The sequence below is a fragment of the Pseudoduganella sp. OTU4001 genome, from assembly GCF_038440195.1.
GTDB lineage: Bacteria > Pseudomonadota > Gammaproteobacteria > Burkholderiales > Burkholderiaceae_D > Rugamonas.
The window spans coordinates 1-213181 of record NZ_JASATG010000007.1 but is presented as its reverse complement, the minus strand read 5'-3'; the positions used below and the strand labels follow the sequence as shown (position 1 = coordinate 213181).

Here is a 213181-nt window from a genome sequence, read left to right as displayed (position 1 = left end):
GCAACGCCGCCGCGCCAACCACCCAGCAGGCATTGCGCCAGCAAGCCGCCGACCCGGCGATTGCGGCCGCTGTCGCCGCCTACCGCACTGGCGACATCGCCGCCGCAGCTGGACGGCCACCGGCAGCCGCGCCCGCCACCGAGCGCGTCCCGGCGCCACAAGCCATCCCCGCGACGCCGCCGGTGGTGCCGGTCCAGGCCCGCCCCGTCCCAAGGCCAGCCGAAACCGCCGCCGGCCGCAACAGCCCACGCCCGCAGCCCGAGCAAAACCGGCAATCCGCCACCCCAGGCGGAAGCGGCGGCCCGGCTGGCGGCGAGCCCGGCGCCGCGCCAGGAAGCCATATCGACAACAATGCCTGAAAGCAAAGACTATGTTGCTGCGAAACACTACTGAACAGCCATAGTGCTGGTCCCAAGTACCAGACATCTGCATAATCGGAAAAATGACGTCCCCCGCCCGCCGCCGCCTGTTGCGCACCTCCACCATGCTGTTTGCCAGCGCCCTTGGCCTACCCGCCAAGGCCGATCCGCAAGCCGTCACCCTGATCGTCGGTGAAGCGCTGGATGAAAACGGCAAGCTCAAGCCCTTGCGCGCCTGGCAGCAAAAGCTGTTCGAATACCTGGAGCAGGAGCTGGAGGTCAAGTTCGAAGTCCGCATGTACCCCTGGGCGCGCGCCGAGCGCAATGCCCGCGGCGGCGCCGGCCTGATCTTCGGCCTGCCGAAAAGCGCCGAGCGCCTGCGCGACCTGCGCTACAGCGATCCCGCCATGCGCAACACGCTATGGCTGGTCACCCGCAGCGACGCCACCTTCCCCTTCGAATCGCTGGCCGACCTGAAAGGCAAGACCATCGGCGCCGTACGCGGCTACGGCTACGGCGATGAATTCGAGCAAGCGCGCAACAAGCTGTTCCGCGTGGAAGACGACATCCCGTCGCGCGCCACCCGCTTGCAGCGCCTGCTGCTGAAACGGGTGGACGCCGTCCTGCTCTACCAGCCAAGCTGGCAGAACGCGGCCGAAGTGGAAGCCGACCTGCGCAGCTTCGCCGCCCCGCTGGCGCGCGAACTGTCGCTCCCGTACGGCATCACCCTGAGCGTGTTGCCGCACCCGGTGCAAGTTGAAAACCAGCAATTTTTCGCCGTCGCCAAAGGCAAGGACGACGGCCTGATCGACCGCATCAACGCCGCCCTCGCCAAGCAGCAAAAGCCGGCCTCCCTGCCCAAGACACGCCGCGCAACGTAATGCGCTGCGGCCATCTGGCCGCGTCCGTTCCTTGCAAGACAATTCCAACATCCGCCTGCGGAGCGGCTAAGCTGAAGATCATGGCCTCTTCCGCCCGGCGCCTCCTGCTGCGTTACTGCCCAGTACTGGTTGCGGGGCTGGCCGGCCTGCCGCTGCGCGCCGCGCCCCCGGCGGTGCTGCCCCTGATCATTGGCCAGGCGCTGGATGAAAACGGCAAGCCGCGGCCGTTGCCATCGCGGCAAACCAAGCTCTTCGCACTGCTTGAGCGCGAGCTGGGCATCCGATTCGAACTGCGGCGCTATCCGTGGCCGCGGGTGGAACGCAGTGCCCGCAGCGGCGAAGGCCTGGTGTTCGGGCTGCCCAAGAACGAGCCGCGGCTGGCGGCACTGAACTACAGCGCAGCTGCACTCAGCAATACGCTATGGCTGGCAACCCGCAACGACAACACGTTTACGTTCTCCAGCCTGGCCGACCTGCAAGGAAAAACCGTGGGCGCCGTGCGCGGCTATGGCTATGGCGAGGCGTTTGAGCAGGCGCGCGGCAAACTGTTCCACGTGGCGGACGACCCCTCTTCGCGCGCCTTGCGGGTGCGCCGCCTGCTGATGCAACGGGTCGACGCCGTACTGTTTTTCCAGCCCAGCGGCCGCAGCCCCGCCCAGCTGGAGGCGGAACTGGGCGCCATCGCCCGTCCGCTGGCGCGCGAGCTGGGCCTGCCGGACTCGGTGCGCCCGGTCGTCCTGCCCAACCCGGTGCAGCTGGAAAACCAGCAGTTCTTCGCCATCGCACGCGAGCGCGACGATGGCTTGATCGAGCGCATCAACGCTATCCTCGCCAAGCGCCGTCCCTCGGACTGAAGCCGGGCGGCTATGCCGCTTTCGACACGCCCGCAGCTTGCCCCAATTGCAAAGTTGTGGATAATCACGGCATTACCAAACAAAGGGGACAACCCAGATGAAGCTGAAGCAAACGGTTGGCGCGCTCGCGCTGCTGGCACTGGCGGCAAGTGCACAAGGCCAGGATATGGTGGTAAAGATCGGCCACAGCGGCCCGCTGTCCGGCGCGCAGGCTTTCTCCGGCAAGGACAATGAAAACGGCGCCCGCCTGGCCGTCGAGGAGCTGAACGCCAAGCCGATCACCATCGGCGGCAAGAAAGTCAAATTCGAGCTGATGTCGGAAGACGACCAGGGCGACCCGAAAGCCGGCGTCTCCGCCGCGCAGAAGCTGGCCGATGCCGGCGTTAAATACGTGGTCGGCCCTTACAACTCGGGCGTGGCGATTCCCGCTTCGCGCATCTACAACGAAGCCGGCGCCCTGATCGCGCCGGTCGCCACCAACCCAAAGTTAACGCAACAAGGTTACAAAGGTATCTTCCGTATCAACGCCAGCGACACCCAGCTCGGCTCCAAGATGGCGCTGTACGCCGCCAATGAGCTGAAGGTGAAAAACGTGGCCGTGATCGACGACCGCACCGCCTTCGGCCAGGGCCTGGCGGAAGAATTCAAGAAGCAGGCGCGCACGTCCGGCCTGCAGGTGGCCGGCCACGAATACACCACCGACAAGGCAGTCGACTTCACTTCCATCCTGACCAAGCTGAAATCGAAGAACGTGCAAGCCGTGTTCTTTGGCGGCTATGCCCCGCAGGGCGCGCCGATGGCGCGCCAGATGAAGCAGCTCGGCATCCAGGCCAAGCTGCTGGGCGGCGACACCATCTGCACCGCTGAAATGGGCAAGCTGGGCGGCGACGCCGTGGGCGACAACGTGCTGTGCGCCCAGGGCGGCGCGCTGCTGGACAAGGCCGCTTCCGGCCCGGCCTTCAAGGCCAAGTTCAAAAAGCGCTTCAATGCCGAGCCGGACGTCTACGCCTCGGCCTACTACGACGCGGTGCTGATGTACGCGGCTTCCATGCAGAAAGTGAACTCGGTCGACCCGGCCAAGGTGGGCGCCGATATCGCCGCCGGCAGCTATAAGGGTGTGTCGGGCACTTACGCCTTCGACGCCAAGGGCGATATGAAATCGTCGCCAGTCACCATCTTCAACTTCAAGAACGGCCAGCCGGCAGCCATCGCCAGCTACTGAGCGCCTGTCACATTGACTGTGGTCAATATTCCACAGTGACAATTGGAGATTATGTTCCGCAATTTGCGGACTAGAATCCAATCTGTACCTGCTGCCCCGCCTCCCCGGCGGGGCCACATCAGCATCCCACCCTTCGGCCCCGCCTCCGCCGAAATAAGCATTCCGAATTAAAACCACTGCGAGCTGCATCCGCCATCGGACTGCCTTTGCTCGCCCATACGACGAGGAAAATATGGCACACGACAATGAACACTCCGAAGTGCTGGCCTTCCGTCTCGGTACGGAAGAGTTTGGCATCGACATCCACGCAGTGCGCGAGCTGCGCGGCTACAGCGCCGTGACGCGCCTGGCCAACGCGCCGGAGTTCCTGAAAGGCGTGGTCAACCTGCGCGGCCTGATCGTGCCGATCGTCGACCTGCGCCTGAAGCTGGGCATGGGCCAGGCGCTCTACAACGAATTCACGGTGGTGATCGTGCTGGCGGTCGGCGAGCAGCAAATCGGCATCGTGGTCGACAGTGTGTCCGATGTGGTCAGCCTGCAAGCTTCGCAAATCAAGCCGCCGCCACCGAGCGGCCGCAATTTCCGCCATGACTACCTGACCGGCATCGCGACCGTGGACGAGCGCCTGCTGCAGTTGACCGACCTGTCCACCCTGCTGGCCGACGTCACCGCGTCCGCCCCGCTCCCACTGGCCGCCTGAGGAGAATTCCCATGAACCTGAAAAACATGAAAGTCGGCACCCGCCTGCTGGGCGGCTTTGCAGCCATTGCCCTGGTGGGCGCCATCGTGGCCGGCATCGGCATCGTGAACATGAGCAAGATGAACGATATGGGCGAACGCGTCTACGAGCGCGAGCTGCTGGGCCTGTCCTATATCAAGGAAGCCAATATCAACCTGATCTTCATCGGCCGCTCGCTGCGCGGCTTGCTGCTTTCCGCCACCGAACAGGAACGCGACAAATACCTGTCGCGCATTGAAAAAGGCCGCGCCGAGATGCGCAGCAACCTGGCCGAAGCCGACAAGCGCTTCTACTCGCCGAAGGGCCGCGAATCGCTGGCCAAGCTGCACAGCGAGCTCGATGCTTATGAACAGGGGGTGCAGGAAGCCGTGCGCCGCGCCAAGGCAGAACCGCTGCAGGAAAGCCGCGAACTGGTGACTTTTGTGCTGGGCTCGATGGCCAATATTTCCAACGCGGCCGACGAGCGCATGTCGGAACTGGCGCGCATGAAGGAGAAGAACGCCGCCGACGCGGCCCAGGCATCGGTCGAGCTGTACCAGTCCAGCCGCAACTTCATGATCATGCTGGTGGTCGGCAGCGCGCTGATGGGCCTCGGGCTGGGCGCCTGGATCACGCGCGGCCTGCTGCGCCAGCTGGGCGGGGAGCCGGCCGAAGCGGCGCACATCGCCGCCCGCATCGCCGGCGGCGACCTGGCGGTGGACATCCACACCAAACCAAATGATGAATCGAGCATGCTGTTCGCCCTGCGCCGCATGCGCGACAGCCTGGCGCAGATCGTCGGCCAGGTACGCGCCGGGACCGACACCATCAACACCGCCACCCAGGAAATCGCGGCCGGCAACCAGGACCTGTCCTCGCGCACCGAGCAGCAGGCCGGTTCGCTGGAGGAAACCGCCTCGTCGATGGAGGAACTGACGTCCGCCGTGCGCCAGAACGCCGACAATGCGCGCCAGGCCAACCAGCTGGCCGCCAACGCGTCCGAAGTGGCGACGCGCGGCGGCGCCGTGGTGGCGCAGGTGGTCGATACCATGGGCGCCATCAACGAAGCGTCGAAACGCGTGGTCGATATTATTTCCGTGATCGACAGCATCGCCTTCCAGACCAATATCCTGGCCCTGAACGCCGCGGTGGAAGCGGCGCGTGCCGGTGAACAGGGCCGTGGCTTCGCCGTGGTGGCCACCGAAGTGCGCACCCTGGCGCACCGCTCGGCGGAAGCCGCCAAGGAGATCAAGGCCCTGATCGAGAACTCGGTGGCCTGCGCCGAGAATGGCAGCAAGCTGGTCGACCAGGCCGGCCGCACCATGGATGAAGTGGTGGCCAGCATCGCCAGCGTCAGCGACATCATGGCGGAAATCTCGGCCGCCAGCGCCGAGCAGTCGACCGGCATCGACCAGGTCAACCAGGCGATCTCCGAAATGGACCATGTGACCCAGCAAAACGCCGCCCTGGTGGAGGAAGCCGCTGCCGCCGCCGAATCGCTGCAGACGCAGGCCAGCCAGCTGACCGAACTGGTGGCCGTGTTCACCCTGCACAAGGCCGCCACCAGCGCCGCCATCACGGTGGCAGCGGCGCCGCGCGCGCCGGCCAAGGCCCCCGCTGCCCCGGCCAAGGCCAGGAGCAAGCCGGCGGCCCGCGCCGCCCTGCCGCAACCGGCGCCGGCCCAGCACACCATCCCGCCGCGCGCCCGCAGCAAAGCCAGTGTGGTGCGCGACACCAGCGGCGAGTGGGTGGAGTTCTGAACGCCACATTCGTTTGACGCGCGGCGCGGGCAGGTGCAATAATTTTGTTGCAATTGATAAATAATCACCTCCCCTGCCGCGCCGATGACAAAGAACCAACCCAACCCTGCCGCGGCAACGCGCCACTTGCCGAATCCCCCCACGGGACGTGGTCTCGATGTGCTTGAAATGCTGGCGGCGGGCTATCTGCTGCTGCCGGTCTTTGTCTTCGTGCTGGGCTGGCTGAAGCTGCCGTACGCCCTGCCGCTGGCCGGCGCCATGCTGCCGGCTTGCCTGCTGGTGTGGCGCGCCCGCCAGCGCAACAGCGCCGGCCAGCCCGGCTTCAGCAAGGCCGAACTGGCTGGCGTCGCCGCCCTGACGGTGCTGTGGGTCAGCCTGAGCGGCCTGACCGACGGCTTTTTCCTCAACCGCGACTGGACCACCCGCATGTCGCTGCTGCGCGACCTGGTGGTCGGCAGCTGGCCTGCCAGCTATGGGCAGCAGGAGGGCGCGGACCTGATCCTGCGCGTCCCGCTCGGCTATTACATGGTGCCGGCCCTGGCTGGCAAGCTCAGCTCCCTGCACGGCGCGCGCGTCATGCTGTGGATCTGGACCGCACTCGGCACGGCGCTGTTCCTCTACCTGGTGGTGGGCGCCCGTCCCGAACGCCAGCGCGGCGCCTGGCGCACCGCCCTGCTGATTGCCGTCTTCTTCAGCGGCATGGATATCGTGGGCTGGCTGATGCTGGACCGTCCCGCGCTTGGCATTGGCCGCCATATCGAATGGTGGCTGGGCTGGGGCCAGTTGAGTTCCAATAGTACCCAGCTGTTCTGGGTGCCGAACCATTGCCTGCCGGGATGGCTGGCGGCGGTCATCGCCTGGCGCCACCGCCAGCACGGCCTGGCTGCCATCCCGGCCGCCCTGATACTGCTTGGGGTTATTTTCTGGGCGCCGCTGGTGGCCATGGGCCTGCTGCCGATGCTGCTGTGGTGCGTGTGGCAGCGCCAGGGCTGGCAAGGCCTTGCCAAGGAAAGCCTGAGCCTGCCGCTCTGGGCGCTGCTGCCGGTCACCCTTGTGATCTGGCGCTTCTTCACCATGGGTGTGCGGCCGATTGAAGGCGGCACCCAGGAGCTGCTGATGCAGGTGGTAGGCTTCGTCCTGCTCAGCCTGGTGGAATGGGTTCTGCTGGCCTGGGCCGTGATGCGCGGCGGCGAACGGCCGGCGCTGCTGGTCATCGGCCTGCTGGAGCTGGTGGTCCTGCCCTGGATGTCCTACGGCCCCGGTAATGATTTGCTGATGCGCGGCAGTATCCCGGCGCTGACCATCCTCATGCTGTGCACCATCGACGCCTGGCACACCGCCCTGCCGCTGCGCCGCACCATCATTACCCTGCTGCTGTTGGTGGGCAGCGTGACGCCGCTGCTGGAAATCCAGCGCGCCCTGCAGCCGGGCGACCGCTACCTGCATGAGCATGAAGACTTCGTGCAGGTCAACGGCAAACCCTGGCACTACCTGGCGCCGCTGTCCAGGCCCGACGTGCGTGCACTGGTCAAGCAGCCGCAGGCCATGCCACGGCAATGAACGAAATTGTGCGCTACCTGGCGGTCGGGGTACTGAACACGCTGTTCGGCTACGGCTGTTTTTCCGTGCTGCTGTACCTGGGGCTGCATTATTCGGTGGCTTCGCTGCTGGCGACCGTGCTGGGCGTGCTGTTCAACTTCAAGAGTTTCGGCCAGCTGGTGTTCAACTCGCGCGATAATTCGCGCTTTGTACGCTTCGTTGGCGTGTACCTGCTGGCTTACCTGGTGAACGTGGCCGCCCTGGCGCTGCTGACCAGGATGGGCCTCAATGCCTATGCCGCCGGGGCCGTCCTGCTGCTGCCGATGGCGGCGCTTACTTATATCCTCCACAAACGCTTTGTCTTCCACCATGCGTAAATTGATCAGCATCGTTACTCCCTGCTTCAACGAAGAGGGCAATGTCGACGAATTGGTAACGCGCATTGCAGCCGTCATGGCGAACGAGCCCTACGACTACGAGCATATCTTCATCGACAACTGTTCAACCGACGGCACGATCGACAAGATCAAGCACTGGGCTGCCAGCGACAAGCGCGTCAAACTGATCGTCAACGTGCGCAACTTCGGCCCGATCCGCTCGCCGCACCACGGGCTGCTGCAGGCGGAAGGCGATGCCGTCGTCATGATCGTCGCCGACCTGCAGGATCCGCCGGAAATGATTTCGCAATTCCTGCGCAAATGGGAGCAGGGGTTCAAGGCGGTGATGGCGGTCAAGCCTGAGAGCAAGGAAGGGCGCGCCATGTTTTCCTTGCGCAAAGCCTTCTATCGCTTCATGTCGCGCATTTCCGAAGTGCCGCTGATCCAGAATGCGACCGGCGCTGGCCTGTACGACAAGGAAGTGATCCAGATCCTGCGCCAAGTGAAGGACCCCTACCCCTACTTCCGCGGCCTGATCTGCGAAATCGGCTTCCCCATTGCGCAAGTGCCGTTCGTGCAGCCGCGGCGCGAACGCGGTGTGAGCAAGATCAATTTCTATGCCTTGTACGATGTCGCGATGCTGGGCGTTACCAAGCATTCCAAAGTACCGCTGCGGCTGATGACGATGGCGGGCTTTGTGCTGTCCTTGCTAAGCCTGCTGGTGGCGTTTGCCTTCCTGATCGCCAAGCTGCTGTTGTGGAATTCGTTTGAGCTGGGCATGGCGCCCATGCTGATCGGCATCTTCTTCTTTGGCGCGGTGCAGGCATTCTTTATCGGCGTGCTGGGCGAATACATCGGCTCCATCCACACCCACATGCGCAACCTGCCGCTCGTCATTGAGCGCGAACGGGTAAATTTCCCGCCACCCGAGCAGCCAGGCAGCGACGCCCCCGCGCCCCATTGAGGTGGAGCAAATACGCCCCCCCGGTGGCCCTGACTAACAACGCCTGAAACGAAAAAGCCCTGCCAGATCGTTGATCTGACAGGGCTTTTGTACGTCCTGGTGCCGGAGAAGAGAATCGAACTCCCGACCTTCTCATTACGAATGAGCTGCTCTACCAACTGAGCTACACCGGCAAAGAGTCCGGATTATAACGACGCGCTGGCGCGTGCGCAAGCGCGTGTTGCAATAAATGCATTTACTCCTGGTGGTAGCTGGTCACCAGCGCCACTTCGTCGCGCGAGCCGAGGAACACCGGCACGCGCTGGTGCAGCTTCTCCGGCTGGATGTCGAGGATGCGGCGCTTGCCGTCGGTGGCCATGCCGCCGGCCTGTTCGACGATGAAGGCCATCGGGTTGGCTTCGTACATCAGGCGCAGGCGGCCTGGCTTGGACGGGTCGCGGTTGTCGGCCGGGTACATGAAGATGCCGCCGCGGTTCAGGATGCGGTGCACGTCGGCCACCATGGAGGCGATCCAGCGCATATTGAAGTCGGTGCCGCGCGGGCCGGTGGAGCCGGCCAGCAGTTCGCCGATATAGCGCTGCACCGGTGCGTGCCAGTGGCGCTGGTTGGAGGCGTTGATGGCGAATTCCTTGGTCTTCACCGGAATCTGCATATTGCGCTGGGTCAGCACCCACGAGCCCATCTCGCGGTCCAGGGTGAAGCAGTTCACGCCGTTACCGGTGGTCAGCACCAGCAGGGTTTGCGGGCCGTACACGGCGTAGCCGGCTGCCACTTGCTTGGCGCCTGGCTGCAGGAAGTCTTTTTCGGTCGGGCTGGCCATGCCTTCCGGCGCCTTCAGCACGGAGAAGATGGTGCCGATGGAGACGTTGACGTCGATGTTGGAGGAGCCGTCCAGCGGGTCGAACACCAGCAGGTATTCGCCTTTCGGGTAGCGGTTAGGGATCGGGTGGATGTCTTCCATCTCTTCCGACGCCATCGCCGCCAGGTGGCCGCCCCATTCATTCGCTTCCAGCAGGATTTCGTTGGAGATCACGTCCAGCTTCTTCTGCACTTCGCCCTGCACGTTTTCGCTTTCGAGTGCGCCCAACACTTCGCCCAACGCGCCCTTGCCGACACTGTGGGAAATGGTTTTGCAGGCGCGGCCCACCACTTCGATCAGCAAGCGCAGTTCGGCCGGGATCGAATGGTGCTGGCGTTGTTCTTCAACGAGGTATTGGGTCAGGCTGATACGTTTCATTTTTACCCTTGGTTTTGAAAATAATTAGTTGGCCAGCGCTTTGCTGACGACTTCCATCACGTCGTTCGACAGCGGCGTTGCGGCGGCGACTTTTTCCAGCGCGTGGCGCATATGTACTTGCAGCGCCGGCGCGTAGCGGCGCCAGCGGTCCATGCTGCGCGCCAGGCGGGCGGCCACCTGCGGGTTCAGGGCGTCGAGCTTGATCACGTGCTCGGCCCAGAATTCGTAGGCGCTGCCGTCGGCGGCATGGAATTGCGACGGGTTCTGGTTGCAGAAGCTGAACAGCAGGCTGCGTGCGCGGTTCGGGTTCTTCAGCGTGAAGGCCGGATGCTTCATCAGCTCTCGCACCTTGGCCACATTGGTGTGCGGTGCGGAGCCCTGCATGGCGAACCATTTGTCCACCACCAGCGCCTCGCCCTTGAAGTCCTTGTAGAAGGCATCGAGCTGCTTGCCGGCGTCGGCGCCGCTGTAGATCAGCGAGGACAGTGCGGCGGCGCGGTCGGTCATATTGGTGGCGGCGGCGAACTGTTCGCCGGCCAGCTTGACCGCTTCCGCACTCGGCTGCACCAGCAGGTAGGCCAGCGCCACGTTTTTCAGGCCACGCTTGCCGGCAGAGACGGCGTCCGGGCTGTACGGGCCAGGCGTGGCGTTGGCGCCATACACTTGCAGCAGCTCGGCGCGCAGGGCGTTGCCGATGGCGTGGCGCATGAACTGGCGTGCGCTGTGGATGGCTTGCGGGTGCACCACTTCCATCTGCTCGGCGATGATGGTTTCCGACGGCAGGATCAGGCATTGCTCGCGGAAGGCGGCATCCAGGCCGGTGTCGGTCAGCACCGCGCGCAGGGCGGCGACATAGGTGTCGTCCAGCTTCAGCGGCTGGCCTTCCAGCACCGCCTTGGTCAGCGACAGCAGGCGTTCCATCGCCAGGCGCTGGCCGGCTTCCCAGCGGTTGACCGGGTCGCTGTCGTAGCGGAACAGGTGCAGCAGCTCCTCGTCGGTGTACGGGTACTCCAGCACCACCGGCGCCGAGAAGTCGCGCAGGATCGACGGCACCGGCGCCTGGGCCACGCCTTCGAAGCGGAAGGTCTGTTCGGCCTTGGTCAGTTCCAGCACTTTGGTCGGGATCAGGTCCTTCCCGTCGCGGTCCAGCAGGCCGACCGCCACCGGAATGTGGAACGGCTGCTTCTCGCTCTGGCCCGGCGTGGCGGGGCAGGACTGGCGCAGCGTCAGCTCGTACACCTGCCTGGCGCCGTCGTGGCGGCCAGTGGCGCTGACAATCGGCGTGCCGGCCTGGCTGTACCAGCGCTCGAACTGCGTCAGGTCGCGGCCATTGGCATCGGCCATCGCGGCGCGGAAGTCGTCGCACTGCACGGCCTGGCCGTCATGGCGCTCGAAATACAGGTCCATGCCCTTGCGGAAGCCTTCGCGGCCCAGCAAGGTCTGGTACATGCGCACCACTTCGGCGCCCTTTTCGTACACGGTCACGGTGTAGAAGTTGTTGATCTCGACGAAGGAGTCGGGACGCACCGGGTGCGCCATCGGGCCGGCGTCCTCCGGGAACTGGGCCTGGCGCAAGGTACGCACCTGGTCGATGCGGGTCACGGCGCGGCCGCTCTCGGTGCCGATCATGTCGGCGCTGAATTCCTGGTCGCGGAAAACGGTCAGGCCTTCCTTCAGCGACAGCTGGAACCAGTCGCGGCAGGTCACGCGGTTGCCGGTCCAGTTGTGGAAGTATTCGTGGCCCACCACCGCTTCGATGCCGGAGTAGTCGATATCGGTGGCGGTGCGCGGGTTGGCCAGCACGAACTTGGTGTTGAAGATGTTCAGGCCCTTGTTTTCCATCGCGCCCATATTGAAGTCGCTGACGGCGACGATCATGAAGCGGTCCAGGTCCAGCTCCAGGCCCCAGCGTTCCTCGTCCCAGCGGATCGAGTTCTTGAGCGACTCCATGGCGTAGTCGGTCTTGTCCAGGTTGCCGTCTTCCACCCACACCTGCAGCAGCACTTCGCGGCCCGACTTCAGCGTGAAGGTCTCTTCCTGGCACACCAGGCGCGCGGCGACCAGGGCGAACAGGTAGGACGGCTTCTTGAACGGGTCTTCCCACTTGGCATAGTGGCGGCCGTCGCCCAACTCGCCCTGTTCCAGCAGGTTGCCGTTGGAGAGCAGCACCGGGTACTGCTCCTTGTCGGCGCGCAGCATCACGGTGTAGCGCGCCATCACGTCCGGACGGTCCGGGAAATAGGTGATGCGGCGGAAACCTTCGGCCTCGCACTGGGTATAGAAACCGCTGCCGGAGGTGTACAGGCCGGACAGCGTGGTGTTTTCGGCCGGGCAGCAGGTGGTTTCGATCTCCAGCAGCACGTTGACCGGCGCGTTGCGGATCGTCAGCGTATTGTTGGCAACAAGGTACTGGCTCGGCTGCAGCATTACGCCGTTCATGCGCAGGGCGACCAGCTCGATCGCCTCGCCGTGCAGCACCAGGTCGCGGCTCTTGCTGTCCGGGTTGTGGCGCAGCTGGACGCGGTTGGCGACGATGGTGCAGGCGGGATCGAGGTCAAAGCCCAGTTCCACCGTTTCCACCAGGTAGCTGGGCGGGGTGTAGTCTTTGCGGTAAATCGTTTGCGGGCTGTCGGTACGCATGGTCTGGGCAAACAAGGACAAAGAAGGCTATTTTACCAATACCAGACGGGGCGGACGCCCGTTTCTTTTCCCATCTCCCTATGGCGGTAACATTCTGTAATAATTAGGTGAAATGCATGTTGCCAGACTAAACTGGCCTATAAGTAGATAGAGGAGCACGATTATGAAAGCGCTAGCCATCCTGGTGGCAGCCACCACCCTGCTGCTGAGCGGCTGCGCCACCACCCTGCGCAGCAATGTCACGGTCTTCCATGAGTGGCCGGCCGACCTGCAGGAAAAAACCTATATCTTTGAAACCCCGCCGCCGGGCGAGGATACGCTGGAATACCGCAGCTACCAGAACCTGGTCAGCGGCGAGCTGGCCAAACTGGGCTTCAGCCAGGCCGCCAGCGGGCGCGACGCCAAGCTGCGCGTTGGCATGCAGTTCAGCACCGTGGACCGTCCGGTCAAGGTGTACACCGCGACCGATCCGTTCATGTTCGGGCCAAGCCCGTGGGGTTATTCGCGCTTCGGCTATTACCCCTACCGTTACCGCCACTTTGGCTACTATGGCCGCTTCTACCGTCCGTATTACGACCCGTGGTACTGGGGCCCGATGGAAGTGCGCGAAACCATCCAGCACAATTACGACCGCCAGCTGCGCGTGACGATCAATAACCTGAGCGGCAAAAAGCTGTTCGATGTGACCGTGCAGAACACCAGCCGCAAGCAGTCGACGCCGCTGGTGATGCCGGCCCTGGTGCAGAGCGCCTTTACCGGCTTCCCAGGGGAAAGTGGCAAGGCCAGGCGCGTAGACCTTGAGCTCCAATAATTTCTTCCGTTCGCTGGGGCGGTGGCTGCGTGAAGGCGCATCCACCGCCCTTTTCCGTTCGCCGCGCTGGGATGGCTTGCGCACCGGACCGGGCGTCGTCACGGCGCTGATCGCACTGGAACTGGCGCTGGGGGTGTTGTTCCAGCGCCTGTATATCGACGGGCCGGCGCAGTTTTACTGGCAGGCGATTGCCACCGGCTGGCTGCCGTTTGCGCTGCTGCCGTTTTACGCCTTGCTGGTGCGCGGCAGCGGTCCCAGCGGGCGCCCGGGCGCGGCGCCGGACCTGGCGCGGCTGGCGACCTTGCTGCTGGCGCAGCTGGTGCTGATCGACCTGTTCATGGGACTGTGCTTCACCGCGATGCTGAAGAGCGGTTCGGAGCAGTGGTCGGTGCGCTATCTGGGCACCTGGGGCGCCTGGGTCCTGTGGGCGGTGCCCACTACGCTGTCGGTCCTGGCGCCGCTGGTGCTGCTGGCGCGCAGCGGGCGTGGCCGGCGCTGGCCGCTGGCGATTGCGGCCAGCCTGATGGTGGGCGTGGTGGCGCTGGGCATTACCGCGCGCCAGCCCGATTTCTGGTACGCGGCCAAGGACGAACGGGCCGACAGCGACGGCGCGCCTTCGCGCTATCTCAAGCTGACGGCGGAATTGATGGAGGCGCAGCCGCAGCTGCTGGCGCGCCAACTGGCGGCGCTGGCGCCGCAGCGTCCGGGCCAGGTCGATATGTATGCGCTGACGTTTGCGCCGTACGGCGACGAGGTATTCCGGCGCGAGAGCCAGATGGTGGCGGAGGTGATGGCGGGCCGTTTCGGTACCGGCGGCCGCACGCTGCAGCTGGTCAACCATCTGGAAACGGCGGAGGCGCTGCCCTGGGCTACCACGCTGAACCTGCAGCGCGCGATCCGCTCGTTGGCGCGCACCATGGACCGGAAGGAGGACGTGCTGTTCATTTACCTCACCTCGCACGGCGCGCGCGAGGGGCAGCTGGCGGCCAATTTCTGGCCGCTGGAGCTGACCGAACTGACACCGGCCATGCTGCGCCAGTGGCTGGATGAAGCGGGCATCAAGCATCGCGTGGTGGCGGTGTCGGCCTGCTATTCGGGCAGCTGGATTCCGCCGCTGGAAGACGACGCCACCATGGTGATGACGGCGGCCGATGCCGAGCACACCTCCTACGGCTGCGGCTACAAATCCGAACTGACGTTCTTCGGCCGCGCCATGTTCGACGAACAGCTGCGCAGCAAGACGCGCTCCTTCGAGCAGGCCCACGCCGCCGCCCGCGAAATCATCCGCCAGCGCGAGATCGTGGCCGGCAAGGATGACGGCTACTCCAACCCGCAACTGTCCGCCGGCAGCGCCATCCGCAGCAAACTCGCTGCGTTTCAGTGATCGCAAAGGGCTACCAGAAAAACCACGACGATAAGTACGGCCGCGAATCGGTAGAAATCTAAGTCGAACGTCGAAAAATCGAGTTTCTCCTTCGAGGCCAAATAATCGACTTTCGTTTGCAATCTGACGATATCAACTTTAAGCCGGCCCAGTTCCTCTTCCAGCTTGCGCTGGGAAATCACAGCCGCTTCCAACGCAGCTGCCAACGGATCAGTAGAGTTGCTCATGAGTCTCTCCCCAGCCTGGACATTGAGAGAACTTGGAGCATGCCTGCGCGGAAAAGTTCAATCGGATTTCACGGCCCGCAGGGATATGTCATTGTGGCCCACGGCGGGGATCAGGTGGAAGGTAGCAAGGCCGGGGCGAAAGCTGCGGTACAGCGCTTCGCTGCTGGCGCGCGGGATCACTTCGTCGCGTTCGGCGGCGAGGATGGTGGTGGGGGCGTTGACTTTGGCGGCATAGCGCGCGGAGTCGTAGCGGTCGCGCAGCAGCAGGCCGACCGGCAGCCAGCGGTAATGGTGGGCGGCGACGGCGGCCATGCTGTCGTACGGCGTCACCAGCACCAGCCGGTCCACCGCGCGTTCGCTGGCCAGCCGCGTGGCCAGGCCGCTGCCCAGGCTGCGTCCCACCAGCGTCACCTGCGGATGGCGCGCGCGCACGTACTCGAACAGGGCCTGCGCATCGGCATACAAGCCCTCCTCGGTCGGCTCGCCCGGCGTGGCGCCGTATCCGCGGTAGTGCATCAGGTATAGCGACTGGCCGGGAAACACCGCCCGCAGCTCCGGCAGGCTGGCCGGCACCGCCTCCGCATTGCCGCCGAAGTAGATCACGGCGCCAGGCCCCGGCTGCTCGTGCAGCGTGACGCCGACACGCACGCCGCCGCCCAGCGCCAGCACGGCGCCGCCTTCAAACGCTTGCGGAAAATAGAGCATGCTGCGCTGCCGGAAAAACAGCAGCGCACACACGGCGAGGTAGGCAGCGAGGATGACGGCCAGCAGGATCATCATCCGTCGCCGCATCGTCAGCGGTAGTACGCTTCGGTGGCGAAGGTGAGGACGCCGATCAGCGCCACCGCCGCCAGCAGCACCAGCAGCAGCCGGCCAAATTTCGGGGAGCCGTCGTCGTCGGCTGGTTGGTTCTGGTCAGTCATGTCGTTCAGGGCAAAATAATCGTGGATCCGGTGGTGCGGCGCGCTTCGAGGTCGCGGTGCGCCTGCCCCACATCGGCCAGATTATACCGCTGGTTGATATCGACCTTCACCGCGCCGCGCGCCACCACATCGAACAGCGACTGCGCGCAGGCTTCCAGTTCAGGACGCGTGGCGATATAGCTGTACAGCGTCGGGCGCGTCACGTAGAGCGAACCGCGCGAGGCCAATTCGCCCAGCGAGAAGTTGTCCACCGGCCCGGAGGCATTGCCGAAGCTGACCATGATGCCGCGCGGGCGCAGGCAATCGAGCGAGCCGGTGAAGGTATCCTTGCCGATCGAATCGAACACCGCGGAAACGCCCTTGCCGCCGGTGATCTCGCGCACCCGCTCGGTGAAATTCTCCGTGTTGTAGTTGATGGCATGCGCCGCGCCGTGCTTGAGCGCCAGCGCCACCTTCTCGTCCGAACCGGCGGTGCCGATCAGGTTCACGCCCAGCGCACGCGCCCACTGGCAGGCGATCAGGCCGACGCCGCCGGCGGCGGCATGGAACAGGATGGTGTCGCCCGCCTTGACCGGCGCGGTGCTGTGGAACAGGTACTGCACCGTCATCCCCTGCAGCATCATGGCGGCCGCCGTGTCGCTGCCGATCGCGTCGGGCAGGCGCACCAGGAAGCTGGCCGGCATATTGCGCGCCTGCGCATAGGCCCCGTTCACGCGGCAGGCATAGGCCACGCGGTCGCCCACGCGCAGGTGCGTGACGCCCTCGCCCACCGCCTCCACCACGCCGGCGCCTTCCTGCCCCAGGCCGGCCGGCAGCGGCTGCGGATACAGGCCGGTGCGGAAATAGACGTCGATGAAATTCAGGCCGATCGCCTCATGCCGCACGGTCGCCTCGCCCGGACCGGGCGCGCCGACTTCGACATCGACATACTCCATCACTTCCGGCCCGCCGGTGCGGGACATGCGGATTGCCTTAACCATGCGAGGCCTCCTTCAGCTGCGACAGCACCAGGTGGGCCGTGGCGAGGTTGGTGGCGCAGGCCACGTTGTGCACGTCGCAGGAACGCACCAGGGCGTTGATGTCCGGTTCGTGCGGCTGCGGCGTCATCGGGTCGCGCAGGAAAATGATGGCGTCGATATGGCCTTCCACTAGCATGGAGCCGATCTGCAGGTCTCCGCCCAGCGGGCCGGAATGCTTGCGGTCCACCTCCAGGCCAACCTCCTTGACCAGGCGGCCGCCGGTGGTGCCGGTCGCGCACAGCTTGCAGGTGCGCAGGAAATCGGCATACTCGCGCGCCAGCGCAATCATGTCGTCTTTTTTCTTATCGTGGGCAATCAGGGCAATGCGGGGCTTCATGTCACTTACCTTTCACGTTCGACAGCAGATAGATACCGGCCAGCACCAGCGCCGTCCCGGCCAGCTGCCAGCCGGTGACGGGTTCGGCCAGGATAAGGGCGCCCAGGAACAGCGTTGAAACAGGACCGACCATGCCGGCCTGCGAGGCCGCGCCGGCGCCGATGCGCTGCACCGCCACCATGGTCATAAACACCGGCATCACCGTGCACAGGATGCCGTTCACCAGCGACAGGCCATACACCTCGAGCGGCTGCATCAGCAGCGATGCAGGCCGCAGCAGGAAGAACTGGCCAATGCAAGCCGCGCTCGATACGCACATGGCATACGACACCAGGCGCAGCGAGCCAAGCCGCTTCACCATTTCGCCGGAGGCCAGCAGGTACAGGGCGTATGCCAGGGCGGAGCCCAGCACCAGCAGCGAGCCGAGGGCCACGTTGCTGCCGCCGCCGCGCACATCGTGCCAGAACACCAGCACGATGCCGCCGTACGCTATCAGCAGGGACAGCCACTGGCGGCGGCCGATATGCTGCTTGAGCCAGAGCGACGACGCCAGCAGCACAAAGGTCGGCGTGAGGAACAGGATCAGGCGCTCCAGTCCGACCGTGATGTACTGCAGGCCGAGGAAATCGAGGAAGGAAGACAGGTAGTAGCCGACCAGGCCGAGGCCGATCAGGCGCCACGCATCGGCGCGGCTTAACGGAGGTGCAGTGCGCATCTGCCACAGCGCGATGGCGGCGAACACTGGCAACGAGAATAGCATCCGGAAAGCGATGACGGTGATCGCATCGAGCTGGAATCGGTACAACAGCTTTACTACAATGGCTTTGGTGGAAAACAGCACCGCCCCACCAATGGCAATGGCCAGCCCGCCAAGATAGGCGCGTCCTGGGCCATGTAAATCCGAAGTGACATTCTTCATGCCAGCCATTGTAGCTGCAAGCCCAAAGTCCCGCTGGCGACGCCCACATTTCAAGAGGCGATGATATGCCGACCAAACAATACCTTGGAACCGCCGGTGCCCCGTTCATGGGCACCAGCGGCGACGACCTACTCGAAGGCAGTAATGCCGCCGACTGGCTATTTGGCGCCGGCGGCAACGACCTGATCTACGGCTACGATGGCGATGACGTCCTGAACGCAGGCGGTATTTTCATCAACGGCAGCTGGCAACCCGATACCGACGGCGACAAGCTGTTTGGCGGCGCCGGTAACGACAAGCTTTACGGCAACGCCGGCAACGACACCCTGAGCGGCGGCCTCGGTGTCGACCTTCTGTACGGCTTAGAAGGCGACGACACCCTCTACGGCAGCGGCGGCGACACCATGTATGGCGGCGATGGCGACGATTCATTGTTCATCCCACAGCTCTTGATTAACGGCGCGACGGTCAATGACACCGTCGGCGCGCTGCTCGACGGCGGAGCCGGCAACGATGAGCTGGAGGGTGCGGATGGCTACGATGAGCTGTATGGCGGCAGCGGCAATGACCTGCTGGTCGCCAATGGTGGCGACGACCATCTGGAGGGTGGGGCCGGGGACGATGACTTGCAGGGCGGCCTGGGCGACGATTATCTGGATGGCGGCACCGGCAGTGACATCCTGCAAGGCGGGGCCGGCAACGACTACTATGTTGTGCGCGACCGCAACACCAGGATCATCGACACCGAGGGCAAGAGCAGCGGCATCATCATGGCCAACTGGATCAAGCCGGCCAATGGTGTCAGCTGGACCTGGGGGCAAAGCGTACAAAAACTGCCCTACTGGATCGATGCCCTGAGTCATGACACGGCCGGCGCTATCGCCGACGAACTCGGTGCCAAGCACACCGTCTACTACGCTTTTGCGCAGCAGCCGGCCAGCTGGTTTACCGCCACCGACCGCAAGCAGTTCTCGCCTTTCAACTCAGCGCAGAAGGAACTGACGATCCAGGTGTTGAAGTACATCGGCTCAGTCGTCAATATCAACTTCGTCCAGACCACCAACACGGAACAGAGCCACACCATCGTGTTCGGCAACAACGAGCAGGAAAATTCGGGCGGCTATGCCGGCCGGCTCGATGAAGAGCATGGCAGCCCGGTGCTGCTGGACTACGCCCGCGTGCTGCAGGATCCCACGTCCGACAACGGCGACGCCCTGGCCGAAATGCTGCTGCACGAAATCGGACATGCACTGCATCTGAAGCATCCGTTCGGCCATGCCGATGCCAATGGCAATGTCGGGGCAGGCCCCTTTCTTCCCAATAGCGAAGAAACGGAGCTGTACACCGTCATGAGCTACACCGATTGTGACGCACGCGATTTCAAGGTCTATTCACCGTTCGACCTGGCGGCGCTGCAATACGTCTATGGCATCGCCCCCACCGCGCGCTCCGGCAACAACACCTATGTGCTCGACCCCAAGGCCATGAATATGCTGTGGGACGGCAACGGCATCGACACCGTCGATGGCACGGCGCTGGAGCAGAAGCTGGTGCTGGATTTGCGCCCCGGCTACTGGAGCTATATCGGCAGCAAGGCCGCCACCATCAGCGCCGACGGCCAGATCACCATCAATTTCGGCACCGTGCTGGAACGGGCCTTCGGCGGCAAGGGCCACGACACGCTGATCGGCAACGAGGCCGCCAACACCCTGAGCGGCGGCGCCGGCGACGACACCCTGCAAGGACTACTGGGCAACGATTTCCTGAGCGGCGGCAGCGGCCTGGATACCGCCGTCTTCAGCGGCAAGCGCAGCGACTACACCGTGACCCGAGGCGCGAGCGAAACCACGCTGCTGAGCGTCGAGGAAGGGTTTGACCGGCTCAGCGGCGTGGAGCGCCTGGCGTTTGCCGACACCAGCGTGGCGCTCGACGTTGACGGCATCAATGGCCAGTTGTTCCGCCTCTACCAGGCCGCCTACGACCGCAAGCCCGACAAGGTCGGCCTCGGTTTCTGGGTCGCCATGGCGGACCGGGGCGTCCAGTTGAACGATGTGGCGAGCGCGTTTACCGGCAGCGCTGAGTTCGCCAAACTATATGGCGCCAAACCGGACGACGCCGCCTTCCTGGGCAAGCTCTACAACAATGTGCTGCACCGCCAGTACGACCAGGGCGGTTTCGATTTCTGGCTGGGCGTACTGAAAGGAGGCTACTCGCGCGAGTTCGTCCTGATTGAATTCGCTGAAAGCAAAGAGAATGTGGCCAACGTCGCTGCCCTGATCGCCAACGGTTTCGAATACACCCCCTATATTTGAGGGAGCGCTCGCATTGTCATTTGGCAACAGTTAAGGTATTGTACATTGTTGATATTTTTGACAACACAATACCATGCCAATCAAGCAATCCCTGGGCACGCCCTCCTCGCCTTGGCCCGGCACCGGCGGCGATGACACGATCGAAGGCAGCAGCGGCGAAGACCATCTGTACGGGGCCGGCGGCCATGACAAGATCTACGGCCGCGACGGCGACGATACCCTGCATTCGGGCATGCTGCTGGTCAACAACCAGTGGACGCCCGACCTGAAGGGCGACCTGCTTGATGGCGGCGCCGGCAACGACAAGCTGAACGGCGGCGACGGCGATGACGAGCTGCACGGTGGCGTGGGCAACGACACCCTGGCCGGCTTCGGCGGCGCCGACCTGCTGTTTGGCGAGGACGGCGACGATAGCCTGATCGGCGGCGGCGGCGACAAGCTGTACGGCGGCGCCGGCAAAGATACGCTCGGCATCGGTGCGGTCCTGGTCAACGGCGCCTGGCAGCCGGAGACCGTGGGCGCCCTGCTGGACGGCGGCGCCGGCGACGACTCGCTGACGGGCGGCGGTGGCGCCGACCAGCTGTACGGGGGCGATGGCAACGACCAACTGGCCGGCGGCGGCAAGGACCAGCTGTTTGGAGGCGCCGGCAACGACAAGATCGTTGTCTCGCAAATCAAGGTCAACGGCGTGTGGGTCGACGATACCGGCGCGGCCCTGCTGGATGGCGGCGCCGGCGACGACGAGCTGTTTGGCGGCGGCGGCGCCGACCAGCTGTATGGCGGCGACGGCAACGACAAGATCTACGGCGGCCGCGGCAACGACGAACTGTTCGGCGGCGATGGCGACGACGACCTGGCGATCAGCCTGATCCAGGTGAATGGCGCCTGGGTGTGGGACACCGATGGCGACAGCATGGACGGCGGCGCCGGCAACGACAAGCTGACCGGGGCCAACGGCGCCGATGCCCTGTCCGGCGGCAGCGGCGACGACCGCCTGATCGGCTTTGGCGGGGACGACAAGCTCGATGGCGGCGCCGGCAACGACGACCTGCAAGGCGGCGACGGCAACGACCGGCTCGATGGCGGCACCGGCATCGACAAGCTGTGGGGCGGTGCAGGCGACGACTACTACGTGGTGCGCAGCCGCGACACCGGCGTCTACGATTCGGAAGGCAAGAACAGCGGCATCATCATGGCCGACTGGGTCAAGCCGGTCTCCGGCATCAGCTGGACCTGGGCCGAGGGCGCGCAGAAACTGCCGTACTGGATCGACGCCCTGGGTTTCGACCTGCTGGGCCAGATCGGCAACCGCCTCGACCAGCACCACACCGTCCACTTCGCCTTTGCGCAGCAGCCGGCCAGCTGGTTCAGCGCCAGCGACAGGAACCAGTTCTCGGCCTTCAACGCGGCGCAGCAGGAGCTCACCATCCAGCTGCTGAAGTACATCAGCTCCGTGGTCAACGTCAGCTTTGTCCAGACCAGCGATACCGAAAAGCCCTACACCATTGTGTTCGGCAATAACGAGCAAGCCTCGTCCGGCGGCTATGCCACGCCGCTCTACGAAGGCCGGGCCACCGAGGTGATGGTCGACTACCATCCGCGCCACCAGGACCCCGCCAGCGATAATGGCGCCGCCCTGGCCGGCACGCTGCTGCATGAGATCGGCCACGCGCTGCAGCTGAAACACCCGTTCGGCCACCAGGATGCCAATGGCAGCATCGGTCCCGGCCCCTACCTGCCGGACAGCGAAGACACGCGGGCGCTGACGCTGATGAGCTATAGCGGCGGCGATGAGTTGCGCGCCTATTCGCCGTTCGACCTGGCCGCCCTGCACTATGCCTACGGCGTGGCGCCCAGCGCGCGCTCCGGCAACGACACCTATGTGCTGGACGAAAAAGCCATGAACATGCTGTGGGACGGCAATGGCCGCGACACGGTCGACGGTTCCGCGCTCAGCAAGAACCTGGTGCTGGACCTGCGCCCCGGCTACTGGAGCTATATCGGCAAGAAGGCGGACGTGATCAGCGCCGCCGGCCAGGTCACCATCAACTTCGGCAGCGTGCTCGAAGTGGCGCTGGGCGGCAGCGGCAACGACCAGCTGACCGGCAACGAAGCGAACAACCAGCTGAGTGGCGGCGACGGCAACGATGTCCTCAGCGGCCGCGAAGGCGTCGACGTGCTGCTGGGCGGCGCCGGTCTCGACACCGCCACCTATAGCGGCCAGCGCGCCGGATTCACGGTCGTGCGCAGCGGCGCCAGCGCCACCGTCACCGACACGCAGGGCAATGAAGGCAGCGACGGCCTGACCGGCATCGAGCGCATCAAGTTCGCCGACACCATGCTGGCGCTCGACGTGGACGGCATCAACGGCAAGGTGTTCCGCCTGTACCAGGCCGCCTACGGCCGCCAGCCCGACGCCGGCGGCCTCGGCTTCTGGATCGCGATGGCCGACAAGGGCGTCAGCCTGGACGAGGTGGCGAAGGCCTTCACCGCCAGCGACGAATTCACCAAGCTGTACGGCGCCGCACCGGACGACGCCAGCTTCCTGGCCAAGCTCTATAACAATGTTCTGCACCGTCCCTACGACCAGGGCGGCTTCGATTTCTGGTCGAGCGTCCTGAAGTCGGGCTACTCGCGCGAATTCGTGCTGGCCCAATTTGCCGAAAGCGCGGAAAACGTGGCCGGCACCGCCGCCCTGATTGCCAACGGTTTCGAATACACTCTCTTTGTCTGACAACACAACGAATCAACGATTATGGCAACACGGCAGCACGGCAGCACCCCGGCGGTACCCCGTTTCGGCACCAGCGGCGACGACATCATGCAGGGCACGCCCGGCGACGACTACCTGGATGGCGCGGGCGGCAAGGATGAACTGTATGGCGGCGACGGCGACGATACCCTGAACTCCGGCATGCTCATGATCGCCGGCCAGCTGCGCGACGACCGCGTCGGCGACAAGCTTGACGGCGGCGCCGGCAACGACACCCTGGTGGGCGATGCCGGCAACGACCTGCTGCTGGGCGGCAGCGGCAACGACACGCTGAACGGCGGCGACGGCAACGACACGCTGGAGGGCGGCGCCGGCGACGACGTCCTGATGGGCGGCAACGGCAACGACAAACTGGATGGCGGCACCGGCTACGACCAGCTGCAGGGCGGCATGGGCGACGACGTCTACATCGTGCGCGACCGCCATACGGTGGTCCTCGATTCGGTGGGCCGCAACACCGGCACCATCCTCGGCGACTTTATCAAGCCGGCGGCCAACGTGGCCTGGGTCTGGGCCGAAGGCGTGCAGAAACTGCCGTACTGGATCGACGCCCTGTCCTGGTCCAGCATCGGCGGCATCGGCAATGCGCTGGGTCCGCGCCACACGGTGCATTACGCCTTCGCGCAGGCGCCGACCAGCTGGTTCAGCGCAGACGACCTCAAACAGTTCACGCCCTTCAGCCAGGTGCAGCAGGACTTCACGCGCAAGCTGATGGACTATGTCAGCTCGGTGGTCAATATCGAATTCGTGCAGACCACCGACGTGGAAAAGGGCTACACCATCGTGTTCGGCAACAACGAGCAGACCGGTTCGGCCGGCTATGCCGCCGCCGTGTACGCCGAGAGCGGCACGCCGCTGATGCTCGACCACGACCCGCGCTTCCGGGATCCCGGTATCGATGGCGGCATGGCGATGAGCACCACTGTGCTGCATGAAATCGGCCACGCGCTGCAGCTCAAGCATCCGTTCGGCCACGCCGACGCCGGCGGCGATGTCGGCGACCCGCCCTTCCTGCCGGAAGCGGAGGACATCAAGTCGCTGTCGATCATGAGCTATACCTACGAGGCCGGGGTCAAAGGCTACACCAGCTATTCGCCGTTCGACCTGGCGGCCCTGCACTACGCCTTCGGCGTGGCGCCCACCGCGCGCGCCGGCGACGACACCTATGCGGTCAGTGAAGGCGGCATGAACATGCTGTGGGACGGCGCCGGCCGCGACACCATCGACGGTTCGCAGCTGACGCGCGACCTGGTGCTCGACCTGCGCCCCGGCTACTGGAGCTACGTCGGCGCCAAGGCGCAGCTGATCTCGGCGCCCGGCCAGATCACCATCAATTTCGGCACCGTGATCGAGGCGGCCATCGGCGGCAGCGGCAACGACACCCTGACCGGCAACGAGGCCAATAACAGCCTGACCGGCGGCGCCGGGAACGACAAGCTGGATGGCGGCGCCGGCATCGATACCGCGGTGTTCCTGGGCGCGCGCGCCGGCTACAGCATCGTGCGCAGCGGCGCCAATGCCAGCGTGACCGGCGAAGGCCAGGACAGCCTGGCCGGCATCGAACGCCTCAAGTTCGCCGATGTCAGCGTGGCGCTGGATGTGGATGGCAAGGTGGGCCAGGTGTTCCGCCTGTACCAGGCGGCCTACGACCGCAAGCCGGACCTGGGCGGCCTGGGCTTCTGGATCAGTGCTGCCGACAAGGGTGTCGGCCTGAAGGAGATAGCCGCCGCGTTCATGCAGGGCCAGGAGTTCACTGCGCTGTACGGCGCCAATGCCGACAATGCCGGCTTCCTCACCAAGCTGTACGCCAACGTGCTGCACCGGCCGTACGACCAGGGCGGCTACGACTTCTGGATGAAGGCTTTGGAGAGCGGTTATGGCCGGGCCGACGTGCTGCTCGACTTTGCCGACAGCCCGGAGAACGTGGCCAATGTGGCCACGCTGATCGCGAACGGCGTGGAGTACACGCCGTTCGCCTGAGCCCCGCTTAGGACATCGTCACGGCCACCTGGCCAGCCGTGACGGTGGCGGTGTTGACCTTGGCGATCACATTGGCCGGTGCGCTGGTGCCAACCAGCTTGTTCACCTGCTTGAACTGCGCCACCATCGAAGCCGGGGTCAGGGTGACCACGGTGTAGCCCTGCGCGTCGGTGTTCACGTGGCGCAGGTGCGGGTTGCTGTTCAGGCTGGCCAGCTGCTGCGCCAGGCCCACCAGTTGCGCGAAGTCGGCGCTCGACTTGATGGCAGCCAGCATGCTCTCCACCGGCTGGTCGATCGCATTTTCCGGCACACCCATGCCGGCCAGCTGGTTGCGCATCTGCACCGCCAGGGTGGCCACCAGCGAGTCGGCATTCGGCGCCGCCTTGCCCATGGTGTAGTCCAACATATTGACGTTCAGCTTGGCCGTCGACAGGCCCGGCACCGGTACCGGCAGCGGGTAGGACACCAGGGTCGCCAGGTCGCCCAGCTTGGCCGCCTCTTCGCGCAGGTAGGTGAAGAAGGAGTCGGAGCTGATGCCGGCCGATACCAGGTCCACCATCACCGGCGTGCCGCCGCCTGCGGCGTCGTAGTTGTCGTTGACGGTGCCGGCGAAGAAGGAGTGCAGGTCGCCGGTCAGCGCCACCACGTTGCCGACCTTGTTGGCCTTCAGGTGCTCCATCAGGTTCTTGCGCTCGGCGTTATAGCCATCCCACTGGTCGCAGTTGATCAGGAACTTGCGGAAGTATGGGCCGAGGGCAGCCGCCTTGCCGGCGCCGACCACGAATGGCGATTCCACTTTCTTGGCCAGCACGTCCGGACGGATGTAGCCGAAGGCGATCGCCTGCGCCGCCGCAGTGGCTTGCGCGGTGGCGCTGGCGCCGGCCTTGGCCGCGGTTTCGGCCTGGCCGAAGGCTGCTGCGGCAATACCGGCCTGGGTCATGCTCAGGCCAGCGGTGACGCCGGCGGTCACGCGCGCGGTCATGTCGCCGCCCTTGGCAGCGGCGGTGGCGATGGCCATGGCGCCGGCCTGCGCCAGCTGCGGCGCGGCGCCGGCGGTGACGCCGGCCACGATGGCGCTGGCGACAGCGACGTTGCCGCCCGCCTGGGCCGCCGTGGTGCCGATATTGGTGGCGACGGTGGTTACCGCCGACAGCGCCACCAGGGTGGCGATGGCGTCGGTGCCGTTCAGGCCCATGCGCAGCAGCGACACTTCATTGCCCCACATCTTCCAGGTGGCTTTGGAATCCTTCATGGCGGTTTTCCACCAGTCGCGCTGGGTGGCGCCCAGCATCGACACGCCGGTCAGCGGATCGGCGCCGGCCGCGGTGGCGCCGGCGATCTTCTGCGATTCGACATAGGTGTGCAGTTCCTGCGCCACCAGGTAGCGCGAACCGATGCTGCCGAACGGCTGGCCGGTGGCCGGGTTCGGGGTCGCTTCCGGCACGGTGTGGTCGGCGCGGTACAGGCGCTGGTCGGTCATCACCAGCTGCATCAGGCTGCCGAACTTGAAGTCGCGGTAGATCTTGATGTTCTGGAAGCCGGTAGCGCTGGCGTCGAAGGTGACGTCGGCCGGCATGAATTCGAACCAGGCCTGGTTGGCGCTGCGGCGGCGCGCGGTGTCCTTCTTCTCGCCTTCGGCGTAGGTCTGGGCATCGCCCCAGGAGTCGTCGGAGAACTCGTGGTCGTCCCAGATCGAGATGAAGGCGAAGCGCTCATGCACGGCCTGCAGGCGGGTATCGGTGCGGTACTTCTTGTACAGGTAGCGGTAGTCGGCCAGGGTGGTCGCGTATTTCGCGCCCGAGGTGCCGTTCTTGAAGGTGCCGTTCGGCAGCGTCAGCGCCGGGTGGCGTGCTTCCACGCTGCCGACCTGGAAGGCTTCGCCGACGGTCTCGTAGATGTAGTCGCCGAGGTGGACAATGAAGTCCAGCTTCTCGTTCTTGGCGATATGGTCCAGCGCGCCCCAGTGGTTGATGCTCCAGTCCTGGCAGGTCAGGTAAGCGAACTGCAGCTGCGACACGCTGGCGTCGGCGGCCGGCGCGGTCTTGAAGCGCGCCACGTTGGAGCGCACGTCGCCGGCGATGAACTGGTAGAAGTAAGTCGTGTTGGCCGACAGGCCGGTCAGCTTGTGGCGGATGGTGTTGTCGAAGTCCGGGTTCAGCGCCAGCATCACCTCGGCCACATTGGCGCCGGTCAGCGCGGCATTGCTGCCCAGGGCGGCGCTATTGTCGGCGGCGGTCACCACCAGGCGCACCGCCACTTCGGCCTTGCCGGTCACGGTGGCCACGTCGTCCAGCGCGGACGGCACCACGCGGGTCCACAGCATGATGCTGTCGGCGCGCGGATCGCCCGACGCTACGCTCTGCGGGAATTTCCAGTTGGCGCCGCTGGCCGCTGGCAGGGTGCTGCCCGGCAGCGGGGCTGGCGGGGTGTAATCGCTGCCACCGCAACCAGCCAGGCCGCCGCTGGCGACCGACACGGTGATAAAGCCACCGAGCTTAATAAATTGACGACGGTCCATAGGTCTCAGGTCTCCTTGGTATAAAAGTAATTGTTTTAGGATAATAACTTTACAAGCGCATGAAATACCCTAAATTCCCCGAGGAAATCTACTAATCCCTTGTTTTTTGGCTCGCAATCGTGCGCAGGCGCACGATTGGTCGCGCCGACGCGACAATTTCCACGCTTGGGCGTACCTTTCCCTTACCGAAAAAGACACATTTTGGAAAGGAGAAAGATCATGGCAGGCATCATTCTCGGCGGCACTGCGGGCGGCGAAACCCTGACTGGCACCGCCAATGACGACAGCATCTACGGCAATGGCGGCAATGACCGTATCTACGGCGGCGACGGCAACGATAGCCTGTATTCTGGTGAAATTTACAATCCCGCCACCGGCCAATACCTGGTCGATACCGGCGGCGACCTGTTCTTCGGCGAGGGCGGCAACGACCGCATCACCGGCTCGGCCGGCAACGACACCCTGGACGGCGGCGCCGGCGACGATATCCTGGACGGCGGCGCCGGCTGGGATACCGCCGTCTACGCCGGCGCCCGCGCGGCACTCACGGTCGGCGTCAATATGGGCACCGGGGTACGCACCGTGAGCAGCGCCAGCAGCGGCACCGACACGCTCAGCAATATCGAGCGCATCCGCTTTGCCGACGTGGCAGTCGCTTTTGATGTGGAAGGCCATGCCGGCGACGTGTACCGCCTGTACCAGGCCGCATTCGACCGCCATCCGGACCACGGCGGGCTCGGCTTCTGGATCAAGATGGCCGATAACGGCATCAGCATGGAAACCATTGCCGCCAATTTCGAGACCAGCGCGGAATTCCGCTCGCTGTACGGCGCCAATATCAGCAACGCCGAATACCTGACCAACCTGTATGACAACGTGCTGCACCGCGCCTATGACCAGGGCGGTTTCGATTTCTGGATGAATGCCATGAACAATGGCTATAACCGGGCCCAGATCCTGAACTATTTCGCCAGCAGCGCCGAGAACCGGGCCCAGGTCATCGGCAGCATCCAGGCCGGGATCGACTACATGCCGTACGACGGCTGACCTTCCCCCCGGCGGAGCAAATTTGAGAGGGCGATATGCTAGAATACCGCCCTCGATTGCATACCGTCTAAGGAAGATTGAACATGGCTGGACACAGCAAATGGGCCAATATTAAGCATAAAAAAGCTGCAACGGACGCGAAACGCGGCAAAATCTGGACCCGCCTGATCAAGGAGATCACGGTGGCGGCGCGCATGGGCGGGGGCGACATCAACTCCAACCCGCGCCTGCGCCTGGCAATCGACAAGGCGGCCGACGCCAACATGCCGAAGGACAACGTCAACCGCGCCATTACGCGCGGCACCGGCGGCGGCGACGGCGCCAACTACGAAGAAGTACGCTACGAAGGCTACGGCATCGGCGGCGCGGCGATCATCGTCGACTGCATGACCGACAACCGCGTGCGTACCGTGGCCGAAGTGCGCCACGCCTTCAACAAATACGGCGGCAATATGGGTACCGAAGGCTCGGTGGCCTTCATGTTCCAGCACACCGGCCAGTTCCTGTTCGCCCCCGGCACCGACGAAGCCAAGCTGATGGACGCAGCGCTGGAAGCGGGCGCCGAAGACGTGGTGACCGACGAAGAAGGCGGTATCGAAGTGCTGTGCGGCCCGCACGACTTCCCGGGCGTGAAAGATGCGCTGGAAGCGGCCGGTTTTAAGGCCGAAGTGGCGGAAGTGATCATGAAGCCAGCCACCGAAACCGTATTCACCGGTGAAGATGCAGCAAAGATGCAAAAGCTGCTGGACGCACTGGAAAACCTGGACGACGTCCAGGAAATCTATACCAACGCTGTCATCGAAGAATAATCCCTTATGAAGATCCTGGTAGTCGGCTCGGGCGGCCGTGAACACGCTTTGGCTTGGAAACTGGCGCAGTCGGAACGCGTACAGATGGTCTATGTTGCACCTGGCAACGGCGGCACCGCGCGCGATGTGCGCCTGCAGAACGTGCCGATCACCGATCTGGAACAACTGGCCAATTTCGTCGAGCAGGAAAGCATTGCCCTGACCGTAGTCGGCCCGGAAGTGCCGCTGGCGGCCGGCATCGTCAACCTGTTCCGCGCGCGCGGCCTGAAGGTGTTCGGCCCGACCCGCGAGGCGGCGCAGCTGGAGTCGTCCAAGGACTTCGCCAAGGCCTTCATGAAGCGCCACGGCATCCCGACCGCCGAATACGAAACCTTCGCCGACGCCAAGGCGGCGCACGCCTTCGTGGACAAGATGGGCGCGCCGATCGTGATCAAGGCCGACGGCCTGGCGGCCGGCAAAGGCGTGGTGGTGGCGATGTCGCTGGAAGAAGCGCATGCCGCCGTCGACCACATGCTGTCCGATAACGCCTTCGGCGATGCCGGCGCGCGTATCGTGATCGAAGAATTCCTGGCCGGCGAAGAAGCCTCCTTCATCGTCATGTGCGACGGCAAGAACGTGCTGCCGCTGGCCACCTCGCAGGACCACAAGCGCCTGCTGGACAACGACCAGGGCCCGAACACCGGCGGCATGGGCGCCTACTCCCCGGCCCCGATCGTGACCCCGGCCATGCATGCGCGCGTGATGCGCGAGATCATCATGCCTACCATCCAGGGCATGGCCAAGGACGGCATCCAGTTCACCGGCTTCCTGTACGCCGGCCTGATGATCGACGCCGCCGGCAACCCGCGCACGCTGGAATTCAACTGCCGCATGGGCGACCCTGAGACGCAGCCGATCATGGCGCGCCTGAAGACCGACCTGGTGGGCGTGATGGAACACGCCGTCAACGGCACCCTGGACCAGGTGGAACTGGAATGGGACCGCCGCACCGCCGTGGGCGTGGTGCTGGCAGCCGCCGGCTACCCGGATGCGCCGCTGAAAGGTGCGCACATCCACGGCATCCCGGCTGAAACCAGCGATTCCGTGACCTTCCACGCCGGCACCGCCGACGATGCGGAAGGCAAGCTGGTGACCTCCGGCGGCCGCGTGCTGTGCGTGGTCGGCCTGGGCGACAACATCAAGATGGCGCAAAAGCAGGCTTACGAGGCGGTCGACAAGATCGGCTTCGAAGGCGTGCAGTTCCGCCGCGATATCGGCTGGCGTGGTTTGAAGCACTAAAACCGGTAAAGCAGGGTCAGACCTGCGACGGCCGCGTATCGGGTCAGACCCTTGGGTCTGACCCAGGTTTACCGGTTTAAAGAATGAAAGAACAAATGACCGCCCCCAACCCACAAGACGTCAAAGCCTGGCTGCTTGGCCTACAGGACCGCATCATCTCCGCGCTGGAGACTGTGGACGGCAAGCCATTCCTGCGCGACGCCTGGGAACGCCCGGAAGGCGGCGGCGGCATTTCGCGCCTGATCGAAGAAGGCAATGTGATCGAACGCGGCGGCTGCAATTTCAGCCACGTGATGGGCGCCAAGCTGCCGCCATCGGCCTCGGCGCACCGTCCCGAGCTGGGCGGCCAGCCATGGGAAGCCATGGGCGTCAGCCTGGTGCTGCACCCGCGCAACCCGTACGCCCCAACGGTGCACATGAACGTGCGCTTCTTCAGCACCACCAGCCAGGACGGCGCCCCGGTCTGGTGGTTCGGCGGCGGCATGGACCTGACGCCCTACTACGGCAACGCCGAAGACGCGCGCCACTTCCACGCCACCTGCCGCGACGCCCTGCAGCCCTACGGCAGCGAGCTGCACCCGAAGTTCAAGAAGTGGTGCGACGAATACTTCTACCTGAAGCACCGCAAGGAAGCGCGCGGCGTCGGCGGCATCTTCTTCGACGACTTCAACGCGCTCGGCTTCGAGCAGAGTTTCGCGATGACCCGCAGCGTGGGCGACGCCTTCCTGGCCGCCTACCTGCCGATCCTGGAAGCCCGCAAGGACGCGCCATACGGCGAGCACGAACGCGATTTCCAGGCGTACCGCCGCGGACGCTACGTCGAATTCAACCTGGTATTCGACCGCGGCACCCTGTTCGGCCTGCAGTCCGGCGGCCGTACGGAAGCCATCCTGATGTCCATGCCGCCGATCGTCAAATGGCGCTATGACTGGCATCCGGAACCAGGCAGCCCGGAAGCGGCGCTGTACACCGACTTCCTCCCGCACCGCGACTGGCTGGCCGAGTGAAACGCTGCATCGCACTGCTGGGAGGCAGTTTCGATCCGGTACACAACGGCCACGTCACGCTCGGCAAACTGTTTGCTGAAAAGCTGAAGGCCGACGCGTTGCTGGTCATCCCTGCCCTGCCCTGGCAAAAGGGCGCGCTGGTGGCGACGCCCCAGCAGCGGGTGGACATGCTGACTTTGGCCTTTACCGGCCTGGCCTGCCCGGTCACGATCGACTGGCAGGAACTGGCGCGCGGCAGCGCCACGTATACGATCGACACGCTGCGGGCGATACGCGCCGATGTGGGGCCAGACGTTTCGCTGGCCTTCCTGATGGGCGCCGACCAGCTGCAGCGGCTGAACACCTGGCACGAATGGCGTTCTCTGTTCGACCTGGCCCACATTTGCGTGGCGGCCAGGCCCGGCTTCGAGCTGGACGACGCCCACGTGCCGGCCGAGGTGGCTGCTGAATTCCAGCGCCGCCTGGCCACGCCGGATCAGGTCAGGAACACCCCGGCGGGCAGGACCATGCTGGCGGCCGATATGGCCGTCGACATCTCGGCCACTGCCATTCGTGCTGCATTACAACGGGGGGATGGGGCGCACTCGCTTATCCCACCGGTAGTGCTAGACTATATTGAACAACATAATTTGTATAAGAACTAAATAATGGATATCAAAAAACTGCAAACCCTCGTCGTCGACGCCCTGGAAGATGTGAAGGGCCAGGAAATCGTCGTATTCGACACCACCGGCCTGACCAGCCTCTTTGACCGCATCGCCATCGCTTCCGGTACTTCCAACCGCCAGACCAAGGCTCTGGCAGCGTCCGTGCGCGACAAGGTCAAGGAAGCCGGCGGCGACGTGATCGGCATCGAGGGTGAAGACACCGGCGAATGGGTGCTGGTGGACCTGGGCGACATGATCGTGCACATCATGCAGGCCCCGATCCGCGCCTACTACCGCCTGGAAGAAATCTGGGGCGAAAAGCCGGTGAAACTGGGCGCCGCCAAGCGCAAATCGACCGCCGAAGGCAAGGCCGCCGCTGAAAAGGAAGCCGCGCCGAAGAAGTCCGGCCACCTGGCAGCCACCAAGGCCGCCAAAGCCGCCGAAGCCGTGGTCGAAAAGAAGACCGCCGCCAAGAAGCCGGGCACCGCCAAGGCCACCGCCGCTGCCGGCGCCGTCGCCAAGAAAGCCGCCGCCAAGAAGGCCGCGCCGAAAGTCGTGGCGCCGGAAGGCAAGAAAGTGAAGGTCGCTTCCACCAAGACCGCCGAGGCATCCGCCAAGGCCGCCAAGGAGAAGAAAGCCGCGGCTGCCGCCGCCACCCCGGTCAAGACCGTCATCAAGCGCCTGAAGAAGGCTGCTGCGGCTGAGTAAGTGCAGCTGATCATCGCTGCGGTCGGCCACAAAATGCCGGCCTGGATCGAGAGCGGCTTCACCGAATACGTGAAGCGCATGCCGCCGGAACTGCGCATCGTGCTGAAGGAAATCAAGCCCGTTGAGCGCTCCGGCAGCAAGACCGCCGCCACCGCCATGGCCCTGGAAAGGGAACGGATCGAGGCGGCGCTGCCGAAATCGGTGCGTATCATCGCACTCGATGAACGCGGCAAGGACCTGACCAGCGTGGGCTTGTCCCAGCAGCTGGAAGCTTGGCAGCAGGATGGGCGCGATACCGCCTTCCTGATTGGCGGCGCCGACGGCCTCGATCCCGGGCTGAAGGCCAAGGCTGAAGGCATGATCCGCCTGTCCAGCCTGACCCTGCCGCACGGCATGGTACGTGTCATGCTGGCCGAACAGTTATACCGGGCGTGGACAATTACGCAAAACCACCCTTATCATCGGGTCTAAACCACAAGGCTAACGATGAAACTGGTCGAAAAGAAGATCTACCTGGCTTCCAAGAGTCCACGCCGGCGCGAATTGCTGCGCCAGATCGGCGTGGACTTCGAATTGCTCATGCTGCGCAGCGACGGCCCGCGCGGCCCTGACGTCAGCGAAGAAGTCCTTCCCGGCGAGGAGCCGATGGCCTATGTCGGCCGCGTGGCCCAGGAAAAAGCCGATTTTGCCTGGGATGTCATCCAGAAGCGCCGCGTCTTCCTGCGCCCCGTGCTGTGCGCCGACACCACCGTCACCATCGACGGCGAGATCCTCGGTAAGCCGGCCAATGTAACCGAGGCGGTGGCCATGCTGCACAAGCTGTCCGGCCGCACGCACCAGGTGCTGACTTCGGTCGCCGTCCATTCGCAGGACTTTTCCGGCCATATCACCCAGGTTTCCAATGTCCGCTTCGGCAAGCTGTCCGAGGCGGAGATCAAGGCCTATTGCGCCACCACCGAGCCTTACGACAAGGCCGGCGGCTATGGCATCCAGGGCCTGGCGGCCCTGTTCGTAGAACATATCGAGGGCAGTCATTCCGGCATCATGGGCCTGCCGCTGTTTGAAACGGCGCAGCTGCTGCGCCAGGCAGGATTGAAGCTCCCCTGATGAACGAAGACATCCTCATTAACATCACCCCGCAGGAAACCCGTGTCGCCCTGGTAGTACAAGGCGCAGTGCAGGAACTCCATATCGAGCGCACCCTGACGCGCGGCCTGGCGGGCAACGTCTATTCCGGCAAAGTGGTGCGCGTGCTGCCCGGCATGCAGTCGGCCTTCATCGACATCGGCCTGGAGCGCGCAGCCTTCCTGCACGTGGCCGACATCTGGGAAGCCCGCCCGCACGACGGCAACCAGAACGCCACCCCGACCCCGATCGAAAAGCTGCTGTTCGACGGCCAGGTGCTGACCGTGCAGGTGATCAAGGACCCGATCGGCACCAAGGGCGCACGCCTGTCGACCCAGATCTCGATTGCCGGCCGCATGCTGGTGTACCTGCCGCAGGACGGCCATATCGGCATCTCGCAGAAGATCGAAAAGGAAGCCGACCGCGAAGCCCTGCGCGCGCGCATGCAAAGCCTGCTGCCAGCGGAGGAAAAAGGCGGCTACATCGTGCGCACCCAGGCCGAAGACGCCTCCGACGCCGACCTGCAGGCCGACATCGAATACTTGCGCAAGACCTGGGGCGCGATCTGCCACGGCGCACGCACCCTGCCCCCGACCTCCCTGCTGCACCAGGACTTGAACCTGGCGCAGCGCGTGCTGCGCGACTTCGTGCACGACGAGACGGCCACCATCCAGGTCGACTCGCGCGAGAATTTTGTGGCGCTGACCGAGTTTGGCGGCATCTACACCCCGTCCGTGCTATCGCGCCTGGCCCACTACACCGGCGAGCGCCCGCTGTTCGACCTGTACGGCGTGGAAGAGGAAATCCACCGCGCCCTGGGGCGCCGCGTCGACCTCAAGTCCGGCGGCTACCTGATCGTCGACCAGACCGAGGCCATGACCACGATCGACGTCAACACCGGCGGATTCGTCGGCGGCCGCAATTTTGCCGACACGATCTTCAAGACCAACCTGGAAGCCGCACACGCGATTGCACGCCAGCTGCGCCTGCGCAACCTGGGCGGCATCATCATCCTCGACTTCATCGACATGGAGAACAACGAGCACCGCAACGCCGTGCTCGCGGAACTGAAGAAAGCCTTGGCGCGCGACCGCACCAAGGTATCGGTCTCCGGCTTCTCCGCGCTCGGCCTGGTCGAGATGACCCGCAAGCGCACGCGCGAATCGCTGGCCCACATCCTGTGCGAACCCTGCCCCGCGTGCGAAGGCAAAGGCCAGGTCAAGACCTCGCGCACGATCTGCTACGAGATCCTGCGCGAGCTGCTGCGCGAAGCCAAGCAGTTCAACCCGCGCGAATTCCGCATCCTCGCCTCGCAAGAAGTGGTCGACCTGTTCCTCGAAGAAGAATCGCAGCACCTCGCGATGCTGGGCGATTTCATCGGCAAGAAAATCTCGCTCCAGGTGGAAACCAGCTACCACCAGGAACAATACGACGTCATCCTGATGTAGAAATAAAATTCGGGGTCAGATTTGTCCGAATGACAGATCTGACCCCGATTTTTCCCCGGCGTAGCCGTGTTCGCGTAACCGGCTTTCGGCCATGGCTACCAGGGCCGGGTCGAAGCAGGCGCGCCACTTGGTATTGACCACTTGCGCCTCCAGTGACAAGTCGAGGCGCCCAGCACTGGCCAATTCCGCGAACTCATCCGACCTGATCCGACCCAGCTTGCTGGCCGCGGTGCGATACGCGCCATGACGATGCAACTGGTCGAGGAACTCGCTGAACGGATAATTCAGCACGCGGCGCGCTTCGTCCGCCTTAGCCAGCAGCAGCGCATAGAATTCGTCCTCTTCGCGTCCGCTCATGCTGTAGTTCATGGCGTGCCTGCTGCCCGCTTATCAACCTCCCCCACCGCAAACCGGCGCACGTTCGGCCAGTCCATGGAAAGGTCGTCGTCCTTCGGCGCCGGTTTCGGGCCGCGCGCAACCAGGGCTGCCACGTAGGCTGCATATGCCTGTTCGATCGCCTCTTCCGAAGCGAGCTTGCGTTCTTTGGCTTGCATTTTCACAGATAGGTAAATTGATCTAATTTTTATAACAATTTACCCCACATTTAATGCTTATGCAACAGCATCCTGCATGCATTTGGAGAGCTTATCGAAGTGCATCAGCGCAGCCTGGGTCAGTTCGATCTGCTTGCGGCGCGCATCTTCGGTATCTGACAACATGATCCATCCCTTTTCGCGCATGGAGGTCAACCGGCTATGCACAGTGGCAGGAGAGCCAAGCTCCTTCTTGCCCATCATATCGCGCACGGACAGGCGCTGCTCGCTGCCGCCGGTGCGCGCGATGATACCCAGGATGCGTTCTTCCAGCGGATCAAGCGCCGGCAACGCCGGCAAGCCGCGCAAGGCTTCCGCCAATTGCAAGAAGCGCAGATAGATATCAGCGGGACGTTTGGCACTCTTCATGGTATAAATTCTATCACGATCTCAAAAGCACCTTGGCGGTGTACATGACCACCAGGCTCCCCACCAGGTCGCCGATAAACATCACCGCAAAGCCATCCAGCAGATTGTCGCCGCCGTTTAACGCAAACCAGATATGGTGTAGAAGCGGGCTGGCAAGCGAACAACCCAGCGCGCAAAGCAGTAATAAACGGGGCGTCAGGTTGCCAAGCGATGCGCGCAAGCCCAGGCGCCGCTGCGCAAGCCAATAAACCAGGTAAGGGCCGATAGCGCCAGCGATAGCGCCGAACGTGGCGCGCAGCGCATCACCCGGCACATAGTAGAAATAGGTGACCAGCCAGCCAAGTACCAGCAGGCCAAGCGCGCCAGCGCCGCCGAACAGCAGTGTGCACAGCAAGCGCGTGCCGGCAGGCAGGTAGATCCAACCGATGCCCTGCAAATATTCAGCGCGCTGGAAGAACAATTCATTCGCGAACATCATCGCACCGTGCAGTGCGATCGTCGCTACAAACAGGTAGCAGTTCAGGCGAAACGGGGAAATCGAAGCATTCATGCGGCGCTACGTTAACACAACGCCCCCGTTCCAGCCACCAACAGTCAAATAAAACCATCACCCTGAAGTCGTGAATACCGGGTCCGGCAGGCCTTGCAGGCTTGGGGCGTCGGGGGCGCCGTCGAGGTCGAGGATGATGATCTCGTTGTCGCCGCCCGCGCGCAGCCATGGCGCCGGGACGAACAGGCTCTGTTGCGGGCCGACGCGCCAGTAACGGCCCAGGTGGTGGCCATTCACCCACACATGTCCTTTGCCCATGCCGCGCATATCGAGGAAGGTGCTGCCCTTGGCTTCAACGCGGAATTTGCCGCGCCAGAAGGTGGGACCGGAGCGCTCGGGCGCGCCGCGCTTGAAACGCAGGCCGCTAAGGTCGGCCAGCGGCAGCGGGTACACTTCCCAGTCGTTTAGTTCCTTGCCGCCCAGGCTGGGCTGGTCCATCAAGCCCTTGCGTTCGTCCGGCAGCGACGCGCCGAAGTTGACGCGCCCCATATTCTCCACCAGCAGGTCCAGCGTGCTGCCCGCCTTGAGCGACACGTCGGCGCTGCTTTCACTGCGGCGGCGGTCCACGGTGGCGACGGTGGCGCCATCGGCCATCACGTGGATGTAGTCGCGCGCCTCGCCCAGCTCCAGCTTGCCCTTGGCCGCTTCTTCAAAGCGCTTGCGGTACAGGATGAAGCCGTAGCCCTGGCCGTAGGCCTCCATATTGCGCGCCATCTTCGAGCGGATCGGCGACTGCAGCGTGTCCACCAGCGGCACCGACTCTATCAGCGAGAAGCGCGGCACGGAGATGGTAGGCGTCGGCGCCGGCAGGTCCGGCAGCTTTTCGCCTGCCGGCAAATGGCGTGCAATCGCGGCGCGGATGGCGTGGAACTTCCGCGTCGGACGGCCGGCTTCGTCGATCGCGGCGTCGTAGTCGTAGCTGGTGGTGTCGGGCGTGTAGTTGGTGCCGTTGCTGTTCGCGCCCGGCATCCAGCCGAAACTGGTGCCGCCGTGCGCCATGTACAGGTTGAAGGAGATGCCCTGCCCCAGCATGTAGTCGACCGCTTCGCCCGCCATCGCCGGGCTGACCTTGGCGTGGCGCGAGCCCCAGCTGTCGAACCAGCCGGCCCAGTATTCGCCCGACATGCGCGGCGCATTCTGGCGGAAGGAGGCAAATTGCGCGAAGGCGCGCTTCACGGCGTCTACATTGCCGTTGAAATTGACCACCGACGTCACGCCGGGCAGCGTGCCACGCTCGAGCAGCGATGGCGATGGGCCGTCGGAGGTGAACAGCGGCAGGTCGAATCCGGCCTCGCGGAACTGCGCCAGCATGGCCGCCATGTAGTCGCGGTCGTCGCCATAGGAACCGTATTCGTTTTCCACCTGCACCATCAGGATCGGGCCGCCGCGCGAGGACAGCAGCGGCGCCACTTCCTGCGCCACACGCTTCAGGTAGCGCGCGCTAGCGCTCATGAAGCGTGGATCCAGGCTACGCACGCGCAGCCCGGGGGTGCGCAGCAGCCAGGCCGGGAAGCCGCCGAAATCCAGTTCGGCGCACACATACGGTCCGGGGCGCAGCACCACTTTCAGGCCCACATCGCGCGCGGTCCGGATAAAGGCCGCCAGGTCCAGGTCACCGCTGAAATCGAAACGGCCGGGTTCCGGCTCGTGACGGTTCCAGAACACATAGGTGGTGACGGTGTTCAGGCCCATGGCGCGCATTTGCTGCAAGCGCTCGCGCCAGAATTCGCGCGGCACGCGGGCGTAATGCACTTCGCCGGAGCGGATGACGAAAGGCTTGCCATCCAACTCAAAATGGTCGCCCACAGGCGCGAAATGTGGCACTGTTGATGGCGCGGCCTGCGCACCCAGCGCAGCTGCCACCAGCGCCAGCGCGGTCAGGCGTTTTGCTACTGCAAATTGCATGCTTGTCTCCTGTTTGTTTCGTTTTACCGCGACAAGTGTAAGCAATGATAAGAAAAACGTAAATATATAGATTTTGAACGAAAGTATATTAATTTCGTTTAGAGAGGAGACAAACGATGAAGAACCTGAAAATCGGGACGCGTCTTGGACTGGCGTTTGCCGTGGTGCTGTTGCTGCTGGCGGCGATGACGGTGGTCGGCATCATGCGCTTGCAAAGCGCCAGCGCCAAAACCGAAGCGCTGGTGGCGGAGAACGTGCGCAACGAACGCCTGGTCGCCGAGTGGCAGAAGGTGGTGGAAGTGAATGCTGCCCGCACCACCGCAGCCTATATGGTGTCCGACCCGGCGCAGCAGAAATCCATCGAAGCGCAGATGGCCGCCGCCTCCGGCCGCGCCACGGAAATCCAGGACTTGCTGGGCAAGATCCTGGAGCACCCCGCCTCACGCGCTGCCTACGAGAAAGTGCTGGCTAGCCGCAAGGCCTATGTCGAACAGCGCAAGGCCGTCTACAAGGCCAAGGCCGACGGCGATATGGAAACCGCAGCGCGCCTGTTCATCGACATGGAAGCGCGCCGCGTTACCTACCTCGGCGCGCTGGACGAAGTGACGGCCGCCGAGCACAAAAACCTCGACGCCATCGCCGATGAGATCCAGGCCGGCAACCAGAGCGGCCGCGCCATGCTGATCACGCTGGGCGTGGCGGCGGTGGCGCTGGGCATCGGTTTCGCGTGGATGACCACGCGCTCCATCGTCAAGCCGCTTAGCGACGCCGTGCAGATCGCGCAGACCGTGGCCAACGGCGACTTGAGCCGCCGCATCGAAGCGCAAGGCGAGGACGAAGCGGGCCAGCTGCTGAAAGCCCTGAAGGCCATGAACGACAGCCTGGCCGGCATCGTGGCCGAGGTGCGCCACGGCACCGAAAGCATCGCCACCGCTTCGCAGCAAATCGCCTCCGGCAACCATGACCTGTCGACCCGCACCGAACACCAGGCCAGCACGCTGGAAGAAACCGTCTCCTCGATGGAGCAGCTGACTTCCGCCGTGCGCACCAATGCCGACAATGCCCGCACGGCGCGCGAACTGGCGGCCACCGCTTCCGACGTGGCGACGCGCGGCGGCAGCGTGGTGAGCGAGGTGGTGCAAACCATGGGATCGATCAATGCGGCATCGACCAAGATTGTCGACATCATCGCCGTCATCGACGGCATCGCATTCCAGACCAATATCCTGGCGCTGAATGCCGCCGTGGAAGCGGCGCGCGCGGGCGAACAGGGGCGCGGCTTTGCGGTGGTGGCAAGCGAGGTGCGCAGCCTGGCCCAGCGCAGCGCGCAGGCGGCCGGCGAGATCAAGGACCTGATCAACAATACCGTGCAGCAGGTGCAGGCCGGCAGCGAGCTGGTGAACCAGGCCGGCAGCACCATGGGTGAAGTGGTGAGCAGCATCCAGCGCGTCACCTCCATCATGTCGGAGATCGCCAGCGCCAGCAGCGAGCAGACGGTGGGCATCGAGCAGGTGAACCAGGCGATTGTGCAGCTGGATAATGTGACGCAGCAAAATGCGGCGCTGGTGGAAGAAGCCGCGGCAGCTGCCAGCGCCATGCAGGACGAGGCCGGGCGCCTGACCGGCCAGGTGGGCCGCTTCAAGCTGGCCACCGGCCCGGCCCGACTGGCGCACTAGGAGCGGCGCGCCTGGCGCAATGCTTCTTTCGATGTTGCCTGCGATTTGCCCGGCGGGTGCAGGCCGTAACGCTGCATCAATGCCTGCCACGCGGGATCGGCGGGCAGCTCGCTGACGATGCGCGAGAGGCGTTCGGCCATTGGAGCGGACAGGCTTTGCGAGATCAGGATGCAGCGCCGGTTGCTGTCGCTCGGCTCAGGCACGGCGGTCAAATAGGCCAGCTCCGGGGCCTGTGCCTGCATCGCTTCGAACGTCAGCGCATTCATTTGCGTGAAATCGATGCGCCCTGCCTCCAGCTTACGCACGTTGCCCCATTCGTCGGCGCCGTCGTCACGCTGCAGCTGGCCGCGCAGCACCAGCGGATCCCAAAGCTGATAATGATTGCCGCGCACCCCGCCAAACCGGCGGCCCTTTTTGCCTGCAGCCAGCTCGCCGGCACTCACCGGCGCACCGCGGAACACCAGCACATTCCGATCGCTGAACAAAGGCTCGCTCCAGTTGAACAGCGCGGCACGCTGGCGTCCAACAAAAGCCGGATTCAGGAAGATGGCAATGCCGTTGAATCGCTGCACGGGATGATCCAGATGCATCAGGAGGCGCGCACGCGGAACGTGGACCAGCTTGAACTGCTCGCCCCCCATACGCTGGTTAAGCAGCATAACCAGGTCGTGAGCCAGCCCGCTGCCATCGGCGTTGCGGAACGGCGGGTACAGATAGGTGTTGTAAGCAATGACGGGCGCAGCAACGGCCTGTGCCGAAAATAGCGCAAGCGACAGCAGGAAGACGATGGGGATCAGTACAGGCATGGCCTCATGCTGCCACGGCCGCTGGCCCACGCCCTCCCCCATTGCGAGGGGGTGTCAGGCCGCTGCGTGTGCGGCCAGCCAGTTGGCCAACAGTTGCGCCAGCGCTTGCGGCTGTTCCAGCGGAATCAGGTGGCCGCAATGTGGCAGCATTTGCAACTGTGCGCCTGGGATGCCTTGCGCAAGTTCCTGCGCTTCGTCCAGGCTGCGCAGCTGGTCGTCGGCGCCGTGCACCACTAACACCGGACAGGTGATCCGGCCCAGCTGCGCGGTGTCGGCCTGGCGCACGATCAGCGATTGGCGGATGAAGACGTCGCGGCCGAGGCGTTCGCCCATCAGGCGCACTTGGGCGACCAGGGCTTCGTTGGCGGCGTTGTCGGGGCTCAGGGATTGCTGGATGGCGGCGCGGCCCAGCCCGCGGTAGGCGCCAATCGGGTTGGCGCGGGCAGCTTTGGCGCGCTGTTCGGCGATCACCGGGTTGTCGGCGCGGCTGGAGGTGGCGACCAGGGCCAGCGCCTGCACGCGCTGCGGGGCGAGGCGGACGATTTCGCGGGCCACGTAGCCGCCCATCGAGAAGCCTAGCAGGGTGAATTTTTCGGGACAGCGGGCCAGCACGGCCTGCGCCATGGCGGCAATGGAGTCGCCTTCGGACAGGCTGGCGAAATGCAGCGGCAGCTCGGACGGCAGGTGCGGCAGCATGGCGTCCCACAGCCCGTCGTCCAGCATGTAGCCGGGGATCAGGACCAGGGGTGTCATTTTGCGCTGGCCAGCATCGGTTGCAGGGTTTGCCAGACCTGGCCGGCGCTGATGCCGTGCATGCAGTTCTGGTGGCCGAGCGGGCATTCGCGCTGGCGGCACGGCGAGCACTCCAGGCGCAGCGAGATCGATGCGGCCATGTCGGAGAATGGCGGCGCGTGGTCAGGGTCGGTCGGGCCGTAGATGGCGATCACGGGGCGGTTCAGCGCGGATGCGATGTGCAGCAGGCCGGAGTCGTTGCTGACCACGGCGGCAGCGCGCGAAATCAGGGCCACCGCGTCGGCCAGCGAGGTCTTGCCGGCCAGGCTGACCAGTCCACCGCCTGAGGCCGTGTCCACCAAAGAGCCTGACCCCAGGGTTGACACGGGCTCGGCTGTGGCGGCGAGGATTTCGTTGCAGGTGTCGGCGTCCTTGGGGGAGCCGAGCAGCGCGATTTGGGCTTGCGGGTCGCGCGCGAGGATCTGCTGGGCGAGCTGGGCGAAGTGGGCGGGCGGCCAGCGTTTGGCGCCGCCGAATTCGGCGCCCGGTGCGAACACGACCAGCGGGCGCGCGGGGTCGAGGCCAACCTTGGCAATGGCGGCGGCGACCTGCCGGCCACTGGCCTCCATGCGCGGCTTGGGCAAGCCGGGGCGCAGTGGCGCACCCGGCGCTTCGGCCAGCGCGGCGTAGAACGGCACCATCGGGCGCGGCGGCGTGTCGTCGAAATGCATCACGTTGATCAGGCCATAGCGGCTCTCGCCCTTGTAGCCGACGCGGCGTGCGATGCCGGCCAGCCAGGGAATCAGCGCGTATTTGATGGTATTCGGCAGGATGTATGCCTCGGCATAGCCGCGCGCGCGCAGCAGCCGCGCGTAGCGCCAGCGCTCTTTGAGCTGAAAGGCGCCGTGGCGGAACGGCGTTTCCAGCACCTCGGCCACCTCCGCCATCTGGCGCCAGACCGGCGACACGGCCGGCGGCGCCAGCACGTCGATCGGGCGCTCCGGGTGCGCGGCCTTCAGGCGCTGCAGCAGCGGCTGGGCCATGACGGCGTCGCCAATCCAGTTGGGGGAGATCACCAGCGTGCGTGGCGGTTGCGGGCTCATGTTTTCCATTGGTTTAAGTCCTGTAGCCGGACATTATTACCGATTGCAGCTAAGGCAACAACAACCCGCAGCCAGCGTCGGCTGGGGTAGGCCGACTGTTATAATCGGTCATTTTTCGCCGCCCCGATAGCGCAGTTCCATGCTGGAAACACACGATTCGACGCCCGCCAAGAACCAACTGTTCGCTGCCTTCCTGGTATTTGCCTTGCCGGCGTTTGCGCTGACCACCTCCTTTGGCGTGGGCCTGATCCAGGCCGTGGCGCTGTGCCTGTTCGCCTGGTACTTCCGCGACGGCGTATTTGATTGCTATCGCAACAACTGGCGCGCCCTGCGACCGATGGTGCTGGCCTTCGGCGCCTTCTTCCTGTTCTCGCTGCTGCGCATGGTGGCCTACCAGCAGCCGCTGCGCACCCTGGACGGTCCTTCGCGCATGCTGTTCGGCCTGGCCTGCATCGGGGTGTTCTATTACCTGAAACCGCAGGTCGACCGCTTCTGGCTCGGCCTGTGCTACGGCACCATCGGCGCCGCCCTGCTCGCGCTGTGGCAGGTGCAGTTCGGCGGCATGTGGCGCGCGGAGGGCTTTACCCACCATCCGATCACCTTCGGCGACCTGGCGCTGGCCATGGGCCTGATGGCGATCTGCAGCCTGAATACTTCGCCCAAGCTGCGCTACCTGCCGGCGCTGGCGCTATTGGCCGGTATTGCCGCCTCCGCGCTGTCGGCCTCGCGCGGCGGCTGGCTGGCCTTCCCGCTGGTGGCGGTGCCGCTGGCGCGCTACGGCTACCAGATGCACGGCAAGCGCATGCTGGTGGCGCTCGGCCTGGCCGCGGCACTGTGCGTGGTGGCCTACTTCGTGCCGCAAACCGGCGTGGCTTGGCGCGTCGCCACCGCGATCTCCGACGTGCAGGGCTATATGGCGCGCAGCGACGCCACCACCTCGGTCGGCATCCGCCTCGAGCTGTGGAAGGCGTCCTGGCTGATGTTCACCGAGCACCCGCTGCTGGGCGTGGGCCGCGACAACTTCGACGTGGCGCTGCGCGCGCTGGTGGCGAAGGGTGCGCTGCAGCCGACCATGGCGCTCGATTACAGCAGCAGCCATAACGACGTGCTGCACTTCCTGGCGACCGGCGGCCTGCTCGACTTCAGCCTGCTGCTGGCGATGTACGCGGCGCCGTTCCAGTTCTTCCGCAATATGCTGCACGCCAGCGACCACGGCCAGCGCCCGCTGGCACTGGCCGGCATGGTGATGGTGCTGAGCTTTGCCGGCTTCGGCCTGACGGACGTGATGTTCTGGCTGATGGCGCCCAAACTGTTCTACGTCACCATGGCTTGCAGCCTGGCCGGCATCTGCCTGTACCTGACGCGCGGCGCGGCCAGCGAGGGCCCGCGCCGCATCCTGATTACCCGCACCGACAATATCGGCGACGTGGTGCTGACGCTGCCGATCGCCGGCTGGCTGAAGCAGCGCTATCCCGGCGTGCACATCACCTTCCTGGTGCGACGCTATGCCGCGCACACGGTCGGCCAATGCCGGAACGTGGATGAAGTGGTGGCCGTGGAAGACCAGCCGGGCCTGGCCGAGCATATGCGCGCCGCCGGCTACGACACCGTGCTGCTGGCCTTCCCCAAGCGCCGTATCGCGCTGGCGGCCTGGCGCGCCGGCATCGCGCACCGCATCGGCACCAGCCACCGCTTCTACCACTGGCTGGCCTGCAATGAGATGGTGCGGTTCAGCCGCGTGAAATCGCAGCTGCATGAGGCCCAGCTCAATTTCGAACTGCTGCGCCCCCTGGGCCTGAAAGAGATCCCGCCGCTGCCGGAAGTGTGGCCGCTGTATGGCCTGCAGGCGCCGGCCAGCGCCAAGGTCGATGCGCTGCTGGGCGAACAGGGCTACCACTTGGTGCTGCACACCAAATCCAACGGCAATGGCCGCGAATGGCCGCTGGGCCACTTCACCGCGCTGGCGCGCCTGCTGCAGGCGTATGGCGATGTGAAGGTCTGGCTGACCGGCAGCGCGGCGGAAGGCGAATTGCTGGCGCAGCAGGCGCCGGAGCTGCTGGCCCTGCCCCATGTGAACAATGTGTGCGGCAAGCTGGATCTGCGCGAGCTGCTGTCGCTGATCGGCCGCGCCGACGGCCTGGTGGCCAGCGGCACCGGTCCGCTGCACCTGTCAGCCGCGCTGGGACGCAATACCCTGGGCCTGTTCCCGCCGATTAAACCGATTGATATCGCGCGCTGGGGCGCGCTGGGCGCCAATGCGGTGAACCTGGCTGCCGCCCAGGCTTGCGGGCAGTGCCAGGACAAGGCGGCTTGCCGCTGCATGGAAGCGATCACGCCGCAGCAGGTGTGCGACGTGATCGTGGGCTGGCGCGCGCTGCGCCAGAGCGCTTAGTCGCGCAGGGCGACGCGCACCAGGTCCGCCACGTTATCCACGCCCAGTTTGGCCATCAGGCGGGCTTTGTGGACCTCCACCGTGCGCACGCTGATATTCAGCTCCGGCGCGATTTCGCGGTTGTGACGGCCCATGACCACCAGTTCGAATACTTCCCGCTCGCGCGGGGTCAGCTCGGCAAGCAGCTGGTCGCGCTGGTTGCGGCGGTCCTGGTCCTGGCGCTGGCGCTGCTGCATCGAGAACGCTTCCTCGATGGCGGCGATCAGCTTGTCGTCGTCAAACGGTTTTTCCAGGAAATCCACCGCGCGCGCCTTGAAGGCCTCGCGCGCCGAACTGACATCGCCATGGCCGGTCACGATAATCACCGGCAGCAGGCAGCCCATCTCGCCCAGCCTGCGCTGCAAGGTCAGTCCGTCCATGCCCGACATGCGGATATCGGCCACCAGGCAGCCCGCCCATTCCGGCTGGTAGGCCTGCAGGAACGCCTCGGCACTGGCGAAAACGGCGGTACGGTAGCCGCGCACGCCGAGCAGCAGGCCCAGTGCATCGCGCAGCGAAGGATCATCGTCAACGATGAATACGGTAAGGTTGGGTGACAAGGCTATTCTCCAGAATCCAGCGCCGGCAGTATAAAACGAAAGACGCCGTGCGCGGCAACTTCTGCCCACAAACTGCCGCCGTGCGCCTCCACGATGGAGCGGCTCAGCACCAGGCCCAGGCCCATGCCGCTGGCCTTGGTCGACACGAAAGGTTCGAACAGGCGCGCCGCGCGCTCCTCCGACAGGCCTTCGCCGCTGTCCTCCACGGTGAAGCGCAGTTTGCCGCCCACGTTCTCCGCCGCGATGGCGATGCGGCGCTGGCCCGCCGGGCGCACCCGCACCGCATCCAGCGCATTGGCCAGCAGGTTGCGCAGCACCAGCTCGATCTGCAGGCGGTCCACCTGCACCACCAGCGGCGGCGATTCCGCCACGGCCAGCTGCACCCCGTGCTCCATGAACTGCGGCCGGAATTGCTGCACGATGTCCGTCAGCAGCTCCGCCGCGCCCACCGTCTCCAGCTGCATGGCGCCGGTGCGGAAGAAGTCGCGCAGGCGGCGCACTACTTCCGCCGCGCGCGCCGACTCGTTGATCATCTGGCCGATGGCGTTTTTCAGCAGGTCGCCGGTCTCGCCGCGCGCCAGCAGGTGCTCGCAGGCCTTGCCGTACACCGCCAGCGCCGTCATCGGCTGGTTCAGTTCATGCGCCAGCGCGGCCGCCATCTCGCCCGCCGCAGCCAGGCGCAGGGTCTGTTTCAGCTCCTCCGCCGCCTGGCGCCGCTCGTCCACCGCAATGCCGATGAAGAAGCCCACCAGCGCCAGCACCGCATCCAGCATCTGCAGCTCGGACACCGTGATGTTATTGGCCTGGCTGGCCTTGACCAGGGTCACGATCGCCAGCTGCAGCACGAACACCACCAGCGCCGCGCCATGCACGCCCTGGCGCGAAGCGGCCCAGATCAGCGGCAGGAACAGGAAATAGAAGTGCTTGAATTCGGACGTCATGATGTAGCCGAACACCGCCCACAGCACGAACACCGCCAGCGCCAGGTAGCCCAGGGTTTCCGGCTTCCAGGTGGCGGCGCGCAGGCGCGCCCTGCCCTCCGCCGTGGAGAGTTTCCACAGCAGCGGCATGCTGACCACCACGCCCACCAGGTCGCCGAAGCCGAAGCGCCAGACCGCCAGCATCCAGTCGCTCCAGGGCACCAGGCCCAGCCAGGCCAGCAGAGAAATATGCACCACCGCGTTCAGCATGGCGCCTGCGCCGACAATCGCCAGCCATTGGTAGAAGTTCTTGCGCGCGGCAAAAATCGAACCGCCGGCCAGCACCTTGCGCAGGGTTTCCGCCAGCAGGCCGTAGGCGCAGGTCAGCCAGCCCGCCGTCAACACGGTGCCCAGCGGGCCGCCCGGCATGCCGCGCACCAGCACATCGCCCGCCACCAGGGCGGCGAACCACGGCAGCGCCGCGCGCCGGCCGACCACCAGCCAGAACACCAGGCCGAGGGCCGTGTCCGGGTTCCACGGCGTGATGTTAAGCCCGAGCAACGGTTCGACATAGCTCAGCCAGTCGAAGAGCAGATAGACCAGTACAAAACCAGTCGCCGGGAACAGAGCGGTCAGACGCATGATGAAAAATTACAACTAAGGGTTATACATAGCTGAAGCTGTTACTTAGCGTTGCAACCCATGTGAAATATAAGTTGATTTTGAACAATAAGTAAGTGAATCACGTACGGGTAACTACAGTATTGCCGCACCATGACGGTGCAATTAGCATTGTCGGATTGTAACGCACTGTTTCGTTTTTATAACGCAATGTATCTGCACGCCGTCACGCTCAATTCGGGCCTGGAATCCAAATCGCCCCTGTCCAAACTGACGGCAGCAGTAAAGCTGCACGTGCGTGCCATGGGCGCCCCGCGCCTCACGCGCGGCTGGCTCGACTTGCTCAATTCGGACCCCTGCCTGCGCCAGCTGGCCACGCTGCAACCACGCCTGATCCACAAGATTTACCGCCACTGGCTCAGCAAACGCTACTGCAGCCAGCGCCGCCTGAGCGCCCTGGCCGACCACTACCGCTTTATCGTCCAGCAGGGCCTGGGAGAGGCCGTGGTCGAGGCCGCGAGTGGTGGCTTGCAACTGGCAAGCTTCACTGGCAAATCGGGGGCCAACTATACCATCGAACTGCGCGCCGTCGTACCGATGGAACGCGAAGGCGAGCTGGTCTTGCAACTGCTGTGCGAAAGCGCCCTGGTGTACTCGCTGGCGTTCTCCTTCGTACAGGAAGGCCTTACGCGCCAGATCGGCATCGGCTGCGTGCAGGGCCCGCAATGCGGCGGCGGCCTGGAGCTGGGGCGCGAAGCCACGCGCGACCTGCACGGCCTGCGTCCCAAGAACCTGCTGCTCAAGCTGGTCAGCCAGCTGGGCCACGCCTGGGGCTGCGACCACCTGGTGCTGGTCGGTAACGCCAACCGCACCGTGTGCGTGAAATCGATCCGCAAGGGCAAGGTCAAAGCCTGCTACGACAGCCTGTGGCAAGAGCTGGGCGCGACCAGCCGCGCGGACGGCGACTGGCAGCTCAACTGCGCCGCGCTGCAAGCGCCGGACATGGAGCAAATTCCTTCCAAGAAACGCGCAGAAATGCGCCGCCGCCACGATTTGCTGAGTGAGATTAATAATTCGGTACTGGCCCGGATGACGGGTGTAGAATCAAAGCGTTACGCAGCAAGTGCGTAGGACAAGTTGAAGGGAGATGAAGATGCGCCTGGATATCTATCGTCGCGCCGAACACAACGGCATTTTTTCCTACCTCGCAGTCCCAGAGGGCAAACCCATCCCACAGGAAGCCATCAACACCGACTGGCTACCAGCCGAGCAATCGCTGGAAGTCGATGACGATGTGCAAACCCTGCCCAGCTACCACATCGACAGGCTGACCCAGCAGATGGGCAGCAAAGGCTACGCCATCACCGCGCTAAAAGACATGCAATAGCTGACCTCGTGTCCACCTTGGGGTCAGGCTCTTTGGTGGACACGGGCTCTGCCGTCAGTCGCCGAATAGATCGTCGAGCCCTGGCGGGCGGGTGCCCGCTTGTGGTTTGGCGCGGCCTTTGCGGCCGGTATATTCTTCCTCGATATTGTCGCGGTAAAAGCTCCACGCGCTGCCCGTGCTGGAAAAGCGCTGCCAGACGTCGCGGCTGACACTGTCGTAGTCGATCGCACTGCCGTCGTCGAATTCGACACGCAGCACCCGGGCGCGCTCGTCGTAGCCGATGGCGCGCAGCTTGCCCGCGTTAATCCGTTTCATCTCCATGGCCCGCTCCTATGCAAGAGCCCGTGTCCCGCTTAGGGTGTGACCCCAAGGTGGGACACGGGCTGAACCGTTAGTATTCGATGGCGACTTCCTGCGCGCCCAGGGCTTGTTCGAGCGCGACCTTCAGTTCGTCCGACGGGGCCACGCGCCAGTCGTCGCCCAGCTGCAGCACGCAGTCGATGCCTTGCGGTTTGACGCGCATGGCGAGCGGCAGGCCGTATTCGTCGCGGTGCGGGCCGAGCACTTCGGCCAGCTTGGCGGACGGCACGGCCTTTGGCAGCGCCATGCCGATCTGGCGGCCGAACTGGATGCGGGCGGCGGTGATGTTGTACACCTTCTCGGCCGAGATGCGCAGGCCGCCGGAGAAGCGGTCTTCCGATACCTTACCGGTCACGCACAGGAACTCGTCTTCCTTGAACATATGCTTGTTCGGTTCGAAGACTTCGTTGTACACGGTGACTTCGACCACGGCGGTCTTGTCGTCGAGCGTGACGATCAGCAGCTTGCCGCGCTGGGTCATCTGGGTGCGGATGCCGGAAATCACGCCGCACATCATGCGCGGTTCGCGCGATGGCTCCAGCTCGGACAGCTTGGTGCGGGCGAAGCGGCGTGCCTCGACGGCGTAGGAGTCGAACATGTGACCGGACAGGTAGTAGCCCAGCGCGATCTTCTCTTCCGCCAGCTTTTCGCGGTCGGTCCATGGCAAGGCCTGCACATAATCCGGCGGCGCCACCAGGTCGGAATCGTCGCCGCCGAACAGGCTGACCTGGTTGGCCGACTTGGCTTCCTGGTCGGCGTATTCCATGGCGAAGCTGACCGAGGCGAACAGCACCGCGCGGTCGACGCCGAAGCCGTCGAAGGCGCCGGCGCGGATCAGGGCTTCGATGGTGCGGCGGTTCATCTGCTTCTTGTCGACGCGCTTGCAGAAGTCGAACAGGCTGGTGAACGGGCCGCCCGCGGTGCGCGCGGCGATGATCGCTTCGATCGCGTTCTGGCCGGCGCCCTTTACGCCGCCCAGGCCGTAGCGGATCCTGGTGGCCTTCTTGCCCGGCTCTCCATCCGGACGGAAGTGGTAGGCCGACTTGTTGACGTCCGGCGGCAGGATGGTCAGGCCGCAGACGTCGATCGAGTCTTCCACCAGGATCTTCACCTTCTCCGTATCGTCCATGGCCAAAGACATGTTGGCTGCCATGAACGCTGCGGTGTGGTGGTGCTTCAGGTAGGCAGTGTGGTACGACAGCAGCGCATACGCCGCCGCGTGCGATTTATTGAAGCCGTAGCCCGCGAACTTCTCCATCAAGTCGAAGATCTCGTCGGCCTTCTCGATGGTGAGGCCGCCCTCTTGCGCGCCCTTGCGGAAGATCTCGCGGTGCTCCGCCATCTCTTCGGCTTTTTTCTTACCCATCGCACGGCGCAGCATGTCCGCGCCGCCCAGCGAGTAGCCGCCGATGATCTGCGCCATCTGCATAACCTGTTCCTGGTAAACCATGATGCCGTAGGTTTCGGACAGGATGCCCTCGGTGCGGGGATCGGGGTAGTCGAATTTCTCGCCGTGCTTACGCTTACAGAAGTCCGGGATCAGGTCCATCGGGCCCGGACGGTACAGCGCCACCAGCGCGATAATGTCTTCGAAGCGGTCGGGACGCGCGTCTTTCAGCATGCCCTGCATGCCGCGCGATTCAAGCTGGAACACGGCGACGGTCTTCGCCTTGGTCAGCAGCTCGTAGGTCGGGCGGTCGTTCAGCGGCAGCTTGGCCAGGTCGAAGTCGGCCTGCGCAGGATCGAGGTCCTTGATGTAGTTGACCGCGCGGTCCAGGATGGTCAGCGTGGTCAGGCCCAGGAAGTCGAACTTCACCAGGCCAATGGCCTCCACGTCGTCCTTATCGAACTGCGACACCACGCCGGTATCGCCGGACTGGGTGTACAGCGGGCAGAAGTCGGTCAGCTTGCCCGGCGCGATCAGAACGCCGCCGGCGTGCATGCCGATGTTACGGGTGATGCCTTCCACCTGCTGCGCGAGGTCGAGCAGCTGGCGCACTTCTTCTTCGTTTTCCTGGCGCTCTTTCAGCAGCGGTTCTTCTTCGATCGCCTCCGCAATCGAGACCGGCTTGCCCGGCTTGAACGGGATCAGCTTCGATACGCCGTCGCAGAACATATAGCCGAAGTCCATCACGCGGCCCACGTCGCGGATCGCGCCTTTCGCCGCCATGGTGCCGAAGGTGGCGATCTGCGACACCGCCTCACGGCCGTACAGGTCCTTCACGTGCTGGATCACCAGTTCGCGCTTTTCCTGGCAGAAGTCAATATCGAAGTCGGGCATCGATACACGTTCCGGGTTCAGGAATCGCTCGAACAGCAGGTTGTACTTCAGCGGATCCAGGTCGGTAATCTTCAGCGCGTACGCCACCAGCGAGCCCGCGCCGGAGCCTCGGCCCGGGCCGATCGGCACGCCGTTGTTCTTGCCCCACTGGATAAACTCCGCAACGATCAGGAAGTAGCCCGGGAACTTCATCTTGATGATGGTGTCGTTCTCGAACTTCAGGCGCGCCTCGTAGCGCGGGCGCTCCTTCTCTCGCTTCTCCGGATCGGGGAACAGCTGGATCAGGCGTTCTTCCAGGCCCTTGGTGGTTTCCGCCACCAGGAACTCGTCGATGGTCATGCCCGGCGTCGGGAAGTTCGGCAGCTGCGGCTTGCCCAGCACCAGCGACAGGTTACAGCGCTTGGCGATTTCCACCGAGTTTTGCAGCGCAGCCGGCAGGTCATGGAACAGTTCCGCCATCTCCGCCTGCGTAAGGAAACGCATTTGCTCGTTGAAGCGCTTGACGCGCTTGGCGTTGGCCAGCATCTCGCCTTCCGCGATACAGACGCGCGCCTCGTGGGCGATGAATTCTTCCTTCGACAGGAACTGCACCGGGTGCGTGGCGACCACCGGCAGGCCAAGCTTGGCCGCCAGCGCCACCGACTGGCGCACCTGCACTTCCTGGTTGGCCTGGCCGGCGCGCTGGATCTCGACGTAGAAATGGCCGTTCGGGAAGATCTCGGCCCACTTCTGCGCGTTGGCTTCCGCCAGGTCCAGGTTGCCGTTTTCGATGGCCTGGCCGATGTCGCCGAAATGGGCGCCGGACAGGGCGATCAGGCAGTTGCGCGGATCTTCATTCGGCAGCAGCGGGTACTGCTTGTTCGGCAGGTCGCGCAGCCACTCGGTGCGGATTTCGGCGCGGCCCTTCCACTGGTTGTTCAGCCACGCTTCCGACAGCAGCTCGCACAGCTGCAGGTAGCCCATGCGGTTCTTCGCATACAGCATGATGCGGTGCGGCTTGTCGCGGTTTTCGTCGTTGGTGATCCAGGTATCGACGCCGACGATAGGCTTGATGCCCTTGCCGCGCGCCGCCTTATAGAAGCGCACCATGGCGAACATATTGGCCAGGTCGGTGATGGCGATGGCGCCCTGCCCGTCCTTGACCGCCTTCTTGATCATGTCGTCATAGCGCACCAGGCCATCGACAATCGAATATTCCGTGTGCACGCGCAGGTGCACAAACTGCGGTCCGGCGGGTGCCGCGGCCGGCGCGGCGTCTACTGGCTGGTCGATTGTTTCAATGCTCATTGGGCAGGCGGTCTTTTAGTCGGTTATCCCGCTATTTTACCGCCTGAGCCAGCAATACTCCTATTCCAGAAGCCGGGCTCCCGCCTTGCGCGCAGCGGCCTGCAACTGCCGGTCAAAAGTCGCCAGCATGGCGCCCTCGCGCAGGGCCAGGTCCAGATAACAGGCGTCATATGCGGTAAGTCCGCTACTTTGGCCAAGGGCGAAGGCTTGCCTCCCTTGCAACCCATGGTCGGTCTTGTCCGTCGTAATCGGCAAGCAGTACAAGCGATGCAGGAAATTGACCGCCAGCGCCTCCTGCAAAAGTCCACGGCGGCGCCCAACCAATAATCCGTTCGCAACCTCAATATGCCAAAGTGGAGGCACCAGGAATTGCCATGACAGTGCGGGATCCAGAAGGCTATCCGCAAGCGAACGCTCCTCGGCTACGGAACGCTCAAAGACCCAAGCCAAGGCCACGGATGCATCGAGCACGAGTTTCACTTTCGACCCTCACGAATCATATCGCGCACCTCGTCGTCACTGACGCCGGTTACCTTCGGAATATTGCGCAATGCCTCAAGCGCCTCCCTCAGCCCCTCCTGCCCGCTCGCTTGCGATGGGATGAGATCCGCAACCGGTTTGCCACGGATGGAAATGGTGAAGCGCTGTCCCTCACTAACAGCCCTGAGCAATTCCGAGAGTCGGGCTTTGGCATCGAATGCACCAATCTCCTTGTACATATTGCACCTCCAAAACTAGTTTGGTGACTAGTTCAGTATAGGCCGCAAAAGCAGCTCCAGACCGTATTCAAACGTGCGCTCGAAATGCTCAGGTACAAAATACTCCCCTGCCGCGGCCAAATCCGGGAACTGGCGCGCCAGCTCTTCGCCGCTGACAGGGTGCAGCGACGATGGGCCCTTGGCGTAGCCGGAAATCTCATCCAGCGCTGCCCCAACCAGGAAATAGGCCAAAGCGCGAAAGGTGCGCGCAGCAATCTCGCGCTCCAGGCCGGCATCGCGCAACGCCAGCATGATCTCGTTCAGGAAATGCACACACACCGCCGAATTCAAGCGGTGCACCGACAGCACCGGAAAAAAGCGCGGATGGCGCAAGCTCATGGCACGCCAGCCGCGCGCCAGCCCTCGCAGCCGGTCGGCGCTGGCCAGCGCGCGCGGCGGCACTTCCACGCTGGCGACCAGGCGATCCACCAGCGCATCCAGCAAATGCTCCTTATTGGGAAAGTGGTGATAGATGCTCATCGCCTCGCAGCCCAGCTTTTCGCCCAGCTTGCGCATGCTGAACGCTTCCAGCCCTACCTGGTCGATCAACTCCAGCGCCGCCAGTTCAATGCGCTCGGGCGTCAACGCCTCACGGCGGCGGGATATTGCTTTTTTTTCATTCATGGGAGATATTATGCCTTACACCGTAAGGCAAAGGAGAATTTTGATGCAGATCCCTGGAATCTACGCACCAACGCTTTGGGCCATGGGCAGCGCAGGCGCCCTGCTGCTGCTCCAGCTGATCGTGGCCGACCTGGTCGCCATCCGCAGCGGCCACCGGGCCGGGACACCGATCCCGCCCGACTTCAACAAATTCCTGTTCCGCGCCGCACGGGCGCATGCCAATACCAATGAGAGTATTGCCGCCTTCACCCTGTTCGCCATCGCCGGCATCTTGTCCGGCGCGTCGCCGGCTTGGCTGAATGCGCTAGCCTGGGCCTACCTGGCCTGCCGCCTGGCGCATATGGCCAGCTATTACGCCAACAAAAAAGCGGCACGCTCCACAGCGTTTGGCATCAGCCTGCTGGTATTGCTGGGCATGTTCGCTGCCAACCTGATTGCATGGATGTAGACACACCTGGTTGCAAATTGCGCGGGATTTCCCCAGACCCCGGTTTAGAATGGCTGAAACATTTCTTCGGAGTGAGTCATGAAAATTGTTGCTGCTGCCCTGCTGATGTCCGCCTCGCTGGCTGCCCACGCGAATGATGCCGAGCAACTGGCCAAGTCGAAGAGTTGCTTCGCCTGCCATACCATGGCCAAGAAGCTGGTCGGCCCGTCGTTCAAGGACGTGGCTGCAAAGTATAAAAACGACAAGGCAGCCGAGGACAAGCTGGTGCTGAAGATCCTGCAAGGTGGTTCAGGCGTGTGGGGTGCGGTACCGATGCCGCCCAACCAGGTCACCGATGCCGAGGCGCACCAGCTGGTGCGGTGGGTGCTCGCGCAGAAGTAAGCGCTAACGGAAGTACAGTACGACCTGGCCCCCGATCAAACTGACAAAGCCCGCAATCATCCACAGGAACTTGCGGTCCATGTCCTTGCGGAGGCCGATTAGCTCGTTGCGCCCGGCCTCGAACTTCTCATTAAACTCTTTGCGCCCGGCCTCGAATTTTTCGTTAAATTCTTTGCGCCCGGCCTCGAACTTTTCGTCAAACCGTTCCAGCAAAGCGGCCTTTAGCTCCGCCGTGAGACGGAGCGAGCGCTCGCGCTCGTGCTCGATGGCGGAGTCTGTGTACTCGCGCTGCCGGACAAACTTTAAATCAATGTATTCACGCTGCCGGTCGAACTGATTGTCAACGTGCTGCTCAAGCAGGTGCAACTCCTCTGATAGCTGATTCACGTTTTCCTCCTGTTTCGGGATCGAGGAGATTTGACCAGTATCTGGCTTAGGAAGTTCCATGTCCGCTCCAATATTTTTGAATATTGGCCAATTCTTGCCTGATCCACACTCGACTGCGTTGATGCATATCAGCGAGATAAAAGTGCGAGTAGGCAAATATACAACACGAATAGGATAACTATTGCCATGCCCTGCCAGAACTTTACCCACATGAAGTCGCGCTCCATATCCGAGCGGAGCCCGAAAAGGACGTGATCCGTCTCGCGCTGGCGTTCGAGCAGTTTGTCGACACTCTGCCGAAGCAGGCGCAATTCTTCTGATTGCTGTTCCATGATCCCTCCTGTCGTCCTCTGGAGGAGCTTTGACCGTTATCCCGCGCAGAAGTTCCACGCAGCGCGCCAAGTTGGACGTAACGATGCGGTTCAGCAGAAAGGTCGTATTTGAAAACCAGCGCGGCAGGAGCCAGGCCGGCAGCCTTGAACAAGGCTTAAAGGCAGGTCACCGGGCCAATGGGCGGAAGGGGCGGAAAACTTGTCATTCCGCCATCCGGCCCGATAGTGACCCAGGCAAATTACTCAGCAGCCTTGGCCTTGCGCGGAGCGCGTGCCTTCTTAGGCGCCTCTTCCTTGGCAGCAGGCTTGGCTTCCTTGGCAGCAGCCTTGGCTGGCTTGGCAGCCTTCTCTTCCTTGGCAGCGGCCTTGGCGCCTTTCACCGCTTCGATCAGCGCGTTGGAGTAGGCATTGCGCGCGGTCTGGGCGATCGCGATCTGCTGCTGCAGGCGCGCCAGTTCAGCATCCACCACCTGGATGTTCGCGGCTTGCTGTTTTGCTTCCGCCGACAGCTTGTCTGCGGAGTAAGAAGTACCATTGATGTTGATGTACTGCGGGAGAGTCATTGTGATTCCTTTATCATGAATTGGGCATTGAACCGCCCGGCGGGCATGATTGTAGTGCCAAACTCATCCTTGCGGAATGCACTGCCTAATATTTGGGCATACCGCCGAGAACGGCTATAATATCGGCTGTTCGAATTTCTACTGTGTAGCCATCCCATGGAAGCAACCATCCTGAACGCGCCCGCAGCGCCCGGCGCGTCCCCTGCCGTTTTCGTCAATATCGCGGCCTACAAGTTCATCACTATGGAGCAGCTGGACGTCCTGCGTCCGCAGTACCAGGAGATCTGCGCCCGCCTGGGCCTGAAAGGCACCATTCTGCTGACCCCGGAAGGCATCAACATGTTCCTGTCCGGCACCCGCGCCAATATCGACGAATACCTGGCCTGGGTACGCAGCGACGCCCGCCTGGCCGACCTGGAAGTGAAAGAAAGCCTGTCGGCCGAGCAGTCGCACCGCCGCATGCTGGTGCGCATCAAGAAAGAAATCATCACCATGCGCCACCCGCTGATCCGTCCGGAAGACGGCCGCGCACCGCACGTGGAAGCCAAGACCCTGAAGCGCTGGCTGGACCAGGGCCACGACGACAACGGCAAGCCGGTCGTCATGGTGGAAACCCGCAACGACTACGAAGTCGACGTCGGCACCTTCGAAAACGTGGTCGACTACCGCCTGACCAAGTTCACCGAATTCCCGGAGATCATCGAGAAGCACAAGGCCGACTTTGAAGGCAAGACCGTGGTCACCTTCTGCACCGGCGGCATCCGCTGCGAAAAGGCCGCGATCCACATGCAGAACATTGGCTACGACAATGTGTACCAGCTGGAAGGCGGCATCCTGAAGTACTTCGAAGAAGTAGGCGGCGCGCACTACAACGGCGACTGCTTCGTGTTCGACTACCGCACCGCGCTGAACCCGCAGCTGGAGCCGACCGAAACCAAACAATGCTTCGCCTGCCGCGCCGTGGTCACCCCGCGCCAGCAGCTGGCTCCCGAGTACGTCCCCGGCGAATCCTGCCCAGCCTGCTTCGGCAAGCACTAAGAAAATGGCCAGCTAAAAATGCTGGCCTTTTTTCATGCAGCACATACCTCTGTGAAACGCGCGCTCCTCCAGGCGAGTGCGCTACAATGAACCAAACCTTCGCCAAAGGTATTGCAATGCTGACAAACGAAATGAAACTTCAGGCTTTCCTGAAGATCCGCACCAGAAATTACCGCGCCAGCCTGCGACTGGAAGGGATGACCCCGCCGCCGGCGCCTACCAGCAAACCTGCTCCGGCCACACCTGCCCCCAAGACAAAGCATGACCGATAAGTATGGAGCCGGCGGCGACACGCGATACTGCTACCCCGGCTCGGACATACTGATTAACAAGCTTGGCCTTACCGACGCCGCCGCCCTGGAAACGGCAGAGGTCGAGCTGACCTTGGCGCGCATCGAGCAGTTCAAGCCAGACTTCAATAACATCTCCCTGTCGGCCTTGCGCGACATCCACCGCTTTCTGTTCCAGGATCTTTATGGCTGGGCGGGCGAATTCCGCACAGTCGATATCAGCAAAGGTAGTACTCGCTTTGCCAACGTGAACCGTGTCGAACCTGAAGCTAACAACCTCTTTCGGCAAATGGCGCAGGAAAATCACCTCCTTGAGTTACCTCGCGAGCGGTTCATTGCGCGGCTGGCACATTACTATTGCGAGCTGAATGTCATCCATCCGTTCCGGGATGGCAATGGACGCACCCAGCGCCTGTTGTTTGAAGTTATCGGCATCAATGCCGGATACGTGCTGGATTGGGAGTTGGTTAGCCAAAGCGAATGGCTAGAAGCAAATCTCAACGCCCTACCACAGCAAGCTGGCTCCGCTTATCGCACTCTTTAGTCGAATATCGACGGTAATTTGACGGAGTGCTGGGCTACTACTCGAAAAATTCTGACGGATGAAAACGACGCGCCAGCCTTTCTCACCGGTGTGATTTATGGAGTTCTCGGTGCCTCGATTTTCTACGTAGCGTGGACCGTATTGGTGTTCAAACTAACGTAGGGCGAAATTAGCAACATGAGAACTCTGAACTTTTTCCGACAGCCCCAAAGTGGACATTCTCGATGCCTCAGGCTTATGGCTTCTTCCCATAAGTGCGTTCGAGCCTCTTGATGAGGGGCATAAGCAGGGCGCGCGTCGCCCGCTTGAGCACGGGGCGATCGGCAATGTACCGTGCGACCGGAGGGCTCAGGCGATAATACGCCGCAATAAAACACTGGCCCGACGAGGTGTGGGCCAGCCGCTGGTCGCGCCATGCACGCAGCACGTCGATCTCCGCCGCAAACGGCGTACCAAATGCCGCCGTCGCAATAAAGCATGACGACGAGTTTTTGCCAGCCCACGAACCACCATCGCGCCGCGACTGGCGCATGGCCTCCAGATTGTCTTTGATGATCTGCTCACAGTCCTCCTGCGCCACCGCGCGCTCGAGACATGCAATCGCTTCCTCGAGCCTGCCTTCACCTTCCCACAGCAAGAGAGCTTTGGTGTTGAGATAAATCCGCGCGGCCGGGAAAAGCTCCAGCGCACGGTCGATGTGCTGCAAGGCATATCCGACCCGCGCTGGAAGTGTTCCCAACAACTCACCTACGTGGCCGCCTTTACGAAACCCCAGCACATCGTCCAGCACGATCTGCGCATTGGAGTAGCACTGCGATGCTTCCTCCTCCGCATCGAGCTCGTCCAGGGCCTCACGCGCCTGGTTTTCCAGCTCAAGCAACCGCTCATGATGCGGGTCAATCAACAGACCCCGCTCGATGAATTCCATGGCCTTATCGAAGTCTTCCCGATCCAGCGCCCGCTCCGCCATGATGCAAAGGGTATCGGGCGTCGGCCCCATTCCCGCTGCGTAGCTGCGCTCATGTACCGTTTTACAGTACTCGCAGGTGTAGGTCTTGGCGTCTTCATCAATTTCGATCTGCGCTGCGCAGCTTGTGCATTCTAGTGCTACCAGTTTGGTCATTTTTTCAGCGTTTCCATGAGGGACGTAGTGCAAACAGCCCCGCAGTTTGCCTCATTTGCTGCATTTCTGGCAATGTCCACTTTAGTGTTTAAGCGCATTGTGCACAGTCTATTTGGCAAGCGCCGAGGGCAAGGCCAGCTAAGCTTTTACGCTATAAATTGCGCATCGCATCCATTCGATCATGCAACACCCGAACAATGGCAATACCGTAGGACGTAATACGGAAATAGACGATGTGCCGTTCAACACTTCGGCGCCGGTACCCTGGCCGAATAAAATCGCAAGCTGGCGCCAGCATTGGCTTCACCGCCAAATCGGCAAATGCTGCTGTTAGCAAGTCAATATACCGACTCGCCTGCTCCTCACCCCACTTTTGAACGGTATAAGTCCAGATTGCCTCTAGATCTCGTTCAGCAGCTGGCGAAAGCCGATATTCAGCCATTCCTCGCCATCATCTTTTGCTTGAATGCGCCTACGTCAAACGGACGAGGCTCGCCACTAGACTCACCTTCCAACAACGCGGCGCGAATTGCTTCCATTTCCACGCCACGCTCCTGTTCGCGCCGAATCAAGTCGCGTATACACTCACTGTCGTTTGTATAGCGGCCCGCATCGATTTGGGACTTGATCCAATCGTCCTGTGTAGCGGTCAAAGTCACGGTCTTGCGCACGGTCCCCATAATGCAAACTCCTCATACTATTGGTGCAATATAGCATATGAGCGTGTCCATGAATTGGCGTAAATGAATGAAACTGTCCACTTTAGTGCCGGACCCCAAAGTGAACATTTTCGGTTTCGGGGGTGCCGGTCAGCCAGGCGGGCCATTGAGGAAGCTGCCAGTTGGCGGCGGTGTGGGCCTTGTATAGGATGTGCAGCCATTGCCGCAAGCTGTCGCCGCTAAGCGGCAAGCGGAAGCCGGTGCCCGGGTCGGTGCGGAAGGTCAACAGCAAGCCATTTTCCATGGTCGCCAGATCTACATTCAGCGGCAGCAGGGTCATCGCATCTTGCTGCGCCTTGACCGGCTCCACGCCAACGTCGAGCGCATCCTGCGCGGCTTGCTGGGCGAACTCCTGCAGCACATCGCGGTGCTCGGGCGTGGCCGAAAGAAACTGCTCGTCCAGCTGCTTCACCAGCAGCGGCAGCAGCATGCCCAGCATGCGGCGCGTCAGCCACACCACGGCTTGCTGGCCATCTTCCGTTACGCCGGCAATGCGCAGGCGGTCTTCTTCCGGGCTGAACTCGGTTGTTACTTTTTGCAGTACTGGTTCCATCTATCTTCTCTAAACTACGGCACAAGTGAGATTGTAGCGTGGCGTGGCACGAAGGCCGTGGCAAGGCACCCGCCCCTAAACAACAACGCTGGTCGGGCCGTAGCGGCGACGCATGCGCAGGAAGGGTTCTTCGATTGCGCTATAGCTCAATGACGACAGGCCCCAGGTGGCGGCATACGCCACAACCAGCGACAGGCCAACGTCCAGCGGCACAATTCCGGTATAGGCCGGCAAGTGGAAGTGCGTCACCAGCAGCTGCAGCATCGCCATGTGCAGCAGATAGAACGAAAAGCTGATCTTGCCGCCATACGTCAGCCCCTTCTCCAACAGATGCGGCAGCTTGCCGTCATGCTCCACCGTCGTGATGATGAAGCTGCTCCACGCCACCGCCTCCATCAGCGACCACCCGATCCAGAATGGATCATGCGTCTCCGCGATGAATTTGCCAAAGTGCGATTGCAACGCGGCATTGCACACCACCAGTAGCAGCGATAGCGGCCACAGCCAGCGCACATGGCGCCGCACCTTGCCGTTCAACTGCACGCACAGCAGCGCTGCCAGCATGCCAACCAGGAACTGGTCGAAGCGCCCCACCAGGGTGCTGAAGTACATCAGCGTGCTCTTGTCGTTAACGGTGAAGGCGGCCAGCTTGAAGAACACCATCAAGGCCAGCAGCTTCCACAAGTAGCGCGCGCCCTGCTCCAGCGTAAAGCGCGCCAGGAAGGGAAACACCAGATAGAAGGTGAATTCGACCGAAATGGTCCAGGCCGCACCGGTAATGGTGGTGTAGGAAGTTGGCGCCAGGCCGACATTGGTCGACAGGACGTAAAGCAGATCTTGCGGTGCGAACCTGTCGCGGCCAATCGAAATCGCCACCACAAACACCGTCAGGAACAGCGGCAAGATCCGCAAGCAGCGGTTACGCAGGAAGGCGCCGTACTGGATCTCTTTTTGCACCAGCGCTATCTGCATGAAAAGGAAGCCGGACAGCGTGAAGAAGAGCCCTACTCCGGTGTGCCCTTCCGTGACCAGTCCCCACCAGGGACTCTCCAGCACTGGCAAGCCCTGCCCGCGCGCCTGGAGATAAAAATGAAAACCAAACACCAACGTAGCCGCAAGCCAGCGCAGCTGGTCAATCCGCGGGTTATACACGATGTTTAGAGATTTCATCGGCGCGACGGTTGTTCGCCAAGGATGAGTCAATCTTACGCGCACTCAAGTTAAGCAGGCGAAATGATTGATCTTTTGTGGGCAGTTCTGTAGTCAATTAGCAATGCGTAACTACCACGGGGGCGAGCTTCTGCATCTGATTGACTTGACCGGCTTGCACGTCCTACGCATCACAATAGTGTCGACACTTTGTAAATCGGTGACAAAATGGCCCAAGGTGGCAATTTGGCACCACCCGTACTATACTGCATATTGCCTATTGAAGGCAGGAGCGTTGCTTACAAATGGAGTTTTGAAATGAATGCTACTCAAGAAAAAGAGCGAATCACTGCTCGAGTTTCGAGTGCAATAGCCGAAACATTAAATGAAGCAGCTGATTTAGTGGGGACGACGCTGAACAGTTTTATCGTTCAGGCTGCGCTAAAAGAAGCGCAACGAGTCATCGACCGCGAGAAAGCGATTTATGTTTCCAGAAATGATGCAGCCATGTTGCTAGACCTGCTCGACAATCCGCCAGCGCCCAATGCAGCTCTGACGCGTGCATTCGAACGCTTCATGAAAGAAAAATATGGCACCGAAAGTAGTGGCACTGGACAATACACACGACACGAAAGCGTTTGACTGTGGCAATGCGGAGTTGAATCGCTGGTTCCAACAGATTGCAATGCAGCACCAAAAGAACGGCGTATCGAAGACTTTCGTTCACTTGGACGAAGCGAACGCCAATAAAATTGCGGGGTTCTTCAGCATGGCTTTACGTAGCCTGATGCAGAAAGAAGACCTGCCGGAAGAAATGCAGAAGAAACTGCCGCGCCAGATTCCAGGCTTCACCCTGGGGCGATTAGCGGTGGACAAAGGTTTTCAAGGCCGTGGCCTGGGTGAGTATTTATTGCTTGAAGCAATGGAGCGCGCGCAGCGTGCAGCAGAGAACGTTGGTGGGTTCGCTCTCTTCGTTGATGCGAAGGAGGGAGCTGCCTCGTTCCATGAGAAATATGGGCTCGTTCCACTGCCGTCCGACCCGGACACTCTGGTTCTGCCCACCGCATCGATGCCGAAATTTCCCGGGAAAGACCCGAACAATGTTTGAGCGTATCACCGTGCGTCAGCATCGCGCTGGCGTCGAGTGAGGCAATCCAACCGGCGCCTACGATGTAGTAGCCCTATGAAACTCAGCCAAGGTCTGGCCATGGAGCCGGACCTTGGCTAACTGCGATCAACGGAAGTAAGCTGACATCTCACGAATATCGCTGGTCGACAGCGTTCCCGCCGCCGCCCGCAATTTCAGATGAGAGAGGATGTAGGTGTAGCGCGCCTGAGCCAAGTCGCGCTGAGTCTGGCTCAGCTGACGCTGTGCGTCGAGCAAGTCCAGATTGATACGTACGCCACCTTTAATGCTTTGCTCGGTAGCCTGAACCAGCAACTTGCCAGAATCAACTGCCTTGATCAGTGCCTCGATCTTCTTGACGCTGCTGGTGAGCGATTCATAATCGCGGCTTAACTCCAGCATCGCCTTATCGATCTCGGTCTGCAAATCAGCCCTGGCCTTTTCGCGGCTTGCCACGGCCTGGCGCACCGACGCACTCACTGCGCCGCCCGAGTACAAAGGCACCGTCAGCTGGAAACCGATACTGCGCGTGGTCGAGCTTTGGTTAATCGTGTTGATGGTGTCGGAGTCCGACTTGCTGTAGGAGGCAATGGCGTCCAGGCGCGGCATATGGCCAGCACGCTGGCGATTGACTTCCTGCTGGCTGATATCAACACCCAGTTGGCGCGAGCGCACTTCGTGATTGTTCTCAGTGAGCATGCGCTGCCAATCCTTCAGCGTGCGAGCGTCTTCGGGTGGACGCTGGAACGTTTGTGTCAGCGGCTCCAGTTCGCCCATCACAACATCGGCACCGACCACAGCTTGCAAACTGAGGCGCGTAGCGGTCAGGTTGTCTTCCGCCTCGAGCACCGCGGCTTCTGCCACGTCCAGGCGTGCGCGCGTTTCGAGCATATCGGTACGGGTACCCTCGCCCTTCGAAAACATGCGGTCATTGACCTTTACACGTTCGAGGTATGCATCGCGCTCACTTTTCGCCAACGCCAGCTGGTCTTGCTTGAACAGCACTTCGACATATGCGCCGACTACGCGCAACGCAACTTGCTGCGTCTCGCTCAGGAAAACCGATTCACTGTACTCAGACTGCAAAACGCCCTGCTTGTAACGGGCCAGCGCATCAAAGTTGATGAGCGACTGGCGCAAGCTCACATTGGACGAGCGGCTGATGTATTCCTGGTCGCGCTGGTTGCCGGCGGTAATGATCTCGCTCTTAGCCTTGCTGCCGCTGTAGCTGGCGGAAAGGCTCGGCAGCAAACCGGCTCGGCCGAGTATGCGGTTTTCCTTGCCGGCTTCTCGCGTGTAAAACGCTGCGCGATAAACGCTGTCGTTCTTCAACGCGGCTTCATACGCTTGCATCAGGCCCAGCGCCGAAGCGCTGCCGCCATGTACCAGCAAACCCATACCAATCGCCTGCGCCAGCAGGCCACGCTTCAATCGTGGAAAACGCATTACTCCTCCGACAGCGAGGTCTTGGCGCGGTCAATTACCGGCTTCAACAGATAATTCATCATCGTACGCTCGCCAGTCTTCACGAACAGTTCGACAGGCATACCAGCGCGCACTTCCATTTTGAGCTGCTCGATCTTCTTGAGACCTTCCGGCGTTACCTTAACCTGCACAACGTAATAAGGCTGCCCATTATGTTCGTCAACCAGACGGTCAGGCGCAATCTTGGTCAGTACGCCAGGAATATGCGGCGTGGTGTTTGTATTGAAGGCAGAGAAGATCAGCTCGGTTGGCATGCCAGCATGCACTTTATCGATCAGATTAACCGCCAGGCGCCCTTCAACTACCAGCGCTTCATCCACCGGTACCACATCCATCATGCGGAAGCCAGGTTGCACAACGCCGCCTTTGGTGAATACCGCCATGCCCATAACGATGCCATCGGCAGGCGACTTGACTGCGGTGTTTTCGACGGCAAAGGTCTCGGCTTTCATGCGATTTTCAAGTGCCTGAGCCTCTCGCTGGATATCAGAAAGTTGGGTGCCAACTTCGCGTTTGTATTCCTGAATTCGCTGAGCATGTTTCAGACCAAGTTCAGCAATCTGACGCTGAGTACGTCCGATCGCGCCGGCGTTCTCGGCAATTTCGCCCTTCAATTGGACATAGCCGCGCTCCAGGTCAAGCAGTTTGCTACGTGGGACGAAGCCGTCGCGGGACAGCTCACGTACGTTATCCAGCTGCTCCTTCATGAAGGTGCTTTGTTCTTTCTTGCTGTCGCGCGTGGCTTCGAGAGAGGCCAATTGGAACTTCAGACCGGCAACTGACTCGTCAAGTGCCGCGAGTTCAGTTTGGAGGCCAGACTGGCGCGCCATCAGGAGCTGAGAATTTAGCGCCATATTCGCTGCTACGCGTGGATCGTCCTTGAACGGTTGCAGTGCCGCAGGCAAGGTAATCGACGACTTGCCATCACGTTCTGCGATGAGGCGCGCCTGTGCAGTCGCCGCCGCAATCAGCTGCACCTTGGACACTTCCATCTGCGCATTAGCCTGTACGCTATTCATACGCACCAGGACCTGACCGCGCTTAACGAGATCACCATCTTTGACCAGAATGTCGTCGACAGTGCCGCCGTTCAAATGCTGGACGGCCTTGCGGTTGCCTTCCTTGGCAACATTGCCAGACAGCGGAACACCTTTATCCAAAGGCGCAAAGCCAGCCCACAGCAGGAAGCCCAGCACGCCGATCAACACGATAATCCAACCCACTTTGCTGTAAGCACCTGCATCGGTGTTAACAGTCAACGGCTCTACGTCATGTGCAATGACTTCCGCCGCTTTTTCCTTAGTTGCGATCAATTTCATTTTCATTCCTGTTCGGTAGTGGCTTTGCCCTCGCCCGCAGCCTGCGTCGCTTCGCGTGCAGACTGCTCAACTGCGGCTTGTTGCATCGCTGCTTGCTCGCCTTGGGCCTGAGCCTGAGCCTGGGCCTGGGCCTGAGCTTGGGCCTGAGCCTGAGCCTGGGCCTGGGCCTGAGCTTGGGCCTGAGCCTGTGCTTGAGCCTGCGCTTGCTGAGCAGCCACCGCCTTCTGCTGCTGTTGCTGCAGAGCCGCCAGAACCTGATTAGTTGGGCCGAATGCCTCGACAGTGCCGTCGCGCAGCAACAGCAGTTTGGTCGTCACATTGATGGCCGAAGTACGGTGGGTAATCAGGACAATGGTCTTGCCATGCTGGCGCAGGTCGGCAACCGCGCGAATCAGCGCCTGCTCACCTACATCATCCAGATTGGAGTTAGGTTCATCCAGCACCACGAATGCTGGATCGCCATACATGGCACGTGCCAAGCCCAGGCGCTGACGCTGGCCACCTGACAAGCCTGCACCGCCATCACCCAGCTTGGTGTCGTAACCTTCAGGCATGTGCAGGATCATGTCGTGCACGCCGGCTCGCTTAGCGGCCAACACGACTTTCTCAGCATCGACTTCGCCAAAGCGCGCAATATTTTCTGCAATCGTGCCCGCAAACAGCTCGACGTCTTGCGGCAGATAACCGATATGCGGTCCCAGTTCCGCCTTATTCCAGTGATAGATATCAGCACCGTCAAGACGAACCTTGCCACTTGCTGCTGGCCAAACACCTACCAGTAATCGTGCCAGAGTCGACTTGCCCGAGCCACTTGGGCCAATAACGCCAAGTACATCACCAGGTTGAATACCAAAGCTGACGTTCTTCAACAATGCAGCCTTGGCGCCTGGTGGCGCGGCCACAATCGACTCAACAGTCAACACACCCTTCGGCTTAGGCAATTCCATACCGGCCGAACGCACAGGATTTTGTTCAAGAAGTGCGGTGAGACGTTCGTATGCACTGCGGGTGCTGCTCAAGCTTTTCCAAACGGCGATCAACTGTTGCACTGGCTGCATCGAACGGCCCAACAAGATCGAACCAGCAATCATCATCCCGGGCGAAATCTTGTTTTCGAGGACCAACAATGCGCCCAGACCGAGTACCAACGACTGCAACGACAGCTGTACGAACTTAGTCAGAGCAGAAACCATGCCGGCCTTCTCGCTAGCTTCCGCCTGCAAATGCAGGAACTTGCCATGCAGTTTGAACCAACGCCCCATCAGATTAGGCAGCATGCCCATCGACTCGATCACTTCGGCATTGCGCAGATTGTTCGTTGCCAGGTTGTTGGAGACGATTGCCATGGTATTGGCTTCCGCCAGCGGCTGGTGGGTAACGCGCTCATTGACGTACGCGAGGACTATCAGAACCAACGTGCCGCCCAGTGCGAACCAGCCCAGCGTCGGCTCGAACAGGAAAATAACTACCAAGTAGATTGGGAACCAAGGCGCATCAAAGAACGCGAACAAGGCATTACCCGTCAAGAACTGGCGCAGACTGGTCAAATCCTGGAGCGACTGGCCGGCATTGCCGCCCGCCATTCTCAGATTGCGCTCGAAGGCTGCCGTATAGACCCGGCGGTTCATTTCCATGTCGAACTTTGCACCGACACGAATCAGAACGAAACTACGAATCAGTTCCAATGCGCTCATCAGAGCGAAGGCGCCAAGGATCATAAGCGTTAACATCAGCAGCGTGATCTCATTGCGGCTTTGCAGCACACGGTCATAAACCTGCAGCATGTAAAGCGAAGGCGCCAGCATCAGCAAGTTCGTAATGGCGCTGAAAGTACCAACTGTGTAGAAGGTCTTCTTAAAGCGCAGCAAAACCTGCTCAATTTCACTCTTGGGATTCAGTAATTTTTTCATGGAGTAGCTCTTCCGCATCTGCGACGCGAAGGTTGGACTGCCGCAAAAAGACGGCACCCTTGGATTAGAGACGAGACATTATCCCCTAAAACAAGAGAAAAATGTGATGTACGTCACATTTTTTTTAATCGACGAGCAATTACCACCTGGAAGCCACTTAAGGCATGATTTTTTGCTATAAGCAGAGCTTTGAAATTTGCTAGCCTACTGCCGGAACTACTTCAAGCTAGGCAGCCCCGGGCTTTGTAACGCCTGTGGTGGCAGCCAACAAGGCAACAAGGCAACAATGTGGACAAGCAACACGACCTTCAGTATTTCAATATCGTTGGGGGAGATCAACGACCTGAGCGAGGCACCCAGGTTATCAAAGTTTACAGGGGGGGTGGCCGGCAACACTCCGCGCTGTGGCAATCGACTCGCTTAACAGCACAAATAAATACTCTCACGTGAGTGCCACCTACCATTGCTAGTCCGCTGCCATAACGAGATCCACTCTCCGGTCATTTGGCCAGATCCAACGGCAAACGCTAACCAATTACATCAGCCAACACTGTGACAGTCACCTTCGCCCTTAAAGGGGCGAAGGTTCCGACAGTTTTCCTAATGAATTCAACCTTCTTGAAACGACTTTCACGCGGCTTCGCAAGGAAATGCCACGCATGGATCCCAGTCTACAAGAATATTAGCAATCCGCTCTGGCACAGCTATTCAATGCTCAGATTATCCCAAGCTTTTGCCAAAGCGGGAGCTTCTGTTCAAGCACCTCGTCGGTCAAGCGCTTTGCTTCGACCAGATTTTCCTCTTCTGACGTAAGCGCAACGCCATCCTTGATCATTTTTCGACCCTGTCCACTTACCAACTTCCATAATTCAACCGCAATGGCCGCGGACTCCGTTGGTTTGGCACCAGCAGCCAGGATCAGGTACACAAGGCAATCGATGTAGCTAGCCGGGAGACCACTACCCAATACTGGCGAACACATATGACGATACTCTTCACTATAACGTGCATTAGCGGCAATAGCCTTGTTCAAGCTACGCCCCTGCTCCCCGTTGCCGCGGGCAGCATTGGCAAAGAAGATCTCGGTCTGGCCACTTGCAGCTAGGAGTGCGGCAATCTGACCAATAACGGAATAATTCGAACCGCGTAAGGCCGGCAGTTCCACAAGCTCAGCCAAAGTGTGCGGTCGAATGGCAAGTGCATCGAGCACAGGGTTATACAGATCGTCACGACCGTTAACAGGCCCGAATGTCAGCTTGAGGGATGAAGAGGCCTGTGAGCGTGGGACAATCAACGCTACGCCAACCTGAGACAACCACTCGACTTGTCGAGTCGCGCTCATCCTGCGCGCCCCTCGAACGAACACATCTTTGCGGAAAGAAATATTAAGGAAGTAATCCTTCAGGGTCTGCCGCATAACCGAGCTATTCGCTTGATTGAGCAATTCGATCTTTTCCGGCGTCAGGTACAACGACTCGTACGCCAGTGGAAGGTCACATGAGCCTGCGAAATCAAGCTTAGCGGCCGCGAGTTCGCGAGCCACATCGGCGTGGTAGAGCGGCTCCCAGTGTTTGTGCATGTACTCATGTACGAGATAGTTCGGCTTGGAATTGGCCAGCATTTCCAGTCGCCCCTTAAGGCCAGGATTGGCCACGATATATCCAGCTCCCAGTGCGACCATGCGCTCCACCAACTTGGCGGCATTACGGACCTGCACATCACTGCTCCCGGGATGCTCGTCACCATATTCCACCAACATCCGTTGCAATGGTAGCGCGGATGCCCAACCCGGCATAGCGTTATAGCTAAGATAAACGATGCCACCTGGTTTCAGGTATCGCTTGATAAACTTGACGATATACTGTTGATTCTCAGGTGTTACCCAAGTATAGATACCGTGCAAAGTAATGAAGTCAAACTGAGGCAGACTCTCTTGTCCACCATTGGCTAGCTCTTCAAAACTATCCTCCAGCAAAGTAACGTTTTTCAACCCTGCACGGTCCGCCAACTCGCGTGCACCTGAAACATGGGCGGGATTGAAGTCTGCAGCATAGAAATCGCCTTGCGGATTTGCAGCCGCCAACACATTAACGGTAAGGCCTCGGCCAAAGCCCAGCTCGAAATAAGTGAAAGGCTGATCGAGACGGACTGGCTCAACACCATTTAGTACACAGACAAAGTTCAGAAAGTCCGGACTCTGCTCCCTGTAAAAGCCTGCCGTGTATTCGATGTCTGAGGCGTAGCCTGCGGTCCAATCCATCTTAACGCTCCTAATTTATTGTGGGACAAAAGAATGCGGCATATTGTCGGGCATAGCTGCCTTGTGCGCCACTATCTGTTGATGTTTTCGAAAAAAAAGGCCAGATCCGAAGATCTGGCCTTCTGCGAGGCGATCTGAATCAGCCTGACAGGATGGTCTTCTATCCTGCCAAGCTTATCCCGATTAGCCCAGGGTGATGGCGTGGTCGCCCAGGGTTGCGGTAGACAGATCAACCAGACCAACCAGCTTAACGACGATGTCTTCACCCGCCTTGAAGCCAACATCAACCGCTTTATCTTCAACAACGTAGGTGTTGCCGCCGAACTGGAACCAAGCAAAGGTACCGACGCCGGTGGTCGTTGCAGTTGCTGCAGCGATATAGTCGGCGAACAGTGCAGTCGATGCATCCAGAACAATCTTAGCAGCGGATGCAGAACCACCCATCCAGACTTCAACACCGTCATCAGCGAAGTTCAGAATATCGCCAGTGGTCAGGCCAGTCACCGTCGAGTAGTTGTTCGCGGTTGCTGGGATGCCAAAGGTGATGGTGTCGCTGTCGTTCAGATCGCTAGTGATCGTGATCGAGTTGATGCCAGTGCCCACGGTGATGGTGTGATCGCCGGTGGTTGCGACGATGGTGTTGTCACCATTGCCAACCACAACGGTATTGTCACCCGCACCAACGTTGATGTTGTTGTCGCCGTCACCCAGCTTGATCACATCGTTGCCAGTGCCAGCAGTCACGGTGTTGTTACCGTTACCCGCTGCGCCACCGTTGTTGATGGTGTTCGCGCCGTTACCCAGGGTGAAGGTGTTGTTGTTGTCGTTGGTGCTAACGATCTGATCTGCACCAGTGCCACCGGTGTAGGTAACCGAGGTCTTAGCAGTGGTAGCCGAGTTCAGATCAATAACGTTAGTACCGGAAGCCGAGCCCTTAACAACGGACGAAGCAGCCAGTGCGCCCGCGGCCCAGGTCACGCCGCCTTTGGTGATACCCGATGCATCAAAGGTGGTCAGCGCGGTGCCGGTATCCGAACCAGTCAGATCCAGACCAGCGTCGCCAGTGATGGTCAGGGTCTTGACCGAGGTAGCAGCCAGATCCAGAGCATGGGTGATGCCCGATGCGGTGGTCGCGCTGTCATCGCTGTTGATTGCAATGGTCTCAACGTCAGCAACGGTAACGTCCACGGTCGTCAGACCAGCGGTAGCGGACAGCAACAGGTTCAGCGAGTCAGCAGTGCCGGTAGTAGCATTGTTGACAGTAACGGTGATGTCCTTGTTGTCGGTCTGGCTCTTAGTGATTGCCAGAGTGCCGCCCGATGCCATGCCCGAGATGGTCATGGTTTCGGTGTTGGTGGCCGACAGGGTCACGTAGCTGACATCATCGAAGTTGTTCAGCTTGATTGCTGCGCCTGCTGCCGCATTCGCGCCGCTCAGTTCCAGACGCTCGAAGCCCGAAATGGTGCCTTCGAAGGCAGCGGTATTCGATGCGGTCACTGCGGTTGCGAAGGTGCTGAACTTCAGGGTGTCGGCAGTGCCGTCACCTGCGTCGATCGAACCGTTCGAGCCGGTGGTACCCAGAACCGAGACAGTCACTTCCACGGTGTCGTTGCCCGCGCCGGTAGTGATGGTCTTGTTGGTAGCACCAACGATGATCGAATCATTACCAGCAGCGCCAGTGAAGGTAACGTCGTTGCCCAGAGCCGTAGTAATGGTGGCGCCGGCAGTGTTGGTCGAAGTCACGGTAGTCAGGGAACCATCGTTGGACAGAGCAGTCGACAGCGCTTTATCACCTGCGATGGTCAGCGAGGTAACTTTGCTGTTCAGATCGAAGGTGGTGCCCTTGGAAGCGGTACCCGATGCAGTAGCGATCAGGGTGGTTGCCGCGGTGTCCTTGAACGTACCAGCGGTAGCACCGTCCAGCGTCAGGTTCATGGTGTGCGACGCGGTCGAATTGGTCACGGTCACGGCTGCTGCCATGTTGGTCACAGAGACGTTGACCACGCCCTTGCCTTCAATGGTGGTCGCACCGGTTGCATCGGTCACGGAAACGGTGGTCAGGGTCGAGCCGATAGTACCATCGGACTTGGTGGTGTCCTTGATATCGACAGTGGTCGCATCAGAAACGGTGATGCTGGTGAACGCGCTTGCTGCGTCGGTAGCTGCATCACTGTTAACCTTTACCGAACCGGCACCAGCGTTCAGCACCAGGGTGCCGCCGCCGCCGTTGACCTTGATACCATTGCCGCCGGTATCAGTCATGTCCAGACTGGTGGTCGAAGCCAAGGTGATAACCTGTTCTGCATCGCCTTTGACTTTAATGTTGGCCGAGGTCGCGCCAGTCCAGCCGGAGATATCGGCTGCATCATTCGCCAGCGAGGAAGCGGTCGAATTGATCACGACTTGCTCAATGTTGGTGACCGAGCTTGGCAGAGTAACGTCGACTTCAGCCGCCTTGCCGTCTTTGTCCACACCCAGGATGGTCAAGGTGTCAACGCCGTCACCGCCGTCCAGTGCATCCAGGGCCGACAGGGTCGAGACGTTTGCATTGAACTTGTCTTCACCTTTTGCGCCAGTGAAAGCAGCACCGGTATCAGCACCGATGGTCAGGGTGAAGGTCGAAGCAACGTAGTTAGCTGGCAGACCAGCAGCAGCAGTTGCGTGAGCAGCAGCAGCAGCCACAGCAGCGGTAGCGGCGGTCACAGCAGCTTGTGCAGCGGTCAGAGCAGCAGCAGCAGCGGTGTCGTCGGTGGTGGTGGTGGTTACTTTAGCAGCGGTGTCGTACTTGGTTGCTTCAACCAGAGCGGCATCAGCCGAAGCTTTAGCTTTAGCAGCAGCAGCAACTTCAGCAGCAGCAGCAGCGATTGCAGCGTTGGCGGTAGCCAGCGAGTTGGTGCCGGTGATGGCAGCAGCAGCAGCGGTCGAAGCAGCAGCAGCAGCAGCAGCGTCAGTAGCAGCGGTTGCGTTAGCGGTGGTTGCGGTCGATGCGGTCTGAGCTACGGTTACGGTAGCAGCAGCGGCAGAAGCGGACTTAACAGCAGCAGCAGCTTCGGTAGCCACGGTAACAGCTTTAGCGTCGTCGGAAGCGATAGCGGTCTTAGCAGCAGCAGCGGTGAACGCGGTCGAAGCGGTGTTAGCGGTTGCAGCAGCAGCGGTAGCGGCGGTAGCAGCGGTAGCAGCAGCGGTCAGCGCGGTGGTCACAGCAGCAGCAGCGGTCACGGCAGCAGCGTCGTCGGCCACAGCAGCTTTAGCAGCGGTGTCAGCGGTGGTGTAAGCGGTAGCAGCTTTGGTTGCGTCGGCAGCAGCGGTAGCAGCCTTGCTTTCAGCGATGATTACTTTGCCGTTTGCGGTCGAAACAGCAGCAGCGTCGCCAGCGGCGATAGCAGCAGCCAGTTCAGCTTTAGCAGCAACAACAGCGGCGTCAGCAGCGGTCTTAGCAGCAGCGGCTGCGTCGGAGGTTGCTTTAGCGGCGGTAGCAGTTGCGGTCAGGGCAGTTGCGTCGGTAGCAGCAGCTTTGTCAGCAGCGGCTTTAGAAGCAGCGGTTGCAGTGTCAACTTTAGCAGCAGCGGCAACAGCAGCAGCAGCCTTGGCGGTTGCGTCGGTGTTAGCAGCAACAGCAGCAGCTTCAGCGACCATCGAAGCGGCCAGCAGAGGATCAGCAGCAGCAGCAACTTTGGACACGATGGTGTTCAGAGCTGCGTCGGAGGTGGAGGCTTCCAGGGAAGCTTCGTCGATGATGCCAGCCATCCAGATCTTGGCTTGCAGGTTTGCAGCATCACCGTTGTAGGCAGCTACGCCGCCTTCTACGGTCACCAGCTTAGCGGTGAAGGCTTCAGCAGCAGCAACTTTGGAATCGAAAGCGACTTTGTCGGTGCCCTGTGCGCCCTTGGCGATTTCGGTCACGGCAGCGTCGATGGTCATTGCGCCGGTGGACACAGCGTTCGCCCAGAACAGCAGGCCTTCGTTGTCAGCAGCGTGGCCGAAGATGTTGACGTAGATGGTGTCAATGATCTGCGCGGTGGTCTTGCCAGCGTAGGCTGCTTTGTACTCAGCCGATTTAGCGAATTCAGCAGCAACAGTAGCCAGGGTGGCTTGCTTGTTGGTGATCACGGTTTCCCAGAACTGCAGACCAGCTGGGTCAGCAGGACGGTTGAAGTACTCGACGTACAGCTTTTGCAAATCAGTTGCGTAGATACCCATTTAAAACTCCTAGGAGGGGTTGATTAAAGTCAATTGTTGCAGCACGCAATGCTGAAACAATTCAACGTACCGAATAATCTCAGAAGGTATTGCCTAAGCATGTGACGGCCGTCACAAAAATAAGCAATATCCTCGGGTTGTTATAAAAAATATCAACAAAAAATTAAACGGCGGGTCATTATCGGAGAAGATTGCGCCAGACGCAAGGATTCGGGTGTCTGGGGCTAGAGCCGCACCACTACTGGGGAGCGGGGCCTCTGGGACGGTATCAACTAGCTCCAAAGGCAAGACTAACTGATAGGAAAGATTGCCCCTCGGCACTAGGGAAAGTTAGCTGCTGAGAAATTGGTAAAAAAATGTAATATTTTTCGGTTGAGCAGAGGTTTTGTTGCGTTTGCACGTCACAAACGTGGCCCGCAAAAAAGAAAACAGCCCGCTTGGGCGGGCTGTTTGGAAGCTGGGGCTGCTTATTTAGGGACTGGCTGGGCTGTCCAGCTGGTGCCGCCGTAAATCGTACGGCCTGTCATGCGGCGCTCAAAGATATACGCCGCACTACCTTCTGCACTCAACAGGCCGCGCACGTTCATATTGTTGGGCTTTATATATGTGGGGTCGCCAACAAAGCGGCCGTCGCTGGCCACCTGGCCGGACGACTGCATCAGCAAACGCTCATCGCCATTGACCAGGTCGAACTTGGTTGCGAAGGTGCGCTGGTCAAAGTTGAAGTTCAACGAACCATTCTCCAGGCTTGCCGCCAAGATCGGTAGCGCCGCATTGTCCGGGTGGATAAATGCCTGCCCTTCCTTCAAAGAGAAGGCAACCGAGCCGCGCTCGGGGATCACGTACTCCTTGCCTTGAGTGCGCATGAGCACGAAATCGGAGTTCTGGGCGATGATGGTCTTGCCGCTCTTCAACTCGGCGGTCAGGTCCACTTGTTTTGCCTGGTCAAGTACAGGCTGCCAACGGCCCCAGACGATCTGGCGCTCTGGCAAGACTGGCGGCACCACGACAGGCGGTTTCTCTTCATCTGGCGGGGTGGTTGGCTGTTCGACAACAGGCGGCAGCACCGGTGGCAGGACCACAGGTGGCTGATCTGGTTTTTGGTTGGCAAGCTGCACTTGCAGATTGGCAGTTTTTTGCACGTCCAGGTTTGGCTGCGCCGGCATGCTGTTGCCGGCCTGCTTGCCTGGCTCGTCCGGGCGCGGTGGCGCTACGCCGTCTGGCGAAATGGTGCTGCTTGCAGGCAACAACTGTGGGGCAACCTGGCCGCGCTTGAACTGCAGCAGGTTGCCCTTCTGGGCGGCGAACAGGTCGCGGGTTGCCGCGCCTTCGCATGGGCCCAGGCCGTCCGGCGTGCACGTGCCGCCAAAGCCGCTCAGTGCGATGCCGCCGGAATTGACGGTCACACGGGTGGTGTCGTGGTCGGTGAAAACAGTAAAGTCCGTGCCGCGCACGCCGATTGCCGCTACCGGGGTATTGAAGCGGAAGTTCTGGCGGGCTTGCTTGACGGCATCACCGGAGCGGCTGCGGGCCACGCCGTTCAGCAGCTCAAGCTTGATGCGGTTGTTGGCCGGCGATTTCGCATCTATATAATAGGCAGCGATTTTCGCCTGGCTCGACGGGCGGAGGATGAACAGGCCGTTATCGACTGTCTTTATATAGAGGTAGCCGTCGGCGCCGGTGCTCAGCATATCGCCTTCCTGCACGTCGCCGTCCAGAACGGCTGGGCGCTCGGCGACTTGCGCTTTGCCAGCGACATAGACGATCTTGCCCGCGACAGCCGCGTAGGCGCCGTGGGACAATAAGGCAAGGCCGGCAGCGGCCACGAGTAGACGTAACATGATATTTCCCCTTCTTATCTTATTATCCGGGCCAACCCGCAAGTCGCCGTGATAGCTGTCACATTTTCAGGGAGAAAAACGCTACGGGCGTGAAGTTTTACACTTTGTAGCGTTTACTAGGCGAAGAAGGGTTTGCGCCCACTACGGCCACGCGGACGCCTCCGGAACCATGCGTACCAAATTGGGATCCAAATTTAGTCATCAGTGCTATCATGCACTGACCGACGGGGGTAAAACCATGAACTTTTCTAATATTCAACCAATTAGCTACTTGAAGAGTAACACTAGCGAAGTAGTCAAACAGGTTCAGGAAACGCATGACCCGGTTGCAATCACGGTTAACGGTCGAGTGCAAGCCGTTATCCAAGACCCGGTTAGCTACCAAAAAACTCAAGACCAAATGACCATGCTTCGAATCCTTGCTCTAGGCAAGAAGCAAATCGAAGAAGGTAAGGTCATTGATCATGATGACGTTGTTGCCCTGTTTGAGGCTGAAGACAAGGAAAGCTAATCGAAAGTGAAAATCTTTTGGACCCGAAATGCACTGGACGACCTGCACGATATTCGTCGGTACTTAAAGGAAAGCCAATCGATTGCCTACGCGAAGAAAATCACACTAGATATCCTTGCAGAAGTAAATTCCTTGGAGCAGCAGCCCGGCAAAGGCTCGTTCGTTCGAGAATTGGAAGACCTGCACTTGACGACGCATCGTCAGTTACTTGCCGGTCAGCACCGCATCATAATTGAATGTGCCCCTGGCGGAGTCATTTACGTACATTTGATTGCGCACACGAGTCGAGACCTTGAGGCCCTTATCAGGCGTCGTTTGCTCAACTCTTGAGCATCCGCAGTTGCCTTAGCCTCAACGCGGCAGATAGGCCTTATACTAATAGATTATTCGATAACTGCAGTCCAGTTTTGACCCAAACGACAACATCCTGGTCGCGGCGCTTGCCGCCCATGCCCGCTTGGCTTAGCCGCGCCCTGATCGCGGTGGCCGGGTTGATGCTGGCGTTCGGTACGCAGTGGCTGGCGCCCCCTGGTGCTTCTGTTTTTGCGGACGAGTGGCTGCGCGACCGTTTCCTGCGCATTCAGGAGACGACCGCGCCGGAGCCGCGCGTGCTGGTGGTGGATATCGATGAGGCCAGCATGGCCGAGCTGGGTCCGTGGCCGTGGCCGCGCGCGCGCCTGGCGGATCTGGTGGAAATCCTGCTGACCACTTACAAGTCGCGCGGTGTGGCGCTGGATATTGTGCTGCCGGAGCCGATGGACGAGGCGGGCGATACGCGCCTCGCCATGCTGTCGCAGCATGCGCCGCTGGTGCTGGCGCAGGCTTTTGACTATTCCCACAGCCGCCCGGTTGCGCTGCGCGACGGGCACCCGGCCGGAGCGACCTTGCGCACCGGTCCGGCCACGCCGGCCACCGGCTATATTGCGAACCAGGAAGCCTGGGCCGGCGCGCCTAATGTCGGCAATATCGGCTTCATCCCGGACCCGGATGGCGCTTTGCGCCGCCTGCCCCTGCTCACCAGCTATAACGGTGAGATGTATTCAACGCTGACCCTTGCCCTGCTCGACTGCTGCGGTGGCGGGCTGAAAACATTGCCAGCCAGTCCGATGCGGATTGCTTACAAGCGCGACTGGAGCGCCTACACCGTGGTCCAGGCCAGCGATATCCTGGCCCAGCGCATCGATCCGCCCAGTGCCTCCGGCCGGCTGGTGCTGGTGGGCTCGTCTTCGCTGGGCTTGAGCGACCACGTGACGACGCCGCTGGGCGCTAACCGTCCAGGATTGGGCGTGCACGCGACCATGCTTTCCACCTTGCTCGATGTGCAGAAAGGCAAAGCTCCAGCGCCAGTGCCGGGGCGCTGGCTCGGCAGCCTGTACGGCGCGGTCTGCGTGCTGCTGGCGATGTGGGCACTGCCGCGCTTGCCCGCTGCGCTGGGCGTGGGGCTGCTGGCGGCGTTGAGCGCGGCCTGGCTGGCACTGGCGTTTGCGCTCAGCACGCACGACCAGGATTTCTCGACCACCGGGCCGCTGGCCTGCACCCTGTTCCTGCTAGCGGTGGCGGTGCCCTACCACTGGCAGCAAACCCAGCGCAAATCGCGCCACCTGCTGGACACCCTGCGCCAGTACGTGGCGCCGGCCGTGGTGGAAGAGCTGTTGCGCAGCGATATTGAAGACCCGCTGGCGCCGCGCCAGTGCGAAGTCACCACCCTGATCGCCGACCTGGAGGGCTACACCACCCACGTCGAAGCGCTGCCGGTGGCGGCCGCGGCGCAACTGACGCGTGAATTCCTGGAATGCCTGACCGGCCCCGTCATGGCCCTTGGCGGCACGCTGGACAAGTACACTGGCGACGGCCTGGTCGCCTTCTGGGGCGCGCCGCTGCCGAACCCGGCCCATGCAGACCTGGCGCTGGACGCAGCGGTCGCCATTGTCGAGCGCGTTCGCCAGTACAATCGCAGCCGTACGGCCCAAGGGCTGAAGCCGCTGCGGGTGCGAATCGGCATCGACAGCGGCATTGCCTTCGCCGGCGACTTTGGCACCGGCGCCCGCAGCATTTACACTGCGGTTGGCGACAGCGTGAATACGGCGTCGCGCCTGGAGCAGGCCGCACGCGATCTGCCGCACGATATTATTATTGGAGCCGGTACCGTGGCGACCGCACGCCGCCACCGTTTCCTGCTGCTGGAAGAGCGCATGCTGCGCGGAAAAGAGAAAACAACGACTTTGTATACGCTGGAACCCGTCAAGAACAATGTAACCCCGCCAGTCAACGTGGAGTTGCCGGCATGAGGCACCGTATGTCCGCTCGCCCTGCCCTGACTGCGCTGGCCCTGGCTGCGCTGGCCCTGGTGCGCCCGGCATGGGCGCAGCAGGAAGCTCCGCAGCAGGAGCCGACCGAGGTGCAGCTGGCGCAGTCGGCCAATGTGCCCCAGGTGCCGCCCAATGTGCAGGAGCTTTATCAGGAAGCGCTGCAATCCATCGCCGAGGGCCGCAAGCAGGATGCCAACCGCACCCTGCAGCGCGTGATCGAACAGGAGCCGCTGCACGCCGGCGCCTGGCTGGACCTGGCCTTGATCCAGTGCAGCCTGGGCCGTCCGACCGAGGCCGAGCGCATGTTCCGCACCATTGAGGAACGCTTCGACCCGCCGCCGGGCATCACGGACCTGATCCGCGAGGCGCGCCAGCAAGGCTGCGATAACTGGACTCCGCTCAGCCATAGCAGTATTTCGCTGTCGCGCGGCATCGACCAGAACGTGAACCAGGGCTCGACCCGCGCCCTCTCGCCGGATTACACCCTGTCGCCCGAATTCCTGCCGCAGCACGACCAGTACACCCTGCTGTCGGCCGACTACCTGCGCGACCTCACGCCCAACGGCACGCTGGGCCTGGTGCAGGTGCAGTGGCGCCGCAATGACAACCTGCGCGACTACGACAGCGGCGCGGCCTATGCCGGGCTGGAGAGCGCCTGGCGCTGGGGCGGCTGGACCTTGCGCACCACCGCGCTGGCCGGCGCCATCACCCTGGGCGGCCACTATTACCAGCGCCAGTACCAGGTGCTGGGCCGCCTGGGCTTGCCGTACAAGCTGCCGGGCGACTTCACCATGAACCTGCATGCCAGCGTGGGCCACAACAGCTACATCACGCTGGACACCTTCGATGCCAATACGGCGGAGCTGCGCGCGCAGTTCACCCGCCGCAAGAGCGACCATGTGCTGCATGCCAGTGTCGGTGTCGCCAATGACCACGCCACCAGCAACCGTCCGGGCGGCAATCGCCATGGTGTGAATGCCATGCTGAGCTGGCAGCGCCGCTATGCCAGCGGCTTTACCGGCGAACTGGCTTATACGCTGCAGCACTGGCGCGGCAGCTCGGCTTACGCGCCGGGCGTGATCGACCAGGTGCGGGAGCAGGATATGCACACCTTGCGCGGTTCGATCACCTATCCGGTGTCGCGCGGGCAGAACCTGATCCTGGAGGTGCGCCAGGTCTACAACAAGGAAAACATCCCGATCTTTCAGTACAATAACCGCCAATTGCAATTAAGCTGGCAGTGGCAGGGCCTTTGAGCGCCTTTAGTCAAGTTGATTAACATTGATTAAGTGCGATTGATTTGTCGTCGTCGAACTGACACAATACGCGCGAAAGGAAGCCATCATGCCGCCAGCCGACACAAAGGTGCTTACTGCCCACGTCCCTCGAACACTAGCCGAGAAAGTTGACCAAATAGCCACCCGGCTCGAACGCTCACGCGGCTGGATAGTTAAACAGGCGCTGACTGCCTGGATCGATCAGGAGGAGGAGCGCAGTCGGCTCACCCGCGAAGCGATGGCAGACGTGGACGCCGGCAGCGTCATCGATCATCAGGCGGTGCAAGCCTGGGCCGATAGCCTGGATACCGATAAACCGTTGCCCGCTCCGGTATTGCGCTGATGCGCTTGCAATGGACGAGCAAGGCGTTATCCGATGTGGTACGGCTGCACGATTTCCTGGCCAGCGTCAATAAAACGGCAGCAGCGCGTGTCGTCAAGTCGCTTGTAACGGCAGCATCCGGGTTGATGGCCAGTCCGCGTATTGGGGAGCGGCTAGAGGAATTCGACCCGCGCGAGATTCGCAGGCTGATTGTGGGCAGCTATGAAGTGCGCTACGAGCTTGCCGAATCCACAATCTATGTATTGCGCATCTGGCATACCCGTGAATTACGATAGAAATGAATATGATGTGGGAAGTGGCGGTTTTCGTCGGCTTTAGCCTGGCCCTGTTGGGCGGCTGCCTGGTGCCGAATCAGTGGTTGCCTTCGCGATTACCAAATGACAAGTTGATGCACTTTGGTGCGTATGCACTGCTGGCTTTGCTGGCGGTGCGTATCGCTTCGACCATGCCGGACCGCGCAATGTGGCTGGCGGGTTTGCTGCTGGCGGGCTGGGTAGTGGAATGCCTGCAACAGCTGGTGCCGGGGCGCGGTTTTTCCTGGCGCGATATGGCGGCCAATGCCCTGGGCGTGGCGGCCGGGGCCTTGTGCGCGGCGGTACTGAGCCTCATCTAGGCTATCATTACGCCGTAAACGACCAATTTTTTCGTAACGCATGACCACTGCAAGCCCTCCTTCCAGCACAACGACGCCTGAGCAGAGCGCTGCGGCCGCGCCGGCCGAGCGTACTGTCCAGGTTCACCTGCGTAAGATTCCTTTGCTTGCTGAACTGTCGGATGAAGAGATCATCAAGGTCAAGGGTGAGTTGCGCTTCCGCCAGCACCAGAAGCGGGAGGTGGTGCTGCATAAGGGCGGGCATGGCGATGGCTTGCTGTTCCTGCTGTCGGGCCAGTTGCAGGTGGTCGACATTACCGAAGATGGCCGGGCGATCGGCTTGCGTTTGCTGCAGCCGGGCGATTTCTTTGGCGAGATTGCGCTGATCAATAATACGACGCGCTCGGCTTCGGTGGTGGCGATGACGGAGGCCCTGACCGCGTTCCTGCCGGCACAGACTGCCATGCATCTGTTCTCGCACTCTCCATCCGTGGCGCGGCATATGCTGCAGCACTTGGCCAAGAAAATCCAGAAGGATTCCGAATTCCGCGCTTTGCTGAGTATTAATAATACGGCCAAGCGGATTTACACCTATCTGGTGTTGATGCAGAAGAAAGAGGCGGATGGGACGGTGGTGGAGAACCTGCCAACCCATCAGGATATTGCCAATATGATCAATACCAGCCGCGAGACTGTTACACGTGCGCTGCTGGTGCTGACACAGAAGGGCATTATCAAGAAGGACCAGCATAAGCTGATTATCCAGAAGCCGGATGACCTGCAGAAGCTTACGCAGGACTAAAATCGCGTGGTCAAAGCGTGGTATACTGGCTCGAAGATCGTCCGAGAGCGAGTGAAATACGGACATGCTGCCTGAAGCAATTCAGGTCCTGCGGTTAGCAGGGGCAACAGAGGCTCGCAAGGCAAACGATGTTTGCCTAGAGGGGACCCTACGGGGTCCCTTTCTTTTTCGGGCGCGTTTTTTTCTCTTGCGGCGGAAAAGCCCCGGACACCTGCCCGGCTAGCGATGGGAAGCGCCAGCTTTGCGCATTCGGTTTTGCCACCAACGGCTTTAAATAGGCGCTCTTGACGAACATCCTCAACGCGGGCACTTGAACCGTTCGGTCTTTCTCCAAACTGAAAAATACCGAATAACTCTGCGTCCCCGCAGCGAACTCCAATTCAATTTGCGCGGAGTAAGTGTAGCTGTCCCCTGCCCTGTAAATCGTACCTCGCAACATACGCTCCAACACACTCGGCAACTGCATAGAGCACTCATGGCGCAACAAGTCGAATGCCCGCAGTTCGCCCTTATGGATGTATCGGTGCTGATCCTGGTGCTTGGCGCTGCTGAACGCTTCGGTAAAGCAATGGCAGCCGAAAGTAATGTGCAAGTCGACTTCACTGGTTGCTGACGCGTTCAGCGGCACTTTGACCCTTATCGGCGCCAAGTGTTCGAAGGTATAGAGCTTGCCGTTGAATTGTTTGTGTCGAAAATTACTCATGGCGAATCACAACTCATCGTCAGCGCTATCCTTGGCCTTTACTTCGTAAATCGCCGTATTCTGAATATTCCTTTCCTTGAATCGCACAACAGGTTCTCCGTCGACCGCTTGCCGGTAATGCTCATCGACGATCTTTTTGAACTGGCGACCAACCGCCTTCCGGCTGTTAGGCGAAATGTCGTTCCAGCTACGCTGCATGGCTACCCTGTACAACTCCATCGTCTTGAAGGTGGTGCCCTCAACGCGAGACATTGCACAACTGTGCATTTTGTACGCAATGTCGAGCACACCTTGATCGCTCAGCTCCTTGAAACCACTCTCATCCGGCTGACCGGTCACGACACCGCGTGCATTCCTGAGGGAGCCAAGGAGGGTAATTAATGCGTCAAGCTCTTCGAGCGTGATCGATTCGCTGTCAAACTCAATCTTCATGGGTGTTTCCAAAGCTTACTCAACGTGGACAGCTTACCACACTAACAAGGACAAAACAATCAAATTACAATCGTTGTAATATGCTCGTTACGACCCTTACCCTGTGACAACCTGTTACAGGTGTGACAAGTTCAGTAGGGTATAATCTTCCGTCCCGACTTTTCCCATTAACAGAATGATCAACCTCGCCATGTTGCGCGGCATTTGGGCTTATCGCGGCTTCGTCACTGGTAGTGTCAAGCGCGAGTTCCAGTCCAAGTACCGTAATACCATGCTCGGCGCGGCCTGGACCGTGTTGAGCCCGCTTGCCATGATCCTCGTGTACACGCTGGTCTTCTCGCAAGTGATGCGCTCCAAGCTGCCGGAGACGGCGGGCGAGTATGCTTATAGTATTTACCTGTGCGCCGGCATCCTGACCTGGGGATTGTTTGCGGAGATCACCGCGCGCGGCCAGAACGTCTTCCTCGAACAAGGCAACCTGATCAAGAAGATCAGCTTCCCGCGCATTTGCCTGCCGATCATCGTGGTCGCCAATGCGCTGGTCAATTTCGGCATTATCTTCAGCCTGTTCATCGTGTTCCTGCTCGCCAGCGGCCAGTTCCCTGGCATGGTGTTCTTTACCCTGCTGCCGGTGCTGGCTTTGCTGGTGCTGTTCGCTATCGGCCTGTCGATGGTGCTGGGCGTGCTGAATGTCTTCTTCCGCGACGTTGGCCAGTTCTTCAGCATCTTTACCCAGTTCTGGTTCTGGCTCACGCCTGTGGTCTACCCGTCTTCGATCGTTCCTGAATCCGTGCGGACTTACCTGGAGTGGAACCCGATGATCCCGATCATCCAATCCTTCCAGCGCGTGCTGGTGTCGGGCCAGGCGCCGGAATGGCAGCACCTGCTGGCGCCAACCGCGCTGGCGCTGGTACTGTGCGTGCTGGGCTTGAAATTGTTCCGCAAGCGCGCGGGTGAAATGGTGGACGAACTGTAATGGGCGCGATTGTTGTCTCCAACGTAGGCAAGGCCTACAAGCAGTACCCGACCCGCTGGTCGCGCCTGCGCGAATGGATGCTGCCGTTCCAGGGGCCGCAGCATTCGCTGAAGTGGATCCTGCAGGACATCAGCTTTACCGTGCAGCCGGGCCAGGCCGTGGGCCTGATCGGCATTAACGGCGCGGGCAAATCGACCCTGCTCAAACTGATCACCGGCACCACCCAACCAACCACCGGCGCGGTGCACCTGCATGGCCGCGTGGCGGCGCTGCTGGAGCTGGGCATGGGCTTCCATCCGGACTTCACCGGGCGCCAGAACGTGTACATGTCGGGCCAGCTGCTCGGCATGAGCGTGGAGGAAATCACGCGCCTGATGCCGCAGATCGAGGCCTTCGCCGAAATCGGCGACTACATGGACCAGCCGGTGCGCGTATATTCCTCCGGCATGCAGATGCGCGTGGCGTTCTCGGTGGCGACCGCGGTGCGGCCTGACATCCTGATCGTGGACGAGGCGCTGTCGGTGGGCGACACCTATTTCCAGCACAAGAGCTTCGACCGCATCCGCCAGTTCCGCCGCGAGGGCACGACCCTGCTGCTGGTATCGCACGACAAGCAGGCCATCCAGTCGGTGTGCGACAGCGCGATCCTACTGGACGGCGGCCGCCTGGCGCGCCAGGGTGCGCCGGAAGAGATCATGGACTATTACAACGCCATGATCGCGGATAAGGAAAACTCCATGCTGCAGCTGAACGCGCGCGACGACGGCAAGCTGCAGGTGGTGTCCGGCACCGGCGAGGCCACCGTGGCCGACATCGCGCTGCTCGATGCGGACGGCAACCGGGTCGAGGTGATCGACGTCGGCCAGGACGTGACCTTGCAGGTCACCGTGGCGGCGAAGGCCGAAATCCCGCGCATGGTGTTGGGCTATATGATCAAGGACCGCCTGGGCCAGGCCATGTTCGGCACCAACACGCACCTGAAGGAACTGCCGCTGCACGATGTGCAGCCGGGTGAGAACATTACCTTCCGCTTCCGTTTCGATGCCAACCTGGGCGCCGGCACCTATTCGGTGGCCACAGCCATCGTCAGCACCGAGACCCACCTCGTCAACAATTATGAGTGGCGCGACCTGGCGCTGGTGTTCACCGTGGTGAACATGCGCCGTCCCTACTTCGAAGGATCGGCATTCATCGATCCTGCCATCGAGATCGACCGCTAATGACTTTCATCTCTTATTCGCAGAACTTCGAGGACGTGCTGCTATGGCGCGCACTTGGCCATCTGCCGCGCGGCTTCTACATCGACGTCGGCGCCAACGATCCGGAACTGCATTCGGTCACCAAGGCGTTTTACGACGCGGGCTGGAACGGCATCAACATCGAGCCGATGCCGTCTTACGCACAGCCCTTTGTTGAGCAGCGTCCGCGCGACATCAACCTGAATTGCGCCGCCGGTTCGGCCAGCGGCGAGATCGTGCTGTTTGAAGTGCCGTCGATGAACGGCTGGGCCTCCACCGATCCGGCAGTGGCCGCCGCGCACCGCGCCGACGGCTACGAGGTGGTGGAGAACCGCGTACCGCTGCGCACCTTGTCCGATATCTGCGCCGAGCATGTGCAGGGTGATATCCACTTCCTGAAGATCGACGTCGAGGGTTTCGAGGGCGAAGTACTGAAAGGCTTTGACCTGCAGCGCTGGCGCCCATGGCTGCTGGTGATCGAGGCGACCCTGCCGGGCAGCCGCGAGACCAACCATGAAGAGTGGGAAGGCCTGGTCACGCCGCACGGCTACCAGTTCGTCTGGTTCGATGGCCTGAACCGCTACTACGTGGCGCAGGAACATCCGGAGCTGGCGGCGCATTTCGGCATCCAGCCGAACGTGTTCGACGCCTTCATCTCCTACCACCTGGACCGCGCCTGGGCCGACAACAAGCACCTGGCTGCGCGCGTGCAGGAACACAAGGCCCGCGCCGACGAGAACTGGGCCCGGGTCGAGGCGCTGGACGCCCGCCTGGCGGAAGAACACCAGGCCCGCAACCGCGCCGAGCAGCAGCACCAGGCCGCACGCCAGGCGGCACAGCAGGCGCGCGAACTGGCGCAGCAGAACCATGAAAAATTCCGCGCCGCCGATGCGCGCGCCAATGCGCTGGAAACCCAGCTGCAGCAGGTGGATGCCTGGGGCCGCGATATGGAGCAGCAGTTGCTGGCGGTGTACGCGTCCAGCTCCTGGCGCATCACCGGCCCGCTGCGCACCCTGATGGCGCGCGGCGAGCACAGTATTCCGGCGCGCGTGCGCCGCAAGTCGCTCAAGCTGTTCGGCCAGGGCGTGCGCTGGGTCACCCAGCAGGAATGGGTGCGCCGCATCGTGCTGCCGGTCATCGGCATGTCGCCGTGGCTGCAGCGCCGCGTATCGCGCTTCCTGGTCACGACCCGCATCGCCACCTCGGACGCAGCGCCGTATGGCGGCGACGTGCCGGCGCAGCAGCGCGACCTGCCGCAATCGGCCCGCACCGTGCTGGCCGACCTGCGCCGCGCTTATGAACATGAAGAGAAACAGTGAACATGCGAATTGTCGTTGACCTCCAGTCCTGCCAGAACGGCGCCGCGCATCACCGCAGCGGCGTGCTGGCACTGGCGCAAGCGCTGGCCGGCCAGGCTGGCCACCAGGTATTCATCGCGCTGAACGGGCGCCTGGCCGACAGCATCGACGAGCTGCGCCACGCCTTTGCCGGCCTGGTGCCGGCTGAACGCATCATCAGCTACCAGACCCCGGCCGGCGACGCGCCGTGGCAGCACCACGCGGCGGAACAGCTGCGCATCGGCTGCCTGGCGGCGCTGGATGCGGATGCGGTGGTCGTACCAGGCCTGCTGGACCATCCACAGGCCAGCGCCATCTGCGGCCACATCCCGCAGGCGCTGAACGTGGTGGTGCTGGACGCCGGCGCCAGCGTGCAGGAAGCCGGCAGCGGCAACTCGCAGCGCGACGCCATCCAGAAACGCAACCGCCACCTGCTGGACAGCGCCGACATGGTGGTGCATGCCAGCGAAGACGAAAGCGCCGCCGCACTGGCCGAGCGCCTGCTGCTGGACATGGCCGACAACCGCGCCACCCAGAAGCTGCGCCGCGCCAGCGAGCTGTCCACCCGCCGCAAGCGTCCGCGCCTGGCCTTCGTTACGCCGCTGCCGCCGGAAAAATCCGGCATCGCCGACTACAGCGCGGAAGTGCTGGCCGAGATCAGGCAGTTCTACGACATCGAAGTGGTCGCCACCCCGGGCGCAACGCCGGATGCGGCGCTGGCGCCCTTCCCGGTGCGCAGCGTGGAGTGGTTCGAAGAGCATGCCTCCCAATACGAGCGCATCGTCTACCACTTCGGCAATTCGAACTACCACAAGCACATGTTCGGCCTGCTGCAGCGCCACCCGGGCGTGGTGGTGCTGCACGACTTCTACCTGAGCGGCGTGCTGGATAATATGGAGCGCGACGGCGACGACAAGCGCGCCTATATGGAAGCGCTGTATGCCTCGCACGGCCATACCGGCGTGCAGCACCACAGCCAGTTCGGCCGCAACCCGACCATCTGGGGCTTCCCTTGCAACCTGCCGGTGCTGGAACACGCGGCCGGCGTGATCGTGCATAGCGACTTCTCCAAGCGCCTGGCCGAGCAATGGTATGGCGCCGGTGCGGCGGATGGCTGGATCACCCTGCCCCTGCTGCGCGGCCAGAACATCGGCCAGGATCCGGCGCAGGCGCGCCAGGCGGCACGCGCCGCCCTCGGCCTGGCGGACGATGCCTACGTGGTCTCCACCTTCGGCATGCTGGGCCGCACCAAACTGAACGACCGCCTGCTGGACGCCTTCCTGGCCTCGCCGCTGGCGCAGGACCCGCGCTGCCTGCTGGTCTTTGTGGGCGAGAACGACCCGGGCGACTACGGCGCGGCGCTGCTGGAAAAGATCGCCGCCAGCCCGGCGGTCGACCGCATCCGCATCACCGGCTTCGCCAGCGCGCAGGATTACGCGCACTGGCTGGCCGCCAGCGACACCGCAGTGCAGCTGCGCGACCGCACGCGCGGCGAAACCTCGGCCTCGGTGCTGGACTGCCTGCTGTACGGCGTGCCGACCATCATCAATGCGCACGGCGCCTCGGCCGACCTGCCGGGCGAAGTGCTGGTCAAGCTGGAAGACAAGTTCGACAACGCAGCGCTGTCGGCGGCGCTGGCCTCCCTGCATGCCGATGGCGCGCGCCGCGACGCGCTGGCGCAGGCCGCGCGCGACTACATCCGCCGCGAGCACAGCCCGGCCCAGGTGGGCAAGCTGTATCACGAGGCGCTCGAACACTTTGCCGAGCATGGCCCGCGCGCGCAATACGAACGCATGCTGGCGGGCCTGGCCGCCAAGAACGCCCCGCGTCCGCCGAATGATGCGGCGCTGGTGCAGCTGGCCGCCATGATCGCCGCCAACCGCACGGTGCGCGGGCAGCGCCAGCTGCTGGTCGATATCTCGGCCCTGGTGCTGGCCGACCACAAGACCGGCATCCAGCGCGTGGTGCGCAGCATCCTGCTGGCCCTGATCAAGAATCCGCCGGCCGGCTTCCGCATCGAACCGGTGTTCAGCGAAGGCGGCGGCTTCGGCTACCGCTACGCGCGCCGCTTCGCCTTCGGCATGCTGGGCGGCCAGGCGCCGGAACTGGAAGACGCGCCGGTCGAACTGCGCGCCGGCGATATTTTCCTCGGCCTGGACCTGGCCACCAACACCACTTCGCAGAACGAAAACGCGCTGCTGGAAATGCGCCGCCGCGGCGTGGGCATCTGGTTCGTGGTGTACGACCTGCTGCCGCTGCTGCGCCCGGACGCTTTCCCTTACGGGACCAAGAAATACTACGGCGACTACGTCAATTCGATCTCGCTGGTGGCGGACGGCATCGTGGCGATTTCGCGCGCCGTGTCGGACGAACTGGCCGAATACCTGGCCGCGCGTCCGAACCGCCGCACTACCCCGCTGCAGCTGGGCTACTTCCACCTCGGCGCCGACATCAACGCCAGCGCGCCGTCGACCGGCATGCCGGACAACGCCCAGCAAGTGCTGGACGCGGTGGCCGCCGCCCCGACCTTCCTGATGGTCGGCACCATCGAGCCGCGCAAGGGCCAGCTGCAGGCGCTGTCCGCCTTCGAGCAGCTGTGGGCCGACGGCGTGGAGGCCAACCTGGTCATCGTCGGCAAGGGCGGCTGGCTGGTGGACAACCTGGTCAAGCGCCTGGAAAACAACCCGCACCTGAACCAGCGCCTGTTCTGGCTGGCCGGCGTGTCGGATGAAATGCTGCTCAAGCTGTACGAGAACTGCGCGGCCCTGCTGGCCGCCTCGGAAGGCGAAGGCTTCGGCCTGCCGCTGATCGAAGCGGCGCAGCACGAACTGCCGATCATCGCGCGCGGCATCCCGGTGTTCCGCGAAGTGGCGGGCGAGCACGCCTACTACTTCGACGGCAAGGAGCCGCAAGACCTGGCGCAGGCCGTACGCGCCTGGATCGCGCTGGACAAGGAAGGCAAGGCGCCGCAATCGGCGCGCATGCCGTGGCTGACCTGGCAGCAAAGCGCCGACCAGCTGGTGGACGTGGTGGTGCATGGACACGCCCATGCCGCCACCGCCGCCGGCCGCGTGGCGCCGCAGCTGCTGGTGGACGTTTCCGCTACCGCGCGCGACGACCTGAAAACCGGCATCCAGCGCGTGGTGCGCGCCCAGCTGATGCAGCTGATGCACGTGGAAACCACCGACTACCAGGTGCTGCCGGTCTACCTGACCGATGAAGGCGGCCGCTGGCACTACCGCTACGCGCGCCGCTACGAGCATACCCTGCTCGGCACCGACAGCTTCGGCGTGGTCGACGAGGAAGTGCGCGTGAACGCCGGCGACGTGTTCTACAGTCCGGACTTCTTCCCGGGCGCCGTGACGGAAGCGGCGCGTGTCGGCGTCTACAAGCGCTGGCGCGCGGCCGGCGTCAGCGTCAACTTCCTGGTGCACGACCTGCTGCCGGTGCTGCGTCCCGACTTCTTCCCGCCGGGTACCGACAAGGTGTTCGCGGCCTGGCTGTCGGCCGTGGCCGACAATGCCGACCGCCTGGTCTGCATCAGCGCCGCCGTGGCCGACGAAACCCGCGCCTGGCTGACGGCGCAGGCTCCGCGCCGCGCGCTGCCTGAGATGGCGGTGGTGCACCACGGCGCCGACATCGACGCCTCGCAGCCTTCGACCGGCATGCCGGACGATGCGCCGGCCACGCTGGCCGATATCGCCTCCGCGCCGAGCTTCCTGATGGTCGGCACCATCGAGCCGCGCAAGGGCCATATGCAGGCCCTGGACGCCTTCGAGAAGCTGTGGTCGGAAGGCGCCGATGTGCGCCTGGTGATCGTCGGCGGCGAAGGCTGGAAAGGCGTGCCGGACGAAAACCGCCGCACCATCCCGGCCATCATGGCGCGCCTCTCTGCGCACCCTGAGCTGGGCAAGCGCCTGCACTGGCTGCGCGGCGTCAGCGACGAATACCTGGACGCGATCTACCAGGCCAGCGCCTGCCTGCTGGTGCCAAGCGAAGGCGAGGGCTTCGGCCTGCCGCTGATCGAAGCGGCGCGCCACGGCAAGCCGATCATCGCACGCGACATCCCGGTCTTCCGTGAAGTGGCGCAAGAGCACGCGCACTACTTCAACGGATCGGACGGCGCCGACCTGGCGCAGGCAATGCGCGGCTGGCTGCAGCTGCAAGCCGAAGGCAAGGCCGCCAGCTCGGAAGGCATGCCGTGGCAGACCTGGGCCGACAACGTGCGCCAGCTGACCGACAAACTGTTCATCGCCGCCTGAGGAAGACGTCATGATTGAAGCCGAACCAATCCAGTCCCGCCAGGCCGCAGCTGACCGCGCCGGCGAACCGCCGCTGGTGGTCGACCTGGACGGCACGCTGATCTACAGCGACATGCTGTGGGAAAGCATCCTGCTGTTCCTGAAGACGCAGTTCTGGCAAGCCTGGCTGCTGCCGCTCTGGCTGTTCCTCGGCAAGGCCGGCTTCAAGGACAAGATCGCCGGCCGCGTCGAATTCGAACCATCTGCCCTGCCCTACGACAAGCAGCTGCTGGCCCACCTGCGGCAAGAGCGCCAGGCCGGCCGCCGCATCGTGCTGGCCACCGGCTCCGAACGGCGCGTGGCGGAAGGCATCGCCGGCCACCTCGGCGTGTTCGATGAAGTGCTGGCCACCGGCGACGGCATCAACCTGACTTCCTCCAACAAGGCGCAGGCCCTGGTCGGCCTGTACGGCCACAAAGGTTTCGACTACATCGGCAACTCGCGCGTCGATATCCCGGTATGGCACGCCGCGCGCGGCGCCTATTCGGTCACCACGCGTCCATTCCGCCTGCCGGACGGCCGCAGCACAGAGCAGATGGGCACTAACCGCAGCAGCGTGCTGCGCGCCTTCTTCAAGGCCCTGCGCCCGCGCCAGTGGCTGAAGAACCTGCTGGTGTTCGTGCCCATGTTGGCCGGCCATGCATTCACCGCCGGCACGCTGTACCAGTCGATCGCCGCTTTCGTCGCGTTCTCGCTGTGCGCCTCCAGCGCCTACCTGCTGAACGATGCGCTCGACGCGCACGACGACCGCCTGCACCCGACCAAGTGCAAGCGCCCGATCGCGGCCGGCACCCTGCCATTGCCGCTGGCGCTGGCGGCCAGCCCGCTGCTGGCGCTGTCCGCCGTGGTACTGTGCCTGCAAACCACGCCGCTGCTGCTGGCGATGGTGCTGGTCTACCTGGCCTCCACCCTGGCTTACTCCTTCAGCCTGAAGCGCCTGCTGATGATCGACATCGTCACGCTGGCCATGCTGTACACCATGCGCATCCTGGGCGGCAGCGCGGCGACCGGCATTGCGCCGTCGTTCTGGCTGCTGGCGTTCTCCTTCTTCATCTTCCTCAGCCTGGCCCTGCTCAAGCGCTACAGCGAGTTGTTCAACCTGCACCGCGCCGGCAAGGAAAAGACCAGTGGCCGCAGCTACACCACCGCCGACAAGGCGCCGGTGGGCGTGATGGGCGTGGCGAGCGCCTTCATGTCGGTGCTGATCTTCATGCTGTACTTTAATTCGAGCAATGTGCTGCTGCTCTACCCGCACGCGCAGGCCCTGCTGGGCATCGTGCCGCTGCTGGTGCTGTGGCTGGGCCGCCTGTGGATCCTGGCCGCGCGCGGCCAGGTCAACGAAGACCCGGTGCTGTACGTCAGCAAGGACGGCCCGAGCCTGATCATCTTCGCGCTGTGCGGGGCACTGGCCGTGGTGGCGGCGCTCTGACCTAAGGAACCGTATGCAGAACACCCAACTCCTCGGCATTCTCTGGTGCGCCCTGGCCTCGCTGGCCAGCGCCGGCGCCACCTATTTGATCAAGATTTCCGGCACCGCTGGAGAAGGTCTGTCGCTGGCGCGCCTGATGTGGCTGGGCGCCGCCTGCGCCAGCTACGGCCTGGGCTTCGTGGCTTATGCGCTGGCGCTGCACCGCCTGCAGATCAGCATCGCCTATCCCGTCATGACCGCCATCACCATCGCCGTGGTGGCGCTGATTGGCTACTTCGCGCTGCAAGAACCGCTCGGCGCCTCGCGCCTGGCCGGCATCATCCTGGTGGCGCTGGGCGCCTTCCTGGTCGCCCGTTAATGCGGCTGGCCGGCGCACCGCTCTCGCTGCGTGCCTTCGCCGCGCTGCTGGCGCTGGTGCTGCTGGCGTGCGCGCTGGCCAAGCGTCCCAGCACGGCGGGCGACTTCGAAGAGTATGCGCTGATGACGATCGCCATCGCCAGCCATGGCAGTCCCGACATCCGTCCCGCCGATATTGATACCCTGCAGCGCCTGGCGCCGCCGGGCTATTTCGAAACGCGCCTGGCGACGCTGCGCGAAGGCATGGCGGGCGGCGCGCAGGTACCGCTGGCGGGCTTCCATCGCGGCCGCGATGGCGCGACCTACGCCATCCATTTCTTCGCCTTCCCGGCGCTGGCCGCGCTACCCTATGCCGCGCTGGAAGCGCTGGGCGCCAATCCGCTCAAGTGCTTCCAGCTGGTGAACACGGCGGCCATCTTCGTGCTGGGCCTGGCCCTGTTCCGCTTCTTCGGCAGCGCCGCCCGCGCCAGCACCGCGCTGCTGCTGTTCCTGCTGTGCGGCGGCCTGCTGTACTGGAACTGGGCCAATCCCGAGATCCTGAGCGCCACCACGCTGCTGGCAGCCTTCCTGTATTTCGCCAGCGGCGCCCCGCTGGCGGGCGGCGTGCTGGCGGGCGTAGCGTCGATGCAGAATCCCGGCATCGTCCTGGCGCTGCCGGCGCTGGCGCTGCTGCGGCCGCAGCCGCTGGCCGCGCTGCTGCAACCACGCATGCTGGCCGGCCTGGCGCTTGGCCTGCTGCTGTTCGCGCTCTCGCCCGCCTTCAACCTGCTGAAGTTTGGCACGCCCAGCATCATCGCCGCGATTTCCGCCTCGCCCGCCCTCATGAGCGGCAGCCGCCTGTTCTCGCTGTTCTTCGACCTGAACCAGGGCATGATCGTCGCCATCCCCGGCGTCGCAGCGGCCTTGCTGCTGTGGGGCTGGCGCGGCCAGGCAGCGCTTGGGCTGTTATGCGCCGCCTGCACGCTGCTGCTTGCCCTGCCCGGCCTCACGGTCAGCAACTGGAATTCCGGCGCGGCCGGCGTGATGCGCTACGCCTTCTGGGCCGCCATGCCCTTGCTATTCCTGCTGCTGCACCGCTTGCAGGCGGTTACGCAGTGGCCAGGCAAGGCCATGCTGGCGCTGCTGGCCGTGCAGGCCGGCGCCACCGCGCTCGCCACCACTTACCGCCACACCAGTTTCAGCCCGCAGGCGCGCTGGGTCATGACGCACTTCCCCGCCGCCTATAATCCGGAGCCGGAGATTTTCGCCGAGCGGCTGTCGGGCAACGAAGCCCCGCTTGACCCGGCACGCAGCTACCGCTGGCTGGACCGCAAAACCCTTTACTATGCCAATGGACATTGGACATACAAAAACCATGAATAACAATAAAAGCCATCAAGTAGCCGTCGTCATCCCGAGCTACAAGGTAACACGCCACATCCTCGGCGTGATCGCCGGCATCGGCCCTGAAGTGACCCGCATCTATGTGGTGGACGACAAGTGCCCGGACGGTTCCGGCGCCTTCGTCAAAGCCAACTGCCAGGACGCGCGCGTGGTCGTGATCGAGCACGAACAGAACCAGGGCGTCGGCGGCGCCGTGATGAGCGGCTACCAGGCCGCCATTGCCGATGGCATGGACGTCATCGTCAAGGTCGATGGCGACGGCCAGATGGATGCGACGCTGATCCCCTCCTTCATCGCGCCGATCCTGAACGGCGAAGCCGACTACACCAAGGGCAACCGCTTCTTCGACCTGGAGCAGATCGGCCAGATGCCGCCGGTGCGCCTGTTCGGCAATGCGGTGCTGTCGCTGCTGACCAAGCTGTCGTCCGGCTACTGGAACCTGTTCGACCCGACCAACGGCTACACCGCGCTGCACGTCGATGTGGCGCGCCACCTGCCGTTCAACAAGATCTCCAAGCGCTACTTCTTCGAGACCGACATGCTGTTCCGCCTGAATACCGTCAACGCGGTGGTGGTGGACGTGCCGATGGACGCCAGCTATGGCGATGAAGTGAGCAACCTGAAGATTTCCAAGATCGTCACCGAGTTCGCGCTCAAGCACGTGCGCAATTTCAGCAAGCGTATTTTCTACAACTACTACCTGCGCAATATGTCGCTGGCGTCGCTGGAGCTGCCGCTCGGACTGGGCTTGCTGGTGATGGGCGGCTCGTATGGCCTGTGGCACTGGATCACGTCCGCGCAGGCGGGCGTAGCAACGCCGGCCGGCACCGTGATGCTGTCGGCCTTGCCGGTGCTGATGGGGATGCAGCTGGTGCTGGCTTTCCTCGCGCACGATATCGCGGCCGTACCGCGCCGCCCAATCCACACCGCGCTGGCGCGCCGCCGTCAGCGATGAAGCGTTTGTCCGATTTGCTGACGCCGCAGTTCCTGGTCTATGTACTGGGGGGCGTGCTGAGTGCCGCCGTCGATATCGGCGTGCTGCAGCTGCTGGTGATGCAGGGCATGCCACCGATGGCGGCCACCAGCGCCGGCTTTGCGGCCGGGCTGCTGGTGAATTACGCCTTCCATGCCAAGGTGACGTTCTCCCATATCCACAGCGTGGCAGGCGTGCTGCGCTACCTGACGCTGGTGGCGGCCAATTACGTGCTGACGCTGGCCTGCGTGGCGATTTCGGTGCGCTTGTGCGGAAGTCCGTTGCCAGGCAAGGTGCTGTCGCTGCCTGTCGTCGCCGTCAACGGCTTCCTGCTTGGGAAGTACTGGGTGTTCCGCTAGCGCGCCGCCAGCTCAAGGCGGTTCAGGGCAAGACCCAGTTTGCGCGTATCCCCACCCTGCCCAATGTCCGCCGGCGCAGTCGGTTTCGGCACCTGGATCACCACCGTCCGCACCGTCCCATCCGTCTCGAAATCAAACACCCGGTCCGTCGGCTTCGGCGGCAGGCGGAAGCTGGTGCGGCTCCCGCCCGCCACCAGCGTGAAGTCCGCATCCAGGTTCGGCCCGAATGCGTTCGCATTGATCACAATCCGCGCCGCCCTGGGCAGCGGCTGGGCGAAGGTCAGCGTTACCTGCGCCCCATCCGACCAGGCGCCCCAGCTTTCCGATGGCGCCAGGCCTTCCACCGCAGCCAGCACACCACCCGCCAGCGGCTCCCTGAACTCCACGCGCCCCAGGCTACCCGCCAGGCCGGTCGTACGCAGCAAGGCAAAGCCGTCCGCCTTCACCGCCACATCCGCCCCAGCCGGCAGCACATGCTGGCCCACCACCAGGAACCAGCCGTCACGCGCCGGAATCTCGTTCAGCGCCAGCGGAGCGCCCGGTTGCAGCTCGACGAAGCTGGCGCCCGGCGCATCGATATGGAACAAGGCACGCAGCAAACCAGCGCCATCGCCCGCCACAACCACCTTGCCCGCCTCCTCGCGCGACAGCATCTTCTGCACCAGCAGCCCGCCGCGGTCATACGCATCCGGCGTGCGGGCGCGCTCCAGCAGCATGCGCGACACGCGGTCGCTCTGCCAAGCCCACACCGGCAGCGCCACGCACAGCAACAGCACAGCGCCCCAGCGCGGACGCCAGGCCCACACCACCAGCAGCAAAGCCTGCGCCAGCACCGCCCATGGCAGCACCAGCGGATTCTCCAGCACCACTTGCAGCTCCGGACTGTCCACGAAGGAAGTCAGATAACGCGGCTGCAGCGCATGCCACGCGTACAGAACACCGCCCAGCATCAGCCCCGCCACCACCACGCGCAGCACGCTACTGCCGCGCCCGTGTCCCATGGGGCCAGACCCCATGGTGGGACACGGGCGCGGCTGTAGGGGGGCCAGGGCTGCGATCCACAGCAGGGGGAAGACGAAGTTGTAATAGCGCATGTGCAGACGCCAGGCTTCGCTCTCGCCGAACTTGGCGATGGAGGCGGTGAACAGCACCGTCACACCCAGTGCGGCGCCCAGCGCCAGCACGGACCATACTTGCAGCGCGCGCAGTTCGGCGCCGCCTTGCTGGCGCGCCTGGCGGCCGGCCAGTTGGGCGGCGATGGCGGCCAGCGGCAGGCCATACAACAGCGCCAGCGCCATCAGGTGGCCGCGCAGGCTGCCCAGCGCTGGCTCCAGCAGGCGCATGATCGACGCATTGCCCTTGCTCTGGTTGGCGTGGTCGCCATAGAAGCTGCCCAGCAACTGCATGCCCTCCGGCCCGGCCAGCATATAGCCCAGCGCCGCCTTGGTGGCCAGCGCCACCACCAGCAGCGCGGGCGCCATGCGGGCGAAGCGCAGCAGGCCGCCCGGGCCCCAGCTCACAAACACCATGAAGGCCAGCACCGCCGGCAGCAGGAACAGCGCGTGCACCTTGACCACGGCCAGCACCCCCAGCACGAAGCCGAGCGCCGCGCCATAGGCCAGCGGCGGCCAGGAACGCCAGGCCAGCGCGGCCCAGCTCAATACGCAGAAGCCGAAGAAATACATCGCCTCCGGCATGAAGTAGACGGTATAGCTGTTGATCGGCGCCAGCAGGCAAAGCACCGCCAGCGCGGCAGCCGGCAGCGCGCCGCATACGCGGCGGGCCAGCAAATAAAGGAAGGGGGCAGCGGCCACGAACAGCAGCGCATTCAGGATGCGCGCGCAATCGAGGAAACCGGTACCGCACTGGCTGGTATGGCCGAATAGCGCCAGATAGAGATAGGACGGCAGCGTGCTCTTGGCCAGCGGCTGCAGGCGCGCGGCCTGGCTGTAGTACCACTCGTCGGCGAACACCATCGGGTACACGCCGCTGTTGCGCAGCAGGAGATACACGAAAACGGCCAGGATGGCAGCGGCAAAGCCGTTACGCTGGCGGGAAGTCAGGCCGTGAGTCGAATCCATGGCGAACAACAGTGGGCAAAAGCCCGCATTCTATACGAATTTGCAAGATATACTTGCGGTTTTGCCTGCTGCCGGAGCTTTTGTTGAACGCCGCCAAACCCCGTAATTTCCTGCTAATGCTTGCCCTGCTATTGGGCATGATGATCGCCTTCACGCGTCCCAGCCTGAATGGCGACTCGGTCGAATACACGCTGGCCACGGTGGCGATGGCGCGCCACGCCAGCCCGGATATACGGCTGGACGATATCGCCGTGGCGCGGCGCCTGGCGCCGGAGCGCGAAGAGCCGTACAGCTTTATCGACAACGATATGCGCGCCAATAAGGAGAAGGTGTACGCAGCCTTCGTACGCGGCAAGAACGGCGATGTATTCACCGTGCACTTCTTCGGCTATTCGGCGCTGTCCGTGCTGCCGTACAAAGCGCTGGAAGCAGCCGGGCTGCCGCCGTTCAAATGCTTCCAGGTGGTCAACCTGGCCTTCGTCTTCATCCTCGGCATGGCGCTGTTCCGCTTCTTCGGCAATGCGTTGCAGGCCTGGTTCGGCCTGGCCCTGTTCATGGCGTGCGGCGGCATCCTGTACTGGAACTGGACCAGCCCGGAGTGCCTGAGCGCGGCCGCCCTGCTGGCCGGGCTGCTGCTGTTCACCACTGGCGCGCCGGTATGGGGCGGCCTGCTGGCGGGCATCGCTGCGCAGCAGAACCCGACCATCCTGTTCTTCTTCGGCTTCGCGCCGCTGCTCAAGCTGTGCCTCGACTACCGTGCGGCCGACGGCATGGCCGGCAACCTGCGCCGCGCGCTGGCGCCGCGCCAGCTGCTCGGCCTGGGCCTGGGCATGGCGCTGTTCGCGATCCCGCCGCTGTTCAACCTGTGGCAGTACGGTGTGCCGAACATCATCGTCAAGCTGTTCTCGGACAAGGGCTTCGTCAGCCTGACCCGCCTGTCCTCCTTCTTCTTCGACCTGAACCAGGGCATGTTGCTGGGCGTCCCTGCGGTGGCGGCGGCGCTGCTGCTGTGGGCCTGGCGCCAGGGCGAAGCACGCCGCGGCCTGGCGCTGCTGGCCGTGGCGCTGTTGTTCACGCTGGCGCTGGCGGTACCAGCGCTGGCGGTGCTGAACTGGAACTCCGGCGCGGCCGGCATGATGCGCTATGCCTTCTGGTGCGCGATGCCGCTGCTGTTCGTGTTCCTGTGGGCGGTGCGCACTGCGCCGCGCTGGCGCTTGCTGGCGGGCGGCGTACTGCTGCTGCAGGCCGGCGCCATGGCCAATGCGCACAGCTACCAGTACGTGGAATTCAGCCCGCTGGCGCGCTTCATGCTGGAGCGCTTCCCGGCCTGGTACCACCCGGAGCCGGAAATCTTCGTTGAACGCGCCTACCACCACGACGAGTACTACTATGCCAACCAGGTCTACATGTACCCGACCCAGGGCAAGCCGTTCAAGCACCTGTACAACCGCGCCAACCCGCAGGCCGAGGCGAAACTGTGCGGCCCGAATATGCGCCTGTCGGCGGCCAACCGCTTCACCGAGAGCTACCGCAACTGGCGCTACGTCGATGGTCCGCTGCAGTGCGAGCAGGCCGACCCGAACGAACTGCACCTGGGCGCGCAGCAACTGCGCCTGGCGCAGGCGGCGCAGCTGGAAAGCGGCTGGGGCAATGTGGAATTCGGCGGCGGCGTGTGGGATGGCGCGTGGTCGGTGGGGCGCACCTCGCGCCTGCGCGTGATGCTGCCGGCCACCCTGAAACAGGGCACGCTGACCATCAACGGCCACTATTTCCAGGGCAATGCGCGCACCCGCGTGGTGGTCGGCGGCAAGGACCTGGGCTGGCTGCCCCTGGAGCAGCTGCAGGCGCTGGAACTGCCGGCGGAAGCGCGCAAGGCCGGCAGCGTGCTGGTGGAACTGGAACACGAGGCGCCGCAGCGCCCCGGTCCACAAGACCAGCGCGAACTGGCCTTCTTCCTGAACGAGCTGGTACTGCGTTAATCCGCCATCGCCTGGGCCAGGCGCTGTGCGACCCACAGGTCGCCGCGATGGCTCAGGTGGTTGTTGTCGCGGTATAGCAGCATGCCGTCCGCGACCACGCGGCAGCTCTTGGCATCGCACAGGGCGTCAGCCGCATCGAGCTGGCGCACCGCCGGAAACTCCTTCAGCACACGGTCGACAATAGCGCGGTGCGGCGCCACCGACTTCTCATACTCCTCGCGCGGCACGGCGCATTCACCGCGCGTCTGCGAGCTGGCCACGCCGGCGCGCTTGATGCAGGCGCGCGGGTCGAAGTCCAGGCGCGGCACGTCATTGATCCAGTACACCTTGCGGCCGCTGGCGACAAAGCGCCGTATCGTCTCGCGGAAGGACGCCACGATGGCCTTGCCTTCCTCATTCCCCTCATGCAGCTTGAGCGCGGTAGAGATGATCACCGTCTTCACGCTCGGCGTATTCAGCGCCAGGTCCAGCATCATCGGCGTGGCCTTCTGGTATTCGTCCTCGCTCGGCGCCAGGTCGACGAAAGGCCAGCGCGTGCCCAGCATCCACAGGTTCTCGCCGCGCGCGCGCCAGTGGGCGGTCATGCCGGCCACGTGGTGGTAGGCATGGCTGTCGCCGATCAGCAGCACGGTCGGGTCCTTCTTCACGTCGTCCAGCAGGCAGTATTTGTAGATGGTGTCGAAGCCGTAGCGCGCCTTGCAGGCCTGGGCGTTGGCGGTGTCCTCCACCAGGATCAGGTCCTTTTGCTGCAGGGCGTTGTCGACCACCGCCTGGCGCTGCGGCATGCCGTCGGCGCGGTAAATGGCGGCGCCCACGCCGGCCAGCGCCAGCATGGCCAGCGACAGACCGATGACCTTGGCGCGCCCCCGCGCCGTGCCGCGCAGCGGTTTCTCCAGCAGCCAGTAGGTGGCGGTCGCCAGCGCCAGCGCCGCCGCCACGGCAGTGGCGCGGATCTGCGCCGACGGCACGCCCGATTCGATGATCTGGGCGTAGGACAGCAGCGGCCAATGCCACAGGTAGAGCGGATAGCTCACCAGGCCCACCCACACCATCAGGCGGTTCGACAGCAGGTAGCGGTTCACCAGCGCAGCCGGACCGGCGGCGATCAGCAGCAGCGCGCCGGACGTCGGCAGCAAGGCCCACCAGCCGGGGAAGGCGTGCTTGCGCGTGGTCAGCACCAGGGCGGCAGCCAGCAGGCCCAGGCCAAGCAGGGAGGCGGCGTGGCGCAGTAGCAGCGCGGCGGCATCGCGCTGGCTGGCGCTATGCGGGCGGCTTGCGGCGGCAAAAGGCGCCAGCCTGTTGACCGTGGCGTAAGCCAGGCAAGCGCCCATCAGCAGCTCCCACACGCGGCTGGCCGGCGAATAGAAGGTGGCGCTGGCGAATTTATGCACGCCCCAGATATTCAGTGCGAAGGAGGCGGCGCCCAGCACCACCGCCATGCCCAGCATATTCCAGCGCAGGCGCCAGGCCAGCGCCAGCAGCAGCGGCCAGAAAATGTAAAACTGCTCTTCGATGCCGAGCGACCAGAGATGCAGCAGCGGCTTGGTTTCCGCCGCCGTGTCGAAGTAGCCGACCTCATTCCACAGGAAGAAGTTGGAGACGAATCCGGCGCCGCCAAAGACATGCTTGCCCAGCATCTTGAATTCGTCCGGGAACAGCGCGAACCAGCCGAAAGCCAGCGTACTGGCCAGCATCAGCGACAGCGCGGGGAAGATGCGGCGCACGCGGCGCGCGTAGAAGTCGGCGAAGCTGAAACTGCCCTGCTGCATGCCCTTGATCAGGATACTGCCGATCAGGAAACCGGAAATAATGAAGAAGATATCGACGCCGACAAAGCCGCCCGGCAGTGCCGACGGGAATGCGTGGAACAGGACCACCGACAGCACGGCCACGGCGCGCAGGCCGTCGATGTCGGGACGGTAGGCGGGATGGGCGTCGGGCGCGGCGGCGGGCGTGTCGCGAGTGTCGTTAGCGAGGACGTTTTGTAGTTTCATCGTTGCGCATCAAAAAAGCCCGCCGTAAGGGCGGGCTTTGCGGGAGCATCAGGTTCAGGACTTTGGCAGGCCGCCCAGCAGGGCTGCGATCTTCTGCTTCGGCTTGGCCGGTGCCGGCGGTGCGGCCTTGGCCACGGCGCCATTGGCGCTGCTTGGCTCGTACGGCTTGAGGAACCATGGGTCGACCTTCTCGCGGCGTGGCGGTGGCGCCCCCTCGCGGCTGTAGCCCGGACGCGAGGACGACGACGGACGATCCGCCTGGGTGCGGTCGCGGCGGCGGTCGCCATGGCGCTCATCGCTGCGGAAGCCGCCCGGCACAAAGCCTTCCAGCGTGCCCTTCGGCACCTGCTGCTTGATCAGCTTTTCGATATCGGTCAGCAGGCGTTCATCCTTGTCCGAATAGATCGAGATCGCATCGCCCGAAGCGCCCGCGCGGCCGGTACGGCCAATGCGGTGCACGTAGTCTTCCGCGTTGTACGGCAGGTCGTAATTGATCACGCAAGGCAGGTCGGAAATATCCAGGCCGCGCGCCGCCACGTCGGTGGCCACCAGCACGTCGATCTCGCCCTTCTTGAACGCGTCCAGCGCCTGCATGCGTTCCTGCTGCGTCTTGTCGCCGTGGATGGCGGCGGCCTTCATGCCTTCGGTCACCAGGCCGCGCGCCAGGCGCGACGCACCGATTTTGGTGTTGGAGAACACGATCACCTGTTTCAGCTCGCGCTGGCGCAGGATGTGGGCGACGGCGTCGCGCTTGTGGTCTTCGTTGACCTTGTACACCACCTGGGTCACCTTGTCGGCGGTGGCATTGGAACGCGCCACTTCGATGGTGATCGGATCGGTCAGGAAGCTGGAAGCCAGCTTCTTGATCTCCGGCGAGAAGGTGGCCGAGAACATCAGGTTCTGGCGCTTCTTCGGCAGCAGGTTGATGATGCGCTGCAGGTCCGGCAGGAAGCCCATGTCCAGCATGCGGTCCGCTTCGTCCATGACCAGCATCTGCACCTGGCCTAGCGAGATATTCTTCTGTTCCACGTGGTCCAGCAGGCGGCCCGGGGTCGCGATCACGATCTCCACGCCGCTGCGCAGCTTTTCAGTCTGCGGCTTCATATCCATGCCGCCGAACACCACGGTCGAACGCAGCGGGGTGTGCTTGCAATAGGCCGCCACGTTCTCCGCCACCTGCACCGCCAGCTCGCGGGTCGGCGCCAGCACCAGGGCGCGCACCGGGTGGCGCGCCGGGCTCATCGACGTATTGGCGTGGGCCAGCAAGAGCTGGATAATCGGCAGGGAGAAACTGGCTGTCTTGCCGGTGCCGGTCTGGGCGGCGCCCATCACGTCGCGGCCCTGCAGCAGGATCGGGATCGCTTTCGCCTGGATCGGCGTCGGGTGCACATAACCCTGGTCGGTCAGTGCGCGCAGGATTTCAGGCGCCAGGCCGAAATCGGCGAAACGTACTTGCTCAGGAGTGTTCTCAATGTCTGACATACAATTCTTTAATTAACAGCGGCCAACCTCGCATGATACCCGATATCGGCCGCAAGGCGCTTGAAATGGGGATTTGCGGGGGTAAATTATTGCCGGGCAGGAAGCTATAATGTAACTAAATGAATGCTACCCATGCCCCCGGCTGGCACTTAGGCCGCATTTTAATCGTGCTGCTCCTGCTGGCAGGCAGCCTGCTGGCCGAAGCGGCGGCCCCTTCCCTGCGCTTCCGCAAGCTGGGACCCCTTGGCAATGAAGAGCCGTCAATGTTGTCGCTCCTGCAAGACCGGCGCGGCTTCATGTGGATCGGCACCCAGTCCAACGGCCTGTACCGCTACGACGGCTACCGCGCCAGCAAATACCGCAGCAAGGCGGGCGAACCCAGCAGCCTGCCGCACGACCGGGTGGCGGCTTTGTACGAGGACAGCCACGGCCGCCTGTGGGCCGGCACCCAGGACGGCCTGGCGCGCTTCAATCCCGATACCAACGATTTCACCACCTTCCTGCCGCCCAAGGCGCCAAATAATGGCCGCGTCATCAAGGCCATCGTCTCGGACGGCAAGGACGGCATGTGGCTGGCCACCTGGGGCGGCCTGCAGCATTTCGACCCGGCCAGCGGCAAGTTCGTGCTGCACGTGCATGCAGACGAGCGCGCCTCCAGCCTGGCCGGCAACGACCTGAACGCGCTGGCGGTGGATGCCAAGGGCGGCGTCTGGGCCGCCACCTGGCCCGGCGGGCTGGACTACCTGCCGCCCGGCTCCAGCGAATTCCAGCATTTCCGCGTCGACAAGGGCAAGGACCCGAATGCGCGCGCCAATATCGTGCGCGCCCTGCACTTCGACCGCCAGGGCATGCTGTGGATCGGCACCGAGGAAGGGGTGCTGCGCTGGGACAGCCGCCAGCCCTGGGAAACCCGCCAGCGCATCGCCTCGCCCGACAGCCGCATCACCAGCTTCTACCTCGACCGCGCCGGCACGTTGTGGGCCACCACCCTGTCGGCCGGCCTGCTGCGCTGGGACGGCGAGGCGCAGCGCTTCGACCAGTACAGCCACAACAGCGACGACCCGCACTCGCTGCCCGGCGACAACCTGCGCGCCGTGGTGCAGGACCGCGGCGGCATGCTGTGGATTGCTTCTTATACCGATGGGATCGCCCTGGTCAACCTGAGCAGCGGCGGCTTCAGCCGCCACCTGCCCTACCGCCTGGACGGCAGCCAGGGCCGCGTCAACAACGCCCTGCTCAGCCTGGAAAGCGGGCCGCAGGGCACGGTGTGGGTGGGCGGCAACCTGGGCGTCGGCCAGTTCGACCCCGCGCGCGGCGAAGTGCTGCGCCACTTCAAGGCCGACGGCAAGCCCGGTTCGCTCAGCAACAACATCATCTACAGCCTGTACCAGGAAAGCGGCGGCCCGCTGTGGCTCGGCACGGCCAACGGGCTGAACCGGCTGGACCCGGGCAGCAGCAAATTCCAGGTACTGCGCTTCGGCAATACCGCCAGCGACTTCATCAACTCCATCGCGCCGGGCAAGGATGGCGTGCTGTGGCTCGGCACCGGCAACAGCCTGGTGCGCTACGACACGCGGCGCGCCGACACCACCCTGTTCTACCACGACCCGCACGACCCCAACAGCCGCAGCGTGGGCGGCACCAGCGTGGTGCTGGAAGACCGCAAGGGCCGCGTGTGGATGGGCTCCGAATTCAACGGCGGCGGGCTCGACTTGCTGGACCCGGCCAGCGGCAAGTTCCGCCACTTCCGCGCCGGCGGGCCGGAAGGCATGATCGACGACAACGTGACCGCCCTGCACGAGGACGCCGGCGGCACCCTGTGGATCGGCACCTCGCGCGGCCTGCTGCAGCTGGAAGAACTGGCCGATGGCGGCCTGCGCCTGCGTTCCCATGCGGCCGCCGTGCAGCACCAGAAAACGCTGGCGATCCAGAGCGACGCCAAGGGCAAGATCTGGATCAGCACCCTGAGCGGCCTGTTCCGCCTGAATCCGAGCAACGGTTCGGCCCAGCTGTTCACTGTGGCCGACGGCATGACCGACGGCTATACCACCTGTGCCTCCGCCCCCGGCGCGGACGGCCGGCTGTATTTCGGCGGCGTGCACGGCATGACCAGCGTGCAGCCGGAGCAGGTACGCAGCACCTCGATACCGCCGCAGGTGGCCATCACCGACATCAAGCTGTTCAACCACTCGCTGAGCGAAGGCCGCTTCCGCGACCAGGCCCGGCTGGAAGGCCCGCTGACCGCGCCGACCGGCCTGGTGCTGTCCTCGCAGGCGACCGCCTTCACCATCGAGTTTGCCGCCCTGCACTTCACCGCCCCCGAGCAGAACCGCTACGCCTACCAGCTGGAAGGCTTCGACCCCGACTGGCAGGAAACCGACGCCGAGCGGCGCGTCGCCACCTACACCAACCTCGACCCCGGCCGCTACGTGTTCCGCGTGCGCGCCGCCAACCACCACGGCAGCTGGAGCGAGGAAGCGGCCACGCTGACGGTCACCATCACCCCGCCGTTCTGGCAAACCACCTGGTTCCGCATTGCCGCCGCCGCCGTGGTGCTGGGCGCACTGTGGAGCCTGTACCACTGGCGCATCCGCCGCCTGACCCGCCAGCGCGCCGAGCTGGAACAGCTGGTCACGGCCCGCACCGCCCAGCTCGAGCAATCCAACCGCAAGCTCGAAGCGCTCAGCATGACCGATGGCCTGACCGGCGTCAGCAACCGGCGCGGCTTCGACCTGGCGCTGGAAGCCGAATGGCGGCGCGCCGCGCGCACCGGGCAGCCGCTGGCGCTGTCCATGCTGGATGTCGACTACTTCAAGAAATACAATGACCGCTACGGACACCTGGCCGGCGACGCCACGCTGCGCGCGGTGGCCGAGCTGATCACCTCCCACGGCCGCCGCAGCTCCGACCTGGTGGCGCGCTACGGCGGCGAAGAGTTCGCCCTGCTATCCGCCGCCACCGTGGGCAGCGACGCGATTGGCGTCGCGCAAGCCATCTGCAGCGAGCTGGCACGCCTGAAGATACCGCACGACGCCTCGCCGTTCGGCCACGTCACGATCTCGATTGGCGTCGCCGTACTCGTACCAAACGAGCACAGCCGCCCGGAACAACTGCTGCGCCTGGCCGACGAAGCCCTGTACCGCGCCAAGCAACGCGGCCGCAACCAGGCCCAGCTGGCAATGGATGAAGAATGATGGACCCGCAAGCCAACGCCCCCAAACCCCAGCCCCCGGTCGAACCCCATCCCGACGACTGCTGCCACAGCGGCTGCACCTGGTGCGTCTTCGAGCTCTACCACGAAGACCTCGAGCGCTACCGGAAAGAACTTGCCGCCTGGGAGTCGCGCCACCCGCACACCTGAGCCCGTGTCCACCTTGGGGTCAGGCTCTTTAGTGGACACGAACTCAGGCTTAGATAGCTGCAGGCTGCTTACACTGCTCGGCAGCTTCTGCGCGCGGCCAGGCAAATTCAGCGGTCGAGTCCGTGTCCACGAAAGAGCCTGACCCCAAGGTGGACACGGGCTGGGCTGTCGGAGTTTGTGCGGGACCGAACGGAAAGCGGGTGGGGGCGCGGCTAGCATGGCTCCATGGAACAGCAGAGCCAATCGTGGCTGGATAAGCTTGGGCCGGGCCTGGTGGCGGGCGCGGCGGATGACGATCCCAGCGGCATCGCCACCTATTCGCAGGCTGGGGCGCAGTTCGGCTTCGGCATGCTGTGGCTGGTGCTGTTCACCTATCCGCTCATGGTCGGCATCCAGGAAACCTGCGCGCGTATCGGCCGCACCAGCGGGCGCGGGCTGGCCAGCAATATCCGGCTGTATTTCCCGCCCTGGCTGCTGTATGCGGTGGTCAGCCTGCTGCTGTTGGCCAATACCATCAATATCGCGGCGGACCTGGCGGCCATGGGCGACGCGCTGCGCCTGCTGGCCGGCGGCGAGGGGCGCTGGTATGCGCTGGGCTTCGGCGCGGCGTCGCTGCTGCTGCAGATCTTCATCCCCTACCAGCGCTATGCCCACCTGCTGAAGTGGCTGACGCTGGCGCTGCTGGCCTATGCGGCGACCGTGCTGGTGATCGAGGTGCCGTGGCGCCGCGTGGCGCTGGGCACGCTGCTGCCGCATATCGAGTGGAACAACAGCTTCCTGACCACCATGGTGGCGGTGTTCGGCACCACCATCAGCCCTTACCTGTTCTTCTGGCAGGCTTCGCAGGAGGTGGAGGAGCTGCGCGCCGATCCGCAGGCGGAACCGCTCAAGCGCGCACCGCGCCAGGTGCGCCAGCAGCTGCGCCGCATCAAGCTCGATACGGCCGTCGGCATGGGATTTTCGAACGCTGTGGCATGGTCGATCATGCTGACCACGGCGGTCACCTTGCATGCGCATGGCATCTTCGAGGTCGAGTCTTCGGCGCAGGCGGCGGCGGCGCTGCGGCCTATCGCGGGGGACCTGGCGTTCGCGCTGTTCGGGCTGGGCATCATCGGCACCGGGCTGCTGGCGATCCCGGTGCTGGCCGGGTCGGCGGCCTACGCCATGGCGGGTGCTTTCAAATGGCGCAGCAGCCTGGAACTGGAGCCGCTGGCGGCGCGCAAGTTCTACGCAATTATCGCGGCGGCGACGCTGGCCGGCGTCGGCATCGGTTTCCTGCCGCTCGATCCGATGCGGGCGCTGTACTGGAGCGCGGTGATCAACGGCGTGGTGGCGGTGCCGGTCATGGTGCTGACCATGCTGCTGGCGCTGCGGCGCGGGGTAATGGGCACGGTGACGCTGTCGTGCCGCCTGCGCGTGCTGGGGTGGGCGTGCTGCGTGGTGATGGCGCTGGCGGTGCTGTCGATGTTCGGCAGCATGGTAAGCTAGCGCGCATGGACAAACGACATTTCCTGATGGCCCTTGCGGCCTGCGTCGCCCTGCCGGCCATGGCCCAGGCGGAGCCTCGCCCTTTCCCCGCCACCGCCAAGCGCGGCAAGATGACGCCGGCCTATGCGCCGGATATCTATATCGACGGCAAGCTGCGCCAGCTCTCGCCCGCTGCGCGCATCGTCAGCGATGAGAACATGACCGTCACGCCAGGTTCGCTGCGCGAGAAGGACGTCATCGTCAACTATACGGAAGACATGAATGGCCTGATCGACCGGGTCTGGATCCTGACGCGCGAGGAAGCGCGCCAGCGCGCGCCGTCTGCGCGCTGAGCATGCCGTTTCAGGCGGCGGCGCGGGCGGCCTGCGTCAGCCAGAAGTGCAGGTAGTCGGTGCCGGTGACGCCGCTCAGCGGCGGTTGACCCGTCGTGGTCAGGCACGGCACGCCGCCCACTTCCGCGCGTCCCGGCTGCAAGGCTGCATGCAGGGCGGACTGCCAGCCGGCGTCGTCGGCCAGCCAGGCTTCCAGTGCGGCAGGATCGGGCACATGGGGCGCCGCCAGGGCAGCCAATACGGCGGCATTGCCGATGTCGCGTCCCTCCGTGAACCAGGCTGCAAAGACATCTTCCAGCAACGCAGGTATGGCGTCGCTGGCGTGCGCCTGCACGAATTGCAGCATGCGGTGGCCGAGCAGCGTGTTCGGCATGGTGGTGATGCGGTCGAAGGCCAACGGCGGAATGATGCCCTGCCCCGCGGCCTGGATCTGGGCGCGGCGGTGCGCCAGTGCGGCGGGTCCGCCCAGGCGGCGCAGGTAGAACTCCAGGTAGGGCAAGCCTTCGCGCGGCAGGTGCGGCAGCAGCGGGAAGGATTGGTAGCGGACTTCCAGCTCCAGGTCGGGCGCGCTGGCACGCAGGCGCTGCTGCGCGCCCTTGAGCTGGCGCAGGCCGATCCAGCACCAGGGGCAAACCAGGTCGAACCAGAAATCAACCGTCAACTTGCGCGGGGCGCTCATGCCGCACCCTGGTCATCGGCGGCCACGCCCAGGCGCGCCAGGTCGGCGGCGTAGTTGCGGCGGCCCAGCGCGAACAGCATGCCCGCGCCGAGCGCCAGCAGCGGCGCCAGTTGCAGGGCCCCGGCCAGCCCGATGCGGTCGGCCAGGGCGCCGGTCAGGAAGGGACCCGGGGCCAGGCCAAGCAGGTTGTTCACCAGCGTCAGCACGGCGAAGGCGGCGCCGTGGCACCAGGCTGGCGTCAGGTTGGCGACCATGGCGCCGGCCGGGCCGGAGGTGCCGGCGGCGAACAGCATGCCGACGCCGAGCAGCGCCAGTTGCGCTGGACCGGGCGGCAGGCTGAAACCGGCGCCCAGCAGGATGCAGGCCAGCAGGCAGTAGGCGATGGCGCTGTTCCATTTGCGCGCGCCGTCGTGGCGGCTGACGCGGTCTGTGACCACGCCGCACAAGACCATGCCGGCGCCGCCCAGCAGGACGAAGACGGCTGCTGCGGCGCCGGCGCGGTCGGCCGGCATGCCGTAGTAGCGGTTCATGAAGCTGGGCATCCAGGCGATCACGCTGGCCATGACGAACAGCTGCAGGCCGCTGCCGGCATAGGCGCACAGCACGGAACGCGAACCGACCAGCGGGCGCAAGGCAGCTTGCCAGGAACGTTCGCCCGCGCCAGCGGCGCGGCGCGAGGGCGCAGGACCGGCGCTGCTGAGGCGGCGCTCGGACACCAGCAGCATGTACAGCACCACCAGCGCGAAACCGAACAAGGCCATGGCGCCGAACGACCAGCGCCACCCCAGCTTGGCGGCAATCGCGCCGCCCAGCGCCATGCCCAGCACGGAGCCGAAGGCGCCACCGGCCATGAAGGCGCCGGTCAGCGTGGCGCGCAGGTGCGATGGGAAGATCGACAGGATCAGCGCCACGCCCACGCTGCCATACGCCGCCTCGCCGATGCCGACGAAGAAGCGCGCCAGCAGCATCTGGCCATAGCCTTCGGCCAGCGCGCAACCCAGCGTGGCCAGCGACCATAGGGCCGCCATCAGCACGATGGAGCGCACGCGCCCCCAGCGGTCGGCCAGCACCGACAACGGCACCGTCAGCAGGCCCACCATCAGCGCCACCACACCGGCCAGCGAGCCGAGTTCGGTATCGCTCAGGCCCCATTCGGCCTTCAGCAGCGGGAACACGGCGTTCAGCACCTGGCGCGACATGTAGTCGGACAGCAGCAGGCCGAAGGTGCAGGCGAAGACGATCCACGCGTAACCGCGCGGCGGCAGCACGGCGCCTTCCGGCAGCGGCTCCTGGTGCAGTGGCATGCCCATGGTCAGAACGGCACGTCGCCGATAATGCCGGCGCGTTCCATCTTGCGCACGGCGGGCCAGTAATCCATCACCGCGTAGTGCTGGGTGCAGCGGTTGTCCCAGATCGCGACACTGTTTTTCTTCCAGCGCCAGCGCACCTGGTACTCGGGGATCGCAGCCTGCGCGATCAGATAGTTCAGCAGCTCGCTGGCGCCGGGCGCGAAGTCCTGGCCGAAGCGCACATTGGCCGGCGTGTGGTAGTTGGCGAAGTGCGAAGTGAAGGCGTTCACGAACAGGATCTTCTCGCCCGTCTCCGGGTGGGTGCGCACCACCGGATGCTCGGCCTGCGGGAACTGGGCGGCCAGCGCGGCGCGCTTCTCGGGCGGCATGGCGGCGCCGAAGGTGTGCTCGATGCCGTGCTTGGCGCGCAGGCCTTCGATCTTCTTCTTGATGTCGTCCGGCAGGCGGCGGTAGGCCTCGCCCATATTGACCCAGATGGTGTCGCCGCCCACCGGTGGCGACTCGATGCAGCGCAGCACGCAGCCGAACGGCGGCGCGGCGCGCCAGGTGGCGTCGCAGTGGTAGGCGTTTTCGTAGAAGTCCGGCTTGGAATCGAGATCCTTGTAGATGCGCACCAGGCCCGGATGGTCAGGGTCGCTGCCCACCACCGGGTGGTCTTCCAGCTTGCCGAAGCGGCTGGCGAAAGCCACGTGCTCGGCGCGGGTGATGTCCTGGTCGCGCAGGAACAGCACCTTATGCTTCAGCAGCAGGGAATTCATCTCGGCGAACAGCGCGTCGTCGCGCGCCGCATCGCCCAGGCTGATGCCGGAGACTTCGGCACCGATACTGCAGGTCAGTTGTTCGACGCGCATCGCGTCCTCCTCAGATAACGAAAATCGACGAGCCGGTGGTGCGGCCTGCTTCCAGGTCCTGGTGCGCCTGCACGCAGTCCTTCAGCTCGTAGCGCTGGTTGACCTCGATCTTGATGCGGCCCTTGATCACATGGTCGAACAGCTCGCCCGACAGCTCGGCGCGTTCCAGCGGGTCGGCGATGTAGTCGGCCAGCGCCGGGCGGGTGAAATACAGCGAGCCGCGGATCGCCAGCTGCAGCGCATCGATCGGCGGGAACGGGCCGGAAGCGGTGCCGACGCCGATCAGCAGGCCGCGCCGGCGCAGCGAATTGAGCGAAGCCTGGAAGGTATCCTTGCCGACCGAGTCGATCACCACCGGCACGCCCTGCCCGCCGGTCAGTTCCCTGACGCGCTGGGCCACGTCTTCCTTCTTGTAGTAGATGATGTGGTCGCAGCCGTGGGCGCGCGCCACTTCGGCCTTTTCCTCGCTGGAGACGGTGCCGATCACGTTCAGGCCAAGCAGCTTGGCCCACTGCGTCACGATCAGGCCCACGCCGCCCGCCGCCGCGTGCAGCAGGAAGGTGTCGCCGGCCTGCCAGCGGTAGATGGCGCGCATCAGGTAGGCCGAGGTCAGGCCGCGCATGGTCATGGCGGCGGCGGTCTCGAACGGGATTTCGTCGGGCAGCTTGATCAGCGAAGCGACCGGCATGCAGCGCACGTCGCTGTAGGCGCCGAGCGGGCTGCCGGTGTAGGTGACGCGGTCGCCCACCGCAAAGCCGGTCACGCCGGGGCCGACCGCTTCGATGGTGCCTGCCGCTTCCACGCCGATGCCGGCCGGCAGCGGCGCCGGATACATGCCGGTGCGGAAGTAGCAGTCGGCGAAATTCAGGCCGACAGCGGCGTGGCGCACGCGCACCTCGCCCTGCCCAGGCTCGCCCGGCTCATATTGTTCGAAGCGCAGCACGTCGGGGGCGCCGGTTTCATAAAATCGTACACGGTTGGCCATGGCCTTCTCCTTATTATTCAGTAAAGCGGTAATCCGCGAATTGCTTGCGCAGCGCCAGTTTCTGCAGCTTGCCGGTGGCTGTATGCGGCAGGCTCTCGACGAAGGCCACATCGTCGGGGCACCACCATTTCGCCACACGGCTGGCCAGGAAGTCCAGCATTTCCTTGCGATCCAGCGCCGCGCCGGCCTTGCGCACCACCACCAGCAGCGGGCGCTCCTGCCATTTCGGGTGCGGCAGGCCGATCACGGCGGCCTCCGCGACCGCCGGGTGGCCCATGGCGGCGTTTTCCAGGTCGATCGAGGAAATCCACTCGCCACCGGACTTGATCACGTCCTTGGCGCGGTCGGTAATCTGCATGAAGCCGTCGGCGTCGATGGTGGCCACGTCGCCGGTATCGAACCAGCCGTCGGCGTCCAGCACCTGCTCGCCTTCGCGGCCGTAGTAGGACGAGACGATCCATGGGCCGCGCACCTTCAGCAGGCCGGCGCTGGCGCCGTCGTGCGGCAGCGAGTCGCCGTCTTCGTCAACGATTTTCATGGCGACGCCGAACACGCCCCTGCCCTGCTTGAGCTGGATGCGGCGGCGCTCTTCGCGCGGCAGCGACTCATGCCGCGGCAACAGCTTGCAGACGGTGCCGAGCGGGCTCATTTCGGTCATACCCCAGGCCGGGATGGCCTGGCAGCCGAAGTCCTGCTCGAATTTCTCCAGCATCGATCGCGGCGTGGCCGAACCGCCGATGATGCAGCGGCGCAGCGACAATTCCGTGCGCGGCTGCAGCGCCTGTTCGTCAACGTGGCGGAACAGCATCAGCCAGACCGTCGGCACGCCCAGCGCCAGCGTCACGCGTTCGTCGCGCAGCAGTTCGTAGATGCTCTTGCCGTCCAGCTGCGGGCCGGGCAGCACCAGCTTGGCGCCGCACATGGCGCCGGCGTACGGCATGCCCCAGGCGTTCACATGGAACATCGGCACCACCAGCAGCGCGGTGTCGGCGCCGGATACGCCCAGGCCGTCGACCGCGCAGGCGGCGAAGGAGTGCAGCACGGTGGAGCGGTGCGAATACAGGACGCCTTTCGGCTCGCCGGTGGTGCCGGAGGTGTAGCACAGGGCGGCGGCGCTGTTCTCGTCAAAGTGCGGCCACGGATGCGTCTCCGGTTCGGCAGCCAGCAGGTCCTCGTAGCACAGCAGCATCGGCAGGTTTGCTTCCGGCATCTGGGCGCGCGGGCACATGGCGATAAAGCCTTTCACGCTCGGCAGCTTGGGCGCCAGCTGCTCGAGCAGCGGTGCGAAATTCGGCGAGAAGAAGATGTACTGGTCCTGGGCGTGGTTGACGATGTACTCGACCTGTTCGGCGAACAGGCGCGGGTTAATCGTGTGCAGCACGGCGCCCATGCAGGACACGCCGAAATACAGCTCCATATGGCGGTGGTCGTTCCACGCCAGGGTGGCCACGCGGTCGCCCGGCTGGATGCCCAGGTGGGCCAGCACGGTCGACATGCGGCGTGCGCGCTGTTCGATGGCGCCGTAGCTGGTGCGCACCAGGCCTTCCGGGCTGCGCGAGACGATCTCGCGATGCGGGTGGGCCGCCGCCGCATGGGCGATCAGGGTGGAAATCAGCAGTGGCTGTTCTTGCATCAAACCGCGCATCATTTGGCGCTCCTTACACTCACATTACGCAACAGGAAATGGGACAGGGCCGGCACTAGCACCAGTGCGCCCACCATGTTCAGCGTGAACATGAAGGTCAGCAGGATGCCCATATCGGCCTGGAACTTGATCGGCGACCAGGCCCAGCACACCACGCCGGCGGCCAGGGTCACGCCCACCAGGGCCACCACCTTGCCGGTGAACTGCACGGCGTGGCGGTAGGCTTCGGCCAGGGTGTCGCCGGCGCGCTGGCGCGCCAGCTGCACCGACAGCAGGTACAGCGCGTAGTCGACGCCGATGCCGACACCGAGCGCGATCACCGGCAGCGTGGCGACCTTGACGCCCATGCCCAGCGCCACCATCAGCGCCTCGCACAGAATGGAGGTCAGCACCAGCGGCAGCACCGCCACCAGCACCGCGCGCCAGCTGCGGAAGGTGATAAAGCACAGCACCACCACGGCGGCATACACCAGCGCCAGCATGACGCGGTTGGCTTGCTTGACCACGATATTGGTGGCCGCTTCGATACCGGCGCTGCCGGCGGCCAGCAGGAACTGGCGCTCGGGCGTGGAGTGCGCGGCGGCGAAGGCGGCGGCGCTGGCCACCACCTGGTCCAGGGTGCCGGCCTTGTGGTCGGCCAGGTAGGCGATCACCGGCATGGTGGTGCAGGCGCGGTCGAACAGGTCCGGGTTGTTGATGGATGCCTGCTGGGCGCCGTAATTCAGCACGTCCTGGTTGCGCGACAGGGTGAGCCATTTCGGGCTGCCTTCGGAGGCGCCGGCGGTGACCTGACGCACGGCGTCGGCCAGCGAGATGGTGGTCTGCACGCCCGGCACCTGGCGCAGCTGCCAGGCCAGGCGGTCGGCTTCGACCAGGGTTTCGTATTTCAGGCAGCCTTCCGGCGCGGTCTTCACCATCACCGCGAACTGGTCGGAGGACAGCGAGTAGTGGCTGGTGATGTAGGCATTGTCCTGGTTGTAGCGCGAGTCGGCGCGCAGCTCCGGTGCGCCGGCATCCAGGTCGCCGATCTGCAGGCGGAAGCTGGCGGCCAGGCCGCCCACCGCCAGCACCGCAGAGATGGCGACCGTGATGATGGCCCAGCGGCGTTCGGTGAAGCGGTCCAGGGTCAGCCACAGCTTGCCCAGGCCCTTGCCGTGTACCGCCGCATCGTCCTCGGCCAGCGAGCGGCGCGCTGCTGCCGGCGATACGCCGACGTAGGACAGCAGCACCGGCAACAGCAGCAGGTTGGTGAAGATCAGCACCGCCACGCCGATGGACGCGGTCAGCGCCAGGTCGCGGATCACGGGAATGTCGATCGCCATCAGCACGGCGAAGCCCACGGCGTCCGCCAGCAGCGCGGTCAGGCCGGCCAGGAACAGGCGGCGGAAGGTGTAGCGCGCGGCCACCAGCAGGTGGGTGCCGCGGCCGACGTCCTGCATGATGCCGTTCATCTTCTGTGCGCCGTGCGAGACGCCGATGGCGAACACCAGGAACGGCACCAGGATCGAGAACGGGTCGAGTTCGAAACCGAGCGCCGCCACCAGGCCAAGCTGCCACACTACCGCCACCAGCGAGCAGGCCACCACCAGGATGGTGGAGCGCACGCAGCGGGTGTAGGCGTAGATCACGGCGGTGGCGACGATGCCGGCGATGGCGAAGTAGGCCAGCACCTGCTTCATGCCGGCCATCAGTTCGCCCACCAGGCGGGCGAAGCCGATGGTGCGCACGGTGACCGGGTACTTGCCGCCGCCGGCCTTCTGCACCGTGGTGTCGATGGCGGCCGACAGCGCGGCGTAGTCGATCGGCTTGCCGGTGGCCGGATCCTTGTCCAGCAGCGGCACGAAGATCATGGCGGAGCGGTAATCGGTGGCCACCAGGCGGCCGACGATGCCGGCGCGGGCGATGTTCAGGCGCAGCTGCTCGACGCTGCGCGCGCTGCCGTCGTAGTTGTCGGGCATGACCGGGCCGCCCATATAGCCGTCCTCGGTCACTTCGTTCCAGCGCACCGACGGGGTCCAGATCGATTTCATCCAGGCGCGGTCCACGCCCGGGGTCAGGAACAGTTCATCGTTGACCTGCTTGAGCGACTCCATGAAGCGCGGGTCGAAGATGTCGCCTTGCGGGTTTTCCACCACCACGCGCACCGCGTTGCCCAGGCCGCGCAGGCTGTCCTTGTTGGCCAGGTAATTCTGGATGTAGGGCTGCGACTGCGGCAGCATCTTTTCAAAGCTGGCGTTCAGCGTCAGGCGCGCCACCGCCTGCCAGGCCAGCAGCGCGGTCAGCACCGCGCACACGGCCACCAGCCAGGCGCGGTGGTTGAACACCAGGCGCTCCAGTAGGTTGCCGGAGTTGCGGTCAAAGTCTTGCAGCGAATGCACCACCGGCATCGCGTCAGGGGATTCCATCTTCATCATTTCGTCTCCACGCGCAGGCCGCGCACGCCGCCAACCACCAGGCGGCCTGGCGCCACCGCCAGCAGGGCGGTCGCAGGTTCAGGGGCTACGCCGGCCACCTGTTTGAATGACAGCCCGCCTTCGCTGCGCAGCAGCTGGCCGGCCTGGCTGACCAGCAGCCAGCTGCCATCCGGCAGCGCTGCGCCGGCCGACAGGCCGCTGCGCACGCCGGTGTCGGCCTGATTCCAGGTCAGGCCGTTGTCGTCGCTGTAAAACGCATTGCCGCGCAGGCCGAAGGCCAGCAGCTTGCTGCCGCTGCCGGCAATGCCGAACAGGCTGCCCTTGTAAGGCTGTTGCAGCGCTGTGAAGCGCTGGCTGCCGGCGGCTTGCTTGAGCAGCACGCCCTGCTCGCCGGCGATATAGATGGCGTCGCCGATGGCGGCGATCGCGTTCAGGTGCATGCCTTGCGGGTTGTCCAGGCGCTCCTCGCAGGCTTGCCAGTGGGCGCCGCCGTCTTCGGTGCAGCGCGCCAGGCCGAAAGCGCCGACGGCGATGCCGTGCGCGGCGTCGCTGAAGTGCAGCGCCAGCAGCGGGCGGTCGTCGGTTTTGGCGGCGTCGCGGCCGTCGGACTGGCGCTGCCAGGTGGCGCCGGCGTCGCTGCTATGCAGGATCACGCCATCGTGGCCGGCGGCCCAGCCCAATTGCGGCGTGGCGAAGGCCAGCGCCGTCAGGTCCACGCTGACCGGCACGCTGGCTTGCTGCCAGCTGTCGCCGCTGTCATCGCTGAACAGGATGTGGCCGCGCTGGCCCACTGCGACCAGGCGCTTGCCGGCGCGGGCCAGCGCATTGACCGGCGCGCGCGGCGCCAGGGGGCTCTTCATGGCCGGCACATCGAGCGGGTCGGCGAAGCTGGGCGCGCGCGGGGTGTCTGCGGCAATGGCGGCGACACAGGCGGCTGATACTGCAGCGGCGGCGGCCAGCGAGGAGAGAATTCGGTTCATAGTACTTGTCCGTTAAAAAAAACCGCCGGGAGGCGATGGGCATCGCCCACCCGGCAGCAAAGAGACACCGTATTGCCTAGCGAACCCCCGTCCCTGCCAGGCTGTCCGGCGTCCATTCGGACGCCTTCAACGGGTCGATGTAACGGGTGCCGCCGTGCGGACCGGCCATGCCGGTGATGTTGTAGCTGCCGCTGACGAAGTCGTAGATCATGTGGTTGCCGGTCTGCAGCGCTTGCGCGTCGTAGCTGTAGGTCAGGTGGTCGAACGAGGCGCGGTACAGCTGGCCGCGCGCATCGTACTGGTCGGCCGCCACTGCACTCCAGCTATCCTCGTCGATATAGAACACGCGCTTGCTGTAGATGTGGCGCTTGCCCGGCTTCAGCGTCGCTTCCACCACCCACACGCGGTGCAGCTCCCAGCGCACCATGTCCGGATTGACGTGCTTCGGGCCGGTGATATCGGCCGGCTTGCTGTGGTAGGAGATCTTGTACGCGTTGTACGGCACGATCATTTCCTTCTTGCCCACCAGCTTGAAGTCGAAGCGGTCCAGCGCGCCGTTGAAGATCCAGGTGTCGTCGTAGGTGGCGGAACCGACCGATGCCGGGTTCGGGGTATCGTAGGCGATGTCCGGCGCCAGCTTGACGCGGCGCTGGCCCGGCAGGTACTGCCATACTTTCCTCGGCTGCACCACCGGATTGACCGCATCCACCGCCAGCAGCGATTCGCCGGCACGGCGCGCCGGCGCCGAGTAGTACACCTTGGTGCGGAAGAAGACGTCGTTCTGCTTGACGGTCTCGGTGCGCTTTGGATCGGTGATCGGGAATTCGGTGAAGATTTCGCCGGTCGATGCCAGGGTCGCCACGCCGGAGGAGTCCACGTTCCAGGAATCGAACTTGGTGGTGTAGGCCTGGCCCTGGTAGCGGATCAGGTGGTTCCACATCACCTCATGGCCCGTCTTCGGGATCGGGAACGGCACGCCGGCCAGTGCGCCCTCCATGCCCACGCCGCCGTCGGTGGTCTTGGCGGTCAGGGCGTTCTTTGCGGTGTTTTCCAGGTAGGACTTCGGCAGGGCCACGCTGCGGCGGGTCGGATAGACGTCGACGCGGTAGGTGTTGTAGCGCTTCAGCAGTTCCTTGGTGCCGGCGGTCAGCTTGTCGTCAAACTGCGCCATATTGGCCTGGTTGATGACGAGGCGCGGCTTGTCGGCCGCGAACGGGTCGGCGCGCATGCCGCTGCCTTTCGCCACCGCCGGGCCGCTGGCCAGGCCGCCGGTGTATTCAGGGATGGTGCCGTCCTTGTTGGCGGCCTTTTCGGCGCCGACGGCGGTCAGGGTGGTGCCCAGCTGCCTGGCCTCTTCCGGCGTCACGGCAGCGTTGGCGGCGCCGGCTGCCAGCAGCAGCGCGGCCAGTGCGATCTGTTTGATATGCATGGTATTCCTCAACTCAGAAAGTGGTCTTGAAGGTGGCGGAGATGAAACCGCGGTCCTTCAGCAGTGGCGAAGTGCCGGCATTGGAGCTGATCGCACCGGCTGCGTTGTAGCCCAGCGGGCCGAAGAAGTCGGTCCACTTCAGGTCGAACTTGTACTTGGCGCGGATGTCGAAGGACAGGCCCAGGCTGTAGTTGCCGGCGTCCTTGTTGCCGCCCACCAGGATCGGCGAGTTGCCTTTCAGGCCCACGCTGGCCGACATCGGGGCCGACACGTCCACGCCCGGGAACACCTGGTACCAGGTCGGGGTGAAGTTGGCGGCGAGGCCGTAGAAATCGCCGTCCACCTTGTCGACGCCGGTGTAGTCGGCGCGGCCCTTGTAGAACTGGGCGCCGCGCTTGACGCTGGTGGCCTTGTTCCAGGTCAGTTCCGCGATCCAGGTCGCCGCATCGAACAGCGGGGTCTTGGCGGTGATGCCGAACACGTTGACCAGGCCGTGCATGGTGTTGCCCACCGCACCGCTGACACCGCCCTCGCCCGGCAGCGCAGCCGCTGCGACGGAGGTCGGGGCGAAGGCCTTGGCCAGCGCGCCTACCACGGCGGCATTGGTCCCCACCGGCATCAGGATCGGCGAGGTGCTGACCAGCGGCATATTGCGGCGGTACGACAGTTCGGCGCCGACCGACACGCCGGCCACGCTCTTGGACAGCGACACGCCGAACACGTCGACCTTGCCGGCGTATTCCAGCTGGTAGGCGTTGGCGCTCAACTGGCCAGGATAGAAGGCGCAATTGGCGCCGGCCACCACCGCGCCCGGGATGAAGGCTTTGCACGCTGCGCCGCCGGCCGCCGCGCCGCCGGCGCCGCCCAGCAATGCCAGCGGCAGGCCGACCAGGCGCACGTTCGCCTGCGGCAGCAGGTCGCCGGTGCGGCGGGCGTAGGCGCCCACGGTGCCATCCAGCCATGCTGGGCTCCAGCGTGCCGACACGCCCCAGTCGCCGCGCTGTTCCGGCGTGCTGTCCTGCTGCTTGTAGGCCAGGCCGAGCGGGCCCAGGTTGTATGCTTCGGCGCCCTGGAAGCCATAATCGTAGAAGCCGAGGAAGGAGCCGGCTTCCGGCAGGCGCGCCGGTTTCCACTTGAAGAAGTACTGCGCCGCGAACGACAGTTCGTCGGTGGCGGAGAATTGCGCCGACACCTGGGAGCGCGGCAGGAACAGTTCCTTGGCCTCGGTGCCCGGCACGGTGTAGGCCTTGATCAGGTCCAGCGAGGACTGGCCGTAGTTCACGCCGTGCACCGGGGTCAGCAGGCTCTCGCCCCACACCACGGTGTGGCGGCCCAGCTTCAGGTTGAGCGGACGCTCGGCCACGTCGGTATTGAAGAAGACAAAGGCGTCCAGCAGTTCGCCGCCGCTGTAGTGGTAGCGGCGCGCATACTCGGACAGGCCCAGCGCCGGCTTGCCGCCCACCACGTGGTTGCTGCTGGCGACGTTGGCGTTATCCAGGTCGCGGTAAGCGCCATCGTGCCAGGCCGCGGCGGACACGCGCAAGCCCATGCTCTTCTGGTACACCACGTCGAATTCGGTCAGCAGGTCGACGCGGTTGGACACCGTGCCACGGCCGAAATTGCGGTCGCCGTCGTCGTTGTTGGCCGACTTCAGGATGCCCTGGTGCTGCTGGTTGACGCGGTTGGCGTAGTTGTACTTGAACGTGTTATCCCAGCGGATAGCCAGGTCCGGATTGCCGGTTTCGATTTCAGTTGCCTGCAGCGGGCCGCTGCTGCACAGTGCTGCAGCGACGGCGACGGTCATGCGCAAGGGGCGCGGGATGTGAATCTTGTTCACCTGATCTCCTCCAAGTTTTATTGGTATGTGACCCCATGCTATGCCGCACCGCCGCCCCCTTCCCCACCCCGAACGGGGGGGCTTCCCCCCTCCCGCCCCCTCGGAGATAATCGTTAACACCAACGCAACCAGCCACCTGCCATGCTTTTTTCCAGCGGCACCCGCGACGCGGCGACCGATCTCATACTGAAGACTACTCCGCCGCGCGCCCCACGGCACATGCTGCTGCGCCCCAAGCTGCAGCTGTCGGACCCGCATTTCCGCGGCTGCCCGGTGCTGGCACTGCAGGCGCCAGCGGGCTACGGCAAGACTTCGGTGCTGGCGCAGTGGCGGCGCGAGGCGCTGGGCGGCGGCGCGGCGGTGGCCTGGCTGTTGGCTGATTACAACGATGAACCGGCACGTTTCGTGCGTGCGCTGGTGCAGGCGGTGCGCAACGGCTGCGCGCGGCCGGCTTTCGGCAGCCAGCTGCTGGAAGGCGCGTCGATTACCGACCATCCGCTGGACGCCCTGACCGCCTGGCTGGCCGAACTGGCCGCCACCTCGCTCGACGTGCTGCTGATGGTGGACGAAGCCGACACCCTGCCGCCGGCCAGCGCCGAGCTGCTCGCCTACCTGATGCACAACGCACCGCAGAACCTGCGCGTGGTGGCGGCGGCGCGCGCCAGCCTGGCCGATCTGCTGGGCGAGCTGCTGGCCTATGGCCAGTGCGTGGTTGTCGGTCCTGAACTGTTGCGATTTTCTTACGACGAGACGCGCAAGCTGGTGGCGGTGCGCTTTGGCGCGGCCGTGGATGCTGAAGCCAGCGCGCGCCTGCATGAACTGACCGCCGGCTGGCCGCTCGGCCTGCAACTGGCGCTGGCGGCCATGGAGCATGGCCGCGAGCCGGGCGCCGCGCTGACCAGCCTGGCCGCCGAAAACGGCACCCTGCACGAACGCGTGATGGGCGTGCTGCTGGACCGCCTGGCGCCGGCCGACCAGGACTTCCTGCTGGCGACGGCCATCACCAATTCCGCCCACCCCGAGCTGTGCGTGGCCGTCAGCGGCCAGGCCGACGCCGCCGCGCGCCTGGCGCGCCTGGCGCGCGAAACGCCGCTGTTCCTGGTGGCCGAAGACAGCGCCTGGTGCCGCCTGCACCCGCTGGCGCACGAACTGCTGCTGCAACGCCTGCAAAGCTGGCCGGCCGAACGGCGCCAGCCGCTGCACGCGCGCGCCGCGCAATGGCTGGCCGAACGCGGCATGCTGCAGGAAGCCGCGCGCCAGGCGCACGCCGCCGGCCAGACCGCGCTGGCCTTCGACCTGGCCGAGCGCTGCCTGCTGGATGCGGTGCGCCAGGGCGAACTGGGCGCACTGGAACAATGGCGCCAGCTGCTGCCGGAGGAGGAACTGGCGCGCCGCCCTCGCCTGGGCCTGGCGGCCGCCTGGGTGATGGCGCTGGGCGAGCACCACCGCAAAGCCGAGCAACTGGTGGCGCCGATCGAACAGGCGGCCGGCGACGATGCGGCGCTGCGCTATGAATGCGCGCTGATCGTCAGTGCCGCCGCCTACTACGCCGACGAGGTGGACCGTTTCGTGGCGCTGATGGCGCCATGGGCCGGCGCCGCACCGCCCACCAGCGACCCATGGCTGCTGCAAGCGCACGCCAACCGGCTGGCCGCCACCGCCACCCTGCAAGGCGACCCGGCACGGGCGCGCCGCCACCAGCAGGCGCCGCAGCCGGCAGCCGCCGCCAGCAGCTACGTGCGGCGCTGGGGCGAGTTCCTGGTCGGCCAAAGCTATCTGTGGGAAGGCCAGGTGCGCCTGGCGCAGCAGACCGTACGCCCGGCCCTGCAGCGCGCCGACGCCGACCTGGGACGGCGCCACCCGCTGGCGGCCATGTTTGCCGCCCTGCTGGCCGCCGCCGAATACGAGGCCGGCGAAGTGGAGGAAGCACAGGCCCTGCTGGCCTACCGCCTGGACGTGCTGGAACGCAGCGGCACGCCCGATACGGTGCTGCTGGCCTACCGTACGGCGGCGCGCTGCGCGCTGGCGCAAGGCGCCGAGCACCGAGCACTGGACTTGCTGGAAGGCCTGCACGCGCTGGGGGCTGCGCGCAGCCTGCCGCGCCTGTGCGCCGCCAGCCTGGTCGAACAGGTGCAGCTGCACGCACGCCAGCAGCGCGCCGAAAGCGCGCGCGCCGCGCTGGAGCGCTTGCAGGCCTTGCTTGCCCCGGGCGCGGCGCCGGGCGACGGCCCGCTGTGGCGCGCACCGCTGGACATGCTGCACGCGCTGTCGCAGGCATACGCTGCAATGGCCGGCCATGACTGGCAGGGCGCGCTGGCGGCGCTGGACGAGGCCGGCACACGCGCCGCAGCGCTGCGCTTTGGACGGATTACCGTGCAGGCGATGGGATTGCGCGCGCTGGCCACACGCCAGTGCGGGCGCGACGGCGAGGCCCTGCTGCATGAGGCGCAGAACCTGGCTGCCACTTACGGCTTGCAGCGCACGCTGGCCGATGCGCATCCGATGCTGGCCGACTGGCTGGCGCGCAAGGCCAGTGCGCTGGCCGACAGCGCCGCCGCCGCAAGCGCTAGTGCGCGCGCGGGCGGCGACAAGGGCAGCCCCGCTGGCGCCAGCGCGCCGCGCGCCCTGCCCAGCATGGTGCTGACGCCGAAAGAACGGGAAGTACTGGAACTACTGGCGCGCAACCTGTCCAACAAGGAGATTGCGCAGGCGATGGCGGTCGGAGAAGAGACCGTGAAGTGGCACCTGAAAAACCTGTTCGGCAAGCTGGACGCCGCCTCACGCAAGCACGTGGTGCGGCGCGCCCAGTTGCTAGGCCTGCTGGAGGGCGGCTGACACCGCCAGCTCGCGCAGCAGGCTGTCGGCCTGCGGCCAGTCGCCGTAGCCGGAAGCCGGGTTCAGGTGGCCGACCGCGCCCAGGTGCACTTCCCGGCCGCCCCAATCCTCGGCCAGTTCGCGCACCCTTTCCAACGCGCCGAGCGGATCGTCGCTGCTGGTGGCCACCAGGCTGGGAAATGGCAGCACGGTGCGCGGCACCGGCAGCCAGCCGGCATCCGACAGTTCAGCCAGGGTCGGATAACCTTCCGGCATCGGCGACTCGAAATCCGGCGGCGCCGCCAGCAGCGCGCCTGCCACGCGGCGCGTGGTCTGCTGCGCCCAGTGCGCCACCATGATGCAGCCGCCGCTATGCGCCACCAGCAGCAGCGGGCCGTCGATAGCCTGCGCCGCGCGTTCGATGGCCTGCAGGCGCGCCCCGCAATCGAGGTCGCCGCGCCCCATCGGCGCCACCGCGCGCACCTTGCGCCCCTGCGATGCCAGGCGCGCTTCCAGGATGGTCTGCCAGTGGCCCGGCACATGGTCGCGCAGGCCCGGCACAATCAGGACGGTATAGCCGCTCATGCCGCGCGCACCTTGCGGTTCGGCGCAAAGCCGTTGCGCGCCAGGGTTTCGTCGGCATCCTTGTAGAACTCGCCGATGCGGTAGATGCGCTTGGCTTCATCGCCATCGGCAACGCCGCGGCCGAATTCCTCGGAAATGCGCACCAGCTGCTCGATCTGGCGCACGCTGGACATCTTCTCCTTGCGGTCCTGGGTCCAGATATTGTCCTCGATACCGCAGCGCACATGCAGGCCCATGGCGATCGCCATCATGTTCACCGGCAGCACGTTGAGCATGGACGACTCCAAGGTCAGCACCGAGCCGTCCGGGCAGGCGCGCACGAAGTTGGCCAGGTTGTAGATGTTCGGCGCATCGAAGCCGCCGCCGATCGCCACCCAGGTCAGGATCAGCGGCACATTGCAGGCGCCGCGGCGCATCATGCGCTCGATGGTTTCCAGCTGGGTGATATTGGCCAGCTGGAAGTGCGACTGGATGCCGTTGGCCGACAGGCGCTTGATGTGCTCTTCCAGCCAGCCCGGGCCGGCCGGGATGGTCATTTCGCGATAGGCGTGATACATGGCCGGCTCGCCGATCGAGGTGCCGCGCAGGTCGGCCTCGCACATCTGCTCGACGATATTCATCTGGTTGGTGTTGACCGCCACCGTCACCTGGTCCGGACGCGGGGTCAGCTCGGCCAGCATGTGGCGCGTGTCGTCGCTCAGCCACTTGGCCACTTCGCCCTCGCCTTCCGGCGCGAAGGAAATCGAGCCGCCCACCTGCAGCACCATCTTCGGCACCGCAGTGCGCAGGCGGTCCAGCAGTTCGTTGAACATCGACAGGCGCTTGGAGCCGTGGCCGTCCAGCTCACGCACATGCAGGTGCAGCACGGTGGCGCCGGCGTTGTAGCAGTCCACCGCCTTTTGCACGTGCTCCTGCATGGTCACCGGAATATCCCCCGGGAAGTCGGCCGGCATCCACTCCGGGCCGTAAGGGGCGCAGGTAATGACCAGCTTTTCCTGGTTTTCTGGGTGGAGCGAGCCGTCGAGGAAGTTCATGGTAGGTCCTTTTGCGATTGATGTTGATCACATCCTCGACCGATTCCGGCTGCTTTACCCCCCCACCAGCGAGGGGGGCGGGGGGCCGCGCCGCCACGCAGAATGGGCGCATCCAACCTGCGGAGTGCCGCCATGAAGGCAATCAACCTGTATTTCCCCGGCCTGTGCGTCAGCGCCATCATTGCCGCCGCGGCAACCTTCCTGTCCGACCATTACGGCGCCTCGGCCATGCTGTTTGCCCTGCTGCTGGGCATGGCGGTGAATTTCCTGTCGCAGGAAGGCCGCTGCGTGGCCGGCCTGGAGCTGTGCGCCAAGGGCGTGCTGCGCACCGGCGTGGCGCTGTTGGGAATGCGCATCACGTTCGGCCAGGTGGCGGAGCTGGGCGCCTTTACCGTGCTGCTGGTGGTGGGCGCCGTGGTGGCCACCATCTGCTTTGGCCTGCTGGGCGCGCGCCTGCTGGGCTTCAAGACCGCGTTCGGCATGCTGAGCGGCGGCGCCACCGCGATCTGCGGCGCTTCCGCAGCACTGGCGATTTCCGCCAGTTTCCCCGACCAGCCGATGCGCGAGCGCGCCACCATCTTCACCGTGATCGGCGTGTCGCTGCTGTCCACCGTCTGCATGATCGCCTACCCGCCGCTGGTGACAGCGCTCGGCCTCACGCCGCAGCAGGCCGGCATTTTCCTGGGCGGCACCATCCATGACGTGGCGCAGGTGGTGGGCGCGGGCTACAGCCTGTCCACCACCACCGGCGACACCGCCACCGTGGTCAAGCTGCTGCGCGTGGCCATGCTGCTGCCGGTGATCTTCGCCATCTCGATGGCGCTGCGCGTGCGCCGCAGCACCGGCGACGCTGGCGCCAAGGTCCCCATGCTGCCCTGGTTCGCAGTGGCCTTTGCGGTGCTGGTGGCGATCAACAGCACCGGCGTGATCCCGCACGCGGTGCAGGACGGCGCCAACAGCCTGGCGCGCTGGTGCCTGGTGGCTTCGATCGCCGCCATCGGCGTGCGCACCCGGCTGCAGGAAATCATAACCGTCGGCATCAAGCCCGTGCTGCTGATGCTGGCCGAAACCGCCTTCCTGGCGGCGCTTGTACTGGTTGCATTGAAGTGGGGCGGCGCGATGGTATGATCGGCTGATGCGACGCCCCATCCTGCTCCTGGCGCTTTGCAGCGCCGTCGGCGCCGCACCTGCCGCTGCCATCACGATCAAAGCCTATAACAGCTACGGCGGTGCGCCCTATGTGGAGGGCAGGCGCGGCCTGGCGCCCGAGCTGGTGGCTTACGTCAACCGCAAGCTGGGCGGACGGCATACGCTGGAACTGGTGTCGCTGCCGCGCCGCGACCTGAACCAGCTGATGGAGGCGCCGGGCGGCTTCCATGGCGTGGCGCTATTCCTGGCGCCGGTCTTCATCGGCGACGTGCCGCAAAAGCGCTTCCACTGGAGCCCGCCCTTCCTGGACGACAGCAATGTGGTGGTGTCGCGCGTGGAGAATCCCGTACGCTATGAGGGGCCGGCTTCGCTGGTGGGCTTCCGCTTTGCCGGCATCTACGGCAACCGCTATCCCGGCATCGACGAATACGTAGGCAAAGGCATCGCGCGCAGCAATGCAGCCGACGCCATCACCAACCTGCGCCGGCTGTCGAAAGGCGAGGCGGATTTCACCGTGATGCCGCTGAGTTCATTCCGCTACCTGAAGCGGCAGATGGATAAGGAAAAGCTGCCCGTGGGGCAGCTGCATGTGGGGGACAAGCCGTTCAACCAGTTCGGCCGCCACTTCGTGCTGGGCAAGGGCGAGCCGGAACTGGCGCAGGAACTGGACAGGATTGCGGCCGCCATGCCGTGCGACCGCGAGTGGCGCCGCATCGCGCAGCGCTATCACTTCACGCTGGCGGAGGGCTGCCGTTAAGCGCGGTGGCGGTTGCGGCGCAGCGCGCCCAGCGCCAGCAGGCCAAGGCCGAACAGGGCGGCGCCGGCAGGTTCCGGCACTTCATTGGCGGCCGGCTGGATAGCGCCGTTGACCACTTGCGTAGCGCCAAACGGCACGTTGATCATTTCGGCGGCGTCGACGCCGAACGCCACACTGCCCCAGTACAGCGCAATGGTGCCGGTGCCAAGAGGGTTCAGCAGGGGCGTGCCGTCCCAGGACAGGGTGACTTGCTCACCGCTGCCGAACAGGCTGGTCAGCTCCGAGCGCATCTCCATCGAGGTGAAGTTCACGGCCAGGCCCCAGTCGCCCCAGCCGCCGGTCCAGCCTTCGCCCAGGCCGCCCGAGCCGACAAAGGGGTCGCCGCTAAGCGAGCTGGCGACCAGGGCGTTGCCGGCGCCGGCCCACAGGTTGCCGGTGTAAAGCAGGTTGAGGTGGGCCGGACCAGGGTCCAGCGTCGTCGATCCATCGACTTGCGGCACAGCTGTCGGCATCTGGCCGGTCAGCGAGAAAGTGACCGAGCTCTCGGTGAATTTATGCACGGTGAAAATCAGGCCGGCATGGGCGGATTGGCTTACTGCGAGCAGTGCGGTGGCGAGGACCAGCAACAGCTTTTTCATACTTTCTCCAAGATAATTCAAGTTGCCGATAAATAAGCAAAAATCGAGCCATGCAATTTAAGTTGCTGATTTTAAACGATGCATGGATTGCACTGTAAAGAAATCCGACATTTTGTGCGTTTCAGCGCGCGCCCAGGCTGTCGAGGAAGGTTTGCACGGCGCCGGTATAGGCCGGGTCGGCGCCCAGCTGCAGGTTGATGTCGCGGTGGCTTTTGGCCTGCTCCAGCACCTCGGCGCGGACGCCGGCCGCTTGCGCGCGGGCGGCAAAAGCGTGTGCCTGGCGGCAGGCGCGCTCGCGCTGGCTGGAGCACACCAGCAGGAAAGGCTGTGCGCCGGGCTGCAGCGCGTGCTGCGGCGAGACCTGGCGCCAGAAAGCGGGATCGCGGCCGAAGGCAGCGTCGTACAGCGGCAGGTGGCGCTGCTGCATGATGTCCGGCACGTCCAGCGCACCGCTATCGAGGGCGACCACTCCCAGCCAGCTGGCGCCCGGCGCCAGCGACGGATTGGCCGCCAGCAGCGCCACCAGGTGCGCGCCGGCCGAATGCCCCATCAGCACAAAGCGGCGCGGGTCGGCGCCCCAGCCGGCTGCACGCGATTGGGCCGCGGCCAGCGCCAGCGCCACGTCGCGCGCCTGCTGCAAGGGATCGGCATCGGGCAGCATGCGGTAATCGATCGAGATGAAGACGTAGCCACGCGCGGTGAAATACGGCGCCTTGTTCTGCACCACCGCCGTTTCGGTTTTGCTGCCGATGCGCCAGCCGCCGCCATGCACCATGAAGATGACCGGCGCGCCGGGCGCCGCCTGGGCCGGCAGGTAGACATCGAAACGCTGGCGCGCATCGCTGCCGTACGGGATGTCGCGCTGCACGCCGGCCGGCGGCGCGGCCGCAACGGCGCCGCAAAAAACAACGGCGCCAAGGCCGAGAGCCAGGGCGCCGTGCAGGAATCGCAGCATGCCGGATTAGATGTAGAAGATCGCCGCAGCCAGGCCGATGATCAAGCCAAACTTGGTGATCTTGTAGACGGTCTTGTTCCAGGCCTTGAAAGCGCGGCGGTATTTGCCGGCATAGAAGGACACGCGGAACAGCTTGGACACCAGGCCAACCTGGTCGCCCTGCTCGTTGGGCGAGGCGGCGGCGGTCATCATGGTGCGGCCGAGGAAGCGGTTGACCGCCTGCGCCCAGCCAAAGCGCATCGGGCGCTCGACGTCGCAGAACAGGATGATGCGGTCGCTCTCGCTGCCGTTGATGGCCCAGTGGATATAGGTTTCGTCGAAGATCACGCCCTGGCCGTCGCGCCAGGAATGGCGCTCGCCGTCAACGTCGATGAAGCAGCGGTCATCGTTCGGCGTGGCCAGGCCCAGGTGGTAGCGCAGCGAACCGGCGAACGGGTCGCGGTGCGGATTGAGCTTGCCGCCCGGCGGCAGCTCGGCAAACATGGCGGCCTTCACCGACGGGATGGCGGCCAGCAGCGCGTAGGTCTGCGGGCACAGTTCCTGCGCCGATGGATGGCTGGCGTTGTACCATTTCAGGTAGAAGCGCTTCCAGCCGTTTTTGAAGAAGGAATTGAAGCCGGCATCGTCGTTTTTCTCCGACGCCTTGATCTTTTGCAGGCGCAGCAGGTTTTCCGCCTCGGCGCGGATCACTTCCCAGTTATCCTCCAGCGGCTTGAGCTCCTTGAACGTGTCGACCGGCAGGTAAGGGGTGGACGGCACGCGCGAGAACCAGTGCATGAAAATATTGATCGGGGCCATGAACGACGAGTGGTCGAACAGCTGGCGGCCGATCGGCAGGCGCACCTTGCCACGGAAGTGAATGTGCAGCACGGACAAGATGTAGAAACCAACAACAGCCCATTTCATCGGGAAACCTCGGCTAGATCCAAACCTGCGATTTTACCGCAGCTTGGGCTGTGATGATTTGTGTATATCTCAACAATATAATCATGCTATCGTCTTGAGCATGACTTGCATCGTATGCCAAACTCCCCTGAGCGCCGGCCTGTCGGGCTGGCACCACACCTGCCCGTCCTGCGCGTATGAGAGTGCGGCACTGGCAGTGGCCATCAACCACGCTGCCGAACATGCGGAAATCGACGAGGACACGCGCGAAACCTCGCTCAAGGCGCTGCGCCAGCAGAACTTCCGCACCATCGTCGCCCTCACCCGCCAGTACGCCGCACCCGGCGCGCGCACCCTGCTCGATGTCGGCAGCGCGCATGGCTGGTTCCTGGAGGCGGCGGCCGGCGCCTTCGAGGTGCAGGGCATCGAGCCGGATGAAGCGGTGGCGGCCAAGGCTTCGGCGCGCGGGCTGCCGGTGCGCATCGGCTACTTCCCGCAGGCGCTCAAGGCCGAGGAGCGTTTCGATGTGATCGTGTTTAACGATGTGATCGAGCATATCCCCGACATCCGCGCTGCACTGCGCGATTGCCACAACCGGCTGGCGCCGGGCGGCACGCTGGTGCTGAACCTGCCGAGCAGCCGTGGGCTGTTCTACCGTCTGTCCAAGCTGTTCGCGCGCGTTGGGCTGCGCGGTCCCTTCGAGCGGCTGTGGCAAAAGGGGATGCCGTCGCCGCATGTGCACTACTTCAATCCGGACAACCTGACCCGCCTGGTGGGCAGCGAGGGCTTCGACCTGCTGCACTCCACCGAGATCGATGCCGTCACCGCCAACGGGCTGTGGCAGCGGCTGACCATGTTCGGCCAGGTGCATCCGCTGAAGGCGGCGGTGCAGTGGCTGGGCATCCGCTGCGTGCTGCTGCCGCTGACGAAGCTGTTCACCAGCGATATCATCGTCTGCCTGTACCGCAAGCGCTAGAGATCAGGCCACGCTGCGCCACAGGGCCAGCGCTTCCTGCGCCAGCAGCTCCGGGCGCTCCTCCGGCCAGAACAACTTGCTGCCCGCGATGCGGCGCACGCCTTTGCTGTTGCCGAACGCTTGCTCGAGGTAGTCGGCGCCGCGCGGCAGGAAGATGCCGTCGGCCATGCCCCACAACACGCGTACCGGCGCTTTGCTTGCCTGCAGCGCGGGCTTGATGCCGTGCAGGGCGTTGCGCTCCAGCGCGGCGATGTAGGCGTGCAGGCGCTGCGGGTGGTCGACCAGGGGGCGCAGGTAGGTATCGAAGACTTCGTCCGCCAGCGCGGCGGGCTGGGCGTAGCACAGGCCTCCCAGGCCTTCGCTGGAGCGCGCCTTGTCCTTGTCTGCCAGCCAGGGTTCCAGCCACTCTTTCGCAAAGCGGCCTTGCTTGGCAAGGTCGATCACCGGCAGCATGGCCGGCGGCGGGCAGTCGACTTCCGTATCGCAGTTGGCCAGCAGCAGGCTGCGCACGCGCTCCGGATGCAGCACCAGCAGCAGCTGCGCGACGGCGCCGCCGCTGTCGCTGGCCACCACGTCCACACTATGCACACCTAGTTTGTCCAGCAGTTCCACCAGCATCGCCACCTGGCCTTCCGGATCCAGCTTCGCATCCGGCGCCGGCTCGCTGTGGCCCAGGCCCAGGAAGTCCGGCGCGATGCAGCGGCGGTACTGCGCCAGCCGCGACACCGCGCCGCGCCACTGGAAACTGTTCAGCGGCAGGCCATGCAGGAACAGCGCCGCCTGCGGACCATGCCCGCGCTGCACCACCGCCACGCGGCCCATGCTGGTCGCCACGAAGCGCCGCGCCGCCCGCCAGCCCCGCGCATCCCGCGCCGCCTGCGCCCGCACCGCCGCAGCGCGTCCGCCACCAGCCCCCGCGAGTTCCACAGCGCCGGCCACGCGAGCCGCAACCGCCCCGGCAGCAACAGCCGCCGCAGAAACATAAAACCTCAAAAAGTCCCGACGCATCATCATGGCATTTCTCCTTAAAGACAGTTTTTCCATGATGTGCGTGCAGCAGACGAAAAGCCATGACCTCCCAGGTCATGGAACCGCAACGCCGGAACTTGCTAAGATAGCCATATGAACGCCCCCACCCCAATCGCCCACGTCGGCGCCCTGCTGCGCGAATGGCGCTCCGCCCGCCGCCTGAGCCAGATGGACCTGGCGCTGGACACCGGCATCTCGAGCCGCCACCTGAGCTGCATCGAAACCGGCAAAGCGCAGCCCAGCCGCGACATCCTCGCGCGCATCGCCGACACATTGGAAATGACCCTGCGCGACCGCAACGCCCTGCTGGTCGCCGCCGGCTACGCCCCGCGCTACAGCGAATCAGCGCTGGCCAACCCCGAGCTGGCCCCCATGCGGCGCGCGATCGAAGCGATGCTGAAGCAGCAGGAACCCTACCCCGCCTTCCTGATGAACCGCCACTGGGACATCGTGATGGCCAACGACGCCGCCCTGCGCATGAACCGCTGGCTGCTCAAAGGCCGCGACAGCCCGCACCGCAATATGCTGCACAACGTGTTCGACCCGCAGGACCTGCGCGCCGTGCTGGCGAACTGGGAGGAAGTAGCCGGCCACCTGCTGGCCCACCTGCACAAGCTGGTGGCCACCGCACCCAACGACACCAGGGCCCGCACGCTGCTCGATGAAGTGCTGTCCTACCCCGGCGTGCCGCAGCAATGGCGCCAGCGCGACCTGCGTGCCGTGCCCGCGCCGCTGCTGGAAACCGTCTTCGAGCGCGACGGCCAGCGCGTCGCCTTCTTCTCCACCGTCACCACCTTCGGCACACCGCGCGACGTCACGCTGGAAGAGCTGCACATCGAAGCGTGCTTCCCTGCCGACGACGCCAGCGCCGCCTTCTGCCGCGCATTGGCCGGCAATTAAGCGCCGGCGTCGACCTGCTTCTGGAAACTGCGCATGGCGGTGCCGACGCGCAGCGATTCCGCGTCGGCCATGATCATTTCGCCGCAGGCATCGCAAAAATCGCCTTCGACGTGGGGGATGACGATGGATTGGCCCTTGTATTCAAAAGGGATATCGCGCACCGCGTGCTTCATCGCGGGCTCATCGCAAAAAGGACAAATCATTAAGGGGCTCCGTGGGACTGCTGCACGAAATGTAACAGATCAACCACAAGCGGTAAACAGTGCCTCCCTTCAGTGCAGGGTGTGTGCCGGTGCGGCGCCCTGGTAAGTGTCCCAGGGCCAGAGCATGCCGGACGGCGTAACGCGCTGGCGGACGATGGTGGCCGACACGGTGTCGTCGATGGCATCGACCAGTGCCACTTCACGCTCCCTGGAAGCGTCATCAGCGCCGGGGGTCTCCACGAAGGGGCGTTCTTCTTTGCAAGCCATCATGGCGGCACGCTCGGCCATCACTTTGGAGTGGTTGAACAGCCAATAAAGGAAGCGCTGGACTTCGGCAGCGTCATCCCAGATATCGCCATAAGCCCCCAGGTATTTGACCGCGGCCTCAGGGCCCTCCCACCAGTTGATGTGGGCGACCGGGAATGCATTGGGCGACTGCCCTGTGAACAGCACCAGCGCGATATAGGGGTTGGCGGCAATGCCGCGCCGGAATGCGGTGGCCGCAGCCACCAGCTGGCGCTGCTGGAACAAGGTGAAACCCAGCTCATAGCAAAATGGCGGATATTCATGCGCATAGTCGCGGAACAAATGCTGCGCATGCTCTTCCTCGCGCGCCCGCAGCATCTCATGGCCGGCGGTGAAACGGACGCAGGCTCCATCGTCCGGATCCAGCGCCAGCATTCTTGCCGCATGCCGCGCGGCGTCCTTGTGCTGGCGCATGCCGCTCAGGCAAGTCACCAGGGTGCGCGTCAGCGTCAGGTAGGAGTGGTTTCCTTCATGGTTCCATGGGATGCGCCCATCAAATCCGGACGGCAGCAACGCATCGGCGACGGCGAGGCCGCGTTGCGCCAATTTCAACGCCTTGCCGGATTTGCCTTCCATCATATTCAAGGAAGCCAGGACTTGGTAAGGATCGAGGAAGGTCGGCGTCTGGCTGATGCAGCGCTCGAGCATGGCGATAAAACGCTTCCTGCCGAGGCGCTGCTTGTCGAACGACGCCATCATTTCCATGAATTGATTGAGCGCTACGCATTCAGCCTCGTCGGCGCCGCTAAAGGCGCCCGAGCCATCGCCGAAAACTTCGAATTTCATCACCGTCTCCCATGGTTGCAGTCGTGGAGACGATTGTAGGCAGCGCTATACGGTAGCCCCTTTGTCCTGCGTCAAAGGTTCTGCGCGCCGAATGCGGTTTCCGCAACGCCCTGCACGCCGGGACGCAGCAAAAGCACGCTGCCGGGCCACTCGCTGCCGGTGTTGCCCGGGTCGATCGAGGTCACTAGCAAGGTAGAAAGATCAGGCCCGCCGAAGCTGCACATGGAAGGCTTGGCCAGCGGCAGCCCGATTTCGCGGTCCAGCAGACCGGCCGGGGTGTAGCGCTGAAGCAGGCCGCCGTCGTTGGCGCAAGTCCAGTAGCAGCCATCGGCATCGACCGCCGCGCCGTCGGGACGGCCCGTCTGCGCGCCGAGGTCGAGGAAGATGCGCTTGTTGTGCGGCGTGCCGCTGGCGATGTCGTAATCAAAGGCCCACACCATGCGCCGCTGCGGGTGCGAGTCGGACAGGTACATCACCTCGCCGCGCGGCGAAAATGCGGTACCGTTCTGGGTCAGCATTCCCGACACGAAAGGCTGCGACAGGCCGGCGGCAGTGTAGCGATACAGCTTGCCGACCGCACGCGCCGCCGACATATCCATAAACATGGTGCCAGCCCAGAAGCGCCCCTGGCGGTCGCAGCGTCCATCGTTGAAGCGCATGCCTTCAAACAGATCGGCAGCCGGCGGCGCCGCCAGACGCCTGGCCGCCACGCTGCCGTCCTCGCCCAGCGTCAGGTGGAAAATGCCGCTCTCCATGCCCGCGATCAAACCGCCTTGCGCAGCAGGCGACACGCAGGCCGCCATTTCCGGCGCTTCCCAGAAGCTGGCTACGCCGCTGGAGTAGTCCAGGCGCCAGATACGGCGCGCCGGAATATCGACCCAGTACCACGCGCCTTCCGCCGCGTGCCAGGTGGGGCTTTCACCCACCGTGCAGTGAACTCCGCCGATACGTTCCATTACAAGTCCGTGATTTCCTTATGCGCCGGCACCAGTGCCTTCATCAGGCACCACGCCAGCAGGTAAGCCAATGCACAGAAGGTGAACATGATCATATAGCCGGTCTGGATCTGGCCCAGCGCGTTGTAATGGTCGAACAGCTTGCCCGCCACCTTGGTGATCAACACACCACCCAGGCCGCCGGCCATGCCGCCGATACCGACCACCGAACCGACACTGTGTTTCGGGAACATATCGGACACGGTGGTGAACAGGTTGGCCGACCAGGCCTGGTGCGCCGAAGCGCCGATACCGATCAGTATCACCGGCACCCACACGCCCAGGTAGCCCAAAGGCTGCGCCAGCAGCACCGCCAGCGGGAAGAAAGCGATGGTCAGCATGGCGCGCATGCGGCCGTGGTAGACGCTGGCGCCGCGGTTGATGAACCAGGCCGGGAACCAGCCGCCGCCGATCGAACCGACCATGGTCATCGAGTACAGCACCGCCAGCGGCAGCACCATCTCGGTCGAGGTCAAGCCGTATTGCGCCGACATGAATTTAGGAAGCCAGAACAGGAAGAACCACCACACGCCGTCGGTCAGGAACTTGCCGAGGGTGAAGGCCCAGGTCTGGCGGTAGCCCAGCAGCTTGAACCAGGATGCCTTGCGCTGCGCATCGGCCGGCGCCGCAGCCGGTGCATCGGCCGCATCGCTGTTGATGTAATCCAGCTCGGCGCGCGACAGGCGTTTCTGCTGCGCCGGGGTATCGTAGAAATACAGCCAGAAGCCCATCCAGACAAAGCCCACCGCACCGATGATGATGAAGGCGGCCTGCCAGCCCCAGAATTCAGCGATCAGCGGCACCGTGATCGGCGCCAGGATCGCGCCGATATTGGCGCCCGAGTTGAAGATGCCGGTAGCGAAGGAACGCTCCTTCTTCGGGAAGTATTCGGCAGTGGCCTTGATGGCGGCCGGGAAGTTGCCCGCCTCGCCCAGCGCCAGCACGGCGCGGCCCACCATGAAGCCGGCCACCGAGACCGGCACCGCAGCCAGGCCGGCGCCGACGAACAGGTTGCTGACGGCGGTGCCGATCGCCACCGAGTAGGCGTGCAAGATGGCGCCCAGCGACCAGATCACGATCGCCAGCACGAAAGCGCGGCGCGTGCCCATCTTGTCGATCACGCGGCCGGCAAACAGCATCGAGATCGCGTACACGAACTGGAATACGGCGGCGATATTGGCGTAGTCCGTGTTGGACCAGCCGAATTCCTTCGACAGCGCGGGCGCCAGCAGTGACAGCACCTGGCGGTCCAGGTAATTGATGGTGGTGGCGAAGAACAGCAGGCCACAGATGGTCCAGCGGTACTTGCCGATGGCGGCGGCCGGCGCTTCGGCCAGGCCTACGGCTTGCGGGGTGGGCTGATTCATAATGTTTTATCAGTCAAAAAGGCCGGTGTCTCCCCCGGCCGTACTACACAATTAATTTGCGGTGCGCAGTTCGCCATCCACCAGACGCGCCAGGCGCAGTGGATTATCGTCCTGCAGGGCGGCCGGCAGCAAGGCTTGCGGCACGTTCTGGTAGCTGACCGGACGCAGGAAGCGCTCGATGGCCGTGGCGCCGACGGACGTGGTGCGGCTGTCCGAAGTAGCCGGGAACGGGCCGCCGTGCACCATAGCGTGGCACACTTCGACGCCGGTCGGGAAACCGTTGAACAGCACGCGGCCCGCCTTGCGCTCCAGCGTTGGCAGCAGCTTGGCAGCCAGCGGATGGTCGTCGGCCGTGCAATGCACGGTGGCGGTCAGCTGGCCTTCCAGGCTGGCGGCCAGGCGCAGCACTTCGGCTTCGTTGCGGCAAGCGATCAGCAGCGAGGCCGGACCGAACACTTCCTCCTGCAGCGCGTGGCTGGCGACGAAGGTTTCGGCATCGACCCGGAACAGCGCGGCTTGTGCGGCGCAGCCGGCGCCCTCTTCCTGGCCCATCGCCAGCACTTTCACGCCCGCCACGTCGGACAGGCGGCCAACGCCAGCTTCATAAGCGCTGTGGATGCCGGCGGTCAGCATGGTGCCGGCGCCCTTCGGCAGCAGCGCCGCGGCGGCAGCAGCGGCGAAACGGTCGAAGTCGGGACCGGCCACGCCGATCACCAGGCCCGGATTGGTGCAGAACTGGCCCACGCCCATGGTCAGCGACTCGACGAAGGCAGCGCCCAGCGCTTCCGCATTCGCAGCCAGCGTGGCCGGCAGCATGAACACTGGATTGATCGAGCTCATTTCAGCGTAGACCGGGATCGGCTCAGGACGCGCGGCAGCGGTGCGCATCAGCGCAGTGCCGCCCTGGCGCGAACCGGTAAAGCCCACCGCCTTGATGGCCGGATGCGCCACCAGCGCCTGGCCGACGGTGCGGCCGTCGCCATGGATCATGGAGAACACGCCTTCCGGCATGCCGCAATCGGCGGCAGCCTTCTGCACGGCGCGCGCCACCAGCTCCGAGGTGCCAGGGTGGGCGGCATGCGCCTTCACCACTACCGGACAGCCCGCCGCCAACGCGGACGCGGTATCGCCCCCCGCCACCGAGAACGCCAGCGGGAAGTTGGAAGCGCCAAACACCACGACCGGGCCGACTGCAATCTTGCGCAGGCGCAGGTCGGGACGCGGCGGGGTGCGCTGCGGCAGCGCCGAATCCAGCGTAGCGTGCTGCCAGTGGCCATCACGCACCACTTTTGCGAACAGGCGCAGCTGGTTGACGGTACGGCCACGCTCACCTTCCAGGCGCGCTTGCGGCAGGCCGGTTTCGGCCATGGCACGCTCGGTCAGGGTGGCGCCCAGCGCATCGATGTTGTTGGCCGCAGCTTCCAGGAAAGCGGCGCGCGCTTCCGGCGAGGTGCTGCGGTAGGCGTCGAAGGCCTGCTCCGCCAGCGCACAGGCGCGCTCCACGTCCGCCAGATCGGCCAGGCCGAATTCCGGCGGCATGGTGGCCTTGGCTGCCGGATTAAAGGCCAGCTGGGTGCCGGCTTTGCCGCGCACCAGCTGCTGGCCGATGATCATTTCACCGGTGATCTGCATTATTGTGCACCTTGCTTCTTGATCAGGGCCAGCAGCATTGCATCTTCTTCCGCGGTCAGGTCGGTCAGCGGAGCGCGGACCGGACCGCCGGAGTGGCCAACCAGGCGCGCGCCGGCCTTGACGATGGACACGGCGTAGCCGGCCTTGCGGTTGCGGATCTCCAGGTATGGCAGGAAGAATTCATCCAGCATGCGGTCGGTTTCGGCGGTGTTGCCGGCGGCGGTGGCGTGGTAGAAGTCCATCGCCAGCTTCGGCACGAAGTTAAAGACAGCCGACGAATAGACCGGAGTGCCCAAGGCCTTGTAGGCGCCGGCGTAGACTTCCGCGGTTGGCAGGCCGCCCAGGTAGGAGAAACGGTCGCCCAGTTTGCGGTAGATCTGCACCATCAGTTCGATGTCGCCGATGCCATCCTTGAAGCCGATCAGGTTCGGGCAGCGCTCGGCCAGCTTGGCCAGCGAATTGGCGGACAGGCGGCAGTTGGCGCGGTTGTAGACGATGACGCCGATCTTCACGGACGCGCAGACGGCAGCCACGTGCTCGATCAAGCCATCCTGGGAAGCTTCGGTCAGGTAGTGCGGCAGCAGCAGCAGGCCATCGGCGCCCAGGCGCTCGGCTTCCTGTGCGTAGGCGATCGCCTGGCGGGTCGGACCGCCGGTACCGGCCAGCAGCGGCACCTTGCCGCGGCAGCTGTCGACCGCGACCTTGATGATTTCCGAATACTCAGGACCGGTCAGCGAGAAGAACTCACCGGTGCCGCCCGCTGCGAACAGCGCGCTCGCACCGTAAGGCGCCAGCCATTCCAGACGGCCCGCATAAGACTGCGCGTTGAAATTGCCTTGTGCGTCAAAGTCGGTAATCGGGAAGGACAGCAGGCCGGAAGACATGACTTTTTTGAGTTCTTGCGGGGACATGGACATCGTTGACTCCTCTTGAGTGGTTAGCAGTTGTAAGTCATCGTACAACCTAGATCAACCGAACGCAAGAAAAATCTGCTCGAGCCCGTGTCCCACCTTGGGGTCACACCCCAACCGGGACACGGGCTCAACCAGACAATGCAAGAGCTCGTGTCTCACCCAGGGTGTGACCCCAGGGTGGGACACGGGCTGGGGTGTTAGGCGGCGCTTTCGAAACGTTGCTGGGCTTGCAACAGGCGTTCGCGGGAGTTGGAGAGGTGGGTGCGCATGGCGGCGCGGGCGGCTTCGGGGTCCTGGCGCTGGATGGCGCGGAAGATGTCTTCGTGCTCGCGGTGCACGCGTTCGAGGTAGTCGGCCGGGCGGTCCTGCGCCAGGCCGGCGGTGTTGACGCGGGCGCGCGGGATGATGGCCTGCCCAAGTTGGCCCAAAATATCGACGAAATAGCGGTTGCCGGTGGCCTTGGCGATCGTCAGATGGAAGCGGCGGTCGGCTTCCACCGAGGCGCGGCCCTGCTCCATCGCTTGCCGCATATCGCCCAGCGCTTGTCCCAGTTCGGCTACTTGCTCGTCGCTGCGGCGCGACGCGGCCAGGCCGGCGGTCTCGGTCTCCATGCTGATGCGCAGCTCGAGGATGGCCAGCACGTCGCGCACGGTAACGATGCTTTCGGCGTCGATCCCCAGGCCGCCGCTCTGGCGCTGCTTTTCCAGCACGAAGGTGCCGATGCCGTGGCGCGTTTGCACCAGGCCAGCCGCCTGCAAGTGCGAGATCGCCTCGCGCACCACAGTGCGGCTGACGCCGTGCTGCTCCATGATGGCGGACTCGGTCGGCAGCTTGTCGCCGGGCTTCAGCATGCCGCTGTTGATGCTGCCGCTGATTTGTTCGACCACGCCCTGGGCCAGGGTGTGTCGCTTGCGTGGGGGAATAGTCATATCTGGCATTATACACATCGAAAAGATGTCAGACATCCTATCAGAGACATCTCCCCAGGGTTTTCTTGCGAAATTGGCCAGACCAAATTAAAATCGGGCGACCATCTAACGAGTCGCCGCATGAACAAAAAGACTGTATCAACAGAGCCAAATCAAGCCGGCGAACAACGCCTGTACCGCGTGGTCGCAGCCAAGATCCAGGACCTGATCCACACCGAGAACATCAAGCCCGGCACCCGCCTGCCGGCCGAGCGCGACCTGGCCGCCAAACTGGAGGTCAGCCGCGCTTCGCTGCGTGAAGCGCTGATCGCGCTGGAGCTGTCCGGCGTGGTGGAGGTGCGCGGCGGTTCCGGCGTGTACGTCAGCGAGCAGGTGGCCGCCCCTTCCGACGTGGCTGAAGGCGGCCCGGGGCCGTTCGAAGTGCTGGCGGCGCGCCGCCTGATCGAATCCGAAGTGGCTGCGATTGCGGCAAAGATGGCGACCGATTCGGCTATCGATGCGATCCTGCGCGCGGCAGCGGACATGGAGCAGCACCACGCGGACCGCGCCACCAACGAGCAGGCCGACCGCAACTTCCACCTGGCGATTGCGCGCGCTACCGGCAACACGGCGCTGGTGGGTGTGGTGGAAACGCTGTGGAACCAGCGCGGCACCATGTGGCATAAGTTGAAAGAACACTTCCAGACGGAAGAACTGCGCCAGCACACGCTGGACGACCATCGCAATATCGTGGCGGCCATCGCGGCGCACGATGCCTCCGGCGCGCGCCAGGCCATGCGCGCCCACCTGGAACGCGTCACCAAGACCTTCTCGCGCGGATAAAATAATTTGGCCTGACCACTTGCATGTGCGGTCAGGCCAAAATAGAATGAGACGAACTTTAGGGGAGTCTCATGCTGCGCCACATCCTTTTTTCCCTTGCAGCGCTGGCCGCCGTGCCGGCGTATTCGGCTGACCGCATCATCCTGGTCGGCGATTCAACCGTCGCCAGCGGCGGCGGTTATGGCGATTACCTGTGCCGCCGCCAGCGTGCCGATACGCTGTGCCTGAACCTGGCCAGGAACGGCCGCAGCTCGTCCTCCTTCCGCGCCGAGGGGCGCTGGGATGAGGTGCAGGCGCTGCTGCGCGACGGCGCGGGCTTCGGCAAGACTTATGTGCTGGTGCAGTTCGGCCACAACGACCAGCCGGGCAAGCCGGGACGCTCGACGGACCTGGTGCGCGAATATCCCGCCAACCTGGCGCGCTATGTGGCGGATGTGAAGGCTGGCGGCGGCGTGCCGGTGCTGGTGACTTCCCTCACGCGCCGCAGCTTCCGCAACGGCTATGTGTGGAATGACCTGGCGCCATGGGCGGCGGCCATGCGCGAGGTGGCGCGGCGCGAAGGCGCGGCGCTGCTGGACCTGAATGCGCTGTCGCTGGCGGCGGTGCAGGCCATGGGGCCGGAGCAGGCGGATACGCTGGCTGCTCCCAAAGGCGCCGGCTTCGATTACACACACCTTGGCCCGAAAGGCGGCCGCGTATTCGGCGATATGGTGGCGCGCGAGCTGGTGCGCCTGTTCCCTGCCCTCGGCCCGCTCGTCGACCCAGCCGATACGGCGCGCGGGCTGGCGCGCGAACATGCACCTGCCGATGGCTGGGCAGGCGCGGAGGGCGGCACGCGCGGCGGCGCCGATGCCGCGCCGTCTTCCGTCCACACCGTTTCAAACCGTGCGGAGATGATGGCGGCAATCGCCGCCCCGGGCGCGAGCCGTGTGGTGCTGGTGCGCGGGACCATCGACATGGCGGATGGCGCCAGGCCGGGCGTGGTGCGATTGCCTTCCAATACGACGCTGATGGGCCTTGGAGAAGATGCGGGCTTCGTGAATGCGAGCCTGCTGGTGTCGAACGTCAGCCAGGTCATTATCCGCAATCTCTCGATCAGCAATCCCTGCGATCCGGAGCCGAAGTGGGATCCGCAGGATGGCGCGCACGGCAATTGGAATTCGGTCTACGACGGGATCACCGTGGTGGGCTCGCACCATATCTGGATCGACCATAACAGCTTTACCGATGCGCCGCATACGGATGGCCAGTCGCCGAAAGAAAACGGCATGCTGAAGCAGTGCCACGACGGCGCGCTCGATATCACGGGCGGTTCGGATTTCGTCACCGTATCGAACAACCACTTCGCGCTGCATGAAAAGAACACGCTGGTCGGCGGCAGCGACAACGCCACCGGCGATATCGGCCATCTGCGCGTGACCTTCGCCAACAACTTCTTCGATCACGTGACGGCGCGTGCGCCGCGCGTGCGCTTCGGGCAGGTGCACCTGCTGAACAACTTCCACAAGGGTTCGCGCAAGCATGCGGAGTATGCGCACGAATACAGCGTGGGCATTGCCAAACAGGCGCGCGTGATCATCGACGCCAATGCTTACGATGTCGAGGGCGCGCGTGGCTGCAAGGATGCGCTGCGCAATCCCGGCAAGTCCGATCCGGGCGCGGTGCTGGATCGCGGCTCGCAGATGAACGGCAAGGCGCTGACAGATTGCGAATTCTCCGCCGACGTCGGCTGGAGCGTGCCTTACGCCTTCACCGCCCTGCCAGCCGGAGAGGTTCAGGCCAACGCCATGACCAACGCCGGCGCTGGCCGCCTGGGACGATTGCAGCACCTGCGCCGTTAAAGAGGCCACAATGAACCGACGCCAACTTCTCGCGGCACTCGCCCTGGCGCTGCCGCTCGCCGGCTACTGCGCCGATGGCGGCGGCCAGTCGCCGCGGCCGCGCGTGATTGTGTCCACCGATATCGGCGGCACCGACTTCGACGACTTCCAGTCGCTGGTCCATTTGCTGCTGTACAGCGACATGATCGACCTGGAAGGCATGATCGCATCGCCATGGGGCGAAGGCCGCAACCGCAAGCGGCATCTGATGGACATCATCTCGGTGTACGGGAAGGACTACCCGCAGCTGAAGACCTGGTCGCCGCAATATCCAACGCCGGACCAGCTACGCAGCATCACAAAGCAAGGCGGCTCCGACCTGGCCGGCCTGCGCGGCTGGGGTGAGCCGACCGAGGGCTCGAACTGGATCATCCAGCGCGCGCGCCAGGGCGATCCGCGCCCGCTGTGGGTGCTGCTGTGGGGCGGCTTCGAAGACCTGGCGCAGGCGCTGCATGATGCGCCGGATATCAAGAGCAAGCTGCGCGTCTACATGATCGGTGGCCCGAACAAGAAGTGGTCGGTCACCGCCTACGACTACCTGGCCCGTGAACATCCGGATTTGTGGATGATCGAGAATAATTCGACCTATCGCGGCTGGTTCCTCGGCGGCGACCAATCTGGCGACCTTGGCAACAAGACCTTCGTGGAGCGCCACGTGAAAGGCTTCGGCGCGCTGGGCGATTACTTCACGACGATTGCACCGCACATCAAAATGGGCGATACGCCTTCCCTCGCCTATGTACTGGGCGCCCATCCCGAACGGCCGGGCGCCGGTGGCTGGGGAGGTCATTTCGTGCGTGCCTGGGACCGGCCGCGCGTGACCTTCACCAGGCACCTCACCACGGCAGACCTGATCGAGACCTTCGGCATCATTGAGCTGGTGCTGCGTCCTGACGGCAAGGCGCCGGCCCAGCCGCAGGCAGCGCTGCTGGTGGACAAGCAGGCGTTCACCGGTTTCCTGGGCGAAGACGGCGCATGGCATTTCCTGTTCTCGCCGAAGGAATCGAAGGCCTGGAGCTACCGCATCAAGAGTAACCATCCCGGTCTCGATGGTCAGGCTGGCGGCTTCACCTCGCGCGATGCGGAGCCGGAGATGGCGCTGCGGCCGTCCGCCAGGTACCCCAACTGGTGGACCGATGATCCATCCCCGCAATTCCAGGAAGGCCCGAATCAAGGCGCTTTATCCGTCAGCCGCCATCGCGCCGAGTTCCTGAAAGACTTTGCCGCGCGCCTACAGCGTACGCGGGAAATGAAGCCTGGCATTCAGGGCGTAATGCGCAGGTAGTCGATGTCGGCGTAGGCGCCGCTTGCGCCGCGTGCGAACAGGGCGATCTGGGCGCCGACCCAGCGGCCCATGGCGGCGGTGAACGGGGTGCCGGCTGGCGTGTAGTTCGCGCCATCGACGCTGAGGGAGAACATGGTTTGTCCGCCGGCGCCGACTTGCATCCGCAGGTAGATTGGCTCGCCGTTCGTGACTGACGGCTGCGAAGCTGCGGTCTGCTCTTTGCATTTCTCGTTGACTGCTTCGCAGCGCACATACACCGCACGCATCCCGCCCTGCTCGCGGCGCAGGCCCAGCCAGGCGTAGCTTTGGCCGTACATGGCGAGGCCGGCTTCGTCGCCATCCGCAATAGCGTGCAGGTCAAGTTTGGCGGTCGCAGTGAAAACTGGTGCGGGCGGCTTTTGCGTGAGGACGGCAGGCATGGAGCGCAGCGGGGCATCGCCGGATGGTGCAGGCTGCGCGTAAAGGCGCATGTAGCCGGCGCGGACGGTCAGCGAATACCAGCCCGGCTCTGGGTTCGCCACCCACTGCCATTGCGGCGCCAGGCGCGTTGCGCCGAACTCGTCGCCGATGACGGGCCATTCCGGCGCCCGCGCGGCGCCGGGGCGTACGGGCAGCGGCTTGGCGTGCTCAGTCACCGGCTGGCCGACGCCGGGCCTGGCGGAGGGTTCGCCGATGATCGGCCAGCCGTCGTCCTGCCAGCGCATCGGCTGCAGATGCACTACGCGACCGAAGGCGCGTTTGTCCTGGAAATGGTAGAACCAGTCGCTGCCATCGGCTGCGCGCACCCAGGCGCCCTGGTGGGGCCCGTTGATGCTGCTGGCGCCCTGCTCCATCACGATGCGCGCTTCGTAGGGGCCGTCGATGTGGCGCGAGCGGAAGACGGACTGCCAGCCGGTCTCCACGCCGCCTGCCGGGGCGAACACGTAGTACCAGCCATTGTGCTTGTAGAACTTGGGGCCTTCGAGCGTCTTGTAACCGGGTAGCGTGTTGCCGTCGATGACGACGCGGCTGACATCGTCCAGCATGCGGCTGCCGTCTGGCGCCATTGGGCGCAGGCTCAAAACGTTATTGAAACCGGCGCGCGATTTTGCCCAGCCGTGCAGCAGCCATGCCTTGCCGTCGTCGTCCCACAGCGGCGTGGGGTCGATCAGGCCTTTGCCGGCCATCAGCAGGCGCGGCTTGCTCCATGGGCCGGCGAAGTTTTTTGCGGTGATGACGTAGATGCCGTAGTCGGGGTCTGGGTAGAAGATCCAGAATTTTCCGGCGTGGTGGCGCAGGCTTGGGGCCCAGACGCCTTTGCCGTGTTGGGGCGTGCGGAAGCCTTCTTCCGGTACCAGGCGTGGCAAGGCGTGGCCGACCAGGCGCCAGTTCACCATGTCGTCGGATTCCAGCAGCGGCAGGCCTGGGACGTTGGTGAAGCTGGAGGATGTCATGTAGTAGCGCTGGCCGACGCGGATGGCGTCTGGGTCGGAGTAGTCGGCGTGCAGGATGGGGTTGCGGTAGCGGCCATCGCCAAGGTCTGCGGACCATGGCGCGCGTGCTGCCTGCGTTGTGCCGAAGGTGCGGTGCAGGAAGCGTTCCATTGCATCGACGGTTGGTGCGAGCCAGGGGTCGAAAAGCCAGAAGGAGTGCGGGGTGCCGGGCAGGTTTGCGTGCTCGCTGGCGATGTTGTGCTGGGCCAGGCGGGCTGTGAGCTCTTCGCGGCCGATGCTGAAGCGCGTTTGGCTGCTTGTGATGAATAGGGTTGGGGGGCTGCTGGCACCGGCGTGCGTGAGGGGGGATGCTGCATGCCATACCTCTGCGCGGGTGGCGTAGCGGCCTCCCAGCCAGGCGCCGGCTGCGGAGGGGTTCTTGGCCGGGTCGTCTTCGTGCTCGCGTGCTGCGGCGGATGTGAAGTCGGACAGGCCGTCGATGTTGATGACGGCTTGCACGGCGCTCGATGCGACGGCCACCTCCGCAGCGTTCGGCGCAGCGCCGAGGGCGCGAGCGGCGGCGGAGTGGGTGGCGCTGGCTGCATCGGGATCGAAGGCGGGGTGGCCATTGGTCATGCCGACCAGGGCGGCGATCTGGCCGCCGGCGGAGCCGCCTGCGATGGCGATGCGTTGCGGGTCGAAGCCATATTGCGGCGCGGCGGTGCGCAGCCAGCGGATGGCTTGCTTGACGTCGTGGATGGCGGCGGGATATTGCGCTTCGCCGGACAAGCGGTAGCTGACCGTGGCGGCGGCGAAACCGCGTGCTGCGAGGCGCGCTGCCAGCGGGGCCATATTCTCGCGCGTTCCGCTGCGCCATCCGCCGCCGTGGACCAGGACGACCAGCGGCGCGGCTGCGGGCGTGGACGGGCTGCCGGGCGTCCCGGCATTTGCGCCGGGCAGGTAGAGGTCCAGCTGCAGGGCGCGTTCGCCGCGCTGGACATAGGTCAGGCCGCGCAGCACACGCACGGGCGCCGGGACGTCAGCGCTGGCGATGGCAATGTACGGATACTGGCCCACCAGCTTGGCATACGTGGTTTCAGCGTTGTACGGTGCAGGCGCGGCGCCGGCCGGTTCGGCCAGGGCCTGCGCGGTCGCCGCCAGCGCGGCGCAAAATAGCGCAGCAACCGTGCGCGAAGGTTTCATGCCAGCTCCTCGACGGCAAACGTTACGGTGCGCCACAGGTCCTGCCCCGGCGCCAGCACGGTCAGGCCGTTGGCCATCGGGCCGCCGGGAAGGTTGAAGGCGTTGATCGGGTGGTCGACCGGTTCGAAACAGAAGAAGTCCTTGCCGGGCGGGACGTACAGGATGTAGTAGCCCATGTCGGCCTCCATCCGCAACCGCAGCTTGCGCGCCGGCCAGTCAATCTCGGCGCGTCCGTTCCAGCCGGTGAAAGCATGGTCCACGCCGTCGCGCGGCAGCGGGCGCGGGATCTCGTCGGAGAAGTCCCAAGCCGCAGGCGGCGCCACGTGCCGGGTGGGGAGCTTGTCGGTGCCGGACAGCCAGACGCCGTCGGCAGCAGCGCGCAAGCGGGCGTCTTCAGGGTGCGGCATCCAGGGGTGCAGGCCGAGGCCGAACGGCAGTGCGTGTGGGCCATTGTTGGTGACCTTCAGCGTCACGCGCAGGGCGTTGGCCGACAGCGTGTAGGCCATGTGGGCGGTGAAGGCGAATGGCGAGCCATCGCGGCGGTACAAGGACAGCACCACGCTGCTCTCGTCGCGCGATTCGACTTGCCATGGCAGGCGCCAGCCATCACCATGGATCGGACATGGATCGCCGTCGCGCGTGGGCGCAGGCGTGTAGCGCTGGCCTTCGAATTCGAAGCCGTCAGGGGAAATGCGGTTGGACCAGGGGACAAGGGGGAAGCAGGCCATCTGGCCTGGCAAGGGCTGCGCGACGCCGTCGGGCGCGGGACGCAATATCGGCTCGGCGCCATCCTGCGGCGCCAGCCAATCCAAGCGCGCCAGGCCGCCGCCGGCGGCAGGCAGCACCACCGCCCGCAGGCTGCCCTTGCGCAGCTCGATCATTTGAATATCGGGCCGTCGAGCAGGAACTTGCCGCCCTGGTAGATGGTGGTCACGTCATCCTTGGCCGGGAACTCGCTGGTATCCGGGAACAGGTGCGCAAACCTGGACGAAGAATCCTTCGGACGATATCCCAGGTGCGCCGCGTAGCGGTTGTCCCACCACACGGAGTCGTTGTCCGACATGCCGAACACAATGGTGTGCCCAACGCGCGGCGCGAACAGCGAACAGCGCAGCAGTTCGGTCAAATCGTCATAGGACAGATAGGTCGACATCATGCGCTTGTTGGCCGGCTCCGGGAAGCTGGAACCGATGCGGATGCACACCGTCTCGATGCCAAAACGGTCGTAGTAGTAGCGCGACATCTGCTCGCCAAACACCTTGGAGATGCCGTACATGCTATCCGGACGGGTCGGCATATTCGCATCCAGCATATCGGTGGTCTTGTAGTAGCCGATAGCGTGGTTCGAGCTGGCGAACATCAGGCGCTTCACGCCATGCTTGTAAGCCGCCTCGTACAGGTTCGCCACGCCCAGGATATTGGCCTGCATGATCGCCTCGAACGGCGCCTCGGTCGAGATGCCGCCGAAATGCAGCACCGCATCCACGCCCTCCATCAGCTGCATCACCGCCGCCTTGTCGGACAGGTCGCACTGCACCAGCTCTTCGCCAGGGCGCGCCTCGCCCATATCGGCGATATCGCTCAGGCGCACCACTTCCGCCCACGGTTTGATGCGGTCGCGCAGCACCTTACCCAAGCCGCCGGCCGCGCCGGTCATCAGGATGCGTTTGAAAGGTTTTGCCGTCATTTTTCTACTCCGATATCAGGTAACCGGCGCTGGATTGAACAGCGCCAGGGAATTATGGATCTTCCAGTGTTCGGCCCAGGTCTCTTTGCCGCTGGCCACGTCGAGCATCAGGCGGAACAGCTCCCAGCCGATATCCTCGATGGTGGCTTCGCCGCTGGCGATGCGGCCCGCGTTCACATCCATCAGGTCGTGCCAGCGCTGCGCCAGGTCGTTGCGGGTGGCGACTTTGATCACCGGCACCGCCGCCAGGCCGTATGGCGTGCCGCGGCCGGTGGTGAAGACGTGGATATTCATGCCCGCCGCCATTTGCAGCGTGCCGCAAATGAAATCGCTGGCGGGGGTGGCGGCGTAGATCAAACCCTTCTGCGCCACTTTGTCGCCCGGCGACAGCACGCCATGGATCGCGCCCGAGCCGGATTTGACGATCGACCCCATGGCCTTTTCCACGATGTTCGACAGGCCGCCCTTCTTGTTGCCCGGCGTGGTGTTGGCGCTGCGGTCAACGCTGCCGCGCTTCAGGTAATCGTCATACCACTGCATCTCGCGGATCATGGCGGCGGCCACTTCCGGCGTCGCGGCGCGCGAGGTGAGCTGGTCGATGCCATCGCGCACCTCGGTCACTTCCGAGAACATCACCGTGGCGCCGGCGCGCACCAGCAGGTCGGTGGCAAAGCCCACCGCCGGATTCGCGGTAACGCCCGAGAAGGCATCGCTGCCGCCGCACTGCACGCCCACCACCAGCTCGGAAGCCGGCACGGTTTCGCGCTGGCGGGCGTTCAAAATTTTCAGGTGATGCTCGGCGGTCTTCATGATCGATTCGATCATCGACATGAAACCGACATGCGCGCCATCCTGCAGGCACACCACGTCCGGCTCGCCGGCCGGTGCGTTGGCGTTGGCCGCAGCAATCGGGATCGAACCAGCCGGGAACAGGCGGGTCGGCGGCAGCTTTTCGCAGCCCAGCGATACCACCATCACCTGGTTGCCGAAATTCGGGTTCTTGCTGATATTGCGCAGGGTGCGGATCGGCACATCGGCGCCCGGCGCATCGATCGCCACGCCGCAGCCGTAGATATGCTCCAGCCCCACCACGTCATCCACGTTCGGATAGCGCGGCAGCAGTTCTTCCTTGATACGCTTGACAGCAAAATCGACCACGCCCGACACGCACTGCACGGTGGTGGTCACGGCCAGGATGTTGCGCGTGCCGACCGAACCATCGGCATTACGGTAGCCCTGGAAGGTGTAGCCCTCCAGCGGCGGCAGCGGCGGCGGGGTGCGGGTGCCGATCGGCAGGCCGTCCAGCGAGCGGGCGCCCGGCATGCGCAGCACCTTTTCCGAGACCCAGGAGCCGCGCGGAATCGCCTGGTCGGCGTAACCGATGGTCACGTTGTAGCGGGTGACCGGGTCGCCTTCAGCCAGGTCGGTCAGCGCTACCTTATGCCCCTGTGGCACGCCTTCGACCAGCACCAGGCCATCCTCGAAGACCGAGCCGGCCGGCAAGCCGCCGTCATTGACCACGATGGCAACATTGTCTGCCTCGTGCATCTTGATGTAGCGTGCAATTTTCATTCGAAGTCCTTTGGGGTGTCCTATCCAGCGTTTTCAGTATGCCACATAAAAATCACGATTGGCTAGTCCACCTTGCTTATTTGGTCTGACCAAATTAGAATGGCCTGACCAGATGACGCACTTTCACCACACTTAAAACGTCGCACCCGGAGACCTATGAAGCCGAAATTTCCCCTGCTGGCAGCCGTCCTGGCCTGCCTGTTCGCCCTCAGCCCGGCCCAGGCCGAAGGCCCGTACCGCAATCCCGACAACAAAAACGCCAACGATGCCGGCGAAGGCACCTACCCGGTGCCGTACAAGATGCCGACCGTGGCGGAAATCACCGGCACCCTGCACAAGGTGCGCGGCTATATGGACTCCGTCACGCCGACCCGCATCATCAGCAAGAAGACCGGCGCCGCCATCACCGACCTGAGCGCACCGGTAGCCGATGCGATCTTCGAGCCAAGCAAGGGCGATTTCGGCATCCAGGTGTATGAGATGGGCGTGGTGCACGCCGGCCTGCTGCGCGCCGCCGAAGCCACCGGCGACAAGAGCTTCACCGCCATGACCGAGCGCCATTTCAATTTCTTCAAAGAGAGCAAGCCTTACTTTGCCGCGCAGGAGAAGCAGTTCAAGCTGGAACGCGCCAACAGCTTCTCGCGCTTCCTCGACCCGCGCTCGCTGGACGACTCAGGCTCGATGTGCGCCGCCCTGATGCGCGCCCGCGCAGCCAAGGTCGGCCCGGACCTGGCCGATATGATCGCCACCTGCAGCGACTGGGTCGCCAACCAGCAGTTCCGCCTGAAGGATGGCACCCTGGCGCGCAAACGCCCGCAGGCTGAATCGCTGTGGGGCGACGATATGTATATGGGCATTCCGGCGCTGGCCGAGATGGGCCGCATGACCGGCAAACGCGCCTACTACGACGACGCGGTGAAGAATGTGCTGAACATGGCCAACTACCTGTTCAACCCGAAAACCAACCTGTACACCCACGGCTGGCACGCCGGCATGAAGGACGCGCCAAACTTCTACTGGTCGCGCGCCAACGGCTGGTCGGTGCTGGCCATGTCGGACCTGCTGGACGTGCTGCCGAAGGACCACCCGGGCTACCCGAAAGTGCTGTCGCAGCTGCGCAAGGCGCTGCAGGGCATCGCCGAACGCCAGTCCGGCACCGGCCTGTGGCACCAGATGATCGACCGTAACGACTCCTACCTCGAGACCTCGGCCTCCGCCATCTTCACCTACGTGATCGCGCACGCGGTCAACCAGGGCTGGGTCTCGCCTGCGCCATACGGTTCCATCGCACAAGCCGGCTGGGCCGGCCTGCAGACCAGGATCACCGACGCCGGCGAGGTCGAAGGCACTTGCGTCGGCACCACGCTGGCTGGCGACATGGTGTACTACTACAACCGCCCGACCAGCAAGCACGCCTTGCACGGCTACGGCCCGGTGCTGCTGGCCGGCGCCGAGATGATCAAGCTGGTCACCAATCCCAAGCTCGACATCCAGTTCCGCGTGCGCACTTACCACTACCTGCCGAAAGGCGGTGCGACCGACTACCGCGAACACCATTAAGGAGAGCCGGCCAATGAAGACGACCCGCATCCTGGCCGCGCTGGCGGCCGCCCTGCCGGCGCTGGCCGCATCGGCCGCCGAGCGCCTGACCATCACGCTGCAGCACGACCTCGACATCGCGCGCCCGTCCGAGACGGTGACCGTGCCATGGTCGGAAGTGAACAAGGCCCTGCCGCACGCGCTGGTGCAAAAGATCGCCGTGCGCGACGCCAATGGCCGCGTGGTGCCGCACCAGGTCACCAATGTCGCGCCGCAGGCCAAGGACCCGCAGAACATCGGCATCGCCTACGGCGAGCTGATTTTCCAGCACAGCTTCAAGGCCGGCGAAAAGTCCGCCACCTACACCGTGGAGAAGATCGACGGCGTGGCCGCGCCTACTCCGCCGCAGACCTTTGCCCGCTACGTGCAGGAACGCCTGGACGACTTCGCTTGGGAAAACGACAAGCTGGCGCACCGCACCTACGGTCCCGCGCTGGCCGCCCCCGCCCCGGCTGGCGTGGTAAAGGAAGTGCTGGTCACCTCCGGCCTGGACCTGTGGTTCAAGCGCGTGCCCTACCCGATCGTCGACCGCTGGTACAACAAAGGCCATGACCACTACCACCATGACGAAGGCGAAGGCATGGACATGTACAACGTCGGCCGCTCGCGCGGCGCCGGCGGCACCGGCGTGTGGGAAGGCGGCAAGCTGTACGTCTCCACCAACTACGCCAGCTGGAAAGTGCTGGCCAACGGTCCGGTGCGCAGCGTGTTCGAACTGTCGTATGCGGCGTGGGACGCAGCCGGCCTGCCGGTCACCGAAACCAAGCGTTTCACCGTCGACGCCGGCCATCAGCTGGACCTGATCGAATCGACCTTCAGCTACGCCGGCGACAAGCCGATCACCGTGGCCGTGGGCCTGAACAAGAACCCCGCCGACAAAGGCCAGAACCCGCAAATCGCCACCAAGCGCGAAGGCAAGGTGCTGCTGCAATGGGTCGAACAGGCCAGCAACGGCGCCTTCGGCACCGCGGTCATCGTCCCCACCGCCCAAGGCTTCGCCGACGACGCCCTGAACGAACTGATCCTCGCCCCCGCCAGCGCCGGCAAGCCACTGCGCTACTACGCCGGCGGCGCCTGGAGCCGCGCCGGCGAGATCACCAGCCAGGCGCAGTGGCAGCAATACGTGGCGCAAGCCGCCGCCCGCGCCGCCAACCCGCTCCGCGTCACCCTACGCTAGAGCCCGTGTCCCACCCTGGGGTCACACCCCAAGGGGGACACGAGGTCATCCATAAGACGTGGCGTGCGCGCAACGGCGCAGCATGTGGACAGGCCGGATTTACATTTGGACTGACCACATAGCAAAAACCTTGACATAGAATACAGAAATCGGCCTGACCAATTACCAAGAGTCAGCTGCAATAATAAAACTAGGAGATGGTATGAAGTTCACGGATCAATCCGAGGCTTTGCGCAAGTTCGCGCTGCGCCTCGTCGGCACTTACTCTGTCACCGCCCTGGCCATCGGCCTGGCGCACGCCCAGTCCACCGCCCCTGCCGCGCCAAGCGCCGAACCTGAAATGAAGGTGGTGGTGACCGGCCTGCGCGCGGCGCTGGAATCGGCGTTGAACAAGAAGCGCGAAGACAACGGCATCGTCGATGTCATCAAGTCCGAAGACATGGGCAAGTTCCCCGACACCAACCTGGCCGAGTCGCTGCAGCGCGTGCCGGGCGTGGTGATCGACCGCGACGCCGGCGAAGGCCGCAACATCACCGTGCGCGGCCTGGGCCAGGACTTCACCCGCGTGCGCATCAACGGCCTGGAAGCGCTGGCCACCACCGGCGGCACCGACAGTTCGGGCGGCACCAACCGTTCGCGCGGCTTCGACTTCAACGTGTTCGCCTCCGAGCTGTTCTCGTCGCTGACCGTGCGCAAGAGCTCTTCGGCCGACGTCGATGAAGGCTCGCTGGGCGCCACCGTGGACCTGCAAACCATGCGTCCCTTCGACCTGAAAGGCTTCAACGCCACCATCACCGCCAAGGGCAAGTACAACGACCTGTCGAAGAAGACCGACCCGCGCGTGGCCTTCCTGCTGTCCGACACTTTCGCCGACCGCAAGGTGGGCGTGCTGCTGTCCGGCGCGTTCTCCAAGCGCCAGCTGCTGGAAGAAGGCTTCTCCACCGTGCGCTGGGATAACGGCCCGTCGAGCGGCGGCTGGTGCGCCCCGCAAGGCGTGACCGCCAACCCGTCCAACTCCACCGCCACCACCTGCGGCCCGGCAGCGCAAGGCGTGCCACGCCTGCCCGCATCGCAAGCGGCAACCGATGCCTACAACGCGGCCAGCAGCGCCAGCAATTTCCATCCGCGCCTGCCGCGCTATGGCCGCCTGACCCACGACCAGGACCGCATCGGCCTGACCGGCTCCGTGCAATGGCGCCCGATGCAAGGCTCGTTGCTGACCTTCGACATGCTGTACGCGAAGCTCGATGCGACGCGCCAGGAAGACTTCCTGGAGGCGATCTCCTTCAGCCGCTCCGCCAGCCAGGGCGGCAAGCCGCAAACCTCGGTGGTGGAAGCGCAGTACGCGCCGAACGGCAACCTGTTGTACGGTAAGTTCAACGGCGTCGATATCCGCGCCGAGTCGCGCTTCGACGAGCTGTCGACCACCTTCACCCAGCCGACCCTGACCCTGGAGCAGCGCCTGACCGATACCCTGCAGCTGCAGGCCCGCATCGGCCGCGCCACCTCCAAGTTCCGCAACCCGGTGCAGACCACCACCACGCTCGATGCGCTGAACGTGAACGGCTACACGATCGACTTCCGCAACGACGACCGCCATCCGCTGATTACGCTGCCGTTCGACCCGGCATCGGCCAGCGGCCCAATGCAGATCGTCGGCGTACCGCAGGTCGCCAGCGGCACCCAGCCGACCACCGTAGCCAACACCACCACCAGCGAGATCCGCATCCGTCCGCAGGGCGCCAACAACCGCAACGACACCGCGACCGTGGACCTGAGCTGGGAAGCCACCGACGGCCTGACCCTCAAGGGCGGCTACAACAGCAAGAAGTACGACTTCGACTCGTACGAGTTCCGCCGCGTGAACCAGAACGATACGATCTTCGCGCCGCCAGCCGGCGCGGGCACCCTGTCCACCACCGTAAGCGGTTTCGGCAAAGGCCAGAACCTGCCGGGCGGCACCTACACCACCTGGCTGATTCCGGACCTGAACGCGATTGCCAAGGCCTACGACATCTACTGCAACTGCATCAAGAGCGGTCCTGCCGGCGGCCCGGGCGACTTCACCCTGTCCTCCATCACCAACGGCAATGCACGCGGCAACAACCGCGCGGTGACCGAGGATGACCGCGGCTTCTACCTGATGGGCGAATTCAAGAACGAGCTGGCCGGCATGCCGCTGCGCGGCAACTTCGGCGCCCGCTACGTGAAGACGGAGCTGAGCGCCACCGGCTACCAGGCCACCAACGGCGGCACCGCCGTCACCGTGGAGAACAGCTACGAAGACGTGCTGCCATCGCTGAACGTGGCGCTGAACGTGACCAACGACTTCATCGCCCGCTTCGGCGCGGCCAAGGTGATGACCCGTCCGCAGCTGGGCAACCTGTCGCCGGGCGGCACCATCGCCACCACCGGCACGCTGACCATCACCACCGGCAACCCGCTGCTGAAGCCGTTCCGCGCCAAGACTTTCGACAGCAGCTTCGAATACTACTTCGGCAAGAACGCCTTTGTGGGCCTGGGCCTGTTCCAGAAGAACATCTCGACCTACATCCAGTCGCTGCGCACCAATATCGCCTACCGCGATACCGGGTTGCCGATGTCGCTGCTGCCGGCGAACTTCACCGGCGAGGAAGTGTTCCAGGTGACGGCGCCGATCAATACCGACGGCGGCAAGCTGAAAGGCTTTGAGCTGAATTACCAGCAGCCGTTCACCTTCCTGCCGTCCTGGGGCAAGGACTTCGGCACGCTGCTGAACTACACCCACGTGAAATCGAAGATCGAGTACGTGGTGTCGCCAACCAGCAATGACCGCATCGTCGACGACCTGCTTAACCTGTCGCCGCGTTCCTGGAACGCCACGCTGTACTACGACAACGGCAAACTGAGTGCCCGCATCTCGGCCTCCTCGCGCGCCGCATTCGTCACCCGCGTGCCGGGCCAGAACAATAACGATGTGGAAGGCAAGAACAAGTCGCTCAACGTCGACCTGTCCTTGTCCTATAAGGTCAACGACAAGCTGGAATTCACGTTGGAAGGCGTGAACCTGACCAACGAGGAAAACGACCAGTTCGTGAGCCGCGCGCGCAACAGCGTGGTGGTCAACAACGTGACCGGCCGCGAGTTCCTGGCAGGCCTACGCTACAAGTTCTAAGGTGTTTCAAAGGCGTCTCTCCGCCTTCATTGCACAGCCCCGCTACCCGCGGGGCTTTTTTTTCTGCGAAAATGTCCACTTTAGGGTCTGACCCTAGGGTGGACATTTTTATGGCTAGCGAACTGCAAGCAGTGGAAGTCCCCGGTGAGAGCCCGCACTTCGTGCGCTCTGTGACCGAGATGGGCGATACGCGCGACGTCATCGCCAGCGAGGATATCTACGCCAGCAACGGCACCAAGCTACTGGCCAAGGGCGCGCGTATCGACAGCAAGCAGTTCGAGAAACTTACTCGATACAAGTTATCGGCGCCGCTGGACCAGGTGCTCACATCCGACAAGGCGATCGATGCGGCGGCGCTGGCCATTGAGTTCGACCGCTTGCTGGAGCATGAAGGGCTGTACCGCCAGCTGCTGGCGCGCGCCGGCGATCCGCGCCAGTTGAAGCATTGCACCGCCAACCTGCAGCTGCACTCCACCATCGAACTGCGCCTGACCGTGATGTCGGATAAGCATCCGGCCATGTTCGGCCATTCCCTGCACTGCGCCATCATCGCCTTTGCCTGCGCGCAGCGCATGGGCATGGCGCCGGGCGATCTGCCGGCCGTGCTGCTGGGCGCCCTGTGCCACGATTTCGGCGAGATGCACACCGACCCGCACATCCTCGACCAGTCGCACCAGATCACCGCAGACGAGCGCCGCTTCGTCCACGTGCATCCGCTGACCGGCTACCTGCTGTTGAAGGAGCTGAAGGGCTTCCCGCCCGCCGCCGCCAAGGCCGTGCTGCAGCATCACGAACGGCTGGATGGCAGCGGTTATCCGCACGGCTTGCGCGGCGAGCAGGTGGGCAAGATGGCCCGCATCGTGGCGGCCGCCGATGTCACCGAGGCGGTACTGCGCCGCCTCGACATGCCGCGCCTGGAAATGCTATACAGGATCAATAAAGCGCGCTTCGACGGCGGCGTGGCCAGCGTGCTGCGCGACCTGCTGCAGTTGCACGGCGTCGCCGCACCGACCGGCAAGGCCGCGGCGGGCGACCCGAGCTCGCGCCTGGAGCACTTGTCGGCCCTGCTGCCGGCCTGGTTCAAGCTGCGCGACCTGCTGGAGCGGCGTCCGATGGCCGACGCGCCGGGTGCGCCGATGGCCTTCCTGTTCGACCGCATGGCGGCCATCCGTTCGCTGGTGCTGCAGGCCGGTTTTGATCCGGACAATATGGCCAGCATGCTGTCCATGGTGCAGGACGATCCCGGTATGCTGGCCGAACTGCGCGCACTGCTCGATGAAATGGACTGGCTAATGGCCGACCTGGCCAACGAGATCGACCGCCGTTCGCCGGAACTGGATGGCTTGTCGGCCGGCGCATTGAAAGACTTGCTTGGCCACCTGCGCCCGGAAGCGGGGGCGCATGGCTGATGGTCCGGCGCTGCAGCGCTACGACACCGTTGTGGTGGGCAGCGGTCCCGGTGGCGCCAGCGTGGCTGAAACGCTGGCGCGGCAAGGCCAGCGCGTTTTGGTGCTGGAACAGGGCGGCAGCGCGCCCTTGCGCGGTACGCTGGCGCAAATGGCGGGCATCGCTGCCGTTCCCGGCAAGGGCGCCTTCTTCCACAGCGATGGCTCGCTGCTGGTGCGCGGCCTGACTGCCGGCGGCACCTCCACCCTGAACTTTGCCACCGCAGCGGCGCCGCCGCTGGAGCGCTTTGCGGCGCTGGGCATCGACCTGGCGCCGGCGCTGGCGGAGTGCCGCGCCGAACTGCCGATCGGTCCATTGCCGGACGAGCTGCTTGGTCCCCTGGCGCAGCGCATCATGCAGGCCGCCCGCGCGGCCGGCCTGCCATGGCAGAAGCTGGACAAGATGATCCGGCCCTCCATCTGCCGCACCGGCTGCTGGCGTTGCGTCTATGGCTGTCCTTACGGCGCCAAATGGAGCGCGCGCGAATTGCTGGATGCGGCGCGGCTGCGCGGCGCCCATCTGGTCGACCATGCGCGCGCTACGCGTGTGCTGCTGGAACAGGGCCGCGCGGTGGGCGTGGAATATGCGCGCGACGGCGCCCTGCATAGCGTCCGCGCTGCATCGGTGGTGCTGGCGGCGGGCGGCATCGGCAGCCCGCGCCTGCTGCATGCCTCCGGGCTGGCGCCGCGCAGCCTGCCCTTCTTCAGCGATCCGGTGATTGCGGTGATGGGAACGGTGGAAGGCCTGCCGGGCCAATCCGGCGCGGGCGCCGAGGTGCCGATGGCGGCCGGCATGGCGCTGCCTGACGACGGGCTGTCGTTCTCGGACCTGACCCTGCCCAAGCCGATGTACCAGGCCTTTGCGCTGCAGGTAGGCCGCGTGGACCGCCTGTTCGCGCATGGCCGCACGCTCAGCATCATGGTCAAGATCCGCGATGCGGCGGGCGGCGGCATCGGCCCGCGCTGGGCCGACAAGCGCCTGCAGCCGGAAGACCGCGCACGCTTCAAGCGCGGCACGGAGCTGGCGCGCCGCATCCTGGCAGAAGCGGGGGCGCGCCACGTGTTCCAGAGCTGGCATTTCGCGGCCCATCCCGGCGGCGCGCTGGCGGTGGGCCGCGGCGGCGAGGCGGCGGTGGACAGTGATTTGCGCAGCGCCACGCCGGGGCTGTACGTGTGCGATGCGGCGGTGCTGCCGGCGCCGTGGGGCTTGCCGCCTACCCTCACCCTGCTGGCGCTCGGCAAGCGGCTGGGGCGGCGGCTGGTGGAGCTTAGTTAAGCTTCAGCTCCACGACGCCCTGCGACAGCTGCACGGCCAACGTTTCGCCGGCTGCCTTGCCCGGATAGATCCCGACCGGCGTCACGAAGTAGGTATTGCCTTCACCGGCGCGGCTGTACGCCACGATGCCCGGCGCCGCACCGTTGCGTGCTACGGCCGCGCCCAGCGCGTTGTCGGCCGAAACGTCGGCCCGGCAGAAAGCGCCTTCGCGCGAGAAACGCACCGTTCCTTCCAACGGCTTGTCGCGCAGCACGGCGTTGAAGCGGCGCGTGCCTTCGCGGCATTTGGCGCCGCCCTGCACCGAGGCAGACAAGTACGCGTCGTACAGCGACTCGGTCGACAGCGCCACCGCCGAAGTGAACATGACGTTGGCCAGCAGGCTGACCGCCGCCTTCTGCTCCGGGAAGACGCTGACCTGCGAGCGGCCGCCCAGGATGGCTCCGGCATGGTGGAAGTAGTTCCTGCCGTAGTAATCGGTGCTGACCCGCCAGCCGATGGCCTGCTTGAAGTCCTTGCCGCCGATGCCTTCGCCGTTGCTGAACTTCTGCTGGGTGGTGAACCACGCCAAAGTGCCGGGTTTGATGAAGGCCGGGTCAAGCGTCTTCAGGCCGAAACGCGCGACATCCGGCGCGTTCGCCAGCATGCCGCCGCCGGACCACTTGGACGTGATATTCCGGCGCGGCAGTTCCTCGCCATCCGGCGTGTAAAGATGCGACCAGTTCGCCCCAACCGGCGCCACGAGTTCCGGCTGCAGCGACGGCGTACCGGCCAGGCGCGCGGTGTCGGCAATCATGCTGCGAAAGTCATCCCGCGCGGCGCTTTCCATCACCGCAGACAGCAGGTTGTAGGCGTAGCTGGAATACTCGAATGCAGTACCGGGGGCGCGCCGCAAGGGGCGGTCCTGGAACACCGTCAGACCCTCGGTGACGGTCTTGTAAGGCTCCGCGCGCTCGTCGAATTTTTCGTCGCCGTATTCGTAATGGCCCATGCCGGAGGTGTGCGTGGCCAGTTGCAGCGGGGTGAATTCGTACTGCTTGGCCGGGTAGTTCGGCAGGTAGGAACGCACCGGCCGCTGCAGGTCGATGCGGCCCTGGTCGACCAGGCGCGCCAGCATGGCGATGGTGACGAACTTGGACACGCTGCCAAGGCGGAATTCAGTCTGCGACGTGACCGGCTGCTTGCGCGCGGCGTCGGCGTAGCCGGTTTCGCCGTGCCATACCAGCTGGCCGTCGCGCACAATGGCGGCAGCCATGCCGGTGACGCCGGACTGGCGGTGGAATTCCTTGAGCAGTACATCGGGCAGGGTCTGGGCATTGGCGGCGCAGGCGGCCGCCAGCAGTGCAGGCAAAACGAGAAGACTGGTCCTCATGGTTTCATCCTCAGGATCGTGCGTTCAGTTGCGAGATAAAGCACGCCCTTGCGGCCCACCGCCAGGGCGCGCAGCTTGCCGACTGCCGCGAACAAGTCTTTCCCCTCGGTGGTGATTTCGCCGTTCGCCGACATCCTGCGCAAGATACCATCATCGAGCAGATGGATGTTGTTTTGCGCGTCCACCACGGCCTGGGTGATGCGGCGGAAGCGGGCCAGCAGGCCAGCACCGTCGGTGCTGTTCTTGCGTTCGCGGCTGCCGGCTGCCAGCCACTGGTAGCCGTCTGCGCCGACGCGCGTTATGTAGTGGCCGTGCAGCATGAATACTTCGTCGTTGGGCGCAACCAGGACGTCGCCGCAGCCGTCCGTTCCTTGCAGCGCGATCTTGCGCGCCACGCCGCGCGGGCGGATGCGCCACAGCACATTGTCGGCGCAGTACCATGCCTGGCCGCTGGCGTCGGCCGCGATGCGATGGCGGCCCAAGCCGGGCAGCACGAACGGTTCCGCGTCCTGCGCCACGTAGGCCCAGATGCGGCGCAGCGCCGGCAGCATGCCGGTCTGGTCGGGCGACATACCGGGCGGTCCGCTGATGAAGGAGATCATGCCTTCGGTACTGACGCCGGCCAGTGCGCCGTTGGCGGTGACGAAGATGCCGGTGCTGGGGCGGGCCGCCATGGAGCCGTGCAAGTCGACCTGGGCGGCCGGGTGCTGTTCGCGCAGCTTGCGGAAGCCGCCTTCCTGCAGCAGCGTGCGCACTACGCCTTCCTTGTCGATGCGGCGCAGCTGGTCGCCATCGAGCACGTACAGGCCGCCATCGCGGCCCACTGCCAGCTGGCTGATGTCGCTGAAGCGGGCCTGCAGGGCTGGGCCGTCGCGGTTCAATGAGGCGGCGTATTGCAGGACGAGCGGCTGCGGCTTGCCGCTGGCGTCCCAGCTGGCGGCGGCCAGGCGCTCGGCCAGCAGCAGGTGCAGGCTGCCGTCGCTGCCGCGCGCTACGCCGGACAGTTCGCCGGTCACGTCGCCCGCGCCCAGCAGCGGCGTGATGATGCCATTGCGTTCGATGCGGTAGATGCTGCCGGTGGCCGGCGCCGTCGCCAGCAAACGGCCTTCGCCATCCAGCGCCACCTGGCCAGCGGGCGCCGGCTGCGCACCGCGCGGCGCCAGCGGCATGCTCGGCGCCTGGTAGCGGCGCAGGCACTTGCCCCGCTGGCACGCCTCCTCCGCCGCCTGCGTGCTGGCCGCAGCACTGCCCCGTCCCTCACCGCCAGCCCCGCCTCGCGCCGGCTGCGGACCGCTGGCGATGCGCGCCGGCGCGCCGTCCGGGCGGGGCGTAGCCGGTTCGGCGGCGGGCAGCAATTCCTGCCATGCGCCTCCGGCGCCGATGCGCAGCGCCGTGGCCGCATCATGCACAACAATCCCCCCGCGCGCATCCACCGCAATCCCCTGCGGCTGCAGCGGCAAGCGCTGCGCAACGGTGCTGACCATGCCATCAGAAGCAATCCTGCGCACCGCATTGTTGCCCGAATCGGCCAACAGCAAGCTGCCCGACGCCTCCAGCACCAACCCTGCAGGCCGGTCGAAACCCGCCACAATACCCTTGCCATCCGCCCGCCCAGCAGCCCCGGCATGCCCGGCCATCGTACGCACATCGCCCGCCGGCGAAATGGCTTTCACCACATGGTTGCCCGCGTCAGCTACAAACACCGTGCCATCGGAAGCCACCGCCAGTCCCGCCGGTGCAATAAAGCGCCCCGGCAGCGTGGCCACCTTGCCATCCCCCTTCAGCACGCGCACGGCAGCACCGTCGGTGAAATAGATGGCCCCATCGCGCCCCACGGCAATCCCACGCGGCGCAACAAGCGGCGCCGGATCCAGCGCAACGGGAGCGCCAGCAATCACCTCCCACGACGCAGCACAGGCGGAATGGGCCAACAGCACGGCAGCTGCCGCAGCAATCAAACGGGTCTTAATCATCCAGCGGACGGGAGGTAGGAAGGCGCAGCAGATAGAACGTCACACCGCAGGCGACCAGGAACAGCATGACCTTCAGCGCCAGATAAGGCACCTTGTACATCGAATAGAACATGGACGGCCACATCATCGCCATGGCCAGCACCTTGCCGCGCAGCGGGATGCCACGGCCATCCTCATAATCGCGCAGGTAGCGCCCAAAGCGCCCGTGCGTACGCAGCCAGTTGTGCAGCTTGTCGGAACTGCGCGCGAAACAGGCCGACGCCAGCAGCAGGAAGGGCGTGGTTGGCAGCAGCGGCAGGAATATCCCCAGAACCGCCAGTACCAGGAACAGGCAGCCCAGGATGACCAGGACGATTTTCATCGCCCCATTATAGCGGCGGCAAGACCCTCGTATGCGCCTGGCACACTTCGCGGCAGGCCGTGCTTTCGCCAAGATCGAAAGCCGCCTTGGGATAAGCGCAGAACAGCGGGAAGGATTCGCGCTGGCACAGCTGCGTCCACAGGTGCTCCAGCCGCATGGTGGCACGGTGCAGCCCATCGTCCCACAACAGCGCCACCATTTCACCAAAAGCCCGCACCGCCTGGTGGTTCTCGCGCGCCCTGGCGACCAATTCCTCCACCGCCGCCTGGAAGCGCGCCTCCGCCGGCCAGCCGTCGAACATGAAGCGCGCCAGCGTGCTACGCGCATCGCGCACGATATATTGGCCGCGCATCGAGGCGGCAGCGACATCGATGCCATTGCGCTCAAGCCGCATGGCCAGCGCCTCGCGGTGCTGCGGAGTCGCGATCACGATCACGGCTTCGTTGCGGTCGAAACCGGCCATGACGAACGCTTCCAGCGTTTCAAGGAAGCTGGTTTCGTCGTCGTAGACCTGCACGCTGTGGTCGCAATGCGAGGTGTGCTGCCAGAATTCTTCGATGGCCTCGTGCCGTGTTGTTTCCATTCCCTTGGCTCCAGAAATTAACAGCCAAGGTTAGCAGAAGCGGTGCCCTTAAAGATTCACGCATTGTCACTTGCTATCGTGAAGGTGTACCGCCAGCCACATCGCGCCGTCCGACACCCGCTGCACGGAGTGCGGAGTGTGCGATGGCAGGAACAGGTAGTCGCCAGCCTTCAAAACCACCTGGCGCCCCGCCACGTCCAGCAGCGCCTCGCCCTGCAGCAGCACCACCCATTCATCCTGCTCCTGCACGTACTGCTGCGATTCGATTTTCGACGTGCTGACAATGCGTTCGATCACCAGCCCTTTGTGCGACAACAGCGTGTCGAAGCGTTCACCCTGCGCCGGCGGCAAGGCATCGTCGTACAGATTTCCCATGTATTTTTCCCTAGTCAGTACGAGCCATCATAGCCGCTTCCGCGCCGTTCAGCCATTGGCCATGAAGTCGATGGCTGCCTTCACCTCCTCATCCTTCAGGCTCGCATTGCCACCTTTCGGCGGCATCATCTTGAAGCCTTGCAGGCCGTGGGTGTAGACCACTTCCTTGCCCTGCTTGAGGCGCGCCGCCCAGGCAGCCTTGTCCCCCGCCTTCGGTGCGCCCAGCACACCGGCCGCGTGGCAAGACGCGCAGTTGGCGGCATAGATCTTCTCGCCGTTGATGCTTCCTTTTGCAGCCATGGCTGGCGAGGCCAGCATGGCGGCAGTGATGGCGATGATCAGTTTATGCAGTGCTTTCATGATGCTCTTCCTATGGATTGGTGTTGATATACACTGTACTGACCAACAATCGAAAAAGAGTTGACCCAGCTTAAGCATATGAACATTCGCCCCGCGAGCATTGATGATGTCCCCTGAATTGATCGTGCACCGCCTCCAGCCATGCTGAAAATCGGCTTCGTCCTGCCGCAAGGCTTCCAGATCATGGGCCTGGCTGCGGCATCCGCCTTCGAGCTGGCGAATACCACCGCCGGTTCGCCCGTGTACGGCATTGGCTTCTATTCGGAACTTGGCGGCCCGCTCCGCAACTCCTTCGGCGCGACCATCGAGACCCTGCCGCTGGCGCGCCGCAAGCTCGATACCCTGATCGCGTGCGGCCTGCTATCGCCCGCCCCCACGCCCGACGGCCTGCTGGCCAGGCTGCGCACCGCATCACGGCTGGCGCGGCGCACTGCTTCCGTCTGTACCGGCGCCTTCCTGCTTGGCGAGGCAGGCCTGCTGGATGGGCGGCGCGTTACCACACACTGGATGTTTGCGCGCGAGCTGCAAGAGCGCTTCCCTGCCGCGCGGGTGGAGGCCGACCGCATCTTCATCAACGACGGCCCGCTTTGGACATCCGCCGGCATGAGCGCCGGCATCGACCTGGCGCTCGGCATGATCGAAGCCGACTACGGCGCCGAGCTCTCGACGGCGGTCGCCAGGAAACTGGTGGTCTACCACCGCCGCGCCGGCGGCCAGTCGCAGCACTCCACACTGCTCGAAATGGATGCCAAGACCGACCGCATCCAGCGGGTGCTGAGCTACGCCCGCAGCAACCTGCACCTGGAGTTGTCGGTACCCGACCTGGCCGCGGTGGCCCACCTCAGCCCACGCCAGTTCAGCCGCGCCTTCACCAGCGAGACCGGCCAGTCGCCCGCCAAGGCTATCGAACACCTGCGCCTGGAAGCCGCACGGCTGATGATCGAGCAAAGCCGACTGACGGTGGAGGAAATCGCCGCCGAAACAGGCTTCAGCGATACCGAACGCATGCGGCGTGCATTCCTGCGCGGTTACGGCCAGCCGCCGCAAGCCCTGCGGCGCGCCGCCCGCATGTCCTAAAACGAGGGTTTTACGACATTTACGCCACAGCAGGCGAGTCCTATATTGAAGGCATCCAGAACCAATCGCACAGGATGCCCACCATGTCCACCATCAAGAAATCGCTCGCCGCCCTCGTCGCCGCAAGTTCGGTCGCATCAGCCGCACCGGCCGCGGCCGAAACCAGCCGCCTGCAAATCAGCCCGGAAATCACCGTACGCCGGCTCGTCGTCAACCCTCCCGCCCCCAAAGGCACGATCCTCCTGCTGCACGGCTTTCCCGAAACCGCCCACACCTGGGACGAAATCGCCACGCAGCTGGGCAGCGACTACGAAGTCCACGCCTTCGACTGGCCCGGCTACGGCCAATCTTCACGCCCGCCGGCGGAGAAATTCGCTTACGCCCCGCGCGACTACGCACAGGTGGTGAAGGATTACATCCGAGCCGCCGGCATCGACAAGTCACAGCTCGTCATCTACGCCACCGATATCGGCGCCCTGCCACCGCTGCTGCTGGCACTCGACGATCCCGGCATCGCCAGGAAAATCATCGTCGGCGACTTCGCCCCGCTGGACCGGCCGCACTACATGGCCGAACGCCTGCGCATGCTGAAAGCCCCGGCCACCGCCGCTGCCACGCGCGCCGCCATCAACCAGGGCAGCAGCGAGATCATCGCAAATGCCTTCCACCGCGGCCTGGACGCCAGCGAGCAGTTCGCAATCAGCCCCGCCTTCACAGCCGACATGCTGGCAGGCTGGAACCACGGCCCAATCAGCAGCGGCGACGCCTTCTACCACTACTACAGCCACTTCACGCGCGACCAGCAATACCTGGAAGCCAACCTCGCCCGCCTAACCGCACCGGTCACGGTGGTGTGGGGCGAACGCGACATCTACATCGACAAGAAGATGGGCGAAGAATTCTCCGCCAGCTCAGGCAAGCCGCTCACCATCCTGCCCAAGCTTGGCCACTACCCGCACCTGCAAGCGCCGCAGCAAACGATCGCCGAGATCCGCGCAGCGATTACTTCAGCACCTCCGCAGCGTTGACGATCTCCACGCCCTGCAACTGACCGAGCCAGTCGTCGAACCAGGGCTTGTGGGAGGCGCCGACGATGCTCAGCACGCGCGCACCTGGGCGCTCACGGAAGGTCTCGCGGATGTTGGCCACCATGCGCAGGTTGCGCACCTCCCAGCCGCCGACCCAGATTTGCGGATAGCCTTCCGCCGATTTGGTCCGCATCATCGGCAGCACATTGCCCTCGGCGTGGATGCGCATGCTGTCCGGCGAATTGATATAGCGGTACAGCGGCAGCATATCTGCGCCCAGCGACATTTCATCCTTGTGCTTCTCAACGGCCTTCATCTCGCTGCCGCCGGAAGCCCAGGCGCTTTCGATGGATTTCACGAAGGCCTTAATGTCGGGAACATCGATACGGTCGCCGGTATGGTTGTCCACCGCGTACACACGCTGATGGCCAAGGCGTGCCGCCAGCGGCGCCGCAATCAGGCTGTCCTCATTTTTGCGTTTCATGAGCTTGTTCAGCCGCTCCACCAGCGCGGCGTTCAAGCCGTCGCCCGCGCGCCGTTCCGACTCCGCCAGCTGCATCCATTGCACCTGGGCCGAAGCCGGCTCGTTCGCCGCCAGGAAGGCCGCCGCCAGGCGCCGGCGCTGCGACGCCGTTGGCTGCGCCGGCCAGGACTTAAGCGTCTTGTCCACTTCCGCCAGCGCGGCCGGCATATCCAGCCCCGTGGCCTCCATCGCCGCCGCCGTGCTCGGGCACCAGTCCTTGCCATATTTGGCCGGATGGCGGGCCGCGAGATCGCAATCTTCGCCGGGCTCCTGCTCGATGGTGATGATGTCCGGCCTGAACGCCGCCAGGCGCTCGATCAAGCCATTCAGTGACGCCGGCTTGAACTCCGCCGGCATGCCGCTCAAGTGCACAGTACCCAGCACCATGACCTGCGACTTGGGGCCAACCATATCGCGATCCAGCCGCGTCAAATCCACCTGCGCGTGCGCCATCAAAGGCGCCGCCACTACTGCACCCAAAACTGCCTTGTTCCACTTGCTCATGTCGCTCCTCGGCGTTGTGTCAATCGGAGCAGCGATTCTAGGCCGACGCGCAGCGTGCAGCGCGTCCTATGCGACAGCCTGCAGGATTGGTGGAGCAAATTGCAAAACGCGGTGTGGTCTCAAGCGAACGTCATGGCAACGGCGCCGGCGAAAGCAGATGCGTACACCAGGGCCAGGGCGAATTTGTTCATACTTCCTCCAGATGGAAAGAAAATAAACTGTTGAAGCCTGGTCCCGGGGTCGCGGGGACGGGAATGGAACGAATTCAATGTAGCACCAGCATTGACGCACAGCAACGTCCGATAGCACCTGTGTTGTATGGCGATGACGAGGTGCAAATTGGTAGTCACTGTTCGCCATCGCACAGTGCTGTCGCATTTGCGAACACGCGCGATTACCATCACCAAGCCATAACGCCCGTCAAATAAGGCTTTCTGCCTGTGGCACGCAATTTGCAAATCAGTGCTCCATTCACTTCCACCACAGCGAAAGGAGCATCACCATGCAGTTGACTCAATACTTCCAACAAGCCTGCGCCATCATCGCCCTCGCCGCCGGCCTGGCAGCCCCCGCGTTCGCCGAACGTGGCCCATCCACTCCCGAAGAACGCGCCCGCGTGGTCGCCTTGGCCGAAGCAGCCAACCGCGACCCGATCGGCGTGATGAACTCCGCCGACGGCCGCTGGTTCATGAAATGGTCGGACGAGATTCCCGACTACTCCTTTGGCCCCGACCGAGGCGCACTCTGGATGGAAACCGGCGCCGCCAAGGGCGACCTGCGCCGCGTACTACGCTTCCACCACACGCTCAGCACCGCCGCCTACCAGGTGCAGCACCAGATGTTCGATCCGATGAAAGACCCCGCGCAAATGGAAGCCAAGACCATGGCGGGTATTGACGGCCTGCTGCGCGCCTACGAAAGCCTGAAGGACAAGCGCCCCGAGAACCGCTCCGAAGTCCTCGACAACGCATTGATGCTGCGCGACCAGGGCAAGCTCGCCACGCTGTACAAGTCCCTGCCACAGCCGCCAAGGAACTGATCGACATGGCCCGCTACCTGCTCGCACTGCTGCTGGCCGCCGCCAGCACCCACGCCACCGCACAAGCAGCAGCTCCCGCGTTGATCGCCGAAATCGCCGCCCGCTCCGAAATGCAGCGCAACCTCGAAGAACTGTGCGACGACATCGGCCCGCGCATGACCGGCACGCCAGGGCTACAGCGCGCGCAGGAGTGGGCCATGCGCAAATTGGCTTCTTATGGCGCCGTCAACGTGCATCTCGAAGCCTACGAGCTTGGCCGGCCATGGCAGCGCGGCCGCGCCCATGCGCGCCTGCTCAATGCCAATAGCCTTCCGCTGAACGTCATGCAAAAAGCCTGGACTAAAGGCACGCGCGGCGCCATCCGAGCCGACGTCGCCCTGTTGAATGTAAAGACGCTGGCCGACTTCAACGCCGCCCTGCCCCGCCTTAAAGGCAAGATCGTGCTGGCCGAATCTTCCCCGCGTGAAGCACCAACGCAAGCCTTGCGCGATGCGGGCGTCGCCGCCGTGCTGCAGGTAAGCGGCAAGGAAGACGGCCTGCAAGACATGTGGGGCGGCCCTGGCCAGCGTTACGACAGCAACGCCGGCATCATCACGCGTGAGCACGCCAACCTGCTCAAGCGCCTGCTGGCACGCGGCATCACACCTCGCCTCGAACTGGCGCTGGACGGAGGCTTTGCCGCCAAGTCCGTGCAGGCGCATAACGTCGTAGCCGACTTCCCCGGCAGCGAGCCGGGTGGCGAAATGGTGATCCTCGGCGCCCATCTCGATTCGTGGGATCTCTCCAGCGGCGCAACCGACAATGGCGCAGGTGTCGTGACGATGCTGGAGGTAATGCGTGCCATGCGCGCCACCGGCCTGCAGCCAAAGCGCACCTTGCGTGTCGTGCTTTTCTCCGGCGAGGAACAAGGACTGCTAGGCAGCAAAGCCTATGTCGCCGCGCATCGCGATGAACTCGCGCGCATCCAGGCCGTGCTGGTGCAGGACGCCGGCAGTGGCCGCATCCTCGCCTTCCCCGATATGCAAGAGGAAGCGTGGTACGGTCCCATGAGCGCGGCGCTCGCGCCAACCAAAGCGCTTGGCGAGATTGATCTTCACTACGCCAAAGGACTCGGCTCCGACCACGAAACCTTTTACAAGCAAGGCATTCCCGCCTTTACTCCGCTGCAGGAGTCACGCAACTATCGCACACACACGCAGCACAGCCAGGTCGACACCATCGACCACATCGACCACGCGGACTTGCAGCAAGCCGCACAAGTCACCGCCATCCTCGCGTGGGGATTGCTAGACGGCGAGCGCTTGCCGCATATAGACTAAAGGCTTACCAATTAGCCTTAGATTTCGATGAAATTACTGCTCGGCGCCGACATCGCCAACTCCGTCCAAGAACTACTGAAAGCCCCCGACGATGAACGCATTGTCGTGGTTGCCTTCGTTGGGAAATACCCGCTGCGCTGGCTCGAAAACCCGCGCGGCATCAAGCTTTACTGCTGGCCGAATCCCGGCGCAACTCATCCCGACGGTATTCGCGCGCTGTTGGCAGCAGGTGTCGAGGTACATTTTGTCCCGCGCCTGCATGCAAAAATTTATTGGTCGCGCCTGCACGGTGCGGTGCTCGGCTCTGCCAATTTATCCAACAACGCCTTGTCTGAAGATGGCCTTCACGAAGCGGCGGTGCGCCTCGCTCCAGGCGAATTGGACATCGCTGCCGTGCTGTGCCAGTTTGAGGCCACGGCGATCAGTTGCCACGAAGCCCAGAGTTTTGGCGCCGCACTTGCAAAGCTGGATATCGAACATGCTGCTTACGTGCAGCGCAATGGCGGCAAAGAAGAGAACCCATCGACGCAGCGTGTTCCAACCTTCGGCGAATGGATCGCGTCACCATTCCAGAAGCGCTGGCAGATCAACTATTTGTCTGAACTGGTCGACGATTACCCCCACAACCCCGACGACAAGCAGGAAGAGTGGCCCTACGCAAACTCAAGCAGCGAGAGCGAGCACGATGCACTTCAGGTCGCAGTGCCGTCTCTGGAAATCAAGCTGAACAAAGATCGCAACGGCTTGGATAATCGAAGCAAACTGACCTGGTGGTATCCGGAACTGATGTATAAAACGGAATCGGAAGAGTACAAAGACTACCCATTCACCTGGGTATGCAAGGAAAAGGTTCCCAGCGGCGAGACCGTACCCTTCCAGACCGGGGAAGCCGCGTTTCGTGATGCGCTCAAACACGCCATCAAAGTTCGTGGAGACAAGCTCCAGAACGTTGGAGGCTACGTAGATCCTGACTTCCTCGACGCGATCATTCAAGCATATCGTCCGTGATCACCCGCGCTTGCGCCTTGCCACTAAGCCCAACATGCCAATCCCTGCAAGCAGCATGGTTGGCATGCCCGGTTCAGGCACCGGCGGGGGCGAAACGCTAAAGTGAGTTTGATCGGTCCACAGCAAGGTATCACTGGATCCCGCACCATCACCCGTATAGCCAAAGAAATAGATCCGGTCCCCGGCGACGGTTCGGCTGGTGCTGTACGCCATGTCATCGCGATACGACCATTCCGTCGCGAAGTCCAAGTGGCCGGTACGTAAATCGTAGCGGAAGCCCTCCAATGCGCATTCCATCAGCATGCACTCTTGCCAGCTATGCTCAGCATCGATATATACGACCTGTCCCCAATTGAAGCGGGTCAGCTCAAGCTGCTCCAGCAACCCATTTCCATTGATGTCTGTTCCCGCGAACAGACCACTCTCCGACCGCTGCTCCTGGAATTAATTGGTTTCCGGATCAAGAAAACCGGTGTAGCTGAACTGCCATATCGTCTGCGCGGATGCAGGTGCCAACGTTGCGGCACCAAGCTTGAAGGTGCACATCAACCGTTTGAACATGTTGAGCTCCTTTCCTCGACGGAATGGCTTCGCGAATGCGAAGGCCAACCGTCCAGGCTAACAGAGCCCCTTATCGAATTTCGTCCGCACGATTGATCTCCGTCGCAGACTCTCACAGCTCGGAGCGTGCCTTTAACCAATCACGGATTGCTTCATTGACGCGCGATTGCCATCCACGGCCACTAGCTTTTAGCGCGTGCAGCACATCAGGATCGAGACGGATCGTAGTTGGAATTTTCTTATCTGGCTTTGTACTGCCTGCAGGACGCCCCCGGCGAGCTTTGATTTCGTCCGGTGCATGGATCGTTCCTTCGGCGCGCAGAGCTTGATCGACGCTTCGTAGCAACGCGTCCTCAAATGCGAGTAGCTCCGCGTCGTCCTTTGACGTCTTATTCGCTTTCATCAAATCTTTCCCTTAACTTCCTCAAGAACTCTGGCCGCAAATTATCGAATGAAGCTTTGGCATACGCCACCAGCAAGAAAACCACGCCCCCCTTGAGACGCACGTAGTAAACAACCCTCGCACCCCCGAGCTTTCCTCGCCCCAACCGCGACCAGCGAACTTTGCGCAGCCCGCCACTTTCAGGTATCACGTCGCCTGCAAGCGGATGTTCGGATATCCAGTCGATAAACTCCATTTGCTCAGCATCCGACCATACTTCTTCGCAGATGAGATGAACTCCGGTGTTTCACAGACGGTGAGCATATTTATTGTACTAACAAATAAATCGAAATATCGATCTTACTGTTGGTACAGCTTGCCACCTGGGCTGGCGGTGGTATTGCGTTTGCGCAAGAAAAAAGACCTGCAGCGCATGGCACGCAGGTCTTTCGGAATACTGGTAGGCCCTCCCGGAGTCGAACCGGGCACCAAAGGATTATGAGTTTGGTGGTGAAACCGTAGGCCTACGCAAGGGTGCAGTTGAGTACGCTCGAGTATACGATAGTACGGAAGGATTTTCCATCAAATGCAACCCTTTGATTACTATGAATAATGGGCTTCCTGGCTAACAATGAAACGACTATCTCATGCGTGGGTACGGCAGGTAACGGAAGGGTACGGAAGGATTGAAACTGTGCCGTGCGTGTACCTCCAATCAGAGGGCGTCGATATACTCCTTCGGAAAGCGCGACATGATCTCGTCCGACTGAAGAATTAGGTTCGGATTCGGATTCCTTATGCCGGCAGCCCAAAGGAAAAGCTCGACACCGAGGATTGACGGGCACACTACGAGAGACGGCACTTCGATCTTGAGGTCAGGGTAAGCCACATTGACGTAGCTTGGATCCCCATATGCAAAATGTTGACCAATCAAGCCCGCCCGCTGCAGGCCGCTTACGATGTGATTGATAGTCGCCTCCGGGTCAGCAGATGGCTGACCTACAAAGCCAAAGAAGCGTTCAAGGTTCATGTATATGCGAAGCTTGCTTCGATCACGTTCGTCAGTTATCGAAGTGATTTGTCCCTTAACCTGCCCGTGCATAACCGCATAGATCAGGAAGTGAGTCTTCACCTGGATTTTTGACATGGTTTTAAGCACTGAAACGTAAGACAGCGCCTCGTCGTCGCCACTCTCCGACTTCGCCCCGCAAAGCAGTCCACTGTAGTAGTCTTTAATTAACGCGTCCTCGCAGTACGCAGCGTCATCGATGACAGCTTTCGCAGTCCTTGCATCTACAGAGCCAGGCATGTCGCCGGCCCCCTTTCGCACACTTCCGCGAAAAACATCGTCCAAATTGATATTGCAGCGCGCTACAAGGTTCTTTAGCTCACCACCGAAGTATTCAGCCGTCGGGCCAAGTGCCTTTGTCAAAATGTCCTTAGAGGCGATGGCTCCGGCCACGCTCGCGCCAATTGTAGCTAGTTCAAGCTCCACGTTTTTACCTCGTTTGTAAGTTGCCAACCAGCAGTGTATATGGAGTTTAGACAGTTTATGTCTTTATCATAAATTGTCTAAACTCCTTAACCCTGATAGGCTGCTTTACGGTGACTCCGTTTGGATTTATAGTTGATAGTCAGCCTCTCCCTTCCGTCCCACACCAGGCAAGTGGAGCCGAAATGTCGTGGAAGTGAGATGGCCCCCGCTATATCGAATCGTGCATCGCTAGCCCATCACTCCACTGAGTTCAACCCTTGTTTGACTTCCGCACACCGACGACGGTGTATGCGGACTTCGGCTCTCCTCCAGCCGCGCGGTGCGCACGCATGGCACGCTTGATCTTCCCCTGTGACATCGGAATACTTGGCGGTAGCTCGCGCTGCTCGATATCCAATCCCCAGTACTCCTTGTACATCTCACGGTGGAGCCAGTGGGTCTGTGAACGTGAGATTCGATCAAAGAAGTCTGCTTTTGCCAGAAGATCTCTAAGCCGCGCCCTGTTTGTACGCGACAATGCGACGAAAAAGAAGTAACGACACTCGATGAAAGTAAATTGCGCCCAGAGCAAATCTTTATAGGTCTTGATCAATCGGCTATCTGAAGCCCCATTTACCACGTGCTCAAGGAGGACCTCCAATGTATCAATCAGGCGGGCCTGTGGATGGATCTCCGCACCTACGATCTTGAAATTTCGAAAGTGTAAGTAGTCAATCCGCTGCCTATCCGTGTCATTGAGGACGCCAGCATCCCTCCTACCTTGGACGTCTCTGGGCAAATCATTGACTCGTTCTTCAACGATCGCAGTATCGATACGGTCCATCGCCTGACGCAAAACTTCGCGCCCACATGCGTCGCCCACGCGAACTTCCGAGAGGGTCTGACGATACACCTCCAGCAACCTGAAAAAGATTTCCTCGTAACGGCCTTTCTCTTCTTTCTCACGGGCGTTTCTCGCAGCGTCTTCTTGCATTCGTATCTGTCGCTGCTGGAGAAGCAAGGTGATGATCAGACCTCCGAACCCTAGCGCAGTGAACAGCGAAGTCAGCTGGCCAAAACTGTCCCCATAGACGCCGTACTTTTCCACTGTTCGAGCATTGGGTGTCGGGATGCCGTTGGCAACGTAGAACCAATAGCTAGCAGCAGCCAAAAGTGCGACCGGTTGCCACCAAAAACCTTTTACAACCTTTACCAATACCGCGCCGAGCTTGCTACGTAGTGCGTGAGTTTGGGACAGCAGCTTAGTTGCGAATTCCGTCATCACATCGAACTCCTTACCATCTTGCAATCCTTACAATAATCAAGTGATCAATCTTGCTGGGTACGCTCAGGGAGGATACGAGCTCACCCAACCTCCATGTAATTCTCGCCGAGCCCCAACTAGCGAGGTATACCCCACCCTTGCGTAGGGGTAATTTGGTTCTTCGTAGAAATACATTGTATATTCCACCATAAGAAGGCGTTTGTATATACAGAGAACTTAAGCTATAGTATCGGCTCACCAAAAAGTGCCTGATTCTTTGAGGATTTCTCTTGACTGTGTTCTCTGTCACATCCGCTTACGAATCTTGCTTGTATTCTGAGTGAGTTGCCCTTACTGTATATACAAAGAAGTGCGTGAACGCGATGGTGAGAATCTCTCCTGATGTACTTGACAAGATTACCGGTCGTGGGATCCGTGTTATCGAGGTCGAGCAATGCTTCCTAAACAGGGAAGGCGGATTGTGTGAAGACACAAGAGCCCAGCACCTTACAGATCCCACGACCAAGTGGTTTGTAGCAGAAACGGACAAAGGCCGGCTGCTAAAAATTATGTATGTTCCAAAACCAGATGGCGTTGAGCTGAAGTCAGCTTACGAAGCCACTGCGGAAATTTGCCGCATTTACAACAAGTACGCGAAATAAGGAGTTTGACATGGCTACCCCGGAAAGGATTGACGATACCGTCGAAGCTTGGGAGCAAGGAGTGCTGGGCACTGACGAGCAGTTTACTGCTAAGGCTGATGCATCGGCAGAGAAGGAGTTGGACGACGCACTGGGCCTGCAGGCAATTTCTATCCGACTTCCAAAAGAGCTGATTGACCAATTTAAGCTGATCGCCAAGATTCACAGCATGGGCTACCAACCACTGATGCGTGAGGCACTGAAACGCTTTGCGTCTTCGGAGGTCAAGGTGATCTTGACCCAGATGGCGAACGAAGGGAAGAAAGAGACCTTGGAAAACGGGAAGCAAAAGTTTGAGGTTGAGTTGAACCTCGACACGCGTCGTGCAGCTTAACCCGTGCACCTGGTAGTAAATAAAACGGCCCTCAGAGGGCCGTTTTCATTTGTTGGTAGCCCTTCAAATTACGCTTCTAATGAAGCTCGGGCTTGCGACATCTGAGTCGATAAACGCCGCAGTAAGGGCAGCGGTGATGGCGAGACGAGAATCTTCCTCATAACGCCAACGTAAACCAAATTCAGTCGTTCTCTTGCGCTATCGGCAAGCGGCTCTGTCGGTTCCAATGACTTCAGCCAACTATAGTCCCCGCGATTGATGCCAGCATCAATCAACCATTCCGGTGCGTATTCGAACCCGCCTGTTCGATCGTGCGTGTCGGTCATTTCAGTTCTTTCCGAGTTGTTGAAAGATCTCATCACACCATAGCTCAGCATCGATGCAAGCTGCTCGTTCAAATCACACTTAATTTGATCGGCCACCTGAGCTTGCCACATGGATCTTGAAGGTTAGTATCCAAGAACTCACCACAACAGATGAGCAACTAATTCGAGAAGGATCTCCATGGACTCAGGAAAAATTCAGATGGCTCTTACCTTGTTCGGATGTGGCGTTGCAGCTGCCGCACTACTGCATCGGCTACGCCATCTCCTATCGAAACGCAAGAATCAATCCATTCGCGACCATCTACTCCGATCGCTGGCTGAACAAGCAAAGGATCGCGATGCGGTGAGCAGTATGTTTGGCTCAAGAAGGGCGACCGTCATCGCCTCTTGCGTGAATTCATTCATCGTAGCGGCCATGCTAATGTCACTCGTCTACACGCCTCTGAAACTGACTTTGTTCGCACATCTTGTCATCGGCTATTTCATTACCAAGAAAATTGCAGCTGACTCGAAGCAGCCTGGCCACGAGCGGTTAGGCCTGGGACACAAAATCTGGTACCAGCTCTTTTATGCATCAATTTGGCCCATCATTCTGATTACCAGCGTCCGCTAGATAGGATAGTATTCTGTTGTCGCACCTGCCGGCATAGAGTTCGAAGCTCTTCCCTATTCGATTTCAATACCTTCTGAGTTCAACCCTCAAAAGGTTTTTACCCCACACTTTTTTCGTTGTCGCTTCTGCGGCATTAGTTGGCACTTTGCTGCCGCCAGTCCACCTGGCGTGCGGCAAGGCAGTCCTTGGACTGTTCTAAAAGTGTTCTGTAAGTGTTCTATAGGTGTTCTCACCTTGCTCCAATAGCACCACAGCGTCACACGGCCCGATCTTGCGCTGACAAGATCGCTGCACGACGACCAGCTGGCGCCCTATCAACGCGTCACTACCACCGGTAGTGACGCGGCCCGCCACGGGCCTCCAAGCCAGCAAACATCAGGGTTCTAACGCCCTTCCCCGAAGTTAGTCCATACCGCAATCCAAACCCAAAAACCCAATCCAAGAAAGGAGTCTGACGCTTTACCTCGCATCAATCGCGCGCATGCGCACCCTGTTCAGCATGTAGTACCCGGCCTTTATCCCCCACCTGCACGGTGGCGGCCACTGTTTTCTCAACGTGAAGTCCCTCTGTGCGTGCTGAACAGAGTAATTATTGATTTTCCTAACAAGGGAGGTATCGATTGTCAGTGGTTTACAAGAAATCAGACTCGATCGAGGCAAAGTTTTCAAAGGCTGCATTGGTCAACAACCGAGCAGCTACGCTAACCAAGGTAAGGATGCAAACGACGTTCCGATCGCTCCAGGCGCATGCAAAGCGAGGCAGATGGAGCGTCTCTATCGACCCTGAGACGCTGAGCTTGAAACAGCTTAAAGGGTATGCCCAAGCACGCCTGGATGCCGGTATTAGCGTTCGTGTCGTTCAGAACGAGATGAGCCATATTCGCCGCGCGTTAGAAGGGGTGGGACGTACACAGTTTGCCCAAGATACCTGTGCAAACAGTGCTCTAGGCATTCCATCAGCAACCAGGATTGGCAAAGGTAAGGTCGTCGACGAGAACGTGCTGCAGGGGGCCCTGAGCAGGGCAACTGAATCAACAAAGGCGTTGATCGAGCTTAGCCGCCATTTGGGTCTTCGAGAGCGCGAAGCAATCTGTTCAGCGAACTCATTGCGCGAATGGGAACGTGCTCTGAGCGCCGGCCAGCCCGTTCTGGTTCGGGACGGAACAAAAGGTGGAAGAGCCCGGTCAGTATGCATTAGACCAGAAGGTCAATCTCCAGCTCTTGCAGCAGTTCGATCTGCCATCTCGGTCCTTTCGGAACAAGGACAGCTGGTGGTGAGCAAGAGCCTTAAAGCAGCGATAGAGCAGCATTCTGACCGTATGGCACGACTAGGGCTGAAGGGGGAGAACTCGAGTCACTCACTGAGGCGCGCATTCGCGATGGACCAATATAAGTACTACCTCAGCCAGGGCTGTAGCCAGAAGACTGCACTCGCTCGTACGTCTAACGACCTAGGGCACGGCGATGGCCGCGGTCGGTGGGTGTTCAACAACTACATAAGGAACTCACTATGAACGAAGACAAAGGCTACCACCGAGGCGAAATTTATCTCCTAGAGAAAGTTCGGATCGGAAGCATGTGGACGGCCAGCCTAGAGACGTGCGGGGGAACAAAACTCAGCGAAGTTGCGGCGCCAAATGATGACCTTGCCAAGGTTCGCTTTTCGCATGATGTCTTCGAAGTACTCCGCAAGAAGAGGCGAAAAGGGGAGACCGTTAGAGAAGCCATCGAACGAATCATTCTTGCTGCGCCCAACAACTAACAAGGAAAGACAAATGAAATTCAATATCAGCCGACGTATGATTCTCGCTTCAATTGCTGGAAGTTTTCTCAATCAGCCTGCACTCGCAATGTTCGGCGGTGTAGTAATCGATCCTAGCAACCTGGTTCAAAATACTTCAAGCGCTCTCGCCGCTGTTAAAAACGAAGTGAACACGGCCAAGAGCTACATCACGCATATGCAGCAACTGGTCGCCATGGGCAAGTCGCTCAAATCACTCAATGGCCTCGCCAGCCTGGCCGGCGTGGAGCAAGAGCTGGCCCTCTACATGCAACTCAAGTCAACCAGCACTCAGCTGGTGTCGGTAGTCGAAAGTTCGCTCGAACTTAGTCGACGTGTCCAATCCCAGTTTGGTGCCTCCGGACTTAGCTGGAACGACTTTCTTCGCTCGCGTTCGGCCATCGACCAAGGCAATACGAAGGCTCTGTCTGCACAGTACACATCGATCACTGAAGCGATTTCTCAAATTGCCGCACGCAGAAAGGCAATCGTTGGGGAACTGCAGGGGGCGGAAGGTCAGACATCGGCGATGCAAAGTGTAGGTGCCGGCATCGACGTCCTGATTGGCCAAAACCAGCAGCTCATTGCGACTCTCGCGGCCGAGGGTCAGGCCAAGCTTATTCAAAAGAATGTGGACTCCGCTTCCGTTCAACAAGGTATGCAGATCATCTCGGATCGGCAACGTCGCATCCTGGAAGCGGATGCAAAAATCAAATGATCTATTTCTTCTCGACTTTAGGTGCTGACGAGCCTTCAGAAGCCATGATTTTCTTGAGCTCCTCGTCCGACTTCTCAAGCTCCTTTTGTCGTTTAGAGATTACCTCCATTCCCTTCGCTGCAGCTGCAGCATCGGCCGCTGGCTGCTCGCTATTGTGGCAGCCACCCAGGGCTAAGAGGACCAACCAGTAGATGTTCTTTTTCATTTTTCTTAGACCGAGAAAGTAACGAAATCGGACGCAACCAACACGTCAGAAAATTAATAACCATGAAGATACTACAACGAACACTGCTCATCCTAGCACTCATCTTTTCAACGGCAAGTAACTGCGCCTTTGCACAAGAGGCACCAGTCCAGCAATCGGAGGCGAACGTGCCGACAGCGCCGAGCACAGTACCGGCGAACCCGCCTGGCGCCTTCTTTACAAACATCGCAAATGCAGCGAAGAGCCTGCAATCGAAGGCAAGCAAAGGCATTTCAGAAGGGTTAATCGACGCTGGCCAAAGAATCGCAGCTAAGAACTCCTCGAAATGGGCACTTGGCATCGCTGGCTCGCTTGCGTTGATCTACTTGATCGTGGAAACAATCCAAGCCTTGGGGCGAAACGGCTCGATGACACAGATACTTTTCGATGTAGGTTTGCCGGTAGTCCTGTGTGCCTATCTCCTTACGAACTACGAACAGTTGATCTCTGACTTTGCGGGCACACAAAGCTTCCTGAGCCATGTTCGCAGCCTAGGAGGTGATCCAGCGACCGGGATTGTCGAGATGTACAGCCTTGTGCTTCAAATGGTTGCCACAACCATTTCTACGGCGTGTCGCGACCTGACTGACACCTTCTCTGTCTTCACAATTTCAGCCTCGCTTTTGGCCCTATTCGATGCAGTGATGGTCACGCTTTTCGCGTTAGTTATTCTTGGGCTCTGCCTGGTCGGCACGGTCGAGATGCTCGGTTTGATTCTGATGGGGCCGTTCCTGAGTGCCGTCGGCATCGCAGTAGGCCCTTTCTTTATCGCCGGTTTAGTCACGCCATGGACCCGCGAGTACTTTTCCAAATGGCTAGGTCTTTTAATAGGGTCCGCTGTGCTAACAGGCGTTCTGGGCGTTTGCGTTTCCGTCGCTTCTGCTCTCTTTAGTTCGTTTAATTTTTACGATGTAGCAGGCATCTCAACACCCTCCGCGACTTCACTCCTGATCGTGGCGATTGTCCTTATGACAGTGAATGCGCTTATCCAGCAAGCGCCGGCGATCGCAAGCGCCTTGGTACCTGGCTCATTGGGCGCAAGTAAAGGCGTCGCCAATGCCATCAGGGAAGGTGCCGCTGCTACGAACGGGCGAGCTGTGGGCATCGCGAAGCAAACGCAAGAGTTCCTGAAGCGTCCGCCGAAACCCAAAAGTACTCCAACGGTACAAGCCGCTTGGCGAGATTAGAACCAGTTGAGAAGTTCCGACCTGGTATCCAGGTCGGAAATGAAGAAGCACCTAAATCACGCACATTTTCTAGATGGTGACTTCGCGTTCAGTCATTTAATTCAAATACTTAGCGAGCTGTTCCTCATACTCGCCATGTCAAAATCACGAGAGAAGTTCCTTCAATTTCTCCTCAACGGCAGCGATTTCTTCCCCAGTAGGATCATGCTTGAGCCATCTGATTTCAAGGACGGGGAAATCGCCGTCCTGATAGGACGTCGTTCGTAATTGGTCCACTCCGTCTGGCCCGGCCAAAAAACGAGCATTCTTAGTCCGTTCCACAACCTGGGTTCGCAGTGCTGCCAAGACCCGATTTAAAAGCTCGCCCTCTTCGATATCTCTGTGGGCACCATCATCTGTTGTAACTAGTACCGCCTGCGTCGAGCGAATTTGAGCTGCAATCCCATCGTTCTCCTCGAGCCGCCCAGATCTCACATCAAACACCACGACTCCCGCTTTGTCTGCAACGACTCTTCTCTCTCCGTCAGCGTTCCAATACAGCATCTTTTACCTCCGCAAAAATTCGCAGGGTATCACGACGAGTTGACTATAAGGCAAGAACTAGATTGCAATGAAGCAATTTTCATCTAGGTAAAAAGAGGTAAGAAACAGGTAAGAGCTGTGAACAACGTAATTTTCCTCTTTTATATCAGCCACTTAAGAACGCATGGCGCGACCTTATCCCGACGAAACGCGATCTTATCCCGATTTCGAGCGATCTTATCCCAATCCCGACCCAGTCTGAGCGCGACCTTATCCCGATCAAATTTATTAGTTATTCACATTGCGCGACATCGTCAAAATTCAAATCGTTCAAAAAACTCATTAGGACTCGAGCCCATTCGTTCATAGCACTTCATTACTCTCTGTTCCTGCCGTCGCCTTGCGTTGTAACGCATAGGCATGCATAGGCATGTTTAGAAAGGAGCTTCCATGACAGTCGAAGAACAACTGCTGCACAAGTTTGGACCAATGCTGGATGTGTACCAGCTATCAGAGTTGCTGAACAAATCGCCGGAGGCCGTGCGTTCCTCCTTGCGAACTAATGGAAGCTGGGCCAACTGCTTCAATGATGCGAAAGTTCGACTGGGTCGCCGAATCTACTTCCGCACGTCGGATGTGGCCAGCCTGCTCAACGTCCGCGCCTAATGACTCGTGCAGGCATTCCTCACAGTACTCTTGAGCTTATAGCTCGGCGTACTGAAGAGGCGCAGGTTCGCTTAGGCTCCCAAAGGCCCTCCGCGAGGGAGGTCTATCGCCTCCCAAACGTCCAGGAAGGGATGCGCATGATGTCGAATCACCTGATCAGGACCTGTCTGTTCGCGCCGATTAATCGTGGACAGAAACGACAGGAGCATCTCGAAACTAAGCTTGCCAGCCGAAGTGACGTGCAGCTCTTTTATAGCGGAACACAACTCGACGAAGCCGATCGTGATGTGTTTCTGCAGTTAGTGTACGAGGCCCGTAAACAGGCTCTGGGTGAACCTGTTCGGATCTCGGAGGCGAGATTGTTATCTGCCCTAGGCAAGACGCGCGGGGGCAAAGACTACGATTGGCTCCGTGATACGATCCGGCGCCTTCATCGCGCGACAATCGTTGTCGAGCATGATCAGTACCGAATTGGCACTAGGAGGCGCCCAGAATGCGGGCTCCACTTAATCGATCGTTACGATCGTGATAGCGATGGGGCTTATTGCTTCACTTTAGACCCAAGAATTCTGACGCTCTTCTCACGGCACGAGTATTCGTTCATTGACTGGAATATTCGGCTGCGCCTAAGAACGAATATAGGGAAGTGGCTGCAGCCTTTGGTAGCGTCCTCTAGCAACACTATTCATCGCTATAGCCTCAATGATCTAAAAGAATGGATGTCCTACCAAGGACGTGAGCGCGACTTCATCACCGCGCTAAAAAGCGGTCTAGCGGACCTTGAACGTGAGTACGTTGTCCTCTCCCCGACCGTTGCGAAAAAAGGGAATGGGCAAATCATCGTCAGTTGGACCAGACCGCCGAGCAAAACTAAGAACGGGATACGTCCTTCACAGGCCTACCTGTCAGCGATGCCAGGTCAATTGAGTAAGGACGAGCTGTTGGCTATTGCGCGCCAGGATCTCGGCCCCAACGCCGACTTACCAAGCGTTGAGAAATGGGCGGGAGAACTAAAAGGGCGGCTACGTAACCGCGGCAAGCAGACAACGGGTTAAGGTCGCAAGGATCGCTTAGGAGACGGGGAGAGGGCAAAAAATAACCCGCCATTTTTACACTACTCTTTCCTGAGCTCGTGGCGGCGGGCGTTGTTGCAGCAATTCTAGCATGCGTCAGCCAAACTGGCGCGGTGCTCGCTCTCACTAGTACTAAAGCTGGCAAACAATATTCGATAACAACTCCATTGTTGCCTCAGTAGGTAGCTTCTGGTGTTCAACTGGTTCGCCATGAGCGAAATCATCTCTTACTTTCTTCAATCGCTTGAATTCAGCAAGATCGTTCACGTCTAAGGACGACCATACGTAGATCGCCATGTACGCGAACTTTTGCGCCGGCTTATGAATTTCTCTTCCGCGATGCTGATTTCGGAACAAGCCCTCCACTTCCACTTGCCATGCCGTTGGAACAGAATCTTCAGGCGGAAATTCTCGGACATTAATCGCCGCAAACTTCTTGCTAACCAAGACTTCTAGCGCCATCCAGGAGAACAAAAATGCTTTCATGTTGTCACGCTCTTGCATCGCTGAGTACATCAGTCGCGTCACGCGCTCGCCCAACGCCGGAGCTGATGTCACAGCTGGCTGCAGCATATCCCAGCACTCGATCGACGTCCGTTGCTGGATCACAGATGCGCGCGCACTTGCGCTCACCCGGCGATCAGACACCCACTGATTGTCAAGAGTGCGAGTTAGCTTGTCGCTCAGAATGTGCCTCATACGAACAATTCGGTCTGGCTTTGTTAGCCTGGCAGCGAGTCCCAGTACAACGGGCACTTCGCGTTCAGTAGCCGTCAATTCGAGCTCCTGCTTCTCATCGTTGAAGACGTCGAGTGTATGCAGTCTTCCATCAATCTCTTGAGACCATTCGCACACTTTAGAGATCGGGGCGGGCATGCTAGTCACCGTCAGCAGAAAAGGACCTTGAGCCTTTCTATCGCTAAGTTCGGCAGCCTCATCCGCGAAGTAGTCGTCCCCGATGAGCAATTGGCAGATAGCGTTGACACTCGAGCCAATGCCGAACTGGACGTTCGGGAACGCGTTTCCATATTGGGCCTCAGCGGCTTCTTCAAACTGCACGCCATCGATTGTGTATAGTTTCAGCAGCATCAGTCGGCAAGTGATAGTTACTGGGGGAATGTGCCGTTTGTACCCCATCATTTCTTTGCCGTAGTTGGTAAGGCCCATGGAAAATCTACCTTTGCAAATCACTCGTTTTAATTACATTCAGTCAGGTGGGCTCATCTAACTCCATTCCCAACCTAGCTTATCCCAATGGCCTCACGCGCCTTCTGGAAGTGCGGAAGGTGGTGTCGGTCAGACGTCCCGCTGAAGTCGATCCAACTTCCCTACAAGATCCTCTGCCCTCAAATGAGTATACCGGCGAAGCATCTGCATTGACTTATGACCGCTAATCGCGGCTACTTCTTGATCGCTCAGTCCCCACTCAACCAACCTGCTAACCGCCTCATGCCTTAGGTCGTGGAATCGGAGATCGATGATGCCGGCCTTCTTCTTCATATCGCCCCAGATCTTGTTGAAGTTATAGGGACGTCGAACTTCGTCGCGCCCTGGTTCGCCATAGAACACTAGCGAGGTGTCCTTTGGACGGGCAGCGTGTGCAAGGGCCTCTTCGAACAGCTTCGTCGCCGCAAGGGTTAAGGGTACGGTCCGTGAAGTTGTATTTTTTGTCTCGACAAGTCGTACGATCCGCCTAGCTATATCGACCTGGTCGAGCTTGAGCGAAGTAATTTCAGACGATCGCATGCCGGTCTCGATTGCAATTCCCACGATCCAGCGCAACATCGGATTAGAGTGCTTTGCGATTTCCGTCATCAGGTTGTCGCGTTCTGCAACATTAAGCCGGCGAGTTCGGCCCGGCGACGGAGCCGGGCGCCGGATGTTCAACACCGGGTTGATAAGCAACCCTACGCGCCACTCTTTGATCGCAGTTGTGAACATATGGCCAAGCAATGCCAACTCGAGTCGCACAGTATCGTTGCTACGCGGGATCCGCACTCCGTCATCGTTTAAGTCACCAGCAAGTCGCTTGTCTCGGTACTTGGCAATAATTTCCGGCGTCAATGCCGCTAACGAATACTTCCCAAGCTCTTTGATGAGCGCCTTTGCTTTGCTGGCTTCGGCAATTTGAGTCGCCGGGCGCTTGGTTGGGGTAACCTCGGCCAGGTATTGCTCGAGCGCTTTCGCGATGGTCAGTTTTTCAGAAACCGATCGCTCAATGTACACGCCACGGACCATTTCGGCCTCGGTGTCGCGAGCCCAATTCTTTGCGTCGCGCTTGAACTGAAAAGTCTTTGTCTTGATAGGCCAGCCGGCCATCCGGATGATGGCTTTATGCTTGCCATGAGGGGTTGTAACGAAGGTCGCCAAATGTACTCCTGAGGTAGTTAGTGTTGACCAACTGTACCCCTGGTGTACCTCGACGCAAGTCGGGAACTTACAAGGACAAAGGCTTTCGCCTAAGCCCTTGTTTTTATTGCAGTATTTGGTAGGCCCTCGCGGAGTCGAACCGCGCACCAAAGGATTATGAGTCCTCTGCTCTAACCAAGCATGAGCTAAGGGCCCTGAGAACCCGGCAGGATAGGGCCCCGGGCCCTATCCGTCAAGTTTAGTTACCTTCCAGGAAACTCTTGAGCTTGTCGGAGCGCGATGGGTGGCGCAGTTTGCGCAGCGCCTTGGCTTCGATCTGGCGGATACGTTCGCGGGTCACGTCGAACTGTTTGCCGACCTCTTCCAGCGTGTGGTCGGTGGACATCTCGATACCGAAACGCATGCGCAGCACCTTCGCCTCGCGCGGGGTCAGCGAATCCAGCACATCCTTCACCACGCCGCGCATCGAGGCGTGCAGCGCGGCGTCGGAAGGCGCCAGCGTGTTGTTGTCCTCGATGAAGTCGCCCAGATGGGAATCGTCGTCGTCACCGATCGGCGTTTCCATCGAGATCGGCTCTTTCGCGATCTTCATGATCTTGCGGATCTTATCCTCTGGCATTTCCATCTTGATCGCCAGGGTAGCCGGATCCGGCTCGGCGCCGGTTTCCTGCAGGATCTGGCGCGAGATCCGGTTCATCTTGTTGATCGTTTCGATCATGTGCACCGGAATACGGATGGTGCGCGCCTGGTCGGCGATGGAACGGGTGATCGCCTGGCGGATCCACCACGTTGCGTACGTGGAGAACTTGTAGCCGCGGCGGTATTCGAACTTGTCCACCGCCTTCATCAAACCGATATTGCCTTCCTGGATCAGGTCGAGGAATTGCAGGCCGCGGTTGGTGTACTTCTTCGCGATCGAGATCACCAGACGCAGGTTGGCCTCGGTCATTTCACGCTTGGCCTTGCGCGCCTTCATTTCACCGGCCGCCATCTGGCGGTTGATGTTGCGCAGGTCCGGCAGCGGCAGCACGACGCGCGCTTGCAGGTCGATCAGGCGCTGCTGCAGTTCCTTGATGGTGGGGATGTTGCGGCCCAGGATCGCGCTGTAAGCGTGGCCGGCGGCGACTTCGCCATCCACCCATTCCAGGTTGGTTTCGTTACCCGGGAAGACCTTGATGAAGTGGGCGCGCGGCATGCCGCACTTGTTCACTGCCACGTCGAGGATCTGCTTCTCGATATGGCGCACTTCATCGACCTGGCCGCGCAGGGTGTCGCACAGCTTCTCCACCACTTTGGCGGTGAAGCGGATGCCCAGCAGCTCGGCGGAAATGGATTCCTGTGCCTTCAGGTAGGCTTTCGAGTTGTAGCCATCCTTCTCGAACGCCTTGCGCATGCGTTCGAACTGGTTGGCGATGGAGTCGAACTTGTCGAGGGAGGCCTGCTTCATGGCTTCCAGCTGCTCGGCAGTGTAGCCGGCGGCGGCGCCACCTGGGCTGGCGGCTTCTTCCTCTTCTTCTTCGTCCTCTTCTTCCTCGTCCACGTCTTCCTCATCGTCGTCGGAGGCGGCTGGCGCAGCGGCGGCAGCTTCCTGCTCCTCGTCTACCAGGCCGTCGACGATTTCATCGATCTTGATTTCGTCCAGGCGGATGCGCTCGGAGGTGGCCAGGATCTCGGCGATGGTGACCGGGCAGGCGGAAATCGCCTGGATCATGTCGCGCAGGCCGTCTTCGATACGCTTGGCGATTTCGATCTCGCCCTCGCGGGTCAGCAGCTCGACCGAACCCATCTCACGCATATACATGCGGACCGGGTCGGTGGTGCGGCCGAAATCGGAATCAACGGTGGACAGTGCGGCTTCGGCGGCGGCTTCCGCCTCGTCGTCGCTGGTGACAGTGGCGACGTTATCCGACAGCAGCAGGGTCTCGGCATCCGGCGCGTGCTCGTACACGGCGATGCCCATGTCGTTGAAGGTGCCGATAATGCCTTCGATCGCTTCCGGATCGACGATATTTTCCGGCAGGTGGTCGTTGATCTCGGCGTAGGTCAGGAAACCGCGTTCCTTACCGAACTTGATCAGCGTTTTCAGTTTCTGGCGGCGGCGCTCCAGCTCTTCTTCCGTCGCTTCGGTGTCGGAAGAGAACGCGTCTTTCAGCAATGCCTTTTCCTTGGCCTTGCGGTCCTTGGCCTTGGCCTTGTCCGCAGCCTTCATTTCGGCGCGCTCGACGGCGTTCAGTGCTGCTACCTCGTCATTTTCAGGCTGGAATTCCTTCGGCTTGCGGCCACGGCGGCCCGGCACCTTGACGGTCGGCAGCACATATCCGGAAGTATCGATGGCAGCCAGGGCGGCTGCGTCCGTAGTCTGACTAACCGCCGGCGGTGCCTTGGTAACGCGAGTAGCCGGTTTCTCAGCCGACTTGGTCGCGGGCTTGGCGGTCACTTTGCGAGGCTTTTCAGCCGCTTTGGTTTCAGGTTTCTTTGCTGGCACAGGCGCTTTCGGGAATAGTTAAGTCCACTACAAACTGCAACAACTACTGCTATAACTTACTGAAAACAAACGAAAATACTGCCCCGCTAAATATTGCAATATTTAGCATTTTATTATAGCACGCCACTTTACAATTACCAGACGGGAAGGGTTGCGTGCGCGCAAGCAATTACCTCTGACTCGCACCCTCCGCTTCCTTCAACAGCTGATCTTGCTTAGCAGCAAGTTCGCGGTAGCGTACACCAAATTCTTCACTCGGCAAACCGGCGTTATATTGCTGCATTAACTGGGCCAGCTCAGCCTTCACGGTTTCGATTTGCAGGTGGCGGACCGAATCGAGCAGCCACACCCGCTCCGCCTCGATGTCCGGTTCCGGCGCCGCGGCGATTTCGCTGATGAGCGCATCGTACTCGCTGCCGGACTCTTTTAACAATTGGCACAGGGCAGCGAAACCGCCCTGCTCGCCCAGCGACTGGGCCTGCACCACCAGCCAGATCAGCCGCTCGGCCGCTTCCTGGCCGAAATGGGCGAAGGCCATCAGGGCCTCGTCGTCCAGCTGCAGCGACAGCGTCGGGTGGGTGATCATCACGCGGATCAGCTTCAATTCCAGCCCGACTGGCTGCTCGCGGCGGCTTTTCGGCGGCGCGATCTTGTTCGCGGCCACCGGCTTGGCCAGCTCGAACAGCTGCTCCACTTCGCCCGGCGTGCTCTGCGTCATCGTCGCCAGGCCGCGCACGATTTGCAGGCGCAGCGCGGTCGGCGTCATCGCCTGCAGCAACGGCTTGGCGTCGAACTGGACGCGGGCGCGGCCCTCAGGCGAACTCAAATCATGTTCGCCCGCCGCTTCGCGCAGCAGGAACTGCGACAGCGGCATGGCTTCGTGCACCTGCTGCTCGAAGGCCTCGGCGCCATATTCGCGGATATAGCTGTCCGGGTCGTGCTCGGCGGGCAGGAACAGGAACTTGATGGTCTTGTCGTCCGACACGTGCGGCAGGCAGGCTTCCAGCGCACGCCTTGCGGCGCGGCGGCCGGCCTTGTCGCCGTCGAAACTGAAGATCACATTGTCTGTTTGGCGCAACAGTTTCTGGACGTGGGTGGTGGTGCAGGCGGTTCCCAGCGTGGCCACAGCCTGCGGGAAGCCCATCTGGGCCAATGCCACCACGTCCATATAGCCTTCGGTCACCAGCACATAGCCGGCGTCGCGGATGGCCTGGCGCGCCTCGAACAAGCCATACAGTTCCGAACCCTTTGAAAATAAAGGCGTTTCCGGAGAATTCAAGTACTTGGGTTCGCCCTGGTCCATGATGCGGCCGCCGAAGGCGATCACCTGGCCTTTGGTATTGCGGATCGGGAACATGACGCGCTCGCGGAAGCGGTCGTAGCGCTTGGTGCGGCGGCCGTCTTCCTCCACGTTCTGGATGATCAGGCCGGCTTCCACCAGGACCGGACTGTCGTAGTCCGGGAAGACGGCTTTCAGGGCATCCCAGCCTGAGGGCGAGTAGCCGAGGGCGAAGCGGGCCGCGATTTCGCCGGTCAGGCCGCGGCCTTTCAAGTAGCTGATGGCTTGCGGCGCGTGGCGCAGCTGGGCTTTATAGAATTCGGCCGCCTTGGTCATGGCATCCGACAGGGCCATGGATTGCTGCTGCATGGCGGCGCGCTGGGCGGGCGGAATCTTGTCATCCTGTTCAGGCACCACCATGCCGACGTTCTGGGCCAGGTCTTTCACTGCATCCACGAAACCCATGCCCGAATACTCGATCAGGAAGCCGATCGCGGTACCGTGGGCGCCGCAGCCGAAGCAGTGATAGAACTGCTTGGTTGGACTGACTGTGAAGCTGGGGGACTTTTCGTTGTGGAACGGGCATAGGCCCTGGTAATTGGCGCCGCCCTTTTTCAGCTGGACGTAGCGCCCCACCACGTCGACGATATCGACGCGATTGAGCAGATCGGCAATGAAAGACTGTGGAATCACGAGGCTGAACGGTATTTGTTATAAATCAGACTATACCGCCGCGCGCGAGGAGTGTTTGATCCACCTCAACACGCGCGGCCCACGGCACGGCTCAGTCCGTGTCCCACCATGGGGTCACACCCCAAGCGGGACACGGCCCCAGCCGCTACGCGGCTGGGCTCGTGTCCCGGCTGGGGTGTGACCCCATGGTGGGACACGAGCTCGGCTGCAGATTATGCCGGGGTCAGGGCTTTCTTGACCAGGGCGGACACGACAGTCATGTCGGCGCGGCCGGCCAGCTTTGGCTTGACGATGGCCATCACTTTGCCCATGTCCTGCGGACCGGTGGCGCCGCATTCGGCGACGGCGGCTTTCACTTCGGCGGCGATTTCGTCGTCGCTCAGGCCGGCTGGCATGTACGCCACCAGCACCGCCAGTTCGGCTTTTTCGATGTCGGCCAGGTCGGCACGGCCGCCGGCTTCGAACTGGGTGATGGAATCCTTGCGCTGCTTGATCATTTTTTCAACGATGGCCACGGTCTGGGCGTCGTTGACTTCGATCTGCTCGTCCACTTCCTTGCGCTTGATCTCAGCCAGGATCAGGCGGATGGTGGCCAGCTTGCCGGCTTCCTTGGCGCGCATCGCTGCTTTCATGTCTTCAGAAATCTGGGCTTTCAGGCTCATAGCTACCTCAAAAGTGTGCGTGAAAAAAGGAAAACCCGCTGCGGTTCAGACCGGAGCGGGTTGAAACTCTGGCGTGGGCATCCGTGGCGATCAAAGCGCCTGCAAGGATGACCAACGAAGAGTCAAATTAGTACAGCTTCTTAGGCAGTTGCTGGCTGCGGATGCGCTTGTAGTGACGCTTCACGGCAGCTGCCAGCTTGCGCTTGCGCTCTGCGGTTGGCTTTTCGTAGAACTCGCGTGCGCGCAGTTCGGTCAGCAGACCGGTCTTTTCGATGGTGCGCTTGAAGCGACGCATTGCGACTTCGAACGGCTCGTTTTCTTTAAGGCGGATAGTAGTCATGTAAAAATTCAAACCGTTAGGGTTCAGGAAAGACAGCGATATTAGCAGCTTTTGCTCAAAAATGGAAGAGACAAAAGACGCCAAACCGGCCACACAGGCGGTTCCATAAGGGAAATCGACGTCTTTTCGCGGGCAATATTTCAGCCCCGCTAACATCATGAATCCGGCGGAAAATGCCTTGCCGGGAGTCGAACTATATCAGATCGCCAGGCCTGCTGCCACCCCGGAGGCCCACGCCCACTGGAAGTTGTAGCCGCCCAGCCATCCCGTTACGTCCACCGTTTCGCCAATGAAATACAGGCCGGGGACGTTCTTGCATTCCATCGATTGCTGGGACAGTTCGCGTGTGTCCACGCCGCCACGGGTGACTTCGGCCTTGCGGTAGCCTTCCGAACCGTTGGGGGTGATGGTCCATTGGTTGACTGCGCGGCCGAGCTTGCGCAGCGTGTCGTCTTTCATATCGGCGATGCGCGCTTCGGGGTCAAGGCCGTGCACTTGCAGCAGGCCTTCGGCCAGGCGGGTCGGCATCCATTGCGACAGCAGGTTGCCGAGCTGTTTCTTTAGCGTGCCCTTGCCTTCGATCAGGGTTTGCGCCAGGTCCATCTCCGGCAGCAGGTTAATCGTGATCGGGGTGCCGGGCTGCCAGAAACTGGAAATCTGCAGGATGGCGGGGCCGCTCAGGCCGCGGTGGGTGAACAGCAGGTCTTCGCGGAAACGGGCGCCGGTCGGGTTGCGGCCTTTCAGGGAGCCGGTTTCCACGTCCACTTCCAGCGAAACGCCGGCCAGCGGCACGAACGGCGCCCATTCGGCGGCGTCGAAGGTCAGCGGCACCAGGGCGGGACGCGGGTCGACCAGTTTCAGGCCGAAGTGCTTGGCGACGCGATAGCCGAAATCGGTGGCGCCGATCTTGGGGATCGACAGGCCGCCAGTGGCCACCACTACAGCGCTGGCGTGGATGTCGCCCTCGTCGGTCTCCAGGATAAAGCCGGCGCCATTCTGCGCCACGACCTGCACCTTGGTCGGCATGCGCCATTGCACACCGCCATCGGCGCATTCGTTGCGCAGCATGTCGATGATCTGCTCGGCGGAGTCGTCGCAGAACAGCTGGCCTTTGTGCTTTTCGTGGAAGCCGATGCGGTGCTTTTTCACCATCGCCAGGAAATCCTGCGGGGTAAAGCGCGACAGCGCACTCTTGGCGAAGTGCGGGTTCTCGGACAGGAAATTGGCCGGGCCGGCGTTAATATTGGTGAAGTTGCAACGACCACCGCCGGAGATGCGGATTTTCTCCGCCAGTTTTTCGGCGTGGTCGATCAGCACCACCCGCTTGCCTCGCTGGCCCGCCGTCGCCGCGCACATCATTCCAGCGGCGCCCGCGCCGATCACCGCCACATCAAATTCTTTAGCCATAACTGCCCATTTTACAGCAGGCAAGAATTGTCCACTTTTGCCGGGGCGCCGTACCGTCCTTACCCCGAAGCGGACATAAGTTTACGGGCGACATTTTTGCAGTGGGCGGCTTGCTGGGCGATGGGGTCGGGGATGGGGATCTCGCCGCGCAGCACGGCTTGGATCCAGGCGGCGGTGGACTCGGCGCTTTTATCTTCCGGCAGCGCGGGCACGCTGTCGGCCAGCATCTGGCGCTCGACCAGCACGGTGCGTTCGCCGTCGTGGAACCAGTCGATCTTTTGCGCCTTGTTGGCGTTGGCGACGGTCTCGCCTTCCGTGCCGCGCATCAGGAAGGCGTGGCCCTTGTTCAGCGTGAAGAACTGGCCCAGCGATTCGAGGTATTCGGGATGGGTGTAGGACACCAGCCGCAGCGCGGGGCCGGCAAACGGTTGCATGATCTTCACCAGCGTGTGCGTGGAATTGCGCACGCCGAGCACGCGGCGCAGCGACAGCATCCACGCCAGGCGCGGCGCCAGCGCTTCGATGGTGATGAAGCTGACATGGCCGGCGGCCAGCGCGGCTTCGGCTTCTGCATGGGTGCGCGCGGCATGCACGCCCAGGGCTTCGAATACTTCGGCCGTGGCGACGCGGCCTACGTCGTGGGCGACCCCGTGCACCAGCACCGGCACGCCGTCGCGCGCCAGCAGCATGGCCAGCAGCGCGGTCAAATTGGCCATCTTGCGGGCACCGTTGTAGCTGGGGATTACCACTGGGACGTAGTCGCCGGCGGGTGCGCGCAGCTTGTCGAACGAGGCTTCGGCCGCTTCCAGCATGCCTTCCAGCTCGTCCACCGATTCGCCCTTGATCCGCATCGATAGCAGGATGGCACCCAGTTCGAGGTCGGATACGCGTCCATCGAGGACGGCGCTCCACAATTCATGGGCCTGCTCGCGGCTCATACTACGGGCGCCCTTGGCGCCGCGGCCGATCTCCTTGATGAACGGGGCGGCGTGGAAAGCTTGTTTAGTCGTCATTCAGCCAGTTTACGGCATTTCGGCTACACTGTTAGACCCCCGTAGTAAAAACCCAGTTAAAAGCAGACTGATCATGATTGCCCAAAACCTCGAAAACATTAACGTTACTTCCTTCGCATCCATGCCTACCCCAGAGGAGCTGCATGCGAAACTGCCGCTGACCGAAAAGGCTTCCGACACCGTCACCAAGGGCCGCGCCGACCTGCGCGCCATCCTGGAACGCAAGGACAAGCGCCTGTTCGTGGTGGTAGGCCCTTGCTCGATCCATGACCCGGTGGCGGGCCTGGACTATGCGCGCCGCCTGAAGGCGCTGCAGGAAGAGGTCAAGGATACGATGTTGCTGGTAATGCGCGTGTATTTCGAGAAGCCGCGCACGACCACGGGGTGGAAGGGGTATATCAATGATCCGTATATGGACGACTCGTTCCGCGTGGACGAGGGCATGCTGAAGGCGCGCCAGTTCCTGCTCGATGTCTGCGAACTGGGCCTGCCAACCGCGACCGAGGCGCTGGACCCGATTTCGCCGCAGTACCTGGGGGACCTGATCGCCTGGACCGCCATCGGCGCCCGTACCACGGAATCGCAGACCCACCGCGAAATGTCGTCCGGCCTGTCGACCCCTGTGGGCTTCAAGAACGGTACCGATGGCGATATCGGTATCGCCATCAACGCCATCCTGTCGGCGGCCAACCCGCACGCCTTCCTGGGGATTAACAGCCAGGGCACGGTGTCGGTGGTGCGTACGCGCGGCAATCCGCACGGCCACGTGGTGCTGCGCGGCGGCGATGGACGTCCTAACTATGATTCGGTGTCGGTGGCGATTGCGGAGCAGTCGCTGGCGAAGGCCAAGCTGCCGGCCAATATCGTGATCGATTGCTCGCACGCCAACTCGTACAAGAAGCCGGAGTTGCAGCCGCTGGTGATGACCGATGTGGTCAACCAGATCGTGCACGGCAACCAGTCCATCATGGGCGTGATGATCGAGTCGAATATCGTGGCGGGCAACCAGAAGATTCCGGCCAACCTGTCCGAACTCAAATACGGCTGCTCGGTGACTGATGCCTGCATCGACTGGGACACCACCGCTCACGTGCTGCGCGAGGCTGACCGCGAGCTGCGCGCCCGTCCTTAATAGCGCCAGCTGCCCTCAATACGTATCTCGGACTTGACCGAGCGCGCCAGGAAGCACTCCCCATGTGCTTCGTGGTGCAGCCGGTCCAGCTCCGCGTCGGTGGGAACCTTCTCGCCCGAGAAGGCCACCACCGGCTTCAGCGTCACCACGGCGATCCAGCCATCCTTCATCTCCCCTTCCGCCGCGTCGACATAGCTGTCGACCACATAGCCGTCCCGCGCCGCAAGGCTTAGGAACCACAGCATATGGCAGCTTGACAGGGAGGCAACGAACGCCTCCTCCGGATCGACCGCGCTCGGGTCGGACAAAGGCACCTTCACCACGTGTGGCGAGGACGATCCCGGCACCACGGTGCCGCCGTCAAAAGTCCACTTATGCAAGCGGCTGTAGCGGTTATCGGTGAATTTTGCGTCGTGGCGGAACCACGCGACTTCGGCGGTATGGCTCATGCAAAGCACGATACACCGCCGCACTTTCCTTTACAATGGCGGATTCCCCTTTTAATTTTGCTCCAAACGATGATCGTTCTCGGCGTTGAATCCTCCTGTGACGAAACCGGCCTGGCCCTGTATGACACGGAGCGCGGCCTGCTGTCGCACGCCCTGCACTCGCAGGTGGCGATGCACGAGGAATACGGCGGCGTGGTGCCGGAACTGGCCTCGCGCGACCATATCCGCCGCGCCATCCCGCTGCTGGAGCAAACCCTGTCCAAGGCCGGCATGGCTGCACAGGATATCGACGCCATCGCCTACACCCAGGGCCCAGGCCTGGCCGGCGCCCTGCTGGTCGGTTCGGCCATCGCCTGCTCGCTCGGCATGGCGCTGGATAAGCCGGTGCTGGGTGTGCACCACTTGGAAGGCCACCTGCTGTCGCCGCTGCTGGCCAGCGAGCCGCCTGAATTCCCCTTCGTGGCGCTGCTGGTCTCCGGCGGCCACACGCAGCTGATGCGGGTGGACGGCGTCGGCCAGTACGAGCTGCTGGGCGAAACGCTGGACGATGCGGCGGGTGAAGCTTTTGACAAGTCGGCCAAGCTGCTCGGCCTGGGCTATCCCGGCGGGCCGGCCATTTCGCGCCTGGCGGAATTCGGCGATCCGGAAGCGTACAAGCTGCCGCGCCCCATGCTGCACTCGAAGGACCTGATGTTCTCCTTCTCGGGCCTGAAGACGGCGGTGCTGACGGTGGTGAACAATAACGGCGGCGCGGCCAATGTCTGCGAGCAGGACAAGGCCAATATCGCGCGCGGTTTCGTGGATGCGATTGTCGATGTGCTGACGGCGAAATGCCTGTCCGCCCTCAAGCAGACCGGCCTGAAACGCCTGGTGATCGCCGGCGGCGTGGGCGCGAACGCGCAGCTGCGCGCGTCGCTGAACGCGGCAGCCAAAAAGAAACACTTTAAGGTCTATTACCCGGAACTGGAATTCTGCACCGACAACGGGGCGATGATTGCCTTCGCCGGCGCCATGCGCCTGAAGATCAATCCTCAAGCGGCGCAGCGGGATTATTCCTTCAACGTCCGTCCGCGCTGGCCGCTGGACGAACTGCGGGTTATCTAAACGTTAAGCCAGAAGCCAGGCGCTCAGGCCCACCAGGGCCAGCAGGCCGGCAACGATGCCGGTGCGCATCCCTGCACCGTGCAGGTCGATTTGCTTCCTTGCAAGTTCATGGCGATTTGCGTCTTTGACAACTTGGTGCTGCTGTACTTCGGTGTTCATTTCTTGTCTCCATTTGTATAGACCACAATGTAGCAGCAGAGCAGCACTACTGCCACACTTTTGTACGTTGCTATGCAGCAACACGTTGTGCCGGGCGGCCTTGGCGCTGGTAGAGGAATTCCAGCACGCTGGTCCGGTACTCGAGGTAGAGCGGATCCTGCGCCAGCGCCAGGCGCTCGCGCGGGCGCGCCAGCCGCACCTTGACGATGTCGCCGATGGTGGCGGCCGGGCCGTTGGTCATCATCACAATGCGGTCGGACAGCAGCACCGCTTCATCCACGTCGTGCGTCACCATCACGACGGTGGCGCCGGTGCTGGCGACGATGCGCATCAACTCGTCCTGCAGGTGGGCGCGCGTCAACGCGTCGAGCGCGCCGAACGGTTCATCCATCAATAGCACCTTGGGCTCCATCGAGACCGCGCGGGCGATGCCGACGCGCTGCTTCATGCCGCCGGAAATTTCGTTGGGGCGTTTGCCGCCCGCTGTGGCCAGGCCCACCAGTTCCAGCGCCTGCCAGGTGCGTTCATCCATCCGCGCGCGGCTTTCCTTGCCGGCGAAGACGCGCTCCACGGCCAGGTAGACGTTTTCAAAGCAGGTCAGCCAGGGCAGCAGGGAATGGTTCTGGAATACCACCGCGCGCTCGGGCGACGGGCCGGCGATTTCGCGGCCGCTGCACACCAGCACGCCGCCGCTGGGCCGCGTCAGGCCGGCCACCAGGTTGAGCAAGGTGGACTTGCCGCAGCCGGAGTGGCCGATCAGCGTGATGAATTCGCCCTGCTCCACCGTCAGGTTGATGTCGCGCAGCGCGTGGAACTGGCCGAAGCGCATTTCGACCCGGCTGATATCGATGAACTTTGCGGCCATCTCATTTCTCCTCATAGCTGAAGGCTTTGGCCAGCGCCACCAGCGCCAGCTCCAGCAGCAAACCGACCATACCGATCACGCCAATCGCGATCAGGATGTGCGGCACATTCAGGTTGTTCCATTCGTCCCATACCCAGAAGCCGATGCCCACGCCGCCGGTCAGCATTTCAGCGGCGACGATCACCAGCCATGCGGTGCCGATCGCCAGCCGCACGCCGGTCAGCATGTAGGGCAGCACAGACGGCAGCAGGATCTTGGTCGCCACCTTCCATTCCGACAGGTTCAGCACGCGCGCCACGTTCAGGTAGTCCTGCGGCACGCGCTGCACGCCGACGGCGGTGTTGACGATCATCGGCCAGATCGAGCAGATGAAGATGGCCCAGATGGCGGCGGGATCGGCGGCCTTGAACACCAGCAGCCCAATCGGCAGCCAGGCCAGCGGCGACACGGGCTTGAGCAGGCTGATCAGAGGGCTGAACATGCCGTACACAAAGCTGAAGCGGCCGATCAGGAAGCCGAGCGGAATGCCGACCAGCGCCGCCATGCCGAAGCCCAGCGCCACGCGCCGCAGCGAGGCCAGTATGTTCCAGCCGATGCCCTGGTCGTTCGGGCCCTTGCGGTAGAACGGGTCGGCGAACAGCTTCACCGCCTCGTGCCAGGTCTCAAGCGGCGTCGGGAAGCCGGCGTTGCGCAGCGCCAGGATTTGCCACGCCAGCACCAGCAGCGTAAGGCCCAGCAGCGGCGGCAGCACTTTCATGACGATCGGGCGCAGGCGCTCGCTCGCCGGCGTCAGGTTGATGCCCTTGGCCGCCAGCCGTGCGCTGCGCGATGGCGCGTCAGGGCCTGCCCCCACGCCCGCCGCCGCAAGTGCCTCCGCTGTCCGTTGGAGCGCGCTCTCCCGCGCCGCGTCGCGCGCGGTCAGTGGTGCGCTGGCAGGTGGCGCCGTGCCAACAATCTTTCCATAGACTGCACTCATACGTCCTCCCTTCACGCTTTGATCTTGAACGAGGCCGCATACGCCTTGGGATCCTTGCCATCCCAAACCGCGCCATCAATCATCTTCACGCTGCGCAGCGGCGACTTCGGAACACTCACCTTGGCCATGGCCGCGGCGTCCTTGAATACGTCGATCTGGTTGACTTGCCTGGAGACGGCCAGGTAGTCCGGCTCGGCCTTGAGCAAGCCCCAGCGCTTCTGCTGCGTCAGGAACCACATGCCATCGCTCAGGTAGGGGAAGTTCACCGCGCCGTCGTTGAAGAACTTCATGTAATTCGGATCGTCCCAGGTCTTGCCCAGCCCGTTCTGGTAGCGGCCCAGGATGCGCTGGTTGATCACATCGACCGAGGTATTTACATACGACTTGTCGGCGATGGTCTCGGCCATTTTCACCTTGTTCGATAGCGAGGCATCGATCCAGCGGCCAGCCTCCAGTACTGCCGCCACCAGGGCGCGCGCGGTGTTCGGATACTTCATTACCCACTCGGCGCTGGTGCCCAGCACCTTCTCCGGATGGTCGCGCCAGATCTCCTGCGTGGTGGTGGCCGTGATGCCGATGCCGTCGACAATGGCGCGGTGGTTCCATGGTTCGCCCACGCAGAAGCCGTCCATATTCCCGATCCGCATATTGGCCACCATCTGCGGCGGCGGCACGGTGATCATCTTGGCGTCCTGCATCGGGTTGATGCCGTGCGCGGCCAGCCAGTAGTACAGCCACATGGCGTGGGTGCCGGTCGGGAAGGTTTGCGCGAACGTGTATTCGCGCTGGTCGGTGCGCATCAGTTTTGCCAGCGAGGCGCCATCGACGGCGCCCTTATCGGCCACCTTCTTCGACAGCGTGATGGCCTGGCCGTTGTGGTTAAGGTTCATCAGCACCGCCATGTCCTTCTTCGGGCCACCGGCGCCCAGGTGCACGCCATACACCAGGCCATACAGCACATGTGCCGCATCGAGCTCGCCGTTCACCAGTTTGTCGCGCACGCCGGGCCAGGAAGCTTCCTTACTCAGGACGATCTTGATGCCGTACTTCTTGTCGAAGCCCAGTACCGACGCCATCACCACCGAGGCGCAGTCCGTCAGGGGAATGAAGCCGACTTTGACTTCTTCCTTCTCCGGCTTGTCGGAGCCTGCAGCCCAGGCGTAATTCGACAGAGCGGTCGCCGCACCAGCTGCCAGCAGGCGGCGACGGGTAAGGCTGAACGTGTGATCCATGACTATCCCCGTAAGTAAATAATGGGGATATTGCAAGCACCGTGCCACCCTGCTTTACGGGGCAGAGGTGTGAAAAAGGCAGCACCGTCGTTGTGCACCGCACCAATAGGCGGCGTCAACGCACCGGCTGAAGCCTCATATCGGTGCGCAAACGCTCTGCCATCAGGTCGACGAAGCTGCGGATGCGGGTCGAGCCCTGGCGGCTGTCGCGATGGATGATGTGGATGGGTACCGCCGGCGTGGCGTAATCCTGCAGCACTTCCACCAGCTCACCAGAGTCGAGCAGGCTGGCCGCCTGGTAGGACAGCAGGCGCGCGATGCCAAAGCCGCTGCGTACCGCCTCGATCGCCGAATCGTTATTGTTCACGCCCAGGCGCGGCTTGACGCGCAGCGATTGCGTGCTGCCGCCATGCTGGAAACGCCAGTCGGGCGGCACGCTGGAGCCGGACGAGGCGACGATGGCGTGCTGCTCCAGTTCCTGCGGCGTACGCGGCGCGCCATGCTGCTCCAGGTAGGCTGGCGCGGCCACGATCACGCGCCGCACCTGGCCGACATGGATCGCGCGCATGCTCGAATCGGGCAGCTCGCCGATGCGGATGCCGATGTCGATGCCCTCTTCCAGCAGGTTGGTCACGCGGTCGACGAACACGGTGGAGACATTCATGTCCGGATAACGCTCAAGGTACGCCACGATGCCCGGAATCACGTACAGGCGGCCGAACAGCACCGGCGCCGTTATAGTCAGGTGGCCGCGCGGCGCGGCATTGATGCCGGCGACCGCATCGTCGGCCTCGTCGACTTCGGCGATGATGCGGCGCGCATCATCCAGGTAGCGCTGGCCCGCTTCGGTGACGCGCACGTGGCGCGTGGTGCGGTCCAGCAGTTTCACGCCCAGCCGCTCTTCCAACGACGCGATGGCGCGCGTCACGGCGGGCGGCGACATGCCGAGCCTTCGAGCGCCGGCCGCGAAGCCCTGCTCCTCGGCCACGGCCACGTAGACGGTCATCAGGTAAAGGCGGTCCATTTGCGTTTCACCATGAAGTCGATAAAGTGCCGCACGCGCATCGGCATGCGGCTGCGCTGCGGATAGTACATGTAAACGGCGGCATTCGCTGTCACATGGGTTGGCAGCAGGTGCACCAGCCTACCCTCCGCCAGGTCGCGCTCCACCATGTACAGCGCCAGCTGGCCGATGCCGACGCCGGCGCGCACCGCTTCCACTTCCCCCTCGGCGGTATTGAAGGTCGCCACGCAGGGCACGTCCTGGTAGACGGTGCCGCCCTGCCCTTTCAGCTCCCACGGTATCACGCGGCCCGTGTTCGGCTGGCGGAAGCCGGTGCAGCGGTGCTGCTGCAAATCCTCCACCGTGCGCGGCGCGCCGTGGCGTTCGATGTACTCGGGCGCGGCGCAGATATACAGCGGGATGCGGCCCAGCTGGCGCGCTACCAGGTTGCGCTCGGGCGGATTGCCGGCGCGGAAGCCGACGTCGATTTTCGATTCAATCAGGTCGGTGAAATGGTCGTCGAACAACATGTCGAAATGCGCGCTTGGATACAGCTCCTGGAATTCGCGCAGCAGCGGCGACAGCATCACCGTGCCCAGCGAGGTGGGTGCGGCGATGCGGATCATGCCGTCCACCGCTTCGCGGCTGTTCTGCACATGGTCCAGCGCTTCGTCCAGCAGGCGCAGGCCGGGATTGGCCAGTTCGAACAGGCGCTGGCCCTCGTCGGTCAGGCTCAGGCTGCGCGTGGTGCGGTGGAACAAGCGCACGCCGAGGTATTCCTCCAGCTGGCGGATCGCCTTGCTGACCGCCTGCGCGGACAGGCCGGCATCCACCGCCGCCTGGCTGAAGCTGCCGGCGTGCACGACGCCGATGAAGAGAGTGATAACGCGCGCCTTATCCATTATTTACAACTGAAAGTTGAATATCAATCACCTTTACCATGGCTAGTGTAGCAGCATTGCGGCGCCTAATATTCCCTTCACCAACCACCCACCCTGAAGGAGCAAGATCATGGCAAACAAAGTCTGGTTCATTACTGGCGCATCCCGTGGCTTCGGCCTGCTGATTGCACGCGACGCCCTGGCGCGCGGCGACTCCGTGGTAGCAGCCGCCCGCAACCCGCAAGCGATTGTCGATGCGCTGGGCGTGCATCCAGAGCTGCTGCCGGTGCAGCTGGATGTCACCAAGGAAGCGGCAGCAGTCGTCGCCGCGCAAGCCGCCATCGAACGCTTCGGCCGCATCGATGTGCTGGTGAATAATGCCGGCTACGGCATCCTCGGCGCGGTCGAGGAAACCTCGGCGGAGGAAGTGCGCCGCAATTACGAGACCAACGTCTTCGGCCTGCTGAACGTGAGCCGCGCCGTGCTGCCGGTGATGCGCAAGCAGCGCAGCGGGCACGTGATCAATATCTCCTCGCTGGGCGGCTACCAGGCTTACCACGGCTGGGGCGTCTACGGCTCCACCAAGTTCGCGGTGGAAGGCCTGAGTGAAGCGATGGCGCAGGAACTGGCCCCGCTGGGCGTGCACGTCACCGTGGTGGAACCGGGCTTCTTCCGCACCGACTTCCTCGACGCGACATCGCTGGTGGAAACCCAGGCACGCATCGAGGATTACAAGGACACGGTCGGCGCCATGCGCACCTTCGCCGCCGGCGCCAACCACGCGCAGCCCGGCGATCCAGCCAAGCTGTCGCAAGCGATGCTGAAACTGGCCGACGCAGCACAACCGCCGCTGCGCCTGCAACTGGGCAGCGACGCCGTAGCCCGCGCTTACGAGAAGCACCAGCAGGTCGAGCGCGAGCTGGCGCAGTGGAAGGAGCTGGCCCTGTCGACCGACTTCGAGACGGAGGCCAAGCTAGCGGCTTAAGGGCGGCCCAGCAAGTCCGCGCGCGGCTGCCCCCACTGGGGCACCGCGAACGGGCAATGCGGTTTCGAGGCCAGCATCAGCGTGGTGAAGTTGCCGCGCGGGGTGCTGGCGAAGCGCAGGTCACTGGCCTGGTCCTCATCCACCGCCGGCATGCGCGCAAAACGCAGCCAGGCAGCCAGCTGGCAATCGGTGGCAGCCCGCTCGCGCAAGGCCGCCACATTGCCGGCCCACGAACCGGACACCAGCACGCCGGGCACCGTGCCCGCGAGCTCCTGCGCCACACCCACCGACAGGGCCGCGGGACAAGCACGCGGCGGCAGCCAGCCGGGCGCCAGGCTCAAATGCCCGCGCCGCAGCAAGTACTGCTTTCCATCCGATTCAATCGAAGTAAAGCTCCAGCACAAAGGCTGCGAAGGGAACGCGGTAAGCGCCACATCCAGCACGCGCGCCTGCGGGTCCTGCAGCACCAGGGCCGCCGTCACCGCCTGGCGCGCCTTGTAGGAGGCCGAGGCCTGCACACCCACGAATGCCAGCACCACGCCGAGCGCCAGCAGCAGCGCACGACGGCTATGCATATGCATGAAGCGCAGCGCCGCCACCGCCGCGCCGAGCGCCGTCAGCGCCGCGAACGAAGCCCAGGACAGATAGCCATGCAGGGTCACGTAAAGCAGCACCACGGGCAGAACGGCCAGCAGCACGATCCTGCCGCGGCGCGACGGCGTCGCCATCGCCAGCGGCACACCGAACGCCACCCAGAACACCGGCTCGATGATATAGACCAGGTCCCCGTAATACCAGGCACCGCTGAACGGATAGAAAGGATGAACACCGTAATTGTTCATGAAATCCATACCCAGGTGCAGCAGGAAGCCCGCCGCCAGCGCATATGCCAGCCCGCGCCGCGCCGCGCTGCTCTCCCGCAGCAGGGCGCGCGCATTCGGCCACAGCGCCCACAGCAGCGCCAACAGCAGCAGCGCCTGCGGGATCAGGTAGAGCAAGGTATGCGTGTGTCCCCGGTGATGGAGCAGATAGCCTAGCGGCGCCGGCGCCAGCTTGGTAAACACCAGGTCCAGGTCAGGAAAATTGCTCGCCACCGCACACGCGGTCAACAGCAAGCGATGCCGCGTCTGCTGCCGCGCAGGATCCAACTCCGGCCGCAGCGAGCGCTGCACCAGCTCCCCCACGCCCAGCCCAACAACGGAATGCGTAATATTGTCCATCAGAAAGAAATGTCCGCTTTGGGGTCAGGAACGAATTGCGACATTTATTTCTGCAAGAATATAAATGTCGCGATTCGTTCCTGACCCCAGGATGGACAATTAGTGCTGGACCTCAACGCCGTGCCAGAAGGCGATGCGGTCTTTGATGTTGGCGGCGGCTTCTTTGGGGGCCGGGTAGTACCAGGCGGCGTTGGCGTTGACTTTGCCGTCCACTACCACGTTGTAGTAGCTGGCGACGCCTTTCCACGGGCACAGGGTGGTGTGCGTGCTGGGCTGTAAGAACTCTTGCTTGACCCGCGTGGGCGGGAAATAGATGTTGTGTTCGACGATCTCTACTTCAGTGCTATCCGCTTCTGCGATCACTGCGCCATTCCAGATTGCCTTCGGCATTCCCTGCTCCTATCCTGTTCAACCTTCCACCCGGTTGCGGCCGTTGGCTTTGGCGCGGTAGAGCGCGGCATCGGCTTGCTTCAGCAGCATTTCGGCGTCATCAATGTCCATATGGTTGAAGGAGCCGACGCCGAGGCTGGCCGTCACCGCTACCGCGCGCGTCCCGGCGCTGTGCACCTGGGCTTCGATCCGCGACCGTAACGTTTCTGCGAACTTGCGCGCGCCTTCGAGCGGCGTGTTCGGCAACAGGATACACAATTCTTCGCCACCGTAGCGTCCGGCCACGTCAATCACGCGCACGTTCTCGCGCACCAGGCGGCCGACAGCGGCCAGCACTTCGTCGCCGACCTGGTGGCCATACTCATCGTTGATGCGTTTGAAGTGGTCGACGTCCACCATCACCGCCGACAGCGGGGTGCGGAAGCGGCGTGTGCGGGCGACTTCGAACTTGAGGCGGTTCATCAGGGAGCGGCGGTTGTGCAGGCCGGTCAGCTCGTCGGTGGTGGCCAGCATTTCCAGCTCGTCCATCGAGGACTTCAGCGCGCGCTCGTTGGCGCGCAGCTCGAGCAGGGCCATGACCTGGCGCGCCAGCTTGCGCAGCATTTCGCGCTGGGCGGTGGACAGGCAGCCGGCCTTGGTGTTCATCACGCACAGGGTGCCGATCGCGTAGCCGTCGCTGGAGACCAGCGGCACGCTGCTGTACATGCGCATATACGGCGCTTCGACCGTCAGCGGCATGTGGGCGGTGCGGGCGTCCTTGCTCAGGTCGCAGATTTCGGTGGCGTCGTCGCCCAGCACGGCCAGCGAGCAGTAGCACTGCCCGCGCGGCAGGCTTTGCACGTCCAGGCCACTGAACGATTTGACGAACACGCGGTCGGCGTCGACCAGCGATATGAAGGCGTAGGGAACGTCGCAGACCTTGGCGGCCAGCTCGGTCAGGAAAGTGAAATCGTCGCCCGAGGTCGCCTCGAGGGCGTCGTAGCGGTGCAGCGCGGCCAGGCGGCTTTGGTCGTCCGTTGGCCGGGGGTACAGCGTCGTGATCGTTTGTTCTGCGGCGGACATGCTAGCTCTCCCGTGATACTCCCCCGCAGTGTAACAAGGTTGTATCACAGATAATAGTGTTATTTTAAAGCCACTATTTGCCGCAGCGCCCGCTCGAAGGCGTCCGGTGGTTGCCCGCCAGAAATCAGGTGGGTTTCGTTGATGATCACGGCCGGCACCGACTGGATGCCGTTGCGCTGGTAGAAATGCTCCATATCACGAACTTCCTGAGCGTAGCGGCCAGATGCCAGCACTTGCACCGCTTCCGCCTCGTCCAGGCCGACCTTGCCGGCCAGTTGCACCAGCAGCGTGCGCGAGCTGGGGTCCTGGCCGCGCGTGAAATAGGCGTCGAACAGGGCGCGCTTTAATGCCCGCTGCGCCAAGGCGGGATTGCCATGCTCACCGGCCCAGTGCAGCAGGCGGTGGGCGTCGAAAGTGTTGTAAATCCGGCTGCGCATGCCCACGCCAAAGTCGAAACCGACGTCGGCGCCGCGCTGGCGGATCATTTCGCGGGTTTGTTCCTGCTGGGCGGGGCTGGCGCCGTATTTCTGGCGCAGGTGCTCGGTGATGTCCTGCCCTTCCGGCACCATGTGCGGGTTCAGCTCGAAGGGCTGGAAGTGGATTTGCGCCTGGACGCTGTCGCCCAGACGCGACAGCGCTACTTCCAGGCTGTTCAGCCCGATCGCACACCAGGGACAGGAGACGTCGGAAACGAAGTCGATGCGGATCGGGGTGATGGTCATGATGTCTAGGCCTTTTTCTTGGCTTTGCTGCCGATGCGGCTTTCCTTGCCAGCAATCAGGTTAGCAATATTTTTGGCATGACGCCAAATCAGCAAACCGCTCATGGCCAAAACGGCGGCCAGTTGCGGCTCGGCGCCGAACAGCAGGCCATAGTAGAACGGTGCGAAAACGGAGGCGATCAGGGCCGCCAGCGAGGAATAGCGGAAGGCGTACGCCACCACCAGCCAGGTGACCAGGGTCGCCAGGCCGAGCCAGACGTTCAGGGCCAGCAGCACGCCCAGCGCGGTGGCCACGCCTTTGCCGCCGACGAATTTGAAGAACACCGGCCACAGGTGGCCGATAAAGACGGCAATCGCCACCAGGGCGATGGTCTGGTCGGCCTGCTCGCCCAGGCCCAGCTGCTGCTGGAAGTGGTCGACCAGGAACACGGCCAGCCAGCCCTTGAAGGCGTCGCCGAGCAGGGTCCAGATGGCGGCGCCCTTGTTACCGCTGCGCAGCACATTGGTGGCGCCCGGGTTGCCGGAGCCATAAGTGCGCGGGTCGGCCAGGCCGTAGAACTTACTCACCACCACGGCGAAGGAAATCGAGCCAATCAGGTAGGCGGCAATAATCAAAAGCAAAGTAGTCATAATCCCCCCGGGGAATCGTTGTTTTTATATGGGCTGCGACTATACACCATCCCGCGCGGATGCAATATTGTCAATCAGCCAAGGCGCAGTGCACCGGCTTGGCGCCTAGCACTTCGCTCAGGACGCCCGGCTTGATGCCGATCAGGAAGCCGCGCCGGCCGCCATTGATATAAATCGTTTCCAGGCCGAGGATGCTTTCTTCCACATACACCGGCATCGCTTTCTTGGTGCCGAACGGCGAGGTGCCGCCCACCATATAGCCGGAATGGCGCTGCGCCACCTCGGGCTTGCAGGGTTCGACCGATTTGCAGCCGATATTGCGCGCCAGGTTCTTGGTCGAGACTTTGCAGTCGCCGTGCATCAGCACGATCAGCGGTTTGGCCGCTTCGTCCTGCATGACCAGGGTTTTCACTACATGATGTTCTTCGACCCCTAGTTCGCGCGAAGATACGGAGGTGCCGCCATGCTCTTCGTACTCATAAGGATGCTCGGAAAATGCGACTTTGTGCTTGCGTAGCAAAGCTGTCGCGGGAGTTTCGGAAATGTGCTCTTTTTTTGCCATGCCGTGATACGCTAGTGCCATAGAGGAGTTTCTCATTATGCAGCAAGAAATCCGCTTTGCCACCTTCAACGTCTGCAACCTTGCCCCGCCGGGGGCGAAACTGTACGACAACCTGCTGCCGCTGACGGAGCAGGAGTACGAAGCGAAGGCGGAGTGGACCGCGCAGCAGCTGGACCAGCTCGACGCCGACGTGGTCGGCTTCCAGGAAATCTTCTCCCAGGCATCCCTGCTCGACGTCCTGTCGCGCACCCGCAAATACCGCGATGCGGTGCACGCCGGTTTCGACCCCGATCCCCACGCTTCCCGTCTGACGCCCAATGTGGCGCTGGTGTCGCGCCTGCCCCTGATTGGTGCGCCGGAGGTGTATGCCAATTTCCCGGAAGGCGTGCCGGCCGACTCCGGCGTCGGCGATTCGGACCGCTTTGCGCGCGCGCCTTTGCATGCCAAGGTGATGCTGCCGAACGAGGTGGTGGTGGATGTGATCGTGGTGCACCTGAAATCGCGCCGGCCGGACTATCGCAGCGGCGATACGGCGGAAGATCCTTTGCACCTGGCCATGGCCAGCCTGCGCTCGCTGGTGTGGCGCGGGACGGAGGCGGTGGCGCTGCGTGTGCTGCTTAGCAAGATGATGCGCGAGACGCGCCGGCCTTGCATTGTGCTGGGGGATTTCAACGACACCGCCGATGCGGTGACCACCACCATTGTTTTGGGCAACGGCGGCGGCATGATGCCGGGCGACGAGCGGCGCGGCCGCATGTATGACGCCAACCAGATCCAACTGCGGCAGGACCACCTGCGGCATGTGGCCTATACCAGCATCCACGAAGGCCACTACTCCACCATCGACCACGTGCTGGTGTCGGAGGAATTCAACCCCGCCTCGCCACGCGCGATTGGCGAGGTGCTGGACGTCAGCTACTTCAACGACCACTTGCGCCAGGAGCGTCCCGAAGTTTCCGACCACGGGCAGGTGCTGGTGCGGCTGCGGCTGCGCTAGCGGGCTTTTCTTCAGGCGTGACGAAGCCAATCGGCCGCTTGGCCGGCGCCTCTGCCGGCCGGGTCAACTGCCGCAGCGCGTCGACCAAATGGCACCATCCGTGACCGCCTGAGGATGCGGCTGGCGACTGACTCGAGCGTCATGGCCAGGCTCCGGGTGAGCTGGCGGCGAGGTGGCCCTGGAACTGGTCGCAGCCGAGCTCGCGCAGCAGCTGGAGCTGGGATTCGGTTTCGACGCCTTCGGCGATCACGGTCATGTCCAGGCTGCGCGCCATGGCGATGATGGTGCGGATGGCGGTGGCGTCGGCGGCGCCGTCTTCGAAAAACGATTGCGCGATCTTGAGCTTGTCGATCGGGCTGTCCTTCAGCTGTCCCAGCCGCGAGTAGCCGGTGCCGAAGTCGTCGATGGAGAGCCGTACACCCAGCCCGCGCAAGCAGGCCAGCGCCGGGCCGGCTTTGGCGCCGGCCTGCATCAGCATGGCCTCGGTCAGCTGCAGCTCCAGCAGCCGCGCCGGCAGGCCCGCCGCGTGCAGCGCATCGCCCACGCAGTCGAGCAAGTCCTTGTGGACGAACTGCGCCGGCGCCAGGTTGACCGACACCACCAGCTCACGTCCTTCATCCATCCATGCCCGGGCGCGGCGGCAGGCCGCTTGCAGCACCCAATTGCCGATCGCGACAATCATGCCGGCCTCGGTCGCAACATCGATAAAGCGCTCCGGCAACAGCAAGCCCAGCTCGGGATGCCGCCAGCGCACCAGCGCCTCCATCCCCACCACCGCACCGCTGGCAATATCCACCTCCGGCTCGAAAGCCAGTTCAAACTGCTGCTCGGCCAGCGCGCGCCGCAAGCTCTGTTCCAGTCCGGAGCGCTCGACAATGCGGGCATTCATCTCGCGGCTGAAGAACTGGTAGCCGTTGCGGCCCTCCTGCTTGGCGTGGTACATCGCAATATCCGCATGCTTCAGCAGGTCATCGATCGCCTCGCCATCCGACGGATACATGGCAATGCCGATCGATCCGGAAATATGCGCGATGTGCGCGCCCAGCACGAACTCCTGCTCCAGCGCCCGCAGCACCGTCTCCGCCGCATGCGCCGCACCGCCCGGCCCGGCCATGTCCGACAGCACGATGATGAACTCGTCTCCGCCCTGGCGGCTGACGGTATCGGCCTCCCGCACGCAATGCACCAGGCGGCAGGCCACCTCCTTCAGCAGCCGGTCGCCCACCGCATGCCCGAGCGTATCGTTGACCATCTTGAAGCGGTCCAGGTCAACGAACAGTACCGCCAGCGCCGACTGGTTGCGCCGCGCCGCCGCCAGCGCCAGGCGCAGGCGGTCCAGCAGCAGCAAGCGGTTGGGCAGGTCGGTCAGGAAATCGTGCTCGGCCAGGTGGCGGGTCTGCTCTTCGCTCTTCTTGCGTTCGGTAATGTCGGTGACCGTGCCCATATAGTTGCTGACGCGACCCGCGTTGTCGCGGATGGCGCTCAGGCTGGTCCAGCAAGGGAACAGGGCGCCATCCTGCTTGCGGCCCCAGGACTCCCCTTCCCAATGGCCGCTGGCATCCACCTGGGCCCAGACTTCGCGGTAGAACGAGTCGTCATGCACGCCGGAGCGGTACAGGCTGACCGGCTTGCCCAGCATGTCCTGCGGTGCAAAGCCGGTAATCACGGTGAATGCGCGGTTGAGTGCGATGACGCGCCGCGTGCGGTCGGTCAGCACAATGGCATCGCGGCTGCTTTCAAACACTTGCGCGGCCAGGTGCAAGGTGCGCTCGGCCTGCTTGCGCTGGGAGATGTCGCGCACCACGGCGTAGAACAGGCTGCTGCCGTCCAGCGCGATGGCGGTCAGCAGCACCTCCGCCCAGAACAGCTCGCCCTGGCAATCCACATAGTGCCACTCGCTGCGTGCGTTGCCTTCATGCCGGGCTTGCTCCGTCAGGCGCGCCTCCGCTTCCGCCGTCAGCATGCCCGACGGTTGGCTCATCGGCGAGAAATCATGCAGCTTGCGCCCCACCAGGCGCGCCGGCGCGTCACATTTGAACAGGCAGACCGCGGCGGGATTGGCTTCCTCCACCACGCCGTCGCGCAGCAAAAAGATTGCGTCGCTGGAACGCTCGAACATGTGGTGGAAGTTTTCGCCGGCCGCCTGCAAGGCATCGAAATCCTTGCGGCGTTGCGTAATATCCACTTCCATGCAGAAGATCTGCGCCAGCTCACCGTCATGCCACACCGGTACGCAGGTTGAATACAGCCACATTGCGCGGCCGTCGGCGGTCGTCACGTGCCAGTCACGGGCTGGCGGGGAATGGCCGTCGCGCCATATCTCTTCCACCAGCGCATCATGCTCGCCCTGCCGCTGGCCGTGCGAGCGCAGCGTGGCAATGCGCTGGCCGACCACGGTACCAGAGGGAACGCCCAGCATGTCGGTGAATGCCTGGTTGCAGAACTGAACCACGCCGTCGCGGTCGAAACTGCACACCGCCACCAGCGGCGTCAATTCAAGCGCCGCGACCATGCGCGCGATCAGATCGAGCGCGGCATGGGCTGGCGTCGGGCTGGCGGTATCCATGTTGGTACTCACGAAAACGACACTTATAGTCCCATTTTTGCCAGCTTGCGGGCGCGCCGCTTGCGCTAGATCAAAGGTGCGCTTGGTGCGCGCTTTTTGCATTCCAGGTCGCGGTTTTTGCGCTTCATCGCATTTGCATGGTTGCTGGACTTGTTAAATCCTAGAGTGTCACCATCGCAACCCGCGCCAGCGGAAAACATTGACGAAGAGATAAAAATGAGCCCACAACCTGTGCCACTGAAGTCCCCAAACCGCTGGCGTCTTCCACTGATCGGCCTGGTTGTGCTGGGGCTGGCGGGAGGTGGCTGGACCGTCGTCAAATCGCAGACCAAACCGGCCGCGGCGGCCAAGGACGCCGGCGCTGCCGCCAAGCAGGAGCCCGTGATGGAACTGGCCAGCGCCGACGTGACGCCGATTGCGGCGCGCCAGCTGTCGGTCGGCATTCCGCTCTCCGGCTCGCTGATTCCGGTGAGCCAGGCGACCATCAAGTCCAAGGTTTCCGGCCAGGTGCAGGAAGCCGCGCTGCGCGAAGGGGTCGCGGTGCAGGAGGGCCAGGTGCTGGCCCGCCTCGACCAGGCCGACCTGAAAGCGCGCCTGCAGCAACAGCAAGCCATGCTGGAGGAGGCGCAGGCGCGCCTGAGCATGGCCCAGAAAAACGAGTACAACGCGACCGCCCTGCTGTCGCAAAAATTCATTTCGCAGACCAGCTTCGATACCACGGCCAATGCCGTCGAACTGGCGCGCGCCAATGTCAAATCTGCTTCCGCCATGGTCGACCTGGCCCGCATCGCGCTGAACGACAGCGTGATCCGCGCCCCGATCAGCGGGATCATCTCCAAACGTCATGTGCAGGCGGGCGATAAAGTCGCGCCTGACATGCCCGTCTACACCATCGTCGGCCTGAATGAGCTGACGCTGGAAGCGCAGGTGCCGGCCACCGATATCCCGCGCGTGAAAGCCGGCCAGGAAGTGCGCTTCCATGTCGACGGCTTCGCCAAGCGCGAATTCGCCGGCAAGGTGGCGCGCATCAACCCCACCACCGAAACCGGTTCGCGCGCCATGCTGGTGTATGTGAGCGTGGCCAACGGCGACGGCGCCCTGCGCGGCGGCATGTTCGCCAAGGGCAGCCTGACCACTGAGAAAGGCCACGAGGCGCCTGTGGTGCCGCTGGCCGCCCTGCGCGAGGAAGCGGGCAAGCCGGTGGTTTACACGGTTGTCGGCGGCGCGGTGGTGGCGCAGCCGGTCAAGCTGGGCTTGCGCAGCGAAGATGAGGGCGTGGTGGAGATCAGTGAAGGCCTGCAGGCCGGCGCCCAGGTGCTGGTGGCCAAGCTGGAAGGTCTGAAGCCGGGCGCCAAGGTCAAGCTGCCGGGCGGCCAGGCGCCGGCGGCGCAGCATGCGGGCAAGCCGGCCGCGCCTGCGGCCAACAAAGGCTGACGGGAGCCGACCATGTGGATCACTAAAATCTCGATCCGCCAGCCGGTCTTTGCCACCATGGTGATGGTGGCGCTGATGGTGCTCGGCATTTTCTCGTACAAAGGCCTCGGCGTGGAGTCCATGCCGAATGTGAGCTTCCCGTTCGCGGCAATTGAGGTCAACTATCCGGGCGCTTCGCCGGAGGCGGTGGAGAACGACCTGACGCGCCCGATCGAGGACATCCTCAACACGGTGAGCGGGGTCAAGAACATCCGCGCCAACTCGTGGGAAGGCAAGTCCGGCGTCTACCTGGAGTTCGAGCTGTCCACCAATATGGACCGCGCCATGCAGGACGTGCGCGACAAGATCGCCCTGATCCGCCCACGCTTCCCGCGCGAGGCGAAAGAGCCCTTCATCGCCCGCGCCGAAGGCGAGAACGACCAGCCTATCGTCAACATCGTCATGACTTCGGACCAGCGCAGCCTGCGCGAGCTGTCCACCATGACCGACCAGCTGATCGCCAAGCGCTTCCAGGGCGTGCCGGGCGTGGGCCAGGTGCGCGTGTCCGGCACCACCAAGCGCCAGATGCAGGTCATCCCGCGCCCTTCCGATATGCGCGCCCATGGCGTGGGTGTCGACGAAGTGGTGCGCGCGATCCAGGCCACCAATACCAACCTGCCGGCCGGACGCATTTCGGCCGACGTGTCGGAATCGCTGGTGCGCGTCGAGGGCAAGCTGAAAGAAGCCCACGAATTCAACAAGATCATCGTGGCGCGCCGCGCCAACGGCCCGGTCTATCTCGATCAGGTGGCCGATGTGGTGGATGGCGAGGCGGAGGAGCTGTCGATCGCACGCGTCAACGGCCAACGCGGCGTTTCGATGGAAGTGACCAAGGTGCAGGACGCCAATGTGGTGGAAGTGGGCAACGGCGTGCGCCAGGTCGCCGAGAACCTGCAGAAAACCCTGCCGGCCGATATCAAGCTGCGCATCCTGGACAACCAGGCCGACCGCGTTCAGGCGCAATTGGATAACGTCAAACGCACCATCATCGAAGGCGCCGTGCTGACAATGGTGATCGTGTTCTTCTTCCTGCACTCCTGGCGCTCCACCGTGATCACCGGCCTGACGCTGCCGATCTCGGTGCTGGCTTCCTTCATCGCAATGAAGGCCTTCGGCTTTACGCTGAACTTCCTGACGCTGATGGCGCTGTCGCTGTGTATTGGCCTGCTGATCGACGACGCCATCGTGGTGCGCGAAAACATTGTGCGCCACCTGGGCTTCGGCAAGCACCACCGCAAGGCGGCGGAGGACGGCACCAATGAAATCGGCGTGGCGGTGATGGCGACCACCTTTGCGATTGTCGCCGTGTTCGTGCCGGTGGCCTTCATGGACGGCATTATCGGCCGCTTCTTCCTGCAGTTCGGCGTGACCGTGACGGTGGCGGTGCTGGTGTCGCTGTTCGTGTCCTTTACGCTGGACCCGATGCTGTCCTCGGTCTGGCATGATCCGGTCAAGGACCGCTTCAAGTACCTGCCGTGGCTGGGCCGCTTCATGGAGAAGGTGGAGCATGTGGTCGAGTACGTGCACCAGCTGTACGCGCGTGTGCTCGGCCTGGCGCTGACCTGGCGCAAGCTGACCCTGGCCACCGCCGTGGCGCTGTTTGCGGGCAGCCTGCTGCTGGTTCCGATGATCGGCGGCGAGATGTTCCCCAAGACCGACCAGGGCTGGATCAACCTGCAATTCAAGGTGCCGGTCGGCTCCAGCCTGGAGTACAACAGCGCCAAGGCGGAGCAGGTCGAGAAGATCCTCAAGGAATTCCCCGAAATCGATTCCGTGCAAACCACGGTCGGCACCTGGGAAGGCCGCCACGTCACGCGCCTGAACCTGCGCCTGACCGATATCAGGAAAACCAAGCGTCGCTCGCAGGAGGCGCTGGAGCAGGCCATCCGCGCCCGCCTGGCAGCGGTGCCCGGCATTATCCAGTCGTCCGGCTTCAAGCCGATCTTCATCGCCATTCTCGGCACCGACGAAGCCAAGCTGGAAGCCACCGCGCAGGAACTGATGGCCAAGATGCGCAAGATCAAAGGCGTGGCCAACCTGGAATACAGCCAGGAAGGCGCCAATCCGTCCGTCACGCTCAAGATCAACAACGAGCTGGCCAGCGACCTGGGGCTGACCGTGCAGCAGATCGGCAGCGCCATGCGTCCCTTCGTGGGTGGCGACCAGGTCAGCTACTGGCTGGCCAGCGATGGCCAGAACTATGAAGTGAATGTGCAGCTGCCGAAGTCGGGCCGCCAGCGCATCTCCGACCTGGCCGACCTGTCGCTGGCCTCCAGCAAGCTTGATGCGAACGGCAACCCGATCATGGTGCCGCTGCGCCAGGTGGTGGACTTTGTGCCCTCCTTCAGCCCGCAGGTGCTGAAGCGCCAGGCCTTGCAGCGCCGTGTCGCCATCTACGCCGCGCATGAAGGCCGCCCGGGCGGCGATATCGACGCCGACGTGAAGAAGGCGATGGATTCCATGAAGCTGCCGGATGGCGTGCGCTTCGACGTGGCGGGCAATGCGCAGCAGATGGCGGAAACCATGAACGGCGCCATGATGGCGCTGGGCATCGCGGTCATCTTCATCTACCTGGTGCTGGCGTCCCAGTTCGGCAGCTACCTGCAGCCGATTGCGATCATGGTGTCGCTGCCGATGTCCCTGATCGGCGTGCTGGCGGCGCTGCTGGTGACCGGCTCCACGCTGAACGTGTTCTCGGTGATTGGCGTGATCATGCTGATGGGCCTGGTGACCAAGAACGCGATCCTGCTGGTGGACTTCACCAACCAGGGCCAGCGCGAAGGCAAGCCGCAATATGAAGCCATCATGGATGCCGGACAGGTGCGCCTGCGCCCAATCCTGATGACGACCCTGGCGATGATTTTCGGCATGCTGCCGATGGCGATCGGCCTCGGTGAAGGCGGCGAAACGCAAGCGCCGATGGGCCGCGCCGTGATTGGCGGGGTGATCACCTCCACCCTGCTGACCCTGGTGGTGGTGCCGGTAGCCTACACCTACCTCGACAACTTCGGCAAACGCGCCAAGCGCTGGCTGCGCCGCGGCCACCACGACGACAGCGCCGACCAAGCCAGTGTGGCCGAGGCCGCATAACCCAAAACAGCCGAGCTCGTGTCCACCAAAGAGCCTGACCCCAAGGTGGTCACGCGGTCGGCGATTCGGGGGCGGGGCGGTC

General features: G+C 63.2%; 193 protein-coding genes, 2 tRNA genes and 1 pseudogene. 88 read left to right on the top strand and 108 right to left on the bottom strand.

Translation table 11 applies throughout. The annotated features are described in order from the left end of the window. The 9 genes and pseudogenes from AAHE99_RS09435 to AAHE99_RS09395 all read left to right on the top strand — a co-directional run. Positions 1–359: pseudogene (locus tag AAHE99_RS09435) on the top strand (hypothetical protein); the annotation flags it as partial. A gap of 83 nt (positions 360–442) precedes the next feature. Further along, the gene (locus AAHE99_RS09430; RefSeq protein ID WP_342116731.1) at positions 443–1240 is read left to right on the top strand and encodes a substrate-binding periplasmic protein; all 798 of its coding nucleotides are present in this window, start codon (positions 443–445) and stop codon (positions 1238–1240) included. A gap of 80 nt (positions 1241–1320) precedes the next feature. Then, positions 1321–2094, top strand: a complete 774-nt coding sequence (locus AAHE99_RS09425; RefSeq protein WP_342116729.1) for a substrate-binding periplasmic protein — start codon at positions 1321–1323, stop codon at positions 2092–2094. 97 nt (positions 2095–2191) lie between these two features. Further along, a complete protein-coding gene (locus AAHE99_RS09420) occupies positions 2192–3316 on the top strand; it encodes a branched-chain amino acid ABC transporter substrate-binding protein (RefSeq protein WP_342116728.1) in 1125 nt (374 codons plus the stop codon). Between the two features lie 232 nt (positions 3317–3548). Continuing rightward, positions 3549–4016, top strand: a complete 468-nt coding sequence (locus AAHE99_RS09415) for a chemotaxis protein CheW (RefSeq protein WP_342116726.1) — start codon at positions 3549–3551, stop codon at positions 4014–4016. An 11-nt stretch (positions 4017–4027) separates the two neighbouring features. Continuing rightward, positions 4028–5794 carry a methyl-accepting chemotaxis protein gene (locus AAHE99_RS09410; RefSeq protein ID WP_342116724.1) on the top strand — a complete coding sequence of 589 codons (1767 nt, stop codon included), beginning with the start codon at positions 4028–4030 and terminating at the stop codon, positions 5792–5794. Between the two features lie 84 nt (positions 5795–5878). Next, positions 5879–7354: a hypothetical protein gene (locus tag AAHE99_RS09405; RefSeq protein WP_342116723.1), complete on the top strand. Its 1476-nt coding sequence runs from the start codon at positions 5879–5881 to the stop codon at positions 7352–7354. Continuing rightward, entirely contained in the window at positions 7351–7710 is a 360-nt protein-coding gene (locus AAHE99_RS09400; RefSeq protein WP_342116722.1) for a GtrA family protein, read from the top strand. The genes AAHE99_RS09405 and AAHE99_RS09400 overlap by 4 nt, the downstream gene beginning before the upstream one ends. Beyond that, entirely contained in the window at positions 7703–8674 is a 972-nt protein-coding gene (locus AAHE99_RS09395) for a glycosyltransferase family 2 protein (protein ID WP_342116721.1), read from the top strand. Before AAHE99_RS09400 ends, AAHE99_RS09395 begins: the two co-directional genes overlap by 8 nt. Positions 8675–8771: 97 nt before the next feature. Here the strand turns inward: AAHE99_RS09395 and AAHE99_RS09390 are convergent. The 3 genes from AAHE99_RS09390 to pepN form a co-directional block, all read right to left on the bottom strand. Beyond that, positions 8772–8847: transfer RNA gene (locus AAHE99_RS09390), tRNA-Thr, on the bottom strand. Between the two features lie 62 nt (positions 8848–8909). Then, a complete protein-coding gene (locus AAHE99_RS09385) occupies positions 8910–9911 on the bottom strand; it encodes a class 1 fructose-bisphosphatase (RefSeq protein ID WP_342116720.1) in 1002 nt (333 codons plus the stop codon). Positions 9912–9935: 24 nt separating this feature from the next. After that, positions 9936–12551, bottom strand: coding sequence for an aminopeptidase N (gene pepN / locus AAHE99_RS09380; protein WP_342116719.1), 2616 nt, complete (start codon positions 12549–12551; stop codon positions 9936–9938). 163 nt (positions 12552–12714) lie between these two features. Here pepN and AAHE99_RS09375 point away from each other — a divergent pair, with 163 nt between their 5' ends. Together AAHE99_RS09375 and AAHE99_RS09370 are read left to right on the top strand one after the other, a co-directional pair. Beyond that, entirely contained in the window at positions 12715–13362 is a 648-nt protein-coding gene (locus AAHE99_RS09375) for a DUF4136 domain-containing protein (protein ID WP_342116718.1), read from the top strand. Beyond that, entirely contained in the window at positions 13349–14746 is a 1398-nt protein-coding gene (locus AAHE99_RS09370) for a C13 family peptidase (RefSeq protein WP_342116716.1), read from the top strand. The genes AAHE99_RS09375 and AAHE99_RS09370 overlap by 14 nt, the downstream gene beginning before the upstream one ends. Here the strand turns inward: AAHE99_RS09370 and AAHE99_RS09365 are convergent. From AAHE99_RS09365 to AAHE99_RS09340, 6 genes are read right to left on the bottom strand one after another with little or no spacing between them, the layout of a single operon-like run. Next, the gene (locus AAHE99_RS09365; protein WP_342116715.1) at positions 14740–14973 is read right to left on the bottom strand and encodes a hypothetical protein; all 234 of its coding nucleotides are present in this window, start codon (positions 14971–14973) and stop codon (positions 14740–14742) included. The two genes, AAHE99_RS09370 and AAHE99_RS09365, sit on opposite strands and share 7 nt — an antisense overlap. A gap of 57 nt (positions 14974–15030) precedes the next feature. Further along, complete coding sequence (locus AAHE99_RS09360; RefSeq protein WP_342116714.1) at positions 15031–15753, bottom strand: alpha/beta hydrolase; 723 nt, start codon at positions 15751–15753, stop codon at positions 15031–15033. A gap of 14 nt (positions 15754–15767) precedes the next feature. Continuing rightward, positions 15768–15896 (bottom strand): hypothetical protein, encoded by a 129-nt coding sequence (locus tag AAHE99_RS09355; RefSeq protein ID WP_342116713.1) that lies wholly within the window; start codon positions 15894–15896, stop codon positions 15768–15770. A 5-nt stretch (positions 15897–15901) separates the two neighbouring features. Continuing rightward, positions 15902–16876: a quinone oxidoreductase family protein gene (locus AAHE99_RS09350; RefSeq protein WP_342116712.1), complete on the bottom strand. Its 975-nt coding sequence runs from the start codon at positions 16874–16876 to the stop codon at positions 15902–15904. After that, positions 16869–17252: a methylglyoxal synthase gene (locus AAHE99_RS09345; protein ID WP_342116711.1), complete on the bottom strand. Its 384-nt coding sequence runs from the start codon at positions 17250–17252 to the stop codon at positions 16869–16871. The genes AAHE99_RS09350 and AAHE99_RS09345 overlap by 8 nt, the downstream gene beginning before the upstream one ends. Before the next feature lies 1 nt (position 17253). Further along, complete coding sequence (locus AAHE99_RS09340) at positions 17254–18171, bottom strand: DMT family transporter (RefSeq protein ID WP_342116710.1); 918 nt, start codon at positions 18169–18171, stop codon at positions 17254–17256. A 65-nt stretch (positions 18172–18236) separates the two neighbouring features. On the opposite strand from AAHE99_RS09340, the gene AAHE99_RS09335 reads away from it, so the two are divergent. The 3 genes from AAHE99_RS09335 (at position 18237) to AAHE99_RS09325 (ending at position 25236) form a co-directional block, all read left to right on the top strand. After that, entirely contained in the window at positions 18237–20483 is a 2247-nt protein-coding gene (locus AAHE99_RS09335) for a DUF4214 domain-containing protein (protein ID WP_342116709.1), read from the top strand. Positions 20484–20556: 73 nt separating this feature from the next. After that, positions 20557–23217 (top strand): DUF4214 domain-containing protein, encoded by a 2661-nt coding sequence (locus tag AAHE99_RS09330; RefSeq protein ID WP_342116708.1) that lies wholly within the window; start codon positions 20557–20559, stop codon positions 23215–23217. Positions 23218–23238: 21 nt separating this feature from the next. Next, positions 23239–25236 (top strand): DUF4214 domain-containing protein, encoded by a 1998-nt coding sequence (locus tag AAHE99_RS09325; RefSeq protein WP_342116707.1) that lies wholly within the window; start codon positions 23239–23241, stop codon positions 25234–25236. A gap of 7 nt (positions 25237–25243) precedes the next feature. Here AAHE99_RS09325 and AAHE99_RS09320 read toward each other — a convergent pair whose 3' ends face one another. Continuing rightward, on the bottom strand, positions 25244–27754 hold the full coding sequence (locus tag AAHE99_RS09320; RefSeq protein WP_342116706.1) for an alkaline phosphatase D family protein: 2511 nt from the start codon (positions 27752–27754) through the stop codon (positions 25244–25246). A 219-nt stretch (positions 27755–27973) separates the two neighbouring features. On the opposite strand from AAHE99_RS09320, the gene AAHE99_RS09315 reads away from it, so the two are divergent. The 9 genes from AAHE99_RS09315 to rng all read left to right on the top strand — a co-directional run bounded on the left by AAHE99_RS09315 (position 27974) and on the right by rng (position 35823). Then, the gene (locus tag AAHE99_RS09315) at positions 27974–28801 is read left to right on the top strand and encodes a DUF4214 domain-containing protein (protein ID WP_342116704.1); all 828 of its coding nucleotides are present in this window, start codon (positions 27974–27976) and stop codon (positions 28799–28801) included. A gap of 83 nt (positions 28802–28884) precedes the next feature. Then, the gene (locus AAHE99_RS09310; RefSeq protein ID WP_342116703.1) at positions 28885–29610 is read left to right on the top strand and encodes a YebC/PmpR family DNA-binding transcriptional regulator; all 726 of its coding nucleotides are present in this window, start codon (positions 28885–28887) and stop codon (positions 29608–29610) included. Positions 29611–29616: 6 nt separating this feature from the next. Next, a complete protein-coding gene (gene purD, locus AAHE99_RS09305; protein ID WP_342116702.1) occupies positions 29617–30888 on the top strand; it encodes a phosphoribosylamine--glycine ligase in 1272 nt (423 codons plus the stop codon). 95 nt (positions 30889–30983) lie between these two features. After that, positions 30984–31895 (top strand): oxygen-dependent coproporphyrinogen oxidase, encoded by a 912-nt coding sequence (gene hemF, locus AAHE99_RS09300; RefSeq protein ID WP_342116701.1) that lies wholly within the window; start codon positions 30984–30986, stop codon positions 31893–31895. Next, positions 31892–32539, top strand: a complete 648-nt coding sequence (locus AAHE99_RS09295; protein WP_342116700.1) for a nicotinate-nucleotide adenylyltransferase — start codon at positions 31892–31894, stop codon at positions 32537–32539. Before hemF ends, AAHE99_RS09295 begins: the two co-directional genes overlap by 4 nt. 3 nt (positions 32540–32542) lie before the next feature. Continuing rightward, on the top strand, positions 32543–33250 hold the full coding sequence (gene rsfS, locus AAHE99_RS09290; RefSeq protein WP_342116699.1) for a ribosome silencing factor: 708 nt from the start codon (positions 32543–32545) through the stop codon (positions 33248–33250). Next, on the top strand, positions 33251–33721 hold the full coding sequence (gene rlmH, locus AAHE99_RS09285) for a 23S rRNA (pseudouridine(1915)-N(3))-methyltransferase RlmH (protein ID WP_130310589.1): 471 nt from the start codon (positions 33251–33253) through the stop codon (positions 33719–33721). Positions 33722–33736: 15 nt separating this feature from the next. Then, complete coding sequence (locus AAHE99_RS09280; protein ID WP_342116698.1) at positions 33737–34357, top strand: Maf family protein; 621 nt, start codon at positions 33737–33739, stop codon at positions 34355–34357. Further along, positions 34357–35823 (top strand): ribonuclease G, encoded by a 1467-nt coding sequence (gene rng / locus AAHE99_RS09275; protein WP_342116697.1) that lies wholly within the window; start codon positions 34357–34359, stop codon positions 35821–35823. Before AAHE99_RS09280 ends, rng begins: the two co-directional genes overlap by 1 nt. Positions 35824–35838: 15 nt before the next feature. On the opposite strand, the gene AAHE99_RS09270 is transcribed toward rng, so the two are convergent. Genes AAHE99_RS09270 through AAHE99_RS09250 form a run of 5 tightly spaced genes read right to left on the bottom strand, consistent with a single transcriptional unit; the run spans position 35839 to position 39240 of the window. After that, positions 35839–36192, bottom strand: coding sequence for a hypothetical protein (locus AAHE99_RS09270; RefSeq protein WP_342116696.1), 354 nt, complete (start codon positions 36190–36192; stop codon positions 35839–35841). After that, positions 36189–36377: a hypothetical protein gene (locus AAHE99_RS09265; protein ID WP_342116695.1), complete on the bottom strand. Its 189-nt coding sequence runs from the start codon at positions 36375–36377 to the stop codon at positions 36189–36191. The genes AAHE99_RS09270 and AAHE99_RS09265 overlap by 4 nt, the downstream gene beginning before the upstream one ends. A 57-nt stretch (positions 36378–36434) precedes the next feature. After that, entirely contained in the window at positions 36435–36785 is a 351-nt protein-coding gene (locus AAHE99_RS09260; protein ID WP_342116694.1) for a winged helix-turn-helix domain-containing protein, read from the bottom strand. A gap of 13 nt (positions 36786–36798) precedes the next feature. Further along, positions 36799–37335, bottom strand: a complete 537-nt coding sequence (locus AAHE99_RS09255) for a hypothetical protein (protein WP_342116693.1) — start codon at positions 37333–37335, stop codon at positions 36799–36801. Between the two features lie 57 nt (positions 37336–37392). Then, positions 37393–39240 carry a glycoside hydrolase family 35 protein gene (locus tag AAHE99_RS09250; RefSeq protein WP_342116691.1) on the bottom strand — a complete coding sequence of 616 codons (1848 nt, stop codon included), beginning with the start codon at positions 39238–39240 and terminating at the stop codon, positions 37393–37395. A 116-nt stretch (positions 39241–39356) separates the two neighbouring features. Between AAHE99_RS09250 and AAHE99_RS09245 the strand changes: the two genes are divergently transcribed. After that, entirely contained in the window at positions 39357–40916 is a 1560-nt protein-coding gene (locus tag AAHE99_RS09245) for a methyl-accepting chemotaxis protein (protein WP_342116690.1), read from the top strand. Here the strand turns inward: AAHE99_RS09245 and AAHE99_RS09240 are convergent. From AAHE99_RS09240 to waaF, 3 genes are read right to left on the bottom strand one after another with little or no spacing between them, the layout of a single operon-like run. Continuing rightward, a complete protein-coding gene (locus AAHE99_RS09240; protein ID WP_342116689.1) occupies positions 40913–41722 on the bottom strand; it encodes a substrate-binding periplasmic protein in 810 nt (269 codons plus the stop codon). The two genes, AAHE99_RS09245 and AAHE99_RS09240, sit on opposite strands and share 4 nt — an antisense overlap. A gap of 54 nt (positions 41723–41776) precedes the next feature. Next, the gene (locus tag AAHE99_RS09235; protein WP_342116687.1) at positions 41777–42475 is read right to left on the bottom strand and encodes an alpha/beta fold hydrolase; all 699 of its coding nucleotides are present in this window, start codon (positions 42473–42475) and stop codon (positions 41777–41779) included. Continuing rightward, positions 42472–43557: a lipopolysaccharide heptosyltransferase II gene (waaF, locus tag AAHE99_RS09230; RefSeq protein ID WP_342116737.1), complete on the bottom strand. Its 1086-nt coding sequence runs from the start codon at positions 43555–43557 to the stop codon at positions 42472–42474. Before waaF ends, AAHE99_RS09235 begins: the two co-directional genes overlap by 4 nt. Positions 43558–43696: 139 nt before the next feature. Here waaF and AAHE99_RS09225 point away from each other — a divergent pair, with 139 nt between their 5' ends. Beyond that, positions 43697–45949, top strand: coding sequence for a glycosyltransferase family 9 protein (locus AAHE99_RS09225; RefSeq protein ID WP_342116686.1), 2253 nt, complete (start codon positions 43697–43699; stop codon positions 45947–45949). Here AAHE99_RS09225 and AAHE99_RS09220 read toward each other — a convergent pair. Further along, a complete protein-coding gene (locus AAHE99_RS09220) occupies positions 45946–46548 on the bottom strand; it encodes a response regulator transcription factor (RefSeq protein WP_342116685.1) in 603 nt (200 codons plus the stop codon). The two genes, AAHE99_RS09225 and AAHE99_RS09220, sit on opposite strands and share 4 nt — an antisense overlap. 2 nt (positions 46549–46550) lie before the next feature. Further along, positions 46551–48110 carry an ATP-binding protein gene (locus tag AAHE99_RS09215; protein WP_342116683.1) on the bottom strand — a complete coding sequence of 520 codons (1560 nt, stop codon included), beginning with the start codon at positions 48108–48110 and terminating at the stop codon, positions 46551–46553. Between the two features lie 189 nt (positions 48111–48299). On the opposite strand from AAHE99_RS09215, the gene AAHE99_RS09210 reads away from it, so the two are divergent. Together AAHE99_RS09210 and AAHE99_RS09205 are read left to right on the top strand one after the other, a co-directional pair. Beyond that, positions 48300–49220, top strand: coding sequence for a DUF535 family protein (locus tag AAHE99_RS09210; protein ID WP_342116681.1), 921 nt, complete (start codon positions 48300–48302; stop codon positions 49218–49220). A 22-nt stretch (positions 49221–49242) separates the two neighbouring features. Further along, the gene (locus tag AAHE99_RS09205) at positions 49243–49476 is read left to right on the top strand and encodes a DUF6139 family protein (protein WP_446728911.1); all 234 of its coding nucleotides are present in this window, start codon (positions 49243–49245) and stop codon (positions 49474–49476) included. A gap of 54 nt (positions 49477–49530) precedes the next feature. Here the strand turns inward: AAHE99_RS09205 and AAHE99_RS09200 are convergent, their stop codons facing one another. The 5 genes from AAHE99_RS09200 to AAHE99_RS09180 all read right to left on the bottom strand — a co-directional run bounded on the left by AAHE99_RS09200 (position 49531) and on the right by AAHE99_RS09180 (position 54786). After that, entirely contained in the window at positions 49531–49791 is a 261-nt protein-coding gene (locus AAHE99_RS09200; RefSeq protein WP_342116679.1) for a KTSC domain-containing protein, read from the bottom strand. Positions 49792–49867: 76 nt separating this feature from the next. Further along, positions 49868–53404: a DNA polymerase III subunit alpha gene (gene dnaE, locus AAHE99_RS09195; RefSeq protein WP_342116678.1), complete on the bottom strand. Its 3537-nt coding sequence runs from the start codon at positions 53402–53404 to the stop codon at positions 49868–49870. 60 nt (positions 53405–53464) lie between these two features. Beyond that, positions 53465–53884, bottom strand: coding sequence for a type II toxin-antitoxin system VapC family toxin (locus AAHE99_RS09190; RefSeq protein ID WP_342116677.1), 420 nt, complete (start codon positions 53882–53884; stop codon positions 53465–53467). After that, complete coding sequence (locus AAHE99_RS09185) at positions 53881–54123, bottom strand: type II toxin-antitoxin system Phd/YefM family antitoxin (RefSeq protein ID WP_342116676.1); 243 nt, start codon at positions 54121–54123, stop codon at positions 53881–53883. The genes AAHE99_RS09190 and AAHE99_RS09185 overlap by 4 nt, the downstream gene beginning before the upstream one ends. Positions 54124–54150: 27 nt before the next feature. Continuing rightward, the gene (locus AAHE99_RS09180) at positions 54151–54786 is read right to left on the bottom strand and encodes a TetR/AcrR family transcriptional regulator (RefSeq protein ID WP_342116675.1); all 636 of its coding nucleotides are present in this window, start codon (positions 54784–54786) and stop codon (positions 54151–54153) included. A gap of 43 nt (positions 54787–54829) precedes the next feature. Here AAHE99_RS09180 and AAHE99_RS09175 point away from each other — a divergent pair, with 43 nt between their 5' ends. Together AAHE99_RS09175 and AAHE99_RS09170 are read left to right on the top strand one after the other, a co-directional pair. Next, entirely contained in the window at positions 54830–55234 is a 405-nt protein-coding gene (locus AAHE99_RS09175) for an MAPEG family protein (RefSeq protein WP_342116674.1), read from the top strand. A 78-nt stretch (positions 55235–55312) separates the two neighbouring features. Then, positions 55313–55615, top strand: a complete 303-nt coding sequence (locus AAHE99_RS09170; protein ID WP_342116673.1) for a c-type cytochrome — start codon at positions 55313–55315, stop codon at positions 55613–55615. Between the two features lie 3 nt (positions 55616–55618). Here AAHE99_RS09170 and AAHE99_RS09165 read toward each other — a convergent pair whose 3' ends face one another. The 3 genes from AAHE99_RS09165 to AAHE99_RS09155 all read right to left on the bottom strand — a co-directional run bounded on the left by AAHE99_RS09165 (position 55619) and on the right by AAHE99_RS09155 (position 56897). Further along, positions 55619–56062: a hypothetical protein gene (locus AAHE99_RS09165; protein WP_342116672.1), complete on the bottom strand. Its 444-nt coding sequence runs from the start codon at positions 56060–56062 to the stop codon at positions 55619–55621. 68 nt (positions 56063–56130) lie between these two features. After that, positions 56131–56334, bottom strand: a complete 204-nt coding sequence (locus AAHE99_RS09160) for a hypothetical protein (RefSeq protein WP_342116671.1) — start codon at positions 56332–56334, stop codon at positions 56131–56133. Positions 56335–56573: 239 nt separating this feature from the next. Continuing rightward, positions 56574–56897, bottom strand: coding sequence for a hypothetical protein (locus AAHE99_RS09155; protein ID WP_342116670.1), 324 nt, complete (start codon positions 56895–56897; stop codon positions 56574–56576). A gap of 156 nt (positions 56898–57053) precedes the next feature. On the opposite strand from AAHE99_RS09155, the gene AAHE99_RS09150 reads away from it, so the two are divergent. The 3 genes from AAHE99_RS09150 to AAHE99_RS09140 all read left to right on the top strand — a co-directional run bounded on the left by AAHE99_RS09150 (position 57054) and on the right by AAHE99_RS09140 (position 58769). Beyond that, positions 57054–57935, top strand: coding sequence for a sulfurtransferase (locus AAHE99_RS09150; RefSeq protein ID WP_342116669.1), 882 nt, complete (start codon positions 57054–57056; stop codon positions 57933–57935). A gap of 86 nt (positions 57936–58021) precedes the next feature. Next, complete coding sequence (locus tag AAHE99_RS09145) at positions 58022–58207, top strand: YhfG family protein (RefSeq protein WP_342116668.1); 186 nt, start codon at positions 58022–58024, stop codon at positions 58205–58207. Then, positions 58197–58769: a putative adenosine monophosphate-protein transferase Fic gene (locus AAHE99_RS09140; protein ID WP_342116667.1), complete on the top strand. Its 573-nt coding sequence runs from the start codon at positions 58197–58199 to the stop codon at positions 58767–58769. The genes AAHE99_RS09145 and AAHE99_RS09140 overlap by 11 nt, the downstream gene beginning before the upstream one ends. Positions 58770–59004: 235 nt before the next feature. Here AAHE99_RS09140 and AAHE99_RS09135 read toward each other — a convergent pair whose 3' ends face one another. From AAHE99_RS09135 to AAHE99_RS09115, 5 genes are all read right to left on the bottom strand, one after another. Further along, on the bottom strand, positions 59005–59892 hold the full coding sequence (locus tag AAHE99_RS09135) for a CFI-box-CTERM domain-containing protein (protein ID WP_342116666.1): 888 nt from the start codon (positions 59890–59892) through the stop codon (positions 59005–59007). A 151-nt stretch (positions 59893–60043) separates the two neighbouring features. Then, positions 60044–60334, bottom strand: coding sequence for a type II toxin-antitoxin system RelE/ParE family toxin (locus AAHE99_RS09130; protein WP_342116665.1), 291 nt, complete (start codon positions 60332–60334; stop codon positions 60044–60046). Then, a complete protein-coding gene (locus tag AAHE99_RS09125) occupies positions 60327–60572 on the bottom strand; it encodes a type II toxin-antitoxin system ParD family antitoxin (RefSeq protein ID WP_342116662.1) in 246 nt (81 codons plus the stop codon). The genes AAHE99_RS09130 and AAHE99_RS09125 overlap by 8 nt, the downstream gene beginning before the upstream one ends. Positions 60573–60654: 82 nt before the next feature. Continuing rightward, positions 60655–61164 (bottom strand): hypothetical protein, encoded by a 510-nt coding sequence (locus AAHE99_RS09120; protein WP_342116660.1) that lies wholly within the window; start codon positions 61162–61164, stop codon positions 60655–60657. Positions 61165–61239: 75 nt separating this feature from the next. Further along, positions 61240–62334, bottom strand: a complete 1095-nt coding sequence (locus tag AAHE99_RS09115; protein WP_342116659.1) for an acyltransferase family protein — start codon at positions 62332–62334, stop codon at positions 61240–61242. A 297-nt stretch (positions 62335–62631) separates the two neighbouring features. On the opposite strand from AAHE99_RS09115, the gene AAHE99_RS09110 reads away from it, so the two are divergent. Both AAHE99_RS09110 and AAHE99_RS09105 read left to right on the top strand, forming a co-directional pair. Next, a complete protein-coding gene (locus tag AAHE99_RS09110; protein WP_342116658.1) occupies positions 62632–62955 on the top strand; it encodes a type II toxin-antitoxin system TacA family antitoxin in 324 nt (107 codons plus the stop codon). Continuing rightward, positions 62903–63421, top strand: coding sequence for a GNAT family N-acetyltransferase (locus AAHE99_RS09105; protein WP_342116656.1), 519 nt, complete (start codon positions 62903–62905; stop codon positions 63419–63421). The genes AAHE99_RS09110 and AAHE99_RS09105 overlap by 53 nt, the downstream gene beginning before the upstream one ends. Before the next feature lie 126 nt (positions 63422–63547). Here AAHE99_RS09105 and AAHE99_RS09100 read toward each other — a convergent pair whose 3' ends face one another. The 6 genes from AAHE99_RS09100 to AAHE99_RS09075 all read right to left on the bottom strand — a co-directional run bounded on the left by AAHE99_RS09100 (position 63548) and on the right by AAHE99_RS09075 (position 76454). Next, positions 63548–64885 (bottom strand): TolC family outer membrane protein, encoded by a 1338-nt coding sequence (locus tag AAHE99_RS09100; protein WP_342116655.1) that lies wholly within the window; start codon positions 64883–64885, stop codon positions 63548–63550. Continuing rightward, positions 64885–66243 (bottom strand): HlyD family type I secretion periplasmic adaptor subunit, encoded by a 1359-nt coding sequence (locus tag AAHE99_RS09095; protein WP_342116654.1) that lies wholly within the window; start codon positions 66241–66243, stop codon positions 64885–64887. The genes AAHE99_RS09100 and AAHE99_RS09095 overlap by 1 nt, the downstream gene beginning before the upstream one ends. Before the next feature lie 2 nt (positions 66244–66245). Further along, complete coding sequence (locus tag AAHE99_RS09090; protein ID WP_342116652.1) at positions 66246–68153, bottom strand: type I secretion system permease/ATPase; 1908 nt, start codon at positions 68151–68153, stop codon at positions 66246–66248. Positions 68154–68868: 715 nt separating this feature from the next. Further along, positions 68869–70413: a class I SAM-dependent methyltransferase gene (locus AAHE99_RS09085; RefSeq protein WP_342116651.1), complete on the bottom strand. Its 1545-nt coding sequence runs from the start codon at positions 70411–70413 to the stop codon at positions 68869–68871. Positions 70414–70596: 183 nt separating this feature from the next. Beyond that, positions 70597–74613 (bottom strand): DUF4214 domain-containing protein, encoded by a 4017-nt coding sequence (locus AAHE99_RS09080; RefSeq protein ID WP_342116649.1) that lies wholly within the window; start codon positions 74611–74613, stop codon positions 70597–70599. A 467-nt stretch (positions 74614–75080) separates the two neighbouring features. Continuing rightward, on the bottom strand, positions 75081–76454 hold the full coding sequence (locus tag AAHE99_RS09075) for a FecR family protein (RefSeq protein WP_342116648.1): 1374 nt from the start codon (positions 76452–76454) through the stop codon (positions 75081–75083). A gap of 169 nt (positions 76455–76623) precedes the next feature. On the opposite strand from AAHE99_RS09075, the gene AAHE99_RS09070 reads away from it, so the two are divergent. The 8 genes from AAHE99_RS09070 (at position 76624) to AAHE99_RS09035 (ending at position 82288) form a co-directional block, all read left to right on the top strand. Further along, positions 76624–76965 carry a type II toxin-antitoxin system Phd/YefM family antitoxin gene (locus tag AAHE99_RS09070; protein WP_342116647.1) on the top strand — a complete coding sequence of 114 codons (342 nt, stop codon included), beginning with the start codon at positions 76624–76626 and terminating at the stop codon, positions 76963–76965. A gap of 6 nt (positions 76966–76971) precedes the next feature. After that, positions 76972–77295 carry a type II toxin-antitoxin system RelE/ParE family toxin gene (locus tag AAHE99_RS09065; RefSeq protein ID WP_342116645.1) on the top strand — a complete coding sequence of 108 codons (324 nt, stop codon included), beginning with the start codon at positions 76972–76974 and terminating at the stop codon, positions 77293–77295. A 119-nt stretch (positions 77296–77414) separates the two neighbouring features. Then, complete coding sequence (locus tag AAHE99_RS09060; protein WP_342116643.1) at positions 77415–79253, top strand: CHASE2 domain-containing protein; 1839 nt, start codon at positions 77415–77417, stop codon at positions 79251–79253. An 8-nt stretch (positions 79254–79261) separates the two neighbouring features. Beyond that, on the top strand, positions 79262–80530 hold the full coding sequence (locus AAHE99_RS09055; RefSeq protein ID WP_342116642.1) for a tetratricopeptide repeat protein: 1269 nt from the start codon (positions 79262–79264) through the stop codon (positions 80528–80530). A gap of 88 nt (positions 80531–80618) precedes the next feature. Continuing rightward, the gene (locus AAHE99_RS09050; RefSeq protein ID WP_342116641.1) at positions 80619–80894 is read left to right on the top strand and encodes a CopG family ribbon-helix-helix protein; all 276 of its coding nucleotides are present in this window, start codon (positions 80619–80621) and stop codon (positions 80892–80894) included. Continuing rightward, the gene (locus tag AAHE99_RS09045; protein WP_342116640.1) at positions 80894–81169 is read left to right on the top strand and encodes a type II toxin-antitoxin system RelE/ParE family toxin; all 276 of its coding nucleotides are present in this window, start codon (positions 80894–80896) and stop codon (positions 81167–81169) included. Before AAHE99_RS09050 ends, AAHE99_RS09045 begins: the two co-directional genes overlap by 1 nt. Positions 81170–81171: 2 nt before the next feature. Next, the gene (locus AAHE99_RS09040; RefSeq protein WP_342116638.1) at positions 81172–81507 is read left to right on the top strand and encodes a VanZ family protein; all 336 of its coding nucleotides are present in this window, start codon (positions 81172–81174) and stop codon (positions 81505–81507) included. A 40-nt stretch (positions 81508–81547) separates the two neighbouring features. Beyond that, the gene (locus AAHE99_RS09035) at positions 81548–82288 is read left to right on the top strand and encodes a Crp/Fnr family transcriptional regulator (RefSeq protein ID WP_342116636.1); all 741 of its coding nucleotides are present in this window, start codon (positions 81548–81550) and stop codon (positions 82286–82288) included. Between the two features lie 148 nt (positions 82289–82436). Here AAHE99_RS09035 and AAHE99_RS09030 read toward each other — a convergent pair whose 3' ends face one another. Continuing rightward, positions 82437–82991: a hypothetical protein gene (locus AAHE99_RS09030; protein ID WP_342116635.1), complete on the bottom strand. Its 555-nt coding sequence runs from the start codon at positions 82989–82991 to the stop codon at positions 82437–82439. Positions 82992–82997: 6 nt separating this feature from the next. Further along, positions 82998–83423 carry a hypothetical protein gene (locus AAHE99_RS09025; RefSeq protein WP_342116634.1) on the bottom strand — a complete coding sequence of 142 codons (426 nt, stop codon included), beginning with the start codon at positions 83421–83423 and terminating at the stop codon, positions 82998–83000. A 175-nt stretch (positions 83424–83598) separates the two neighbouring features. Here AAHE99_RS09025 and AAHE99_RS09020 point away from each other — a divergent pair, with 175 nt between their 5' ends. Genes AAHE99_RS09020 through AAHE99_RS08980 form a run of 9 tightly spaced genes read left to right on the top strand, consistent with a single transcriptional unit; the run spans position 83599 to position 95776 of the window. Beyond that, entirely contained in the window at positions 83599–84399 is an 801-nt protein-coding gene (locus AAHE99_RS09020; protein WP_342116632.1) for an ABC transporter permease, read from the top strand. Then, complete coding sequence (locus AAHE99_RS09015) at positions 84399–85619, top strand: ABC transporter ATP-binding protein (protein WP_342116630.1); 1221 nt, start codon at positions 84399–84401, stop codon at positions 85617–85619. The genes AAHE99_RS09020 and AAHE99_RS09015 overlap by 1 nt, the downstream gene beginning before the upstream one ends. Beyond that, positions 85619–86956 carry an FkbM family methyltransferase gene (locus AAHE99_RS09010; RefSeq protein WP_342116629.1) on the top strand — a complete coding sequence of 446 codons (1338 nt, stop codon included), beginning with the start codon at positions 85619–85621 and terminating at the stop codon, positions 86954–86956. The genes AAHE99_RS09015 and AAHE99_RS09010 overlap by 1 nt, the downstream gene beginning before the upstream one ends. Positions 86957–86958: 2 nt before the next feature. Beyond that, entirely contained in the window at positions 86959–91236 is a 4278-nt protein-coding gene (locus AAHE99_RS09005; protein WP_342116628.1) for a glycosyltransferase, read from the top strand. 10 nt (positions 91237–91246) lie between these two features. Next, entirely contained in the window at positions 91247–92704 is a 1458-nt protein-coding gene (locus AAHE99_RS09000; protein WP_342116627.1) for a UbiA family prenyltransferase, read from the top strand. A gap of 13 nt (positions 92705–92717) precedes the next feature. Continuing rightward, positions 92718–93062 carry a DMT family transporter gene (locus tag AAHE99_RS08995; protein WP_342116625.1) on the top strand — a complete coding sequence of 115 codons (345 nt, stop codon included), beginning with the start codon at positions 92718–92720 and terminating at the stop codon, positions 93060–93062. Then, positions 93062–94423, top strand: coding sequence for a hypothetical protein (locus AAHE99_RS08990; protein WP_342116623.1), 1362 nt, complete (start codon positions 93062–93064; stop codon positions 94421–94423). Before AAHE99_RS08995 ends, AAHE99_RS08990 begins: the two co-directional genes overlap by 1 nt. Then, positions 94416–95399: a glycosyltransferase family 2 protein gene (locus AAHE99_RS08985; protein WP_342116621.1), complete on the top strand. Its 984-nt coding sequence runs from the start codon at positions 94416–94418 to the stop codon at positions 95397–95399. Before AAHE99_RS08990 ends, AAHE99_RS08985 begins: the two co-directional genes overlap by 8 nt. Further along, entirely contained in the window at positions 95396–95776 is a 381-nt protein-coding gene (locus AAHE99_RS08980; protein WP_342116618.1) for a GtrA family protein, read from the top strand. Before AAHE99_RS08985 ends, AAHE99_RS08980 begins: the two co-directional genes overlap by 4 nt. Here AAHE99_RS08980 and AAHE99_RS08975 read toward each other — a convergent pair. After that, entirely contained in the window at positions 95773–97857 is a 2085-nt protein-coding gene (locus AAHE99_RS08975; protein ID WP_342116616.1) for a DUF7024 domain-containing protein, read from the bottom strand. The two genes, AAHE99_RS08980 and AAHE99_RS08975, sit on opposite strands and share 4 nt — an antisense overlap. An 83-nt stretch (positions 97858–97940) precedes the next feature. Here AAHE99_RS08975 and AAHE99_RS08970 point away from each other — a divergent pair, with 83 nt between their 5' ends. Further along, the gene (locus tag AAHE99_RS08970; protein WP_342116614.1) at positions 97941–99836 is read left to right on the top strand and encodes a hypothetical protein; all 1896 of its coding nucleotides are present in this window, start codon (positions 97941–97943) and stop codon (positions 99834–99836) included. Here AAHE99_RS08970 and AAHE99_RS08965 read toward each other — a convergent pair. Then, entirely contained in the window at positions 99833–101830 is a 1998-nt protein-coding gene (locus tag AAHE99_RS08965) for an acyltransferase family protein (RefSeq protein WP_342116612.1), read from the bottom strand. The two genes, AAHE99_RS08970 and AAHE99_RS08965, sit on opposite strands and share 4 nt — an antisense overlap. Positions 101831–101884: 54 nt before the next feature. After that, positions 101885–103312: a DEAD/DEAH box helicase gene (locus AAHE99_RS08960; protein ID WP_342116611.1), complete on the bottom strand. Its 1428-nt coding sequence runs from the start codon at positions 103310–103312 to the stop codon at positions 101885–101887. Between the two features lie 167 nt (positions 103313–103479). Here AAHE99_RS08960 and AAHE99_RS08955 point away from each other — a divergent pair, with 167 nt between their 5' ends. From AAHE99_RS08955 to AAHE99_RS08940, 4 genes are all read left to right on the top strand, one after another. Next, positions 103480–106506 (top strand): diguanylate cyclase, encoded by a 3027-nt coding sequence (locus AAHE99_RS08955; protein WP_342116610.1) that lies wholly within the window; start codon positions 103480–103482, stop codon positions 106504–106506. Then, entirely contained in the window at positions 106503–106673 is a 171-nt protein-coding gene (locus AAHE99_RS08950; RefSeq protein WP_342116609.1) for an oxidoreductase-like domain-containing protein, read from the top strand. Before AAHE99_RS08955 ends, AAHE99_RS08950 begins: the two co-directional genes overlap by 4 nt. 225 nt (positions 106674–106898) lie before the next feature. After that, positions 106899–108161 (top strand): NRAMP family divalent metal transporter, encoded by a 1263-nt coding sequence (locus AAHE99_RS08945; RefSeq protein ID WP_342116608.1) that lies wholly within the window; start codon positions 106899–106901, stop codon positions 108159–108161. Positions 108162–108166: 5 nt separating this feature from the next. Beyond that, positions 108167–108493: a hypothetical protein gene (locus AAHE99_RS08940; RefSeq protein WP_342116606.1), complete on the top strand. Its 327-nt coding sequence runs from the start codon at positions 108167–108169 to the stop codon at positions 108491–108493. 10 nt (positions 108494–108503) lie between these two features. On the opposite strand, the gene AAHE99_RS08935 is transcribed toward AAHE99_RS08940, so the two are convergent. The 9 genes from AAHE99_RS08935 to AAHE99_RS08895 all read right to left on the bottom strand — a co-directional run bounded on the left by AAHE99_RS08935 (position 108504) and on the right by AAHE99_RS08895 (position 120623). Beyond that, positions 108504–109172 carry a DsbA family protein gene (locus AAHE99_RS08935; protein WP_342116604.1) on the bottom strand — a complete coding sequence of 223 codons (669 nt, stop codon included), beginning with the start codon at positions 109170–109172 and terminating at the stop codon, positions 108504–108506. Further along, complete coding sequence (locus AAHE99_RS08930) at positions 109169–110476, bottom strand: MFS transporter (protein ID WP_342116735.1); 1308 nt, start codon at positions 110474–110476, stop codon at positions 109169–109171. Before AAHE99_RS08930 ends, AAHE99_RS08935 begins: the two co-directional genes overlap by 4 nt. 8 nt (positions 110477–110484) lie before the next feature. Then, positions 110485–111333, bottom strand: a complete 849-nt coding sequence (locus tag AAHE99_RS08925) for a TauD/TfdA dioxygenase family protein (RefSeq protein ID WP_342116603.1) — start codon at positions 111331–111333, stop codon at positions 110485–110487. Between the two features lie 10 nt (positions 111334–111343). After that, positions 111344–112318 carry a quinone oxidoreductase family protein gene (locus AAHE99_RS08920; protein WP_342116602.1) on the bottom strand — a complete coding sequence of 325 codons (975 nt, stop codon included), beginning with the start codon at positions 112316–112318 and terminating at the stop codon, positions 111344–111346. 13 nt (positions 112319–112331) lie between these two features. After that, the gene (locus AAHE99_RS08915) at positions 112332–113963 is read right to left on the bottom strand and encodes a 3-(methylthio)propionyl-CoA ligase (protein WP_342116733.1); all 1632 of its coding nucleotides are present in this window, start codon (positions 113961–113963) and stop codon (positions 112332–112334) included. Beyond that, positions 113963–116368 carry an efflux RND transporter permease subunit gene (locus AAHE99_RS08910; RefSeq protein WP_446728910.1) on the bottom strand — a complete coding sequence of 802 codons (2406 nt, stop codon included), beginning with the start codon at positions 116366–116368 and terminating at the stop codon, positions 113963–113965. The genes AAHE99_RS08915 and AAHE99_RS08910 overlap by 1 nt, the downstream gene beginning before the upstream one ends. Positions 116369–116373: 5 nt before the next feature. After that, positions 116374–117357, bottom strand: coding sequence for a YCF48-related protein (locus AAHE99_RS08905; protein WP_342116600.1), 984 nt, complete (start codon positions 117355–117357; stop codon positions 116374–116376). A 76-nt stretch (positions 117358–117433) separates the two neighbouring features. Beyond that, positions 117434–118786, bottom strand: coding sequence for a DUF1329 domain-containing protein (locus tag AAHE99_RS08900; RefSeq protein ID WP_342116599.1), 1353 nt, complete (start codon positions 118784–118786; stop codon positions 117434–117436). A 13-nt stretch (positions 118787–118799) separates the two neighbouring features. Beyond that, on the bottom strand, positions 118800–120623 hold the full coding sequence (locus tag AAHE99_RS08895) for a DUF1302 domain-containing protein (RefSeq protein ID WP_342116598.1): 1824 nt from the start codon (positions 120621–120623) through the stop codon (positions 118800–118802). A 141-nt stretch (positions 120624–120764) separates the two neighbouring features. Here AAHE99_RS08895 and AAHE99_RS08890 point away from each other — a divergent pair, with 141 nt between their 5' ends. Beyond that, positions 120765–123458, top strand: coding sequence for a LuxR C-terminal-related transcriptional regulator (locus AAHE99_RS08890; RefSeq protein ID WP_342116597.1), 2694 nt, complete (start codon positions 120765–120767; stop codon positions 123456–123458). On the opposite strand, the gene AAHE99_RS08885 is transcribed toward AAHE99_RS08890, so the two are convergent. Both AAHE99_RS08885 and AAHE99_RS08880 read right to left on the bottom strand, forming a co-directional pair. Then, on the bottom strand, positions 123435–124022 hold the full coding sequence (locus AAHE99_RS08885; protein WP_342116596.1) for an RBBP9/YdeN family alpha/beta hydrolase: 588 nt from the start codon (positions 124020–124022) through the stop codon (positions 123435–123437). The genes AAHE99_RS08890 and AAHE99_RS08885 overlap by 24 nt on opposite strands. Beyond that, on the bottom strand, positions 124019–125056 hold the full coding sequence (locus AAHE99_RS08880; protein WP_342116595.1) for a 3-keto-5-aminohexanoate cleavage protein: 1038 nt from the start codon (positions 125054–125056) through the stop codon (positions 124019–124021). The genes AAHE99_RS08885 and AAHE99_RS08880 overlap by 4 nt, the downstream gene beginning before the upstream one ends. A gap of 132 nt (positions 125057–125188) precedes the next feature. Between AAHE99_RS08880 and AAHE99_RS08875 the strand changes: the two genes are divergently transcribed. Together AAHE99_RS08875 and AAHE99_RS08870 are read left to right on the top strand one after the other, a co-directional pair. Further along, positions 125189–126184 carry a YeiH family protein gene (locus AAHE99_RS08875; protein ID WP_342116594.1) on the top strand — a complete coding sequence of 332 codons (996 nt, stop codon included), beginning with the start codon at positions 125189–125191 and terminating at the stop codon, positions 126182–126184. A 7-nt stretch (positions 126185–126191) separates the two neighbouring features. After that, on the top strand, positions 126192–126962 hold the full coding sequence (locus tag AAHE99_RS08870) for a substrate-binding periplasmic protein (protein WP_342116593.1): 771 nt from the start codon (positions 126192–126194) through the stop codon (positions 126960–126962). Here the strand turns inward: AAHE99_RS08870 and AAHE99_RS08865 are convergent. The 3 genes from AAHE99_RS08865 to lpxO all read right to left on the bottom strand — a co-directional run bounded on the left by AAHE99_RS08865 (position 126959) and on the right by lpxO (position 129461). Further along, positions 126959–127600, bottom strand: coding sequence for a PEP-CTERM sorting domain-containing protein (locus AAHE99_RS08865; protein WP_342116592.1), 642 nt, complete (start codon positions 127598–127600; stop codon positions 126959–126961). The genes AAHE99_RS08870 and AAHE99_RS08865 overlap by 4 nt on opposite strands. 121 nt (positions 127601–127721) lie before the next feature. After that, positions 127722–128555 (bottom strand): alpha/beta hydrolase, encoded by an 834-nt coding sequence (locus AAHE99_RS08860; protein WP_342116590.1) that lies wholly within the window; start codon positions 128553–128555, stop codon positions 127722–127724. 6 nt (positions 128556–128561) lie between these two features. Then, on the bottom strand, positions 128562–129461 hold the full coding sequence (gene lpxO, locus AAHE99_RS08855; RefSeq protein ID WP_342116589.1) for a lipid A hydroxylase LpxO: 900 nt from the start codon (positions 129459–129461) through the stop codon (positions 128562–128564). 100 nt (positions 129462–129561) lie between these two features. Between lpxO and AAHE99_RS08850 the strand changes: the two genes are divergently transcribed. Beyond that, positions 129562–130416: a class I SAM-dependent methyltransferase gene (locus AAHE99_RS08850; protein WP_342116588.1), complete on the top strand. Its 855-nt coding sequence runs from the start codon at positions 129562–129564 to the stop codon at positions 130414–130416. A gap of 3 nt (positions 130417–130419) precedes the next feature. Here AAHE99_RS08850 and AAHE99_RS08845 read toward each other — a convergent pair whose 3' ends face one another. After that, complete coding sequence (locus tag AAHE99_RS08845; RefSeq protein WP_342116585.1) at positions 130420–131430, bottom strand: alpha/beta fold hydrolase; 1011 nt, start codon at positions 131428–131430, stop codon at positions 130420–130422. Positions 131431–131538: 108 nt separating this feature from the next. On the opposite strand from AAHE99_RS08845, the gene AAHE99_RS08840 reads away from it, so the two are divergent. Then, complete coding sequence (locus tag AAHE99_RS08840; protein ID WP_342116584.1) at positions 131539–132345, top strand: helix-turn-helix domain-containing protein; 807 nt, start codon at positions 131539–131541, stop codon at positions 132343–132345. Here the strand turns inward: AAHE99_RS08840 and AAHE99_RS08835 are convergent. The 7 genes from AAHE99_RS08835 to AAHE99_RS08805 form a co-directional block, all read right to left on the bottom strand. Further along, positions 132342–132548, bottom strand: a complete 207-nt coding sequence (locus tag AAHE99_RS08835; protein WP_342116583.1) for a type II toxin-antitoxin system MqsA family antitoxin — start codon at positions 132546–132548, stop codon at positions 132342–132344. The genes AAHE99_RS08840 and AAHE99_RS08835 overlap by 4 nt on opposite strands. A 69-nt stretch (positions 132549–132617) precedes the next feature. After that, positions 132618–133640 carry a hypothetical protein gene (locus AAHE99_RS08830; protein WP_342116582.1) on the bottom strand — a complete coding sequence of 341 codons (1023 nt, stop codon included), beginning with the start codon at positions 133638–133640 and terminating at the stop codon, positions 132618–132620. Positions 133641–133711: 71 nt separating this feature from the next. Then, positions 133712–134596, bottom strand: coding sequence for an SMP-30/gluconolactonase/LRE family protein (locus AAHE99_RS08825; protein ID WP_342116580.1), 885 nt, complete (start codon positions 134594–134596; stop codon positions 133712–133714). Further along, positions 134596–136002 (bottom strand): MFS transporter, encoded by a 1407-nt coding sequence (locus AAHE99_RS08820; protein ID WP_342116578.1) that lies wholly within the window; start codon positions 136000–136002, stop codon positions 134596–134598. The genes AAHE99_RS08825 and AAHE99_RS08820 overlap by 1 nt, the downstream gene beginning before the upstream one ends. 51 nt (positions 136003–136053) lie before the next feature. Continuing rightward, complete coding sequence (locus AAHE99_RS08815; protein ID WP_342116577.1) at positions 136054–137634, bottom strand: aldehyde dehydrogenase (NADP(+)); 1581 nt, start codon at positions 137632–137634, stop codon at positions 136054–136056. Then, a complete protein-coding gene (gene kdgD, locus AAHE99_RS08810; protein ID WP_342116576.1) occupies positions 137634–138545 on the bottom strand; it encodes a 5-dehydro-4-deoxyglucarate dehydratase in 912 nt (303 codons plus the stop codon). Before kdgD ends, AAHE99_RS08815 begins: the two co-directional genes overlap by 1 nt. A 200-nt stretch (positions 138546–138745) precedes the next feature. Next, complete coding sequence (locus AAHE99_RS08805; protein ID WP_342116575.1) at positions 138746–139477, bottom strand: FadR/GntR family transcriptional regulator; 732 nt, start codon at positions 139475–139477, stop codon at positions 138746–138748. A 120-nt stretch (positions 139478–139597) separates the two neighbouring features. On the opposite strand from AAHE99_RS08805, the gene AAHE99_RS08800 reads away from it, so the two are divergent. From AAHE99_RS08800 to AAHE99_RS08790, 3 genes are all read left to right on the top strand, one after another. Further along, positions 139598–140299: a FadR/GntR family transcriptional regulator gene (locus tag AAHE99_RS08800; protein WP_342116574.1), complete on the top strand. Its 702-nt coding sequence runs from the start codon at positions 139598–139600 to the stop codon at positions 140297–140299. A gap of 71 nt (positions 140300–140370) precedes the next feature. Next, positions 140371–142140 carry a pectate lyase family protein gene (locus tag AAHE99_RS08795; protein WP_342116573.1) on the top strand — a complete coding sequence of 590 codons (1770 nt, stop codon included), beginning with the start codon at positions 140371–140373 and terminating at the stop codon, positions 142138–142140. A 10-nt stretch (positions 142141–142150) separates the two neighbouring features. Continuing rightward, positions 142151–143464, top strand: coding sequence for a DUF1593 domain-containing protein (locus AAHE99_RS08790; protein ID WP_342116571.1), 1314 nt, complete (start codon positions 142151–142153; stop codon positions 143462–143464). Here the strand turns inward: AAHE99_RS08790 and AAHE99_RS08785 are convergent. The 4 genes from AAHE99_RS08785 to garD are packed head-to-tail and all read right to left on the bottom strand — an operon-like array spanning position 143443 to position 149338. Then, positions 143443–146079, bottom strand: coding sequence for a family 43 glycosylhydrolase (locus tag AAHE99_RS08785; RefSeq protein ID WP_342116569.1), 2637 nt, complete (start codon positions 146077–146079; stop codon positions 143443–143445). The genes AAHE99_RS08790 and AAHE99_RS08785 overlap by 22 nt on opposite strands. Continuing rightward, complete coding sequence (locus tag AAHE99_RS08780) at positions 146076–146960, bottom strand: aldose 1-epimerase (RefSeq protein ID WP_342116567.1); 885 nt, start codon at positions 146958–146960, stop codon at positions 146076–146078. Before AAHE99_RS08780 ends, AAHE99_RS08785 begins: the two co-directional genes overlap by 4 nt. Beyond that, entirely contained in the window at positions 146957–147766 is an 810-nt protein-coding gene (locus AAHE99_RS08775; RefSeq protein WP_342116565.1) for an NAD-dependent epimerase/dehydratase family protein, read from the bottom strand. Before AAHE99_RS08775 ends, AAHE99_RS08780 begins: the two co-directional genes overlap by 4 nt. A gap of 15 nt (positions 147767–147781) precedes the next feature. Next, entirely contained in the window at positions 147782–149338 is a 1557-nt protein-coding gene (gene garD / locus AAHE99_RS08770) for a galactarate dehydratase (RefSeq protein WP_342116564.1), read from the bottom strand. 156 nt (positions 149339–149494) lie between these two features. Here garD and AAHE99_RS08765 point away from each other — a divergent pair, with 156 nt between their 5' ends. The 5 genes from AAHE99_RS08765 to AAHE99_RS08745 all read left to right on the top strand — a co-directional run bounded on the left by AAHE99_RS08765 (position 149495) and on the right by AAHE99_RS08745 (position 157989). Next, positions 149495–150898, top strand: a complete 1404-nt coding sequence (locus tag AAHE99_RS08765; protein WP_342116562.1) for a glycoside hydrolase family 88/105 protein — start codon at positions 149495–149497, stop codon at positions 150896–150898. A 13-nt stretch (positions 150899–150911) separates the two neighbouring features. Next, entirely contained in the window at positions 150912–152114 is a 1203-nt protein-coding gene (locus AAHE99_RS08760) for a DUF4861 family protein (protein ID WP_342116560.1), read from the top strand. A 202-nt stretch (positions 152115–152316) separates the two neighbouring features. Further along, on the top strand, positions 152317–155268 hold the full coding sequence (locus AAHE99_RS08755; RefSeq protein ID WP_342116559.1) for a TonB-dependent receptor: 2952 nt from the start codon (positions 152317–152319) through the stop codon (positions 155266–155268). Positions 155269–155378: 110 nt separating this feature from the next. Beyond that, the gene (locus AAHE99_RS08750; protein ID WP_342116558.1) at positions 155379–156677 is read left to right on the top strand and encodes an HD-GYP domain-containing protein; all 1299 of its coding nucleotides are present in this window, start codon (positions 155379–155381) and stop codon (positions 156675–156677) included. Continuing rightward, the gene (locus AAHE99_RS08745) at positions 156670–157989 is read left to right on the top strand and encodes an FAD-dependent oxidoreductase (protein WP_342116556.1); all 1320 of its coding nucleotides are present in this window, start codon (positions 156670–156672) and stop codon (positions 157987–157989) included. The genes AAHE99_RS08750 and AAHE99_RS08745 overlap by 8 nt, the downstream gene beginning before the upstream one ends. Here AAHE99_RS08745 and AAHE99_RS08740 read toward each other — a convergent pair. From AAHE99_RS08740 to AAHE99_RS08715, 6 genes are all read right to left on the bottom strand, one after another. Then, entirely contained in the window at positions 157982–159358 is a 1377-nt protein-coding gene (locus AAHE99_RS08740; RefSeq protein ID WP_342116555.1) for a serine hydrolase domain-containing protein, read from the bottom strand. The genes AAHE99_RS08745 and AAHE99_RS08740 overlap by 8 nt on opposite strands. After that, positions 159355–161331 (bottom strand): hypothetical protein, encoded by a 1977-nt coding sequence (locus AAHE99_RS08735; protein WP_342116553.1) that lies wholly within the window; start codon positions 161329–161331, stop codon positions 159355–159357. Before AAHE99_RS08735 ends, AAHE99_RS08740 begins: the two co-directional genes overlap by 4 nt. Beyond that, a complete protein-coding gene (locus AAHE99_RS08730; RefSeq protein ID WP_342116551.1) occupies positions 161324–161692 on the bottom strand; it encodes a YbaN family protein in 369 nt (122 codons plus the stop codon). The genes AAHE99_RS08735 and AAHE99_RS08730 overlap by 8 nt, the downstream gene beginning before the upstream one ends. A gap of 7 nt (positions 161693–161699) precedes the next feature. Further along, positions 161700–162275: an MEDS domain-containing protein gene (locus tag AAHE99_RS08725; RefSeq protein WP_342116550.1), complete on the bottom strand. Its 576-nt coding sequence runs from the start codon at positions 162273–162275 to the stop codon at positions 161700–161702. 66 nt (positions 162276–162341) lie between these two features. Continuing rightward, complete coding sequence (locus tag AAHE99_RS08720; RefSeq protein ID WP_342116549.1) at positions 162342–162650, bottom strand: cupin domain-containing protein; 309 nt, start codon at positions 162648–162650, stop codon at positions 162342–162344. A 48-nt stretch (positions 162651–162698) separates the two neighbouring features. Continuing rightward, entirely contained in the window at positions 162699–163010 is a 312-nt protein-coding gene (locus AAHE99_RS08715) for a c-type cytochrome (protein ID WP_342116547.1), read from the bottom strand. A gap of 141 nt (positions 163011–163151) precedes the next feature. Here AAHE99_RS08715 and AAHE99_RS08710 point away from each other — a divergent pair, with 141 nt between their 5' ends. Further along, the gene (locus tag AAHE99_RS08710; protein WP_342116545.1) at positions 163152–164087 is read left to right on the top strand and encodes a GlxA family transcriptional regulator; all 936 of its coding nucleotides are present in this window, start codon (positions 163152–163154) and stop codon (positions 164085–164087) included. Between the two features lie 83 nt (positions 164088–164170). After that, the gene (locus AAHE99_RS08705; RefSeq protein WP_342116544.1) at positions 164171–165115 is read left to right on the top strand and encodes an alpha/beta fold hydrolase; all 945 of its coding nucleotides are present in this window, start codon (positions 164171–164173) and stop codon (positions 165113–165115) included. On the opposite strand, the gene AAHE99_RS08700 is transcribed toward AAHE99_RS08705, so the two are convergent. Beyond that, positions 165090–166142 (bottom strand): DUF5694 domain-containing protein, encoded by a 1053-nt coding sequence (locus AAHE99_RS08700; RefSeq protein WP_342116542.1) that lies wholly within the window; start codon positions 166140–166142, stop codon positions 165090–165092. The two genes, AAHE99_RS08705 and AAHE99_RS08700, sit on opposite strands and share 26 nt — an antisense overlap. A 502-nt stretch (positions 166143–166644) precedes the next feature. Here AAHE99_RS08700 and AAHE99_RS08695 point away from each other — a divergent pair. The 3 genes from AAHE99_RS08695 to AAHE99_RS08685 are packed head-to-tail and all read left to right on the top strand — an operon-like array spanning position 166645 to position 169508. Further along, the gene (locus AAHE99_RS08695; protein ID WP_342116541.1) at positions 166645–167181 is read left to right on the top strand and encodes a hypothetical protein; all 537 of its coding nucleotides are present in this window, start codon (positions 166645–166647) and stop codon (positions 167179–167181) included. A 5-nt stretch (positions 167182–167186) separates the two neighbouring features. Next, a complete protein-coding gene (locus tag AAHE99_RS08690) occupies positions 167187–168500 on the top strand; it encodes a M20/M25/M40 family metallo-hydrolase (RefSeq protein WP_342116540.1) in 1314 nt (437 codons plus the stop codon). 27 nt (positions 168501–168527) lie between these two features. Continuing rightward, positions 168528–169508: a phospholipase D family protein gene (locus AAHE99_RS08685; RefSeq protein ID WP_342116539.1), complete on the top strand. Its 981-nt coding sequence runs from the start codon at positions 168528–168530 to the stop codon at positions 169506–169508. On the opposite strand, the gene AAHE99_RS08680 is transcribed toward AAHE99_RS08685, so the two are convergent. From AAHE99_RS08680 to AAHE99_RS08660, 5 genes are all read right to left on the bottom strand, one after another. Further along, positions 169509–169892 (bottom strand): PEP-CTERM sorting domain-containing protein, encoded by a 384-nt coding sequence (locus AAHE99_RS08680; RefSeq protein WP_342116538.1) that lies wholly within the window; start codon positions 169890–169892, stop codon positions 169509–169511. Positions 169893–170181: 289 nt separating this feature from the next. Beyond that, positions 170182–170472, bottom strand: a complete 291-nt coding sequence (locus AAHE99_RS08675) for a BrnA antitoxin family protein (protein ID WP_342116536.1) — start codon at positions 170470–170472, stop codon at positions 170182–170184. Beyond that, the gene (locus AAHE99_RS08670; RefSeq protein WP_342116533.1) at positions 170459–170707 is read right to left on the bottom strand and encodes a transcriptional regulator; all 249 of its coding nucleotides are present in this window, start codon (positions 170705–170707) and stop codon (positions 170459–170461) included. The genes AAHE99_RS08675 and AAHE99_RS08670 overlap by 14 nt, the downstream gene beginning before the upstream one ends. A gap of 459 nt (positions 170708–171166) precedes the next feature. Continuing rightward, entirely contained in the window at positions 171167–171946 is a 780-nt protein-coding gene (locus AAHE99_RS08665; protein ID WP_342116531.1) for a hypothetical protein, read from the bottom strand. Positions 171947–172196: 250 nt separating this feature from the next. Then, entirely contained in the window at positions 172197–173207 is a 1011-nt protein-coding gene (locus AAHE99_RS08660) for a hypothetical protein (protein WP_342116530.1), read from the bottom strand. A gap of 654 nt (positions 173208–173861) precedes the next feature. On the opposite strand from AAHE99_RS08660, the gene AAHE99_RS08655 reads away from it, so the two are divergent. Beyond that, positions 173862–174224: a hypothetical protein gene (locus AAHE99_RS08655; RefSeq protein WP_342116529.1), complete on the top strand. Its 363-nt coding sequence runs from the start codon at positions 173862–173864 to the stop codon at positions 174222–174224. A gap of 68 nt (positions 174225–174292) precedes the next feature. Here AAHE99_RS08655 and AAHE99_RS08650 read toward each other — a convergent pair whose 3' ends face one another. Then, positions 174293–174661, bottom strand: coding sequence for a hypothetical protein (locus AAHE99_RS08650; RefSeq protein WP_342116528.1), 369 nt, complete (start codon positions 174659–174661; stop codon positions 174293–174295). Positions 174662–174728: 67 nt separating this feature from the next. On the opposite strand from AAHE99_RS08650, the gene AAHE99_RS08645 reads away from it, so the two are divergent. The 4 genes from AAHE99_RS08645 to AAHE99_RS08635 all read left to right on the top strand — a co-directional run bounded on the left by AAHE99_RS08645 (position 174729) and on the right by AAHE99_RS08635 (position 177661). Then, complete coding sequence (locus tag AAHE99_RS08645) at positions 174729–175163, top strand: hypothetical protein (RefSeq protein WP_342116527.1); 435 nt, start codon at positions 174729–174731, stop codon at positions 175161–175163. A 716-nt stretch (positions 175164–175879) separates the two neighbouring features. After that, on the top strand, positions 175880–176677 hold the full coding sequence (locus AAHE99_RS26780) for an integrase domain-containing protein (protein ID WP_446728909.1): 798 nt from the start codon (positions 175880–175882) through the stop codon (positions 176675–176677). After that, positions 176674–176925, top strand: a complete 252-nt coding sequence (locus AAHE99_RS08640; protein WP_342116526.1) for a hypothetical protein — start codon at positions 176674–176676, stop codon at positions 176923–176925. Before AAHE99_RS26780 ends, AAHE99_RS08640 begins: the two co-directional genes overlap by 4 nt. Before the next feature lie 13 nt (positions 176926–176938). Then, positions 176939–177661, top strand: a complete 723-nt coding sequence (locus AAHE99_RS08635) for a hypothetical protein (RefSeq protein WP_342116525.1) — start codon at positions 176939–176941, stop codon at positions 177659–177661. 1 nt (position 177662) lies between these two features. On the opposite strand, the gene AAHE99_RS08630 is transcribed toward AAHE99_RS08635, so the two are convergent. Continuing rightward, positions 177663–177866 carry a hypothetical protein gene (locus AAHE99_RS08630; protein ID WP_342116522.1) on the bottom strand — a complete coding sequence of 68 codons (204 nt, stop codon included), beginning with the start codon at positions 177864–177866 and terminating at the stop codon, positions 177663–177665. Between the two features lie 62 nt (positions 177867–177928). Between AAHE99_RS08630 and AAHE99_RS08625 the strand changes: the two genes are divergently transcribed. Beyond that, positions 177929–179092: a type IV secretion system protein gene (locus tag AAHE99_RS08625; protein WP_342116521.1), complete on the top strand. Its 1164-nt coding sequence runs from the start codon at positions 177929–177931 to the stop codon at positions 179090–179092. 144 nt (positions 179093–179236) lie between these two features. Here AAHE99_RS08625 and AAHE99_RS08620 read toward each other — a convergent pair whose 3' ends face one another. Next, entirely contained in the window at positions 179237–179635 is a 399-nt protein-coding gene (locus AAHE99_RS08620; RefSeq protein ID WP_342116519.1) for a hypothetical protein, read from the bottom strand. Between the two features lie 429 nt (positions 179636–180064). On the opposite strand from AAHE99_RS08620, the gene AAHE99_RS08615 reads away from it, so the two are divergent. Continuing rightward, positions 180065–180280, top strand: a complete 216-nt coding sequence (locus AAHE99_RS08615; RefSeq protein WP_342116517.1) for a DNA-binding protein — start codon at positions 180065–180067, stop codon at positions 180278–180280. Then, complete coding sequence (trfA, locus tag AAHE99_RS08610) at positions 180280–181335, top strand: plasmid replication initiator TrfA (RefSeq protein ID WP_342116515.1); 1056 nt, start codon at positions 180280–180282, stop codon at positions 181333–181335. The genes AAHE99_RS08615 and trfA overlap by 1 nt, the downstream gene beginning before the upstream one ends. 150 nt (positions 181336–181485) lie before the next feature. Here the strand turns inward: trfA and AAHE99_RS08605 are convergent, their stop codons facing one another. The 9 genes from AAHE99_RS08605 to ybiB form a co-directional block, all read right to left on the bottom strand. Next, positions 181486–182520: a hypothetical protein gene (locus AAHE99_RS08605; protein WP_342116513.1), complete on the bottom strand. Its 1035-nt coding sequence runs from the start codon at positions 182518–182520 to the stop codon at positions 181486–181488. A 129-nt stretch (positions 182521–182649) separates the two neighbouring features. Beyond that, positions 182650–183723 (bottom strand): site-specific integrase, encoded by a 1074-nt coding sequence (locus AAHE99_RS08600; protein WP_342116511.1) that lies wholly within the window; start codon positions 183721–183723, stop codon positions 182650–182652. Positions 183724–183839: 116 nt separating this feature from the next. Next, positions 183840–183918, bottom strand: a tRNA-Ile gene (locus AAHE99_RS08595). 43 nt (positions 183919–183961) lie between these two features. Then, entirely contained in the window at positions 183962–186160 is a 2199-nt protein-coding gene (rpoD, locus tag AAHE99_RS08590; RefSeq protein ID WP_342116509.1) for an RNA polymerase sigma factor RpoD, read from the bottom strand. 217 nt (positions 186161–186377) lie between these two features. Next, positions 186378–188180 carry a DNA primase gene (gene dnaG, locus AAHE99_RS08585; protein WP_342116508.1) on the bottom strand — a complete coding sequence of 601 codons (1803 nt, stop codon included), beginning with the start codon at positions 188178–188180 and terminating at the stop codon, positions 186378–186380. A 212-nt stretch (positions 188181–188392) separates the two neighbouring features. Beyond that, positions 188393–188842: a GatB/YqeY domain-containing protein gene (locus AAHE99_RS08580; protein WP_342116507.1), complete on the bottom strand. Its 450-nt coding sequence runs from the start codon at positions 188840–188842 to the stop codon at positions 188393–188395. Between the two features lie 127 nt (positions 188843–188969). After that, on the bottom strand, positions 188970–189182 hold the full coding sequence (gene rpsU / locus AAHE99_RS08575; protein WP_005665410.1) for a 30S ribosomal protein S21: 213 nt from the start codon (positions 189180–189182) through the stop codon (positions 188970–188972). Positions 189183–189380: 198 nt separating this feature from the next. Then, positions 189381–190589, bottom strand: coding sequence for an NAD(P)/FAD-dependent oxidoreductase (locus tag AAHE99_RS08570; RefSeq protein ID WP_342116478.1), 1209 nt, complete (start codon positions 190587–190589; stop codon positions 189381–189383). A 59-nt stretch (positions 190590–190648) separates the two neighbouring features. Next, the gene (ybiB, locus tag AAHE99_RS08565) at positions 190649–191602 is read right to left on the bottom strand and encodes a DNA-binding protein YbiB (RefSeq protein ID WP_342116476.1); all 954 of its coding nucleotides are present in this window, start codon (positions 191600–191602) and stop codon (positions 190649–190651) included. 73 nt (positions 191603–191675) lie between these two features. Here ybiB and AAHE99_RS08560 point away from each other — a divergent pair, with 73 nt between their 5' ends. Beyond that, complete coding sequence (locus tag AAHE99_RS08560) at positions 191676–192734, top strand: 3-deoxy-7-phosphoheptulonate synthase (protein WP_342116474.1); 1059 nt, start codon at positions 191676–191678, stop codon at positions 192732–192734. Here the strand turns inward: AAHE99_RS08560 and AAHE99_RS08555 are convergent. Next, positions 192731–193183 carry an OsmC family protein gene (locus tag AAHE99_RS08555; RefSeq protein WP_342116473.1) on the bottom strand — a complete coding sequence of 151 codons (453 nt, stop codon included), beginning with the start codon at positions 193181–193183 and terminating at the stop codon, positions 192731–192733. The two genes, AAHE99_RS08560 and AAHE99_RS08555, sit on opposite strands and share 4 nt — an antisense overlap. 69 nt (positions 193184–193252) lie before the next feature. Between AAHE99_RS08555 and tsaD the strand changes: the two genes are divergently transcribed. After that, positions 193253–194287: a tRNA (adenosine(37)-N6)-threonylcarbamoyltransferase complex transferase subunit TsaD gene (gene tsaD, locus AAHE99_RS08550; RefSeq protein ID WP_342116472.1), complete on the top strand. Its 1035-nt coding sequence runs from the start codon at positions 193253–193255 to the stop codon at positions 194285–194287. Between the two features lie 3 nt (positions 194288–194290). Here tsaD and AAHE99_RS08545 read toward each other — a convergent pair whose 3' ends face one another. The 6 genes from AAHE99_RS08545 to AAHE99_RS08520 form a co-directional block, all read right to left on the bottom strand. Further along, positions 194291–194446, bottom strand: coding sequence for a hypothetical protein (locus AAHE99_RS08545; RefSeq protein WP_342116470.1), 156 nt, complete (start codon positions 194444–194446; stop codon positions 194291–194293). A gap of 70 nt (positions 194447–194516) precedes the next feature. Next, entirely contained in the window at positions 194517–195311 is a 795-nt protein-coding gene (locus AAHE99_RS08540; RefSeq protein ID WP_342116469.1) for an ABC transporter ATP-binding protein, read from the bottom strand. A gap of 1 nt (position 195312) precedes the next feature. Next, positions 195313–196287, bottom strand: a complete 975-nt coding sequence (gene ntrB, locus AAHE99_RS08535; protein WP_342116467.1) for a nitrate ABC transporter permease — start codon at positions 196285–196287, stop codon at positions 195313–195315. An 11-nt stretch (positions 196288–196298) separates the two neighbouring features. Continuing rightward, a complete protein-coding gene (locus AAHE99_RS08530; protein ID WP_342116466.1) occupies positions 196299–197519 on the bottom strand; it encodes a CmpA/NrtA family ABC transporter substrate-binding protein in 1221 nt (406 codons plus the stop codon). A 115-nt stretch (positions 197520–197634) separates the two neighbouring features. Further along, positions 197635–198543, bottom strand: a complete 909-nt coding sequence (locus tag AAHE99_RS08525; protein ID WP_342116465.1) for a LysR family transcriptional regulator — start codon at positions 198541–198543, stop codon at positions 197635–197637. Further along, complete coding sequence (locus AAHE99_RS08520) at positions 198525–199424, bottom strand: LysR family transcriptional regulator (RefSeq protein WP_342116463.1); 900 nt, start codon at positions 199422–199424, stop codon at positions 198525–198527. Before AAHE99_RS08520 ends, AAHE99_RS08525 begins: the two co-directional genes overlap by 19 nt. Positions 199425–199533: 109 nt before the next feature. On the opposite strand from AAHE99_RS08520, the gene AAHE99_RS08515 reads away from it, so the two are divergent. Then, positions 199534–200388, top strand: a complete 855-nt coding sequence (locus AAHE99_RS08515; protein ID WP_342116461.1) for an oxidoreductase — start codon at positions 199534–199536, stop codon at positions 200386–200388. Here the strand turns inward: AAHE99_RS08515 and AAHE99_RS08510 are convergent. The 6 genes from AAHE99_RS08510 to ybaK all read right to left on the bottom strand — a co-directional run bounded on the left by AAHE99_RS08510 (position 200385) and on the right by ybaK (position 204973). Further along, entirely contained in the window at positions 200385–201608 is a 1224-nt protein-coding gene (locus AAHE99_RS08510; RefSeq protein WP_342116460.1) for a metal-dependent hydrolase, read from the bottom strand. The genes AAHE99_RS08515 and AAHE99_RS08510 overlap by 4 nt on opposite strands. Before the next feature lie 99 nt (positions 201609–201707). Then, positions 201708–201998, bottom strand: coding sequence for a DUF427 domain-containing protein (locus AAHE99_RS08505; protein WP_342116459.1), 291 nt, complete (start codon positions 201996–201998; stop codon positions 201708–201710). 18 nt (positions 201999–202016) lie between these two features. After that, on the bottom strand, positions 202017–203060 hold the full coding sequence (locus AAHE99_RS08500) for a sensor domain-containing diguanylate cyclase (RefSeq protein ID WP_342116458.1): 1044 nt from the start codon (positions 203058–203060) through the stop codon (positions 202017–202019). Positions 203061–203119: 59 nt separating this feature from the next. Continuing rightward, a complete protein-coding gene (locus AAHE99_RS08495; RefSeq protein ID WP_342116457.1) occupies positions 203120–203782 on the bottom strand; it encodes a DsbA family oxidoreductase in 663 nt (220 codons plus the stop codon). A 5-nt stretch (positions 203783–203787) separates the two neighbouring features. After that, complete coding sequence (gene plsY, locus AAHE99_RS08490; protein WP_342116456.1) at positions 203788–204411, bottom strand: glycerol-3-phosphate 1-O-acyltransferase PlsY; 624 nt, start codon at positions 204409–204411, stop codon at positions 203788–203790. 70 nt (positions 204412–204481) lie between these two features. Next, the gene (ybaK, locus tag AAHE99_RS08485) at positions 204482–204973 is read right to left on the bottom strand and encodes a Cys-tRNA(Pro) deacylase (RefSeq protein WP_342116455.1); all 492 of its coding nucleotides are present in this window, start codon (positions 204971–204973) and stop codon (positions 204482–204484) included. A gap of 37 nt (positions 204974–205010) precedes the next feature. Between ybaK and AAHE99_RS08480 the strand changes: the two genes are divergently transcribed. Then, positions 205011–205970 carry an endonuclease/exonuclease/phosphatase family protein gene (locus tag AAHE99_RS08480; RefSeq protein ID WP_342116454.1) on the top strand — a complete coding sequence of 320 codons (960 nt, stop codon included), beginning with the start codon at positions 205011–205013 and terminating at the stop codon, positions 205968–205970. A gap of 139 nt (positions 205971–206109) precedes the next feature. On the opposite strand, the gene AAHE99_RS08475 is transcribed toward AAHE99_RS08480, so the two are convergent. Continuing rightward, positions 206110–208536, bottom strand: a complete 2427-nt coding sequence (locus tag AAHE99_RS08475) for a sensor domain-containing protein (RefSeq protein WP_342116453.1) — start codon at positions 208534–208536, stop codon at positions 206110–206112. A gap of 216 nt (positions 208537–208752) precedes the next feature. Here AAHE99_RS08475 and AAHE99_RS08470 point away from each other — a divergent pair, with 216 nt between their 5' ends. Together AAHE99_RS08470 and AAHE99_RS08465 are read left to right on the top strand one after the other, a co-directional pair. Then, complete coding sequence (locus AAHE99_RS08470; protein ID WP_342116452.1) at positions 208753–209970, top strand: efflux RND transporter periplasmic adaptor subunit; 1218 nt, start codon at positions 208753–208755, stop codon at positions 209968–209970. Between the two features lie 12 nt (positions 209971–209982). Next, the gene (locus tag AAHE99_RS08465; protein WP_342116451.1) at positions 209983–213099 is read left to right on the top strand and encodes an efflux RND transporter permease subunit; all 3117 of its coding nucleotides are present in this window, start codon (positions 209983–209985) and stop codon (positions 213097–213099) included. The last annotated feature ends 82 nt before the right edge of the window (positions 213100–213181 follow it).

What these genes read in the sequence shown, in the direction of transcription:
- AAHE99_RS09430 (WP_342116731.1), top strand. Translation starts at nt 443, where the DNA reads ATGACGTCCCCCGCCCGCCGCCGCCTGTTGCGCACCTCCACCATGCTG.
- AAHE99_RS09425 (WP_342116729.1), top strand. Translation starts at nt 1,321, where the DNA reads ATGGCCTCTTCCGCCCGGCGCCTCCTGCTGCGTTACTGCCCAGTACTG.
- AAHE99_RS09420 (WP_342116728.1), top strand. Translation starts at nt 2,192, where the DNA reads ATGAAGCTGAAGCAAACGGTTGGCGCGCTCGCGCTGCTGGCACTGGCG.
- AAHE99_RS09415 (WP_342116726.1), top strand. Translation starts at nt 3,549, where the DNA reads ATGGCACACGACAATGAACACTCCGAAGTGCTGGCCTTCCGTCTCGGT.
- AAHE99_RS09410 (WP_342116724.1), top strand. Translation starts at nt 4,028, where the DNA reads ATGAACCTGAAAAACATGAAAGTCGGCACCCGCCTGCTGGGCGGCTTT.
- AAHE99_RS09405 (WP_342116723.1), top strand. Translation starts at nt 5,879, where the DNA reads ATGACAAAGAACCAACCCAACCCTGCCGCGGCAACGCGCCACTTGCCG.
- AAHE99_RS09400 (WP_342116722.1), top strand. Translation starts at nt 7,351, where the DNA reads ATGAACGAAATTGTGCGCTACCTGGCGGTCGGGGTACTGAACACGCTG.
- AAHE99_RS09395 (WP_342116721.1), top strand. Translation starts at nt 7,703, where the DNA reads ATGCGTAAATTGATCAGCATCGTTACTCCCTGCTTCAACGAAGAGGGC.
- AAHE99_RS09385 (WP_342116720.1), bottom strand. Translation starts at nt 9,911, where the DNA reads ATGAAACGTATCAGCCTGACCCAATACCTCGTTGAAGAACAACGCCAG.
- pepN (WP_342116719.1), bottom strand. Translation starts at nt 12,551, where the DNA reads ATGCGTACCGACAGCCCGCAAACGATTTACCGCAAAGACTACACCCCG.
- AAHE99_RS09375 (WP_342116718.1), top strand. Translation starts at nt 12,715, where the DNA reads ATGAAAGCGCTAGCCATCCTGGTGGCAGCCACCACCCTGCTGCTGAGC.
- AAHE99_RS09365 (WP_342116715.1), bottom strand. Translation starts at nt 14,973, where the DNA reads ATGAGCAACTCTACTGATCCGTTGGCAGCTGCGTTGGAAGCGGCTGTG.
- AAHE99_RS09360 (WP_342116714.1), bottom strand. Translation starts at nt 15,753, where the DNA reads ATGATGATCCTGCTGGCCGTCATCCTCGCTGCCTACCTCGCCGTGTGT.
- AAHE99_RS09355 (WP_342116713.1), bottom strand. Translation starts at nt 15,896, where the DNA reads ATGACTGACCAGAACCAACCAGCCGACGACGACGGCTCCCCGAAATTT.
- AAHE99_RS09350 (WP_342116712.1), bottom strand. Translation starts at nt 16,876, where the DNA reads ATGGTTAAGGCAATCCGCATGTCCCGCACCGGCGGGCCGGAAGTGATG.
- AAHE99_RS09345 (WP_342116711.1), bottom strand. Translation starts at nt 17,252, where the DNA reads ATGAAGCCCCGCATTGCCCTGATTGCCCACGATAAGAAAAAAGACGAC.
- AAHE99_RS09340 (WP_342116710.1), bottom strand. Translation starts at nt 18,171, where the DNA reads ATGAAGAATGTCACTTCGGATTTACATGGCCCAGGACGCGCCTATCTT.
- AAHE99_RS09335 (WP_342116709.1), top strand. Translation starts at nt 18,237, where the DNA reads ATGCCGACCAAACAATACCTTGGAACCGCCGGTGCCCCGTTCATGGGC.
- AAHE99_RS09330 (WP_342116708.1), top strand. Translation starts at nt 20,557, where the DNA reads ATGCCAATCAAGCAATCCCTGGGCACGCCCTCCTCGCCTTGGCCCGGC.
- AAHE99_RS09325 (WP_342116707.1), top strand. Translation starts at nt 23,239, where the DNA reads ATGGCAACACGGCAGCACGGCAGCACCCCGGCGGTACCCCGTTTCGGC.
- AAHE99_RS09320 (WP_342116706.1), bottom strand. Translation starts at nt 27,754, where the DNA reads ATGGACCGTCGTCAATTTATTAAGCTCGGTGGCTTTATCACCGTGTCG.
- AAHE99_RS09315 (WP_342116704.1), top strand. Translation starts at nt 27,974, where the DNA reads ATGGCAGGCATCATTCTCGGCGGCACTGCGGGCGGCGAAACCCTGACT.
- AAHE99_RS09310 (WP_342116703.1), top strand. Translation starts at nt 28,885, where the DNA reads ATGGCTGGACACAGCAAATGGGCCAATATTAAGCATAAAAAAGCTGCA.
- purD (WP_342116702.1), top strand. Translation starts at nt 29,617, where the DNA reads ATGAAGATCCTGGTAGTCGGCTCGGGCGGCCGTGAACACGCTTTGGCT.
- hemF (WP_342116701.1), top strand. Translation starts at nt 30,984, where the DNA reads ATGACCGCCCCCAACCCACAAGACGTCAAAGCCTGGCTGCTTGGCCTA.
- rsfS (WP_342116699.1), top strand. Translation starts at nt 32,543, where the DNA reads ATGGATATCAAAAAACTGCAAACCCTCGTCGTCGACGCCCTGGAAGAT.
- AAHE99_RS09280 (WP_342116698.1), top strand. Translation starts at nt 33,737, where the DNA reads ATGAAACTGGTCGAAAAGAAGATCTACCTGGCTTCCAAGAGTCCACGC.
- rng (WP_342116697.1), top strand. Translation starts at nt 34,357, where the DNA reads ATGAACGAAGACATCCTCATTAACATCACCCCGCAGGAAACCCGTGTC.
- AAHE99_RS09270 (WP_342116696.1), bottom strand. Translation starts at nt 36,192, where the DNA reads ATGAACTACAGCATGAGCGGACGCGAAGAGGACGAATTCTATGCGCTG.
- AAHE99_RS09265 (WP_342116695.1), bottom strand. Translation starts at nt 36,377, where the DNA reads ATGCAAGCCAAAGAACGCAAGCTCGCTTCGGAAGAGGCGATCGAACAG.
- AAHE99_RS09260 (WP_342116694.1), bottom strand. Translation starts at nt 36,785, where the DNA reads ATGAAGAGTGCCAAACGTCCCGCTGATATCTATCTGCGCTTCTTGCAA.
- AAHE99_RS09255 (WP_342116693.1), bottom strand. Translation starts at nt 37,335, where the DNA reads ATGAATGCTTCGATTTCCCCGTTTCGCCTGAACTGCTACCTGTTTGTA.
- AAHE99_RS09250 (WP_342116691.1), bottom strand. Translation starts at nt 39,240, where the DNA reads ATGCAATTTGCAGTAGCAAAACGCCTGACCGCGCTGGCGCTGGTGGCA.
- AAHE99_RS09245 (WP_342116690.1), top strand. Translation starts at nt 39,357, where the DNA reads ATGAAGAACCTGAAAATCGGGACGCGTCTTGGACTGGCGTTTGCCGTG.
- AAHE99_RS09240 (WP_342116689.1), bottom strand. Translation starts at nt 41,722, where the DNA reads ATGCCTGTACTGATCCCCATCGTCTTCCTGCTGTCGCTTGCGCTATTT.
- AAHE99_RS09235 (WP_342116687.1), bottom strand. Translation starts at nt 42,475, where the DNA reads ATGACACCCCTGGTCCTGATCCCCGGCTACATGCTGGACGACGGGCTG.
- waaF (WP_342116737.1), bottom strand. Translation starts at nt 43,557, where the DNA reads ATGAGCCCGCAACCGCCACGCACGCTGGTGATCTCCCCCAACTGGATT.
- AAHE99_RS09225 (WP_342116686.1), top strand. Translation starts at nt 43,697, where the DNA reads ATGCTGGAAACACACGATTCGACGCCCGCCAAGAACCAACTGTTCGCT.
- AAHE99_RS09215 (WP_342116683.1), bottom strand. Translation starts at nt 48,110, where the DNA reads ATGCGTCTGACCGCTCTGTTCCCGGCGACTGGTTTTGTACTGGTCTAT.
- AAHE99_RS09210 (WP_342116681.1), top strand. Translation starts at nt 48,300, where the DNA reads ATGTATCTGCACGCCGTCACGCTCAATTCGGGCCTGGAATCCAAATCG.
- AAHE99_RS09205 (WP_446728911.1), top strand. Translation starts at nt 49,243, where the DNA reads ATGCGCCTGGATATCTATCGTCGCGCCGAACACAACGGCATTTTTTCC.
- AAHE99_RS09200 (WP_342116679.1), bottom strand. Translation starts at nt 49,791, where the DNA reads ATGAAACGGATTAACGCGGGCAAGCTGCGCGCCATCGGCTACGACGAG.
- dnaE (WP_342116678.1), bottom strand. Translation starts at nt 53,404, where the DNA reads ATGAGCATTGAAACAATCGACCAGCCAGTAGACGCCGCGCCGGCCGCG.
- AAHE99_RS09185 (WP_342116676.1), bottom strand. Translation starts at nt 54,123, where the DNA reads ATGTACAAGGAGATTGGTGCATTCGATGCCAAAGCCCGACTCTCGGAA.
- AAHE99_RS09180 (WP_342116675.1), bottom strand. Translation starts at nt 54,786, where the DNA reads ATGAATGAAAAAAAAGCAATATCCCGCCGCCGTGAGGCGTTGACGCCC.
- AAHE99_RS09175 (WP_342116674.1), top strand. Translation starts at nt 54,830, where the DNA reads ATGCAGATCCCTGGAATCTACGCACCAACGCTTTGGGCCATGGGCAGC.
- AAHE99_RS09170 (WP_342116673.1), top strand. Translation starts at nt 55,313, where the DNA reads ATGAAAATTGTTGCTGCTGCCCTGCTGATGTCCGCCTCGCTGGCTGCC.
- AAHE99_RS09165 (WP_342116672.1), bottom strand. Translation starts at nt 56,062, where the DNA reads ATGGAACTTCCTAAGCCAGATACTGGTCAAATCTCCTCGATCCCGAAA.
- AAHE99_RS09160 (WP_342116671.1), bottom strand. Translation starts at nt 56,334, where the DNA reads ATGGAACAGCAATCAGAAGAATTGCGCCTGCTTCGGCAGAGTGTCGAC.
- AAHE99_RS09155 (WP_342116670.1), bottom strand. Translation starts at nt 56,897, where the DNA reads ATGACTCTCCCGCAGTACATCAACATCAATGGTACTTCTTACTCCGCA.
- AAHE99_RS09150 (WP_342116669.1), top strand. Translation starts at nt 57,054, where the DNA reads ATGGAAGCAACCATCCTGAACGCGCCCGCAGCGCCCGGCGCGTCCCCT.
- AAHE99_RS09145 (WP_342116668.1), top strand. Translation starts at nt 58,022, where the DNA reads ATGAACCAAACCTTCGCCAAAGGTATTGCAATGCTGACAAACGAAATG.
- AAHE99_RS09140 (WP_342116667.1), top strand. Translation starts at nt 58,197, where the DNA reads ATGACCGATAAGTATGGAGCCGGCGGCGACACGCGATACTGCTACCCC.
- AAHE99_RS09135 (WP_342116666.1), bottom strand. Translation starts at nt 59,892, where the DNA reads ATGACCAAACTGGTAGCACTAGAATGCACAAGCTGCGCAGCGCAGATC.
- AAHE99_RS09130 (WP_342116665.1), bottom strand. Translation starts at nt 60,334, where the DNA reads ATGGCTGAATATCGGCTTTCGCCAGCTGCTGAACGAGATCTAGAGGCA.
- AAHE99_RS09125 (WP_342116662.1), bottom strand. Translation starts at nt 60,572, where the DNA reads ATGGGGACCGTGCGCAAGACCGTGACTTTGACCGCTACACAGGACGAT.
- AAHE99_RS09120 (WP_342116660.1), bottom strand. Translation starts at nt 61,164, where the DNA reads ATGGAACCAGTACTGCAAAAAGTAACAACCGAGTTCAGCCCGGAAGAA.
- AAHE99_RS09115 (WP_342116659.1), bottom strand. Translation starts at nt 62,334, where the DNA reads ATGAAATCTCTAAACATCGTGTATAACCCGCGGATTGACCAGCTGCGC.
- AAHE99_RS09110 (WP_342116658.1), top strand. Translation starts at nt 62,632, where the DNA reads ATGAATGCTACTCAAGAAAAAGAGCGAATCACTGCTCGAGTTTCGAGT.
- AAHE99_RS09105 (WP_342116656.1), top strand. Translation starts at nt 62,903, where the DNA reads ATGGCACCGAAAGTAGTGGCACTGGACAATACACACGACACGAAAGCG.
- AAHE99_RS09100 (WP_342116655.1), bottom strand. Translation starts at nt 64,885, where the DNA reads ATGCGTTTTCCACGATTGAAGCGTGGCCTGCTGGCGCAGGCGATTGGT.
- AAHE99_RS09095 (WP_342116654.1), bottom strand. Translation starts at nt 66,243, where the DNA reads ATGAAATTGATCGCAACTAAGGAAAAAGCGGCGGAAGTCATTGCACAT.
- AAHE99_RS09090 (WP_342116652.1), bottom strand. Translation starts at nt 68,153, where the DNA reads ATGAAAAAATTACTGAATCCCAAGAGTGAAATTGAGCAGGTTTTGCTG.
- AAHE99_RS09085 (WP_342116651.1), bottom strand. Translation starts at nt 70,413, where the DNA reads ATGGATTGGACCGCAGGCTACGCCTCAGACATCGAATACACGGCAGGC.
- AAHE99_RS09080 (WP_342116649.1), bottom strand. Translation starts at nt 74,613, where the DNA reads ATGGGTATCTACGCAACTGATTTGCAAAAGCTGTACGTCGAGTACTTC.
- AAHE99_RS09075 (WP_342116648.1), bottom strand. Translation starts at nt 76,454, where the DNA reads ATGTTACGTCTACTCGTGGCCGCTGCCGGCCTTGCCTTATTGTCCCAC.
- AAHE99_RS09070 (WP_342116647.1), top strand. Translation starts at nt 76,624, where the DNA reads ATGCGTACCAAATTGGGATCCAAATTTAGTCATCAGTGCTATCATGCA.
- AAHE99_RS09060 (WP_342116643.1), top strand. Translation starts at nt 77,415, where the DNA reads ATGCCCGCTTGGCTTAGCCGCGCCCTGATCGCGGTGGCCGGGTTGATG.
- AAHE99_RS09055 (WP_342116642.1), top strand. Translation starts at nt 79,262, where the DNA reads ATGTCCGCTCGCCCTGCCCTGACTGCGCTGGCCCTGGCTGCGCTGGCC.
- AAHE99_RS09050 (WP_342116641.1), top strand. Translation starts at nt 80,619, where the DNA reads ATGCCGCCAGCCGACACAAAGGTGCTTACTGCCCACGTCCCTCGAACA.
- AAHE99_RS09045 (WP_342116640.1), top strand. Translation starts at nt 80,894, where the DNA reads ATGCGCTTGCAATGGACGAGCAAGGCGTTATCCGATGTGGTACGGCTG.
- AAHE99_RS09040 (WP_342116638.1), top strand. Translation starts at nt 81,172, where the DNA reads ATGAATATGATGTGGGAAGTGGCGGTTTTCGTCGGCTTTAGCCTGGCC.
- AAHE99_RS09035 (WP_342116636.1), top strand. Translation starts at nt 81,548, where the DNA reads ATGACCACTGCAAGCCCTCCTTCCAGCACAACGACGCCTGAGCAGAGC.
- AAHE99_RS09030 (WP_342116635.1), bottom strand. Translation starts at nt 82,991, where the DNA reads ATGAGTAATTTTCGACACAAACAATTCAACGGCAAGCTCTATACCTTC.
- AAHE99_RS09025 (WP_342116634.1), bottom strand. Translation starts at nt 83,423, where the DNA reads ATGAAGATTGAGTTTGACAGCGAATCGATCACGCTCGAAGAGCTTGAC.
- AAHE99_RS09020 (WP_342116632.1), top strand. Translation starts at nt 83,599, where the DNA reads ATGATCAACCTCGCCATGTTGCGCGGCATTTGGGCTTATCGCGGCTTC.
- AAHE99_RS09015 (WP_342116630.1), top strand. Translation starts at nt 84,399, where the DNA reads ATGGGCGCGATTGTTGTCTCCAACGTAGGCAAGGCCTACAAGCAGTAC.
- AAHE99_RS09010 (WP_342116629.1), top strand. Translation starts at nt 85,619, where the DNA reads ATGACTTTCATCTCTTATTCGCAGAACTTCGAGGACGTGCTGCTATGG.
- AAHE99_RS09005 (WP_342116628.1), top strand. Translation starts at nt 86,959, where the DNA reads ATGCGAATTGTCGTTGACCTCCAGTCCTGCCAGAACGGCGCCGCGCAT.
- AAHE99_RS09000 (WP_342116627.1), top strand. Translation starts at nt 91,247, where the DNA reads ATGATTGAAGCCGAACCAATCCAGTCCCGCCAGGCCGCAGCTGACCGC.
- AAHE99_RS08995 (WP_342116625.1), top strand. Translation starts at nt 92,718, where the DNA reads ATGCAGAACACCCAACTCCTCGGCATTCTCTGGTGCGCCCTGGCCTCG.
- AAHE99_RS08990 (WP_342116623.1), top strand. Translation starts at nt 93,062, where the DNA reads ATGCGGCTGGCCGGCGCACCGCTCTCGCTGCGTGCCTTCGCCGCGCTG.
- AAHE99_RS08985 (WP_342116621.1), top strand. Translation starts at nt 94,416, where the DNA reads ATGAATAACAATAAAAGCCATCAAGTAGCCGTCGTCATCCCGAGCTAC.
- AAHE99_RS08980 (WP_342116618.1), top strand. Translation starts at nt 95,396, where the DNA reads ATGAAGCGTTTGTCCGATTTGCTGACGCCGCAGTTCCTGGTCTATGTA.
- AAHE99_RS08975 (WP_342116616.1), bottom strand. Translation starts at nt 97,857, where the DNA reads ATGGATTCGACTCACGGCCTGACTTCCCGCCAGCGTAACGGCTTTGCC.
- AAHE99_RS08965 (WP_342116612.1), bottom strand. Translation starts at nt 101,830, where the DNA reads ATGAAACTACAAAACGTCCTCGCTAACGACACTCGCGACACGCCCGCC.
- AAHE99_RS08960 (WP_342116611.1), bottom strand. Translation starts at nt 103,312, where the DNA reads ATGTCAGACATTGAGAACACTCCTGAGCAAGTACGTTTCGCCGATTTC.
- AAHE99_RS08950 (WP_342116609.1), top strand. Translation starts at nt 106,503, where the DNA reads ATGATGGACCCGCAAGCCAACGCCCCCAAACCCCAGCCCCCGGTCGAA.
- AAHE99_RS08945 (WP_342116608.1), top strand. Translation starts at nt 106,899, where the DNA reads ATGGAACAGCAGAGCCAATCGTGGCTGGATAAGCTTGGGCCGGGCCTG.
- AAHE99_RS08940 (WP_342116606.1), top strand. Translation starts at nt 108,167, where the DNA reads ATGGACAAACGACATTTCCTGATGGCCCTTGCGGCCTGCGTCGCCCTG.
- AAHE99_RS08935 (WP_342116604.1), bottom strand. Translation starts at nt 109,172, where the DNA reads ATGAGCGCCCCGCGCAAGTTGACGGTTGATTTCTGGTTCGACCTGGTT.
- AAHE99_RS08930 (WP_342116735.1), bottom strand. Translation starts at nt 110,476, where the DNA reads ATGCCACTGCACCAGGAGCCGCTGCCGGAAGGCGCCGTGCTGCCGCCG.
- AAHE99_RS08925 (WP_342116603.1), bottom strand. Translation starts at nt 111,333, where the DNA reads ATGCGCGTCGAACAACTGACCTGCAGTATCGGTGCCGAAGTCTCCGGC.
- AAHE99_RS08920 (WP_342116602.1), bottom strand. Translation starts at nt 112,318, where the DNA reads ATGGCCAACCGTGTACGATTTTATGAAACCGGCGCCCCCGACGTGCTG.
- AAHE99_RS08915 (WP_342116733.1), bottom strand. Translation starts at nt 113,963, where the DNA reads ATGCGCGGTTTGATGCAAGAACAGCCACTGCTGATTTCCACCCTGATC.
- AAHE99_RS08910 (WP_446728910.1), bottom strand. Translation starts at nt 116,368, where the DNA reads ATGGAATCCCCTGACGCGATGCCGGTGGTGCATTCGCTGCAAGACTTT.
- AAHE99_RS08905 (WP_342116600.1), bottom strand. Translation starts at nt 117,357, where the DNA reads ATGAACCGAATTCTCTCCTCGCTGGCCGCCGCCGCTGCAGTATCAGCC.
- AAHE99_RS08900 (WP_342116599.1), bottom strand. Translation starts at nt 118,786, where the DNA reads ATGCATATCAAACAGATCGCACTGGCCGCGCTGCTGCTGGCAGCCGGC.
- AAHE99_RS08890 (WP_342116597.1), top strand. Translation starts at nt 120,765, where the DNA reads ATGCTTTTTTCCAGCGGCACCCGCGACGCGGCGACCGATCTCATACTG.
- AAHE99_RS08885 (WP_342116596.1), bottom strand. Translation starts at nt 124,022, where the DNA reads ATGAGCGGCTATACCGTCCTGATTGTGCCGGGCCTGCGCGACCATGTG.
- AAHE99_RS08880 (WP_342116595.1), bottom strand. Translation starts at nt 125,056, where the DNA reads ATGAACTTCCTCGACGGCTCGCTCCACCCAGAAAACCAGGAAAAGCTG.
- AAHE99_RS08875 (WP_342116594.1), top strand. Translation starts at nt 125,189, where the DNA reads ATGAAGGCAATCAACCTGTATTTCCCCGGCCTGTGCGTCAGCGCCATC.
- AAHE99_RS08870 (WP_342116593.1), top strand. Translation starts at nt 126,192, where the DNA reads ATGCGACGCCCCATCCTGCTCCTGGCGCTTTGCAGCGCCGTCGGCGCC.
- AAHE99_RS08865 (WP_342116592.1), bottom strand. Translation starts at nt 127,600, where the DNA reads ATGAAAAAGCTGTTGCTGGTCCTCGCCACCGCACTGCTCGCAGTAAGC.
- AAHE99_RS08860 (WP_342116590.1), bottom strand. Translation starts at nt 128,555, where the DNA reads ATGCTGCGATTCCTGCACGGCGCCCTGGCTCTCGGCCTTGGCGCCGTT.
- lpxO (WP_342116589.1), bottom strand. Translation starts at nt 129,461, where the DNA reads ATGAAATGGGCTGTTGTTGGTTTCTACATCTTGTCCGTGCTGCACATT.
- AAHE99_RS08850 (WP_342116588.1), top strand. Translation starts at nt 129,562, where the DNA reads ATGACTTGCATCGTATGCCAAACTCCCCTGAGCGCCGGCCTGTCGGGC.
- AAHE99_RS08845 (WP_342116585.1), bottom strand. Translation starts at nt 131,430, where the DNA reads ATGATGATGCGTCGGGACTTTTTGAGGTTTTATGTTTCTGCGGCGGCT.
- AAHE99_RS08840 (WP_342116584.1), top strand. Translation starts at nt 131,539, where the DNA reads ATGAACGCCCCCACCCCAATCGCCCACGTCGGCGCCCTGCTGCGCGAA.
- AAHE99_RS08835 (WP_342116583.1), bottom strand. Translation starts at nt 132,548, where the DNA reads ATGATTTGTCCTTTTTGCGATGAGCCCGCGATGAAGCACGCGGTGCGC.
- AAHE99_RS08830 (WP_342116582.1), bottom strand. Translation starts at nt 133,640, where the DNA reads ATGAAATTCGAAGTTTTCGGCGATGGCTCGGGCGCCTTTAGCGGCGCC.
- AAHE99_RS08825 (WP_342116580.1), bottom strand. Translation starts at nt 134,596, where the DNA reads ATGGAACGTATCGGCGGAGTTCACTGCACGGTGGGTGAAAGCCCCACC.
- AAHE99_RS08820 (WP_342116578.1), bottom strand. Translation starts at nt 136,002, where the DNA reads ATGAATCAGCCCACCCCGCAAGCCGTAGGCCTGGCCGAAGCGCCGGCC.
- AAHE99_RS08815 (WP_342116577.1), bottom strand. Translation starts at nt 137,634, where the DNA reads ATGCAGATCACCGGTGAAATGATCATCGGCCAGCAGCTGGTGCGCGGC.
- kdgD (WP_342116576.1), bottom strand. Translation starts at nt 138,545, where the DNA reads ATGTCCCCGCAAGAACTCAAAAAAGTCATGTCTTCCGGCCTGCTGTCC.
- AAHE99_RS08805 (WP_342116575.1), bottom strand. Translation starts at nt 139,477, where the DNA reads ATGACTATTCCCCCACGCAAGCGACACACCCTGGCCCAGGGCGTGGTC.
- AAHE99_RS08800 (WP_342116574.1), top strand. Translation starts at nt 139,598, where the DNA reads ATGAACAAAAAGACTGTATCAACAGAGCCAAATCAAGCCGGCGAACAA.
- AAHE99_RS08795 (WP_342116573.1), top strand. Translation starts at nt 140,371, where the DNA reads ATGCTGCGCCACATCCTTTTTTCCCTTGCAGCGCTGGCCGCCGTGCCG.
- AAHE99_RS08790 (WP_342116571.1), top strand. Translation starts at nt 142,151, where the DNA reads ATGAACCGACGCCAACTTCTCGCGGCACTCGCCCTGGCGCTGCCGCTC.
- AAHE99_RS08785 (WP_342116569.1), bottom strand. Translation starts at nt 146,079, where the DNA reads ATGAAACCTTCGCGCACGGTTGCTGCGCTATTTTGCGCCGCGCTGGCG.
- AAHE99_RS08780 (WP_342116567.1), bottom strand. Translation starts at nt 146,960, where the DNA reads ATGATCGAGCTGCGCAAGGGCAGCCTGCGGGCGGTGGTGCTGCCTGCC.
- AAHE99_RS08775 (WP_342116565.1), bottom strand. Translation starts at nt 147,766, where the DNA reads ATGACGGCAAAACCTTTCAAACGCATCCTGATGACCGGCGCGGCCGGC.
- garD (WP_342116564.1), bottom strand. Translation starts at nt 149,338, where the DNA reads ATGAAAATTGCACGCTACATCAAGATGCACGAGGCAGACAATGTTGCC.
- AAHE99_RS08765 (WP_342116562.1), top strand. Translation starts at nt 149,495, where the DNA reads ATGAAGCCGAAATTTCCCCTGCTGGCAGCCGTCCTGGCCTGCCTGTTC.
- AAHE99_RS08760 (WP_342116560.1), top strand. Translation starts at nt 150,912, where the DNA reads ATGAAGACGACCCGCATCCTGGCCGCGCTGGCGGCCGCCCTGCCGGCG.
- AAHE99_RS08755 (WP_342116559.1), top strand. Translation starts at nt 152,317, where the DNA reads ATGAAGTTCACGGATCAATCCGAGGCTTTGCGCAAGTTCGCGCTGCGC.
- AAHE99_RS08750 (WP_342116558.1), top strand. Translation starts at nt 155,379, where the DNA reads ATGGCTAGCGAACTGCAAGCAGTGGAAGTCCCCGGTGAGAGCCCGCAC.
- AAHE99_RS08745 (WP_342116556.1), top strand. Translation starts at nt 156,670, where the DNA reads ATGGCTGATGGTCCGGCGCTGCAGCGCTACGACACCGTTGTGGTGGGC.
- AAHE99_RS08740 (WP_342116555.1), bottom strand. Translation starts at nt 159,358, where the DNA reads ATGAGGACCAGTCTTCTCGTTTTGCCTGCACTGCTGGCGGCCGCCTGC.
- AAHE99_RS08735 (WP_342116553.1), bottom strand. Translation starts at nt 161,331, where the DNA reads ATGATTAAGACCCGTTTGATTGCTGCGGCAGCTGCCGTGCTGTTGGCC.
- AAHE99_RS08730 (WP_342116551.1), bottom strand. Translation starts at nt 161,692, where the DNA reads ATGAAAATCGTCCTGGTCATCCTGGGCTGCCTGTTCCTGGTACTGGCG.
- AAHE99_RS08725 (WP_342116550.1), bottom strand. Translation starts at nt 162,275, where the DNA reads ATGGAAACAACACGGCACGAGGCCATCGAAGAATTCTGGCAGCACACC.
- AAHE99_RS08720 (WP_342116549.1), bottom strand. Translation starts at nt 162,650, where the DNA reads ATGGGAAATCTGTACGACGATGCCTTGCCGCCGGCGCAGGGTGAACGC.
- AAHE99_RS08715 (WP_342116547.1), bottom strand. Translation starts at nt 163,010, where the DNA reads ATGAAAGCACTGCATAAACTGATCATCGCCATCACTGCCGCCATGCTG.
- AAHE99_RS08710 (WP_342116545.1), top strand. Translation starts at nt 163,152, where the DNA reads ATGCTGAAAATCGGCTTCGTCCTGCCGCAAGGCTTCCAGATCATGGGC.
- AAHE99_RS08705 (WP_342116544.1), top strand. Translation starts at nt 164,171, where the DNA reads ATGTCCACCATCAAGAAATCGCTCGCCGCCCTCGTCGCCGCAAGTTCG.
- AAHE99_RS08700 (WP_342116542.1), bottom strand. Translation starts at nt 166,142, where the DNA reads ATGAGCAAGTGGAACAAGGCAGTTTTGGGTGCAGTAGTGGCGGCGCCT.
- AAHE99_RS08695 (WP_342116541.1), top strand. Translation starts at nt 166,645, where the DNA reads ATGCAGTTGACTCAATACTTCCAACAAGCCTGCGCCATCATCGCCCTC.
- AAHE99_RS08690 (WP_342116540.1), top strand. Translation starts at nt 167,187, where the DNA reads ATGGCCCGCTACCTGCTCGCACTGCTGCTGGCCGCCGCCAGCACCCAC.
- AAHE99_RS08685 (WP_342116539.1), top strand. Translation starts at nt 168,528, where the DNA reads ATGAAATTACTGCTCGGCGCCGACATCGCCAACTCCGTCCAAGAACTA.
- AAHE99_RS08675 (WP_342116536.1), bottom strand. Translation starts at nt 170,472, where the DNA reads ATGAAAGCGAATAAGACGTCAAAGGACGACGCGGAGCTACTCGCATTT.
- AAHE99_RS08670 (WP_342116533.1), bottom strand. Translation starts at nt 170,707, where the DNA reads ATGGAGTTTATCGACTGGATATCCGAACATCCGCTTGCAGGCGACGTG.
- AAHE99_RS08660 (WP_342116530.1), bottom strand. Translation starts at nt 173,207, where the DNA reads ATGACGGAATTCGCAACTAAGCTGCTGTCCCAAACTCACGCACTACGT.
- AAHE99_RS08655 (WP_342116529.1), top strand. Translation starts at nt 173,862, where the DNA reads ATGGCTACCCCGGAAAGGATTGACGATACCGTCGAAGCTTGGGAGCAA.
- AAHE99_RS08650 (WP_342116528.1), bottom strand. Translation starts at nt 174,661, where the DNA reads ATGTGGCAAGCTCAGGTGGCCGATCAAATTAAGTGTGATTTGAACGAG.
- AAHE99_RS08645 (WP_342116527.1), top strand. Translation starts at nt 174,729, where the DNA reads ATGGACTCAGGAAAAATTCAGATGGCTCTTACCTTGTTCGGATGTGGC.
- AAHE99_RS26780 (WP_446728909.1), top strand. Translation starts at nt 175,880, where the DNA reads ATGCAAACGACGTTCCGATCGCTCCAGGCGCATGCAAAGCGAGGCAGA.
- AAHE99_RS08640 (WP_342116526.1), top strand. Translation starts at nt 176,674, where the DNA reads ATGAACGAAGACAAAGGCTACCACCGAGGCGAAATTTATCTCCTAGAG.
- AAHE99_RS08635 (WP_342116525.1), top strand. Translation starts at nt 176,939, where the DNA reads ATGAAATTCAATATCAGCCGACGTATGATTCTCGCTTCAATTGCTGGA.
- AAHE99_RS08630 (WP_342116522.1), bottom strand. Translation starts at nt 177,866, where the DNA reads ATGAAAAAGAACATCTACTGGTTGGTCCTCTTAGCCCTGGGTGGCTGC.
- AAHE99_RS08625 (WP_342116521.1), top strand. Translation starts at nt 177,929, where the DNA reads ATGAAGATACTACAACGAACACTGCTCATCCTAGCACTCATCTTTTCA.
- AAHE99_RS08620 (WP_342116519.1), bottom strand. Translation starts at nt 179,635, where the DNA reads ATGCTGTATTGGAACGCTGACGGAGAGAGAAGAGTCGTTGCAGACAAA.
- AAHE99_RS08615 (WP_342116517.1), top strand. Translation starts at nt 180,065, where the DNA reads ATGACAGTCGAAGAACAACTGCTGCACAAGTTTGGACCAATGCTGGAT.
- trfA (WP_342116515.1), top strand. Translation starts at nt 180,280, where the DNA reads ATGACTCGTGCAGGCATTCCTCACAGTACTCTTGAGCTTATAGCTCGG.
- AAHE99_RS08605 (WP_342116513.1), bottom strand. Translation starts at nt 182,520, where the DNA reads ATGGGCCTTACCAACTACGGCAAAGAAATGATGGGGTACAAACGGCAC.
- AAHE99_RS08580 (WP_342116507.1), bottom strand. Translation starts at nt 188,842, where the DNA reads ATGAGCCTGAAAGCCCAGATTTCTGAAGACATGAAAGCAGCGATGCGC.
- rpsU (WP_005665410.1), bottom strand. Translation starts at nt 189,182, where the DNA reads ATGACTACTATCCGCCTTAAAGAAAACGAGCCGTTCGAAGTCGCAATG.
- AAHE99_RS08570 (WP_342116478.1), bottom strand. Translation starts at nt 190,589, where the DNA reads ATGGCTAAAGAATTTGATGTGGCGGTGATCGGCGCGGGCGCCGCTGGA.
- ybiB (WP_342116476.1), bottom strand. Translation starts at nt 191,602, where the DNA reads ATGACGACTAAACAAGCTTTCCACGCCGCCCCGTTCATCAAGGAGATC.
- AAHE99_RS08560 (WP_342116474.1), top strand. Translation starts at nt 191,676, where the DNA reads ATGATTGCCCAAAACCTCGAAAACATTAACGTTACTTCCTTCGCATCC.
- AAHE99_RS08555 (WP_342116473.1), bottom strand. Translation starts at nt 193,183, where the DNA reads ATGAGCCATACCGCCGAAGTCGCGTGGTTCCGCCACGACGCAAAATTC.
- tsaD (WP_342116472.1), top strand. Translation starts at nt 193,253, where the DNA reads ATGATCGTTCTCGGCGTTGAATCCTCCTGTGACGAAACCGGCCTGGCC.
- AAHE99_RS08545 (WP_342116470.1), bottom strand. Translation starts at nt 194,446, where the DNA reads ATGAACACCGAAGTACAGCAGCACCAAGTTGTCAAAGACGCAAATCGC.
- AAHE99_RS08540 (WP_342116469.1), bottom strand. Translation starts at nt 195,311, where the DNA reads ATGGCCGCAAAGTTCATCGATATCAGCCGGGTCGAAATGCGCTTCGGC.
- ntrB (WP_342116467.1), bottom strand. Translation starts at nt 196,287, where the DNA reads ATGAGTGCAGTCTATGGAAAGATTGTTGGCACGGCGCCACCTGCCAGC.
- AAHE99_RS08530 (WP_342116466.1), bottom strand. Translation starts at nt 197,519, where the DNA reads ATGGATCACACGTTCAGCCTTACCCGTCGCCGCCTGCTGGCAGCTGGT.
- AAHE99_RS08525 (WP_342116465.1), bottom strand. Translation starts at nt 198,543, where the DNA reads ATGGACCGCCTTTACCTGATGACCGTCTACGTGGCCGTGGCCGAGGAG.
- AAHE99_RS08520 (WP_342116463.1), bottom strand. Translation starts at nt 199,424, where the DNA reads ATGGATAAGGCGCGCGTTATCACTCTCTTCATCGGCGTCGTGCACGCC.
- AAHE99_RS08515 (WP_342116461.1), top strand. Translation starts at nt 199,534, where the DNA reads ATGGCAAACAAAGTCTGGTTCATTACTGGCGCATCCCGTGGCTTCGGC.
- AAHE99_RS08510 (WP_342116460.1), bottom strand. Translation starts at nt 201,608, where the DNA reads ATGGACAATATTACGCATTCCGTTGTTGGGCTGGGCGTGGGGGAGCTG.
- AAHE99_RS08505 (WP_342116459.1), bottom strand. Translation starts at nt 201,998, where the DNA reads ATGCCGAAGGCAATCTGGAATGGCGCAGTGATCGCAGAAGCGGATAGC.
- AAHE99_RS08500 (WP_342116458.1), bottom strand. Translation starts at nt 203,060, where the DNA reads ATGTCCGCCGCAGAACAAACGATCACGACGCTGTACCCCCGGCCAACG.
- AAHE99_RS08495 (WP_342116457.1), bottom strand. Translation starts at nt 203,782, where the DNA reads ATGACCATCACCCCGATCCGCATCGACTTCGTTTCCGACGTCTCCTGT.
- plsY (WP_342116456.1), bottom strand. Translation starts at nt 204,411, where the DNA reads ATGACTACTTTGCTTTTGATTATTGCCGCCTACCTGATTGGCTCGATT.
- ybaK (WP_342116455.1), bottom strand. Translation starts at nt 204,973, where the DNA reads ATGGCAAAAAAAGAGCACATTTCCGAAACTCCCGCGACAGCTTTGCTA.
- AAHE99_RS08480 (WP_342116454.1), top strand. Translation starts at nt 205,011, where the DNA reads ATGCAGCAAGAAATCCGCTTTGCCACCTTCAACGTCTGCAACCTTGCC.
- AAHE99_RS08475 (WP_342116453.1), bottom strand. Translation starts at nt 208,536, where the DNA reads ATGGATACCGCCAGCCCGACGCCAGCCCATGCCGCGCTCGATCTGATC.
- AAHE99_RS08470 (WP_342116452.1), top strand. Translation starts at nt 208,753, where the DNA reads ATGAGCCCACAACCTGTGCCACTGAAGTCCCCAAACCGCTGGCGTCTT.
- AAHE99_RS08465 (WP_342116451.1), top strand. Translation starts at nt 209,983, where the DNA reads ATGTGGATCACTAAAATCTCGATCCGCCAGCCGGTCTTTGCCACCATG.